This window comes from Bradyrhizobium sp. GW821-FHT13H05, assembly GCF_058804065.1.
On the sequence record NZ_JBXAPO010000003.1, the window covers coordinates 302951 to 524814 of the forward strand.

Consider the following 221864-nt stretch of genomic DNA (forward strand, 5'->3'; position numbering starts at 1 on the left):
CCAGAACGTGCTCAAGATTCCGACCGAGAAGATGCGGGTGATCTGCCCCGACGTTGGCGGCGGCTTCGGCACGAAGCTGTTCCCATATCGCGAATACGCCTTGCTGGCAGTCGCGGCAAAGCAACTGAAGAAGACGGTGAAATGGGCGGCCGACCGCACCGAGCACTTCATGGGCGACGCGCAGGGCCGCGACAATGTCACCACCGCGAAGATGGCGCTCGCTGAAGACGGTAAATTCCTCGCGATGGATTGCGACCTGATGGGCGACATGGGCGCTTATCTGTCGACTTTCGGGCCCTACATTCCGCATGGCGGCGCGGGCATGCTGCCGGGCCTCTACGACATCCAGGCGTTCCATTGCCGGGTGCGCACCATCTTCACCAACAGCGTGCCGGTCGATGCCTATCGCGGCGCGGGCCGTCCTGAAGCTGCCTATGTCATCGAGCGTCTGGTCGATGCCTGCGCGCGAAAACTCGAGATGACGCCGGACGCCATCCGCCGCAAGAACTTCATCCAGCCGAAAGCGCTGCCCTACAAGACCGCGACCGGCAAGGTCTACGATTCCGGCGACTTCGCCGCGCATCTCAAGCGCGCGATGGAAATCGCTGACTGGAAGGAGTTTTCAAAGCGCGCCAAGGCGGCCAAGAAGAACGGCCTGATCCGCGGCATCGGTCTTGCGAGTTATGTCGAGGTCTGCGGCACCATGGGCGAGGAGACCGCCAATGTGCGCATGGACCCGAACGGCGATATCACCGTCCTGATCGGAACGCAGTCGAGCGGGCAGGGTCACCAGACCGCCTATGCGCAGATCGTCGCCGAGCAGTTCGGCGTGCCGCCCGAGCGCGTGCACGTCCACCAGGGCGACACCGATATGATCGCCACGGGTCTCGGCACCGGCGGCTCGGCCTCGATTCCCTCCGGCGGTGTCAGCGTCGAGCGTGCCACGCGCGAGCTCGGCCAGAAGCTCAAGGAGATCGCGGCACAGGCGCTGGAAGCCAGCGCCGGCGACCTCGAGATTACCGACGGCATCGTGCGGATCGCCGGCACCGACCGTTCGATCTCGTTCGCCGATCTCGCCAAGCGGCCCGGTGTCGATCCGTCGAAGCTGAACGGCAGCGCGACCTTCGCCAGCGCCGACGGCACCTATCCCAACGGCACGCATGTGGCCGAAGTCGAGATCGATCCGGCCACCGGCATCATCAGAATCGTCAACTACGTGATCGTCGACGATTTCGGCAAGACGCTCAATCCGCTGCTGCTCGCGGGGCAAGTGCATGGCGGCGCCATGCAGGGCATCGGCCAGGCGCTGATGGAGCAGGTGGTCTATGGCCCCGGCGACGGCCAGCTCATCACCGCGACCTATATGGATTATGCGCTGCCACGGGCAGCCGACGGTCCGTCCTTTGTGTTCGAGACCGCCAACGTTCCCTGCAAGACCAATCCGCTGGGGGTGAAGGGGGCGGGCGAGGCCGGCGCGATCGGCTCCTGTCCGGCCGTCGTCAACGCCATCGTTGACGGGCTCTGGCGCGAATACAAGATCGACCACATCGACATGCCGGCGACCCCGGAGCGGGTGTGGATCGCCATCAACGAGCACCATCGCCGTCACAGCCTGTGATCCCAAGCAAACGCGGAACGCGTTTTGCGGGCAAACGCGGAACGCGTTTGCAGGCCCATCGAACAATCCAGAGCGCGACAATTTATCATCGCGCTCCGGATGGAATGAAATCTGCCAAGCGGTGTTGGCCCATTGAGGGGTCAGCACGATCCTGCATCAGGGAAAGGGATTTTGCGAATGAAGCGAGTGTTGGTTGTTGGGGGCGCGCTGCTGCTCGGTATGGGCGCAGTTTGGGCACAACAGGACTCCGTCAAGGAGGTCCAGACGCTGATGAAGGGCAACGGCAAGAACGCCGGCGCGGTGGCGGCGATGGTCAAGGGCGAGAAGCCCTATGACCAGGCCACGGTGGACAGCGCGCTGGCGCAGTTCGAGGACACCGCCAAGAAGCTGCCGAACCTGTTTCCGGCGAGCGCCAAGGGCGTGAAGCCCGAGGGCGACTACAGCGCCTCGCCGAAGATCTGGGAGGACAAGGCCGGGTTCGATGCGAAGGTCGCGAGCTTCGCCAAGGTCGTCAGCGAGGCCAAGGGCAAGATCAAGGATCTGGACTCGCTCAAGGCGGCGTTCCCCACAGTCGGCAAGGAATGCGGCGGCTGCCACGAGACCTTCCGCGTCAAGAACGGTTGAGGCGAGGCTCGTAGCCCGGATGGAGCGAAGCGAAATCCGGGATATCTATCCGAGCTGATGGTCCGTCCCGGATTGCGCTGCGCTCCATCCGGGCTACCGGGAATCAAGAACAGGCGGTTGCGCAAGCAGCCGCCTTTTTTGTTGCATTGTACGCATGCGGCTCGGCTGCCATGACAAGCTGGACGCAGACTGGCTTTCGTAGGACACTCCAACCGAATGTTCCTTGAGGTCCGTACCGTGCCGCGATATGTCGCCTGCCTGTTTGCCGTTCTGCTAACTGCCGTTGTGACGCGAGGTGCGACAGCGGCCGATGTCAAGGTGATGATTTCGGCCGGCTTCTTCAACGTGTACAATGAGCTTGGTCCGGCGTTCGAGAAATCGACGGGACACAAGCTCGTCACCACGCGCGGGCCTTCGATCGGCGATTCGCCCGAAGCGATCCCGACGCGCCTTGCGCGCGGCGAGGCGGCCGATGTCGTGATCATGGACGGCGTCGGCGTCGATCTCCTCGACAAGCGCGAGCTGACGCGGCCCGGCAGCCGAATGCCGCTTGCGGAATCCTTCATCGGCATGGTGGTGCGCGCAGGCCAGCCCAAGCCGGACATCAGCACGATGGACGCGCTGCGCAAGACGCTGCTTGCGGCCAAGTCCATCGCCTATTCGGACAGTTCGAGCGGCACCTACCTGTCGACGATCGGATTCAAGAAGCTCGGCGTGGCCGACGAGATCGCGGCCAAGTCGCGCAAGGTGCCCGGTCCGCCTTCGGGTGAGCCCGTGGCTGCCGTCATCGCCCGCGGCGAGGCGGAGATCGGTTTCCAGCAGGTCGCCGAACTGATGCATGTCGCGGGCGTCGATCTCGTCGGTACCGTGCCCTCGGAGATGCAGCCGCCGACCCTGTATGTCGGCGCGCTGCCCAGGAATACGCAACATCCCGAGGCCGCCGTCGCCCTGCTGCACTTCCTCTCCTCCCCAGAGGCCGCGGCCGTCATCACGAAGGCCGGATTGAAGCCGTTGGCGGCGCATTGAAGGTCGGACCAGCCCGCCCAATATGATCCTGGCGACCCCGAGACCGCTCGTCGGTGTTCGGGACCAGGAATGGATTTCGCTTCGTTCGATGAGAGCCGTCGGAACCGGCGCATCCGATTCTGATTGCCTCACGATCGCGAAAGCACCAACGCGCGGCGCGCCCCCGAAGCAAGAACAGCGAGACAGCCCATGGTCAAACCGTTCCCCTCGAAGACCCATATCGGCAACCATATGCTGCATCCGGAAACGCTGATGCTGACCTATGGCTACGATCCGCAACTGTCGGAAGGCGCCATCAAGCCGCCGGTGTTCCTGACCTCGACCTTCGTGTTCAGGACCGCCGAGGACGGGCAGGACTTTTTCGATTTCGTCGCCGGCCGGCGCGAGCCGCCGGAAGGCATGGGCGCAGGGCTCGTTTATTCACGCTTCAATCATCCCAACAGCGAGATCGTCGAGGACCGGCTCGCGATCTACGAGCGCACCGAGAGCTGCGCGCTGTTCTCATCCGGCATGGCCGCGATCTCGACCACGATTTTGGCGTTCGTCCGCCCGGGCGACGTCATCCTGCATTCACAGCCGCTCTATGGCGGCACGGAGACCCTGCTGACGAACACGCTGGCGCGCCTGTCGATCGGCGCCGTCGGGTTCGCCGACGGCATCGACGAGACGGCGGTCAAGCAGGCCGCGGAGGAGGCGATGCGCAAAGGCCGGGTTTCGATGATCCTGATCGAAACGCCGGCCAACCCGACCAACGGCCTGGTCGACATCGCGATGATCCGCCGCGTCGCCGACGCGATCGGGAAGTCCCAGGGACATACGCCGGTCATCGCCTGCGACAACACGCTGCTCGGGCCGGTGTTTCAGCGGCCGATTGAGCACGGCGCAGACATTTCGCTGTATTCGCTGACCAAATATGTCGGCGGGCATTCGGATCTGATCGCGGGCGCCGCGCTCGGCGCGAAGGCAATCATGAAGGGCATCAAGCAGCTCCGCGGTGCCATTGGCACCCAGCTTGATCCGCATTCCTGCTGGATGATCAACCGTTCGCTCGAGACACTCAGCCTGCGCATGGAAAAGGCCGATGCCAATGCGCGCCTTGTCGCGGCCTACCTGCGCGATCATCCCAAGGTCGCAAAAGTCCACTATCTCGGTCATCACGACGAGGCTTCGCCTGCGGGCCGTGTGTTCGCGCGGCAGTGCCTCGGGGCAGGATCGACGTTTTCGTTCGACATCGTCGGTGGCAAGGCGGCGGCCGTGAAATTCCTCAACGCGCTGCAGATCCTCAAGCTGGCGGTGAGCCTCGGCGGAACGGAGTCGCTTGCCAGCCTGCCTGCGACCATGACCCATTCCGGCGTTCCCGCCGACATCCGCCAGAAGATTGGCGTGCTCGATTCCACCATCCGGCTGTCGATCGGCATCGAGAACCCGTCCGATCTGATCGCCGATCTCGGGCAGGCGCTCAACGCGGCTTGAGCGCGCTTCACAGCGGATTGGACGCGCGGCAAGCCGACATGATCGCCGCGGCAGCCTCGTTGCTCTGTGCGCCCGAGAGCTGCCGCACCAGGCAGACATAATAACCCTTGCTGGACGCGTTCAGCGCGGAGTCACCGTTGACCGCCAGCCAGTTGCAGGCGGAACGGATGTACTGCACGGCAAGGGCCGATCGCGTATCGCGGATTGCGGACAGCTCGCATTGCGCCTGCCTTTCCATGTCGCTTTGCGCGGCGACCGGTCCGGAGAATGAGAGCGCCGCTGCGGCAACGACAACGCCCGCCAGAATGCGCAATGGTGTGCGAGCAAGCTTCCGGCGGGCCCCTTGGTGCGATAGGATGTCGGAGAAGGCGGGATAATTCTCGTTGGGAGTGGTCATGTTGCGCCCTTTGCTCTGGAGGCGATCATAAAGCGTCAGATCGATGGCACAATGGTTGGCGTCGTCGCGCAGCCAAGGGCCGGGCGCTCATGAGCGATCCCTCCGCCCGACAGGCGCAGCTGCGTGCGCGGGTTGTCGAGCTGGCACGGGCCCAGGACCCCTATGCGCACATCTTTGCAGGCAAGGAGTTTCGGCGCGACTACGTCGCCGGCCGCACGATGGTGTGGAGCACGCTGTTCAGGGATATGCGCGATACGACGACCCGGGTGCTCGAGATCGGCTCCAAGGAGGGGCGATCCGCGCTGTTCTGGCTCGAGTTCTTCGCGGGCGCGCATCTCACCTGCGTCGACCTCTTCCCCGAGGACGATGGCGGGCGCTTCGACCGCAACCTTGCCGCCTATGGCCCGCGTCTTCGCAAGATCGTGGGTACCTCGATCAAGGCGCTCGGCAGCTTGCGCGAAGAGAACGCGGTGTTCGATTTCGTCTATGTCGACGGCAGCCATCAGCGCGACGACGTGATGATCGATTGCCTCGCTGCCTGGCGCCTGCTGCGCGTCGGCGGCGTGATGCTGATGGACGACTACACCTGGAAGCCTGACAACCCCGACGCGGAACGCGTCGCGCCCGCCGTCGACACTTTCCTGGCCTGGCACGGTGATGCCGAGGTCATCCTCAAAAGCCATCAGGTCGCGGTGCGCAAGCGTCCCGCCTGAGAGGTTCGACGTCCGTCCGGCCGGAATCGAAAAGGCCGGACGCTCCCTCGTTGCGTCCGGCCTTTCCGCGACGAAGCCGCCTCCTACTTCGTCACCTGACCGCGGATCTCGCCGCCCGGATTGGCCGCGGTGTGGATGTTGACGTAGAGCTTGCCGGCGAGGAGATCGGCGGCCTGCGCGTCGGTCAGCGTCGCCGAGCCCTCGGCCGGGCTGTTGGCGGCGCCGGGGATCGGGACCGCGACGCCGGCGTTCTTGCCGACCTCGGCCGGTCCGTGGAAGTGGGCGGCGGTGGCGGGGCCGGACAGGCCGGAATAGGTGAGCTTCCAGGACAATTTCTTGCTGGCGGCGTCATAGTCCAGATCGGCCGTTCCGGTGCCGCTGCTGGTCGTGGCCGGCACCTCGGACTTGCCGTCGAGCGTTGCTTTCAGCTTTTCGGCGCTGGCGGGGGCTGCAAAGGCAATTGCGCAGAGCGCGCATATGGCGATGACGGTCTTGTTCATAAACATTCTCCCTGGTGACTTCGTTGGGCTGCCAAACTTCCAACAGCCGCGGTTTCAGTTTATTCCCGTGTCCGCGGGGGCCGGGCTAAATTCTTCGTGGCTGGAGCCGCGCGGATAACGGTCATAGGCTCGACCCAACGCGTGGATGGACTGAATGTTGCAACGAACAATTTTCGTGGCGCTGCTCGCAGCGATTGTCGCTGCCGGCGTCTATTGGTGGCTCAGCGCACCGGTGGTGGCCGCCGTGAGCACGACGCCGGCCCATGTCCCTGATCTTGCCAATGGCGAGGTGATCTTCAACGCCGGCGGCTGCGCGTCCTGCCATGCCGTACCCGACCAGCCTGATCGCACTAGGCTTGGCGGCGGCGTTGCGATCAAGTCGCCGTTCGGAACGTTCTACGCGCCCAACATCTCCTCCGACCCGACCGACGGCATCGGCAAATGGAGCGAGGCGGATTTCGTCAACGCGGTCATGCACGGGGTCTCGCCGGATGGACAGCATTATTTTCCGGCGTTTCCCTATACGTCCTACCAGCACGCAAAGCGCGAGGACGTGCTCGATCTCTTCGCCTATCTGAAAACGCTGCCGGCCGTTGCAGGCAAAGTGCGCGACCACGACGTCGGCTTTCCCTTCAACATCCGCCGCAACGTCGGCATCTGGAAATTCTTGTTTCTGGACGGCAAGCCGTTCGTCGCCGACGGAGCCAAGTCGCCGCAATTCAATCGCGGCGCGTATCTCGTCAACAGTTTTGGCCATTGCGCCGAATGCCACAGCCCGCGCAATGCGCTGGGCGGCATCATCGCGGGCGAGCGCTTTGCCGGCGGCCCCAATCCGGAAGGCGAGGGCTGGGTGCCGAACATCACCCAGAAGCGCCTCGGCGAGTGGAGCGCGAAGGATTTTTCCTATTTCCTCAAGACGGGCGAATTGCCCGATGGCGACAGCGTCGGCGGGGCGATGACGCGCGTGATCAAGAACACCTCGCATTTGTCGGACGAGGATCTCGCGGCGATGGCGGACTATCTGAAGTCGCTGTCAGCTGTGGATGGTCCGCCGCGACCGAAACGCAAGGAGGGCGGCGCCTGACGCAGGCCCTTTCCAATTGACACGCAGGGGGCGTACCCGCATCCTTTGCTGCCGGTTGGGAATTGGAATTTGCGTCACGATGGTGTGTCTGGTCCTTGCGCGAGCAATGCCGATCGTTTCGACGCGTGATTGTGCCGGGCCAGATGCAGCAGGCCTTGCGGCTCAACCGTTTGGTTGAGATGACGGGCACAGCCAAGCTTCCGACTGTGCTCCATGGACGTTTTCTGACGCTGTTCAGGGCCGCTCTCGGGCAGGGCCAGACCGCCATCGACGCCTATCAGGATTGGCGCGCCTCCGAGCCGCTGGAAGCCGCCGACGAAATCGTCTACCGGACCATGCCGCTCCTCCTGGCCACGCTCGACAGGGCCGGCATCGTGGATGCCGACACCAAGCGGATGCGCGGTGTCGTCAAGCATGTCTGGCTGTCGAACGCGACGCGGGTCCGTGATCTCGTCGAAGCCAACAGGGCGCTTGAAAGCGCCGGCATCGCGGCGCTGCTGATCAAGGGCGGCGCGCTGTTTGCGCGCGACGAGAGCTACATGGCCAAGCGCATGACGGGGGATTACGATCTCCTGGTTCGTCGCGTTGAGGCGCCCCGCGCCATCGACGTGCTGCGGCAGGCCGCGTTCCGCAGCCACGGCATGAAGGTCGAGCTGTTCTCGGAGTCCGATTTCGACCGCGACATCCATGCAGTCGCGATGTCGCGGGCCGGCTTCGGTCGTGCCATCGACCTGCACTGGCGCGCGATCTTCTGGCTTGACGACGCTGACTTCACCGAGGAGCTGTTCAGGACTGCCGAGCGGGCGAAGCTGCTGACCCACGACGTTCTGATCCCGGGCCTTGCCGAGCAACTGGCGATCGCGGCCATGCGGCCGGAGCCTGCCGACCAGAAGGAGATGGTGTTCCGGGCGCTCGAGGCCGTCCACGTGCTGGAGAACTACGGCGACAAGGTCGATTGGGAGCGCTTCCGTGCGCTCGTGACCCGCTACAACGGCAGCCTGTTCGCGGCGCAATTGCTCGACGTCGTCGCGCGCGAGATGCCGGCACTGGTGCCTGATGGTCTGGTCGCGCAGCTGTGGCGCCATGGGCCGCCGGGAAAATCCATCGAGCTGTCGGTTCGGTCGGTGCCGCGGGCCGAGCGCTCGCAATGGCAGCACTTCCTTGCCGATTTCTTTGCCTCGCTCCGGGCGCAGTTCAAATCGCCGTTCCGATGGTCGGATTGGCTGCGGCTGCCGGGCGCCGCCATGGCGGCATTCGATGCCAGCGTCGTGCATTTTCCTCTTTTTCGCGACGCGATCCTGAAGCGGGTCTGGCAGCAGGCGGCGAACGCGACGCATCTGCTGCAAGGACAGGACGTCTGGTTCGGACAGGGTTTCTCCATTCCGGAGGACGAAGGGCGGTGGACGGAGCAGCAATTCGCGGTCATCGAAGTGGCGATCGACGGACAGTCGCAGGCATCAGCCGCGGTCGAGCTCGCGGTGGTCCCGTTCCTGCCGCCGGGAACGGAGAGCTTTCGCTTTGCGGCCTATGCCGGCGCGGGCGAGGTGTCGCAGATGATCGCGGGGCGCAACGATCCGATGCCGTTCAAGATCGCGCTGAACGCTGCAATCGTCGGGACAGCGCAGCGGAAAGTCGTCGTTGCATTGCGCATGCTCGATACCGCGCGTCCGATGGACATCGGCCATTCGATCGACCCCCGATTGCTCGGATTGTTCGTGAAGTCGGTGTCGGTCAACGGCGTGCCGGTGTTTACTCCGGATCGCGCTGCGCCTTGATGGCCTTGCGCAGCGCCATCAGCGTCTGGAGATTCTGAGCGTCGGTATTGGTGCGGCCGCCATTGCCGAGATGCAGGCGGCGCCGGACCACGATGTCGTTGACATGCGCGGTTTTTAGCCCGTTTTGCTTGGCGCGGCCGAGCCATGCGATGAAGAAGGTCGCAGGCAGCGTCTCGTCGAACGGGCCGATCCGCATCAAGGCGGCGCGGCGGATCAGCATGCATTGCTTCAGCTCGCCCGGCATGGTCTCGACATCAGGTGCAAGGCGCGCGCGGTGCTCGTCCGGCACGTCGGGGCTGACGAATTGCTGCACCTTGCCGAACGCGGCTTCGACGCCGCCATCACGTTCGAGCAGTGCCAACTGCATCTCCAGCTTGCCCGGAGTCCAGAGGTCGTCGGCATCGCAGAAACCGATCAGCTCGCCCCGCGCCATCGCCAGACCCTTGTTGACGGCGACGGCCTGACCGCTGTTCGCCTGGATGAGCGCGACGATGCGGTCGCCGAAGCTGTCGAGGATGCCGCGCGTGCCGTCGGTGGATCCGTCGTCGATGACGATGACCTCGTCGGGCGGGGCCGTCTGGCCAAGTACGCTCTCGATCGTCTCGGCGATATAGGCCTCGGAATTGTAGGCGGCGATGATCACGGAGATGCGCATGCGGCCTCAGAGCCGTTCCAGCTGGCGGGCGAAGGCTGCGGGAATCTCCATCGGCACGGTGCCGGTGTCGGCGAAGAACACCGGCGCGAGGCCTGCGATCCTTGCCACCTTGGCGGCGATCTCGTTCGGCCATCCCGGCAGCTCGTAGGCCGTGGTCGGCAGCAGCGCGCGAAACGCGTCCGACTGTTTTGCCGGCGTGAATTCGAGCGTGACAGCGCCGCGCCGGCGCGGGATGAAGAGCGCGCGCAGCATGCCGCCGCCGATGCGCTCGCCGAGATCGGCCAGGCTGAGCTCATGGCGTGGTTCGCCGTTGAAATCCGAGACCGGCGTGGTGTCGCCGATGAAGTCTTGAAACGTGTCGACCAGGGCAGGGCGCAGCCGTGCCGAGCAGAACAGCGGCTCGATCCGGCCGGTCTCGCTGTTGACCGCGACGAAGTCGTCGCCGGCATAGCGCCAGCCGGCTTTCGCGCAGGCCAGTGCCGCCGTGGTCTTGCCGCTGTGGCCTTCGCCCGCAAGCAGAGTGAAGCCAAATGTGCCGCCGACGGCCGCGGCATGGACGGCGCACCAGGGCGTGTCGTGCATCATGGCATGGATCAGCGAGATCGCCGGGCGGCTGCGAATCCAGGGTGGCGCTTCACCCTTCGGCAGCCAGGCAATGCCGCGCTTGGCTGTGAGGTCGATCGCGTACAGCACGGGAATGACGGCCGGCTGCCACACCGAATAGATGCCGTCCTCGATCAGCAGCCGCGGCTTCTCGGCGGCCTCCGGCACCAGCGCGGAAAGGTCGTGGTGATCGGCGGTGATGAAGCGCAGGTCGAGATCGATCGCCTGGAGCGTGCTCTGGATGTAGGCCGGCAGGAACATGCCGGCCAAATCCTGCGAGGCAAATCCGAGACGTAAGCCGAACGGGCCGCAGCGCGCCTGCGCGTCGATCGGAACGGTTGCCTTGGCGAAGACCGAGGCGATCTCCTGCCGGATGAGATCACTTGCTTTCATTGGTCTCGCGCAGCGGCCAGCCTTCCTCGCCGGCGTCATGCACGGGATCCATCAGCAGCAGCTCCCGCAGATTGTCGAAGCGCTGGAATTCCGGGGCGACGAATGCGCCCGACAGCACCGGCGTCCATATCTCAACACGCGTGTCAGTGACGCCTTCGGCAATGAGGCCTTCGGACAGCATGCTGTCGACGAAGGCTTGCACCTGTTGTGTGATGGACGGCACGTCGCCACCAGTCGTGGCGGCCAGGGCGCTGCCGATCTCCTCAACCGTTCGGTTGGCCTTGAGGCCGAGCCAGACTTGCGCGGCGCTGCCATCGAGGTTGTAGTAGACGCCATTCTGATAGTTGGCGAGCACCACTTCACTATCAAATTGCTGGCTGATCAGCAGCGGTACCGACGTCGTGAGGGCCATGACTTGCTCAGTACTCGCATCAATTCCAGACAACGCACGCTAGCATGGGCACGCGGCTGCGAGAACCGCTCTGCTTGCGCCAATTGCGGGCAGCTAACCCGTGCCGAACGCCTTGAAGGTGATGATGGTGAGCGTGTCCTGGATGCCCGGCAGCACCTGCACCTTCTCGTTGATGAAGTGGCCGATATCGGTGTCGTTGTCGACGTAGAATTTCACCAGCAGGTCGTAATGGCCGGCCGTGGAGTAGATCTCGGAGGCGATCTCGGCTTCGGCAAGCGCGTTCGCGACCGTATAGGACTGGCCGAGCTTGCATTTGATCTGGACGAAAAAGGGAACCATTGCAGTCACTCCGAAAGCGTATCTGGCGAACAATAGGCCAAACCCACCCTGATTTAGCAAGCGGGCTTGCCGGCCGCCAGTCCGGCGCTCAGGAGGTCACCGCCGCCGCAGTGAATGCATCCCTGAGCCGTTGTGCGAGCTCGACCTTGCGGTAGGGCTTGGTCAGCACGATCGCCTGCGCATGCGCCCGGCCCTGCTCGACCAGGGTCTCCAGCGCGTAGCCGGAGGTGAACAGGACCGGCAGGCCAGGACGGATCCGCCGGGCCTGGTCTGCGAGCTCCCAGCCGCTCATGCCGCCGGGCATGATGATATCGGTGAACAGCAAGTCGATGCCGGAATCGGTGCGCAGCCGCTGCAACGCCTCCTTGCCGTTGACGGCGGCGACGACGCGGTATCCGAGCGCTTCCACCCTGCGAATGGCCGAGGAGCGGACAAACGGATCGTCCTCCGCGATCAGGATCGTCTCGTATCCTCTGGGCGCGGCGGCCTCCTCGTTCTCCGGCGGCTCGGTCAGGGATTGTCCGCTGCCGGCGCGCGGCAGGTAGATCCGGACCGTGGTCCCGAGGCCCTGCTCACTGTAGATCGCGACGTGGCCGTCGGATTGCTTTGCGAAGCCATAGACCATGCTGAGGCCGAGGCCCGAGCCCTTGCCGACCTCCTTGGTGGTGAAGAACGGCTCGAAGGCGTGCTCGATGACGTCTGGCGTCATGCCTTCGCCGTCATCGGTGACGGAGATCAAGGCGTAGCTGCCGGCCGCCACTTCCGGATGCAAGGCACGATAGTCCTCGTCGATGGCCGCAAACTCCGTGCTCAGCGTCAAATGTCCTCCGGACGGCATGGCGTCCTGCGCGTTGAGCGCGAGATTGAGCACGGCGGATTCGAGCTGGGCGCGGTCGGCGAAGGCCCGGATGGAGCCCGGTCCGAACGCCGTCTTGATCTCGATGTCCTCGCGCAAGGTGCGCTTGAGCAGCTTGTGCATGGAGGTCAGGAGCTCGCGGCACTCGATCGCCCTCGGTTGCAGCAATTGGCGCCGGCTGAACGCCAGCAGCCGCTGCGTCAGCTCCGCGCCGCGCTCGCCGGACTGGCAGATGTCGTCGGCGAAGCGCCTGAGGTCGGGCCGCGCCTTGAGCTGCTCGCTGAGGAATTCCGCGTTGCCGATGATGACGGTGAGCAGATTGTTGAAGTCGTGGGCAATGCCGCCGGAGAGCTGGCCGACCGTCTCCATCTTCTGCGCCTGATGAAGCTGCTGCTCGGTCAACTTGCGCGTGGTCAGGTCGTGGACGATGCCGACGTAGATCAGCTCGCCGTCCTGCCACGCCTGGCCCACCGACAGGTCCATCGGAAAGCTCGATCCGTCCTTGCGCAGACCGGTGGTTTCCCCGGTTGCGAAACGCCGCGCATGCCCGGTGGACGAGGGCCTCTCCTCATTGGACATCAGCATGGCGATGTCGAGATTCAGGACCTCGTCGGCGCGATAGCCGAACAACCGCTCGCAGGCAGGATTGAACAGGAGAATGCGGGCTTGCGCGTCGAACAGGATGACGCCGTCCACCGCGGTCTCGACCACGGCGGTGAGGCGCGTCATGCTCTCGCGCAGCGCACGCTGGGCCTCATTGACCTGCACGAGCAACTGCGCCGCATCCCGGTTCTTGGTCTCCTCCTCCTCGAGCGCGGCCTGGACCTGCCGGAGCTCGAACGGCGAGGGGATGGTCAGGATCTTCGGCAACAGCGGCCAGAGCGCACCGGCAGTGAAGACCGAGGCCACGGCCGTCATCGCCTTCACGATGCCCTCGATGCCATAGACGGGTACCCAGAGCGTGTAGATCGACAGCACATGCGTCAGGCCGCAGGCCATGATGAAGACGGCGAAGGCCCAGAAGACCCACCCGAATTTGAGGTCGCGCCGCTTGGTGACGAGGATCGCGAGCGCAAACGGGATCGAGAAATACGCCAGGGCAATGCAGGCGTCCGAGACGACGTGCAGCCAGATCAGCTCGGGCTCCCAGAGCAGGCATATCCCGTGTGGCGAGAACATCGAGGAGTCGAGGAGACGTTCGAAGTAAGCCCACATGATTCCACCCCGATAGGCTTGCGGGCCGGGGGCGGCCCGCAACATTGACGTCGCTGGACGGTTCCATCGCCAACGTCTCACTCGTCGATGTGAACGCCAAGGGCCAAGGAGGCATCAAGGGTTTATTTTCGCGCCTTTGCACGATTGTGGGTCGACAAGGCCGCGCGGGATCGCGCCCAGCTGATTCGCGGGGGCCGGCCGGCGCCGCCGGCGATTTGCGGCGCGCGCGGCCGGCCTGACTTGCTGGCATATCCGGGGCGCGCTAGGACAGGGCATGGCGATGTCCCTCTCAAACGCATGTCTCCGGCGATGACGACGCCCGTGGCGCTCACCATCGCCGGCTCGGATTCCAGCGGCGGCGCCGGCATCCAGGCGGATCTCAAGACCTTTGCGGCGCTCGGCGTCTATGGCGCCTCCGCGATCACGGCCCTGACCGCCCAGAACACGCGCGGCGTCACCGGCATTCACGCCGTGCCGGCTGATTTCGTCACCGCGCAGATCGATGCGGTGTTCTCCGATCTCGATGTCGGCGCGGTGAAGATCGGCATGGTGGCGCAGGCCGCCAGCATCGATGCGATCGCGGCCGCGCTGTCGCGCTGGAAGCCGCAACACATCGTGCTCGATCCTGTCATGGTCGCAACCTCCGGCGACCGGCTGCTGGCTGCCGAGGCCGTGGACGCGCTACGCACAAAACTGATGCCGCTGGCCTCGGTGATCACGCCGAACCTGCCGGAAGCTGCGGCTCTGCTCGACGAGCCCATTGCGGTGAGCGAGGCCGAGATCGAGAGCCAGGGGCGCCGCCTGATGGCGCTCGGCTGCCGCGCGGTGCTGATCAAGGGCGGGCACGGCGAGGGCGCCGAGAGCATCGACTATCTCGTCAGTGCTGAAAAAACGATCGCGCTTCCCGCACCTCGCGTCGCCACCAGGAACACCCATGGCACCGGCTGCTCGCTGTCCTCCGCCGTTGCTGCGGGGCTGGCCAAAGGCGAGGATCTGGAGCAGGCGGTGCGGAGCGCCAAGGCCTGGATCAGCGCGGCGATCGCGGCGGCCGACCGCTTCAGCGTCGGTCATGGCCACGGGCCGGTCCATCATTTCCACAGATTTTACTGACGAGAGGCGCCGCGCGACGGCCGCCGCCGTAACCAATAGGGCGGCGGGCCGGGCTTTTGCGGACAATCATTGCCGCGTCATGTCGCCTGATTGTCGCATGCGACTGATATTCGCGGGGAGGGCGAGGCGAGGTTTGATTCGTATCTGAGGGTGCCTCAAAGGTTCAATGGTCATCCCCCTGTCACGGGACATTGTTACAGGCTGTCGCATGGGAAGTTACGATGTGAGTGACGAGAGCCCTGAAAGGCGCTTTCGCACCTTGTTCATCTCCGACGTTCATCTCGGAGCCCGCGGCTCGCAAGCCGACCTTCTGCTGGATTTCCTGCGCTACCACGATGCCGACACGATCTATCTCGTCGGCGATATCGTCGATGGCTGGGCGCTGAAATCGAGCTGGCACTGGCCGCAATCGCATAACGACTTGGTCCAGAAGCTGCTGCGCAAGGCGCGCAAGGGCGCCAAGGTCATTTACATCCCCGGCAATCACGACGAGTTCCTGCGTAACTATTACGGCACGCATTTCGGCGGCATCGACGTGGTCGAGAACACCGTCCACACCGGCGTGGACGGCAAGCGCTTTCTCGTCATCCACGGCGATATCTTCGATCTCGTGGTGCAGAACGCGCGCTGGCTCGCCCATCTCGGCGACAAGGCCTACGACTTCGCGATCCAGATGAATCGCTTCGTCAACTTCTTCCGGCGCATGTTCAAGGTGCCCTATTGGTCGCTGTCGCAATGGGCCAAGCAGAAGGTCAAGAACGCCGTCAACTATATCGGCGCGTTCGAGCAGGCGCTCGCCGCCGAAGCGCGCCGTCACGACGCCGACGGCGTGATCTGCGGCCACATCCACTATGCCGTGATCCGCGACGAGGGCGGCATCCGCTACATGAATTGCGGCGACTGGGTGGAGAGCTGCACCGCGCTGGTCGAGCACGACGACGGCCATTTCGAGATCATCACCTGGGCGGATCAGGCGCAAAAGCCTGCAGCCGTCCCACAGGTCGCGGCAAGGGCTGCCTGATGCGCATCCTGGTCGCGACCGACGCCTGGCACCCGCAAGTCAACGGTGTGGTTCGGACGCTGACCAAGCTTGCTGATGCATCGGAGGCGCTTCGCATCGAAGGTCTTGGCATCGAAGGTCTTGGCGTCGAGTTCACGTTCCTGACGCCGCAATCGTTCCGCACGTTTGCGATGCCAAGCTATCGCGACGTGCGGCTCGCGATGCCGCGCCCTGCGCGGATTGCGAAGCTGATCGCGGAAGCGCGCCCCGACAGCATCCACATTGCGACGGAAGGGCCGATCGGCCTGATGGTCCGCCGCTATTGCCGCCAGCGCAAGCTGCCGTTCACGACCAGCTTCCACACGCGTTTTCCCGAATACGTCCGCGCCCGGGTGCCGGTTCCGGAATCCCTGATCTGGCGGGCGCTGCGACGATTCCACAGCCCGAGCCGGGCGGTGATGGCGGCGACGCCGGCGCTGGCCCGCGAGCTCGGCGAGCGTGGCTTTGCCAATGTCGTGCTGTGGCCGCGCGGTGTCGACACACGCCTGTTCCACCCCCGCGCCATCGATCTCTGCTTCCCGGCACCGGTGTTCCTTTCGGTCGGCCGTGTCGCGGTGGAGAAGAATCTCGAGGCCTTCCTCGCCCTCGATCTGCCCGGCACCAAGGTCATCGTGGGCGACGGCCCGGCGCGCGCCTCGCTGGAAGAAGCCTATCCGGATGCGATCTTCCTTGGGCAAAAGCAGGGTGAGGAGCTGGCGGACATCTATGCCGCCGCCGACGTCTTCGTGTTTCCCAGCAAGACCGATACGTTCGGCCTGGTCCTGCTCGAAGCGCTCGCAAGCGGCCTGCCGGTCGCGGCCTTCCCGGTGAAGGGCCCCCGCGACGTCATCGGCGATGCGCCGGTCGGGGCGCTGGACCACGACCTGCGCAATGCCTGCTTCACGGCGCTCGGCGTTTCCCGGCAGGACTGCGTCGAATTCGCCGCCAACTACACCTGGGAGGCCTCCGCCCGGGCGTTTGTGGACAGCATAAAGGCGGCCGGCGCGGTGCTGCCCGGCGGGAACGGCGCGGAACAGCCACGCTTCGTCGCCTAGATTCCTGTTTTGACGCGTTTTCTTCACGCGAACCGGTATCCACTTCGCTCGAAAACGCTGTCGAACCCCTCGCGCTCAGGTGTCTTGCCCGGGCCTCATCGGCCGCGATAAGGTCAGACATGACCGAACAGCTCCTCCCGATCGGCCCCGCCGATATCGATGCCGCAGCGCGCGTGATCGCGCCCTTCGCCATCCGCACCCCGCTGTTGTCCTTTCCCGTGCTCAACGAGCGCGTCGGTGCCAAAGTGTTCCTGAAGCCGGAGATGCTCCAGCGCACCGGCTCCTTCAAGTTCCGCGGCGCCTTCAACAAGGTCGCCTCGATCCCGCAGGACAAGCGCGCCGGCGGCGTCGTCGCGTTCTCCTCGGGCAACCACGCCCAGGGCGTGGCGGCGGCAGCCAAGATCCTCGACATGCAGGCGACCATCGTGATGCCCGCGGATGCGCCGCTGTCGAAGCGCGAGCGCACCAAATCCTATGGTGCCGAGGTCGTGCTCTACGACCGCTACAACGACGACCGCGAGGCGATCTCGCGCGGCATCGCCGCGAAGCGCGGCGCGACACTGGTCAGGCCTTACGACGATCCCTTCGTGATCGCAGGCCAGGGCACCGCCGGCCGCGAGATCGCAGAGGACATGGCGGCGCTCGGCCTCAGCCCCGACATCGTGGTGGCGCCGGCCTCCGGCGGCGGCCTGATCGCCGGCGTCGCAACTGCGATCAAGGCGCGTTATCCGCAGGCGCAGATCGTGGTGGCCGAGCCCGAGTCGTTCGACGATCACGGCATTTCGCTGACCGCAGGTCATCGCGAGCCGCATGGGCCCGCGGGCCGCACCATTTGCGATGCGCTGATGGCCCTGATCCCCGGCGAGATGACGTTTGCGATCAACAGCAAGCTGCTCGCGCGCGGCGTGACCGCATCCGACAAGGAAGTCGGCGCAGCGGTGGCGTTCGCCTATCGCGAGCTGAAGCTCGTGGTCGAGCCGGGCGGTGCCGTCGGCCTCGCCGCGCTGCTCGCGGGCCGCCTCGACGTCGCCGGCAAGAACGTCGTCATCGTGCTCTCCGGCGGCAATGTCGATGCGGATCTGTTCGCCGAGCTGGTGGCCTGATCGTCTGAGATTTTGACACGAAGAAGGGGCAGAGCGTCGCCGCTCTGCCCCTTTTGTATTTGTCGGTTGGTGGATTCGGCTTGCTCGGTGCACCTCTCCCGCTTGCGGGGGAGGTCGGCGCGAAGCGCCGGGTGGGGGCTTTCTCCAAACGGGGATACTCTCGGTTAAGTCGCTAACTGTCCCATTGCGGAGAAACCCTCTCCCCAACCCTCCCCCGCACGCGGGGGAGGGAGCGCACCTTCTCGCCGCTTCAGTGCATGAAGCCGCCGTGGTGATTGCCGCCGCCGCCACCCATGCTCGGCGCCTGGTTCATCGACTGGCGGAAGTTGTTGCCGCCATTGTTGACGATGCGGTTGGTCGTGTTGAACTGCGGGCGGGTGTTCTGGACGTTGTTCTGGACCTGCACCTTGTTCACCGGGTTGTTGTTGATCTTCACGCCGTTGTTGACGCGGATCGGGGTGTTCTGCGTCTGGACGTTGACCGGCTTGGCCTCGACAGTCGAGCCACCCTTGCCGACATTCACCGGCATGCTCACGATCTTGCCAGGAGTCGTCGTGCCATTGGTCGTGCCGGTATTGTTGGTGCCGCCATTCTGCGTATTGTTGGCCACGGGCAGCGTCACGATCTTGCCGGTGCCGCCATTGTTCGTGGTGGTGTTGGTCGGCGCAGGCAGGGTGACGATCTTGCCCGGGGTCTGCGACGGCGTGCCGTTCTGCTGATTGCCTGCCGGCAGGTTGACGATCTGGCCGCCATTGCCGAGCTTGCCGATGCCGTTGTTGTCGCCCGGCTTCTGCACGACCGGCAGGTTACCGTTCAGCTGCGGCCCGCCATTACCCTGCTGCATCAGCGGCATGTATTTGGGCTGGCCGAGATTGCCGATCTTGAAGGTCGGGGCAATGTTCTGCGGCGCCAGGAACTTGGTCGCCTGCATCAGGGGGATCAGCTTCGGCTGCGCTGCGAGCTTCAGCGCGGACACGGCATAGGGGCTGTTGCCATAGCTGTCGTAAAAAGTCTGGTAGCCGAGCGGCGAGTTCGCCAGCACCGCCTTGTGCCAGGCCTGCGTGAGCAGGAGGTTGTTGAGCAGCCAGCGGACGTGGTCGCACAGCGGGTCGTGCGGATACATCTGGATGAACTCCTGATAGTACTCCGGCCGTGCCTCGGACACGACGTAGTCATAGGCTTGGCGGGTCGAGCGGCTGGGCAGGTTGGAGGCCATCTGCACCACCGGCGCATTGACCGGCGCACGGTTGGCGGCAACCGCGGTGTCGCCGAAGAAGGTGAAGTCTGACGTCAGCGACGAGCTCTCCCACGGGATCTGCGCGCCGAGTGTGGTCTCGTTCACCTGAAGGCGCACGCGCTTGAACAGCTGCTCGATCGGCACGTTGGGTTCGCGCGCGACGTTGAGGAAGGCTTGCGTATAGGGGCTGTGGCCGCCGGTGCCGTCCTGCGCTTCGGCGCCCGGCGCGGTCGAATAGCCGACGATCGAGCCGTTCGGCGCATCGACGATGGCGAGGCCGCGGCCGGCATCGTTCACCGAGGGGAAGGGATTGTTGCGGCAGGCATCGAGGATGACGATGCGCATGCGGCTCGGGATCGTCTCCAGCGTCGACATCACGTCGACGAGGCGCACCGAGTTACTGACGAGCTCGCTCTGGCTCGACACCTTGGCATCGACGGGAACGAGATAGTTCTCGCCGGCGAGCTGCACGCCATGGCCGGCGTAGTAGATCATCGCCACCGTGTTCGGACCCCGCGCGGAAACTTTTGCGGAAAAGTCCTGGACGACGCGGAGCATGTCGTTCTGGGTCAGGTCGGTCGCGGCGACCACTTCGAAGCCGGCCGAGTTCAGGAACTGCGCCATCGACTCCGCATCGTTATCGGGGTTCGCAAGCTGCGGCGCGTTCTGGTAGTTGGAATTGCCGATCACCAGCGCGACGCGCTGTTCCGGGCCTTGCAGCGCGGTCGGGGCCGGCGCGACCTGCGCCGAAACAGGCCCGCAGGCGAAGCCGAACAGGCTTCCCACGAGGCTAGCCGTCATCAGGAAAGGCTTTAGGCGGAACATGGCGTGCTCCTCTAGCACTGATCTCGATGCGAGATTGGTTGCGAGGAAGCTTGGCCGCGTTCGAGCCGGTGGTCCGTGATCGCTGTCACCATGGTATCGTGCGTGATCTGAATCACGCTTCGGAACCTGCTATGGTGAATGGCCGGTTTTGCCGGCGAAAGACATGCCTTGGGGAAATGCCTGCTCATGCTGAAATCGATCGATCCGATCCTCACCCCCGATCTGCTCTGGCTGCTCGCCTCGATGGGCCACGGCGACGACCTCGTTTTCGTCGACGCCAATCATCCGGCGACCCGCATCGCGCAGGGCACGACATCGCAACGTCTGATCCAGTTGCCGGGCATGCGCATGGAGACCGCCGTGCGCGCCATCATGTCGGTCTACCCGCTCGACGATTTCGATCCCGATCCGGTACGCGTGATGGCGCCGGTCGACGATCCCGATCGGGTGCCCGACGTGCAGCGCGCGGTGCTCGCGGAGATCGAGCGTGCTGTTGGCCGCACCGTCGCTCCCGGCAAGCTCGCGCGGGCGGACTTTTACCGCGCTGCGGCGGCGGGCTTTGGCGTCGTGCAGGTCGGCGACAGCAGGGGCTATGGCTGCTTCCTGATCCGCAAGGGCGTGATCAGCTAGCGGCCGTCATCAGCGCGGACGGCCAGCCGATGCGGACGAGGAGACCGTCGGGGCCGTTGATGCCCACCTCGTACATTCCCCATTCGCGGTGGCGCAGCACGCCGCCGGGCCGGATGATCAGATCGTCCACGCGCGCGGCGATGGCGTCCACATCGGGCGTGCGAATGAAAACGCCGAAGGGATTGTGCTCTTCCGGCACCCGCCACGGGCCGTCTCCCGCCTGGGTCAGATGCACCTCGCAGCCCCAACCTCGCATGATGACGTAGCCGGCGTCGCCGCCCGCGCGCGCAAAGCCGAGACGCTCCCAGAACGGAATCGCCGCAGCAAGATCGTTGCTGGGAACGATGGCGAATGCGCCGACGTGCGGGGTTTCAGGCATTCGTTCTCTCCTGAATATGCAGGTGCCTTTCCAGCCTATCGGGATGAGCTGACAAGGGCTAGTTGGTGCAGCGTCGCGGAACGTCGGAACGATGTTGCATGAAGCGGCAAAAGGCCTCGCACTCGAATTTGAATGGCCATCTCGCATCCGCCTGTCTATGGTCGATTGATGTCGCGCCTCATGTGTCTATTCGTTGCTGTCGTCCTGTCGCTGCTGCCCGCCGTCGCGCCGGCTGCGTCAATTCAAAAGCGCCCCAAGCAGGCCTGGCATGGCTACGGCTTTCTGCCGGGCTATCGCCAGCCGCTGAGCAACAGCATTCCGCTCTATAAGCAGAAGGACGCGATGCGGCGCCTTGCGCGCAATGACCGGCGTCACTGGTACATCGATCCGGTTCCCCAATATTACGGCTGGGATGGCGAATGGCGCTATTTCGGCCGTCCCGGCTTCGGCGGCGGTCGCTACAATGGCGGCAGCTTTGGCCCGTGCTGGACCCGAACGCCGATCGGCGCGGTCTGGAATTGCGGATGATTGGCTGATTGCGCTCGCAATGACGAGGTAGACGGAGATCGTTCCCTTACGAGAAGAACGCGATCTTCTCGGCCTGGGTCATGCGGCGGATCGGCGCGAGCGGGTCGTTGGCCGGCGTGCGGGGCTTTTGCAGTATGCCGCTGGCGAGGATGCTGGCGCCGAGCGAGGGCTCGGGCATGGGCGTCGGCAACGGCGAGGGCATCGGCAGTGTCGAGGCCGGTGCTGCGGCGAATGATGCCGTCGCCAGCATGGCCGGGGCGGGCTGCTCCATCACTTCGGCGGCGGCCTCCGCAATGGCGTCGGTGAGACGCGCGAGCGAGTCCATTGCGATCGGCGCATCTTCGGCGGGCTCTTGCACGACCGCTGCAGCGGCGGGCTCAGGTGCGATCGGCTCCGGGAGCTCGGCGGCAATCGGGGCTGCGATCTCCGCGACCATCGGTTCCGGAATGGTCGTTTCCATCTCGACCGGATCGATGATCTCGTCGAAATCGGGATCGGGCGCGGCCATCTCGAGCGCGATGGCCTCGAGCACGGCTTCGTCCTCGGCCTCCGCGGCGGCATCGAACGAGAACTCGTCGGTGACGTCCGCGAAGGCGGCAGGCTCGGCGGCCGGCTCTTCGAAAGCTGTGTCTTCGGGCGCGGCATCTTCAAGCGCGATCGGGCTTTCGGCAGCGATCTCCGGCGCGACGGCCGCGTCCATCGCCTGCTTGGCCATTGCGAACGCTTCAGCGGTGTCGGCCGCTTCAGGCTCGGCCGCCACCGCGATGTCCTGCGGCGTCTCCGTAAAAGCCACGGGGGCTGCGCTCGCCATCGCGGCGGGCGCGGCTTCGACAGGCGGCGCCTCTGCGACGGGCGGCGGTGCCTCCTGCATCGGAGCTGGCGCGGGATGGACCGCCGCCTGCGGCGTTGCGTTGCCGTCGGTCTGGTCGATCCGATCCCTGAGCAGATCGAATGCGGCCTTGAGCTCGACGCGGGGGTCAATGGTGGAAATCTGCCCGCAGGCGGCCTCGATCGAGGCGAGCTGCGAATCAATGAGGTCGCAGATTCGTCCGTCGGCGCCGATCTCGCGCCAGCGCCAGGAGATCTCCTTGATGATGCGCACCCCGCGCGGGATCGCAGCGAGGCTCGCCTCGATCGCCGCGGGATCGAAGGCTGCGATCGCGATGGTCTCGGCCTCGCGGATGGCGCGGCGGATCTCGACCAGCGCCTCGGGCAGGCGGTCCTCGACGACGGGTTGTCGCTGTGCCGCAAGGGTTTCTTCGATTTTCGCGACCGCATCGAGCACCATGCTCGTGTCGGCGTTGCGATTGCGCTTGGCATATTCGCCGAGGAACCAGCGGCCGCGCGCGGTCTCCATGAAGGCTTCGCGGATCGCGTCGTAATCCTGCTCGTTCGGCTCGGCCGCGCGGGCAGACATGGGCGAAAGGGCGAATGCTTCGTTGGCCATGACAATCTCGTCGCGCAAATCACCGCGCGTTAGAGTAACGATCACCACGATATCGACCGAATCGCAATTGGTTTGATGGCAGGCGAATCACAAATCCCCACGCAAGCCGCCGTGAAGCGGCGATTCGCCGTGAGTCTCGCGCTGTTCTACTCGGCGGTGTTCGCGGTGTCGGGCACGCATATGCCGTTCTTTCCGCTCTGGCTGAAGGCGATCGGCATCGATGCTGCCTGGATCGGTCTCATCAACGCGCTGCCGGCGATCACGCGCTTTACCACGCTGCCGCAGATCACCGGCTTTGCCGAAAAGCGACAGGCCATCCGCGCCGCCATGATGATGTCGGTGCTGGCAACCGCGATCGGCTTTGTGGCGGTCGGCGTGCAGCAGCAGCCGCTGGCGCTGTTCCTGATCTATGCGCTCACCTGCATGATGTGGACGCCGACCACGCCGCTGACGGACGCCTACGCGCTGCGCGGCGTCGCCCGCTATGGGCTCGATTACGGGCCCCTAAGGCTTTGGGGCTCGGCCGCCTTCGCCGCCGGCTCGCTCGCCTGCGGCTATCTCGTCGACAGCATCGCCGCGCGCGACCTGATCTGGGTGATCGTCGCATGGGCGGTGGTTGCGGCTCTCGTCAGCCTGCTGCTGCGTCCGCTCGACGATGTCAGGCGAAGGGCCGCCGGGACGCCTGCCGGCAAGGCGCTGCTGCGCGATGGCGGCTTTTGGGCCGTGATCGTCTCGGCCGCGCTGATCCAGGGCAGTCACATCGCCTTCTACACCTTCTCGGCCATCAGCTGGCAGCTCCATGGTTTCGGCGGGCTGACGATCGCGGGGCTGTGGACGCTGGGCGTGATCGCCGAGATCGTCGTTTTCGCGCTGTCGCCGCGCTTCTCGCTGCATCCGTCCACGCTGATGGTGATCGGTGGCTTGAGCGCCGTGCTGCGCTGGATCGTCACCGCCAGCGAGCCGCCGCTCGCGCTGCTCGCGATCGCGCAGCTCGGCCACGGCTTCAGCTTCGGTATGACCATCCTCGGCACCATGAACCTGCTGGTGCAACGCGTGCCCTCGCATCAGATCGCGCGGGGGCAGGGTTATTACGCCGCCTGCAACGGGCTGTTGGGCGCGGCGACCTCGATCGCGTCAGGCGCGATCTACGCCCGCATCGGCGAGGGGCTGTATTACGTCATGGCCGCGATGGCCGCCGCCGGCGCGCTTGTGATCTGGCAGGCGCGGCACCGGCTCAAAGCTCATCCCCAGAGCGAAGAGTCCGGCGGATAAACCAGGCTGTCGTCATAACGCAGCGCGTGATCGCGATCGCGCGCCAGCAGCAGGGGGCCGTCGAGATCGACGAAGCGCGCCTGCGGCGTCACCAGCATGGCGGGGGCCATCGACAGCGAAGTCGCGACCATGCAGCCGATCATGATCTCGAAGCCCAGTGTTTGCGCGGCATCGGCCATGGCGAGTGCCTCGGTGAGGCCGCCGGTCTTGTCGAGCTTGATGTTCACGGCGTCGTAGCGTTCGCGCAAGGCGGCGAGCGAGGAGCGGTCATGCACGCTCTCGTCGGCGCAGACCATCAGCGGCCGCTTGATCCGCGCCAGCGCGTCGTCCTTGCCTGATGGCAGCGGCTGCTCGACCAGGGTGACGCCGACGGCATCGCAGGCGGCGAGATTGTGCGCCAGATTGGCCTCGGTCCAGGATTCGTTTGCGTCGACGATCAGCTCGGATTCGGGGGCGGCCTTGCGGACGGCTGCGATCCGCTCGGGATCGCCGTCGCCGCCGAGCTTGATCTTGAGCAGCGGCCGGTGCGCCGCTTTCGCGGTCGCCGCCGCCATGGATTCGGGGGTGCCGAGCGAGATCGTGTAGGCCGTGGTGCGCTCGCCCGGGATCGGGCGGTCCAGGAGGCTCCAGGCCCGCAGGCCCGCTGCCTTGGCCTCAAGGTCGATCAGGGCGCAATCCAGCGCGTTGCGGGCCGCGCCGGGCGGCATGGCGGCTTGCAGGGCCTGCCTCGTCATCCCGCCCGCGACGGCCGCCTCCATGGCCCCAATGGCCGCAAGGGTCGCCTCGGGGGTCTCGCCATAGCGGGGATAGGGCACGCATTCGCCGCGGCCGGTCAGGCCGTTCTGGCTTACTTCGGCCACAACAGTCACGGCCTCGGTCTTGGCGCCCCGGCTGATGGTGAAACTGCCGGCTATGGGAAAGCGCTCGATTCGCGCCCGAAGGGCCGGAACTTTGCTGGAAGTCATTTTGAACTCTGGCGAAATCTGAACCTGCTAGTTACCTCTAGCAACTAACGTTAACCAGTTGGGGATACCTTCTCCGGGTAAGGGCGTGTGCGCAACCATCTGATTTTCTCCGCCCCGGCACGGGAGCGGGCATCTTGAGTAGCGATCCGAAGCTGGAACGGATTGCGAAGGGTAACGCGCTGGCCCTCTGCGCCACCGGAACCTGGACCGCGAGCTTCGCGCCGGTCCTGGAGCGGATGGTGGCGGATGCCGAGAAGCTGGCCGGCGGTTCACAAAGCATCTTCATCGACGTCTCCGAGGTCGCCAAGCTCGACACCTTCGGCGCCTGGCTGATCGAGCGGCTGCGCCGCAGCCTGACCCAAGGCACGGCCGAGGCGCAGATCGCGGGGCTCTCGGCCAATTATTCGAGCCTCGTTGACGAGGTGCGGCGGGTCAGGGCGACCCCCGTGGTCGACGCCAGCACCATCACCATCACCGGCATGCTGGAGCAGATCGGCCGCACCGTGGCCGGAGTGGCCGGCACGGTCGCCGGCCTGATCGACATGCTCGGCGCAGTGCTCGCGGCGGGTGCGCGCATCCTGATCCATCCTCGTTCGTTCCGCCTCACCTCGACCGTGCATCACATGGAGCAGGTGTGCTGGCGCGCGGTGCCGATCGTGGTGCTGATCACTTTCCTGATCGGCTGCATCATCGCGCAACAAGGCATCTTCCATTTCCGCAGGTTCGGCGCCGACATCTTCGTCGTCGACATGCTCGGCGTGCTGGTGCTGCGCGAGATCGGCGTGCTGCTGGTCGCCATCATGGTCGCGGGCCGCTCGGGCAGCGCCTACACCGCCGAGCTCGGCTCGATGAAGATGCGCGAGGAGATCGACGCGTTGCGCACCATGGGCTTCGACCCGATCGAGGTGCTGGTGCTGCCGCGCATGCTGGCCTTGGTGCTGGCATTGCCGATCCTCGCCTTCCTCGGCGCCATGGCCGCGCTCTATGGCGGTGGCCTCGTCGCCTGGCTCTATGGCGGCGTCGATCCTGAAGCCTTCCTGCTCCGCCTGCGCGACGCCATCTCGATCGACCATTTCATCGTCGGCATCGTGAAGGCGCCGGTCATGGCCGCGGTGATCGGCATCGTCGCCTGCGTCGAAGGGCTCGCGGTGCAGGGCAGCGCGGAATCGCTCGGACAGCACACCACCGCGTCGGTGGTGAAGGGCATCTTCTTCGTCATCGTCATGGACGGCGTTTTCGCCATCTTCTTCGCCTCGATCGGGATGTGACGATGGCAGGCGAGATCCAAAATCCCATCATCCGCGTCCGCGACATCACCGTGCAGTTCGGCGCAACGCGCGTGCTCGACGGCCTCAACCTCGACGTCCAGCGCGGCGAGATCCTCGGCTTCGTCGGACCATCAGGCGCCGGCAAATCGGTGCTGACGCGCACCATCATCGGCCTCGTGCCCAAGATTGCCGGCAGCATCGAGGTGTTCGGCGTCGATCTTGATTCTTCCAACAATTCGCAGCGCCGCAACGTCGAGCGGCGCTGGGGCGTGCTGTTCCAGCAGGGCGCGTTGTTCTCCTCGCTCACCGTGCGGCAGAACATCCAGTTTCCGATGCGCGAATATCTGCGCGTCTCGCAGCGGCTGATGGACGAGATCACCATGGCCAAGCTCACCATGGTCGGTCTCAAGCCTGAGGTCGCCGAGCGTTTCCCGTCGGAACTCTCGGGCGGCATGATCAAGCGCGTCGCGCTCGCACGCGCGCTGTCGCTCGATCCGGACCTCGTGTTCCTCGATGAACCGACCTCGGGCCTCGACCCGATCGGCGCCGGCGACTTCGACGAGCTGGTCAGGACGCTCCAGCGCACTTTGGGCCTGACCGTTTTCATGGTAACGCACGACCTCGACAGCCTTTACACAGCTTGCGACCGCATCGCCGTTTTAGGGAACGGTAAGATCATTGCGGCAGGGTCGATCGCCGACATGCAGGCCTCGCAGCATCCCTGGTTGAGGCAGTATTTCCATGGCAAGCGCGCCCGCGCGGTCATGGGTTGAGTATCTGGGTTGAGTAGCCGGAGCACCTGATGGAAACGCGGGCGAATTACGTACTGATCGGGTCGTTCACGCTGGCAGTGATTGCCGCGGCGATCGGCTTCGTGCTGTGGTTCCAGTCGCTGCACACCACCAAGCAGCGCAGCCCCCTGCGCGTGGTCTTCGAGGGCCCGGCGGCGGGCCTGCGCAACGGTGGCAGCGTCAACTTCAACGGTATCCGGGTGGGCGAAGTGGTCTCGGTGAAGCTGGACAACCCGCGGCGGGTTGTCGCACTCGCCATGGTCGAGAACAACGCCCCGATCCGCAAGGACACCCTCGTTGGCCTCGAATTCCAGGGCCTGACCGGCGTTGCCGCGATCTCGCTCAAGGGCGGTGAGGAGGCCGCGCCGCCGCCGCCGCTGGATGAAGACGGCATCCCGACGCTGACGGCCGATCCCAACAAGCTCCAGGACGTCACCGAGGCGATCCGCGGCACGCTGCAGAACATCAACAAGATCGTCGCCGACAATCAGGAATCGGTGAAGAACTCGCTGAAGAACCTCGAGACCTTCACCAACTCGCTGGCGCGCAACTCCGAGAAGATCGACGTCGTGATGGCCAAGGTCGACGGCGTGATGCTCAAGGCCGACAGCCTCATGCTCGGCCTCAACACGCTCGCCGGCGGCAAGGACGGCGGCGAGCTGTTCCAGGCGGTGAAGTCGATCCGTGAGCTCGCCGACGACTTCGACAAGCGCTCCGGTGCGCTGATGGCCGACGGCCGCCGCACCCTCGGCGATATCAGCCGCGCCGTGAACAATTTCGACCGCAACCCCACCCGCGTGCTGTTCGGTGCCAGCAACAGCGCGCCGGCCGCAGCTCCGCCGCCGGCGGAAGCGCCGAAGCCCGCACCCGCGAACGAGCGCAAGCGGCAGTAGGCGGTTAGTCCGCGTCTCTCTCTCCTTCGTCATTGCGAGGAGCTCTTGCGACGACGCAATCCAGACTGCTTGCTTGGAGGCAGTCTGGATTGCTTCGCTTCGCTCGCAATGACGGTGCTTGTAGGGGCGCCGCAGTTTCCAATGCGCCTGCTTCGTAGCCCGGATGGAGCGAAGCGCAATCCGGCGGCGTTTCCGCATTCCGCTGCGCTCCATGCGGGCTACGGTTTCTTCTTGCAACGACGCGCTCAAACAAAAACGGAGGCCGTGAGGCCTCCGTTTTCTATTCGTGATTGCTATCCGAGTCTCACCCCAGCCGGCCTGCCGCATGGGCGAGCAGCGTGTACACCAGGCCCGTCTCCGAGGTCAGGTGGTTGCGCAGCTCCTGCGGGCCGCGGCCGTCGCGGGCGACTTCGTCGAGCAGGCGCTCGAACTCGGCGACGTAGCGGTCGACCGTGCCCTTGAAGTTGCGGTCGGCGCGATATTTGCGGGCGACCTCGTCGAAGGCCTTCTGGCCGGCGGGCGTGTACAGGCGCTTGGTGAAGGCCTTGTTCTCGCCGCGCTGGTAGCGGTCCCACATCTCGGCGGCGAGGTTGCGGTCCATCAGCCGGCCGATGTCGAGCGACAGCGATTCCAGCGGATTGCTGCTAGCCTGCGGGGCCTGCGGCTGCTGCGGAGCGGATGCAGCGCGGCCACGGGGAGCCTCACGGCCGGTCGGGGCGCCCTGGTTGGCGTCGGTGCGGTTGAGCAGGTCCGACAGCCAGCCGTCACGGCCCTGGTCGTTGCTGGAAGGCGCAACCGGCGGGGCTTCGGTGCGGCGCGAGGGAGCGGGCATGCCGAGGTCCGGCGGCGGCAGCGTCGAGGCGCTGCCGGTGTCGCGCATGCGGGTCTCGGTCCCACGACCGCCCGCAGTTGCCATCATCGGCTCTTCCTGGCGCTGGACGGCGACAGAGGCGCGGCCCGTCGTCGAGACGTCGAGGCCACGGCCATGCTGGGCCACGATGCGGTTGAGCTCGGCGAGGGCCTCGATCTGGTCGACGATCACCTTGCGCATCTGCGCAGTGCTCTCGGCGGCCTCCTGCGGCATCTCGAGCACGCCGCGGCGTAGCTCGTTGCGGGTGGCTTCGAGTTCGTTGTGCATCTCGAACGCCATCTGCTTCATGCTGGAGACGAGGTTGCCGAACTTCTCGGTCGACTGCTTGAACATCGCATCCGCCTCATCCGTGGTCTGGCGGTAGATGTCGTGCATGGCGTCGAGGGTCTGGCGGTGCTCTTCCTCGGACGCCGCGCGCACCGCCTCGAACTGGCGGGTGATCGCGGCCGAACCTGCACCGGCGGTCTCCGCGACGACGCGGGCGATGTCGCGGGCACGCTCTTCGGCCGCGGCCAGCGATTCATCGAGCAGGCCGGTGAAGCGCGACAGGCGCTGGTCGAGATCGGTGGTGCGCAGGTCGATCGTGGTGACGAGCGATTCCAGCGCCTGCTTGCGCTCGGCGAGCGAGGCGGTGGTGTTCTTGTTGCTCTGCTCGACGACCTGGGCGGCCTCGACAAGCGCCTTGCCGTGGGCGTCGAACTGCGTCGACAACTCGCCGAGATCCTGGAGCGCCCGCGTGGTCTTCGTGTTGAAGACGTTGAGCTGGTCTTCCAGGTTCTGGGTCGCAGCGCCGTTGCGCGAGGTGACGTCGTTCATCGCCGAGACGAAGTCGGCGACGCGCGTCACCAGCGCCCGCTCGAGCGAGTTGAGGTTGTCGTGCGCACCGGTCAGCACCTCCTGGAGGAGGATGTTGCCCTCGCGCAGGCGCTCGAACAGGGCGACGGTGTCGGTGCGCAGGATCTTGCTGGTCTCCTGCATCTCGGTGACGGCCGCGATCGAGACCTGGCGCGACTGGTCGATCGCCGAGCGCGAGGCCTGTTCGAGGTCCTTGAGCGACTTGCCGACCGCGCCGGTGGCGATCTCGCTCGCCGCGTTGATGGTGCGGGCGACTTCCGAGCCGTTGCCCATCAGGGTCTGGGAGAACGCGTGGCCGCGCGTCTCAATCGACTTCAGCGCGTCGGAGGTGACGCGGTCGATGTCGAGCGTGAGCTGGCTGGTCTTCGAGCCGATCGCGTCGACCAGCGAGCCGCGCTTGGCGTCGATCATGTTCGACAGACGGTCGGCCTGCTGCTGCACGTAGGTGACGATCTCGTCGGTCTTGCCGGTCATGGCCTGGCCGAAGCTGCTGCTGGCGGCGAGCACGGAACGCTCGACGTCGGCCGAGCTCGACTTGACCCGCGAACTCGCCTCGTTGGAGGCGTTGATCAGCGCGTTCTGGGCGTTGAGCGCGCTGGTCTGGATGTCGCTGGTCGCATTCGTCGTGGCCGTGCTCAGGGCGCGCTCGATCTCGGTCGAGATCGTGCGGATCTGGCTCGCGGCATCCGCCGAGGTCGAGGTCAGCGAGGTCTGGGCCTCACGCGCGCTGTTGAGAATGGTCGAGGCGGTGTCGGCGCCGACGGCCGTCAGCGTGCGCTCGATATCCGTGGTCAGCGACTTGATCTGGCTTGCCGCGTCGGTCGACGCGGAGATCAGCGTGCCCTGGGCCTCGCGCACGCCGCTGGTGAGCGCCTCGATGGTGGCACCGCCGGCGGTCGCCAGCGCGCGCTGCATCTCGGCCGCGAGCGAGCGGACCTGGCCGGTCTGTTCGGCCGAGACGGAGAGCAGGGTGCTCTGGGCGTCGCGGGCACTGGTCGTGATCGTCTCGGCGGTCGACTGGCCGACCTGCGAGAGCGAACGATGCACTTCGGCCGCGAGCGACTTGACCTGGCTCGCCGCATCCGAGGACGCCGTGACCAGCGTGCTCTGGGCTTCGCGGGCGCCGGACATGATGGTCTCGGCCGTCGCGGTGCCCGCCATCGAGAGCGAGCGCTGCACGTCCGAGGACAGCGCCTTGATCTGGTTGGCGGTCTCGCTCGAGGCCGCGATCAGCGCGCTCTGCGCATCGCGGGCGCCGGCGGTGATCGATTCCGCCGTGGTGGTGCCGGCCAGCGACAGCGAGCGCTGCACGTCGGCGGTGAGCGTCTTGACGTGGTTGGCAGCATCCGAAGACGCCGTGACGAGCGTGGTCTGCACCTCGCGGGCACCGGCCAGGATCGAGGCGGCGGTCGCCGAGCCCGCTGCGGACAGCGTGCGTTCGACGTCGGCCGACAGCGACTTGATCTGGTTGGAGGCATCGCCGGAGGCGGCGACCAGCGTCGACTGCGCTTCGCGGGCGCTGGTCAGGATCGAGTTCGCTGCTCCGGTGCCGACCGCAGTCAGCGCGCGCTCGACCTCGGAGGAGGTCATCTTGAGCTGGGCGTTGACGTCGGAGGAGACCGTCATCAGCGATTGCTGGGCGGTGCGCGCACCGGTCTGGATCGTCTCGCTGGTGTTGACCACGAGGTTGGTGAGCGAGCGCTCGGCGTCCTCGACATGCGAGCGGATCGCGGTCGAGATCATCTCGGCGCGGGACATCATGTCCTCGCTGGCCTGACGGCCGCTGCTCTCGATGCGGCCGGCGACGGCCTCGACGCGCGAGCCGAGCAGGTCCTCGAACTGCGCCACGCGCACGTCGATGTCGCTGGCGACCGAACCGACCTTGGTCTCGATGGCGTGGTGGATGTCCTGGAAGCGCGCGGTGACCGTGTCGGTCAGGTGGGTGCTGCGGCCGTCGATCATCTCGGTGACGCCGGTGATGCGGCGGTCGACCGCCTCGATCGCCTGCGCGGTGCCGTCGGTCAGCGTCGAGGTCAGCAACGTGAGGCGCGTGTCGATCGACTGCACGGCCTGCGAGGCGCCGTTCGTCAGCGCGGTGTTGAGGTAGGTGAGGCGGGAGTCGATGGATTCGAGCGCCTGCGTCGCGCCGCCCGTCAGCGTCGTCGTGAGGTGCGTCAGCCGCGTATCGATCGCCTGGATCGTCTGCGAAGCGCCGTCGGTGAGCGTCGTCGTAAGGTTGGTGAGACGGGAATCGATGGACTCGAGCGCCTGCGACGCGCCGCCGGTGAGTGTGGTCGTGAGGTGCGTCAACCGCGTATCGACCGACTGGATCGCCTGGGCGGCACCATCGGTGAGCGACGTGGCGAGCGTATTGAGGCGGCCGTCAATGGTCTCCGTCACCGACTTCGCGCGGGTATCGAACGACTGTTCCAGCGCGGCGACGCGGCCGACGAGTTGCTCGTCGAAGGTCTTGATGTGACCTTCGATCGTGCTGTCGAGGCTCGTGATCTTGCCGTTCAGCGAGGTGTCGAGATTGCTGACGCGTTCGCCGACCGTGGTCTCGAACTGCAGCAGGCGCTGATCGAGCACAGCCGTGATCGCGCCGCCGTTCGAGGTGAAGCGGGTGTCGAAATTGTCGACATAGGTCTTCAGCGACTCATGGATGTCGTGGGTGCGCTGGCCCATGCGCTCGACGATCTCGCCGCCGAACGTCTTCACGGTGCGGTCGAACTCGGAGATGTGGCGGGTGATCAGAGCGCCCAGCGTGCCGGAGTCGCGGGCGAACTTCTCGACCAGCTCGGTGCCCTGGTTCTTCACCAGCTCGTCGAACGCGCTCATCTGGAGCGACAGCGAGTCGTGCGCGGTCTCGGTCTGGCTGACGACCTTGGCGACGAGGGTGTTGACAGTGGCGTCGAGCGCGTCGCTCGCCTTGTCGCCGGACGTCATGATCTGGGTTGCGAGCCGGTTGCCGGCGTCGTCGATCTTGGCGGAGAGGTCGTTGGAGCGCAGCTCGAGCTCGAGCAGCAGCGAGTCCGACGAATTCTTGAGGGAGTCGTGCACCTGTTCGGTGCGCTCGGAGATGCCGTCGACGATCGCGGCGGAGCGCTGCTCGAACTCGCCGGTGATGCGGTCGATGCGCTCGTTCAGCATCTCGTGGACGCGGTCGGCGAGGTCGACGAACTCGTCGTGGACGTGGCCGGTCTTGAAATTGAGGCTGGTGGTCAGCCGCTCGCTGGCATCGAGCACGGCGCGCGTGGTCTCGTTGCTGGCTTCCTCGAGGCGGTCGAGCAGGTCGCCGCCGCGCTCGCCGAGCGCGAGGATCATGTTGTCGCCGGCATTGCTCAGCGCGCCCGTGATGTGGGCGCCGCGCTCTTCCAGCGCGCCGGTGATGGATTTTGCGACCTCGTCGACGCGCGAGGCGATCGCGTCCGAGATCAGCGCGATGTCGTGGCGCAGATCGATCTGCACGCCGGAAATGGCGCTGCGGACCTGCTCGGCCTGGCCGACCAGATTGTCGCGCTGGTGCGCGATGTCCTGGAGCAGGGCGCGGATGCGCACTTCGTTGTCGGAATAGGCGCGCTCCAGCGCCGCGACCTCGTTGGCGACCAGCGTCTCGAGCTCGCCGGCGCGCGCGATGGCGCGCTCGATGCCGTCGCCCATCGCCGCGACCTCGCGGCGGATGGCCTGGCCGACCGTGACCATGGAATCGGAGGCCGAGCCCTCGGGCTCGGAGAAGCGGATCGCGACCTGCGCCATTGCCTGCGCGACTGCACTCATCTGCTGACCGCGCCAGACCAGGCTCGCCAGGAAGAAGAACAGCATGATCGGCGCGAAGAACATCGTGACGAGGCCGGCGATGGCCAACACACCGCCACTCTGGCCCATCGCCGCCTGGATCGAGGGCAGGAAGCCAACGGTCAGCGCGGCGCACGCGGCCAGCCAGATGACGGTGAAGATCGTTGCGCCCGTATAGATGTTGCGGGAAGGGCGTCCCGTCTGCAACGTCTGCAAGAGCTGGCCGATGGTCGCACGGTCGTCGTTGGCGGCACGGCGCGACGAACGCGGCTCCTCGATCGGGTCGAACACGGCGCGTTCGTTGGCGGCGGGGCGGGCCTCGAAGCTCGGTTCGTCGAACATCGGGGGCGCTGGCGGCGCCACGGAAGATGCCGTTTCGTTGCGCATCGATGCGCTGCGGCTGGTATCGGCCGCGGTGTCGCTGATGTTCAGGGCTTCCTGGATCGCAGAAAGCGCAACTTCTGTGGGGTCTTTGACCTTTTTCGGAGTGTTTGCCATGTTCAGTCCGAGCCCTCGTTACTTGTACGCGTCCCCCCGCGAGCCCCGCGCGCTACGCAAGCTCACAGACCGGATCATGCCGCTTGCGCGGATCTCCGAGCCGTCCCCACCCGGACGGCTTGTCCGCCAATTTCCAAAACATCCTATTGGCAGAGCGTCGCGAATGAAATGCCTGCGATTAAGACAATCTTAATCATCGTTAACAGGATCGCGCCGTAACGCCTTAGCAATAAATGCAATTCTCCACGGGACTCGCCAGATTGCGGCAACTTTTCGTCAAGAAACGGGCGGAATTAGGTAAAACGGCGCAAACATTTCGTTAACCATTTCCATGCTTGGCTGAGGGAACCTGACCGCCGGACCGGCGGACTATCGCGCGATGCCGGGGGCCTGCGCCATGACGCCTGAACTGCAACGGATGGACTGGATGCCCTCGCCCCCGCTTGCGCCGATCGACAGCCCGCTCGATCTCGACCATCTCTCCCGGATGACGCTCGGTGACACCGAGCTGGAACAGGAAGTGCTCGCGATGTTCGCCGAGCAGGCCGTCCGCCTGCTGGCGGCCATGGCCGCGCTGCCGGCCGAGACCGGTGCGCTCGCGCACAAGCTCAAGGGCTCGGCCCGCGGGATCGGTGCGTTCGCGGTGGCGGACGCCGCCGCCAGCCTGGAGACCGCGATCCGGATCGGCCACAACCAGCGCCACGCTTTCGCCGCCCTGAAGGAGGCCGTGACCGAGGTCCGTGCCGCCATCGAGACGATCCTGAAGCACTGAGGCGCGACGAGATCGGGATGAATCGTCATCGCGCTTTAGGTCGTTGTTTGAGCATGATCTTTTCGGAAAACCGCTGCGCGCTTTTCCGGATCATGCTTTAGGGTTTTGACTCGCTCAAAATCAGGGTCTAGTCGTTTGTTTTGACGCGATTTCTTCGCGCGAACCGGGGTCCATTTCGCGCGAAAACGCTATGGCGCCCGGCGAACCGACCCGTTATAGGACAGCCCAGACCCTCCTTCATTCCCAACCTCGCGGCAGCACGAGCACACATGGCCAAGATTCACTTTGTCGACCACAAGGGCGAAACCCGTACGGTGGAAGTCGAGAACGGCGCAACCGTGATGGAAGCCGCCATTCGCAACAGCATTCCCGGTATCGAAGCCGAATGCGGCGGCGCCTGTGCCTGCGCGACCTGCCATGTCTATGTCGACGAAGCCTGGCGCGAGAAGGTCGGCAGCCCGACGCCGATGGAAGAGGACATGCTCGACTTCGGCTTCGACGTGCGCCCGAACTCGCGCCTGTCGTGCCAGATCAAGGTCTCCGACGAGCTCGACGGGCTGGTCGTGGCGACGCCGGAACGTCAGGCCTGAACACGTCCTGTCGATGCGGCGGGCGGCGCGACCTCGATGCCGCGCTTGTGCCAGGGTCTGAACTTCTCGATCACCTCGGCGGTCAGCGGCGCCGGCCGCCGTGTCGCCTCGTCGAGCAAGACGCCGACCGACGTCGCTGACGCAATGCACGTCCCGTTCGAGAACACGACCTGCTCGAACGTCACTGACGTCCGTCCCAGTTTCACCACGCCGAGGCCGAGTTCGATCGTGCCCGGCCAGTGCAGCTCGGCGCGGAAATGCATGTCGAGCCGCACCATGATCCAGGCGAAGCCCGCTGGGGTCAGCCCGTATTCGGGAAGCTTCATCAGCGTGACACGGCCGGTCTCGAAATAGGTGGCGTAGACCGCGTTGTTGACGTGCTGGTTCGGATCGAGATCGCCGAAGCGGACGTTGTCGCTGAGGCGAAAAGGGAAGTCCTCCAGGCGCGGCGTCGTGTCGAGGCGGCTTGGTGCGTTCACCGATTGATCTCCGTCATATCCATCCTCGTTACAGCCCAGTTATTTTGGCCCGGCAAGTGGGCGCGGCTGCGGGGCGCTCCCGCTTTTATGCCTTCCCTGATCCATCCCCGTTGGCTAGACAGGCAGGGTCACCTCTGCCCACCGGGCGCCGTCCAACCGATAACCATCGATAAAGAGACGACATGAGCGACGTGATCAAAACCGATGTGCTGATTATTGGCGCGGGCCCCTGCGGCCTGTTCGCTGCCTTCGAACTCGGCCTTCTCGACATGAAGGTGCATTTCGTCGACATCCTCGACAAGGTCGGTGGCCAGTGCGCCGAGCTTTATCCGGAAAAGCCGATCTACGACATTCCCGGCATTCCGCAGGTTTCGGGGCAGGGCCTCACCGATGCGCTGATGGAGCAGATCAAGCCGTTCCATCCGACCTTCCATCTCGGCGAGATGATCGAGACGGTGGAGAAGATCGGCGATCCCGGATTCCGCTGCACCACCGATGCCGGCAAGGTGTTCGAATGCAAGGTGCTGGTGATTGCGGCCGGCGGCGGCTCGTTCCAGCCCAAGCGTCCGCCGGTGCCCGGCATCGAAGCCTATGAAGGCAGTTCGGTGCACTACGCCGTGCGCAAGATGGAAAATTTCCGCGACAAGAACGTTCTCATCGTCGGCGGCGGCGATTCCGCGCTCGACTGGACGCTCAATCTGCATCCGCTCGCCAAGCGCATCACGCTGCTGCACCGGCGCGACGATTTTCGCGCCGCGCCTCACAGCGTCGAGCAGATGCGCGCGCTGGTGGCCGACGGCAAGATGGATCTGCGGCTCGGCCAGGTCACCGCGCTCTCAGGCACTGACGGCAAGCTGACTGGCGCGACCGTCAAGGGCAACGACAACAACGTCACCGAGATCGCGTGCGACACCATGCTGCCGTTCTTCGGGCTCACCATGAAACTCGGTCCGGTCGCGAACTGGGGCATTGCGCTGGAAAACAATCTGGTGCCGGTCGAGACGAGTGCGTTCGAGACCAATGTATCAGGCATCTTCGCCATCGGCGACATCAACACCTATCCCGGCAAGATCAAGCTGATCCTGTGCGGCTTCCACGAGGGCGCGCTGATGTCGCAAAAAGCCCATCGCTACGTCTATCCGGAGAAGCGGCTCGTGTTCCAGTACACGACCTCGTCCTCCAGCCTGCAAAAGAAACTCGGTGTCAACTAACCGCACCGGGAACGGGCGGGCGATGCCCCATGTTTCTGGTGCTGGAACCGTTCGCGAAATCGCCGTAGTCTGCGGCCATTGCAGTGGCGGCTTAGCAAGGTGATCATAATGCGGAATCTCTTTTTCAGCTTTCGGCTGTTCTCGCTCCTCGCGCTCGCGCTGTCGTTGAGTGCGGTGAGCCCGGCTGCGGCGCAAGTTCCGGCTGCGGTGCCGGCCCAGCCGACCGCTGCGGGCCTCTGGCAGAAGGTCGAGGACGGCAAGACGGTGGGATGGTTCCTCTTCATCGACCACAACGGCATCTTCGAAGGCGTGATCGCAAAGACCTTTCCGCGGCCCGGCGACGACCCGAACGAGATCTGTGCGAAATGCGCCGACGATCGCAAGAACGCGCCGGTGCTCGGGCTCTCCTTCATCCGCGACATGAAGCGCGACGGCTTGAAGTATGACGGCGGCAACGTCGTCAATCCGCGCGACGGCAACATCTGGAAGGCCAAGATGACGGTGAGCCCGGACGGTCAGACCCTGACCATGCGCGGCTTTCTCGGCATCTCCCTGTTCGGCAAGGACGAGACCTGGACGCGGCTGCCCGACGCCAACATCGCCCAGGTCGATCCCGCCATCGTCGCCAAATATCTGCCTGCGCAGGCGACCGCCGCGACGAAGCCGGCGCCCGCGCCTGCCGCGAAGAAGGGCGGCGCGATGATGGCGCCGGCGCCGAAGCAGTAGGCTGTTTCCGCGTTCTGAACGTCGTCCGCGCGGCGCTCTCCTCATGCGCCGCTGTCGTTCCCCGCGAAGGCAGGGAATCCAGTAAGCCGCAGCTTCTCCCCGCACTGTGGAACACGGAATCGCCCGTCCCAGCGCGCAAGTGCGCACGCGCATAGTCGTGGGCAACAGCCTGCGGCAGTAGTTCCCCGGAATGCGCGCTGGCGCCGGATTTGCATAGCTGTCGCAAAGCCGCTGGGGAGCGAGTCGCCGTCTTTACGCCTGCCGCCGTCATGCGGAAGGCGGACGGCGGCGCCTGTCCCTCGCGGCGCTGATTGCGATCCGCGGGAAGACGACATGAGACTTGCAAGACCGTGTGCGGCGGTGCTGCTCGGGCTGACGGCGCTGCTGGCGACATCGGCGCTGGCACGCGACGACGGCCGCTACGCCAATTCGCCGCTCAAACCCTGGTTCGAGAGCCTGCACAGCGAGTACGGGCAATGCTGCTCGGACGCCGACGGCTACGTGGTCGCCGACGTCGATTGGGAATCCGACAAGGGGCGTTACCGCGTGCATCTCGACGACGAATGGGTCGTCGTGCCCGACGGCGCCGTGATCACCGAGCCGAACAAGATCGGTCGCACCATGGTGTGGAAGCATTATATCGATGGCCATCCGCGCGTTCGCTGCTTCATGCCGGGCAGCATGACGTAGCCGTCTGCCCTCATTCGTGGCGGAGCGCATCGTCAATCGGTCAGCACGACGATCTTTCCGCCGGCCGTGTTGGCGTCCATGCAGCGGTGAGCCTCGGCGATCTCCGTGAGGTGAAAGACGCGTCCGACCTGAACGCGAAGTGTGCCTGCTTCGATTTGCCGGACCAAATCCTGCAACGGCGTCTGCATGAAGTCGTCAGGGCCTCCGGAATAGACCGTGAGGTTGACGGTGTTGGGGATGATCTCCATCGGGCTGAATTGATCGAACCACCATTTGTCTCCGACCATACCCGTCATGCAGACGATGCCGTTCGCCCGCGCACACTGCAGGGAGTCTGCCAGCGTGGTCGTGCCGACGAGCTCGAGCACCTTGTCGACGCCGCCTCCGCTTGCAGTTTTGACCGTGTCGGCGATCCGGCCGTCGTCGACGACCGCAAGGTCCGCTCCGACCGAGCGGATCAGCTCCATGCGCGCAGGACTACGCGTGGTTGAGATCACCTCGGCGCCGTGCTTGCTCGCGATGGCCGCGGCCGCAAGGCCAACCGAGGTGGTTCCGCCGCGGATCAGGAGCCGCTCGCCGCGCTTGAGTTGCAAGGCGGTGAACAGCGAGCCCCAGGCTGTCTGGAGCATCTCCGGCAATGCTCCGAGCGTTTCCCACGGCAGGGTGGTTTCAAGAGGCTGGACCTGCACGGCCGGCACGCAGACATATTCCGCGTAGCCGCCGTCGAATTGCCGTCCCATGCCGCCCATGGCCGTCGCGACGATCTGGCCCTTGCGAAACCGGCCGCCCGGTGCGTCCTCGACCAGGCCGACCGCTTCGATGCCGAGCACGCGCGGAAAGCTCACGCCCGGCGACAGGCCGCGCCGGGTGAAGAGCTCGGACCGGTTGAGGCCGAAGGCCTTGACGCGAATGAGAACCTGATCCGGGGCAGGCGTCGGCACGGGCCAGCTCTCGATGCGCAGCACCTCGGGGCCGCCGGGCTCGCGTATCACTGCTGCCTTCATCTGGGCCATGGCATGAAATCCTGCGGGTGTTGCCAACTGGCTTGCAGGAGAAGGCGTCAAGATTCAAGCGCCGGCTCGACGCAGGCTTCCGGAAACCGATCGCTACGTCACACCCGGGTGCATGACGTAGCGATCGCTCCTAGAACTTGTAGGTCACGCTGCCGAGCACCGTGCGGCCGATACCGAGGAAGCAGTCGCCGCGCGCCAGGCAGGTGGTCATGTGGCGCTTGTCGAACAGGTTGCTGGCATTGACCTGAAGCCGCCAGGGGCCGGTCTCGTAGCGGACCAGGGCGTCGAACAAGGTGTAGTCGGGCGTGCGGAGGGTGTCGGTGCCGTCCCAGGATTGGCCGACGTAGCGCACGCCGCCGCCGAGTGTGACGCCGGGCAGGCCGAGCAGGGACAGGCGATACTTCGCCCAGAGCGAGGCCTGGTGATCCGGTACGGTCTCGACATGCTTGCCGGCATTGTCGCCGCTCTCCACGCGGGCATCGAGATAGGTGTAGGCGGCGATCAGATCGAGATCCGGCGTGATGCGCGCCAGCACCTCGAGCTCGGCGCCGCGGATGCGGACCTTTCCGGTCTGGATCGAGAAGCGGTCATCGTCGGGGTCGCTTGTCAGCCGGTTCCGCTCGGTGGTGTCGAAGATCGCGCCGTTGATCGCATTGCCCGGCGTCGGATTGTACTTGAAGCCAAGCTCCACCATCTCGCCGCGCTGCGGCGCGCAGACCGTGGCGCAGACGCCGCTGCCGAACACCGGATTGAACGACTGCGCATAGGTCACGTAGGGCGTGACGCCGAACGGCAGCTCGTACATCAGCGCGGCGCGGCCGGTGGTCGCCTGGTAATGCTCGACCGGCGAGCCCTGGGTGTCGCTGGTGACGTAGTCGTGGCGCAGGCCGAGCACGGCGAGCCACGGTCCGAGTCGCAACTGGTCCTGCGCGTAGAGGCCGAGCTGGTTCTGGCGCAGATCCGGTTCGGGCGACATCGCCGGCGCGGTCACGCCGCTGTAAACCGGAGCGTAGAGATCGAACGGCGTTGGGTCCGTGGTGAAGCCGGATTGCGCGCGTTCCCTGACCTCGCGGTAGTCGGCGCCGAACAACACCTTGTGTGCGACCGGTCCGGTGTGCAATTTCAGCTCGGCATTGCTGTCCGAGGTGAAGTTGTCCTTGACCGTCTCGCGGCTCCATACGCTGCGGGCCACAGTCCGTCGGCTGGCATCGAGGAACGGATAGTTCGGATCGCTGGGATCGACGAAGTTCAGATCCGGCCAGGTCGACCGGTAGATGCCCTCGATATGGGCGTAACGCAGGTTTTGCCGGACCTTCAGGCCATCGTTGAAGCTGTGCTCGAATAGGCTGCTGATCGCGCCGGTCTCGGTCTGATATTTGTCGAAGCCCGGCTCGCCGGCAAAGCGCTGCACCGGAATGTAGCCGCTGGGGCCGGCAAACAGCGTGCCCTCATGCGGCAGGAAGGCCGTGGAGGAGCCCGTGGTGTCCTTCTGATAGGTGCCGAGCACTGTCCAGCTGGTGGTGTTGGTCGGCCGCCAGGTCAGCGACGGTGCGAGCACGATGCGATCGTCCTTGACGTAATCTGTCTGCGTGTTGCTGTCGCGGTAGACGCCGACGAAGCGATAGAGCCATTCGCCGTCCTTGGTCAGCTTGCCCGTGGAGTCGAGCTGCACCTGCTTGCGGTTGAAGCTGCCATATTGCACGCCGATCTCGTTGGCGCTTTCCACTTGCGGACGCTTCGAGATCAGGTTCAAGAGACCTGCCGTCGAGGTGTCGCCGTAGAGCACCGAGGAGGGACCACGCAAGACCTCGATGCGCTCCAGCGTATAGGGCTCCGGCCGCCATTCGTTGAAATTGTTGGTGTTCACCATGCGCGTGCCGTCGAGATAGATGTTCGGGTCCTGGCCACGAATGCGCGGATAGTCGCCGCGCGAGTCCGCGCCGTAGGCGTCGGCGAACACGCCGGGGACGTAGCGCAGCGCTTCCTGAACGGTGGTCGCGCCCTGGTCGGTGACGCGGTCGGCGGTGACCACGCTGATCGATTGCGGTGTCTCGCGCAGCGGCGTGTCGGTCTTGGTGCCGGTGCCGCTGCGGGTCGCGACGTAGCCGTGGACGGGGCCTGTCGCGGTCTCCGCAGCCGTGCCCGCGCCGGCCGTTTGAGTCTCGGCGCTCGACGGCGCCCGTTCGGCCTGGCGACGGCGGCTTGCCGCCTGTGCGGCGTGACGGGAGCGAACCGGACGTGCGCGCGCCGCCGGCCGCGACGATTGCTCGACCACGACGGGGGGCAGCTCCTGCGGCGACGATTGCGCCTCGGCCGGCGATGCGTCCAGCAAGCCTGCCAGCAGCGGCAGTGCGCCACCGATCAATCCTGCCGTCGTTCGGAGATATGTAGTCATTCGCGACCCCATCATTTGCGGAGCGGACGACTAACAAGCGCAGTCGATGGCTTGAAGTGCAGGAGGGACGCAATGGTCCCTCAATCATCAGATTTGGAATTAGTATACGTATAAGTAGAACGCGCGCCGCTTGATGGCGGCGCGCGGATGGGTGAATGAGAGGACGACGTGGTGCGCCTTGCGCAGCGCCGACTAGCGTTCTTCGCTCGCGGCGTTGGCGCTCGCGAGCCGCTTGATCCGCGGTGACAGCACCGACATTTGCGCGGGCGAGGCGGGCATGCCGGCGACGATCATCGCGGGCGCAGTCGACTGTTCCTCGATGCCGGCGCCGCCGAGCACCTGCACTTGCGTCGCCGAGATCGGGAACGAATTCACTTCGTAAGAGGGCAGCTCGCCGGCGAACGCGCCGGCCGAGTTCGCAATCATGGCGCCGGCAACGGCAATCATTGAGAGAACACGCATTGGAAAATCTCCGTGAAAGATGGCAATCGGAGATTTGGTCGCTGCACAGCCCCAACGGGTTCGCTTGTATGCGAACATTCGATCGCCACCGGCGGTCTATTTGATTGCGTGATACGGCAGGATGAAACAAGGATGAAGTTTTCCGCGCCGATGTTTCCGGACGGTTTCACGGGAGGCCGTTGATCCCGGCCTAAGCGCCGAGTTTGGACTCTCGCACCATCGCATCAGTGCGGCGGCGTATGTCGGGATTGAGCGCGAGTCCGAGGCCGGGCGCCGCCGGTGCCGACACGATGCCGCTCTTCACGGCCGGCAGCGCGGTGACGAGATCGCGATACCAGGTCGAGAGCGTCGCGCGCACGACCTCCTGGAAGATCGCGGTTGGCGCATGCAGCGCCAGATGCAGCCCCGCCATCAGCGCGACCGGGCCGGTGCAATCGTGCGGAGCGAGCGGCTTGTTGTAGGCCTCGCTAAGCGCGGCGATCTTGCGTGCCTCGCTCAAGCCGCCGCACCAGGCGATGTCGAGCATCACCACGTCGACGGCGTCGGCCGCGAGCAGATTGCGGAAGCTGGCGGCTCCCGCCAGCGTCTCGCTGCCGCAGATCGGCGTCTTCACCCGCCGCCTGAGGTCGGCGAGGCCCTGCACATCGTCCATCTTGTTGAGGGGATCCTCGACCCAGAACACGCCGTAGTCTTCGAGCGCGCGGCAGATCCGCTCGGCCGTGTGTGCGCCCCACAGGCTGTGCAACTCGCACATGATCTCGATGCGGTCGCCGACTGCGTCGCGGACTTTCCGGAACGGCTCCAGCCCGGTCTTCAAATCGGTGAGCGAGATCGAATGGCCGCCGTTCGCGGCAAACGGATCGAACGGCCAGATCTTCATGGCGCCGTAGCCTTCGCTCAAGAGGCTTTCGGCCAGCGCGCCGGCGTCGCGCATGAAGGCGATCTGGTCGTCATAGGGGCCGCGCGCGGCGTCGTCAGCGCCGATCTCGCGGCGCTTGGCGCTCTTGGTGTTGTAGGCGTAGCCGGCGCAGGTGTTGTAGGCGCGGATCTCGAGCCGGCTTGCACCGCCGAGCGCTTCGTGCACGGGAATGCCGTGGCGCTGGCCCTTGATGTCCCACAGCGCGATGTCGATGGCGCTGGCGGCGCGCACCTCGGCGCTGACGCTGTGGAAGCCGAGATAGGGCGTCAGCAACTGGCGCGAGATCGCCTCGATGCGGCGGGAGTCCTGGCCGAGCACGAGCGGCGCTGCGAGCTCATGCACCGCGGCTTCGACGGCCTGCGCGCCGCGAAAGCTTTCACCGAGGCCGGTCAGGCCCTCGTCGGTCTCGATCTCGACCCAGATCAGGTTCGGCCGCTCGTCGATGCGGATCGTGCGCAGGGTCGTGATGCGGGACATTGAGGTCCTCTTGGTCTTGCAGGCGCTGGTCCTGGCGCTCAGGTCACCGGGGCCGGATTGAACAGCGTGAGGTCGTTGTGGATGCCCCAGCGGTCCGACCACGGTTTGATGCGGCCCGAGGCGACGTCGAGGATCAGGCGGAACAGGTCCCAGCCGCATTCCTCGATGGTCTGCTCGCCGGTGGCGATGCTGCCCGAATCGAAATCGATCAAATCCTTCCAGCGCCGCGCGAGCTCGCTGCGGGTCGCGACCTTGATGACCGGCGCAGCTGCAAGGCCGTAGGGCGTGCCGCGGCCGGTGGTGAACACTTGCAGCGTCATGCCGGAGGCGAGTTGCAGCGTGCCGCAGATGAAGTCGCTCGCCGGCGTCGCCGCGAACAACATGCCCTTCTGCGTCGCCTTCTCGCCGGGGGAGAGAACGCCGGTGATCGCGGTTGAGCCGGACTTGACGATCGAGCCGAGCGACTTCTCGACGATGTTGGCAAGGCCGCCCTTCTTGTTGCCGGGCGTGGTGTTGGCGCTGCGATCGGCGCCGCCGCGGGCCAGATAAGCATCGTACCAGGCCATCTCGCGCACCAGCGCGCGGCCGACATCCTCGTTGATGGCGCGGCGAGTGAGGAGCTGGATGGCGTCGCGCACTTCGGTGACTTCAGAGAACATCACCGTGGCACCGGCGCGCACCAGGAGGTCGGCAGCGAAGCCGAGGGCAGGGTTCGCAGTGACGCCGGAGAACGCGTCGCTGCCGCCGCATTGTAGCCCAATGACGAGATCGGCCGCCGGGCAGGTCTCACGGGTGCGCTTGTTGAGGATCTTCAGGCGGGCCTCGGCCTGGGTCATGATCGCATCGACAATCGCGCCAAAACCGTCAAAGGCTTCGTCCTGCATGCGGACGATGGCATCGCTGATGCCTTCCGGCACCAGTCGCTCAGGCGCGAGCTTTTCGCATCCCAAGCTGATGACCAGAATCTCGCCGCCGAAATTCGGGTTGAGTGCGAGGTTTTGCAGCGTGCGGATCGGCACGACTGCATCGGGCGCGTTGATGGCGACGCCGCAGCCATAGGCGTGCGTCAGCGGCACGACGTCGTCGACATTCGGATATTTTGGCAGGAGCTCGGCGCGGATGCGCTTCACCGCATATTCCATCGTGCCCTTGACGCATTGCACGGAGGAGGAGATGCCGAGGATGTTCTTGGTGCCGACCGAGCCGTCGGTGTTGCGAAAGCCTTCGAAGGTAAAGCCTTCGAGCGGCGGCAACGGCGCGGGGACGGCGGTGGAGATCTCCAGCTTGTCGAGGTCAGGAGCCTCCGGCATCCGGATGCGGGCCTCGTCCACCCATTCGCCGGCCAGGATCGGCGAGAGCGCGTAGCCGATCACCTCGCCATAGCGGATGATCGGCGCGTCCTGCCCGATGTCGACCAGCGCCGTCTTGTGCCCTTGCGGCACGAAGGCGCGCAGCGTCAGCCCGCAGGTAAAGCGGGAGCCGGCGGGAAGCCCGAAATCATTCACCACGATCGCGACATTGTCGCGCTCGTTGAGCTTGATGTAGCGGGGCTGCTCTTTCGCTGCGACGTCCTGGTCCATGGGAGGACTCCGGGGATTTGTAGGGTGGGTTAGCGCAGCGTAACCCACCACTGTCTGCATCCGTCGAACCAGAAGAGGTGGGTTACGCTGCGCTAACCCACCCTACGATGATAGCTATCAGCCGGGATACGTATAGGCGGTCTTCACAGTCGTGTAGAACTCGCGTGCATAGGAGCCCTGCTCGCGGGCGCCGTAGCTCGAACCCTTCCGGCCGCCGAACGGGACGTGATAATCGACGCCGGCGGTCGGCAGATTGACCATCACCATGCCGGACTCGCTGTTGCGCTTGTAGTGCGAGGCGTATTTCAGGCTCGAGGTGCAGATGCCGGAGGCGAGGCCGAACTCGGTGTCGTTGGAGATCGCCAGCGCTTCGTCGTAATTCTTCGCACGAATGACGGCGGCGACGGGGCCGAAGATTTCCTCGCGCGCGATGCGCATGTTGTTGTTGGCCTCGGTGAACAGCGCCGGCTGGAGGTAGTGGCCGGGCGTCTCGCGCTTGAGCAGTTCGCCGCCGAAGGCAAGCTTGGCGCCCTCGTCCTGGCCGATCTTGATGTAGCGCAGGTCCTGGTCGAGCTGGCTCTGGTCGACCACCGGGCCGATATGCACGCCGGCCTTGAGCGCGTCGTCCACCGACAGGCCGCTCAGGCGTTCGGCCACAGCGGCAACGAAGCGGTCGTGGATGCCTTCGGTGACGATCAGGCGAGAGGAGGCGGTGCAGCGCTGACCGGTGGAGAAATAGGCGCCGTTGACGGCGACCTCGACGGCGGTCTTGAGGTCGGCGTCGTCAAGCACGACCAGCGGATTCTTGCCGCCCATCTCGAGCTGGAACTTCTTCATGGGGTTCGAGAGCACGCAGGCCTGCGCGATCTTGCGGCCGGTCTGCACCGAGCCGGTGAAGGAAATCGCGGCGACATCCGGATGCTCAAGGAGCGTCTGGCCGACCACCGAGCCGGAGCCGACCACGAGGTTGAACACGCCAGCCGGAATGCCGGAGCGGGTGATGATCTCGGACAGCGCATGCGCGGAGCCCGGCACCAGCTCGGCCGGCTTGAACACGACCGTGTTGCCATAGCAGAGCGCGGGCGCGATCTTCCAGGCCGGGATCGCGATCGGGAAATTCCAGGGCGTGATCATGCCGATGATGCCGACCGGCTCGCGGGTGAGCTCGACGTCGAGGCCGGGGCGCACCGAGGCACCCTTCTCGCCGATCAGGCGCAGCGCTTCACCGGCGAAGAACGCGAAGATCTGGCCGGCGCGCGCGACCTCGCCGATGCCCTCGGGCAGCGTCTTGCCTTCCTCGCGGGCGAGCAGGCGTCCGAGCTCTTCCTTGCGGGCAATGATTTCGAGCGAAATCTTGTTCAGCGCGTCATAGCGTGCCTGCGGGGTCGACTGCGCCCAGGCGGGGAAGGCGGCCTTGGCGGCGGCGATCGCCTTCTCGGTCTGTGCCTTGTCGGCCTTGGCATATTCGCCGACGAGGTCGTTGGTATTGGAGGGGTTGATATTCTTCGTGACGCCGGAGCCGTCGACCCATTCGCCGCCGATGAAGTTCTTCAGGATCGCAGTCATATCTCTTCCTCCTTATTGGGAGGCATGATCCTTATCGGAAAACCGGTGTCCACTTTTCCGGGATCATGCCTGAATTTTCTAACGCACGAGGCACGGGCGCTTGTCGTCAAACGTCCAGCCAGGGATCAAGTCCTGCATGGCAATAGCGTCATCCCGGGCGCCAAGTCCATGCTGCTTATAGAGGTCATGCGCGGCGTCGATGGCCGCCCTGTCGATTTCGATACCCAGACCCGGCCTGTCGGGGACTGCAATCTTGCCGCCCTTGATCTGGAGCGGCTCCTTGGTCAGCGCCTGACCGTCCTGCCAGATCCAGTGGGTGTCGATCGCGGTGACCTTGCCGGGGGCGGCGGCGCCGACATGGGTGAACATCGCGAGCGAGATGTCGAAGTGGTTGTTGGAGTGCGACCCCCAGGTCAGGCCGTTGTCGCGGCAGGTCTGGGCGACGCGCACTGAACCCTGCATGGTCCAGAAATGGGGATCGGCCAGCGGAATGTCCACCGCGCCGAGGCGCAGCGCATGGGAGAGCTGCCGCCAGTCGGTCGCGATCATGTTGGTCGCAGTCGGCAGGCCCGTGGCGCGGCGGAACTCGGCCATGATCTCACGGCCGGAGAAGCCGGCCTCGGCGCCGCAGGGGTCCTCGGCATAGGCGAGAATGCCGTGCATGTCCTTGCAGAGGCCGATCGCCTCGTCGAGCGACCATGCGCCGTTCGGGTCCAGGGTCACGCGCGCGCTGGGAAAGCGCTTTGCGATCGCGGTAACCGCCTCGATCTCCTGCTCGCCGCGCAAGACGCCGCCCTTGAGCTTGAAGTCTGCGAAGCCGTAGTGATCGTGCGTGGCTTCGGCGAGCCGCACCACGGTCTCCGGCGTCATCGCCTCCTGGTGGCGGAGGTTGAACCATTCCGGCTTGGCGGTCTCGCCCTGCACGTAGTTCAGTTTCGACTTGCGCCGGTCGCCGACGAAGAAGAGATAGCCGAGCGTCTCGACGCTGTTGCGCTGCTGGCCTTCACCGAGCAGGGCGGCGACGGGCAGGTTGAGATGCTGGCCGAGCAAATCGAGCAGCGCAGATTCGATCGCCGTGACCGCGTGGATCATCACGCGCAGGTCAAAGGTCTGCTTGCCGCGGCCGCCGGCATCGCGGTCGGCGAAGGCGGTGCGGATGTCGGCCAGAATGTTGTTCATCGCGCCGACGGTCTTGCCGATCACGAGATCGCGCGCGTCCTGGAGCGTCTGCCAGATCTTTTGCCCGCCCGGCACCTCACCGACGCCGGTGTGACCGGCATTGTCGGTGAGGATGACGATGTTGCGGGTGAAGAACGGCGCATGCGCGCCGCTCAGATTGAGGAGCATGCTGTCGCGGCCCGCGACCGGAATCACCTGCATCGATGTGACGATTGGTGCACCAGAGATGTCAGTCTGGGCCATCGCACGCTCCTCCCTGTTGTCTTGTTATTCTGCAGCCTGTTGTGACGATCGGATGGCGGGAAGGTTCTTCACCAGCGCGGCCAGTTCCGCGATCTCCTGCTCGGTGAGATCGGTCAGCGGCGAACGGACCGGACCGGAATCGCGGCCAATCACCTTCATGCCGGCCTTGATGATCGAGACGGCATAGCCCTTCTTGCGGTTGCGGATCTCGATCAGCGGCAGAATGAAATTCTTCAAGCCCGCCTGGATCGTCGCATGGTCGCGCTTGCGCACGGCGGCGTAGAAGTTGGTGGCGAATTCCGGCACGAAGTTGAACACGGCCGAGGAATAGGTCGTCACGCCCATGTCCAGATAAGGCAGCGCGAAGGTCTCCGCGGTCGGCAGGCCGCCGACATAGGTCAGGCGATCACCGAGCTTGGTGTAGACGCGGGTCATCAGCTCGATATCGCCGATGCCGTCCTTGTAGCCGACGAGGTTCGGGCAGCGTTCGGCGAGGCGAGCGAGCGTGTCGGGCTGGAGGATGGCGTTGTCGCGGTTGTAGACGATGACGCCGATCTTCACGGCGGCGCAGACCGCCTCGACATGGGCGGCAAGGCCGTCCTGCTCGGAATGGGTGAGATAGGGTGGCAGCAGCAGCAGGCCGTCAGCGCCGGCCTTTTCCGCGCCGATCGCGATCTCGCGGGCGATCGCCGTGCCATAGCCGGTGCCGGCGAGCACGGGCACCCGGCCCTTGGTTTCCTCGACCGCGACCTTGACCACCTCAGGGACTTCCGTGGGCGTCAGCGAGAAGAACTCGCCGGTGCCGCCGGCGGCGAACAGGCCTGCGACATCATAGCCGCACAGCCAGTCCATGTTGGAGCGATAGGTCGCCTCGTCGAAGGAGTGGTCCGCCTTGAAAGGCGTGACGGGGAAGGACAGGAGGCCCGATCCGATCTTCTGGGCCATTTCCTGTGGGGTCATCTTGCTCATGGGCGCTGCTCCCTATTGCGTGTTGTGGAGGACGCAAGGCTACGCGTCCATGCGCCGTGGTTTAGGAGACGGTTCGATGCGCGTCCAAGCTAAAGCCTATATCGACCGATGCGGATTGAGCATCAATCCTCCACCACCTCCGCGGAGGACAATTCACTGGCGATTTTGACCAGCGCCGAGAGCAGCGGATTCTCGTCGTCGCGGCGCCACACCATGAACAGCTCGACCGGGACGCGGTTGCGCAGTTTTAGCGGCCGCAGCCGGACGTCGGAGATTTTCAGGCTCGCGGCCGCGGCCGGCACGATGGCAAGGCCGAGGCCGGCGCGCACCATGGCCAGGATCGAGTGGATCTGGCTCAGATGCTGGACATAGCGCGGCAGCACGTCGGCGCGGGTGAACAGCGCCACCAGCAGATCGTGGAAGTAGCGGCTTTCATAGGGCGAATACATCACGAAGGGCTGGTCGTCGAAATCCTTGATGGTGATGCTGTCGGCGTTCGCCAGCGGATGCTTCTTGGGGATCGCGGCGAGCAGGGGCTCGGCGACGACGCGGCGGCTGGCCACTTCGGGGCGGGCGATCGGCGGCCTGAGCAGGCCGGCGTCGATCTGGCCGGAGCTGAGCGCCTCAAACTGGTCGCCCGACACCATCTCCTTCAGCGAGAAATCGACCTCGGGCAGTTTGGCGCGGCAGGCCGCGACCAGCTCCGGCAGGAAGCCGTAGGCGGCGGCGGCCGTAAAGCCGATCTTCAGCGAGCCGGTCTTGCCGAGCGCGATTCGGCGGGCGACCTGCGAGGCGCTTTCCGCAAGCTTCAGGATGCGCCGCGCTTCCGGCAGGAAGCTGCGGCCGGCAGGCGTCAGCCGCACCGAGCGGCTGGTGCGCTCCAGCAGCGGCGCGTCGATGATGTGCTCGAGCACCTGGATCTGTCGCGACAGTGGCGGCTGGGTCATGTTCAGCCGCGCGGCGGCGCGGCCGAAGTGCAATTCCTCCGCAACTGTCACGAAACAGCGGAGCTGGTTGAGGTCGAACATCGATACATGCCTTAGATGAATAAGGCGTTTCCCCGGCACTTCTAGCATCGATCATCCCCAAAACAAAGACGGCGGCTGTTGAAGCCGCCGTTGAGTTGCCTGGTCCGCTCCGATGTCCCGGAGCTCTCAGGAGGAACGTTTGAGCACCACCCGCTCGATCTTGCCGACAATCACGAGATAGGCGAATGCGGCCACCAGCGCGTTGGCGCCGACGAACACCAGCGCGCCGTTGAAGGAGCCGGTCGCCGCCAGGATGTAGCCGATCACGATTGGAGTAGAGATCGAGGAGAGGTTGCCGAAGGTGTTGAACAGGCCGCCGGAGACGCCGCCGGCTTCCTTGGGCGAGGTGTCGGAGACGACGGCCCAGCCGAGCGCGCCGATGCCCTTGCCGAAGAAGGCGAGCGCCATGAAGCCGACCACCAGGGCCTGTCCATCGACATAGTTGCAGGCGATGATCGACATCGACAGCAGCATGCCGCCCACGATCGGGATTTTGCGCGCCAGCGTCAGCGAGCCGGTCTTGCGCAGAATAGCGTCGGAGATGACACCGCCGAGCACGCCGCCGATGAAGCCGCACAGCGCGGGCAGCGTCGCGACGAAACCGGCCTGCAGGATCGACAGGCCGCGCTCCTTGACGAGGTACACGGGGAACCAGGTCAGGAAGAAATAGGTCAGCGTGTTGATGCAGTACTGGCCGAGATAGACGCCGAGCATCATGCGGTTGGAGAGCAGCTGGCGGATGTGATCCCAGCCGGAGCCGGCTTCGGGCGCACGCTGCTGCATCAGATCGTTCTTGGGCGCATCGAGATCGACCAGCGCGCCGCCTTCCCTGATGTAGTCGAACTCGGCCTCGTTGATGCCGGGATGCTCCTTCGGGCCATAGACGGTCTTGATCCAGACGAGGCCCATGATGACGCCGAGCCCGCCCATCACGAAGAAGACGTAGCGCCAGCCGTAATCGTGCGCGATCCAGCCCATCAGCGGCGCGAAGATCACGGTGGCGAAATACTGGCCGGAATTGAAGAAAGCCGACGCGGTGCCGCGCTCATTGCCGGGAAACCAGGCGGCGACGATGCGGGCATTGGCGGGGAAGGACGGCGCTTCCGCGACGCCGACCAGGAGGCGAAGCGCGAACAGCACGCTGATGGCGGCGCCGGCGCTGAGGAAGCCAACCCAGCCCTGCATCATCGTGAACAGCGACCAGACGATGATGCTGAAGGCATAAACGAGGCGCGAGCCGTAGCGGTCGAGCAGCCAGCCGCCCGGCACCTGCGCCAAGACATAGGACCAGCCGAACGCCGAGAAGATCCAGCCCATGGCGACGGGATCGAGATGCAGCTCTTTCGAAAGCGCGGGGCCGGCGATCGACAGCGTGGCGCGGTCGGCATAATTCACGGTCGTGACCAGGAACAGCATGGTCACGATGAACAGCCTGACGCGAGACCTCCTCACGTCCGCTGCGGACACCACTGCGCTCATCAGGCGCCTCCTTGAACTTCGAAACGTTTCCTCACGACGACTCCTAGAGGCGCGCGCAGCAAAGTGTCCAAGTTGAAGGGGGTATCGATCGATGCCGTTTTTGGATTGATGGAACGGCGGGTGAAAACGCTGGGAGGTGTGGGAGCCGAGGCCTTGCACCTTGGTGGTCGTGGCTTTCGCCAGGACCACCAAGGAAGTTCTCTGCATCGCGGTCTCTCGGTCTACTCCAAAGGGTGATAGCGGACGGATCGACTAAGAATTCGTAAATGCAAGGAGTGCTGTCGGCCTCGTAACGGTTGATCTGCGTGATGTTTCGGCTCGGTTACTGTCCAATCGACGCACATCCATGAAATTTCCGCAGGGCATGCTGCGATGCAGCGCCAGCCATACTTGAGGCTTCAGCGGAGGATTTGATGAAACCCGAATTGAGCGAACCGAATGTCGTCGTGCCGGTGTCCATGCAGGCCCATTTTTCGCTGCTGGAAGGTCTTGTTCACGCCGCACGCGACCGGTTTGCGACATTGCTGACCCTGCTGGGCGAAATGCACGAAAGGGTGTCGGCGGAAACGCCTATCAATTTGCGAGCCGGTGACAATCCGTCGAGGCGGTTGCGCGGGGCCGCCGTCGCGATCGGGGACATCATGACGCTCGTGGTGCTGATGGACAAGATCGCCGGCGAACTGTTGATCGAGTCGAGGCAATTGTGGGGTTCGGTCGAATACGCTTCCGGAAACGTTCACAAGGTTGCCTTCGGAAAATGGCGCTTGCTTCGGCGATTCGCTCGGGGTGAGCGCTCGATTGCCGCCGTCGACGACCAGTTGAAACGATTGCCACACCTGGCGATCCTTCTGGTCGAGTTCAGTGGCCTTCTGGAGGAGGCCGTCGTGACTCTCTCGCCGCGGCAAATTGGGTCGGGCAGGTAGGTGAGCCGTCTTCGAGACGTGGCCAGAGAGGCTTTGGCACGCGATCCGCGCAAGTCGGGAGGATCGCTGACGAGCGCGACGACGGTTCGAGCAGCTGTCATGGCGCCGGACGGGCGTCGGCGTCGACAATCTCGAGGCCCGCTTTCTTCAACCCGTCAGCGATCGTGTCCGTAACGGAGTCGACGACATGGCGGTCACGAAAATCCTCGCGCATCTCGCGCGCGTAGTTGGGACGCAGCTCGAGCAGCTTCCGGACATGCGGGCGAGCGGCGTTGCGATCGCCAAGTTGGCCGTAGGATGCCGCGAGCATTGCGGAGGTCATGTAGAAACCGACCGGCTTGGACGTCAGCATGGCGATCGCCTGCTGATAATGTCCCTGCCGATATTCGTCTGAGGCCAATACGAGATTGTCGAACGGCCCCGGGTTCTTGTTGATGGCCAGCGCTTTGCTCAGCAACTTGGTGCCCTCCTCGAAGTGCCCGATCGCCCAAAGCCGGTTGCCGGCGATCACAAGAACCTTCGGATCGGCGGGACTGATTTCGAGGGCGCGCCGAACAGCTTCCTCGAACCCGTTGAAATCGCCTTCCTGAAAACTCACGATCATCGACGCCACATGGCTCGATGCGGCGAACGGTGCCAGCCGAAGTGCCTTGGCTGTGGCATCCTTCGCCTGTGCGAGTGCCTGTCCGCTTGCCCTGTTCAGGTTGTAACCGTTACGGGCCTCGTCGGCGTAGATGGTCGCGAGGTAGGCCCAGGCGTCGGCGTAGTTGGGAAGGAGGGCGACCGTCTGCTCCAGGCAGTCTCGCGTGGTCGCATGGGTCTTTTGATTCATCGATAGCGGGTAACGCTGCGCCCAAAGCACGCAGAGATATCCCGGCGGCGGCGGATCCGGCAGTGTGCGGGCTTCGAAGGATTTCACGAGGCCGTTGCGATAGCCGATCGCGGTAGCGATCTTCTGTGCGATCTGCTCTTCGGTCGAGGTCTCGTTCTGATTCCAGGGCCCCTGTTGGGTCGAGGTAAAGTAGACCTCCATAGTGCGTTGATCGCTGAGGCGCCACCATAGACGCACGGTATCGTGGTCGATCCGGAGTTCCGATGCGAGCATATACACCGATCGGCCCGGATTCTCTGCGAGCAGTTGGACGATCGCGTGGCTGTCGCCGCCCGACTTCGCTGAAATTGCCAGGCCGTCGAATTGCTGGAGCGCTGAGATCAGCGACTGGCTGAGCGTCCGCGCCAGGAGTCGCGTGGGCTCGTCATCCGTCAGCGGCTCGACCTGATCGACGAAAAGCAAGGGCTCGAGGACGGGTGTCGGCCGAACCAGCCAGGGTTTTATGCCGACGGTGATCGCAACCGCGGCAATCGCTGCCAGTCCCGCCGGGAGCATCCACCGTGCTGGCCTGCTCTTGCGGAATTTCCGCCACGCAGATCCGAAAGCCGGCCGCGGGTCGCCGCCGGAGCGTGACGCGCCGGCCGGCATTCGCCCGTCGTCGTGACTGCTCGGGGGATTTTCGATGTCCTTGATTTCCGGCACGTAGCTGCCACGGGGGAGCGAAAATTGTATCCGGGCCTTGTTGTTGGAATTGGCATAGTAGCTTGCCAGCGAGTTGCGCAGTCTGCTGGCCTCGATTCTGACGATCGGATCGACCGATCCGTCAAAATCAGGCATGCGCCCGAAGACGTCGACTGCGATCGTGTAGGATTTGATCCGGTCGCCGCGGCCGGCCAACTTTTCTTCAACAACGAAGCGCAGGAAGCGCTTGTTGCGCGCCGACGCCTCGAAGGCCGGATCTTCCAGGAGAGTGTTGAGAGCGTTGATGATCGCGGCCCGATCGGCCGGGGGTGTTGCAGACGGCGTATTCCCAGACAAAGACTGATACCCTATTCCAAATTCTCATATCTTTTTCCACGCGGGCTGCGGTCCCGTCGACTCAAATGCCTGCACACGGAGTGGATGGACTGACCAGGCAACAGGCAGTGACGAAAATCTTCACCGCCTTACTGCCCATTCTCTGATCATTTTTGAGAGCGATCGTTGGATTTTGAATTGACACGGGCGTAATCGCTATTTGACTTGCGCCGTTGATGTAACAACCTTTCACACATCGATTTCCGATGCTACGCCGTAACAGTAGCGTTGCAGCATGAGTGGCTGACGCGCGATGCCGTCTCCAAGCTCTGGCGCGGATCATCGCCCGAAATTTGCGATGCGGTTGTTACGTCGCCGCGTGAGATACCGTTACGATCGCGAGAAAGCGCCGGCCGAAGTCATCACAGTGCCTGCGGTTGATTCGCGGGCAGCGATCGCGCCACGCGTGATCGTGGTCCGCACATATTGTGTCGCGAGCCCGCTGAGTCCTGCTCGAAGGCGACCGCAATATCGAACGGAAAGCTGTGGACGTCGGGCGTCGCTTCGATCTGTGCCCTTGCCGCGTCAGGCAGCACCGGATTGCTGGCTGGGTGAAATTGCATCTGGAGCCGGCGCTCGGCATCAATGCTGTGCAGATGCGCGACTCTTCAGGCGCTCACGCCCCAGGCAACCGATCGAGCAAAGCGTAATCGTGCGCGGTGCGTTCCTGTTTCAGCGCCGTGCGCTACTGCCGTGCGCTCGGCAACAACGGCGCCAGCAATCCGCGCGTCACGCCCGGTGGCACCGCATCAAGCCCAAGCACCGCGCTCGCGGCCGGCAGCGCGGCGTCCGCCATCGCGGCATGGCCTTCGGCGCTTGGATGCACGGCGCCGCCATAGACGGCGGAGAGCACGCCCCAGGTCGCGTCGTGGATGTCGGTCGGCTGGCTCGCCGCCGGCAAGCCTTGCGGATAGGTCATCGCGGCGAAATAGCTGTCATTGGCGTCGCGGATCCAGCGTGCGCGCGGCAGGTAGGCGCGATATTCCGAGGCGCCGCGGCCGCACAGCATCGGCTGGCTCGCCGCACTGACGATATCAGGATTGAAGCTCTGGCCGTTCTCGGCAAAACACGTGCGGTCGAATTCGGGATCATTGCCCGAATGTGCGCAAAAACCGTGATCGGCGAACGCAGCCTGATGCGTGTCGACGAAGGTCATCCGGTCGGCCTCGGGATCGCGGCACAGCGCGCCGCGCGTGCAGGTAGCGAGCGCCTTCAACTGCGGCAGGAATTCGGTGTCGACGAAGGTCGAAACGCGGGCGAGGCGCTGCGGATCGGCGTTGAAGGCGGGATGGATGTCGAAGCCGCCGCGGCCGCCGCGGCAGGGCACGCCGCCATCGGCAAGCGCAGGATTGGCATAAGAGACGTAGACCACATGCGAGAGATCGCCGCCGACCAGCGGCTTCAGGGCCTCGCGCAGCTTGACGAAATTCTGCGGCAGCTCGCGCTGTAGCGCGTCGCGGGAATCGTCGACGCTCGCCATCACGCCGGAGCGGCGGAACAGCGCGCGCTCGGTCGCGGTCTCGACGATGACGTCGGCAACGAGGCCGGAGAAGTAGATGTCGTTGGCTCCGACCGAGAGCAGCACGAGATCGAGGTTGCGGTCCGGCTGGCGTCTTTTTGCAGCGGTGAGCGCTTCGCGCAACTCGGCGACCTGGGCGTTCACGCTGGTCTGGCAGGTGCCGTTCTTGTTCGGCGCGCATTCGCGGGCGCGCTGCGAGCCGAGCAGCCCGTCGCCGATGCTGGCGCCGGTGCAGGCGAGCGGCAGGAAGGTCACGGCGATGTGGGTGTAGCGCACCGCGAGCGCCAGCGCCGTGCGGGCCTGGTAGCTGTAGAGCGAACGGTGGCAGGGCGAGTTGAACCAGAGCGCGCCGTAGCGTTGCCAGTTGGCGAGCGTATCCGGCGCTTCGCAGGCGCGGCCGCCCTTGTAGCCGGCGCGGCTCGGCCGGTAGTACTGCGCGCCCGCGGTGCCGAGATAGGAGCGAAAGCAGAAGCCTTCGTCCGACAGCGCCAGCGGCCGGTCCGGATTGCCTTCGCCGGAGGCGATGCTGTCGCCGAGCCCTGCGACGAAGACGTCGCGGACCTGGATTTCGGTCTGGACACGCTGGGTCGGATCGGAGCCGGAGGAGACGTCGACCGTCGCCACCGTCTGCTTGCCATAGCGGACGCGCAGGTTGATGGGCTCGGCGCAATCGAAGGTCGATTGCTGCGGCCCGTCGCCGTCGTCAAACGACCAGGCGCAGGTGGCCCCGACCGGCACCGCGCCGGCCAGGCGTACGGTGACCGGATGGTCGATCGGGGTGATGTAGTTCTCTTTGACGTTGTCGCGGGTGCACGGCTGATTGACCCGGCCCTGGAGGTCGATGCAGAGCCGGTTGACCATGTTGCGAGCCCAGCCGCGGCCCTCGCTCTGGAGCTCCAGCGACTGCTCGGCGGCGAGAACGCTGCGGTTGCGCGCGTTCTCGACATGGAGCAGGAAGTCGCGCTCCTCGCGGAACAGGCGGAAGCGGTTGCGTACCTCCCAGGAAATCTGCATGGCGCCGGCGTCCTGCGCGGCTGCGCGCGGAACCGGCAAAGCGGTCAGAATCCCGACAAGCAGCACGGCGCTTGCGGACAAGATACGAAGGAATACAGAAATCATGGCCCGCGTCTTCAAAGGCAAAGTTGAGGCGGAAATAAGAGAGGATTGCTCTCCCGTCCGCAACCTTTGTCTGTCGCTCTTTGCCGCCGCCGTCCAGCGCCTTAGCGTTTGTTGGCCTGTCGCAGCGACCGCTCGCGCTCCATCGCTGCCACCTGCTTGGGCAGGTTGGCCTGCGCGCAGGCCTCCGCCAGCCGCCGCCGCTCCTGCCAGGGCTCGACCACGTTCATCCAGAGCTCGCGCGTGCCCATGATGGAGATGGCGAGGCCGAACGGGATCACGAAATAGAGGATGCGGAAGACCAGCAGGGTCGCAAGCAATTGCTCGCGGCCGAATTCGGGCAGCGCCACCAGCATGGCGGCATCGAACACGCCGATCGAGCCGGGGGCATGGCTGGCAAAGCCGAGCAGCGTCGCCAGGATGAACACCACGGCGAGCGACAGGAAGTCGATCTGCGGGCTGGCCGGCACCAGCAGGTACATCGCCAGCGCGCAGAAGCCGAGATCGACCACGCCGATCAGGATCTGCACCAGCGTCAGCGGCGCCGAGGGCAGCACCACCTTCCAGCCCTTCTGGCCGAGCTCACGGCGCTTCTCGCCCATGCAGAGCCAGACCAGATAGGCGCCGATCGAGGCGAGGCCGCCGAACGCGATCAGCCGGTTAATGGATGATGGCAGCTGATCCATGTAGGAGGCGGCATCGGGGTGGATCGCCATGCCGATCGAGAGCACGAAGATGTTACCGAGCCAGAAGGTCAGGCCGGAGAGGAAGCAGATTTTCGCGACATCGATCGCGTTCAGCCCATAGTCCGAATAGATCCGGAAACGGATCGCGCCGCCGGTAAAGACGGTGGCGCCGATATTGTGGCCGATCGAATAGGACGTGAAGCTGGAAAGCGCTGCGATGCGGTAGGGGACGTGTTTCTTGCCGATCGTTCGCAGTGCAAAAAAGTCGTAGAAGGTCAGCGTACAGAACGCGAAGAAGACGCAGATCGCCGCCAGCCCGATATTGGCGCGGGGAATCTCGGTCAGCGCGGTCAGGATGACGCCGGTATCGATCCCGCTCAGGGTCCGTACCAGCGTGGTGACCGCAAAGGCGATGATGAAGACGCTCGCGGCAATGCCGAGCCGTCGCCAGCCGACCCATCTCTTGAAGCCGCGCTTCAACGCGGGCAGCAGTCCGTGCATTCATCCTCCCGGCGGGGGGCAAGACCGACTGGGCCGGGCATTGGCCAGTCGGGCGCGATGGTTGCCAAAGGCAGGCGTCGATCGCTAGGCATCATCCAGCTCATTTAAGGCAAAAACGGTGACTTGTGCAGCCCTTGACAAGAATAGGTTCTGCGCCACACCGCCACTTTCGTCATATGCGGTTCACATCGGGCGCGCGTTAAGCATATGAGTCGTCAGGCCGGTCCGGATCGCGTGGTCGCATGTTGGCATATCGTACCGCCCCGGCATTGTTCCAGCGCAAGCGGCGCGGGCTTTTTTGGAACGCCGATGCCGCATACCCGTTAGCGCCCCATCAGCAACCGAACATGGCGGAATATGCGGCTTTTTCGTACGAGCCGGTGCCTCCGTGTTCCCGAAACCCGAGAGGATCGGAACGATGGGACTGTTCACAAAAGACATCAAGACCATGAACGACCTGTTCGTGCATCAGCTTCAGGACATCTACTACGCCGAGCAGCAGCTCACCAAGGCGCTGCCGAAAATGGCAGACAAGGCCACCGATCCGCAGCTGAAGCAGGGCTTTTTGACGCACCTCGAAGAAACCAAACAGCACGTCAAGCGGCTCGAGGAAGTGTTCAAGATGCATGGCACGCAGGTGAAGGCGGTCGACTGCCCGGCGATCGACGGTATCATCGAGGAAGCCGACGAGACCGCCGGCGAAGTGGCCGACAAGGCTGTGCTCGACGCTGCGCTGATCAATGCGGCGCAGGCGGCCGAACATTACGAGATCGTCCGCTACGGCAGCCTGATTGCCTGGGCCAAGCAGCTCGGCCGGAGCGACTGCGCCGCCGTGCTCGCCAAGACGCTCGATGAGGAGAAGGCGACCGACAAGAAGCTCACGGCGCTCGCCGAGAGCAAGGTGAATCTGCGCGCGGCGAGCTAGGCCAAGCGCAGCCACGAAGTGCCGCGCGGTTCAGCCGCGCGGGGTTGTGGTGTTACTCCATCCGTTGTCATTCCCCGCCTGCGCGGGCGATGACACCGGATGCTGCTCGCTGCCGCCGTGATCGGCATCGGCGCACCCTCGCGCAAATGAACAATGTGAGCGAGCGCACACATCCTCCGTTCACCATCCCCCGAACCAGCACATAGCCGGTTACCGACTGTCCATCTCTGTCGGTTCAAGTGCTGGTCGATAGGGGCCGGCAATGTATCAAGTTCTTTACTGTCTCACGGACCAGCATGATTGGCGTCTGGTCGCGCTCGGCGGCGCGGTGTGCCTGCTCGCCAGCGCTGCGGCCATCAGCCTGTTTCACCGGGCGCGCGCGACGCAGGGCTCCGGGCGCCTGGCCTGGATCACGCTGGATGCCGTCGTCAGCGGATGCGGCATCTGGGCGACGCATTTCATCGCGATGCTGGCCTATGGGCCGGGGACCGATGGTGCCTACAACATTCCGGTGACGATCCTGTCGCTGATCTTCGCGATCTCTGTGACCTTTGTGGGATTGAGCATCTCGGTATCGTCCGCCCGGAAGCCCTGGATCGTTCTCGGCGGCGCTATCGTCGGCGGCGGCGTTGCGGCGATGCATTACACCGGCATGGCGGCGCTGGAAATTCCCGCACGCATCGACTGGGTCGAAGGCACGGTTGTCGCCTCGGTCCTGTTCGGCATCGTGTTTGCGGCGCTGGCGCTGTTCGTCGCTGCGCGCCGCGATGATCTCTCCCATGCGCTGAGCGCGACCGCGCTGCTGACGCTTGCCATCGTCGCGCATCATTTCACCGCGATGGGCGCGGTGCTGCTGACGCCGGATCCGACGCTCGCGATCAGCGGGCTGTCGATCCCGCCGGGCTCGATGTCCTTCCTGACCGCCAGCGCCGCGGTTGCGATCATCGCGATCGCGTTGGTCTCGGCGCTGCTCGACCGTAAAGCCAAGGGCGAATTGGGGCGCCAGCAGGTCGTGCTGGACACCGCTCTCGAGAACATGTCGCAGGGGCTGTGCATGTTCGATGCCGACGGCAAGATCCAGCTGTTCAACGAGCGCTACGCCGCGATGCTCGGCCGCACCGACATCGCGCTCAGCGGCCGCCTGCTGGTCGACGTGCTCAGGGAAGAGCAGGCCAAGGGCCAGTGGCAGGGCGACGCGGACGAATTCTTCGCGCGCCTCGTGGCCGACGCACGCGACGGCCGCACCACCAGCCAGGTCGTCAACCGGTTCGGCCGCTCGATCCGCGTCGTCAACCAGCCGATGCAGGGCGGTGGCTGGGTCGCGACCTTCGAGGACATCACCGAATGGCTGGAGGCGCAGGCCAAGATCTCGCACATGGCGCGCCATGATGCGCTGACCAGCCTGCCGAACCGCGTGCTGTTCCACGAGCAGCTCGAGCAGGGGTTGCGCCGTGCGGGCTCGGACGACCAGCTCGCGGTGCTCTGCCTCGATCTCGACCACTTCAAGGACATCAACGACTCGCTCGGCCATCCCATCGGCGATGCGCTGCTCAAGGAGGTCGGCCGCAGGCTGAAGGCAACCGTCGGCGAGAACGACACCGTGGCGCGGCTCGGCGGCGACGAGTTCGCCGTGGTCCAGATCGGACGTTCCGAGGAAGCTGCGGCGAGAGCCCTTGCCGGCCGTCTCGTCGAGGCGATATCGGCGCCCTACGAGATCGACGACCATCAGATCATCATCGGTGTCTCGATCGGCATCTCGCTGTCGCCGCAGGACGGCAGCAATCCGGACGAGCTGTTGAAGAATGCCGACCTTGCGCTGTACCGCGCCAAGGCCGACGGCCGCGGCACCTATCGCTTCTTCGAGACCGGCATGGATGCGCGCGCACAGGCGCGGCGCCTGCTGGAAATGGATCTGCGCGCGGCGCTGCAACGCGACGAATTCCAGCCGTACTATCAACCGATCCGCGACGTCGCCAGCGGTCGCGTCGTCGCCTTCGAGGCGCTGCTCCGCTGGAACCATCCGCAGCGCGGCCTGATCGTCCCCATCAGCTTCATCCCGCTGGCCGAGGAGACCGGACTCATCGTCCAGCTCGGCGAATTCGTGCTGCGCTCCGCCTGCGCTGACGCGGCCACCTGGCCCGACGATGTCGACGTCGCCGTCAACCTGTCGCCGGTACAGTTCAAGAACCCGAATCTGATCGCATCCGTGACCGAGGCGCTGGCCGCCTCGGGACTGGCGGCGCGCCGCCTCGAGCTCGAGATCACCGAATCCGTGCTGCTCCAGAACAGCGAGGCGACGCTGACAACGCTGCATGAGCTCCGCGCCATGGGTGTGCGGATATCGCTCGACGATTTCGGCACCGGCTATTCGTCGCTGAGCTATCTGCGCAGCTTCCCGTTCGACAAGATCAAGATCGACCGCTCCTTCGTGGCGGAGCTGGCGACGCGCGAGGATTCCATGGCGATCATCCGCGCCGTGACCGGCCTTGGCCGCAGCCTTGGCATCGTCACCACGGCGGAAGGCGTCGAGAACGATGCGCAGCTGGAGCTACTCAGGCGCGAGGGCTGCACCCAGGCGCAGGGCTATCTGTTCAGCAAGCCGCGGCCGGCCTCGGACGTGGCGATCATGCTGGAACGACCGCGGCTGCGCGCGTCGGCATAAGGGGTTAGCCGCGGCGCAGGGCGAAATGCGCGCCGCAGAACGCCATGACCGCGCCGAGGCAGAGCGCGGCGAGCGCGGCCAGCAGGCCGGAGGTGGTCGGGACCGCGCTCGGCGCCGAGGCCACCTGGCCTGCGCCGGCGAGCAGGAGCACACCGACCGCGATCAGGAACTGCCGCATGCGGTGCGGGATCTGGCCGTCGGCGGCGCTTTGCATCAATGTCGCGGTGAAATAGCCGCCGGAGAAGCCAACCGTCGCGATCAGCCACCAGGCGATCGCCGCGCCCGCCGGCATGAACTCATGCGTGTCGGAGCGCCAGAGGCCGCCAAGGTCGAGCCCATAACGGGCCCCCAGCATGTGCACCGCGAGTGCGAGCAGCACGCCGGAGATCACGGCGGCACCGAGGATCAGGCGGCGCGGAAAAAAGGTCGTCTCAGCCATGCCTCGCTTGTAGGATGGGCCAGGGCGATCGTGCAAGCGGATCGCGGACGGGATTGATGGGGACGATGCAGGTTTCGGACGCGCAGGCCGCCTCGGGTGCGAGCTACGCCTACAAGGCGTCGCTGATCGGCTCGGCGCATCGCTTCGAGCTGACGGACGAGGGGCTTTCCTGGCACATTGCCGGCCGCTCGGGTGTCTGGCGCTATGACGAGATCAGCGCCGTCAGGCTGTCGTTCCGTCCGGTGTCGATGCAGCAGCATCGCTTTCGCGCCGATGTCAGCCGCGGCGGTGGCGGCCGCATCGCGATCCTGTCGACAAGCTGGCAGACCGCGGCCCTGATGGCGCCGCAGGACAACGGCTTTCGCGATTTCATTGTCGCGCTCCACGCGCGGATGGCGAAGGCCGGTAGCCGCGCCGAATTGACTGCAGGGCTCGGCCGCAAGACCTATGCGGCGGTGCTGGCGTTCCTGGCGCTGCTGACGGTGGCGATGACGGGCCTGTTGATCCGCGCGCTCCTGATCGGCGAGTTCGCCGGCGTGCTGTTCATCCTCGGCTTTGCCGCTCTGTTCGCCTGGCAGGTCGGCGGCTTCGTCCGCCGCAACCAGCCGCAGAGCTACAGTTTCGATCGTGTGCCCAAGGCCCTGTTGCCCTAACAGGCCTTGCTGCCCTGGCTGCAATCGGCCGCAATCAAACGTGACTTCGCGGCCCTGTGCCGGTGTCGCATCTTGCGGACATGTCAGTCATGGACCGCAGCACGCGTCTGCCGACCGCAGATGAGATCGCCAGGATCAACCGCACGCATCTGATCGATACGCCGCTCCGGCCCGCCGACCTGCTGTTCATGTTCGGCACCCGCGAGGACGTTGGCTTGCGCGCAGACACCGCCGCCCGGCTGTGGCGCGAGGGCTTGTTCCGCTGGTCGATTGTCAGCGGCGGTGTGACGCCGGGCTCGGAGCAATCCGAGTGCACTATCATCAAGGCTGCGATGGTCGAAGCGGGCGTTCCGGCGGACAGAATCCTCGGGGAGGATCGCGCGATGAACACCGGCGAGAACGTGATCTTCTCGCTGCCGATCATCGATGCGGCGCTTGGATTGCAGAACATCCGCAGTGTGATCTGCCTCGGCAACACCTGGACCGCGCGCCGCTATCCGATGACGCTGCACCGGCACTGGCCGGAGGTCGAGAAGATGCTTCTCACTGTGGACAGCTTCGCGACACCACGCGGGCTCTGGCACCTTGATACCGAGTTTCGCCGTCGTGTCCTGCACGAATGGGACAAGATCGAGCCGTACAAGGCGAGAGGTTTTATCGCGGAATGGCCGGAGGGCTGACGGGCACGGGGACGCTACTCCGTCGAGTCAAAATCCTCTTCCTTGGTGCCGAGCAGCGAGACGAGCGTGCGCAGGCCGGAATCGAGTTGCTCGAGGGTCGGCGGGGCGAGCGCGAGCCGCACCGCGTTCGGTGCGTGACCATGGGCGATGGCGAAGGTCGAGGACGGGGTCAGCGCGATGCCGCGCCGGGCGGCAGCGGCCACGAAAGTCTGCGAGCGCCAGTGTGACGGCAGCGTCAGCCAGAGGTGATAGGAGCGCGGGTCGGCGGCGAGCTGGTAGCCGGCCAGCAGCCGTGCCGCGGTTTGCTGCCGGCGCGCGGCGTCGATGCGTTTGAGCCGCGTCAATTCGGCGACGGTGCCGTCGGCCATCAGCCGTTGCCCGGATGCGAGCGCGTGGCCGGAGGCAATCCAGCCGCCGGTGCGCACCGCGCTCATCACGCTCTCGCGCAAATGCGGCGGCGCGACGAGGATGCCGAGCGCAAGGCCCGGCGCGACCTTCTTGGACAGGCTGTCGAGCACGATGCAGCGGTTCGGTCCGAGCGCGGCCAGCGGCGTGTCGTCGGCGAGGAAGCCGTAGACGGCGTCCTCGATGATGGTGAGATCGAGCTTCTCGGCGACGCGCATGATGTCGGCGCGCCGCGTGGCGTTCATGGTGACGCCGAGCGGGTTCTGGATGATGGGTTGGAGATACAGCGCCGACAGATGCGCTTCGCGATGCGCCTTCTGGATCGCATCGGGCCGCGCGCCGAACTCGTCCATCGGAATCGGGACCAGCGTGATGCCGAGCCGCGCGGCGATGCTCTTGACGTAAGGATAGGTCAGCGCCTCGACGCCGCAGCGTCCGCCCGTTGGCACAAGCGCAGCAAGCGCGGCCGCGAGCGATTGCTTGCCGTTCGCGGTGAAGACGATCTGCTCGGCCTGCGGTGCGAAATCCTTGCGCGCGAGATAGGCGGCGGCCGCATTGCGCGCGCTCTTGGTGCCGGTGCTGGTCGAGACGCGCAACGCCGATTCCAGCGCGTCGACGCGCTCGAGCCCCGCAAGGCTCTTGGCGATCATCGCCCATTGTTGCGGCAATAACGGATAATTGACCTCGAAATCGATCCGAGCGTCGCGCGGCTCGCTCAGCGCCTCGACTTCGCGCCTGATGTCGCCGGAGATGAAGGTGCCGCGGCCGACTTCGCCGACAACGAGGCCGCGGCGGAGCAATTCCGTATAAACCCGGCTCGCGGTCGAGACCGCAATGCCGCGATCATAGGCAAAATTGCGCTGCGGCGGCAGCCGGTCGCCGGGCCTTAACGTGCCGTTAGAGATATCCGAGGCAATTGCATCGGCAAGCTTCACGTACTCGAACTTGGACATTATTGCACCGAGAGCAATGTTTTACTTGCTCCGAGTAGTGTACTGGAGCATTTAAGTTCCATCAAGATCCACGATTGAGCCGAGGTGAGCGAGAGCAATCCGACGGCAAATGAGGTGCAGACGCTTCCAGCGTTTGTGCCAACGGCATCCGCTTCGCCGCGTGGGCAACAGGCCGGAGAAGAAAATGACCACGATCTCGCAAACTGCCGGGCGGAGTTTACGCCCATCCTCGTCGAGCGGATTTTTTGGCACGCTCGTCACTGCCGCCTATGCGCTGTTCGACCGCCTGGAGCGCCGCTCCGCCGTCAAGACGCTGAATGAACTCGACGACCGCGCCCTGCGCGACATCGGGATCAACCGCAGCCAGATCGAGGATGCGGTGTACGGCCAATTCAAGGCCGAGCTGTCGCGGTATCTGTGAGCTTGCTCCCGTGTCCCGGACGCGCTGCAGCGTTCTTACGCTGCGGCGCAGAGCCGGGACCCAGGAGGCCCCGCATTCGCTGCTGCGTGGGCCCCGGCTCTGCAGCGCACCGCTTCGCGCTGCGCCGCGTCCGGGGGCACGAGACCTGAGTTTTCGCGCACATCTGTTTCAACATCGTCATTGCGAGCGCAGCGAAGCAATCCAGAGTCTTTCCGCGGTGGGATTCTGGATTGCTTCGCTGCGCTCGCAATGACGTGGTGATGCCATCGCTCTTTCAAGTCGCATCTTCATTGCAGGCACACCTTCGCATCCTCGCGGCTGATTTCGCCCGAGCTATGCTTCGTCGCGTCACCTCAAAAGAAAGAGGGCGCAGGGAAGACCGGGTGCCGGCCGGGCACCCACGGTCCACTGTGCGAAAGGTGGCAACAAGAATCTGCACAGCGGCATACAGGTGTAGCCAGGACATCCGGCCTTCCCTGCGCAGTGGTTTTACGGCTTATGTCGTGCTCTCCCCGGGGAGCGTTGCACTATTGCCCCCGTCGCCTCGCCGATGACTGATGCGCCTGTCCGGTTGGACAGCGTGCATCACCGCAAGACTTGGCGCACAGACCCCGGGCGCCAGGACCACACGATTTTGCCGTACGCCGATCACACCGGTCGTGCGCGCGACGTCCTCGCTCACGGTTGCCCGCCCTGCGAAACCCTTCGCGCCGATGTGGCCTGCGTCCACCGCCGTCCGGCCCGCGTTCGTGACGATCGCGATACGCCCCTCTTCCTTGGGCCGGAGTGAGGCGATGTATACGCCGTTTCCGAATTTCGGTAAAGTGGAATATTTTTGGCGGCGCGGGTTGACCGGCTTCTCGTGTGTTTTGCCCGACGGGCAACGCAAGGTCTAGTAGCCACGATCTGCTTTCGCTCCATCCGGACGACGAAGCTCTCGTGTCCCGGACGCGCTGCAACGCCCTTGCGTTGCTGCGCAGAGCCGGGACCCAGCAGGCCGCAGCACTCGCTGATGTGTGGGCCCCCGGCTCTGCAGCGCATCACTTCGTGCTGCGCAGCGTCCGGGGCACGAGAGCGGAGGATGCTCCGAGCTCAGTGCCTGACCACCAGCACCGAACACTTGGCGTAGCGCACGACATGTCCCGCGTTGGAGCCGAGGAAATAGGTGCGCATCGCCGGCCTATGCGAGGTCATCACGATCAAATCGGCCTTCATGTGCACGGCTTCCTCCAGGATCTCGTGGTAGATGCCGCCCTGGCGCACCACGCTGGAGATGCGCCCGGCCTCGATGCCGGATTCGCGCGCGACGATGGCGAGGGCTTCCTCCGAGGTCTGGCGCTGCTGTTCGTCGAAATCGGCCGGCACGTATTCGGCCAGCATCACCGGCGTCATCGGCAGCACGTTGAGCAGGCGCACTGTGCCGCTCCAGGTCTGCGACAGCGTTGTCGCGGTCGCGAGCGCCGGCTTGGCGAGATCGGTGTCGGCGAGGTCGATGGGCACGAGGATGGACTTGAACATCTGCGCCTCCAAATCTTCCAGTCAGGACGTCTTGCCGGCACGTCGCGCGATCAACCCGATCGAAGCAACCTTTAGCTATCGAAGCAATTTGGGACTGACGAACAGCACCAGCTTGCCGCGGCGGTAGGCCACGTCCCCCCAATCCTCGACGTCAAAGTCGAAGATCGCAAGCCCCGCGGTGGGCAGGTTGTCAGCGAGCGCCTTGGCGCCGGCCGGATCGCCGCCGCCGGTCAGCATCAGGGCGATCTCGTGCATGCCCGGATTGTGGCCGACCAGCAGCAATTGCTTCGGATCGGCCGGACTGGTTGCAGTGCGAATGGAGTCCAGGATTTGGGCCGGATCGGCGCCGTAGAGTTCCGGCAGGACCTCCACCTGCGGCGCAGCGACGCGGTCCTTCATCGTCTCCCAGGCGATGTCCCAGGTCTGCCGGGCCCGGACGGCGTGCGAGACCAGCACGGCCTCGGGGAAGGGGGGGTGGGTGGCGATCCAGTCGCCGATCTCGGCGGCATCCTTGCGGCCGCGGTCATCGAGCCGGCGGTCCTGGTCACGGCCGCTCGGCGCGTCAGTCTCGGTCTTGGCGTGACGCAGCAGCATCAAACGGCGCATGGCATTCTCGAATCGTTACGCGTCCAGAGTAATCTACAGGCGCCGGTTGAGGACAAGGTGACAAGGGCCCGATCGGTCCATTAAAGAGCATGATCCTTTCGGAAAACCGCTTCACACTTTTCCGGATCATGCTCTAAGAAACGACATGAGCGAGACTTTCACAAGCGTGTCCCAGGAAGAAGCCGGCTTTCGTGAACGTGCGCGACTGTCGTTTGATCTCGACGCCGACATCTGTGTGATCGGGGCGGGGCTTGCCGGGCTCTCCATCGCGCTGGAGGCAGCCCGGCTCGGGGCGAGCGTCGCGGTGCTCGAGGGGCGCCATATCGGCTGGAACGCCTCCGGCAACCAGCTCGGCACCGTGATGCCGGGCTTTGCGCTGCCGCTCGCCGAGCTGATCGAGCGGATCGGCTTCGAGGATGCGCGCGAATTGTGGACGCTGTCGAAGGAGGGTGCCGAATTCGTCCGGGCCAACGCCACCGAGCAGAATATGCCCGGGATTGCCCCGAGCGACGGCGTGCTGGAAGTCTCCAATGTCGACGCCGGCGACCGGCTGATCAGCCGCTTGCAGATGCTGAACGAGGATTTCGATACCGAGGTCGAGGGCTGGCAGGTCGATCGCGTTCGCGAGGCGCTCAAGACCGATCATTACTTCCACGGCGTGTACTATCCCAGGGCGTTCCAGGTCGATGGCCGCAAATACGTGCACGGCCTGGCGGCGCTGGCGCGGCGCGCCGGCGCCCGTATCTTCGAGGATACGCCTGTCGTCAGCATCGACCATTCCGGCATCCGCAAGCGGATCGTGACGCCGTCGGCACGGCTGCGCGCGACGCACATCGTGCTCGCCGGCAACATCCATCTCGGCGCGCCCTTGAAGCGCCTGTCGGAGACGCTGCTGCCGGTCTGGCGCTATGCCGGCATCACTGCGCCGCTCGGCGAGCGCGTGCACGAGATCATCGCCTTCAAGGGATCGGTGATGGATTCTGATGGCGTCGACCATTTCCGCATCGTCGAGGGCGACCGGCTGATGTGGGAAAGCCCGGAGACCACCTGGGCGGCGCGGCCGCAGCGCTTTGCCGGCAGCGTCAGGCGGCGGATCGGATCGATCTTCCCCCAGCTCGGCAATGTCGAGATCACCGACACGTTCGGCGGCGTCACCGGCCAGACCGTGCACGGCATGCCGCAGATCGGCCAGTTGCGCAAAGGCCTGTGGGTGGCGAGCGGGTTCGGCCGCCAGGGCATGAACACCTCGGCCATGGCCGGGCAATTGATCGCGCGCAGCATCCTGTGGGGCGACGAGCGCTGGAAGCTGTTCTCGCCGTTCGAGCTGGTCTGGGCGGGCGGCGCCACGGGGCGTGTCGCGGGCCAATTGGTCGGGGTCTGGGGCAGGGCGAGTTCCGCAGCTGCAGGCTCGCTCGCCCGCTACCGCGAGCGGGCCCGGGTCAAGGACCGGGAACGCGAGGCGCGGCTGGCCGAAGCCAACCGGGCCGCCGGCACCGGTCCGCGCCGTCCACCGCCCGGCGTCCGGCCCCGGCCGGCGGCTGCGCCGGAACATAAGGCTGAGGGCGCGGAGCCGGCCTCCCACGACCAGGGCGTCTCGCAATAAGTTGAGAAAAACTCCGCCCGGAAGTGTAACGTCGGCCGTTAGAGCCCGTATCTCAGAGCGTGGGACTCCCCGCGCACGGAGAATGAGATGTTTGACCGCCGCATCCTGCTAACGACTGTCGCCGGCCTGTTCGGCCTTTCGGCCTTCCGCTGGCTGAGAGGAACACCTGCCGAGGCTGGAGAGAAAGCCGCACAGAAATTCGAGATCGAGAAGACGGACGCCGAGTGGCGCGCCCAGCTCACCCCGCAGCAATATGAAATTCTGCGCAAGGAGGGTACCGAACGGCCGGGCTCCAGCCCGCTGCTCAAGGAACACCGCAAGGGCGTCTTCGCCTGCGCCGGCTGCGACCTGCCGCTGTTTGCGTCCGACACCAAGTTCGAGAGCGGCACGGGGTGGCCGAGCTTCTACCAGCCGATCGAGGGCAATGTCGGCAAGACCGAGGACCGCACCTTTGGCATGCTCCGCACCGAGGTGCATTGCCGGCGCTGCGGCGGCCATCTCGGCCACGTCTTCGACGACGGTCCGAAGCCGACCGGACTACGCTACTGCATCGACGGTTTCGGGCTGGTCTTCCACCCGGCGGCAGCGTCGGCGACGTAGGCTTTGTTGCTGTCATTCCGGAGCGATGCGTGAGCATCGAATCCGGAATCTCGAGGTTCCGGGTTCGGTCCTGCGGACCGCCCCGGAACGACAGGATATCCCGGCAATTGTTGCCGGCCCGGCAATTGTGCCCCGGTCATCCGACCGGGGCCTTCCTATTTAAGTCATTGATTTCATGAGAAGACCCGCATTGGCATAGCCCTTGCGACTGTCTCCTCCGACTGCGGCCATGGTCGACCGGCCGCCGAGATCGGATCTGGAGACAAAGTTATGGGTATCTTCGATGCAATGAACACCTCGGTGGGTGGCCTGCAGGCGCAGTCCTACGCGCTGCAGAACATTTCCGGCAACATCGCGAACTCATCCACCACCGCTTACAAGGGCATCGGCACCAGCTTCGTCGATCTCATTCCGGACGCCTCGGTGCCGAGCAAGCAGGTTGCGGGCGGCGTGACGGCCAATGCGAAGGCCACCATCACCACACAGGGCACGATCTCCGGCTCCAGCGTCGCCACCAACATGGCGATCACCGGCGACGGCTTCTTCTCGATCCAGAAGGCGACCGGCGTCGTCGACAACGCTCCGGTGTTCAGCGGCGTCACCTACTATACCCGCCGCGGCGATTTCCAGCTGAATGCCAACGGCAATCTGGTCAACGGCGCCGGCTATTATCTGATGGGCACCACGGTCGACCCCAAGACCGGCAACCCGACCGGCAACGTCGCCACCGTCCTGAAATTCCAGAACAACTTCATCCCGGCGCAGGCGACGACTTCGATCCAGTACGCCGCGAACCTGCCGAGCGTGCCGAACACGCCGGCGAGCCAGACCGCGGCGAGCAAGACGCTGCTGGCGGCCGGCGGCCTGAACCCGTCGGACTTCATCGCCAATCCGCTCCCTGTGGGCACGCCGCCCGCGCCCTATACCAATGCGATCGCTTCCGGGTCCGCAGCGACCGGCAATATCCGCTCGCCCTATTCGTCGACGAGTGTGACAAGCTCGGTTGCGCTACAGAACAACTCTTCGGCCGCGGCATCGACCGGCACGTCTCTCGACGGCACCGCAACAACTCACCTCGCGTCATCCGTTCTCGGCCTGCTGACCGGGCAGACGCTCTCAATCAATAACCACACGATCACGTTCTCCAGCGCCCCCGACGACGGCAGCGGCAACAGCTTCGTCACCTCCGGCGGCGACAGTACAATCTATCTTGGTTCGGGCTCCTCGGCCAAAGTGTCCGACATCCTGACTGCGATCGACAACGCCGGTGGTACGGGTGTCACCTCTTCGATAAATACCAGCGGCAATATCGTCATCTCGACCGGCACCAGCACCGACGTGACGATCCAGAGCAGCCAGGCAGCCAATGCTCTCGGCCTCAGCAGCACGACACGTGGCGGCAACGTGCTGTCCTCGTCCGCAATCTCGGGCTCCACGGTGCTGAGTGGAGCGGCGACGCCCGGCGGCGCCCAGGTGGTCACGTCGGCCTTCGCGGCCAACGACACCATCACCGTCAACAACCAAGTTTTGACTTTCGTGTCGCCGCCGACGGTTCCCACCTCCTCCGAGATCCTCACAACCGACAACATCGCAGGGCTGCTCCAAAAGATCGACACCATTACCGGTGCAACGGGATCTTCCGTCAGCAGCAGTGGGGTCATCACGATAAACACCGGCACGGCGGGCGATCTGACAATATCCAGCTCCAACAGCGCCGCCTTCGCCGCGATCGGCTTCACTTCAACGATCACCAAGAAGCGCGACGGTGGCGGTACCGCAGGCACCGGCGGTGTCATTGGCGACGACATCGCGACCTTTACCAAGGAGTCGATCAGCGGCGGCGCGGTGACCGCTTACAATGCCGCCGGCACGCCGGTGAACCTGCAACTGCGCTGGGCCAAGACCGACAGCGCATCGCTGGGCAACGGTCATGCCGATAGCTGGAACCTGTTTTACCAGACCGAGCCGAGCGCGAGCGGTTCCACGGTGGGCTGGGTCAACACCGGCCAGACCTTCACCTTCGCGACAGACGGCTCGCTCACCTCGCCGAGCGGCTCGGGCATCACCATCAACAATGTCAGCGTCAGCGGCCAGCAGCTCGGCTCGGTCTCCTTCAACGTCTCCTCGGGTGGGTTGACGCAATATGCCAGCACCAGCGGCGCTGTGACGATCAATACCCTCACCCAGAACGGTTACGCCGCGGGTCAGCTCCGTTCGGTCGCCGTCAACAACAGCGGTCTCGTGGTTGGAACCTTCTCCAACGGCCAGAACCTCGACCTCGCACAGGTATCGCTGTCGCACTTCAACGGCACCAATTACCTGAAGGCGCTCGATGGCGGCGCTTACGCCTCGACCGAACAGTCGGGGCCGGCCATCGACGGTGCTTCCGGCTCCATCAGCGGCTCCTCGCTGGAAGGCTCGAACACCGACATCGCCGACGAATTCACCAAGCTGATCGTGACCCAGCAGGCCTATTCGGCCAACACCAAGGTGATCACGACGGCGAATTCGATGGTGCAGGATCTCCTGAACGTGTTGCGCTGATTTGTGCGTGACGTAACCGAAGGCGGCTAGTCAAAATGGGTTTGAGTTCAGCCCTTGCCAGTGCGATGAGTGGTCTGCGCGCCAACCAGGCCGCGCTCTCGATCGTCTCCTCGAACGTCGCCAATTCGCAGACGCCGGGTTACGTCGTCCAGACGCCGAACCAGATCGAGGTCACCACCGGCGACTTCGGCTCGACGGTGATGACGACCGGCGTCAGCCGGGAGCTCGACACTTACGTGCAGAACCAGCTGCGCACCGAAACCGGTGGCAGCGGCTACGCCGATCAGATGGCCAACATCCTGAAGCAGCTTCAGAATGTCTACGGCAACCCCGGCGGCAGCGGCACGCTCGAAACCGCGCTGAACAATTTCACGACCGCGTTGCAGGCGCTGTCGACCAGCGCGGGATCGTCGTCGGCGCAGACGGTGGCGGTCGGCGCGGCGCAGGCACTGGCACAGCAGCTCAACGTCACTACCAAGGGCATCCAGTCGCTGCGCTCAAACGTCGAGCAGGACCTCGGCACTTCGGCGCAGCAGGCCAACGCCGCAATGCAGAAGGTCGCCGACATCAACACCAAGCTCCAGGGCCTGTCGGCAAACGACCCGTCCGCGGCGACGCTGATGGACCAGCGCGACCAGGCCATCAACACGCTGTCGAAATTCGTCGATGTCCGCGTCACCACGGACGGGTCGAACCAGGCCAACATCTACACCACCACAGGCATCCAGCTCGTCGGCGCCGGGCTGGCCTCGCAGTTCTCCTTCTCGTCGGCCGGTGCCCTGTCGGCAACCGACCAATACAACATCGATCCGGCCAAGTCCGGGGTGGGCGCGTTCACCATCAAGCTTCCGAACGGTTCGTCGCTCGACGTCATCGCCAACAACGTGGTGTCGTCCGGCCAGATCGCGGCCGATCTCAAGCTGCGCGACCAGACGCTGGTGCAGGCGCAGACGCAGATCGACCAGCTCGCCGCCACGATGTCGAGCGCGCTCTCCGACAAGACCACGGCCGGCAGCACCGTCTCCGGCCCGCCGGCCGGTTTCGACATCGACCTTGGCGGTGCGCAGCCGGGCAACACGGTCAACATCACGTATACCGACACGACGACCAACACGCAGAAGCAGATCACGCTCGTCAACGTGACCGATCCGGCGGCGCTGCCGCTTTCGAACGCCACCAACGCCAACCCGTTTCAGATCGGCGTGAATTTCTCCGGCGGCATGAGCGGGATCGCGGCGGCGCTCAACACCGCGCTGCCCGGCGCGCATCTGTCCTTCTCGGCCGCGCCGTCGCCGGCGACGGCGACGACGCTGCGGGTCACCGACGACAACACCGGCCTCGTCAAGGTCAATTCGGCCTCGAGCACCAAGACGATCTCGTCGCTGACCTCGGGCAATCCGCAAATGCCGCTGTTCACCGATGGCGGACAGGCGCTCTACACCGGCGCGATCACCGCGTCGGGCTCGCAGATGACAGGCCTTGCCGGGCGCATCGCCGTCAACACACAGCTGGCCAGCGATCCGACCCGGATGTCGGTGTACAGCACCTCGCCGGTGACGCCGGCCGGTGACACCACGCGCTCGGACTACCTCTATTCGCAGCTGACCAGCGCGGTGTTCTCCTATTCGCCGCAGAGCGGTCTCGGTTCGGCGAGCCAGCCTTTCACCGGCAGCGTCTCGAACTACCTTCAGCAGTTCCTGAGCGTCCAGGGCAATGCCGCGACCCAGGCGACCGCGCTCCAGCAGGGGCAGAGCGTCGTGGTCTCGACGCTGCAGGCCAAGTTCAACTCGACCTCCAGCGTCAATCTGGACTCGGAGATGTCGAACCTGATCCAGCTTCAGAATGCCTACGCCGCCAACGCCCACGTGATGTCGGTGGTGCAGAGCATGATGAATACGTTGATCCAGGCTCAAGTGTAACAAGTAACAGGGCTCTGAAACATGTCGATCAGCAGCATCAATTACTCCTCGTCGGTTCTGGGATCGCAGATCCGCAACATCAACCAGCAGCTCACCGACCTGTCGACGCAGCTCTCGACCGGCAAGCTGTCGCAGAACTATTCCGGCATGGGCACCAACGAGGGCTTCGCGATCGCCGGGCGCTCGCAGCTCTCCAACATCGCCGCCTATACCGACACGATGACGAACGTGAACGTCAACATCAACCTCGCCAACACCGCGCTGCAGTCGCTCACGACCATCCGCAGCACGGTGCAGACCGGCTCCGCCAGCACCGCGCAGGACCTCAACGTCAACGGCCAGACGATCGCGCAGAATACCGCCGCGGCGCAGTTCGGCTCGATGGTCGGCGTTCTCAACACGCAGTCGGGCAACCGCTATCTGTTTTCGGGGACGGCGTTCAACACGCAGTCGGTCGCGGATGCCGGCGACATCATCAACGGCACCACGACGCAGGCGGGCTTCAAGACCGTGCTGGCGGAGCGCCAGGCCGCCGACCTCGGCGCCAACGGCATGGGCCGGCTGGTGCAGACCCAGCCGACGCCGAGCTCGGTTCAGGTGTCCGAAGACGTCGCGGGATCGCCGTTCGGGCTCAAGATATCTGCGGTGTCCTCGACGCTGACGGGCGCGACCGTCACCGGCCCCAGCGGCTCGCCGGTGTCGTTTTCGGTCGACCTCAACGGCGTCAACCCCAACAACGGCGACAAGCTGAGCGTCCAGTTCACGTTGCCGGACGGCACGACCGAGCAGATCGACCTGACCGCATCGTCGGCCACGCCGACACCGCTCGGCAGCTTTGCGATCGACGCGAGCGTCCCGGTCAACCCGAACAACACCGCCACGAATCTCAACACCGCGCTGAACACCGCGATCACGAAGCTCGCCAACACCTCGCTGGTGGCGGCATCCGCCGTGACCGCGGGTGACAATTTCTTCAACACCGCGAGTTCCGCGATCGGCACGCCGGTCAACAACCAGGCGGCGACGCCGGCGCCCGTCACCGCCGCGACGGCGCTGTCCGGCGCGAGCCCCTCGGACTCGATCTCGCCCGGCTTCGTCGCCGGCGACAGCATCACCGTGAACGGCACCACGCTGACCTTCGTCGCCTCGGGCGCGACCGGCAATCAGCTCAATGTCGGCGACAGCATCCAGACGCTGATGAGCAAGATCGACGCGATCACCGGCACGTCGAAGCCCTCGACCGTGCATGGCGGCTCGATCACGATCAACACGGACGATGCCGCGAGCCTCAATATCACGACCTCGAACACGGGCGCGCTGAGCGCGCTCGGCTTCGGCGCGACGCCGGTGACGGCGACGCAGCCGCCGCTGCGCGTCGGCTCGTCGCCGGCGAGTTCGGCGACGACGCTGGTCAACGGCTCGGCCAACACCGTGAAATGGTACACCGGCAATGACGGGCCCGGCTCGCCGCGCTCGACCGCGGTGGCGCGGGTCGACGATTCCGTCACGGTGCAGTACGGCGCGCAGGCCGACGAGGATGCGATCCGCAAGCAGTTGCAGGCCATCGCCGTGTTCGGGACGTTCTCGACCTCGCCGACCGGGCAGTATGCGGGCGGGCAGGTGGCTGCGCTCAGCCTGCGCACGACCCAGGCGCTGACGTCGCAGCCCGGGCAGCAGAAGATCGAGGACATCCAGACCGACATCGCGATGGCCCAGAACACGATGAAGGACGCGAGCACACGCCAGACCCAGGCCAAGGCGCAGCTCCAGTCCATCATCGACCAGGCGGAATCGGCGCCGCAGGACCAGGTGGCGAGCGAGATCCTGTCGCTCCAGAACGCGCTCCAGGCCTCCTACCAGGTGACTTCGAACCTTGCGCAGCTCTCGCTCGTCAAGTTCCTGTAGGGATGCGTTAAGGCGCCGTTAACCATGCCTCTTTACCTCTTGGTGAGGATTGGAGCGGGGCGGAGCTTTCGATGTCGGACAAGATGCAACTCGTGGTGGCCACGCCGTGCTTCGGCGGGCAGGTGTCGAGCATCTATGCGAGCTCGATTTTCGCGCTCCAGCGTGCCGTGCACGGCATGTCCAATCTCGAGCTCAAGGTGCACTTGCGCGACGGCGATGCGCTAATCACGCGCGCGCGGGCCAATCTGGCCGCGATGTTCCTGGACGATCCCAAGGCGACGCATTTCCTGTTCATCGATGCCGACATCGGGTTCAAGCCCGAGCAGGTGTTCCGGCTGATCGAATGCGGCGCGGATGTCGTCGCCGGCTGCTATCCGATCAAGCGGGTCAACTGGGACAAGGCAAAGCGGGCAGTCCAGTCCGGCCGCGCCGACGTGGCGGCCGCCTCGCTCGACTACGTGCTCGAGATCGAGGATCCCGACCGCATCGTGGTGGTCAACGGTTTTACCCGCGTGCGTTATGCCGGGACCGGCTTTCTGATGATCCGGCGTCACGTGCTGGAGGCAATGTGTCGCCATCCCGACTATGCGGCCTTGCAATTCTTCCGCGAGCACTCGCACGACACGCTGGCGGCGAGCCAGAACCGGTTCGCGCTGTTCGAATGCATGATCGATCCGGCGACGGGCACCTACCTCTCCGAGGACTTCGCCTTCTGCAAGCGCTGGACCGATATCGGCGGAGAGATCTGGGCCGACATCCAGAGCTCGCTCGATCACGTCGGGCCCTCGGTGTTCCACGGCGACATCGCCTCGCAATTCGCGCCGGCGCCCGTGGCGGCCGCGGCCGACGCTGCGTGAGCCGTCCGGGATGAGCAACGGCGCATCCCATCCGACAGTCCTGGAGCGCGCATCCGACGGCGGCTCGCGCTACCGCCTGCGCGATCTCTTCACGCCGCTGGATACGCTCTTGGTCTCCGGCGGAGACCAGCGGCTGGCGCTCGATCCGGACGACCGCGTCAACGCCTATGGCTGTGCGGCCTCGCCGGAGCCCGAGACCTGGAATTTCGCCTCGTCGACCGCGTCCACGATCTCGCAGGCGGCTTACGACCGCGCGGCGCTGGCGCGCGAAGAGCTGATGCACAAATGCCTGTTCGACGAGGTCGAAATCGCCTTCGATGCGCGCTGCGAGGACATGCGCGAGGAGCTGCGCGGACATCTCCAGATCTCGCCGCGCGTCGACATCGTGTTCTCGCCGTCCGGCACCGATTCCCAGCTTCACGCCTTGTTCCTGGCGCGCGCGGTGCTTGGCGCGCGGCCGGTGACGATCGTGGTCGGTACCGACCAGACCGGCAGCGGGACCAGCCACACTGCGCGCGGGCACCATTTCAGTACGATGACGGCAAGCGGCTTTGTGGTCCGCAAGGATGGCGAGGTCGCGGGTCTCGCTGGCGACAGTATTGCGGTGCCGCTGCTCGATGCCGCGCCCGACATCACCATGCGCGCGGATGCAGATGCAGCCGTAATGCGTGCGGTCGAGAACAGCCTCGCGCAAGGCCGGTGCGTTCTTCTGCACATCATGGATTCGTCAAAACTCGGCTGGCGCGCGCCGAGTGCTGCCTGCCTCGATGAGATCGCGCGGCGCTGGCCGCGCAAGGTTCAGGTGGTCGTCGATGCCTGCCAGGCGCGGCTCGGCCGCCGGCGGCTGCGCTCTTATCTCGATCGCGGCTACATGGTGCTGATGACCGGCTCGAAATTCTTCGGCGGGCCGGCCTTCAGCGGTGCGCTGCTGGTGCCGAAAGGCCTGTCGCGATCGATCGATCGGATTGGCGCGATTGCGCCGGGCATCTTCGATTATGCCGGTCGCTGCGACTGGCCGGTGGCCTGGACGGCGTTGCGCTCGCGCTTCGAGCGCCGGCCGAATTTCGGGCAATGGTTGCGCTGGGAAGCGGCGCTTGCGGAAATCGGCAGCTACTATTCCGTGCCCGGTGCATTTCGCACCCAGGCGCTGGCCGGGCTTGCAGCCGGCATCGACAGCATGATCGCGCTCTCGCCGTCGCTTCGTCCCATTCCGCGCGCATGCGAGACGACCGGAGCGGACGACGAGGAATTCGCGGCAACCACGATCTTTCCGTTCACGCTGCTGCGCGGCGGCAAGCCGATCTCGATCGCCGAGACCGGCGCCGTTCACCGGGCGCTGTCGCGCGACATGAACGAAGAGATCAGCGGCAGCGCAGCGGACCGGCAGGTTGCCGCACAACGCTGCCTGGTCGGCCAGCCGGTCCGGCTGGAGCGGCAGGACGATGCACCGCAGGCCGCGCTGCGCCTCTGCGTGGGCGCGCGGCTCGTCACCGAAGCCTGGTCGGCGGACGCCGCGCAGGCGCAACGCAATTTGCAGCACATCCTCGATCGTATCGCCCATGCCGTGGTGAAGATCGAGCTGCTGCTTGACCGTGCCGCGACTGCGCCGGCAAAGTCTGTGCTCGAGGTCTAAGATGCAGCATTCCGTTTCCACGCCGAACTATTCCGACCGCATCGGCTTTGCGCAATTGACGCGCCGGGCCTTCGAAGGCGGCGACCTGCATCCGTTGCGCGAGCATCTTCTGGCGCGGATCGCGGAGGGAACGGCGGAGGCGGGCGAGGGCCTGGATCTGTCGCTGATTGCCCAGCTTCTCGGCGAGAAGGAGGCCGGGCTCGTGATCCAGACCGAGGTGCTCGCCTTCCATCAATTGTTTCGCACGCCCTGCGCGGTTCCGAAACCCCGCCTGCGCGTGCTCGCGCTCGCGGCCGATATCGACATGGGCGGCAACACCCCGATCGAATTCCTGCTCGAAGGCTCCGACATCGAGCTGCTGACGCTTTATGTCATCAAGGGCGTCGGCTTGCCCGAGACGTTGCCTGATCACGACGTCGCCATCGTGGTCGCCTCCGATTCCGACGAGTGCCGCGAGACGCTCGCCGTGATCGCACAGGCTGCACCGCGCTGGCCGCGGCCGCTGCTCAACCGCCCCGAGCTGATCGGCAATCTCGATCGCGACAAGCTGTTTCGGTTGCTGGCTGGCATCTCCGGTCTCGACATTCCCGTGACCGCGCACGCGGCGCGCGCGCAATTGTTCGACCTTTCGGAAGGAAAGATCGCTTGCGAGAGCATCACGGGCGAATTGCGCTTTCCGATGATCGTGCGGCCGCGCGGTACGCATGCCGGCGTCGGGCTCGCGAAGATCGACGATGCCGCGGCGCTCAAAGCCTATCTCGCTGAACGGCAGGAGCAGGATTTCTTCGTCGCGCGCTTCGTCAACTATGCGAGCGCCGATGGGCTTTACCGCAAATACCGCCTCACCATGGTCGACGGCAAGCCTTACGCCTGCCACATGGCGATCGCCGACCGCTGGGACATCTGGTATCTCAACGCCTACATGGCGTTCAGCGAAGAGAAGCGAGCTGAAGAAGCCACCTGGATGCAGGACTTCGATAGCGCCTTTGCCGCGCGTCATCGCGGAGCGCTCGACGAGATGAGCAGGCGTGTCGGCCTCGACTATTTCATCGTCGATTGCGCCGAGAACCGTGACGGCGAGCTGCTGGTGTTCGAGGCCGACAACACCGCCGTCGTGCACAACATGGATCCGCCGTCGGTGTTTCCCTACAAGCCGCCGCAGATGCGCAAGATCTTTGCCGCCTTCACCGCGATGCTGTCGCGGCACGCAAAGGCGAGCGAGGAGAGTGCGGCATGAACGAGATCATCCGTAACACGCAAAGCTCCGTCACCCACAGCTCGCTTGATCCGCAGGACTGGAGCGCGTTTCGCGCGCTCGCCCATCGCATGCTGGACGAAGCGATCGACGGCATCGCCAATATTCGTGCGCGCCCGGTGTGGCAGCCGATCCCCGAGGACGTCCGCGCAGCCATCAAGTGCGACGTGCCGCGCGAGGCCAGCGATCTTGCCGATGTCTACCGCGAATTCGCCGAGCATGTCGCACCCTACGCGACCGGCAACGTCCATCCCGGCTTCATGGGCTGGGTGCATGGCGGCGGCACTGCGGTCGGTATGGTCGCGGAAATGCTCGCAGCGGGCCTCAACGCCAATCTCGGTGGTCGCGACCATATGCCGATCGAGGTCGAGCGCCAGATCGTCGACTGGATGCGCCGCCTGTTCGCCTTCCCGGAAAGCGCCAGCGGCATCTTCGTCACGGGCACCTCGATGGCCAATCTGATGGCGGTGCTGGTGGCGCGCACGGCTGCGCTCGGCACGCTGGCACGACAGCACGGCATCGGCAATGACGGTGCGCTGCTCACCGCTTACACATCGCGGGCTGCGCATGGTTGCGTCTCGCGGGCGATGGACATTGCCGGGCTCGGCACCGATGCGCTGCGCAAGATCGATGTCGATGCGGATCATCGGATCGACGTCGCCGCGCTGCGCGCGCAGATCGCTGTCGATCGCGAGGTCGGCTTCAAGCCGTTCCTCGTCGTCGCCTCCGCCGGCACGGTCGATATCGGCGCGATTGACGATCTCAAGGCTATCGCCGCGCTGTGCCGAGAGGAAGGAATCTGGTTTCACGTCGACGGTGCTTTCGGCGCGCTGGCAATTCTTTCACCCGAGCTCGCGCCGCTGCTCGGGGGGATCGAGCTTGCCGATTCCATTGCGCTCGATTTCCACAAATGGGGACAGGTGCCCTACGATGCCGGCTTCCTGCTGGTGCGCGACGGCGAGCAGCATCGGCAGGCCTTTGCCCAGCCGGCGGCCTATCTGAGCCGCGAGGCGAGGGGGCTTGCAGCGGGTGCGGTCTGGCCCTGCGATCTCGGCCCCGACCTGTCGCGCGGCTTCCGCGCGTTGAAGACCTGGTTCACGCTGAAGACATTCGGCACCGATCGGCTGGGTGCGGTGATCGCGCGCAGCTGCGCGCTGGCCAAATATCTGGAAGTGCGCGTGCTGGCCGAGCCGCGGCTGGAATTGCTGGCACCGGTGAACCTCAACATCGTCTGCTTCCGCTATCGCGCCGGTGACGCGGTCAATCGCGAGATCGTCGCCGACGTGCAGGAGTCCGGCATCGCGGCGCCGTCGAGCACTACGCTCGATGGCAAATTTGCGATCCGAGCCGCGATCGTCAATCATCGCACCGAGGAGACTGATATCGATGCGCTGGTCGCGGCCGTGCTGGAGTTCGGCGGACGGCGCAGCGGCGGCGTGATCGAGGTCGAGGCCCCGCCGCTCGCGGCGCAGTGACGTCAGGGATAAAGCAAAAAACGCCCCGGACCTGGTCCGGGGCGTTTTCGTTTCAGGTGTTGGAAAGCGCTCAGGCGGCCGAGCTGACGTCGTCCTTGACCTCATCCTTGGGATGGGTCGCCTCGAACTGCTCACGCAGCTTGTCTTCATAGGCGATCAGCTTGCGGGCGTCCTTCAGCGCCCGGTAGAGATCGCCGCTCATGATGTTGTTGTTGATGCTTTCGATGATCGGCCAGGCGCTCGGCACGGCGGTGATGATGTCGCGCACCAGGTTGAAGTAGGTGCCGTGCTGGCTCTGCGGATCCGGCGAGATGTACATCAGCTGCACCGCCAGATAGACGAGCTTGGCGGGCGTATCGGCGGTCTCGGGCGTCAGGATGTCGCGCTCGCGCAGGATCGGCACGTTCTCGCCGTCGATCAGAAGGCGGGCGCGCTGGTCGGTGTTGGTTATCACGCAGTTACCGACGATGATGCGTTCGTGCGGTCTCAGCTCGACCTTGAGGGCCATGCCTGTTCTCCATCAACGCTTTCGTAACCGAGCGTGTGTTGCGGCGGATCAGGGCGCAATACTCCCTCAAGACTAGTTAACGAGTTGTAAATCCCGGGGCTTCGGGCGAAAAATCCCAATCATTTCAATAGCGAAATTGTGCGGCAGCGCAGCGGCAGAAGGCGTTTGCCTTCCGAATCATCCCGCGACTCAGCAAAAGCCCCGTTTTCATTTCATGCTTCGTTAGATTCTCGGCGCCACGGTCCGCCGGTCGCTGGATCACTCTCGATCCAAGCAGACGCGTAACAGTAAGCGTCGTTTACCAGAAAGGTAACACCCAATGTCCGGTATCGTTCTCTCCTCCTCGGTTCGTCAGAACCTGCTCTCCCTCCAGTCCACCGCTGACCTCCTCGCCACCACGCAGAACCGTCTGTCGACCGGCAAGAGCGTCAACTCGGCTCTGGACAATCCGACCAACTTCTTCACGGCGCAGTCGCTCGACAACCGCGCCAGCGACATCAACAACCTGCTCGATGGCATCGCCAACGGCGTGCAGGTGCTGCAGGCTGCCAACACCGGCATCACCTCGCTGCAGAAGCTGATCGACTCCGCGAAGTCGATTGCCAACCAGGCGCTGCAGACGACGGTCGGTTATTCGACCAAGTCGAACGTCTCGACCACGATCGCTGGCGCGACCGCGTCGGACCTGCGCGGCACGACCAACTACTCCAGCGCTTCCGCGCTGAGCGGCGTGCTCTACACCGGCGATGCCGGCGGTACGACGGCTGCCTCGTCCACCACCAAGCTCGGTGGCATCTCGGGCGTGCTGACCGGTGCCGTCGTCAACGACAACCAGGCCACTCCGGCTGCGATCTCCGCGACCACCAAGCTCTATGGCGACGGTCTGGCGGCTGGTACCGCTGGTATCAGCGACAGCACCTCCACGCAGTTCGTGGACGGCGCGAGCTTCACCGTCGGCGGCCACACCATCACCTTCAAGGCGGGTGCTGTCGGTTCCGCCACCGTTCCGACCGGTTCGGGCGTCAGCGGCAACCTCATCACCGACGGTTCCGGCAACTCCACCATCTATCTCGGTGCGGCCGGCGCCAACTCGGCGGCGACGGTTGGCGACGTGCTGAAGGCGGTCGACCTTGCCAGCGGCGTGAAGACCGCGGCCAACTCGGGCGGTACTGCGACGGTGACGACCACCGCCGGCCAGACGCCGTCGTCGGTCAGCGCGACCGGCTCGCTGCTCGTGCAGTCCACGACGGGTGCCGATCTGAACGTGACCGGTGCGGCTGACCTGCTGCATGCGCTCGGCCTGAGCAATGCGACCGGTGGTGCCACCGTCACCTCGACGGCAGCTCGCACGGCCGGCACGGGCACGCTCTCGTCCGTCCTCCAGACGGGTTCGACGCTGAACGTCAACGGCCATGTCATCAACTTCAAGGATGGCGTTGCGCCTGCGGCGGCGAACGTTCCGACCGGCTCGGGCGTTAGCGGCAACCTCGTCACCGACGGCAGCGGCAACTCGACCGTCTATCTCGGTTCGGCCACCTCGGCTGACCTGCTGAAGGCGATCGATCTTGCCACCGGCGTGCAGACCGCGACCAACGCGAGCGGCACCGCGACGGTGACGACCGCCACCGGCCAGACCAACTCGTCGATCAGCGCCTCCGGCCAGCTGAAGATCTCGACCGGCGTCAATGCCGACCTCGCGATCACCGGCACCGGCAACGCTCTCTCCGTGTTCGGCCTCGCCGGCAACACCGGCACTGCCTCCGCCTTCACCGCGGCACGCAGCTCCGGCGCCGGTGGCATCAACGGCAAGACCTTGACCTTCACCTCCTTCAACGGCGGCACCGCGGTTGACGTCACCCTCGGCGACGGCACCAACGGCACGGTCAAGACGCTCGATCAGCTCAACACGCAGCTGCAGGCCAACAACCTGTCTGCCACGATCGACGCGAACGGCCTGCTCACCATCTCGGCCACCAACGACTACGCGTCCTCGACGCTTGGTTCGGCGGCCGCGGGTGGTGCGATCGGCGGCACGCTGACCTCCGCGCTCAGCTTCTCGACGGCGTCCGCGCCGGTCGTGGACTCGGTCGCGCAGGCGAGCCGTGCGGCCCTGGTGTCGCAGTACAACAACATCCTGAACCAGATCGACACGACCTCGCAGGACTCTTCGTTCAACGGTGTCAACCTGTTGAACGGCGACCAGCTCAAGCTGGTGTTCGACGAGACCGGCAAGTCGAACCTGAGCATCACGGGTGTCACCTACAACTCCAAGGGTCTGGGCCTGGCCTCGTTGACCAGCGGCGTCGACTTCATCGACAACGCTGCGACCAACAAGGTGCTGTCCAAGCTGAACGATGCCTCGAGCACGCTGCGCTCGGAAGCGTCGACCCTCGGCTCGAACCTCTCGGTGGTGCAGGTGCGTCAGGACTTCAACAAGAGCCTGATCAACGTGCTGCAGACCGGTTCGTCCAACCTGACCCTGGCCGACACCAACGTCGAAGCCGCCAACAGCCAGGCGCTGTCGACCCGTCAGTCGATCGCGGTCTCCGCGCTGTCGCTGGCCAACCAGTCGCAGCAGAGCGTGCTGCAGCTGCTCCGCTAACAGCGGACGACATCGATCAGAAGAGTAGGGCGGCGGAGCTTCGGCTCCGCCGCTTTTCTTTTGCGCGGGTACTGGAAGATGTCCTGCAGTGAGGAGGCGATGCCTCCGAATGCAGCCAATTGCTCACTCTGAGTTATGGTTGACAAGTCGCAAACGCGCCTTCGCTGCCTGAAAAAACATCATTCAATCATGGCGATACACGAGAGCGTGATCCGGCTTCGAAAGCCCTCATGGTGAATCCGCGCAAGGTCTGGCGCGACACGCTTCATGCTTTGTTAGCCCCAAACGTTCACCGTCCCGGCCATCGATTAATCCTAATCGAAGTTTGTTGCGTTGCGTACCAGAAGGGTAACAGCTTATGTCCGGTATCGTTCTCTCCTCGTCGGTTCGTCAGAACCTGCTCTCTCTCCAGTCCACTGCTGATCTTCTCGCCACCACCCAGAACCGTCTGTCGACCGGCAAGAGCGTCAACTCGGCCCTGGACAATCCGACCAACTTCTTCACGGCGCAGTCGCTCGACAACCGCGCCAGCGACATCAACAACCTGCTCGATGGCATCGCCAACGGCGTGCAGGTGCTGCAGGCTGCCAACACCGGCATCACCTCGCTGCAGAAGCTGATCGACTCCGCGAAGTCGATTGCCAACCAGGCGCTGCAGACGACGGTCGGTTATTCGACCAAGTCGAACGTCTCGACCACGATCACCGGCGCGACCGCGTCGGACCTGCGCGGCACGACCAACTACTCCAGCGCTTCTGCGCTGAGCGGCGTGCTCTACACCGGCGATGCCGGCGGTACGACGGCTGCTTCGTCCACCACCAAGCTCGGTGGCATCTCGGGTGTGCTGACCGGTGCCGTCGTCAACGACAACCAGGCGACTCCGGCCGCGATCTCCGCGACCACCAAGCTCTATGGCGACGGTCTGGCGGCTGGTACCGCTGGTATCAGCGACAGCACCTCCACGCAGTTCGTGGATGGCGCGAGCTTCACCGTCGGCGGCCACACCATCACCTTCAAGGCGGGTGCTGTCGGTTCCGCCACCGTTCCGACCGGTTCGGGCGTCAGCGGCAACCTCATCACCGACGGTTCCGGCAACTCCACCATCTATCTCGGTGCGGCCGGCGCCAACTCGGCGGCGACGGTTGGCGACGTGCTGAAGGCGGTCGACCTTGCCAGCGGCGTGAAGACCGCGGCCAACTCGGGCGGTACTGCGACGGTGACGACCACCTCCGGCCAGACGCCGTCGTCGGTCAGCGCGACCGGCTCGCTGCTCGTGCAGTCCACGACGGGTGCCGACCTGAACGTCACGGGTGCGGCTGACCTGCTGCATGCGCTCGGCCTGAGCAATGCGACCGGTGGTGCCACCGTCACCTCGACGGCGACCCGCACGGCCGGCACGGGCACGCTCTCGTCCGTTCTCCAGACCGGTTCGACGCTGAACGTCAACGGCCATGTCATCAGCTTCAAGGATGGCGTGCCTCCGGCTGCGGCCAACGTCACGGCCGGCTCGGGCGTCAGCGGCAACCTCGTCACCGACGGCAGCGGCAACTCGACCGTCTATCTCGGTTCGGCCACCTCGGCTGACCTGCTGAAGGCGATCGATCTTGCCACCGGCGTGCAGACCGCGACCAACGCGAGCGGCACCGCGACGGTGACGACCGCCACCGGCCAGACCAACTCGTCGATCAGCGCCTCCGGCCAGCTGAAGATCTCGACCGGCGTCAATGCCGACCTCGCGATCACCGGCACCGGCAACGCTCTCTCCGTGTTCGGCCTCGCCGGCAACACCGGCACGTCGTCCGCCTTCACCGCGGCACGCAGCTCCGGCACCGGCGGCATCAACGGCAAGACCTTGACCTTCACCTCCTTCAACGGCGGCACCGCGGTTGACGTCACCCTCGGCGACGGCACCAACGGCACGGTCAAGACGCTCGATCAGCTCAACACCAAGCTCCAGGCCAACAACCTGACGGCGACGATTGACGCCAACGGCCTGCTGACGATCTCCTCGACCAACGACTACGCGTCCTCGACGCTTGGTTCGGCGGCCGCGGGTGGTGCGATCGGCGGTACGCTGACCTCCGCGCTCAGCTTCTCGACGGCGTCCACGCCCGTCCAGGACTCGGTCGCGCAGACCAGCCGTGCCAACCTTGTCTCGCAGTACAACAACATCCTGAACCAGATCGACACGACGGCACTGGACGCGTCCTTCAACGGCGTGAACCTGCTCAACGGCGACCAGCTCAAGCTGGTGTTCGACGAGACCGGCAAGTCGAACCTGAACATCACGGGTGTGACGTACAACTCGAAGGGTCTGGGCCTGGCCTCGCTGACCAGCGGGACCGACTTCATCGATAACGCCGCGACCAACAAGGTGTTGTCGAAGCTGAACGATGCCTCGAGCACGCTGCGCTCGGAAGCGTCGACCCTCGGCTCGAACCTCTCGGTGGTGCAGGTGCGTCAGGACTTCAACAAGAACCTGATCAACGTGCTGCAGACCGGTTCGTCCAACCTGACCCTGGCCGACACCAACGTCGAAGCCGCCAACAGCCAGGCGCTGTCGACCCGTCAGTCGATCGCGGTCTCCGCGCTGTCGCTGGCCAACCAGTCGCAGCAGAGCGTGCTGCAGCTGCTCCGCTAAGTCGCGGACACATCGCAAGCAGGATAGGGCGGCGGGGCTTCGGCCCCGCCGCTTTCTTTTTGCATAAGCGCTCGCGGGGTCCTGATGAAGCTCCAGAAAGTAACCCGCGGTTATGGTTAATGGAGCGTAAGCACGGAAAATCGCCAATAAATTCAGTCGAATTTCAGGTCCTGCCAAGGTTCACCGCCGGCTTATGGTGAACCGGCGCTTATCCGAGCGAGCCTCGTTTCACCCTTTGTTAGCCATGTCGCGGCACGCTGTCCCCGTCACTCGATCCAGAAGCGATCGAACGAAGACGCGTAAACCAGAAGGGTAAGAGTTATGTCCGGTATTGTTCTCTCTGCGTCGGTTCGCCAGAACCTGCTGTCGCTCCAGTCCACCGCTGATCTCCTCGCCACCACACAGAATCGTCTGTCGACCGGCAAGAGCGTCAATTCGGCCCTGGACAATCCCACCAACTTCTTCACGGCCCAGTCGCTCGACAACCGCGCCAGCGACATCAACAATTTGCTCGACAGCATCGCCAACGGCGTGCAGGTGCTGCAGGCTGCCAACACCGGCCTGACCTCGCTGCAGAAGTTGATCGACAGCGCCAAGTCGATCGCCAACCAGGCGCTCCAGACCACCGTCGGCTATTCCTCGAAGTCGGCCGTCTCGACCACGATCGCCGGCGCCACGGCTTCGGATCTGCGCGGCACCACGAGCTATTCGAGCGCTTCGGCGTTCAGCAACGTGCTCTACACCGGCGCTACCGGCGGCACGACTCCCGCCACGTCCACCACCAAACTCGGCGGCGTCTCGGGCGTGCTGACCGGTGCCGTGGTCAACGACAACCAGGCCACTCCGGCTGCGATCTCCGCGACCACCAAGCTCTATGGCGACGGTCTGGCGCCTGCTACCGCCGGCCTGACCGACAGCACCACCACGCAGTTCGTCGATGGCGCGAGCTTCACGGTTGCCGGCCACACCATCACCTTCAAGGCGGGTGCTGTCGGTGCCGCCACCGTTCCGACGGGTTCGGGCGTCAGCGGCAACCTCATCACCGACGGTTCCGGCAACTCCACCATCTATCTCGGTGCGGCCGGCGCCAACTCGGCGGCGACGATTGGCGACGTGCTGAAGGCGGTCGACCTCGCCAGCGGCGTGAAGACGGCTGCCAACTCGGGCGGTACTGCGACGGTGACGACCACCGCCGGCCAGACGCCGTCGTCGGTCAGTGCGGGCGGCTCGCTGCTCGTGCAGTCCACGACCGGCGCCGATCTCGATATCACCGGCGCTGCCGATCTGCTGCACGCACTCGGCTTGACGGCTGCAACCGGTGGCGCTGACGCGACCGCGACGGCGGCCCGCACGGCCGGCTCCGGCACGCTCTCGACGATCCTCCAGACCGGCTCGTCGCTGAACGTCGATGGCCATGTCATCACCTTCAAGGACGGCGTGGCGCCTGCGGCGGCGAACGTTCCGACCGGCTCCGGCGTCGTCGGCAACATCGTCACCGACGGCAACGGCAACTCGACGGTCTATCTCGGCTCCGGCACCACGGCTGACTTGCTGAAGGCGATCGACATTGCCAGCGGCGTGCAGACTGCGACCAATGCGAGCGGCGTTGCGACGGTGACGACTGCCACCGGCCAGACCGCCTCGTCGATCAACAGCTCCGGCCAGCTCAAGATCGCGACCGGCGTCAATGCCGACCTCGCGATCACCGGCACCGGCAACGCGCTCTCCGTGTTCGGCCTCGGTGGCAACACCGGCACCGCCTCGGCCTTCACCGCGGCGCGCAGCTCCGGCACCGGCGGCATCAACGGCAAGACCTTGACCTTCACCTCCTTCAACGCTGGCACGGCGGTCAACGTCACCTTCGGCGACGGCACCAACGGCACGGTCAAGACGCTCGATCAGCTCAACGCGCAGCTCCAGGCCAACAACCTGTCCGCGACGATCGACGCCAACGGCCTGCTCACCATCTCCGCCTCGAACGACTATGCGTCCTCGACGCTTGGTTCGACGGTTGCGGGTGGTGCGATCGGCGGCACGCTGACCGCGTCGCTGACCTTCACCACCGCTTCGACCCCGGTGCAGGACGTCGTCGCCCAGTCGTCCCGTGCCAATCTGGTCTCGCAGTACAACAACATCCTGAACCAGATCGACACCACCTCGGTCGACTCCTCGTTCAACGGTGTGAACCTGCTCAACGGCGATCAGCTCAAGCTGGTGTTCGACGAGACCGGCAAGTCGAACCTGAACATCACGGGCGTCACCTACAACTCTCGCGGCCTGGGCCTCGCTTCGCTGGTCGTCGGCGTCGACTTCATCGACAACGCCGCCACCAACAAGGTGCTGACCAATTTGAACTCGGCGTCCAGCACGCTGCGTTCGGAAGCCTCGGCGCTCGGTTCGAACCTCTCGGTCGTGCAGATCCGTCAGGACTTCAACAAGAACCTGATCAATGTGCTGCAGACCGGTTCGTCCAACCTGACGCTGGCCGACACCAACGTCGAAGCCGCCAACAGCCAGGCGCTGTCGACCCGTCAGTCGATCGCCGTCTCCGCGCTGTCGCTGGCCAACACCTCGCAGCAGAGCGTGCTGCAGCTGCTCCGCTAATAAGCGACTGAAATTACTCAGGAAAGTGCGGCGGCGGAGCTTCGGCTCCGCCGCTTTTTTGTTGGCACAAAACCCGTGCGAAACCGGGGGAGGGGGCGCTAACCCGGCATTAACCCTATCCCTTAAACCGGCGTTAACCATACTTTAAAGGACAACCCCTAGAACTGGACAAAAGCCCGCTTCCAGACCCGCGCGGCCGATTCGTATCCGGTTCAAGAGGAAGACCTGCCAATGTCCAACATCGTTCTCTCGGCGTCCGTTCGCCAGAACCTGTTGTCGCTGCAGTCGACGGCCGACCTGCTGGCCACGACGCAGCAGCGCCTCGCGACCGGCAAGAAGGTCAACACCGCGCTGGACAATCCCACCAACTTCTTCACGGCACAGGGGTTGGACAACCGGGCAAGCGACATCAGCAATCTTCTGGACGGCATCAACAACGGCGTGCAGGTGCTGCAAGCCGCCAACACCGGCATCACCTCGTTGCAGAAGCTGATCGACAGCGCCAAGTCGATCGCCAACCAGGCGCTCCAGACCACCGTCGGCTACTCGACGAAATCGAACGTCTCGACCACGATTCCGGGCGCATCGCCGGCCGATCTGCGCGGCACCACGAGCTTTGCCAGCGCGATTGCCAGCAGCAACGTGCTCTACACGGGCGCGCCCGGCGGCACGACGGCCGCAACGGGCTCTACCTCGCTTGGCGGCGTCGCTGGGGTGCTGGCGGGGGTTCCGGTCCTCGACAACCAGGCCACCGGCGTCAACATCACCGCGACCACGAAGCTCTACGGCGACGGCTTGTCGGCTCCCAATGGCGGCCTGAGCACCGGTGCCACCACCCAGTTCGTCGATGGCGCGAGCTTCACCGTGAACGGCCACACCATCACCTTCAAGGCCGGCGCCGCGCCGAACATCGTGGGCTCGCCCAATACCTTGCCGTCCGGCTATGGCCTGGACAGCTCCGGCACGCAAAGCGTCGCGACGGACGGCAGCGGCAACTCCGTCGTCTATCTCGGCTCCAGCGCCACCAATTCGGCTGCGACCGTCGGCGACGTTCTCAAGGCCGTCGACCTCGCCAGCGGCACGCGCAGTGCAACGATCAGCGGCGGCGTGGCCACCTTGAACGCCAACAATACCGGTCAGGCTGCGTCCAGCATCACCGGTGGTGCGATCTCGCTCGAGAGCTCGACCGGCGGCGACCTCAACGTCACCGGCACGGCCGACCTGCTGCATGCGCTCGGCCTGACCAGCGCGACGGGCGGAGGCAACACGACCTTGACGGCTGCCCGCACCGCGGGCGCAGGCACCCTCTCGGGTCTGCTCCAGACCGGCTCGACGCTGAACATCGACGGACATGTCATCACCTTCAAGGACGGACCGAAGCCCACGGCCGCGGCGACCGGGTCGGGCGTGACCGGCAACATCGTCACCGACGGCAACGGCAACTCGACCGTCTATCTCCAGACCGCCACGACGTCCGACCTGCTGAACGCGATCGATCTTGCGACCGGCGTGCAGACCGCGACGATCAACACGGTCAACGGCACCGCTTCGCTCACCACGGCGACCGGCCAGGTCAACTCCACCATCGCGGCCAGCGGCGCGTTGAAGATTTCGACCGGCATCAATGCCGATCTCGCCATCACCAGCACCGGCAACGCGCTGTCTGCGCTCGGGCTTGCCGGCAACACCGGCACCGCTTCGGCGTTCACCGCGGCACGCACTTCCGGCGTCGGCGGCATCAACGGCAAGACCCTGACCTTCACCGCCTTCAACGGCGGCACGCCCGTCAACGTCACCTTCGGCGACGGCACCAACGGCACGGTCAAGACGCTCGACCAGCTCAACAACCAGCTTCAGGCGAACCACCTGACGGCGACGATCGACGCCAACGGCCTGCTCACGATCACCACCGTCAACGAATACGCTTCCTCGACGCTCGGTTCGGCTTCCGCGGGCGGCGCGATCGGCGGCACCATCACCAGCGCACTGACCTTCTCGACTGCCCAGCCGCCGGTCCAGGATCCGGTCGCGCAGACCGCGCGCTCCAACCTGGTCAACCAGTTCAACAACATCCTGGCGCAGATCGACACGACCTCGCAGGACTCCTCGTTCAACGGCGTCAACCTGCTCAATGGCGACACGCTGAAGCTCGTCTTCAACGAGACCGGCAGCTCGACGCTGAGCATCAACGGCGTGGTGTTCAACGCGGCGGGCCTTGGCCTCAGCAATCTCGTCAACGGTGTTGACTTCATCGACAACGGCGCCACCAACAAGGTGCTGACCAGCCTGAATGCGGCCTCGAGCACGCTGCGCTCGGAAGGCTCCGCGCTCGGCTCGAACCTCTCGATCGTGCAGGTGCGTCAGGACTTCTCCAAGAACCTGATCAACGTGCTGCAGACCGGCTCGTCCAACCTGACGCTCGCCGATACCAACGAGGAAGCGGCCAACAGCCAGGCGCTGTCGACCCGCCAGTCGATCGCGGTCTCCGCGCTGTCGCTCGCCAACCAGTCGCAGCAGAGCGTGCTCCAGCTGCTCCGCTAATTTCGCAGCGCAAGATACTGGATCGGAACATCGCGGCGGGGCTCATGCTCCGCCGTTTTTATGGAGATCGCTAAGGCAGGATTAGCCGAGATTGATGCGCATCATGCGAGGCGTGTTTACAGCGTGCATGTGTGCATCTAGCTTCGCGATGAAGAGCTCCGGGACCCGTAATAATCCGGAGTGCTTCCAAGCACACATGTAAGCAAATCTTAAGCGGTGCTGCCTAGGGTTGGGAAAGAAATCCTTAAGCGCGTTCAACGAGCTAGGTAACCTCCAAGGTGTGATTGATGTCGAATTCCGCTGCCTCGGCCTACGCGCGTGTTGCAACGACCACCGCTTCTCCTCGTGACGTCGAGGCGCAGACCTTGCTCAAGGCTGCCAACAAGCTTCAGGACGCTGTCAACAACGCCGACCCGTTCAGCGAGCAGACCACCCAGGCGCTGATGTTCAATCGCAAGCTCTGGACGATCTTCCTCAGCGAAGCCATGCGCGACACCAATCCGCAGCCGCTCGACGTCCGGCAGAAGATTGCCAATATCAGCGTGTTCGTGCTGAGCCAGACCGCGGCGCTGCAGATGAGCCCGCAGTTCGATCACTTCCGTCCGCTGATCGAGATCAACCGGAATATTGCTGCTGGTTTGTCCGGCCGCCCGTAACAGAGGCCTGTCATGGCCGACCTCCTGAGCATCCTGTCGACCGCGTACAAGTCCAACGTTCTGTCGAGCACGTCGGGCTCGTCGAAATACGTCCCGGTCGATTCCTCGCTCTATCAGGGCAGCTGGACCGGCACCTATCCCGACGGCAAGAAGTTCTCGCTCAGCGTCTCGCAGGTCAACGGCTTTCGCGCGCAGATCCACTATCAGAGCGCTGGTACCTCAAACTACCAGCAGGTGCTGATCAAGGACGGCTCGTTCCGTTTCGGGAATACCAAGTTCACGCTGACCGATATCGGCAAGGCGCAGGTCAAGAACGTCGTCACCGACAACGCGACCGGCTCGACCTATCTCGACACCGCCGTCGCCACGCTCGCTACCTGATCGTCAGGCGCTGAGGTCCGTATTGAGCGGACGCGAGGGCTGGGACTTCAGATCCTCTGCATGGAAATAGGCTCGCCGGCGCAGCATGGCTTCGTCGGGGAACTGATTGACCACGGCGTCGGTCCTGTCGTTGACCATCTGAAACACGAAGGACGCCGCCGCCTGGTCGAACACGACCTGACGCGAGATGTTCTCGTTGTTCTGGAGATCATTGCGCACGGGCGCACTGGTATCGCTCGCGGCGACCGTCTGGCTCACCGGCAAATCAGTCTGCACCGCCTCGTTCGCCGCCGAATTCGACGTCGTTACAATCTGCGCAGGAGCCGGTATCCCCACCGGCCTGATGCTGAAATCTGTACTCATGGCAGCCTCCTGGTTGCCTCACGTGAGTCAAATCCCAACCCCTCTCAATACGCAACCATGGAACACCAGGTTTGAAGACCTGGTAAGGAAACGTGCCTAACCGCGCGACGATTTCGCCGCGCGGTTTTTCGTAAAATTGCAGCTGTTTTTTGCGTGCGCTCAGAGCGAGCGGCTGACCGCGAGCGGTGTGATGTGGCGCGGGCCCGGCGTGGCGCGGCGGCCTGCGGCCGTATAGGTGTTCGGCACGTTGCGCTTCTGGATCTCGGCGTTGACGCCGCGCACGACGCTCTCGGAGACCGCGTGTGCCGTTGCGAGCACGGTGAGATTGACCTGGAGCATCGCGCGAAACGCATCGTGATGCCGGTGCAGCGTCGAGAGCAGCTCGGGGGCGGACTTCGTAAGCTGGGCCTGGTTTGCCTTCAATTGGCTGACGGCGCTGACATAGTTTCGCGACAGCTCCTGCTTTTTGCTCTCGAGGGTCATCGCCTCGCGGACCTTGCCGGCGCGAACCAGCTCGGTTTCGCGTTCGATCAGTCCGAGCAGGGCGTTCATCGCATCCATCAGGTCTTCGGCGAGCTTGCGCGCCTCGGCGCTGCCGGGCACCGCGTTCGCGCGCTGCGCTTGCATCGGCTGACGTGAGGCGTTGAACTGGTTCATCTCGTTTGACCTTATGCCGTGCGGAGCGTTTTCGCCTGCTGCATGATGAGGGTGCGGTAGACCTCGGTGGCGACACCGACACCGCCGGCCTTGGCGAAGTTCTTGGAATATTGCTCGGTCAGCATCGAGCGCCACACGCCGGTGCCCGGCGTATCGCCGAACGGGCCTTCGCCCTTCAGGCCGGACGTCATCTGCGAGAACATGCTGTTGAGGAACATCGCCTCGAAATCAGTGGCGGTCTTCTGCGCCTTGGACTGCTGCTGCGGCGAGACTTTTTGCAGCGCGGCGGCGAGCTCGAAGTCGGGCCGGCCGTTGCGGCTCTCGACCGAGAAGGCCGAGGAAGTGGCGGCGCGCGGGGTGTTGATGGTGTTGGTCTGCATCACATCACCTCGATGTCGGCTTCGATCGCACCGGCGGCCTTGATCGCCTGGAGGATGCTGATCATGTCGCGGGGGCCGATGCCGAGGCCATTGAGGCCGTCGACCAGCTGCTGAAGCGAGACACCGTCCTTGACGAGGGCCAGCTTCTTGCCGTCCTCGGTGACGCTGACGCTGCTGCGCGGCGTGACTACGGTGCGGCCACGCGACAGCGGGTTGGGCTGGCTCACCTGCGGGCTCTCCGAGATCGTCACGGTGAGATTGCCTTGCGCGACGGCGACGGTGGCGACGCGAACGTCGCGGCCCATCACGATGATGCCTGAGCGTTCGTCGATGACGATCTTGGCGGCAAGGTCAGGATCGACCTGGAGCTGCTCGATCTCGGTGAGGAAGGCGACGACGTTGCCCTTGAACTCCGGCGGGATCGACAATTGCACCGTGGAGGGATCGATCGGCTCGGCGCTCTTGACGCCGAGATAGTCGTTGATCGCGGCGGCGATCCGTTTGGCGGTGGTGAAGTCAGCATTGCGTAGCGCCAGCCGCACGTTCGGCAGCCGATTGAGCGCGAACTCGATCTCGCGCTCGATGATGGCGCCGTTGGCGATGCGCCCGACGGTCGGCACGCCGCGCACGATTTTCGCCGCTTCACCCTCGGCCTGGAAGCCGGAGATCGCGAGCGAGCCCTGCGCCACCGCGTAGACGTTGCCATCGGCGCCGAGCAGGGGGGTGACGAGCAGGGTGCCGCCCTGGAGGTTCTTGGCATCACCGAGCGCGGACACGGTGACGTCCATGCGCGTGCCCTGGGTGGCGAAGGCCGGCAGATTGCCTGTCACCATCACGGCGGCGACGTTGCCGGTGCGGATGGTGGCGCCGCGGATGTTGACGCCCATGCGCTCGAGCATCGCTTGCAGCGACTGCTTGGTGAAGGGGATGTTGTTGAGGGTGTCGCCGGTGCCGTTGAGGCCGACGACGAGGCCGTAGCCGATGAGCTGGTTCTGCCGCACGCCTTCGATATTGGCGAGGTCCTTGATGCGCGAGGTCGCGCTTGCGGACGCGGCCGAGAGCACCAGCGCTGACAGCGCGGCGCAGGCCACCCCAACAATCCTCACCCAACGAACGCCTGGCATCCTCTGCTCCCCGAGGCTTCTCAAATCTCGGACCATCTGCGACACTCCCATGACGAGCTGGTCCGACGCTTTCCTTGCGAGCGCTGTGCCAACCCGGGGCGTTGGGGGTAGGTCGCTGAATAGGTTGAATAAATCTGTTTCGACCGGCGTCAGCGGGCGTTGTCTCTAGGGAGCGAAACTGCCGCCTGTCGGCAGATTTTGCCGGGCTGTTTACGCGCCGTTAACCATAAAACAGCGAATGTGGCGCATCGATCACCCGGATTGCTTCCGATGCGCATCTACGGACCGAACGGCACCACGCTTGGAACGCCGGCCAGCCAGGCCAAGCGGACGAGCTCCGGCACCTTCGTGTTGCCCGACACCTCGTCGGCGCAGGAGACGCGGAGCGCTGCGGCACCGAAGGCGGCCACCAATATCGATGGCCTGCTCGCGCTCCAGGGCATCGAAGAGGATCCGGTCGAGCGGCGCAAGCGCTCGGTCGCCCGCGGCAAGACGGCGCTCGACGTGCTCGACGATCTCAAGATGGGCCTCTTGTCCGGCAATCTCGACGCCTCGACCGTGATGCGGCTGCGTGATGCGGCCGCGAACCTGAAATCGTCCTCGGGCGATCCCGGCCTGGATTCCGTGCTCTCGGAGATCGAGCTGCGTGTCGAGGTCGAGCTGGCCAAGGCCGGACAGGCGTAGTCAGGCATATCAAGCTGTCATCACCCGCGAAGCCGGGGCGTGACAGCGGGATTTGGTGTGAGCGCACCGCGTATGTTTGAGAGAGGGCCCTACGCCGCTTCCTCCTGCTTCTGCGTGTCATAGCGGCGCTGGGCGGCGAGGACGTCTTTCAGATTTTGCTCGGCCCAATCGCGCAGGGGATCGACGGCGGCGGCGAGTGTCAGCCCGAGCTGCGTGATCGAATACTCCACCGTGACAGGCACGGTTGCGATGGCGCGGCGTTTGATCAGGCCGTCGCGTTCGAGCGATTTGAGAACCTGGCTCAGCATCTTCTGCGAGATACCTTCAATCGTGCGGCGCAACTGATTGAAGCGCATCGGCTCGTCGCGCAGCAGCAACAGGATCAGCACCGCCCATTTGTCGCCGACGCGATCGAGGATCTGGCGGGTGGGGCAGTTCGCAGCATAGACGTCTGGCTTCATCGTCGGGTCCTCACGATCCGTTCGGTTCGCTTGCTGGCGCGCCATCGCTGATGCGCGTCGGTTACTCCTGCGTAATCAGGTAAGCACAAAGTGCTCTCTTAACACCAGCACCCTTTGCGATATCTAGTTACCGATAGTTACCACAGAAGCAAAGGAGCCTTCCATGAAAATCGCAGTCGCCGGTGCCTCGGGCCGGGCCGGGTCGGAGATCACCAAGGAACTGTCCCGCCGCGGCCATACGGTCACGGCCATCGCCCGGAACCCCGAGAAGATCGCGACCCTGCCGAATGTCACGCCCACCAAGGGCGACGTGCTCGACCAGGCCGGTCTTGCCAAGCTGTGGGCCGGGCACGACGCCGCCGTGAGTTCCGTGCACTTCCTAGCCAGCGATGCGCTCAAGCTGATCGGCGCAGCCAAGGCGTCCGGAGTGGCGCGTTACCTCGTCGTCGGCGGAGCCGGCAGCCTTGAGGTTGCGCCAGGGGTCAAACTGGTCACAACCCCCGGTTTTCCGGCCCAATACAAGGCCGAGGCGGAGGCAGGCGGAGCCTTTCTTGACCTGCTGCGGCAGGAAAAGGAGCTGAACTGGACCTTCATCTCGCCATCGGCGCTGTTCGTCGAGGGTGAGCGCACGGCCAAGTTCCGGCTCGGGACCGACCAGCTTCTCGCAGATGCGAACGGCAAGAGCTGGATCACCTTTGCGGACTACGCCATCGCGCTTGCCGACGAGATCGAGCGGCCGGCCCATCCGAGGCAGCGCTTCACGGTCGGCTACTAGGCCTTCGGAGTCCCCGGGCCCTGCAGGATAAACCTTCCTGTGCAAGGGCTTGGGGGCGCCAGCCGGGCGCTCAGGGAAATATTGTCTGTCACAGGACGTCGCTATATAAGCCCGGCTTAACGGACCCCGTTTCCGTTGCGAGTCGTTGCTTAGACAGATAGGCCGCCCTTGGAAAAGTTGAAAAACTACCGACCGACCGAAAAAGAGCCTTTCATGAACGACCGGCAGAAGGAGTACTTCCGTTTGAAGCTCCTCGCCTGGAAGGATGAGATCCTCAAAGAGTCCAAGCTCACCCTGCAAGCCTTGCAGGAGGAGAACGTGAACCACCCCGATCTCGCCGATCGGGCATCGTCCGAAACCGACCGCGCCATCGAACTCCGCGCCCGCGACCGCCAGCGCAAGTTGATCGCCAAGATCGACGCCGCGCTCCAGCGTATCGAGGACAACACCTACGGCTATTGCGAGGATACCGGCGAGCCGATCTCTTTGAAGCGGCTCGAGGCCCGGCCCATCGCGACGCTCTCGGTGGAAGCGCAGGAGCGCCACGAGAAACGCGAGAAGGTTTACCGCGACGAATAGAGTCAGGGCCGCAGCGATGCGGCTCTTTGTTTTTGGACGCAAGGCGCGGTTTCGCGCCGTGATCAGCATTTTGCCTGTCGCTGGCCGCCGCGCGCGTCAACGCGCGAGCGGAATCGCCAAAAGTGAATCGCGATCAATGGGCTAGAGTCACTTCCTCCGAGCTCACGTGAGTTCGGATGAGAAACTACCTTCACTTCAGGTGCGGGAGGTTTTGCGAGTCGCATCAACGAGATCGGCTCGGATGCTGAGAGGCTGATCCAGCTGCATCAAGCATCGCTGCAATCAGGCTTCATGCGACGCTATGAGGCGTGCATCCCCATAAAGCCTGGACCAGCTCAATATTTCCTTAAACGCCGGCAACAGGCCGTAGGCCGCGTCCGTCAGCTCGTACTCGACCTGCAACGGCCTCGACGCGATGACGGTGCGCGAGACCAATCCGTCCTGCTCGAGCTCGCGCAATTGCATGGTCAGCATGTGCTGGGTGATGCCGCCGATCGAGCGCCGCAACGCGCCGAAGCGAACCGCGCCGTTCATCAGAGCGAACAGGATCTCCAGCTTCCACTTGCCGCCGAGGGCATGGATGGCCCGCTTGAAGTCGGCGAGCAGGGCAGGGTCGGGGCTGCAATCGCACTCGCCGTCGCAAGGGCTGGTCAGGTTTTCCATACCGGTCTCGAAATCCATTCTACTTGCTCTCCCGAAGATAGTGACCAGATGCCGCCTTGAGCAGGGTGGCCAAACCAATTCGCTGGCCCGTGCAACGAGGGGAATTTGGCAATGAGCACTGTTCTGGTCACCGGCGGGTCGGGCTTCGTCGGCATCCACGTCATCCTGCAACTTCTGGCCGCTGGCCATACGGTGCGGACGACGGTGCGCCGGCCGGAGCGGCAGGCCGACGTGCTGGCCATGCTGCGCGAGGGCGGGGCGGCTTCGCCGGAGAGCCTGTCCTTCTTCACCGCCGACCTCACGGCGGATGAGGGCTGGCGCGAGGCGGTGACGGGTTGCGACTACGTGCTCCACGTCGCCTCGCCGCTGTCGACCAGTGTTCCCAAGGACGAGAACGAGATGATCATCCCGGCCCGGGATGGCACGCTCCGGGTGCTCCGTGCCGCACGCGAGGCCGGCGTCAGGCGCGTCGTGATCACCTCGTCGCTGGGGGCAATCGGCTATGGCCACCAGCCGCGTGACAAGCCGTTCGACGAGACCGACTGGACCAATCTCGGCGGTGCCGATGTGCAGGCCTACATCAAATCCAAGACGCTGGCCGAGCGTGCGGCCTGGGATTTCGTCGCGGGCGAGGGCAGCGGGCTGGAGCTGTCGGTGGTCAATCCCGCCGGCGTCTTCGGACCCGTGCTGGGGCCGGACTTCTCCGGCTCGATCGAGATCGTCAAATCGCTGCTCGACGGCGCCATGCCGGCGGTACCGCGGGTCTATTTCGGCGTGGTCGACGTGCGCGACGTCGCCGACCTGCACTTGCGGGCGATGACCGCGCCGGAGGCCAAGGGCGAGCGCTTCATCGCTGTCTCGGGCGAGGCGCTGTCGATCCTCGACATCGCCAGGGTGCTGCGGCGGGAACTCGGGCCGAGGGCGCGCCGGGTTCCGCGATGGCAGGCCCCGGACTGGCTGGTGCGGCTCGCCGCCAACCGGATTCCGCTGCTGCGCGCGGTGGTGCCGATGCTCGGCAAGGTCAGGCATTCCACCGGTGCCAAGGCGCGATCGCTGCTGGGCTGGCAGCCGCGTTCCAATGACGAGGCGATACTCGCAACGGCCGAGAGCCTCATCCGGCTTGGCCTCCTCAAGGCATGAGGCCGCCGGCCGCCCGCGCTTGTCAGGCCGGAGCGGGGGTGCTGAAGTGCCGCCCTCGATTGGGTAGCGTGGGAGGCGGCGCCGATGGACAAAATTCTCGAAGCCGCCAAGGCGATCGCGCTGGCGCGGCGCAACCATGCGCCGCTTGCCGCGCTCGAGGTTCCTCCGGCCGACGAGACCGAGGGTTACCAGGTGCAGCGCGCGCTGCACGATCTGCTGCTGCCGCATGTCGGCCCGCTCGTCGGCTACAAGATCGGCTGCACCAGCCAGGTGATGCAGGAGTATATCGGCATCCCCCACCCCTGCGGCGGCGGCGTGTTCCAGAAGGGCGTGCATGAGAGCGGCGTGAAGCTCGCCGCCTCCAAATATGTCCGGGTCGGCGTCGAATGCGAGATCGCGGTGCGGCTGAAGCGTGACCTTGCCGCTGGCGAGGCGCCGTTCACGGCCGAATGGGTCGGTGAGGCCGTCGAGTCCTACCATCCCGCGATCGAGATCGTCGACGACCGCTACGTGAAGTGGGAGACGATGGGCGCGCCGACGCTGATCGCCGACGACTTCTTCGCCGCCGGCTGTGTGCTGGGGCCGTCCGTTCCGCGCTCGTCGGTGCCGGATCTGAAATCGGTCAAGGGCCGCGCCATCGTCAACGGCGAGGAGGTGAGCCAGGGCACCGGCGCCGACGTGCTCGGCCATCCCCACAACGCACTTGCCTGGCTCGCCAATCATCTCGCCGCCGACGGCAAGGGTTTGCATGCGGGACAGCTCGTGCTGACGGGGAGCCTGGTGAAGACGCTGTGGCTGAAGGCCGGCGACAAGGTCCGGATGGAGCTGGACGGGCTTGGCGTGGTGGAGGCGGAGTTTACGTGAGCTCTCGCCGCTGTCATTGCGAGGAGCTCTTGCGACGAAGCAATCCAGACTGTCACTGCGGCGGCAGTCTGGATTGCTTCGCTGCGCTCGCAATGACGGAGTTCGGGGCACTATCTGGTCCTTCAATCCACATCGCAATTGCAGACACGCCTTCGTATCCTCGCGGCATCTTCCGCCCGAGCTTTGCAATCGTTCCGCCCCCTGAAGATCAAGAAGGCGCAGGGAAGGCCGGGCGCCGGCTGGCACCCGAAGTCCCGCGTGTGCTGGAGAACGCGCACGGGGTGGACAACAGGTGAACCGGTCGCCCGGCCTTCCCTGCGCGATGGTTTGAACGGTGTCCTTCGTGCTCTCCCCGGGGAGCGATGCACTATTGCCCCCGTCGCCATTGCAGATGGCTGATGCGCGCGCCCGGTCGGGCAACTCACATCACCGCAAGACTTGACGCACAGACCCCGGGCGTCAGGACCACACGACTTCTCCGTCCGCGCACATCCTCGCTGGCCCCTCGATGGCTGGCGTGCGCTCGCCATCGAGACCAAGCGTAAGACGCTGTCAGCGCCGTGTCGTGCCGCGCGTGCGACTGCTCACGGTTTCCCGCCCTGCAGCCAACCTCGCGCGCCGACGCCGTCGCGGCCACCGCATTCCATTCCTCGTGTCGTGACGGTCGCGAGACGCCCTCTTGTGGACTGGAACGAAACAGGAACATAATGAGATGGTCGGAGCGTGTCAACAAGAATTTCTAAAATCCGAAAATTCTGAAATTGAAAATTGCTCACGCAGATTGAGTTTTAATAGCGAAACTACTATATTCCTGGAGTGGGAATGCCCGGTCGTAAGCCGACAATCTGGATTGGCTTCTCACTGGCGGATCTGCGGGCATTCCCGGACGAGGTTCGCCGCGTCATGGGATTTGCGATCGACGATGCGCAGAACGGTTTGGAGCATCCGCGCGTCAAGGCGTTGAAAGGATTTGGCGGGCGGAGCGTGCTTGAAGTGGTCGATGACTTCGATGGCGATACCTTCAGGGCGGTTTATACGGTTCGCTTCGCAGGCGTGATCTATGTCCTGCATGCCTTTCAGAAGAAGTCGAAGAGAGGGATCGAGACGCCCAAGCATCACATTGATCTCATCAGGACGCGGTTAAAGCTCGCGGAGGCTCACTACCATGAGAATTACGGCAAGGGGACCGCAGATGAGCGATGACAAAAGCATCACGATCGGCAGCGACAATGTGTTTGCCGATCTCGGCTTTGCCAATCCCGAGGAAGAGCTGCTCAAGGCCAAGCTCGTTCGTAAAATTCGAGATATTCTCAAGCGTCGGAAACTCACTCAGGCAAAGGCCGCAACCTTGCTCGGTTTGAAGCAGCCGGACGTTTCCAGTCTTGTTACCGGTCGGGTCGGCAAGTTCTCGATCGAACGTCTGGTGCGGTGCCTGGATCGGCTGGACTACAAGGTCGATCTGGTCGTGCGCCAGAAGCCGCGGCGCGCGTCGTCGCGGGAAGCAGTTGCCTGAACGATCGAGAGTCTTTCCGCGGGCGCATTTCTGGATTGCTTCGCTTCGCTCGCAATGACGGACCTTGGTGTGGCGGCGTCGTTACGATTGCGAGGACCTGAGCCGCAGCTCGCGGCCCGTGCTCGCACCACCGCCAAAATACATGCGGCCCTCGCCAGGGGAGCTAGCGAGGGCCGCGTCGTACATCGTCGTTCGCGCCTAGGTTCGCGAACACGATGTGGGAGCTCGGGAGAAAGTTAGAAGGGCAGCAGCACGTCCATGACTTGCTGGCCGTAGCGCGGCTGTTGCACGTCCGTGATCTGGCCGCGGCCGCCATAGGCGATGCGGGCCTGGGCGATCTTGGTGGAGTCGATGGTGTTGTCGCTCTGGATGTCTTCGGGGCGGACGATGCCGGCGACCACGAGCTCGCGGATCTCGTAATTGACGCGGATCTCCTGCTTGCCCTCGACCACGAGGTTGCCGTTCGGCAGCACCTGGGTCACGACGGCGGCGACGTTGGTCTGCAACGCTTCCGTGCGGTTGACCGAGCCCTTGCCGTCGCTGGAGGCGCTGGAGTCGGCGGTGAGGATGCGGCCGGGCAGCACCTTCTGCGCCTGCGCGCCGAGGGTCTTGGCACCGATGAAATCGGTGATGCCCGAATCTTCCGAATTGGTGCGGCTGCGCTGGGTCTCGTTGGCGATGTTGGCCTTGTCGGTGATGTTCACGGTCACGGTCAGGAGGTCGCCGACATGGGTCGCGCGCTGATCCTTGAAGAAGGCGCGGCTGCCGTTGCGCCACAGCGAGTTCGGATTGTAGGAGGCGACTTCCGGCTTCGGCATCGGCATCTGCACCGGCTTGTAGCCGGGCTGCGTCGTCGGATTGTCGATCGCGGACAATTTCGGCTGCTCGCCGATCTGCGACAGGCGGTCGATCGAAGAGCAACCGCTTGCCAGCGCGCAAGTTGCCAGCAGCAGGGCAGAGATCGCGATGCGACGAAGACGGGAAGCCGAACTGAACGAGGACATGACTTACTCTGACTTGGCTGGAGCTTGCGAGACGCGGACTTGCGGGATCTGGGCTTGTGCGACTTGAGCCGGCGACGCGGGGGCCTGGACCAGGCTCCGGACGAGGGCTGCAGTATCGACGGGTGCGGGCGCCTCGTCGCGCTTGAGCGAGGAGGTCTGCTCGACCGCGGGCGCCATCGGCGCGGACTGGCTCGCGCCCTGGATCGTGACCTGGCCGCGGCCGGTGACCGTACCGGTCAGCGTCCGCTTGGTCTGCAGGTTGACAACGCTGACGGTGTCGCCCTCGGCGCCGCTCTCGATCGCCTTGCCGCGCGTGGTGAGGTAGAGGCCCGGCACCTGGTAGATGATGGTGACGTTCTGGTCGCGCTGCACGAAGTCGGGCTTGACGATGTCGGCGACGCGGATCGGCGTGCCCGCCCGCATCGGCCGGCGCAGCTGCATGCCGACGGTGCGGTCGCGCGAGGCGGCCTCGCCGGCGACCTCGGCCCTCGGCCGGCGCTCCAGCGTGACGTCGGAGGATTTCAGGAGATCGGCGCGGTCGATGTCGCGCGTCAGCACCGCCACTTCCACGGTCTCGATCGCCGAGCCCGTGAAGCGCAGCTTGGTCGGCGTCGGGTTGTTGTCGTTGTTGACCTCGAAGGCGATGTCGAACCGGCCGCTGCGCGCATCGTAGCGGGTTGCGACCGGCTGGAGTGCGCCGGTGTTGGAGGCATCCAGCCGCATCTCGGAGACGCCGCGGTCGAAAGTGACGGTGATGTTGGCGGCCTCGCCGAGGCCGAAGCGGCGCTCGAGCGCGGACGCCACCGCGTTTTCGAGATCCTTGTTGGCGAGGGTGCGGGAGAGACGGGTAACCTGGACCTCCTTGATGTCGCCGGTCATCACGCCGATCACCTGTTTTGCGCGCAACACCGACAGGACCTGTGCGACCGGCAGCGCGCCGGTGGTGCCGAGATCGGGCGAGCGGTAGATCGGGATCAGCGCGGCCGACCCGGCATTGTCGATGAGGTCGCCGACCCGCACCACGTCCGAGGTCACGGTGACGTTCGCGCGCAGCGTCGGCGCTGCGATGACGTCGTCGGCGGCCTGCGCCGGCAGCGCCAGTGCGAGCAGGACGGAGAGCGTGGCAAGAGTGGTTCGGATCATCGTCATCACCTCAGCGGAACAGCGCCGTGGTCGATTGCATCATCTGGTCGGCGGCGCTGATGACCTTGGCGTTCATCTCGTAGGCGCGCTGGGCAGCGATCAGGTCGCTCATCTCCGAGACGACGTCGACATTGGCCTGCTCCAGGCTGCCCTGCGTGATCTTGCCGTAGCCTTCGGAGTTCGCGGTGCCGTCCTGCGGCGGACCTGAGGAGGGCGTCTCAGTGAACTGATTGCTGCCCACGGGCTGGAGGCCGGCCTTGTTGATGAAGCGCGTCAGGCCGATCTGTCCCTGGACGGTCGAGGTCGTCGAACCCGGCAGCGTCACCGAGACCTGGCCCTGCTCGTTGACGGTCAGGCCGGAGGCGTTGTTCGGGATGGTGATGGTCGGCTGTACCGGGTTGCCCTGCGCGGTGACGACGCGGCCCTGATTGTCCATCTGGAAGGTGCCGTCGCGGGTGTACTGGAAGGTGCCGTCGGGCATCAGGATCTTGAAGAAGCCTTCGCCCGAGACCGCGAGGTCGAGATCGTTGCCGGTCTGCGACAGCGTGCCCTGCGTCATGCTGCGCGGTGTGCCGACGGTCTTGACGCCGCCGCCGATGTCGACGCCGACGGGCACGATGGTGCCCTGGTCCGAGGCCTGCGCGCCGACGCGGCGCACGTGCTCGTAGATCAGATCCTGGAACGCCGCGGTCTGCTTCTTGAAGCCGGTGGTGCGCAGGTTGGCGATGTTGTTGGAGATGACCTGGACGTTGAGTTCCTGGGCCGCCATTCCGGTCGCAGCGGTGTGGAGCGCTTGCATGTCAGTGATCCCCTAATCAGGCCGGAACGTCGGCGAGCTTTTCGATCGCCGATTTGTGGAGGTCGCTCTGCTGCTGGAGCAGGTTGGCAATGGCGGTGTAGCTGCGCATGACTTCGACCATGCGGCTCATCTCGCCGACCGAGTTCACGTTCGACTTCTCGATGTAGCCCTGGCGCACCACGGACTTGGTGTCGGCCTGGGCGGTGGCGGAGCCGGCGGCATAGAGGTTGGCGCCGAGCTTGGTCAGCTTGGCCGGATCGTCGAACGAGGCCATGCGGATCTTGCCGCGGATCGAGTCGGTCTTGGCCGTGCCCTCGAGCACCGTGACGGTGCCGTCGGGGGCGATGTTGATGTCGTGGTCGGTCGGCTGGAAGGTGATCGGGCCGCCGGTGCCGAGCACGAGGTTGCCGTCGGAGGTGACGAGCTGGCCGGTGCTGCTGAGCGAGAATTTGCCGTCGCGGGTGTAGCGCTCGGTGCCGTTGGCCTGCACCGCGAAGAAGGCGTTGCCGTCGATCGCCATGTCGAGCGGGTTGTTGGTCGCCTCCATCGGCCCCTGGCCGACGTCGCGGAAGGTGCCGCGGTCCTGCACATAGGAGACCCGGCGGTCGGAACCGATGAAATTGTCCTCACGCGCGTTCGAGTTGAGAAACTCCTCGAACAGCGAATGGTCGGCCTTGAAGCCGTTGGTGTTGGCATTGGCGACGTTGTTGGCGACGACATCCATCTGCCGTTCCAACGTCATCTGCCGTGACAGGCCGATCAGAAGCGCGTTCTGCATCGGAAATCTCCCCTGAGTGAGATCTGCCTCCTCGCTCTCCCAAGCGCCTAGGCGGACCCCGTGAACGAGACTGTCAGGTTCTCCCAAACCGTTCGGTCTCGGTCCTCTCTCAGCGAAAGCCGTGCCAACTCGAAAAATTATTTAATATCAACGTGTTGATGATTTTTCGAGGGCGCGGGCAGGCGGCAGAAAGGTTCTGTTAGCCATGTTTGCCCGGCAGATTTTTCCTAGTGGAGGCCCAATCGAAAGAAACCGTTAACCATTATTACCGTAGCGTTTGCGAGTAATAGGAGCGCATTGCGCTGGGGCATTTGTATCGCGTCACTGTCTGCCAGGGGGCTCGCTCTTTCGATTCCTTTAAGAGATGAGCGAGCCGGGCGACCCATGGCAGAGAATGAAGCGGAAGGCGGCGCAGCCGCTGAGGGCGCAGAAGCCGCTCCCCCGAAGAACAAGCTCAAGCTCATCATCATGGCGGTCGGCCTGCTCGCCGTTCTCGGCGGCGGCGCTGCAACCTGGTTCTTCTTCTTCCGTCACGGCGACGACGAGCATCATGCCGAGGCGGCCCCCCCGCCGAAGCCGCCGGCCTTCGTCGACGTGCCCGACATCATGGTCAACCTCGCCGGTGCGCCGGGCGAGCGCGTGCAATATCTGAAGCTGAAGATCGTGCTGGAGCTGAAGGAAGAGAAGCAGATCGAGGCGATCAAGCCGACGATGCCGCGCGTCACCGACATCTTCCAGACCTATGTGCGCGAACTGCGCTCCTCCGACCTCAACGGCTCCGCCGGCATCTTCCGCCTCAAGGAAGAGCTGACCAAGCGTGTCAACGCGGCGGTCGCACCGATCCAGGTCAGCGCGGTGCTGTTCAAGGAAGTCGTGATCCAGTGATGATGCTGCGGAAGGTAACAGGCTAGCGTCATGGCCGGCAACGAGCAAATGGACCAGGATGCGATTGCCGCCCAATGGGAGGCGTCGCTCGATTCCGAGGATCCCGCGGAGGCGGCAAAGGCTGCTGCCGAAAACGAATTATCCGAGACCATGGCCCTGCAATGGGCGGCCATGGTCGAGGACGGCAGCCGCGATCTCGGCGCTGGCAAGAATTCCGGCGAGCGGGTGCTGTCGCAGGAGGAGATCGACAATCTGCTCGGCTTCGCGGTCGGCGACGTCACGCTCGACGACCACAGCGGCATTCGCGCGATCATCGATTCGGCGATGGTCTCCTACGAGCGTCTGCCGATGCTCGAAATCGTCTTCGACCGCCTGGTGCGGCTGCTGACGACGTCATTGCGCAATTTCACCTCGGACAACGTCGAAGTCTCGCTCGACCGCATCACCTCGGTGCGCTTCGGCGACTACATGAACTCGATCCCGCTGCCGGCCGTGCTCTCGGTGTTCAAGGCCGAGGAGTGGGACAATTTCGGCATGGCGACGGTGGATTCGAGCCTGATCTACTCGATGATCGACGTGCTGCTCGGCGGCCGCCGCGGCTCGAGCCAGCTCCGCATCGAGGGCCGGCCCTACACCACGATTGAGACCGAGCTGGTCAAGCGGCTGGTCGAGGTGGTCTTGATCGACGCCGAGCAGGCGTTCCGGCCGCTGTCGCCGGTCACCTTCACGATCGACCGGCTCGAGACCAATCCGCGTTTCGCCGCGATCAGCCGTCCCGCCAACGCCGCGATCCTGGTGCGCCTGCGCATCGACATGGAAGACCGCGGCGGCAACATCGAGCTGTTGCTGCCCTATGCGACCATCGAGCCGATCCGGGGCGTCCTGCTCCAGATGTTCATGGGCGAAAAGTTCGGCCGCGACCCGGTTTGGGAAGGCCATTTCGCCACCGAGATCGGCCAGGCCGAGATCGCCGTCGATGCCGTGCTCTACGAGGCCGACATCCCGCTCAAGCAGCTGATGCGGCTCAAGGTCGGCGACACGCTGCCGCTGGACATGCGCGCCGACGCCAACGTGACCGTGCGCTGCGGCGACGTCACCCTGACCGAAGGGCGGATGGGCCGGGTCGGCGACCGCGTCGCGATCCGCGTGACGAAACCCCTGCGCAAGCCAAGTACGACACTTGCGATGTTCGAGAAGGTTGACGAGCAGAACAAGATGATGGAGGCCCCATGAACCACTCCCTGGGAATGGCGATCGAGACGCTGGTGGCTATCTTGCTGATGCTCACGATCGGCTACTGTATCCTGCTGAACAAGCGGCTGACGCGGCTGAAGGCGGACGAGCATTCGCTGAAGGCCGTCATCGCCGAGCTGATCACGGCGACCGAGATCGCCGAGCGCGCGATCGGCGGGCTGAAGCTCGCGGTGCGTGACGTCAACGAGAACCTCGGCAGCCAGCTTGCGGCGGCGACGCAGATGTCGGACCAGCTCTACAAGCAGCTGGGCGAAGCCGACAACGTGGTGCGGCGCCTGTCCAAGATCGCGATCGCCGCGCGCCCCGTGACCAATCCGGAAACGGTCGCCGTGCCCACGGCCAAGCCCTCGTCGGCAAAGGCAGTGGCGGCTGCGGCCGAGGCCTTCTCCGAGCGCCGACGATCCAACGGCCTCGCCGCATAAAGTCAGGGTATGAAGTCCTTTCGTAACATCCGCGTCATTCCGGTCGTCCTGTTCGCCGTCGCAGGTCTTGCCACGCTCAAGGTCGCGGGCCTCGTGATCAACGGCGGCTATGTGTTCGACTACAAGCCGAACCAAGCCAAGAAGTCCTGGGCGCAGGAGAATCTGAACTTCCCGACCGGCCGCGAGGATCTTGACATCACCGGATCGACCCATGGCGCGCCGAAGGAGGCGCCCAAGCCGGCTGCTCCCGAGACCAAGCCGGAAGGTACCGTGGTCAAGGTGGAGGAGGCCCAGCCGCAGGTCTCGGCCTCGGAGCGCGCCATCCTCGAACGCCTGCAGTCGCGCCGCCAGGAGATCGAGGCCCGCCAGCGCGAGATCGACATCCGCGAGAGCCTGCTCAAATCCGCCGAGAAGCGCATCGAGAACAAGGTCGAGGAGATGAAGGCGGTGGAAACCCGCATCTCCGCGACCCAGGCCGAGCAGAAGGCCGCCGAAGCCCAGCGCATGAAGGGCCTCGTCACCATGTATGAGGGCATGAAGCCGAAGGACGCCGCGCGGGTGTTCGACCGGCTCGAGATGGGCGTGCTGATCGAGATCGCCTCGGCGATCGCGCCGCGAAAGATGTCGGACATCATGGGCGTGATGTCGCCGGAGGCCGCCGAGCGCCTGACGGTCGAAATGGCCCGCCGGGCCAATGGCGGCGGGGATCAGTCCGCCGCGGCCGGAGATCTGCCCAAGATCGACGGCAAGCCGACGCAAAAGCCGAATTGAGGGCTCATACTTAAGAAGCCCTTAATTGGCAAAACCTACAATCGACGGCATGGGCCGGCAGCAGTGCCGGCGTGGGCCGTCGAAACGGAAGACATGCCGCCAATGGCGCAGAAGGCTGCCGATGGATTGTGGTCGCGAGCCCGCGCTTTGGCGCGGGGGCTGTCGCGTCATGTCCGCACGGCGCCGCTGGTGGCGGCCTGCCTGCTGATCGGCTTCGGTGCGCCGGTCCGGGCCGCCGATACGGTCCGGGGCGAGGCGACCTTCTCGGCCGGCGGCGGCTTTGCCCGTCTCGTCATCAAGCTTGGCGAGGACGTTCCCTCCGAGGTGACGACGGCCGGCTCCATCCTGATCATCCGCTTCGACCGGGCGGTCGATGTTCCCGTCGACCGCGTTCCGGAAGGCGCGCCCGACTACGTCAACTCCGCCCGCCGCGATCCCGATGGCGGCGCCATCCGCCTGTCGCTGGCGCGGCGCGTCACCGTCAACACCATGAATGCCGGCGAGCGCACCTTCATCGACCTGCTGCCGGAGGGCTGGAAGGGGCCACCGCCGAGCCTGCCCATGGACGTGGTCAAGGAACTCGCCGAGCGCGCGCGCGTCGCTGAACGTGCGCTGCGCGCCCAGCGCGCCGCGGCCGAGACCAAGAAGCGTCCGCCGATCCGTGTGCGCGCCTCGGTGCAGCCGACCTTTGTGCGCTTCGTGTTCGAGATGCCCGACGGCGTCGGCGTGTCCTCCGTGCTCAACGAGCAGAAGCTGACGCTCGCCTTCAACGCCAATCTCAGCTTCGACCTGGCTGACGCGGTCGTTGCCGCGCCGCCGAACGTCGCCTCGATCAAGCAGAAGGCCGACATCGACCAGACCAATGTCGAGATCGCCCTGATCGGTGATTCCGACGTGCACTCCTTCCGCGACGAGAAGAACTACGTCGTCGACGTCTCCTTCCAGCCGGACAAGGGCAAGATGGCCGCAACGCCCGAGGCGGCGATCGCGGCCGCCAAGCCTGCCGGCCACGGGCCTGCGCCGGCGCCTGAGAAGCCGGTGGCCGAGAAGCCGAAGGACGCTCATCGCGAGATCGCGCCGCCGACCTCGGAGACGATCGCACGCGAGGCCAGGATCGACATCAAGCCCGAGGTGAAGCCGGAGACTCCTGCCGCCGAAGCGCCCAAGGAAACGCCCAAGGAAACACCGAAGGAAACACCGAAGGAAACGGTCAAGGAGGTCGCGAAGCCCGCGCCGCCCGTGGCCGAAGCTCCGGCCGCGCCCGCCAAACCCGCGGTTGCCGAAGCGCCCAAGGAGGTCGCGAAGGACACGCCGAAAGAGGCAGCCAAGACAGAGGCGAACGCAGACGCGAAAGTAGAGGCCAAGCCCGCGCCCGCCGAGGCGCCGCCCGTGGCCAGTGTCGATGCGCGCCGCGACAGCGACGGCTTGCGCGTCACGTTTCCGCTTCAGGTCTCGACGCCTGCGGCGGCGTTCCGCCGCGGCGATACCGTCTGGCTGGTGTTCGACACGCCGAAGCCGATCGATGTCGAGGCGATCCGCACCAGGGGCGGCGCGATGATCGGCGAGGTCGGCCGCATCCCGCTCGACAAGGGGCAGGCGGTGCGCATCCGTCTCACCCGGCCGCTGGTCTACTCGCTGACCAGCGAGGAGGTCGGCAAGGAGACCAACTGGCTGCTGACGCTCGCCGACAAGATCCAGGCGACGCCGCTGCCGCTGATGATGTCGCGCAACATCACCGATCCCGCGCTCGCCAACATCGCGATCCCCTTCGCCAATCCGGGCCTCCTGCACAAGCTCACCGATCCCGATGCTGGCGACATGCTCTATGTCGTCACCGCGCAGCGGCCGGTGCGCGGCTTCATCAAGCGGCAGGACCTCGTCGATCTCTCGCTGCTGGAATCCGCCCACGGCATCGCGATCCGGCCGAACTCCGACGACGTCGGTGTCGAGGTCGGGTCCGACAAGGTCATTCTCGGCAAGAAGGGCGGGCTGACATTGTCGCCGGTCGACATTTCCGCCGAGCGTGCGCCGACCGCAGTGCGCCCGATCTTCAGCCCCGAAGGCTGGCGCAAGGGCCAGTCGGAAAACTTCGTGACGCGCCAGAGCGATCTGATCACGGCGATCTCGGCCGTCGAACCGGCGCTGCGCTCGCTGCCGCGGCTCGACCTCGCGCAGTTCTACATGTCGCGCGCGATGTATCACGAGGCCAAGGCCGTGACCGAATTGATGCTGAGCGATCCGCTCAACAAGGAGGAGAGCGGCGCGCTGATCATGCATGCGATCGCGAGCATCCTGATCGGCCGGCCGGCGCAGGGCCTGAAGGACCTCGCCAATCCCGTGATCGGCAACAGCCACGACTCCCAGCTCTGGAAGGCGCTCGCTTATGCGCGCCAGGGCAAATGGGCGGACGCGCGCGAGAAGTTCAAGAACGTCGAATTCGCCATTGCTTCGCTGCCGCTCGACGTCCAGCGCATCGTGACCATGGATGCGATGCGTGCCTCGCTCGAGGTGAAGGACTATGCCGGCGCCTCCAAGCGGCGCAGCGAGCTCGAGATCGTCGGCGTCTCGCCCGAGGCCTCGCCGGGCTTCGCCGTGCTGCGCGGCAGGCTTGCCGAGGCGCTCGGCCACGACAAGGACGCGCTCGACGACTACAAATTCGCGGTCGCCTCGAATGACCGGCCGGCGGCGGCCGAGGCCAAGCAGCTCGAGGTGGCGCTGCGGCAGAAGCGCGACGAGATCGGCAAGGAAGACGCGCTGCGCGAGCTCGAGACGTTGTCGATGACCTGGCGCGGCGACTCGATCGAGGTCAAGACGCTCCAGATGCTGTCGCAGATGTATGCCGAGAACGGGCGCTACCGGGACGCGCTCACCGCGGCGCGTACGGCAACCAGGCTTCAGCCGAACGCCGAGGCCTCGCGCCAGGCGCAGGATCTCGCCTCCGATCTGTTCACGCAGATTTTCCTCGGCCCGAAGGGCGATGAACTGCCGCCGGTCGAGGCACTCGGGATGTTCTACGAGTTCCGCGAGCTGACGCCGATCGGCCGCCGCGGCGACGAACTGATCCGGCGTCTCGCCGACCGTCTCGCCTCGATCGACCTGCTCGACCAGGCCGCCGAGCTGTTGCAGTATCAGGTCGACCACCGTCTGGAAGGCGCTGCCCGCGCCCAAGTCGCCGCGCGCCTGTCCATGATCTATCTCGCCAACCGCAAGCCCGACATGGCGATCTCGGCGCTGCGCGCCAGCCGCATCAGCGATCTCTCCGGCGAACTCAGGCAGCAGCGCCTGCTGCTGGAAGCCCGTGCGCAGAGCGACGTGGGCCGTCACGACCTCGCACTCGACATCGTCTCCAACGTCAATGGGCGCGAGGTGCTCCGCCTGCGCTCCGACATCTTCTGGGCGGCGCGGCGCTGGCGCGAATCCGCCGAGCAGATCGAGCTCTATTACGGCGAGCGCTTTCGCGACTTCAAGCCGCTCAATGCGGTGGAGAAGAGCGACATCATCCGCGCCGCCGTCGGTTACGCGCTTGCGGACGACTCGATCGGCCTGTCGCGCTTTCGCGAGAAATACGCGCCGCTGATGAGCGAGAGCGCCGACCGTCTCGCCTTCGACATCGCGAGCAAGCCGGCCGCGGCCTCCAGCGCCGAATTCGCCGAGATCGCCAAGCTCGCCGCCAGCGTCGACACGCTCGACGGCTTCCTGCGCGAGATGAAGCAGCGCTTCCCCGACGCGACCGCCCGCGCACCGACCGCCCCGCAGGCCAAGGACGAGACCGAGCATACCGGCTCGCTGCCCACGATCCCGGTCGTGCGGCAGATCAAGATCACGCGCTAGGAACCCTGCTACCTCCAGTCCTCTCGACAGGTGCCGCGCAAGACGGCAACCTGCCGCCCCTTCATGCCGGGAGAGGAATATGAGCAAGCCTGCCAAGACCGAAGCCGAACTCATCGCCATGGCGCGGGCCGAATTGAAGGCCCATGTCGACGGCCCCGACGGACTCGCCATCTCGATTATCCGCGACGGCGACAGCTGGGAGTTCCGCGCCGATGCCGACCAGGCGACGCGAGACCGGCCCGGCTTTCCCGAAAGTGTCGCCATGCTGGTGCAGATCGGCGATCACCTCCGCAAGCAGTATGACGTGAAGGGGTAGGGGCGAGCGCCGCGCGAAGCGCGGCCCGGCCGGCCGCCACATGCTCCGTCATTGCGAGCGCAGCGAAGCCATCCAGACTGCTTCCGCGGCGGCAATCTGGATTGCTTCGTCGCAAGGGCTCCTCGCAATGACGGGGAGAGGGCAGAGGTTATCGCTGGGTGCGTGGTGGATGCATCAGCCCGGCTACCCCCCGTAACTCTGCACCAGGCTTCCCGCCACCAGTGACCAGCCGTCGACCAGCACGAAGAAGATCAGCTTGAACGGTAGCGAGATCGTCGCCGGCGGCAGCATCATCATGCCCATCGACATCAGGACCGAGGCGACGACGAGGTCGATGATCAGGAAGGGCAGGAACAGCAGGAAGCCGATTTCGAAGGCGCGCTTCAACTCGGAGATCATGAAGGCCGGGACGAGGATGCGCAGCGCGAGTTCGTCCGGCGTCGCCGGCGGTGGCTCGCCGGAGAGGTCGAGGAACAGCTTCAGGTCCTTCTCGCGCACGTTCTTCTGCATGAAGCCGCGCAAGGGAACGGAGGCTCGCTGGAGTGCGTCCTCGACGCCGATCTGGTTGGCGACGAGCGGACGGATGCCGTCGTCGTAGGATTTTTGCAGCACCGGCCCCATCACGAAGAAGGTCAGGAACATTGCGAGCGCAATGATCACCGAGTTCGGTGGCGCGGTCGCCGTGCCCATTGCGGTACGCAACAGCGACAGCACGACCACGATACGCGTGAACGACGTCATCATGATCAGGATCGACGGCGCGATCGACAGGACCGTGAGCAGCGCGATCAGCTGGATCGCGCGCTCGGTGACACCGCCACCGCCAGGGCCCCCGCCGCCGAGATTGATGCTGATGTCCTGCGCATGCGCAAGGCCTGCGAGCGAAGCCGCGCCGATCAGGACAGAAAGAAAAAGAACTCTACGCGGGAGGGCCGGCAGCCTCACGAAGACGGCTTCGGACGGCCGAGCAGTGAGGCCATCTCGTCTTCGAGATTTTCAAAGCTGGTCTTCTCCGCGGCAGGCTTCGGCGGCGGGGCCGGTGGCGCCGGCGGCTCGCCGCGTACCGCGCGCGGGGGCGCGGCGGGCGGCTCCGGCGCAACCGGAGGCGCGACCGTTTCGCCGGCCGGGCGGCGCAGCGCAGCCTCTAACCGCTGCGCCATTTCGGCAAGATTCTGCTCGGCGCTCGAGGGTGCGGCAGGCGCGGGTGCCGGCGGAGGCACGGGCGGAGCCTGTGGCACGGGCGGAGGTGGCGGCGGCGTAGCCGCGCGCTCGGCGCGCACCGGCGGTACCTTCACCGGCTCGCTCTGGCGCGGCGGACGCGGCATCAGCGGCGGCTCGCTGCGGGCAACGCGTGGCGGCATCGGCTCGGGCCGCAGCTCGCGCTCGGGACGCGGCGCAAGCGGCTCGGGCGAAAACCCGGCCAGCGGCGGCTCGTTGCGGCGCTCGGCCAAAGTGGGGGCGGGCCGGCGGACCTCGTCGGCGAAGGAGGGACGCGCGGGCCGCGGCGGCGGCTCGGGCATTTGCGGCTCGGGATGATCGAGCAGTTCGGGGCGCGGGGCTTCGTCCGCCCAGCTGCCGGCATCGGGCATCGGCGCGAGGCGCGGCGGTTCGGCCGCGTTGGAACGCTGCGGGAGCTGGTCGCGGCCGGGCGCGGCGCGCACGATGTTGGGTTCGACGACGATGTCGGTGGGGCCGCCGATCATCAGGAGATGCTCGACATTGTCACGCCGGACCAGCACCAGGCGCCGACGGCCGTCGACCGCGGCCGCATCGATCACGGCGAGGCGGGGCATCCTGCCGCGCTGCGTGTTGGCGCCGAGCCGCGTGGTCGCGAATCGACGGACCAGCCAAGCGGCGACGCCGATCAACGCCAGAACGACGATGAACGCGACAATGAAGGTGATAGGGCTACCGTTCATACCTGTCCCCGGCAAATGGCGCTTCTTTCGTGCCCATGGTCAGATGCGCCAACCATCGGCGTAGGATGCCCCAAACTGCGATTTCTTAATGTCCCACGGCAAGTTTTGCCGTCCCCAACTCTTAATAACCTATGAATCGCTCGATCCAAAACGACTTCTTGGCCCGTGCATGCGCCGCCAAGCGGTTGGGTTAATGCCACTTTTGGAAGCGTAGAATCACGGGGCTCGAGGTCGTGTCCCGTCGGGAGACAGGGATCTGTGGCATCCTTAACCACCTGTTAACCATACACGCGGCAAATTCTGCCTAGCTTCGGACACAGGTCCGAGGGCGGAAGGAGCCGCGACGATGTCCATCAATGACCTCCCGGTGCTGTCGGCGCTTCGCACCAAGATGCAGTGGCACCAGGAGCGCCAGCGCGTCCTGTCCGAGAACGTTTCCAACTCCGATACGCCCAAATTCCGGCCGCGCGACCTGGTCGAGCCGAAGCTCGACAAATCAGGCGCGGTCACGGGCTCGATGGGCCCTTTGGCAATGACCGTCACCAGCGGCTCCCACATGACGCCGTCTGGCGCCGCCTCCGGATTCGACCAGAACAAGAATGCAGGCTTCGAGACCCGCCCTGCGGGCAACGCCGTCAATCTCGAAGAGGAGATGATGAAGGCCGCCAGCAACCAGATGGATTATGCGGCGGCGACGTCGCTCTATTCGAAGAGCTTGCATCTGCTCAAGACCGCGATCGGCAAGGGCTAGAGCATGGTCCGGGAACAGAAGAGCTAGAGGAGGCGCATCATGGCGAATGACAGCAGCGATTTTGCCCGCTCGATGGCCATCGCGACCTCCGGCCTGCGCGCGCAGGCCGGGCGCATGCGGGTGATCTCGGAAAACATTGCCAATGCGGATTCGACCTCGCAGAGCGCCGGCGGCGATCCCTACCGGCGCAAGGTGCCGACCTTCTCCTCCGCGCTCGACCGCACCCTCGACGCGCAGGTGGTCACGCTCGGCAAGATCAAACCCGACCAGTCCAACTTCCGCGTCAAATACGAGCCGAACAATCCGGCCGCGGATGCGACCGGCAACGTCAAATATCCCAACGTGAACTCGGTGGTCGAGATGACCGATATGCGCGATGCGCAGCGGTCCTACGAGGCCAATCTCAACATCATCAGTGCGACGCGCCGGATGATCCAGCGCACGCTCGACATCCTCAAGAGCTGAACAGGACATCTGAGCCATGGCATCACCGTCAATCGCAGCCAACGCCTATGCCAACCTTGCCCGCGTGCTGGAGAACAGCGGCGCCGGCAAGGGCAGCGAGCCGAGTGGGCAGTCCTTTGCGTCGCTGCTGAAGGACGCTGTCGGCAGCGTCATGGAGTCCGGCAAGAAGTCCGACGCGCAGACGGTGGCGATGGCCGCCGGCAAGGCCAACGTGATGGACGTGGTGACGGCGGTCGCCGACACCGACGTTGCGGTGTCCACGCTGGTCTCGGTCCGCGATCGCGTGATCGCGGCGTACGAAGACATCATGAAGATGCCGATCTGATTTGGCGCTGGCGCTCGCCCCGAGCGTCATTGCGAGCGAAGCGAAGCAATCCAGAGTCTTTCCGCAGGCGGCAGTCTGGATTGTTTCGCTTCGCTCGCAATGACGGGGGAGAGGGCGTCTGTTCCTCGCCGAAGTGGCGGGGATGAAGCTCGAATAAAGGAAGTTTGAAATGACCGGACCCGAGACCCTCGACGTCGCGCGTGATGCGATCTGGACCATTGTGATCGTGTCGTCGCCGCTGATGGTGGTCGGCCTCGTGGTCGGCGTGGTCGTGTCGCTGTTCCAGGCGCTGACGCAGATCCAGGAGCAGACGCTGATCTACGTGCCGAAGATTTTGGCCATCTTCGCCACGATGCTATTGGTGCTGCCGTTCATGGCCGACGCGCTTCATTCCCACATGCTGCGGATCTCGTCGCGAATCATCGGCGGCTGAGGCACAATGCGCTCACCATGCGCATCGACGTCTCGCTGCTGCCGGCGCTCGCCGCTTCCTTCATGCTCGCCTTCGCCCGGGTCGGTGCGATGGTGATGCTGTTGCCGGGGCTGGGCGAGACCAACATCCCGACGCGGGTGAAGCTGTCGATCGCGCTGCTGCTCACGCTGATCATCCTGCCGCTGCATCGCAATGCCTATCATGTCGACATGGAGTCGATCGCGCCGCTGCTGGTTCTGATGCTGCATGAGATCGTGATCGGCATCGTGCTCGGCGCAACCGCGCGGGTGACGCTGTCGGCGCTCCAGGTCGCGGGTGCGGTGATCGCGCAGCAGATGGGGCTTGGTTTCGTCACCTCGGTCGATCCGACGCAGGGACAGCAAGGCGTGCTGGTCGGCAACTTCCTGACCATGCTCGGTGTGACGCTGCTGTTTGCCACCGACAGCCATCATCTGGTGATCGCGGCGCTGAACGACAGCTACGCGATCTTCTCGCCGGGCGAGACCGTGTCGAGCGGCGACGTCGCCTCGCTCGCGACGCGGGCCTTTTCCGCTGCGTTCCTGCTCGGATTGCAGCTTTCGGGGCCGTTTTTGGTGTTCGGCCTCGTCTTCAATATCGGGCTCGGCGTGCTGGCGCGCCTGATGCCGCAGATGCAGGTCTATTTCGTCGGCGTGCCGCTGTCGATCTTCGCCGGCTTCCTGGTCCTCGGCGTGGTGCTGACGGCCATGATGGGCACTTATCTCGACTACTTCATCGGTGTGATGCACCAGATGATGCCGCTCAAGTAGGTGATCGATGGCGGAAGACAACGATCCAGAGAGTCAAACAGAAGACCCGACGCAAAAACGTCTCGAAGAGGCGCTCGAACGCGGTGACGTTGCCAAGAGCCAGGAGATCAACACCTGGTTCATGATCGCTGGCGGCACGCTCGTGGTCTCGACCTTTTCAGGGTCGGTGGGCACCGGGTTGATGACGCCGATGCGCAACCTGCTCGCCAATTCCTGGATGATCAAGACTGACGGCAGGGCTCTGCTCGCGCTGATGCAGCAGATCGAAGTCGCGGTGCTGGCGGCGATCGGCGTGCCCCTCTTGATGCTGGTGCTGGCGGCGATTGCCGGCAACATGCTGCAGCACCGCCTGGTCTGGTCGGCTGAATCCCTCAAGCCCAAATTCAGCAAGCTGTCGCCTGCCGAGGGCCTCAAGCGCATCTTCGGCAAGCAGGCGGCGGCGAACTTCCTCAAGGGCCTCGGCAAACTGATCGTGCTCGGCGCGGTCATGACCACGATCCTGTGGCCGGAGCGGCATCGCATGGAAGCGATGGTCAAGCTCGACCCGGCCGCCATGCTCGGCGCCACCACCAGCCTGACCATTCACCTGCTCGGTGCGGTGGTTGCGGCGCTCGCGATCATCGCCATCGGCGACTATTTCTTCCAGTATCGGAGCTGGTTCCAGCGGCAGAAGATGTCGCTCCAGGAGATCAAGGACGAGTTCAAGCAGTCCGAAGGCGACCCCCACATCAAGGGCAAGATCAGGCAGCTGCGGCAGCAGCGCTCCAAGAAGCGCATGATGGCCGCGGTTCCCAAGGCCGCCGTGATCATCACCAACCCGACCCACTATTCGATTGCGCTGTCCTACGAGCGCGGCATGTCGGCGCCGATCTGCGTCGCCAAGGGCGTCGACAACCTCGCCTTCAAGATCCGGGAGATCGCGCGCGAGCACGACATCCCCATCGTCGAGAACGTGCCGCTCGCCCGCGCGCTCTACGCCACCGTCGACATCGACCAGGAAATCCCGACCGAGCACTACCATGCGGTCGCCGAGGTCATCGGCTACGTCATGCGGCTGAAGCGCGGATTCGGCGCCGGGCGGGGATAATATGCCCGAAAAGTACCGGAAATGGCCGTAATCTGGGAATCAGCGTACCTTTCGCTCCTGCTGCCCTTGCGCCTGCGGGTCCGATTCAGGCAGGGAGGACCCCGCGTGCCCCGTAGCGCGTTGATTCTCTGCCGACAGGCTGCGCCAGTTTGAGATGACTGCCGAGACCGACCACGACCTCACGCGAGAGCCCGTTGCGGCGCACGAGCCGTCGCCGCGCTCGGGCAGCATTGCGCTGGTGCTGCTGGTGGCCGCCGCCCTCGTTGCGGTTGCCGTCGGGCTGATGACGCTCGGCCGCGCGCAGGCACAGCCTTATATCCTCGGCATCCTCGCCGTGTTGGCGATGGTCGGCCTGTTCAACCTGTTCGCCTTTGCCGCGGGCATCATCCGCTTCGTCGACCGCAATCTCGACGATCCCGTGATGGGGCGTATCGCGGATCACGCCTTCGACGGGCTCGCGGTCACCGATCCGCGCGGCCATGTGGTCTATTCCAATGCGGCCTATCTGACGCTGACCGGTGCCACCGGCCGGCAGGATGTGCGTCCGGTCGAGCGCGTCTTCATCGGCAATCCCGATGTCTCCGAGGCCGTGTTCCGTTTGCTGAAAGCTGCCCGCGAGGGCAAGCGCCAGCAGGAAGAGGTGCGCATCGCCGGCCATGACGGCAGCCAGGGCCGCTGGCTGCGCATGCGGGTGCGCCCGCTCGGCACCGGCAAGCGCGAGTCGAAATACGCGGTGTGGTCGATCGCCGACATCACCCGCGACCGCGAGCGCCAGGAGGACGTGTTCCAGGAGCTCCAGCACGCGATCGAATATCTCGATCACGCCCCTTGCGGCTTCTTCTCGGTCAATCCGGCCGGCGAGCTTGCCTATGTCAACGCGACACTGGCGAACTGGCTCGACTACGACCTCGCCGAGATCGGTTCGGGCGGCTTGAAGCTCACCGATATCGTCTCCGGCGATGGCGCCTCGCTGCTCACCTCGATCGTGGCGGTGCCGGGCGAGGTGAAGACCGAGGTCTTCGACATCGACCTGCGCATGCGTACCGGCAAGACCATGCCGGTGCGGCTCTATCACAAGCTCGCCTTCGGCGCCGACGGCGCGCCGGGGCCATCGCGCACACTGGTCATCAGCCGCGCCCGCGACGAGCGCAGCGATCCGGACCGCGCCGCCGAAGTGCGGTTCATGCGCTTCTTCGACCATACGCCGATGGCGATCGCGACCGTCGATCGTGGCGGCAATGTCGTGCGTGCCAATGCGCGCTACGCCAAGCTCGGGCAGGCGCTCGGGCTCGACAGCGCCTCCAAGTCGATCTTCCGCGCGGTCAATGCGCGCGACCGTCATTTGCTGATCGCGGCCATCAACCAGGCCGCCGAGAACCATGCCGACATCGCGCCGGTCGAGGTGGCGCTGGAAGGAACCAAGGAGCGCTGGGGCCAGTTCTTCGTCACGCCGGTGGACGCGGCCGAGAACGAAGCGGAAGCCGCCATCGTGCACATGCTCGAGACCACCGAGCGGCGCGCGCTGGAGAACCAGATCAACCAGTCGCAGAAGATGGAGACGGTCGGCCAGCTCGCCGGCGGCATCGCTCACGACTTCAACAACGTGCTGTCCGCCATCATGATGGCGAACGATTTCCTGCTGAACGCGCACAAGCCGACCGACCCGTCGTTCCAGGATATCATGCAGATCAAGCAGAACGCGACGCGCGCCGCCACGCTGGTGCGGCAGTTGCTCGCGTTCTCGCGCCGGCAGACGCTGCGGCCGCAGGTGCTCGATCTCGGCGATGCGCTCTCTGACCTCGCGATGCTGCTGCGGCGGCTGATCGGTGAGAAGGTCAAGCAGGAGACGATCCATGGCCGCGACCTGTGGCCGGTGAAAGTCGACGTCTCCCAGTTTGAACAGGTGATCGTCAACCTCGCGGTGAATGCGCGCGACGCCATGCCCGACGGCGGCAAGCTGATCATCCGCACCGCCAACGTCACCACCGAGGAAGCGGGCAAACTCGCCTACAAGGGCATGCCGGCCGCGGACTATGTGCGGATCGAGGTGGCCGATACCGGCACCGGCATCCCCGCCGATATTCGCGACAAGATTTTCGAGCCGTTCTTCTCGACCAAGGAAGTCGGCAAGGGCACCGGCCTCGGGCTCTCGACGGTCTACGGCATCGTCAAGCAGACCGGCGGCTTCATCTACGTCGATTCCGAGCCGGGGCAGGGCACCTCGTTCCACATCTTCCTGCCGCGCCATCACGCCGAGCCGGAGGTGCAGGTCGAGCAGCCCGCAGCTGTGGTCAGCGCGACCAATGGTGCCGCGAAGGAAGCTGCCGCAGCGGAGGCGAAGCCCCGTACCGATCTCACCGGGCAGGGCACCATCCTGCTGGTCGAGGACGAGGAAGGCCTGCGCGCCCTCAACGCACGCGGCCTGCGCTCGCGCGGCTACACCGTGGTCGAGGCCGAGAACGGCGTCGAGGCGATGGAAGTGCTGGAAGAGCAGAGCGGCGGCATCGATCTCGTCGTCTCCGACGTCGTGATGCCGGAGATGGACGGCCCGACGCTGCTGAAGGCGATGCGCGAGAAGAACCCCGACATCAAGTTCATCTTCGTTTCCGGCTACGCCGAGGACGCGTTCGAGAAGAGCCTGCCTGAGGGCCAGCAGTTCGACTTCCTGCCAAAGCCGTTCACGCTCAGCCAGCTCGTGGCGGCCGTGAAGGAGACGATGGCGAAGCAGGGGTGAGGCCGCCGCGCGCGCTCGTCATTGCGGGCGCAGCGAAGCAATCCAGTCTGCCTCCGCGGAAACAGTCTGGATTGCTGCGTCGCAAGGGCTCCTCGCAATGACGGCTTTGCGAGAGCTGCGCTCGCAATGAGCGGGGAGAAAGCGGAAATCCGGTCCAGGACCCACCGGTAACCGGCGACCACGGTTCCCCCGCCATCCCGGCCAAACCCCCGTCAAATATGGGCTTTTGCCACATCCCCGCGACTGAGGGCCGCAGCTGCGGGTTCCGAAACCGTCTTCACTTTTCGGGAAGTCTGCCCATCTTAGGGACACGTCCCCATACCGGGGATTTGGGAAACCCACATGAAGTTCTCGCAACGGTCCCGCACTCTCTTCAAGGCGATTGCCGTCGTGCTGGCGCTTGCGCTGTCGACCGCGCTCGCCATCTCGTCCGCTGACGCCCGCGTCGGCGGCGGCATGTCGTCGGGTTCGCGCGGCTCGCGGACTTACTCCGCTCCGCCGTCGACCACGACGGCACCGGGCTCGGCCTCGCAGTTCAACCGCACCTACACCCAGCCGGGCGCCGGCATGAACTCGGCTGCCGCCGCACCCGCGCGTGGCGGCCTGTTCGGCCGTGCCGGCGGTTTCATGGGCGGCCTTGCGGCCGGCTTCCTCGGCGCAGGCCTGCTCGGCATGCTGTTCGGCGGCGGCCTGTTCGGTGGTCTCGGCGGCCTGTCGTCGATCCTGGGCCTGCTCATCCAGATCGTGCTGGTGGTGGTCGTGGTGCGGCTGGCGATGTCGTGGTGGCAGCGCCGCCACACGCCGCAGGCGGCCTACGCCAACGCTGATGCAGGTGCCGGTCCGGGACCGCAGCCGAACTATCGCAGTGGCATCGGTGGCGGTGCTCTTGGTGGTGGTCTTGGCGGCTTCGGTTTCGGCGGCAACAACAACGCGCCGCTCGAGATCAAGCCCAACGACTATGAGGCGTTCGAGCGCCTGCTCGGCGATGTCCAGACCGCATGGTCGAACGAGGACGTGGCCAAGCTGCACACGCTCGCGACGCCGGAAATGGTCGCCTATTTCGAGAAGGATCTCGCGGAGAACCGCGCACGCAACGTCGTCAACAAGGTCACGAACGTGAAGCTGCTGCAGGGCGACCTCGCGGAAGCCTGGCGCGAAGGCGAGACCGACTACGCGACCGTGGCGCTGCGCTTCGCGCTCACCGACAAGACGCTCGACCGCAACACCGGCGCGATCGTCGCCGGCAGCGAGCAGCCGGGCGAGGCCACCGAAGTCTGGACCTTCGCCCGTCGTCCGGGCGGTGCCTGGGAATTGTCGGCGATCCAGCAGACCAACTGATCGCGCGTCACGTGACAAAAGAGGGCGTCGTGCTTCGGCACGGCGCCTTTTTCTTTGAGCCGCGTATATCCTGATGCGGCCGACCATTTGCGCGAAGCACTTAATTGCTTGTTGACCGCGCAGAGCTCCCGCAATTTCGCGCCTGCCGGTGAGAGAGGGAGATATTGGGTGAGTCAGTCTGTCGCGCGCTCCAGGACAAATCACGAAACCATCGTCAGGAATTCGTCCCCGCCGCTGGAGGCGATCGAAGCGGCGTATGACCGGATCGAGGCTGAGCGCGACCGCAATTGCTGGATCTATCTCCGCCCGCGGGAGGAGGCGCTCGAGGCATGCCGCAAGCTCGTGGCGCGCGCGCGGACAGGCGAAAATTTTCCGCTGCTCGGCATCCCCTTTGGTGTGAAGGACAATATCGATGTCGAGGGAATGCCGACCACTGCCGCATGCCCGGCGTTCAGCTACACGCCCTGGCATTCCGCGCGCAGCGTCGAACGCCTCACCGCGGCCGGCGCAATTTGCCTCGGAAAGACCAATCTCGACCAGTTCGCCACAGGCCTGTCCGGCGCGCGTTCGCCCTATGGCCCCTGCGCGTCGGTTGCCGATGCGCGCTATGTTGCGGGCGGCTCCAGTTCCGGGTCCGCGGTCGCCGTGGCGGCCGGGCACGTCGCGTTCGCGCTCGGCACCGATACCGGCGGGTCCGGCCGCATACCTGCCGGCTTCAACAACATCGTCGGAATCAAGCCGACCGTCGGGCTGGTGTCATCGCGCGGGCTGGTGCCGAATTGTCCGACGATCGATTGCGTTTCGGTGTTCTGCAATACCGTCAGCGATGGCGAGGCGATCCTCGATATTATCGAGGGGTTCGATTTCGAAGATCCCTACAGCCGTCTGCCCAGGGCCTTTTCTTTCGCCGGCGGGGCGGTGTCGTCGTTCCGGTTCGGCCGCCTTGCGTCCGCCGATCTCGAATGCTTCGGCATGCCGGAATGCGGCGAACTCTATGAGCGCGCCTGCGAGCGTTTCACGCAGATCGGAGGAGCGGCAATCGAGGTGGACTTCGCCCCGTTCCGCAAAGCCGGGGAGTTGATGTTCAGCGGACCCTGGGTGGCGGAGCGGCACTCGGCCATTGCTTCGCTGATGGACATCGATTCCGGGTCCCTGCTTGACGTCACGAGGGCCGTGCTGGGCTCAGCTACCGGCTATTCGGCGATCGACACGTTTGGTGCCATTCACCGGTTGCACCGGCTTCGCCGTGACGCCGAGGCGATCTTTGCGGGGATCGATGCGCTGGTGGTCCCGACCGCACCGCGGCCGTTCACACTGGAGGAGATGGATCGCGATCCGGTCACCCTCAACAATCGCCTCGGCTACTACTCGTATTTTGCCAATCTGCTCGATCTCTGCGGCGTGGCGGTTCCGAACGCGACGTTGCCGAACGGCATGCCGATGGGCGTGACCCTGCTGGCGCCGGCCTGGCATGATCGCGCGCTGATCGGACTGGCGCGGCGGTTCGAGGCCAGTGCAGGCCAGGCGGCGTTCGAATTGAAGTCTGGCGGCTGAAGCGCGGATATTATTCCGCCTCCTGCCCGAGCGTCGAAAGATCCAGGATCGAAATCACCGATCTGTCGTACCTGATCACGCCTTCGTCCTGGAGCCGCGCGAGTTGCACCGTCACCCATTGGCGGGTGGATCCGATGAGATTGGCGAGATCGCCGTGGGTAAACGGCATGCCGACGACGATCTCGTTGTCGCGCTTCACGCCGTAGACGTGCGACAGGAAGATCAGCAGGCTGTGTAGCCGCTCCGTCACCGAGCGCGTTCCGAGCATCTGGGCCATCGCCGAATAGCATCGCGCCTTGAATGCCAGGGCATCCAGCAAGGCGACGGCGATCGCCGGCGATTCCAGCGCAAGCCGCCGCAGCGCCGGCCCGGGCATGAACGTCAACCGGCTGCGTTCGGCCGCAACCGATGTCCACATGTGCGGGCCCGTCCCGAATATATCGGGGCCGCCGACGAAGTTGCCGGGAAACCAGTAGGCGAGCGTCACCTCGCGCCCCGACGGCGCCGCATAGTAGCTGCGTATGCGCCCCTCGCTGATCAGGTAGATCCCGGCCTGTGCGTCGCCCTGCGACCAAACCAGCTGGCCGGCTTCCAGAACCTTCTCGCGTCCGATCGCACGCAAGCGATTGCAATCAGCGCGGTTGAGACCGTCCAGCAGGCCGGGCAGTGGTCTGACGAGATCGTCCGATTCGGCCAGCATCACACCTGCCGCTATCGCGCAGTTCGCCCTGTGCATCGCCGGCTCCGCTGTGAGATCCAGCATCGATCATTCAAGAACCATGCCAGCGATCCGCGATCCGCTTCTCGATCTGCGCGTTCTCTGTGAGTTCTTGGCGATCAGCTCGCGTCCGACTGATTGAACGCCCGCAACCCTTCTGCGCGGATGACGTCGAGACAATCCTTCTTGAGGGAAAGATAGGTTGGCTCGAGCATGACAGAACTCGACCGCGGGCGCGGCAGCCTGACCGCGACTTCACGCAGGATGCGGCCGGGTCCTGCGCTCATGATGAGAACGCGGTCGGCCAGCACGATGGCTTCATCGATGTCATGCGTGACGAACACGATTGTCGCCTTGATCCGGTCGCGCAGCTCCAGCAGATTGTCTTGCATCACCGCCCGGGTCTGCGCGTCGAGGGCTCCGAAGGGCTCGTCCATCAGCAGCACCCGGGGCTGATTGGCCAATGCTCGCGCGATCGCCACGCGCTGCTGCATGCCGCCGGACAGCGTGTTCGGATAGGCGTCGGCGAAACGCTTGAGCCCGACCATCGCGATCAGATCGTCGGCGATGGCGTTCGCTTCCGTCCTGGACTTCCCAAGCATCCTGGGGCCGTGCGCGATGTTCCTGCGGACGGATTTCCATGGGAAAAGATGCGGCTGCTGGAACACCATGCCGACATCGGGGCGCGGGCTGTAGACAGGCGAGCCTTCGACCAGGATGTCGCCTTCAAACGGCACTTCCAGTCCGGCGATCGTGTTGAGCAATGTCGACTTGCCGCAGCCGGACGGCCCCGCGATGCAGACGAACTCGCCTGGCGCCACGTCAAAGGAAACGCGATCCACCGCGATGGTCTGCCCGCGGTTGGCGTCAAAGACGATGCTCAGGTTCGAGACCTGAATGGCCGGTTGTTGCCGCGCCGCTTCGACGGAGGCAGGCGAGCTTGCCAGAGCCAGTTTCACGATCGATCGAGGTCCCGACATCAACGCCACCAGACCGCACGTTCGGCCAGAACCGAAAACAGCCGGTCGGCAATGAATGACATCAGCCCGAGCGCTGCGAGTCCGCCCATGACCTGGCCCGTTTGCAAATTCTGCTGCGCAATCTCGATCCTGTAGACGATGCCGGCGAAAGCGCCTGCAAGCTCGGCCGCGACAAGTGTGTAAAAGGAGATGCTGACGGCGGTGCGCAACCCGACCACGATGTAGGGAAGCGCGCCCAGCAGCACGATCTCCTGGAGCATCTGCCGCCGGGGCGTGCCGAGCATCAACGCCGCCCGAATCAGGCCGCGGTCGACCTTCTGCACGCCGATGTGGGTCGAAAGCCAGACCGTGAAGAACACGCCCCATACGACGAGAAACAGTTTTCCCGTCTCCGACAGGCCGAACCAGAGGATGACGATCGGCACGAAAGCAATCGGCGGAATGGGCCGCAGGATATGGAATAGCGGGGACAGCAAGCTCGAAACGACAGGGAATTGGCCGGTGAGGATACCGAGCAGGATGCCGAGCGCGCCGCCCACGATGAACCCCGTACTGACGCGAAAGAGGCTGGCCAGCAGATCGCCCAGGAACTGTCCGCTTCGTATCCACTCAAGGACGGCCGCAGCAACCACCGTCGGCGGCGGAAACAGCACCATGTTGACGACCCCAGAACGGGAGACCAGCTCCCAGAGGACGACGAACAAGGGAAGCGAAAGCGCCCCGACCAGAATATTGAGGCGGCGAAGACGGGCTGAATTCGGCCGCCGACCACGACCGTCAAAGCGGAGAGCAATCTCTTGTCGTGCTGAAGTGCCGTCTTGCATGGTCGTGCGGGCGCCTATTTCCACGAAAGGGTGACGCGTGCGGGGTCGATCTTCTTCAGCGGCTCGGTGACGACGACCTTGCTGAAGTCGGGCATCGCCGCTCCCGGAGGATGGTTGCCGCTCTCCAGGCGCCATGCGGAATGGGTCTTGAGAATCTCGATCAGCCGGTCGTCGAGACGCACCCGGTAAACATAGTCGGCCCAGATGGGCGCGAGTTCGTCCCGCTTCATGCCGACCGCGTCCGCCACGACCGTGATCGCTTCTTCCGGGTGTGCCTTCATCCAGACCTCGGCATCGATCAGTGCGGCGATGAACTTCTCGACCAGTGCAGGGTTGGCATCCAGATAGGACCTCATGACGACGATGTTGAACGTCTCGGAGTAAGTGCCCGTTGTATCGAGCTCAGCGACGGCTTCTCCCAGGGCCTTCTTCGCATTGGCGATGTGGGGTTCCCAAGTGTCGATCGCGTCGATGCTTCCCGCTGCAAGTGCCGGCAGCATTTCCTGCGGCCGCAGGTTGACGAGGGTGACATCCTTAGGAGTCAATCCCGCTGATTTCAGCAAAGTCGCCGTGTAAACCTCACTGCCGGTGCCGGCCGTGAATGCGATTCGTTTGCCGCGAAGATCGGCCTTGGTCTTGACGCCGGCCTTGGCCGCGACGACCGTCTTGAGGTCGGAATATTCCATGCCGGCGACGAAGGCGATGGGCTGATTTGCCATCGCCGAAGCGGTGACCGGCGCCTCGGCCGTCGTCGCGATGTCGGCGCCGCCTCCGATCACCGTGTCCAGGCACTGCTTGCCGGAGGTGAAGTTCGAGACCGTGATGTCCAGTCCGTTCTTTTCGAAGATTCCCTTTGATTTGGCGACGATCGCAAGGCCGGAGATCGGTCCGAGGTTTTGCGCAAGCCGGGCTTTGAGCAATTCCGCGGCCGAGGCACAGTCCGGACTGATGGCAAGACCAATGGCAAGCCAGCAAAGCGCGGCATAGCCGGCAATTGCCGCGCAACGCCTGCTAAACTGGCGGCGGACGGTGTTCCAGTGCATGACGATCTCCCCTCGCGCCGCACCCGGCGGCAGCCCCGATGTGATCGCGGACACCGCCCTGAACGGTTCCGCAACAGACTCCTGCGTCCTCCCCCGGGCGATCGCTTGAGGATCGGCCACATTGGTATGCTCGCCCGGCACTCCGGTCTCGGGAAGCAATTAATCGACATGGCCTTCGGGGCGACCGCGCCGCCGCGTGCTAGATTGGTCGGCACGCCCCACGTTCACGGACCCTTCCCATGAAATACGAGCTCTATTACTGGCCCGAGATCCAGGGCCGCGGCGAATATGTACGGCTGGCGCTGGAGGAGGCGGGCGCGGCTTACGTGGACGTCGCGCGGGGTGCGCGCGGTACGGCTGCGATGATGAAGATGATGGACGCACACGGCACGCCGCCCTTTGCGCCGCCGTTCCTGAAAGCGGGCAAGCTCGTCATCGGCCAGACCGCCAACATCCTGCTCTATCTCGGCGCCCGCCACGACCTCGCGCCGAAGACGGAAGCCGGTAAACTCTGGGTGCACCAGCTTCAGCTCACCATCACCGATTTCGTGCTGGAGATCCACGACACCCATCATCCGCTCGGGCCCTCGCTCTACTACGAAGACCAGAAGCCGGCGGCCAAGAAGCGCACGGCGGAGTTCTGGAGCGAGCGCGTGCCGAAATATCTCGGCTATTTCGAGCAGCTCCTCACTGGGAATGGTGGCGCTTACGTCACCGGCCGCCGGCTGACCTATGTCGATCTCTCGCTGTTCCAGATCGTTGCCGGGCTGCGCTATGCCTTCCCAAAGCGCATGAAGGCGTTCGAGAAAGACATTCCCGGTCTCGTCGGCCTGCACGACCGCATTGCCGCGCGGCCGAACATCAAGGCCTATCTGGCGAGCGAGCGGCGCATTCCTTTCAACGAGCAGGGCATCTTCCGCCGCTACAAGGAACTCGACAGCTAAAGCGTTTTCGAGCGAAGCGGATACCGGCTTCGCGTGAAGAAAACGCGTCGAATGAAAACTCTAGCCGGTCCGGACGGAGGCCGGCGGCAGCTTCCGTTCCGGACCGGCCGCTTCGGGCGCGATCAATCGCCCGAACGGGTCGTGGCTCACAAGCACCTTTGCAGGCTTCGGGGCCAGTCGATCGTCTGAAGAGTCGAAAACGGAAGCGAGATCAGGCTCGTCGGGGCAGGGGGGCTTGCAGAACATCGTCGCGTCTCCCGTTGCGTGGTGCGGGGTTCCCTCTAGCGAGGTTCGGTAGCGGCGACGTCAGTCGATCGGAGGAGGGCGAGCGCTTTTCTGGAGAGTTTCTTTTTGCACGGGACAGTGATGCGGACTCACCACACGCCGGGCAGCAGGCGATAGCGCACCCGCGCCGCATAGTCGGCATAGCCCGGCAGTCCCTCGCGCAGCGTGCGCTCCTCGATGCCGATGCGTACCGCCAGCAGCGCGACGAAGAGCGGCGCCATCGCAAGTCCCCACCATGAGCCCAGCAGCAGCGGCACGCCGGCGAAGAACAGGATCAGGCCGCTATACATGGGATGGCGCACATGCGCGTAGGGCCCGGTCGAGATCACGCGCTGTGCGCGCTCGGCCTGCAGCTTCACCACGGGAGCTGCGAACGAGTTTTCGCGGAACACGGACATCGTGAACAGCGTGCAGAGCAGGAACAGCACGAAACCGAGCAGCTGCAAGGCGAGCGGCATGTCAGAAGCGAGAGCACGCCGGTCGAGCCCCATCACGACCAGCCAGGCCAGCATCGCCGCGATGAACGCAATGATGAAGGCCTTGTCGGCCGGCGGCTGGTCTTGCTGGATCACTGGACGCAGACGCTCGGCGAGCAGTGCCGGATCGAGCCGGTAGAGCCACCAGCCGCAGAGCGGGCCGAGCACGGCGGAGGTGACGAGGAACCCCCAGGCCGACGGCCAGTGCAGCGTGCCGGCGGACACGAACAACAGTGCGCCCATCCCGACGGTGAAGATCGTATTCTGCAACAGCAGTCGAACGATCATGGTCGATCTGGCTCCATCCCGCGCCGATGAACCGATAGCATTTTTCCGGCCATCGTGTGGCCGGCGCGACAGGCCGGCTTCAGATCTTGATCGGCGGCGAAAAGGCCGCCACGAGCCGAACCAGATCCGCCTGCCGTTTGGTTCCGGTCTTGATGAAGATTCGGGTGAGGTGAGTCTTGATCGTCGTTTCGGCGATGCCCATGCTTCTGGCGACGTCAGGAACCCCGCCGATCTCGACAATGGACAGGAAGACGCGCAGTTCGGCCGGTGTCAGCTTGAACAGCTTGCGGATGAGGTCGGGCGCGACGATCGTGTCGAGCGCCGCCTTGCTGACGAACAGGACGGCGCAGGCGTCATAGCTCTCCCCGAACATTTGCCGGCGCCCGGCGGTCAGCGGCAGCAGATGTCCGACATGGTGTGAGCCGTCGCGGGCCATCAGATGCAGCGAGATGCTTGCGCTCGTGACCGCCCGGTCGCCGAGAACGGTCCCCGCCAGCGCTTGCCGCAACACCCGATCGACATTCAGGTTGGATGTCACGAGCCGGCCATGGACCGAACGAAGCACGTCGGCCTCGTCCAGAATCTCTCTGGCGCTTTCATTGGAGTGGGTGATACGGCCGTCGGCATCGAGCAGCAGGACGGCGGTTCGCAGCGCATCGAGCGTCCGGGCCGACGCCGTCTCCAACGCGTCTTGCTGCTGCAGCTTCTGCCTGACGAGCATGGCCCGTTGCATGTGCGGCGTGATGTGGGAGATCACCTGATACATCCTGCGATCGACAGGGCCGCCGGCTTTCATGATCGAGAGGCGGGATATGCCCTCGGCAGACTTGTCGAGCAGGATATTGGCCGCGTCCTCGAGACCCTGCGGCCGCGTCCATTCATTGTAGAATGTGGTCGTCCGGAATTCGTCGACATCGATCCAGTCCCGGATCGTCTGGATCTGGCCGATCGGCGCGTGGAGCACGCCGCGCGACGGATCGAACGGCTCGTAGGTCTCGATGTAGGACCTGATATAGGCGGGCTCGACACCCACGGCATGCGAGATCACGGCCTCGCCGGCTGCGCCGATCCGGACCAGACCGCCACTCTGGCCGCCCGCCAGTGCGACAATGCTGCCAAGCGTTGCGGTCCATCGGGAATCGTCGAGCGATGCATCGTAGATGTCCGCCACCAGCGAGAGCAGCTTTTCATTCAGTTCCATTGGCTTGTCCCACAGACTCATCGACGGGCTCGTTCGGCCTCACAAATGAGCACGTCGGATACCGGGCTTTGATGAGCCGGATCACACTTGATGTGACTGGACGGATGCCCGCCCGGTTCAGCCCGGCATTCGCGGACGCTGTTGAGGCTGCCTCGTGCTGGAGCGCCGGGCAGGGCGGATCTGGGGAGGAATAGCCGCGTCCATTGCGACGGTGACGAGCGGCGTTCTGCAACGGAAATTTTGCGATCATGCGCGGCTTCCCGGGCAATGTCGCATGATATTGCTCTGCTATCCGGCAAAGATGCGGCCGGACATGCCAAAGGCCCGATCGACCGGGATCGGGCGCTTCAACTTGGGAAGGATCGGATCAGGCGAGCTGATCGATCCGCGTGCCCTGGCCCGGCGGCAGCGGCGCAGCCGGCTGCGGCTTGTAGGTCGGGTCAGTGTCCTTGGTCTTGGTCTGATCGTCCTGCTGCTTGGTCGTGTCGTAGCTTGGCACCACGATCGCGATCGGCGGCGGCGCAACGGTAGAAACGCTCATCCACAAATCCTCACACATGGAAACAATTGATCCTGTCCCGGAAGGAGCAAAATTTCCTTCAAGGCAATCGTTAAAATGCGAGGGATCTGGTGCGGCGGGATGGCGTCCTCTTAGCGCCCTTGATGGTGCAGTTTCGAGAAACGCGAACTCTCTCATCCGTCCTTGCGAGCGCAGCGAAGCAATCCAGAATCCCTCCGCGGAAACACTCTGGATTGCTTCGCTGCGCTCGCAATGACGGAGTGTGTGGCGGGCGGTGCGCGTCGCGGGGACACTGCGCGCGCGTTGGAGCGAACGCTCCTTACTATTCGTCCTTGCCGCGCGTGATCGCGATGGATGCGTCCGTCTTGGTGCGGGTGCATTCCATGTTGAGCCGCCGGTAACGCATGCTGACCTTGTCACCGCGCAGAAGTCCCATCCGCTTCAGGCAGCGTGTCGCGCCCGTCGTGGTGTCGTCCTTGGTCACGGTGAAGACGATCGCCGCCATCGACCCGACCAGTGTAAAGAACTCCGGCGTCGGCTTGCGATCGCCCTTGGCATAGAGCTCGATCGAATATTTGTCGCCGCGGCACCCCACGGACAGCTCCTTCGCCGCCGGGTGCGTGAGGTAGACGATGTTGGCGGCGCGGAAATTCACCTTGAGGCGATCGACCTGGTTCGCCAGCTCCTTGGCGCTGTCGTCACAGCGGTCCGCGCGCGCGGGCGAAGTGAGGGTCACAAGGCCGGTGATGGCGGCGGCGACCAGGATCGCGCCGCGGACGTTCAGTTTGAAAATCATGATGAAAAGCCCCTTGGAGGCGCGCATTCAAGCGTCGGCGCGCGCTGAGTGCAAGGGGGCCGCCCAAGTCTTCCCGAGCATCAGGATGGGCTCGCGGCCCGGCCGGTAGCCGCCGGAAGAGGGGCGGCCATGCCGCCGAATCGGGATGCCCCGGCGGCGCCAGAACGCCTTCCATTTGCGGCAAAAAAGCTTAGAACGCTTCTATGCTTAGAGGCCCGCGAGGGCTCCAAAACCCCTGGATCCACCCCCATGAACGCTCCCACCGCCTTCCCCGACCCCGCAAAGCCCGTTCCGCCCTACAAGCACACGCCGCTGTTTCCGCTGGGCAAGGACGAGACGCCCTACAAGAAGATTTCGGCCGAGGGCGTCCGGGTCGAGAAGGTCCTGGGTAAGGACATGCTGGTGGTGTCGCGCGAGGCGCTGCGGGCGCTGTCCGAGGCGGCCTTTGGCGACATCAACCACTACTTACGGCCCGGCCATCTGAAGCAGCTCCGCGCGATCCTGGAGGACGGCGAGGCCAGCCCGAACGACAAGTTCGTCGCGCTGGACTTTCTGAAGAACGCCAACATCGCGGCCGGCGGCGTGCTGCCGATGTGTCAGGACACCGGCACAGCGATCATCATGGGCAAGAAGGGCTGCAACGTCATCACCGATGGTGACGACGAAGCCGCGCTGTCGGAAGGCGCGCGCGATGCTTACCTGCGCCGCAATCTGCGCTACTCGCAGGTCGCGCCGCTCTCGATGTACGAGGAGAAGAACACCGCCAACAACATGCCTGCGCAGTGCGAGATCTACGCCGAGGGCGATGACGCCTACAAGTTCATGTTCATGGCGAAGGGCGGCGGCTCCGCCAACAAGAGCTTTCTGTTCCAGGCCACGCCCTCGGTGCTGACCAAGGACCGGCTGCTCGCCTTCCTGAAGGAGAAGGTGTTGACGCTGGGCACCGCGGCATGCCCGCCCTATCACCTCGCCATCGTGATCGGCGGCACTTCGGCCGAGCTCTGCATGAAAACGGTGAAGCTCGCTTCCGCGCGTTATCTCGATGCGCTGCCGACCCACGGCTCGCCCGACGGCAACGCGTTCCGCGATCTCGAGATGGAGCAGGAAATTCTGAAGATGACGCAGTCGCTCGGCGTCGGCGCGCAGTTCGGCGGCAAGTATTTCTGCCACGACGTGCGCGTGATCCGCCTGCCGCGCCACGGTGCCTCGCTGCCGATCGGGCTTGGCGTGTCCTGCTCGGCCGATCGCCAGGTGCTCGGCAAGATCACCAAGGACGGGGTCTATCTCGAGGAACTCGAGCACAACCCGGCGCAGTACCTGCCGCAGGTCGAGCAGTCGCTCGGCGGTGAGGTCGTCAAGATTGACCTCAACCAGCCGATGAAGGACATCTTGGCGACGTTCTCGAAGAATCCGATCAAGACCCGGGTCTCGATGACCGGCACCATGATCGTCGCGCGCGATTCCGCGCATGCCAAGCTGCGTGAGCGCCTTGAGAGGGGCGAGCCGCTGCCGGACTACTTCAAGAACCACCCGGTCTACTACGCAGGCCCAGCCAAGACCCCCGAAGGCTACGCCTCCGGCGCGTTCGGCCCGACTACGGCGGGCCGCATGGATTCCTTCGTCGATCAGTTCCAGGCCGCCGGCGGCTCGATGGTGATGGTGGCCAAGGGCAACCGCGCGCCGGCCGTGCGCGAGGCCTGCAAGAAATATGGCGGCTTCTATCTCGGCTCGATCGGCGGCGCCGCGGCGAACCTCGCCGAGCACTGCATCAAGAAGGTCGAGGTGCTCGAATATCCCGAGCTCGGCATGGAAGCGATCTGGCGCATCGAAGTGGTCGATTTCCCCGCGTTCATTATCATCGACGACAAGGGGAACGACTTCTTCAAGGAGTTGAATTTGGGCTAGCTGCCCCACTCGCACTTGCGTGCGAGTGATTGCGCATGCGCCACACCACGACCGTCATGCCCGGGCTTGTCCCGGGCATCCACGTTCTTGGTGCCGCGAGGAAGACGTGGATGGCCGGGACAAGCCCGGCCATGACGATGCGGATGCCTCAGCGTTCTAACCACAATTCGTGACCTGGTTGGAGCACAGCCCGCGCCACCAGCCGCGGACGCCGTCCTGGCTCTCGACGAGGCCCCACAGGCCACTACAGGCAAGGATGCGCTTCGGGCCGCCGTCGGTGTCGATGGGACCGCCGAGCTCGCGCTGGGCCGGCATCCATTTGGCATCGACGAAGGGCGCCTGAAACAGGCCGCCCATGCGCGTGGCGCCATTGGCATAGGCGGCGCCGACCTTGTTGGAGGCGACCCAGCCGCGTCCCGCATAGGGTTTTGGCGCGCTGCGCGGATATTTTTTCTCGTCCTCGTAATCCTTGCCCGGCGGCTTGGCGCCTTCGATCAGGAACCAGCCGCCCTTGAAGCCGATGATGCGGAATTCGGTGAGCCAGCCGCCGTCGGGCGTGTTCTCGGCGCCGCCGAGCTTGAGCCGGTAGGGTGACGGCAGCGTGCCGAGCACGCGCGCTTTCACCGACGGCTCGGCGCGCACGTTGAGTCCATCAGGATCCTTGTCGATGGACCACGCGCCGAGATCGCAGGGCTCGGTGCCCTCAGGGAGCGTTGCGCGCTTCGCCGCGAGATCGGCGTGCAGCTTTGCGAAATCGGTGTCGTCGTTGCCAGGATCGGTCCCGGTGCGCGGCTTCAGCTCGGCTGAGACGGCGCGTGTCGCATTGGGCGTCAGCGTGACCACGAGGCTCTGACGCGCAGCGAACACGCTGGCCGGTGTCTTCGGATCATTCGATGTCGCGGGATCAACGGCGAGATAACCGGTCGAGCCATCGGTCCGGTAGGCGAGGCCTGCGACATAGCCCGCGGGCACCATGGCGAGCGCGCTTGCGCGCCACGCCGGTTCGTTGTCATCCGCGCGCGCTTGTGTCGCAACACAGAAGATCGTTGCCGCGATGACACGGAATACGCGCATCGATGCAGCGCGCGCTTAGACGCGCGCGCCCGTGAACGGAAAGCTGCCCATCGGGCCGATGCCCATCTCGCCGCTCATGCTGTCGCCGGAGACGGTGCCGATGAACTCGAGCGTCAACGGCATCGGATTGGTGATCGAGACCTTCCAGTTGACCGCGTCGCCGCTGACGGTCCCGTCGAAAATCTCGGCGGTATTACCTTCCGCACCCTGCGTGCCCGTGAGCGTGCCGCCCGCGGCCTTCAGGCTCAGCGTCGCCTTGCGCTCGCCCATGGGCGTCGTCATGGTCAGAGTCCAGTTGCCGTCCACGGCCATTCGCATCTCCCAACTTTTTTCCCGGCGCCTGCGACCATCCGCAAGGTGGGCCGGGGACGCCTATAGCCCAACTCGCGGGGCGTGCCTAACGCTCTCTTTGACGCGGCCTCAGGCGCGGGCCGCGCGGATGCGGCTGCCGACAAGCAGACGGAAGGCGACGTACTGGATCGCGAACGCCAATATCTTTGCGCCAATCAGGACCACCGAAATATAGAAGGCCCACAGCTTCATGTCCCCGGTCATGGCGACTGCGACGGTGCCCGCGGCGAGCACGAACATCAGCGCGGCCCAGGCGTAGCCCGCCATCGTGACGTATTCCGGAATTGTCTCGGTCACGATCGCCGGCAGGTAGCGCAGCATCCAGCCGCGCTTGAGCATGATGATGCCGATCGCGATATGTCCGATCGCGGGCTTTGCCAGCACGAAGCGCGGGTCGTTGGTGAGCAGTGTCGCACCACCGAGCACGGTGACGAGGCCGAGGCTTGCCCAGGTCATGTAGCCGAGCGCCTGGCCCTTGATCCGCGACCAGACCACTTGAGCAATCGCGCCCAGGATGGCGACCGAGGTCGCGAGGATGACGTTGTCGGTGGCGAGATAGATCACCAGGAAGACGATGGTGGAGAGGAAATCAGAGACGAGCCGGCGGAATACGTCTTTCATCGTCTGTCCTGTCTTCAATGGGAATGGGGCAGTGCGGCGGCCGGCTTAGCGTACTTGATCTGGCGATATTCCGGATACCACTTTGTGAAATAGATCGCGCTGTTGCGGGCGGCGAAGGCGACTGCAAGGCTCGACCAGAGCGGCAGGCCGGGGAAGTAGAGCAGCACGATGTTGGCGGCCGCCATCAACAGCGTGGCCACGGTCCATGCGCCGGTGATGATGTAATTGGCGGTGAGGAAGCCGGGCATCGCCGCGGTCTCGGCCGGGACCGCTTCAACCGCATATTGCAGCGTGAAGGGACGGCGAGCCAGCATCGAGCCGAGCGAGATCGCGAAGATGCCGATATCGACCGACAGCTTGACGCCGAGCGTGCCTAGTGCCGGATCGATCAGTGCGAGGGTGAGGCCGATGGCGGCGAACACGATCGCCGAGCCCACAGCCAAAATCTTCACCGAGCGGCCGTACGCGACATCGATCGCGACGGTGGCGAGGCAGATCGCGGATGCGGCAAACACACTGATCGTGGCCGACGTCACCAGCATCAGGAGCGTGTAGGCGCCGTAGGGCGCAAGGATCAGGAAAATCGTCATGGGCCGCCTCGGTCTGGCTGATCTTTACGATGTAAAGATCAATAGTTCAGGGGCGATGCCGGGTCAAGCGAAATCTTTACAGTGTCAAAATGACGTAGGTGACCTCTAAAAGATGAATAGCTGCAACGGCTTGGTCTGTCGCCTCGATGGCCAATTCCGCCCAGGGCAGGCGCGACAGGACCGGCAGTGCGGCGGCGATCAGAAGGCCGATGGAGAGCAGGATGCCGCCGTTGAAGAAGGTATGGCTGCTCCGCCGCAGCCGGATCATTTGCAATGCGAGCGCGGCGCAGGCGAGAGCGAGGACGGCGAGGCCGTCTGTGGTGATCGAGGGCATGTCGGGCCTCTTTGGTTGCATATCGCTGACGTCGTCGCACCCCGGAATGACGGCTACGTCGCTCCCACCCAGTTGCCGTGAAAGCCATCGGGCACGCGGTGACCGAGCTGCACCAGCGCGACGGGGCCAGCCTCGATATCGGTGGCGTTGAATACCGCGAGGTCGCTGCGGTTGTCGCGCGCACGCCAGACCACGGCGAGTAGCCAGCCGTCGCCTTCCGCCGCATCCTTCGACCGCTCGACGAACACCGGTTCGGAGATGGTGTCGCCGGCCGGCAGCAAATAATGGCCGAGCCGTTTGCCGTTGCCGTCGACATGCACGATGCCGGACAGCGCACCGAACATCGGCAGTTTGGGATTGGCGCAGGCGTACCAGCCGTGACGGCTCTTCAATCCGGCGCGGCGATCGTCGATGCGCGGGAATTCGCCGGTGAGATCGTCGAGATAAGTCTGCTGGAAGCGGTCGGTATTCCCCGAGAGATCGAACGTCCAGCGGCAGTGCCGCGCGCGCGACTTCTCCGGATCCGTCGGCCGGCCGTCCGGATGCGGAAACAACGGCGCTTCCTCGAACTGCATGACGTCGGCGACGATGCGGCTATTGTCCTCCCACGCATTCATGATGTGGAAGACGTAGCAGGCATCACCGCGAAACCAGACGATGTCCTTCGCCGTGCCGTTGCGCTTCATCACGCCGACATAGGCGCCCTTGTCCGGCTCCCAGGCGTAGGGCGGCCGTCCGCTCATCGCGCGCTCCATGCTGCCGGTGATGGGCAGGATCGGAAACAGCACATGGTTCGCGGTGACGATGAAGTCGTGCACCATGCTGGCATAGGGCGCCTCGAAACGTTCGAAGCGCGTCGCCTTGCCCGTTGCGTCGATCGATCCATAGGAGAGGGCAGGCGTCAGCGGCCCCGCCGCGTTGTAGCCGAAGAAAACCAATTCGCCGGTGACGGGATCGACCTTCGGATGCGCGGTAAAACTGCCGGCGACGCGGCCCTGGTAGTTGTGATAGCCGCGCGTTGCCAGCGTGCCCGGCTCGATCTCGGTCGGCAGATGCGCTTCTTCGAGCGCGAGAAGCTTGCCGGCGTGGAAGATGATGTTGGTGTTGGCGACGCCGCCGTCGGTGAGGTTTGCGGGTGCATCCGGCAGCTTGCGGCCAAAGCCGCCGAACAGGGCGCGGCCGGCATCGTGCTCGGCCAGCCATTTCGGCGTGCGGACCCAGCGGTTGCGATAGCTGGCGCGCCCCTGCTCGAGATGGAAGGCATGCAGCATGCCATCGCCGACGAACCAGTGCGCGCCGGGCGCCTCGAACTGTGGATTGGGGCCGTTGCGATAGAGCGTGCCGTTCAGCTCGCGCGGCAATTCGCCGATGATCTTCAGGAAGGGCGCGTCGGCCTCGAATGGAATCGGACCGAGATTGTTGCGGCGCTCGGTGACGGCAGCTTGCTGCACGGCATGTCCCTCCCTTTATCTTTACATCGTAAAGATTAATTAGCCGTGCCGGCAGTTCTGGTCAAGTGAAATCTTTACACTGTCAATATTGCGTCATATAGCTTGCAAATGGCCAAGACCGACACCAAGAGCGAAACGGCGCGCGTCGCGCGCACTCCGAAAAGAACCAGCGCGCCGGCGCGTCCCGCGCGGCGTGGAGCTGCCGCGAAGACCGAGACACCGTATCACCACGGCGCGCTCCGCGAGGCGCTGCTCCAGGCGGCCGAACGGGTGCTGGAGCGCGACGGACTTGCCGGCCTGACATTGCGCGCGGTGGCGCGCGAGGCGGGGGTCTCGCATGCCGCGCCGACCCACCATTTCGGCGATCTCACCGGCCTGCTTAGCGAACTCGCAGCGGTCGGCTTCCGCCAGTTCAACGCGGCGATGGCCTCGTCATGCGACGCCGCCACGACGCCGCTCGCGCGCGCGCTGGCGCGGCCGAAGGCCTATGTCGCCTATGCGCAAGCCCATCCCGGCATGTACAGCATCATGTTCCGCACCGAGCGGCTGGACTATTCCCGGCCGTCGCTGAACGAGGCGGCCGAGGCCTCCTTCGCCGGGCTCACCAATGCGATCGGCATGATGCGGCAGGAGCAGATCAGCGAAGATTCGTTGACCCTGAACCAGGGCGCCGCCATCGCCCGCGCGTGGTCGATGGTGCACGGCTTCACCATGCTGCTGCTCGATGGTCGCCTCGAAGACATCCTGGGCCGGCTGCCCGAGGGGACGACGGCCGAACAGCTGCTCGAGGCGATGCTGACCGCGCCCGTCACGGCGAAGCTGCCAGTCTAGCGCCTTCAGGCGGGCGTTGTCCTAGCGCTTCGTCGCAAGCTCAACCGCGCGGCCGCTGGCACCGATGATCTTCACCTCGTCCTTGCCGCAGGTGAAGCCGCGGGCGAAATCGTCCGCGGCCTTGCGCGCAAGCTCGTTGGCGGCGGGATTGGCGATCGCGTCGACATAGGCGACGTGGCAGACCGGGCCCGGCGGCAGCCGCGTCACCACCAGCATGGCCTTGGTGTTCGGCCGTCCCTGCCTGTCGGGATCGCTGCCATCGGCGATGTGCCAGCGCTGGATGATGGCGAACGGCTTGGGACCTGCGGCGCGCCATTCGATCGTGGTCTCCGATGAATTGAACGGGCCGAACCAGACCTTTGCCGCTGGCTCCTCGCTTGCGGCCTTGCGATTGCGGCCGACCGAGACGATCTCGCGCAGATCGTCCTCGGCGATCAGCACCGTCAGGCCGTCCTTGCCCGGGCAGATCCGCGTCGTGCTGCCGTCGAGTTCGCTGGGTTTTCCGATTTGGTGGCAATCCTTTGGTGCCGTGGAGGTGTAGGTGCTGCCCATGGTTTGGGCGGCCGCGCAGTCCACGCCGATGCCGGTCATCAGGACAATCAGGCCGATGCGGCTCATACGGTTCATCATGATGCCTCGACGTTGCGGGAACTCCGTACCATCAGACGTCTTCATTGTGGGCAAGGTTCAAACAATGCGGGGATAGACCTGACAGCGGCGCGGAATCGTTCTAGAAGAGCGGCTTCGCTTGAGGCATCGGGCCTCGTTCGCGTCCTCATTTCTCTCGATCATGCCAGCCATCGCATCCAGCAAATCCTATCGTGTCGGTCGTTCCAAGACCGGACTTGGTCTCTTCGCCACCATGCCGATCAAGAAGGGGACCCGGATCATCCGATATTTCGGACCGATCCTGGACTCCAAGATTCCCGCGCATGACGCAATCGAGAACAAATATCTGTTCGAGCTCAACGGCCGCTGGACCATCGATGGTTCGGTGCGCAAGAACCTCGCGCGCTATATCAACCATTCCTGCCGGCCCAACGCCGAGTCGGACGTGCGTCCGCGCGAGCGCAAGGTCTTCATCCGCGCCATCAGGAACATCGAGCCGGGCGACGAGATCAACTACGATTACGGCACCGATTATTTCAAAGCCTATCTGAAGCCGATCGGCTGCAAGTGCCCGTCCTGCGAGACCAAGCGCAAGAAGCAGCGCGCCGAGGCGCGGGCCGAACGCGCCAAGGTGAAGGCGCGCACGGAAGCCAAGGCTAAAAAGGCGGGCACCAAGGGTGCCAAAAAGAAAAAACTCAACGGTCACGCCTTCAGCAAGGCCAACGGCCGCGCGCGGGCGTAGCTGGCTCGTACGCCTCTAGCTCCACTTGCATGCCCCGGCTTGGCCGCGGCATGCCGCAGTCTCTCCGTATCCAGCTGACTTCTCGGAAGACCGAGTCGCCCGGTCAAGCCGTGCGGCGACAGCGCGTGATGAGTGGGCGAACCAGCCTCACGCCGCCACCGCACGCCCGCTCTTCCGCAAGCCGATATATTGCAACTCGGCGAACACGCCGGTCGCGATCGCCTGCGCGACGACCATCAGCTCGCCGGCAAGGTTCGGCGAGACCGCGCCGGAGAGCAGCAGCGCGATGCTGCCGGCCGTCCAGGCGGCGTTGCCGATCACGACCAGCAGCACGAGTGGTTTCGGCACAGCACTGCGCGATGCAAGCCAGCCGACCAGCGCGGTGTAGGCGATCAGGAACAGGCCGGTCTCCCGCAGCAGCGCCTCAGGCATGTTGAACAGCGCCGCGAACGCGCCGGCGCCGAAAGTGAATCCGAGCGCGGCGACGCCGCTGAAGATGGCGTCCGCAAGCAGGGCACGGCGGAGAAAGGTGGATGCGTCGATCATGAGAGGTCTCCATGGTTGGGGCGGGCTTGGGGGAAACTCAGCGCCATCCGCGCCACCAGGCGCGGAGCAGGCGGGCGAGGCGGAAGGGGCAGAGGCCCTTGGCGACGCCATGCTCGAAGGCTGAGACCCGCGCGGCCACATAGTCGCCGGTCGAATGCACCAGTGGCTCCGGCATGTTGAGGCCGCGCGCCAGCATCCGGGTGGCGAACGCAATGGCCCAGGGCAACACGTGGCCTGCGACGGTCCGGTAGAGCAGCAGCGCGATCATGGTCATCTCCTGTTGCGACCGAAGATGCGCGCAGGGCGAGCTCAATTCCATTACCCCGCAGGTAATGGATGGGCCGAAATCCGCATGCTAGGTTTTCAACCATGAACGCACATGCATCCACGGCGCAGGCCGAACGCAGCCAGCCGGTCCATATCGGCGACCATTTGCGCGAATGGCGGCAGCGCCGCCGCATGAGCCAGCTCGACCTCGCGGGTGAGGCCGAGATCTCGGCTCGGCATCTGAGCTTCGTCGAGACCGGCCGCGCCGCGCCCTCGCGCGAGATGGTGCTGCGGCTTGCCGAGCGTCTCGACGTGCCCTTGCGCGAACGCAACGTGCTGCTGGTCGCCGCCGGCTACGCGCCGGCGTTTCCGCAGCGCCCGCTGGAGGATCCCGCCTTGAAATCAGCCCGCCAGGCGATCGACCTTGTCCTTAAAGCGCATGAGCCCAATCCGGCGCTGGCCTACGACCGGCACTGGAATCTGGTGACCGCCAATCGCATGGTGGCGCCGCTGCTCGACGGCATCCCGCAACGGCTGCTTGGCCAGCCCTTCAACGTGCTGCGGCTTGCCTTCCATCCCGAGGGGCTGGCGCCACGCACGGTCAATCTTGCGGAATGGTGCGGCCATCTGCTGGAGCGATTGCACCGTCAATGCGAGGCCACCGCAGATCCGGAGCTGATCAAGCTCTACAACGATCTCAAGAGCTATCCCATTCCGGCGCGCTCGGCGCCGCTGTCGAGCGACAATGTCGCGATCCCCTTCAAGCTGCGCCTTGACGGGGAGATACTAAGTTTCTTCTCCACCACCATGGTGTTCGGCACGCCCGTGGACATCACCCTGTCGGAGCTGGCGCTGGAGACGTTCTTTCCGGCGGACGAGCGCACCGCTGAGCGGCTGAAACAGATGGCAGCAGCCATGTCCTAGCGGCCCTGTCTTAGTGGCCTTGTTCTGGCGCTCTTGCCTCACGCCGCGATCGGCTTATCTTTGGGCAAACCTTGAAACGCCCGAAGGAGGCGCCTGACATGAGCACCCTCAAACCGCTCCAGATCGATGTCGTCTCCGACGTGGTGTGTCCCTGGTGCTATATCGGCAAGCACCGGATCGAGAGCGCGCTGGCGCTCGTACCCGACGTTCCCGTCAAGCTCAATTTCCGTCCCTTCTTCCTCAATCCCTGGGTGCCGCGCGAGGGCATCAGCCGGGAGGACTATCTCACCAAGAAGTTCGGCTCGGTCGAAGCCTATAAGGGCATTGCCGGCCGCGTCGTCGCAGCCGCGGGCGAGGAGGGCCTCGTCTACAAGCCGGAGCTGGTCGCGCGCCAGCCCAACACGACCGACTGCCATCGCCTCATCCTGTGGGCGGAAGCGATCGGCAAGGCGCCGGAGATGAAGCAGCGCCTGATGGAGCTGTACTTCCGCGACGGCGGTGATCTCACCGATGTGAACGTGCTGGTGCAGGCGGCCGCCGATATCGGCCTCGATGCCGACGACGTGCGCAAGCGCCTCGCCACCGATGAGGACGTCGCGCGCGTCTCGGCCGACGCGCAGGAGGCGGCCGAGAAGGGCATCTCCGGCGTTCCGACCTATGTGTTCGCGCAGAAATACGCCGTCTCCGGCGCGCAGGATCCGAACCTGCTCGCGCGTGCCATCCGTGAGGTCTCGGCGGAGATCAATGCGCAGGCGGCGGAGTAGCTTTGCTTATTTGCGGAGGCGGCGGACCACGCGTCGCGCGGCCTCGTGCGCGGCGTAGAGGCCGGTCAGCGCGGCGTGAATGAGCGCCACCACCGGATCGTTCCGCCGCAGCGGGATCAGTACGTCACCGATTGCAAAGCGCCCGCGCCAGATCGGGTTGATCATGGGGTGGTCGGCGCTTGCCGTGGAATCCGCGCTGGCGATCGCGGGATCGGCGCAGAGGTGCCGCGTCAGGTCGAGCGTGAGCTGCACGCCCGGTGAATATTTTGCGAAGCGTTCGTCGATGCCGAGCTTGAAGAAGAAGGCGCGGTCCTGGTGGCGCAGCACGATGCCGGCGGCGACCGGCGTCGCGCCGGCGCGAAGTGTGATGATCTCGGATTGCGCAGTCTCGGCAAGTGCGGGCACCGCGCGGCGGATGAAGGTCGCATCGCCCGCATGCTGGATGAGCGCAGTGCCGCGCTTGCCCTTCCAGCCGCTGGCTTCGAGCTGCAAGAATGCTTCGAGCGCCGGCCTGATCTCGTCGGGCTTGCGCGCGACTTCGAATGCGACGGGCCCGTGCTCTTCGAGACGATGGCGCTGACGGCGCAGCTCCTTGAGCTTCTTGGTGCCGAGTGCGTCATGCAATAGCGTTTCGCCATCCTGCGTCGCATCGAGACTGGCGCGGATGTAGGATCTGAGAATGCGCGGCTTCAGGCCATCGCGGTCCAGAACCTGACTGAGTGCGGTCATCGCTGCACCGTCGAGCGCGACGTCGTTCAGTACGAGTGCATGCGCGCCGGCGTCGCGTGCCTGCTGCAGCAGACGCGTGGCGGCCTCGATGGGGGCCTCGCGGTCGATCAGCGGGCTGCACAGCGTGCCATAGGGATGCGCGCTCACCAGTGCGGGCAGGGGAATCTTTTGGGCGTGCCAGAGCGAGATCGCGGGCATCAGCCCGATCAGCCGCGACGAAGATCCGTCGAATGCGGGAAGCGCCGAGGCATCGGTGCGGCCGTGCGCAGTGGCGCTGACGGCCAGCTCCCAGGCGGGCAGGTAATATCCGTTTGGCTCGACTGCCCGCTGCGCCAGCGCGCGCCATTGGCCGGGATCGATGGCTGCGAGCGGAACGAGCGCGCGCGCTGTCGCAGCATCCTTTGCCGATGCCGGATTGATCGCAGCCTGGTGCGCGATGTCGACCACGTCCCGTCGTTCCCCGTTCTGGAGGCCATGCTTAGCGCAAAGATTGGAAAATACCGTTGGGACGCCGCTTCAATTCGAATGATATTGTTAACGTCTCGTTGAGCATGCGGCGGCAAGTCGCCGGATGCCGAGGTACCTACCGGTCAGCCGGCACGAAGTGGTCGCGGGCGCTCGCGCGTTCGCCGCCGGCGCTGTCGATGATCCGGATGTCGATGTCGCGCGAGGTCTGTGGCAGGTCCGTCGGGCCAACCTGCACCGACAACCTGATCTCGCGGGTCTGATCCTGTCCGACTTCGACGAGAGGCTTGCCGTCGGCTCGGGCCTCGACGCCGGCGACGCGAATTGTCGCGCCGGGCAGGCCGGAGACGTCGAGCGCAAACGACCGCTGCGCGCCCTTGTTGAGGATGCGGACGGTGTAGTCGTTGCGGACGCCGCCATCGGCCAGCTGAACGAAGAGCGGATTGCGCTCGTGCAGCACGTTGACGTCCATCGTTGCGCGCGTGGCGAGTGCGTAGAGCATGATCCCGCCGACGATGGCGATGGCGATGGCGTAGATCAGCGTGCGCGGGCGGATGATCCGATAGATCGGTGCCTTGCCCTCGCGGCGGCGTTGCATGTTGATGTCGGTGTCGTAGCCGATCAGGCCGGCAGGCCGGCCGATCTCGCGCATGACGTTGTCGCAGGCGTCGATGCACAGGCCGCACTGGATGCAGCCGAGCTGGATGCCGTGGCGGATATCGACACCGGTCGGACAGACATTGATGCACTGGTGGCAGTCGATGCAGTCGCCCGCGATGTCGCCATGGGCGCGGGCGATTTGCGCCTTCTTCATCGACATGCGCGGCTCGCCGCGGTCGAGGCGATAGGTGACGTTAAGCGCCCACTCGTCGGTCAGCGCCGCCTGGATGCGCGGCCAGGGACACATGTAGATGCACATCTGCTCGCGGGCGTGACCTGCGAAGAGATAGGTCGTTGCGGTCAGGATGCCGATCCAGAGATAGGCGATGAAGGGAGCCTGGAAGGTGGCGAGCTCCTTCACCAGCGTCGGCGCGTCCGCGAAATAAAGCACCCAGGCGCCGCCGGTCCACCAGGCGATCATGATCCAGAGGAAATGCTTGAGCGCGACCCTGCGGACGTGGTCGAAGGTCCAGCCCCGCTTGTCGCCCAGCATGCGCTCGCGCCGGTCGCCCTCGACCCAGCGTTCCACGGCATAGAACAAGTCGGTCCAGACCGTCTGCGGGCACATGTAGCCGCACCATAGCCGGCCGGCGACCGCATTCATCAGGAACAGCATCATGGCCGCGATGATCAGAAGGCCGGTGAAGTAGTAGACCTCCTGCGGCCAAAGCTCGATGAAGAAGAAGTAGAAGCGGCGATGCGGCAGGTCGATCAGCACGGCCTGGTCCGGCAGGCCGGGCCCGCGGTTCCAGCGCAGGAACGGCAGCAGATAGTAGGTCCCGAGCGTGACGCAGAGGATCGCCCATTTGGCGCGGCGGAACGGCCCGTGGACCGATTGCGGATAGACCTTCTTCCGCTTCTCGTAGAGCGGTCCCTCGATGAAGGTGTCGTCGGTCATCCTGCGCTCCTCGTCTTGCGCGGGCGAGAGGCCTATCCGGGGGTGCAGAAGAGGCGGTACAGCGTCTCCAGCACCGAACGGACTTCCTGGCTCGCAATGCTATAGTATATCGTTTGACCATCCCGCCTGGGTTTGATCAGGCTCAATGCGCGCATCTTGCCGAGATGCTGGGATAGTGCGGCCGAAGACAGGCCCGCGATGTCGGCGAGTTCGCCGACCGACTTCTCGCCGTCGAGCATGTTGCAGAGGACCAGCAGCCGTTTGGGATTGCCCATGGCCGCGAGGAGACGGGAGGCCTCCTCGGCCTTCTCCTCCAGCGCAACCAACTCCTGATTCCTGGGCTTGCGTTTCATCGTCGCCTCATATATTAGTATATTCGAAAATACGAAAGAGATAAAGTAACAATATTCACGGCCGCACCAAGGTATCCGGAGGTCGCATGGTCTCGACATCATTTACGCCGATCGCCTCCATCGTTGGCGGCGCGCTGATCGGTTTGTCTGCCGTGCTGCTGATGTGGGCGACAGGGCGGATCGCCGGCGTCAGCGGCATCGCGGCGCGGCTGTTTCCGCCTTACGAGGACCGCGAATTTCCCGGCCGGCTTGCCTTCGTCGCCGGTCTCGTCGCCGCGCCGGTGCTGGTGCGACTCGTCACCGGAAGCCTGCCGGCGCAAACGATCGAGGCGGGGCCGGCCATCCTGATTATCGGCGGCCTGCTCGTGGGCTTCGGTTCGGTGTGGGGCAGTGGCTGCACCTCTGGCCACGGCGTCTGCGGTCTGTCGCGCCTCTCGGCGCGCTCGCTCGTTGCGACCATTGCCTTCATGACGGCCGGCATGGCGACGGTCTTCGTGATGCGGCACTGGAGCTGATGGCAATGCCTGTAATCGTTCAATTTGCGATCGGCCTGATCTTCGGCCTCGGCCTGATGGTCTCGGGCATGTCGAATCCAGCGAAGGTCCTGAACTTCCTCGACATTGGCGGTATCCCGGCAGGGACGTGGGATGCGAGCCTTGCCTTCGTGATGGCCGGCGCGGTGGCCGTAACCTTCACCGGCTTCAATCGCGTCCTGCGACTCGTGCGTCCGTACTTCGCTGATCGATTTTATCTTCCGACGCGACGCGACATCGATTCAAGGATCATCACAGGTCCGGCGATTTTCGGCGTGGGCTGGGGACTGGCGGGCTTCTGTCCGGGACCGGCGCTGACCGCGCTCGGATTTGGCTCCGTGTCCGCCGTCATCTTCGTCGCTGCAATGTCTGCAGGCATGATGCTCGCCCGCTTCATCGCTCAACTGCCGTCGTTGACGCGCTTCGCCACGCCGGCCGACCCGCTCGAAACCTAGAGTAACCGCAGAGAGTTAAGTCATGGACAAGAACTACCCCGAGATCACGCGGCAAATCTCCGCCAACATGCGCAAGCTGCGCAGCGATATCCCCGACACTATGAAGGGGTTTTCTGCGCTCGCCCAGGCCGCCACGCGCGACGGCGCGCTGGACAAGAAGACCAAGGAGATGATCGCGCTCGCCCTCGGTGTTGCCGCGCATTGCGACGGCTGCATCGGCTTCCATACCGAAGCCCTCGTCAAGCTCGGCGCGACGCGCGAGGAGATCGAGGAAACCCTTGGCATGGCCGTCTACATGGGCGGTGGGCCCTCGCTGATGTATGCCGCGGATGCGATCGCCGCCTACGAGCAGTTTCAGCGGCAGACAGTTGCCGCCTGACGTCGCTGACCGGACACATACATAGAGGCGGGACCGGGCGAGTTTCCTCGTCCGCTCCCGCCGATCATGACGTCATGGATTACCAGCGGTCGCCGCCGACACCGACGCCCACGCTGACGCCGGGGGCGCGAATGCCGACGCCGCCGCGCGGACCATCGTCCCAGTCGCGATGGCTACGGCGCTCGTAATAGCGCTCGCGCGGCATGGCATCATAGGAGTCGCGCACGATCACGCGCGCGCCGCCGCGCGTGCGATAGCAATTGCCGGCGTCATCGCAGACGAGTCTGACTTCCTGAACGAGCTCAGGGCTGACGTATTCACCGGTCGTGTAGATGTCGGCGGCCTTTGCGCCGCCCGCCGCAGCCAGGGCCCCGACACCGGCCAGCAGTGCAATCGTAAATGTCCGCATCATGTCCTCCTCCGAAACTGCCCTCTGCCGTAACAAGAAGGGTAGGCGGCGATCGTTCCGGTCGATTTACATGTTTTTCCCGGAATAGGATCGGCGGGCCGGCGATGTTCCCTGCGACGTCAACTTGGGAAGATGAGGCAGGTTGTGCTCCCGTGGGCGAGCAGCCGGCCTTTGGCATCCGTCACATGTCCATTGGCTGTCCCAACGCGACGGCCGCAGTTCAAGACCTTGCCTTCGACCCTGATCTGACCGGTTTCCGGCGTGATGGGTCGCACCAGGGAAATCTTGAACTCGAGTGTCGTCTGGCTGGTCCCCTTGCCGAGCATCGACTGGATAGCCAGCCCCATGCTGCTGTCGAGCAGAGTGGCGGTCAGTCCGCCATGCACCGTTCCGGCCGGGTTGAGGTGTGCATCGGTCGGCGTCAGCGCGATGACGACGCGGCCGCTCTCCGCCTCCACCACGTCATAGCCGAGCGTCTTTGCAATCGTGTTGAGGGGGAGCGTCCCGTCCGCGAGGCCCCGGACGAATTCGAGCCCGCTCATCTGCTGCTGCCGCTCGGCGCTGACAGTCCCGTAAGTCCTGGTCGCCATGCTGTTCTCCCTGCTGTGCTCAACGAGTCTCGAACGGTTGCGCCGCGGCTTTCCTTCGGAAAGCCGACGGTGGACGACCATAAAGCCGTGTGAACACCGTGCTCATCCGCCGCGTGCTCGAAAAGCCGGATCGTTCTGCCACCGCGGCGATCGGAAGATCGCCTGCATCGAGCAGGCGTTTGGCGCGCTGCACGCGCAGCGACTGCGCCACTTGCAGCGGGGATGCGTCGAGATGCCGGGTGAACAGGCGCGCCAGATGGCGCGGGCCAACTCCCAATCGTTCGGCCAGGCTCTCCACGCTGCCCCTATCGAGCTCTCCGTCTTCGATGAGAGACAGCGCGCGTTCGACGGTCGTCCGGGTGCCTTTCCATGCGGGGCAGAACGGAGCCGTCTCGGGGCGGCATCGGAGACAGGGACGAAAGCCGGCATGCTCGGCCGCAGCTGCACTGCGATAGAAGACGACATTGCGGGCGAGCGGCGTTCGTGCCGGGCAGATCGGACGACAATAGACGCCGGTGGTCTTGACGGCGACAAAGACCAGGCCGTCCGCCGCTGCATCGCGTCGGCGAAGCGCATCGTACTGGGTATCGAAGTCGAACATGGAGTCGCTATAGCGGCCGCACTTTCGCAATGCGAGTCCGACGCGATGACGAGGTCTGAAAACGACCGAAGGTTCCGCGCCCGATTGCGTGGATCGCGAAGCTTGAAGCGGACGCATCGTCGACCGCCTGTCAGATCGGTTCGTAGGTCTCGGTCCCGCAGATGTCGTCGGCTTCCGCGCGGCGGCGATCGACGACCTTTCCGCCGTTGATGGTCACGATGTAGGTCTGGGCGCCGAGCGGGGAGCCGGTTGCCGAGGTGAGCTGTGCGCGGACGCAGGCGGTCCAGCCCGGCCCTCGCACCTCGCGATGCGGCGGGGCGACGTGCACCTCGCGCGGATAGGACGTGTTGAGGAAGACGACATCGATCTGCTCGCGCACCACGCGCTTGACGTCGGGGGGCGGCTCGGGCGGCGCTTGCTCGACCTCCTTCACGCGCATGAATTCCGGCACCGGGGCGCGGCTGTCGGCAAAGCCGCAGCCACCAAGCGCGAGCGCGCCGGCCAGCAGCGCCGCATGGGCAATGATCCGCAACATCCGTGAAGGTCCCCTGCGGGCCAACAGATAGGCACGAATACAATCCGACGAAGTCCGGGCCGATCAAGATTTGCTGAAGGCTTGGAACCCGCGGCATTTGCTATTACGGGATTGCAGGCTAGTTTGTATCCCAGACGAGGGGGATTGCACCAATGAGGATTTTGGTCATAGCGGCTGCGGTGCTCGCGCTGGCGGGCGGCTCCGCCCAGGCGCAGATGGGCGCCGGCAGCAAGCGGCAGGGCAACGAGGCCAAGCCGGACAACAAGCCCAAGGTCGACGAAAAGGCCTACAAGGCCGCGCTCGAGCGCATTCCCGAGCCCAAGGAGAAGTACGATCCGTGGAGCGGGGCCCGTCCGAGCGAACCCGCCAAGAAGCCCAAATAAGCGCGATGGGCGCTCGCGACGCGCCTGTGCCACTTGACCGCTCTCATCGCGTTCATCTTGTCGTCGCCGCGGCCAAGCATCGCCTTGAGAGCGTTGGGGTGGTGATGGAGCGACAGGCGGCGGGGCAATAGCGAACGCGCCAATTCGATCGCTGCACTGCTCGTCGAGGCCGGCGGGCTCGCGCGTCTCGATGCTGGCGATGGTCTGCGCGACGTCGTGATCCCCAGATCAAGCAAGGCTTGGTCGTCGCGCTCGACCGCGACGGCGGCGAGCCCATGTGGCGCGTCCGGTGCGAGATGATCGCCGTCGATCTGACGGCCGGCAAAATCATCCCAATTGAAGAGCTCGTGGCATCGCCGACGATCGCATGCACGATCGCTGGCGTCGCTGCCAGCGTATCAAGCACTCATAATTGTCTTGTGCATGTGATGCGAACAAGCATTCACACTGTATGTACTACTGTACGAAAGCGAGGCCGATGCGCTTGTCGTTGCGCCATACTGCACGGCAATTCCGCACGAAATTGTCGCGCGCGATCGAGAGTGTGAACGATTGCGGCAGCGTGACAGGTGCTTCAAGGTCGATCGCCGCGCCGCCCACCGACATGTTTCGCACCGTGCACGCGATGCCGCTGTCTTCAAAGATGAGCGTTCCACCCTTGAAAACACGATAACGCTGCGCTGCACGCTTCTCGATCATCCGCATTAATCCATAATGATGATTGTGAAATAGTGCATAGAAATTACGTTGAACTAAACTCAATACTGGCGCTACTTGCACAGCGCTTCAGACTTCGTTTACGACGTTGAGGCGGTGAGTCACTTGCCGCCGACTTTCCTCACAAGCCTTTCTTTTATGGCGTTACGCGCCGATGGAGATTCCGATGAAGACCACGCTTTCGATCCTGTTCGCCGCAGCGCTCTCGCTGTCGTCGATGCCAGCCCACGCCACCAAGCTCGATCTCGCGACCATGAGCTGCAAGCAGTTTCTCGAGAGCGGCGACGACACCATCAAGATGGTGCTGACCTGGATGGACGGCTGGTACAAGGGTGACGAAGAGAACGCGATCATCGACACCGATGTGTTCGTCGAGAACGCCAAGCAGTTCGGGACCTATTGCGGAAAGAATCCGAACGTCAGCATCGTCACCGCGGCCGACGAAGTGCTCGGCAAGTAATCCGTCAAGTCATCTGCGCAACGTCTGAAGCGCGATGATCATCGCGCTTCAGCATCTTGCTTCGATACAATCGTCATCGAGAGCCGCGGTGCGCCTTGCGCTCACGCGGCTCTCTTCTTATGGGCTCAGCCCGGCAACATCGCGAACGCGCTCGATACCATCGCCACCTGTTTGTTGTCGGTGGCCGAGAGCAGGGTGACGCGGCCAAAACTCATGGTGCGTCCGAGCCGCACCACGCGGGCATCCGCCAGCACGTCCGACGAGGAGACCGCGCGCATGAAATGCGTGGTCTGGTCGACCGTCGTCATCGGACGATAGCCGCGGTTGGCGGCGAGGTTCGCGATCACCATCGCGGTGTCCGCGAGTGCCATCAGCGCCTGGCCGCAGACCACGCCGCCGTTGCGGCAGAGCCGCTCCGAGAACGGCATGCGCAGCAGCGCGCCCGGCTGCCAGTCCGGCGCATCCGGCGGAGCAACGTGCTCGATGCGCTCGACCGAGAGGTTGAGATCCTGGACCCAGGGTGCGAAGACCTCGCCGAGGATGCGTCTGGCATCGATGATGCCGAACTCGGCTTCTGGCTGCGATGGCATTGCAGTCGTTCCCTCCATTGTTGCCGGATGTTTCGGCCATTCTGCGCGCATCGGCGCGGCAAAGTCACCCGGCCTGGCGCCGGTCCGTCGGCTTGAAAATGCCTGACTTCGCCCGATATGATGCCCTACTTGGGAGCGGGTGGACGATGTTGCGTCGGTGTGTCCTCGTGTTTTCGCTGGTGGCGCTCGGCCTTGTGCTGGACGGCTGCACCAGATGCGGCCCGATCTGGGACGACTGGCTGCACGCGCCGAAATCGTGCCGATCGGACCGGCTCTAGCGCGGGATTGGGCCCCGGCGGGCTGTTGACAGGGACGACAGGGCGCGGTTGATCCGCCCCTTATGGATGATCAAGGAGTAGATGATGAAGGTTTTCCGTATGGCGGCGGTGCTGCTGGCCGTGCTGGCGGCTCCGGCCTACGCGCAAATGCCCAATCTCAATTTGCTGCAGGACGGCCCGGGCAAGACCCCTGAGGAGAAGGCCGCCGACGCCGAGCGTGAAAAGGCCTACAAGGAAACGCTGAAGAAGATCCCCGACGCCAAGGCGTCCAACGACCCCTGGGGCGGCATGCGCTCCGATCCGCCGAAGCAGCCCGCGCCGAAGGCGGCTGCAACCAGCGCGCCGAAGAAGAAGTCCGGCACGACCGCGAACTAACCGTGGCCCGACCAGAGGTGGCTGACGCCTCTGATCGGGACTCCTCATAGGTCGGTCCGCTCCCTACATTGCTAGCAGGTGTTGCGTAGAGGAGGGCAGGACTTGGTTTGGAAGGTCATGGCCGATCGTCCGCGGGATCTGGCCGAGCGGATGGCGCGCCGGCGCAAGATCGGCGACAGGCCGGCCGAGCGCAGCGGTGACGGCTATCTGCGCGAGACCTTCACCCTGCCGCGCGCGGCGGCGCGGGCGAGGGCAGAGGCCTTTTTCGCCCGCTACCCCAAGGCTGGCTATATGAGCATGGTCGAGACTTGGCGCGAGCTGCCCGGCGGCGAGATCGAATTCACCATGCGGCGGCTGCCCAGCGCGGATTAAGGGCCCACGCCTAGTCGAGCGTCTCGGCGACGATGCGGATGCGGAGCACGGGCTCCTTGGCCTCGTCCAGCAGCTCCATGTGCCATTCAGAGTTCTGCTGGAGCTTGCGGGCGATCCCTGCGGCCATGTCGGCGCAGACGCTGGTCATCTCCTTCCAGGCCGAATCGCGATTGGCAAATTCCGTCGCCTGGTCCGCACAGCCGGAATAACGGCCGTTCCGGATTCGAAAGAAATAGAGCGGCATATAGCTGGCACCGATCGCGTGACGGCCCCGCCCCCAAGGCCACGGGCGCACAGTGCAATCCCAAACCACAGGCAGATCAATTCCGGGCGGCTACGGGATAGGCCGGGGGCGCTGCGGCCCCCCCCTTGCAAGCCATGACGTGCTGCGACGCCAAGGACGCCGTGACGCGGCCGATCTCGGTCCGGCCGGTTCAGGCCGTCTCTCTCAGGCCGTTTTGCGCCCGATAGCCTTCAGCTCCCGATCGATGCGCAGCTGCACCCGCCGGATCGCCAACAGGTCGATCTTGGTCTCGGTCTTGCCAGTCCTGAGCTGATCGCCGATGCGGAACTGCCACTGCCAGATGCCAGGAATTGCCGTCTTGGTGACGGTGAACTCAACGCCCCTGTGATTCATGGTCACCTCCCCACGATCCACCTTCGATCATTGAAACATGTTGGGCGTCATAATATTCCCGGGACAAGCAAAATCTGCTGGTAAGCCTTGGATAGTTCACGGAAATCTCAAAACCGCGCGCGCTCCGAAACAAACGAAATCGGATTCCGAAAGATGCCGGCCCGCAAGGCGGCGCGCGACCGTCGCCCCGGCGCGGAGGCGGCGGAGGAACTTTGTTCATGGTCGGAGAACCACGGAGGGGGCGATGGTCCCGGGGTGAAGATCGCGGCGCTGGACGTAAGGCTGCGGCGACGGGAATCGTCGTGCTGATGGCTGCAGGCGAGCGGTTCCGTCGTCCCGTTGTGGAACCGGCGCGGCCGTTCGAAGTGAGTAGGCGTGTTCCACTCTTTTCCACTTTTGCGTGCGGCGCATCTATGCTCTGGTGACCTCGATGAGCACGTCCACGACGTCGCGAAAGAGGAAGGCGTGAACTGGCTGAGACATCTTATGCTGCGCTGGGGTGCACGCAATTTTCCGCTGGTCTGTCCGCATTGCCGGCACCCCGCGTCGTCTCCGGCATTCAGGCGCGGACGCTACAGGCTCGGTGACGAGACGCTCGTCTGCGAAGCGTGCGGCGAGAGCAGTGTCGTCACCTTCTGGCGCTTCGAAGGATTGTCGTGCCGGGCCGATCGCGCGGACGCGAGGCGGCGCGCGCCGCTGCCGGATTCGCGGCACTGATCCAGGGCCGGCAATCCCGACGCGGACCTATCTCGATGCGCGTGACGGCATGTGCCTTGCTTGGCGTGATCACCGCAAGCAACATGGGCGTATCATGCTCGGCATTCCCCGCCGCTACAGTCATTTCGTCTTCGGCGTGATCCAGTCCGGACTGACCTCGCTGATCGCAGCCGGGATCGCCAGCTTGCCCGCCGACGGCGCGGTGGCCTTCGTCCTCCACTGGATGATGTCGTGGCTGATCGCATGGGCCGCGATGCTGCCCGTGGTGGTGCTGGCGGCGCCCGCGATCCGCGCCTTCTCGCTGCGGCTGACGCAGGAGGAGAGCGGCCGGGAGGCATGAAAAAACCCCGCTTGGGGAGAGCCAAGCGGGGAGAAGGTTATTGGAGGCTGAGGTGCTGGGCTGCAACACCATAGCCAAATGACCCTAGCTGGCCGAGCTTACGACAGCCTGACAAAGCCGGCAGATCCGATTCCGCGCGGCGCTTGTCCACGCCTGCAAACAGAAAACCCCGCTCGGGGTGGAGCGGGGTCGTCGACTGGGTATGGAGGCCCGATGTTGGTCCACCGGGCGCGACGACATTAGGCGACTCAGCTGACAGGTGCCTGACGGCAGCTGCGAAAGCCTGATGCGGGAGGCCGCAGACTGGCCCTGCACCCGTCCCAATTTGGCCACCCGATCGCACCACTCACGACACAGCCGCAGGCGAGATTCCGCATTGCTCGGCGCCGCCATGGGGGAAACGTGGCACGCCGAGAGCGGGGTGGCATCATGGATAACGTAGAGCGGTCATTTGCCGCCGCGACGGCGGCTGGCTTTGTGGTGCTGGTGATCGGCCTGGTGCTGCTGGCGCTGCTGTAGGGCGGCGCGCGCGGACACCCCGGGTCCAGCCACCGCGCGGGCCGGTCGCGGCTGGCGTCATGGACGCCTTTCAAAAAGTCGAAAACAACCCCATGCACAGTAGGCCGCCAGACAATTGTGGCGGCCGATCAATGAGTTAGTAGAGGTATCTAGATACCCGACGACGGCCTAATGCACCTTGATCGTGTCGAGGGGCAGACGAAGCTCGGCGGCGCGCTCTTCGCGGTCCTTCCTGCGGAACTCGTTTTCCTTCCGCTCGAACTTGATCATCTCCTCATGCGCGGCCTCGAGCAAATGATTGCGCTTGATTGCGTCATGCTGCGTGTTTTCCGTCATGGCCGAGGCTTCCCATTGTTGCGGTCCAAACCCGACAGAACGCCGCAGACCGCGCAAAAGTTCAATGCCGCTTGCGGAATCATGACGGCATCCGGCGCGCCTGTCTTTGATGCGCGTCAGCTTCAGGCGACGATCTGAGAACGTCGTGCCTCACTTTTTGCGGAGGGCAGGGAGCGCGGGCCGCTGTCATGCTATCATTCTGCACCCATCGGAGACGGCCATGGACTATTGGCTGTTTGTCATCATCACGACTGGATCGATCCCGCTCGCCGGGGCGATGGCACGCGAGCGCAACAGGTCGATGAAGGCGTGGCTTTGGGTGGCTGTGGCCGTCGGCCCATTGGCGCCTCTGGCGTTGTTGATCCTTGGTGACGCGAAGATCCCGGCTTCCGCCAACTGAGGCGGCCTCGAGCTGATGCTGTTCAGCGATCCGCGAAAATGATGCAGCCCGGACGAAAGGCGTTGCGTCGCTTTACCTGTATAACAAGGTGCCCAAGCACATGATCAGCATCACGGTGCCGAGCGCAGCCGTGACGAGGGCGCGTTCCGCTTTGCTCGTCAGCTCATCCTCCGGCATGGCAACCCTCTCGACTTCACGAGGGTCAACTTAACAAATGTCAGGTTGTTCCGGCGTCATTTGAGCCGGGGGAGGTAGCTTGAGCCGCCCGACATCCGGGGTGACGCAGCAGCGCGAGAGGCCACCAATCGAACCGGCCTCTCGTCATCTCCGCGCCAACGGCCTAGTGGCAAGGTTTCCCCTTCATCTGGGCGTACCGGCTGTGGCAGCCGTCGTGCAGCTGCCACTTCCGCGTAATTTTGGGACCGGGTTTCAAAGTGCCCGATGTCGTTGCGGCTTGCGATGTCTCCACCTGCGCCGCCATCAAGCCGGCGAAGATGGAGAGTGCCAGAGCGAATTTCAGAACCGACTTCATCACTCCTCCCGAGATTGCCTGAACGAGACGTCATGTAACGCTACAAATGTAAGCGTTACATATTGTAGCATTAAATTCAAGATGGGGAGGCCCCGAATTCAAGTCGGGAAAAATGGGGTCGACGACGGACAGGCCCGCCTCCTGGTGCCGTCCTCATCACGCCCCGGAGGCCGTCATTGCGTCCGGGACCGGACAGACAAAAGTTCAGGTTGGGTTTTGACTGCGCTTGTGTGGCCTTGAAGCCATTCGGCCACCCGAAGGCCCCGGCGCTTGCCTCCAGCCCCTGAGCGCTGGGGCCGATCGCGGCGATCGAAATAAAAACGCCGCCCGCTTAAATGAGCGCGGACGGCGGCATTCCAGCCCCGGGAGGGTGAGAGTAAAATCCCGATAATTGTTGGTCCGTGCGATTGAGCAAAGGTTCACTCGCCCGAATGACGACGCCGGCCGAACGCGCGTGCAACTGGCTGCGTGGTCGGTGTTGCAGACAGTCAGCCGGCCGCCCGGCCTCAGGCGACGTCATCTTCCCAGACGTGCTTGCGGCATTTGCTGCACTGGAAGAGTTGCACGTTTCGGTTCGCGGCCGGATCGAACAGTGTCAGGATCCGCTGCCCGAGCGCCAGGAAGCACGAGGGGCACTTTGGGCCGTTGGCCCGAGACACATCCGCCTTGTCCGTGTCTGTCATCTCAGCCGGCCTCACCGCTCTTGATCAGGCGGGAGCGCAAGGGGCTCTCAGTCACCGATAATCGCCGAGGTCCGGTCGGTGATGTCAGGCTAATAGCATTTATGTCTTGTTCCCGACATAGGAACCGATGGTGTCGAGCCTCGCTCCGGCAACCGAATTGGGACAGTGCCAATCGACACAGCTGAGGCGGCCTTTATTTCGAGGTCTGATCAAAATTGAACATGCAGGGATGGCCGACGCGGTCCATCGTCAGGGTCATGGCCTCGGAAACAGAGATGCTCGCCGATGATGAGCTCGCATCGCTGCTTTTGGTTGGCGGCATGTCTGTCAATGGTCGGGCGCCCCTGATCCCGGCTGCACACATTGCATATCCACACCGCGGGGGCTGAGCAAAACTGCTCACTCCGGCGACTGTAGCCCGGGCGATCTCAGCCACTCGCTCATGTGCGAGCCGGTCTCGGCCTGGCGGGCTTTGCGGAGGAGGTCCTCGCGTCGAGGACCGTGGGGAAGGGTTTTGGCTTGTTCGCGGAGGCGTTTTGCTTCTTCGGCAAGACGCTGTTCAAGGGAAACAGTCTGTTTGAAACGGCGACGCTGCATGACACCATCTCCAGGCTGACGGGTCCTAACCGTTGGGTTTGAGTTATTGCCAGCTTACTACGCAGGGGCGGGGCGTTCTGTTCCGAAGTGAACATTTCAAACCAGGTCGCTGTGAATTTCAAAACCAGGCCGCTGGGGTTGGAGGCAGTCCAGCGCCTGATATTTAGAGGGCAAGCACCTACGGAGGATGAGGCAACAACGGCCGCTCGGCTCGAAATGGATCAACGCATGGAATGGAAGAGGCCGCCCTGAGGCGGCCACGAGGCTGAGCTTGTTCTTATTAGTGGGTAATTGCGCCCTCCAACTCAATCGAGTCGCTCTGGTCTCAGGTAACGCGTGGGATCAACGCGACCTACGTTTGGGTCTCGAAGAAGCACTTGCAGCTTTACCTTCGCGAGTTCGAGTATCGCGCATAACTTGCGGCGCCAGCTTGCTTTGATGTTCGAACTTTTTTGCAGGCGTTCCCCCGGGTGCGGGTTGAGTGATTATCGTCTGCAAGAGCTGGCCGGAATGGTTCTAATTTTTCTGGGCCTTCACAGGATCGATCTCATTTTTCGATTACTCGTGCAGTGACACCCGCGTGAATTGTTCCATCTTGCGGGCGCGAACTGTTCAAGCCTGTACGAGAATCTATGCTCTCCGCTCTCATAGAGAGACCCTGAAATTGAAACGGCGCGCTGGAGTTAAACTGACTGCTTTGAGTGATCTCAACAAAGGTAAAACGTGTAGCGTCAGTTGGATCCCTCCTGCCGCCGAATACATGGCCAACTACGATTCCAGCCTGATAAATCACATCTGGAGAGGGCCTTCCGACTATATTCTCAGTCACCTTTGTGACTGGGCTCTTAGATACAGCGATTGACGCCGCCTCATTCCTCGATATCTCGGAACCTCCGGAATCGTGCATTGTGATTGAGCCGGGTTGGGGATTTGGATAATCGATTTTCGCCTGCTCAATGAAGGTTTCAAGTTCGTTCCTATTCACCATCAGGTAGCCAAGGCCGCTCGCGATCAACTTGCCATCGCGAGCGCTTATAGGTCTCGGCACAGAATCAAGACGCGATCCATCGGGGCGATAGATTGGTACGCCGCGCCCAACTACGACGTTGGCCCAGTAACTGAGAATGTTATCTTCGGTCTTGTCGAAAATGGCTACTTCACCGAGGCTGAACCGACTCAACATTCCTAAGTTCATCCTCGCTAATCGGGAGGCCTCTTCAAGTCCAACCAGATCTGCTGACGCTTCCGTGGTCTTGTTGGGCCGATTTGCTGGAGTTGGACCTCCGGCCGCAATTAGCGAAAGGCCCACAATGCCGATGGCCACTCCGCAAATAAGGATCAGCACTCCAGAGGCCTGCCTGCCGACCATGTTTATCACCGCTGAATACCAATCCTGAGAATAACCGTACCAAATCAGGCAGGCCGTTGCTCCTGCCGAAGAGAGCCAAAATATTACCCCCGCGAGCCATTTGCATTCGGGCCACCTCATAGGTGCGACCCCGGCGGAAATCTGGACGAAGAAGAAAAACAAAAGCGAGAATAGCGCGCCGTCCATGCCTGCCTCCGCCCTCTAGGGCCAGTTGTGGCAGATAAATGTAATCGATTTAGTCCGGTTGCTCGAAGAGCATTATATCTGCCCAAATCCGGGGGACTGGCTCGAAAGAGGCCACTGCGAACTTCCGGCTCCGGCGCCAATTCAGAGGCATCGCAGCGGGGCAGCGCGGGCGCGACAGAGAGGGCTGCGTCAACAAGGCTGCGCGGTACTTGGCGCGCGCTGAGCGGTCTGTACGGTGTCCTAACGAATGAAAAAATGAGAGAGGCCGCCAACTGAGGCGGCCATCAAGCTAAATGAAAATGCGGGTGGGATTCGAACCCACGCATCTCTTGAGCCCATACGGGAAACACAAGAGCGCTCCCATGAACCGCACCCATTCCGTTGCCGCCTCTATCTGTCCCTTCCGAGGTGCGATGCTCGTTCCGGACAGATCTCAACGGCCAGCCCTGCGCTCTGCGCAAGAACCAAGCTCCTCAATTTCCGCTCGCACTGCGGCCGACGAGGTGGCGCTCCCGCTTAGGAGGCTTTCGGCACACTCAAAAGTTTGGTCATGAGCGACCTGCCTTTCTCCTGCTAGCCAAATCTAAGTTGGACACTTCAAAATTCAACTTAGGACACTGGGGCTCAATACCGGACAGCCCCAGATTCACAAAAGAACATATTGCGAACCTGGAACAAATAGGGTACATTGCTTTTATCGCCGGCCCGCCCCGCCAATCGTTTGTCCCCCTAGCGAATCCTCGCCATAAGGAGCACGACCCAATGTCCACCACTGCCCTGCGTATCGTCGAAGGATCTTCCATGGACAAGAGTAAAGCTCTGGCCGCCGCGCTCTCCCAGATCGAGCGCCAGTTCGGCAAGGGCTCGGTGATGAAGCTCGGCAAGAACGACCGTTCGATGGATGTCGAGGCGGTGTCCTCGGGCTCGCTGGGGCTCGACATTGCGCTTGGGATCGGCGGCCTGCCAAAGGGGCGCGTCGTGGAAATCTATGGGCCGGAATCCTCGGGCAAGACCACGCTGGCGCTCCACACGGTGGCGGAAGCGCAGAAGAAGGGCGGCATCTGTGCTTTCATCGACGCCGAGCACGCGCTCGACCCGGTCTATGCGCGCAAGCTGGGCGTCAATATCGACGAGCTCTTGATTTCGCAGCCGGACACCGGCGAGCAGGCGCTGGAAATCTGCGACACGCTGGTGCGCTCGGGTGCGGTGGACGTTCTGGTGGTCGATTCGGTCGCGGCGCTGGTGCCGAAGGCCGAGCTCGAGGGCGAGATGGGCGATGCGCTGCCGGGACTTCAAGCGCGGTTGATGAGCCAGGCGCTGCGCAAGCTGACGGCCTCCATCAACAAGTCCAACACCATGGTGATCTTCATCAACCAGATCCGCATGAAGATCGGTGTGATGTACGGCTCGCCGGAAACCACGACCGGCGGCAACGCGCTGAAATTCTACGCCTCCGTCCGCCTCGACATCCGCCGCATCGGCGCGATCAAGGAGCGCGACGAGGTGGTCGGCAACACCACGCGCGTCAAGGTGGTGAAGAACAAGCTGGCCCCGCCCTTCAAGCAGGTCGAGTTCGACATCATGTACGGTGAGGGCGTCTCCAAGATGGGCGAGATCCTCGATCTCGGCGTCAAGGCCGGCATCGTCGAAAAGTCCGGCGCCTGGTTCTCCTATGACAGCCAGCGTCTCGGCCAGGGCCGCGAGAACTCGAAGGCATTTTTGAAGGCCAACCCCGACATCACCGCCAAGATCGAGACCGCGATCCGCCAGAACTCCGGCCTGATCGCCGAACAGATTCTAGCCGGCACCCCCGAGCGCGATGCCGACGGCGAAGAGCCGGCGGACGAGTAAGCCTTAACGCGAAGAGTTTTTCGCGAGGAGCGGGCGCTGAGGACGTTGAGTTGCCGACGTCTTCGGGGCCCGTTTCGTTTTGCGTTGCAGGCCGCAGGGTGGGCAAAGGCGCGCAAGCGCCGTACCCACCCTATTTCAACACAGACAAAGGTGGTGGGCACGCTTACGCTTCCGCCTTCGCTCTTCGAGCTACGGCGGACGAGCCGCTTTGCCCACCCTGCGAATCCCTTACTCCGCGGCCTCCGCATAATCGCTCACCGGCGGGCAGGAGCACACCAGATTGCGGTCGCCATAGACATTGTCGACGCGCCCCACAGGGCTCCAATATTTGTCGGTGCGTGAGCTGCCTGCGGGGAAGCAGCCCTCGGCGCGGGTGTAGGCGCGATTCCACGCATCATCCGCGATGTCATGCACGGTGTGCGGAGCATGACGCAGCGGCGAGGCCTCGATCTTGAATCGGCCGGCCTCGACCTCGGCGATCTCCTTGCGGATCGCGATCATGGCGTCGCAGAACCGGTCCAGCTCGGCCTTCGATTCCGACTCGGTCGGCTCGATCATCAGCGTGCCCGGCACCGGGAAGCTCATGGTCGGCGCGTGGAAGCCGTAATCGATCAGGCGCTTGGCGATGTCGTCGACGGTGACGCCGCTGGTTGTCTTCAGCGCGCGGGGGTCGACGATGCACTCATGCGCGACGCGGCCCTTCTCGTTCTTGTAGAGCACCGGGAAGTGCGCATCGAGCCTGGCCGCGATGTAGTTGGCGTTGAGGATCGCAATCTCGGTGGCGCGCTTCAGGCCTTCGCCGCCCATCATCAGGATGTAGATGTAGGAGATGGTCAGGATCGAGGCCGAGCCGAACGGTGCGGCCGAGACCGGCCCCACCGGTGCATCGCCCTGCGTCGCCGGATGGCCGGGGAGGAACGGCTTAAGATGCGCCTTAACGCCGATCGGACCCATGCCGGGGCCGCCGCCGCCATGCGGGATGCAGAAGGTCTTGTGCAGATTGAGATGGCTGACATCGGCGCCGTAATCGCCGGGCCGTGAGAGACCGACCTGCGCGTTGAGGTTGGCGCCATCCAGATACACCTGGCCGCCGTGGCCGTGGACGATGTCGCAGATCTCGCGAATGTGCTCCTCGAACACGCCGTGCGTGGAGGGATAGGTGATCATGACCGCGGCGAGATCGTTCGCGTGCTTTTCCGCCTTGGCGCGGAGATCATTGACGTCGACGTCGCCGTTCTTCTCGCAGGCGACCACCACCACGTCCATGCCGACCATCGCGGCCGAGGCCGGATTGGTGCCGTGGGCGGAGGAGGGGATCAGGCAGATTTTCCGGTGGCTCTGCCCACGCGCCGCGTGATAGCCGCGGATCGCAAGCAAGCCGGCATATTCGCCCTGCGCGCCCGAGTTCGGCTGCAGCGAGATCGCGTCATAGCCGGTGATGTCGCACAGCCATTGTTCCAGCCGCGCGAACAGCGCGTGATAGCCGCGTGCCTGCTCGCGTGGAGCGAACGGATGCAGCGAGCCGAATTCCGGCCAGGTCAGCGGCATCATCTCGGTGGTCGCGTTCAGCTTCATGGTGCAGGACCCCAGCGGGATCATCGCGCGGTCGAGCGCGAGGTCGCGGTCGCTGAGCTTGCGCATGTAGCGCAGCATCTCGGTCTCCGAGCGATGCGCGTGGAACACCGGATGGGTGAGGAAGCCGGTGGTGCGCTTCAGCGCCTCCGGCAGCGCTTCGCGCGTGGTGGCATCGATCTCGGCATAGGCAAGCGTGCCGCCGAAGGCGCGCCAGACGGCTTCGACCGTCGCGGGCGTGGTGGTCTCGTCGAGCGCGATGCGCAAGTCGGCATCACCGACGCCGAGATTGATCTTTTCGGCAGCCGCGCGCGCGACGATCTCGGCGCGCTTGGCGCCGGCATCGACGCTCAGCGTGTCGAAGAAGCTGTCCGACTGCAGCGCAAAGCCGAGCTTGCGCAGGCCGGCCGCAAGCACGGCGGCACGGCGATGCACATTGCGCGCGATCTGGATGAGGCCCTCGGGGCCGTGATAGACCGCATACATCGAGGCGATCACGGCGAGCAGCACCTGCGCGGTGCAGATGTTGGAGGTCGCCTTCTCGCGGCGGATGTGCTGCTCGCGGGTTTGCAGCGCGAGGCGATAGGCCGGCATCCCGCGCGAATCCACGGAGAGGCCGACGATGCGGCCGGGCAGCGAGCGCTTCAAGGCATCGCGCACCGCCATATAGGCCGCGTGCGGCCCGCCATAACCCATGGGAACGCCGAAGCGCTGCGCCGAGCCGATCGCGATGTCGGCGCCAAGCTCGCCGGGCGAGGCGAGCAGCGTCAGTGCCAGGAGATCGGCGGCCACGATTGCGAGTGCGCCCTTGGCCTTCAGGCTAGCGATCGCGGGCCGGAGGTCGCGCACCGCGCCCGAAGAGCCCGGATATTGCAGCAGCGCGCCGAGCACGTCTGATGTGTCGAGATCGGTGAGGGGATCGCCGACTACCAGATGCCAGCCGAGCGGTTCGGCGCGGGTGCGCATCACCGCCAGCGTCTGCGGATGCACGTCCTTGTCGACGAAGAAGGCCTTTGCCTTGACCTGCGAGTGCCGCTCGGCGAGCGCCATGGCTTCGGCCGCTGCGGTTGCTTCATCGAGCAGCGAGGCGTTGGCAACGTCGAGCCCGGTGAGGTCGCAGATCATGGTCTGGAAGTTGAGCAGCGCCTCCAGCCGGCCCTGGCTGATCTCGGGCTGATAGGGCGTGTACGCCGTGTACCAGGCCGGGTTCTCCAGAATGTTGCGCTGGATCACCGCGGGCAGGATCGTGCCGGAATAGCCTTGTCCGATCAGCGAGGTGAAGACCTGGTTCTGGGCGGCGAGCTCCGCCATATGCGCGATCGCCTCGGTCTCGCTGAGCGGCTTGCCGAGATCGAGCGGCGCGGCCTGCCGGATCGAGGCCGGCAGCGTCTCGGCCATCAGCGCGTCGACGCTCTTGGCACCGACCGTCTCGAGCATCGCGGTGACGTCGCGCGCGGAGGGGCCGATGTGGCGGCGAACGAAAGTGGCGGTGTCGCCGTTGGATTTGCGGTGCGCGGTCATCATGGGTCCTCGCTTTAGATGTCGTTGTCATGCCCCGCGAAGGCGGGGCATCCAGTAAACGCAGGCAGTAGTGATTGGGCCGATGGGCCGCGGCGTACTGGATCGTCCGCTTTCGCGGACGATGACAGGGAGTCCGTGGCGACGGCTCGGCTCATATCTTCACGCCGTATGGGCCTTGTACGCGGCTTCATCCATGAGGCCGCCGAGCTCGCCCTTGTCGGCAATCTTGATCTTGAAGAACCAGGCCTTGCCTTGCGCGTCCGAATTGACCAGCGCGGGCTCGCTCGCGAGCTCGGCGTTGGTCTCGAGCACTTCGCCGGTGACAGGCGCGTAGACGTCGGAAGCGGCCTTCACCGATTCCACGACGGCTGCGGCTTCCGCCTTCTTCAGCGCGCGGCCGACCTTGGGCAGCTCGACGAACACGACGTCGCCGAGCTGGGACTGCGCATAGTCGGTGATCCCGACGGTGGCGACATCGCCGTCGATGGCGAGCCATTCATGGTCGGAGGTGTACAGCGTCGTGGTCATTGTCTTGTCCTCAGCGTTTGTAGGTGTTCTTCACGAAGGGCATGGCGGCGACGGTGAGCGGCAGGCGTTGCCCGCGCACCTCGGCGAAGATTTGTGTGCCGAGCGCGCTCGCTGCGGTGGGCACATAGCCCATCGCAACCGGTGCATTCAGGCTCGGGCCAAAACCGCCCGACGTGACCTTTCCGATCGGCTCGCCCGCGCTCGCGTCCGCAAACAGCAGCGCGCCCTCGCGCACCGGCGCGCGGCCCTGGGCGAGCAGGCCGACGCGGCGTCGGGACGCGCCGTGATCGAAATGAGCGAGGATCTTTTCGGCGCCGGGGAAACCGCCGGCGCGGGCGCCGCCGCTGCGGCGGCTCTTCTGCACCGACCATTCCAGCGCGGCCTCGACCGGCGTGGTCTCGGTGTCGATGTCGTGGCCGTAAAGGCAGAGCCCGGCTTCCAGCCGCAGGCTGTCGCGAGCACCAAGGCCGATCGGCATCACGTCGGGATTGTCCAGCAGCGTCCTGGCGAGGCGCTCGGCGTCGGCGGCGGGCACCGAAATCTCAAAACCGTCTTCGCCGGTGTAGCCGGAGCGCGAGACGAAACAGGCGAGACCGGCAACTTTGTGCGGGCCGGCGTCCATGAACTTCATGGCTGATACCTCTGCACATAATTTCGCCAGCGCCGATTCCGCCTTCGGGCCCTGCAATGCGATCAGCGCGCGGTCGGCAAGCTGCTCGATGATGCAGTCGCCGGAGAGATTCGCGCGCAGATGCGCCTCGTCTTCTGCCTTGCAGGCGGCGTTGACGACCAGGAACAGGTGATCGCCGAAGTTGGCCACCATGAGATCGTCGAGAATTCCGCCATCTTCATTGGTGAACTGGGCGTAGCGCTGCCGGCCCGGTGCAATCGCGACGATGTCCTGCGGCACCAGCCGCTCGAGCGCGCGGGCGGCGTCCTCGACCTTGCCCGACTTCGGCCTGAGCGCGATCTGGCCCATATGGGAGACGTCGAACAGGCCGGCGGAGGAGCGGGTATGAAGGTGTTCCTTCAGCACGCCTGCGGGGTACTGCACGGGCATGTCATAGCCCGCGAACGGCACCATCTTGCCGCCGAGGGAGACGTGAAACCCGTGAAGGGGCGTTTTTTTCAGGGAATCTTGGTCGTCGCGCACTGGCATTACGGGGCCCTCGGCGGTTCCCCGGGGACGATTCCCCGGAAGCAACCAGTCGAAGCCCCATCTGTCGCTGTGCCTGAGAGTATTATCCCGTCGGCGGACGCAGTCCGGACCTAAGCCCGCCGGCGCCTCTTTCCAGATGTCGTCAAAGCCACGCGGTCCTTTTGCCTGAGAGTTTCCGGGGCGGTTGCTCCTTCGGCGCCGGCACCAATGCCGGTCTCTCCCGACGTGGCCGTACGATACAGATGGGTACAGACCACAGGCCGGCCAAGCCTGTCAACGCGGCGCGAGCGCCTTTCAACGGGATTGCGCTGATACGGCAACCCACTGATCACGTTGCACAGTTTCTGGACAGCGAAGCTGGCCTTGTCTAAAAGCGCTTTGGCCCGCAGATATCAGCCCAAATCACCGGTTTGGATGGCAGTAAAGCGGGTCCTAAAGCGCGATGAGAGTCATCGCGCTTTAGCTCTTTGTTTGAGCATGATCTTTCCGGAAAACCGCTTCACACTTTTCCGGATCATGCTCTGGCACACCCGATTGGATGAACATGAGCGGCGTCAACGAGATCAGGTCGACCTTTCTGAACTTCTTTGCCGAGAACGGCCACGAGATCGTGTCGTCCTCGCCATTGGTGCCGCGCAACGATCCGACGTTGATGTTCACCAATGCCGGCATGGTGCAGTTCAAGAACGTCTTCACCGGCGTCGAGAAGCGGCCCTATCAGCGCGCCACCACGTCGCAGAAATGCGTGCGCGCCGGCGGCAAGCACAACGACCTCGACAACGTCGGCTACACCGCGCGCCATCTCACCTTCTTCGAGATGCTCGGCAACTTCTCGTTCGGCGACTATTTCAAGGAGCGCGCGATCGAGCTGGCCTGGACGCTGATCACCCGGGATTTCGGGCTCAAGAAGGACAAGCTGCTCGTCACCGTCTACCACACCGACGACGAGGCGGCCTCTCTGTGGAAGAAGATCGCCGGCTTCTCCGACGACCGCATCATCCGCATTCCGACCTCCGATAATTTCTGGGCGATGGGCGACACCGGCCCGTGCGGCCCGTGCTCGGAGATTTTCATCGATCGCGGCGACCATATCTGGGGTGGCCCGCCGGGCTCGCCGGAGGAGGATGGCGACCGCTTCCTCGAATTCTGGAATCTCGTGTTCATGCAATACGAGCAGGTGACGAAGGAGGAGCGCGTGGATCTGCCGCGTCCCTCGATCGACACCGGCATGGGCCTGGAGCGCATGGCCTGCATCATGCAGGGCGTCGACAGCGTGTTCGAGACCGATCTGTTCCGTCATCTGATCGACGCGACGTCGTCGGCGCTCGGCAGCGGGCCGAACGAGCAGACGGTGGCCTCGTTCCGCGTCATCGCCGACCACTTACGTTCCTCCGCCTTCCTGGTCGCCGACGGTGTGCTGCCCTCGAACGAGGGCCGCGGCTATGTGCTGCGCCGGATCATGCGCCGCGCGATGCGCCATGCGCAGCTGCTCGGTGCGAAAGAGCCGCTGATGCATCGCCTGGTCTGGGCGCTGGTCCGTGAGATGGGCCAGGCCTATCCCGACCTGATGCGCGCGGAGAATCTGATCGAGGAGACGCTGCGGCTGGAAGAAACCCGCTTCCGCAAGACGCTGGTGCGCGGCCTGGCCATCCTCGACGAGAAGAGCGCGTCCTTGAAGAAGGGCGACATGTTCGACGGCGACGTCGCCTTCACGCTGTACGACACCTATGGCTTCCCGCTCGACCTGACGCAGGACGCGCTGAAGTCGCGCGGCATCGGCGTTGACCAGGCCTCGTTTACCGACGCGATGGAGCGACAGAAGGCCAAGGCGCGCGAGTCCTGGAAGGGGTCTGGCGAGGCCGCCTCCGAGGCGATCTGGTTCCCGCTGCGCGAGAAGCTCGGGGCGACCGAATTCCTGGGCTACGAGACCGAGAGCGCCGAAGGCGTGGTGACCGCGCTGGTGAAGGACGGCAAGGAAGCCACCAGCCTCAAGGCCGGCGAGCTAGGGGCGATCGTGCTGAACCAGACGCCGTTCTACGCCGAATCCGGCGGCCAGGTCGGCGACACCGGCGTGCTGCTGGGAGAGGGCGGCATCAAGTTCCGCGTCACCGATACCCAGAAGAAGCTCGGCGATTTCTTCGTTCACGTCGGCACCGTCGAGAGCGGCGAGCTGAAGCTCGGCACCGCGCTGCAGCTCGAGGTCGATCACGGCCGGCGCTCGTCGATCCGCGCCCATCACTCGGCGACGCATCTCATTCATGAGGCGCTGCGCCAGGTGCTCGGCGATCACATCGCCCAGCGCGGCTCGATGGTCGCGCCGGACCGGCTGCGCTTCGACTTCGTGCATCCGAAGCCGATCACGGCGGAAGAGCTTGCCCGCGTCGAGGACATCGCCAACGACGTGGTGCTGGAGAACGACGAGGTCACGACGCGCGTCATGGGCGTGGACGAGGCCCGCGAGGCCGGCGCGCGCGCGCTGTTCGGCGAGAAATACGGCGACGAGGTTCGCGTCGTTTCGATGGGGCGGACCGCGCGTGAGCGCGGCACCAATGCGCTCGGCTGGTCAGTCGAGCTCTGCGGCGGCACCCATGTGCGACGCACCGGCGATATCGGCCTGATCACGCTGACCGGCGAGAGCGCGGTCGCCTCGGGCGTGCGTCGCATCGAGGCGCTGACCGGCAATTACGCGCGCCGGCACGCCAACGAGACCATGGCGCTGGCGAAGACGGCAGCGAACGAGCTGCGCACCTCGATCGACGACGTTCCGGCGCGCATCACCGCGCTGATGGATGAGCGCAAGAAGCTCGAGCGCGAGCTCTCCGATGCCCGCAAGAAGCTGGCAATGGGGGGCGGCGCGTCCGCCGGCAGCAATGGCGCAGCGAGCGGCGTGCGCGAAGTCGGCGACGTCAAGCTGATGGCGCGCGCGGTCGAGGGCATCGAGATGAAGGATCTCAAGAGCCTTGCCGACGACGGCAAGAAGCAGATCGGCTCCGGCGTCGTCGCCATCGTCGGCGTCACCGAGGACGGCAAGGCCGGCATCGTGGTCGGCGTCACCGCCGACCTGACCGCGCGCTTCAACGCCGTGAATTTGGTGCGCGTTGCGTCCGAAGCGCTCGGCGGCAAGGGCGGCGGCGGCCGGCCCGACATGGCGCAGGCCGGTGGCCCCGACGGCGCCAAGGCCACCGAGGCGCTCGCGGCGATCGAAAAAGCCATTCTCGAACAAAAATCGGCGGGTGCGTAAACGCCGATGCGCCTCGTTCCGCGAGGAATTGGGCTTCGCGATCCCAACTTGCGGGATCGCCTCTACGAATTGCTCGAGCACGATCCCTTGGCCTATTCGGCCGGATCGCGCTTCATCCAGCTGATCATCGGCGTCATCGTGCTCGACGTGGTCGCGATGATCCTCGCTTCGGTGCCGGATCTGGACGCGCGGTTCGACACGCTGTTCAGCACGGTCGCAGTCCTGGCCGTGATCGTGTTCGCGCTGGAATATGCCGCGCGGATGTGGACCGTGGCCGGACATACCCAGCGCAAGGCGTCCGCGCTGTCCGACCGGCTCTCTTATGCCTTCTCCGCGCTCGGCATCATCGATCTCATGGCGTTCCTGCCCGCTGCGATCGTGCTCGCCACGGGCCGGCACGCGACGCTGGCCGGGCTCGGCGTGCTGCCGTTCTTCAAGCTGATACGGTACTCGCCGGCGATGCGCTCGCTGCTCGCCGCCGTGCATGCCGAGCGGCGCGCGCTGATCGGCTGCATCGTCATCCTGATCGGTGCGGTGCTGACGTTTGCCTCGCTGCTCTACGCTATCGAGCGCGACGTGCAGCCGGACAAGCTCGGCACCATCCCGCAGGCGATGTGGTGGGCGATCGTGACGCTCGGCACCGTCGGCTATGGCGACGTCGTGCCGGTGACGGCGCTCGGCAAGTTCATCTCCGTCTTCACCATCATCGCGGGCTTTGCCATGATCGCGCTGCCGGTCGCGATCATCTCCACCGCCTTTGCCGAGGAGGTGAAGCGGCGCGACTTCGTGGTGACGTGGGGCATGCTGGCGCGGGTGCCGCTGTTCTCGCATCTGTCGGCCTCGGAGATCGCCGACATCATGCGGCTGCTCCGCGCGCGCACCATCGAGCAGGGCGAGGTCCTGGTTCGCCGCGGCGATGCCGCCTCATCGATGTATTTCATCACCGCCGGTGAGGTCGAGATCGCGCTGCCGAGCCAGCAGGTGCGGCTCACCGACGGCACCTTCTTCGGCGAGATCGCGCTGCTGCACAAAACGAAACGCAGCGGCACGGTCACGGCGACGCGCAAGACCCGGCTGCTCGTGCTCGACGCCCAGGATTTTCATGCCCTGATCGAGCGCATGCCGACGCTGGCCGAGCACGTCCATACCACCGCCAAGGCGCGGCTCGCCGACACCGGCGATCTCGCGCCGGCCGAACTGGCGCAGGCCGAACCGGAAGAGGGCCCCGGCGCGTAGCCGTCACGCCCGGTCGAGGAAGGGCGCCACGACCTCGCGCGTCTCCTTGCTGGGCACCACAGGCACGATCTCGAAGGTCATGCCATTGCCCTGGCAGTTCAGCACCCATTCCTGCAGCAGGCGGGCGTCGTCGCATTCCATCAGCTGGAAGCAGCGGTCGAAATTGGGCTCGATCCAGCTGCCGAGATATTTGAGGCCATCAGGGAATTTGACGCCTTCATCGCGCACCCGGCGGTAGACCGGGATGGGGTCGCGATCCCTAAAGCGTTCGATCACCATGAAGAGCATCGGCCTCAGCCCTTCTTCAGGAAAACATAATCCGCCGAGTAGGGCGCGCTCTTGAAATCGCCGGCCTTGTCGCATGCGCCGTCGAGCTTGCCGCCATGGGTGTTGATGCGCTGGACGGTGGTGACAGGCGTCAGCACGCCGCTGCCGCGGCGGGAGGCGACGTCCAGCTTCAGCCAGGGGATATCGGCGGCCGTCGCACCCGGTGCGTTGCCGATCGCCTTGCCGACCACGGCGCTACCGTCGGCGTGCTCCCAGTTCGGCCCGGCATAGTGGCGGCCGATGGTCTTGCCCTCGGAGAGCAAGGTCGCGACCGGTTCGCGAAAGACCCAGGCAAGCTTGCCGTCGGCGGCCGCCTTGCACTCATAGACCTGCGCGCCCTCGGCGTGAACGCTGAGCACGACGGTCTCGCCCGGTGCGGCGATGGCGTCGGGCAGGGTCTCAGCGGCGGTGGCCGGCCCGATCAGGGCCGCGAGCAGCAGGGTGGGGGCAGCAAGCTTGATGAACATGGGGGTCTCCGCGAAAGCTCTCAAAAAAGAAACGGGCCGCGCTCAGAGACGCGGCCCGTGATGATGTCTGGCCCAGTCGGGCGAAATTGCGGACGGTGGCTTACGCCAACGCCTTCGTGAGGTTCTCGGCGACCTTGTCGAGGAAGCCGGTGGTCGAGAGCCAGCGCTGGTCGGCACCGACCAGCAGCGCGAGGTCCTTGGTCATGTAGCCTTCCTCGACGGTGTCGACGCAGACCTTCTCGAGCGTCGCGGCGAACTTGGCGAGCGCCGGGTTGTTGTCGAGCTTGGCGCGGTGCGACAGGCCACGGGTCCAGGCGAAGATCGACGCGATCGAGTTGGTCGAGGTCTCCTTGCCCTTCTGGTGCTCGCGGTAGTGGCGGGTCACCGTGCCGTGGGCGGCTTCGGCTTCCACCGTCTTGCCGTCGGGGGTGAGCAGCACCGAGGTCATCAGGCCGAGCGAGCCGTAGCCCTGCGCGACGGTGTCGGACTGCACGTCGCCGTCGTAGTTCTTACAGGCCCAGACATAGCCGCCGGACCATTTCAGTGCCGAGGCCACCATGTCGTCGATCAGGCGGTGCTCGTAGGTCAGGCCCTTGGCCTCGAATTCCTTCTTGAACTCGCGGTCGTAGATGTCCTGGAAGATGTCCTTGAAGCGGCCGTCATAGACCTTGAGGATGGTGTTCTTGGTCGACAGATAGACCGGGTAGTTGCGCAGCAGGCCGTAGTTCAGCGAGGCGCGGGCGAAGTCGATGATGGAATCGTCGAGATTGTACATCTCCATGGCGACGCCGGCGCCCGGGGCCTTGAACACTTCCCTCTCGATCACGGTGCCGTCCTCGCCGACGAACTTCATCGACAGGGTGCCCTTGCCCGGGAATTTGAAGTCGGTGGCGCGGTACTGGTCGCCATAGGCGTGGCGGCCGATGATGATCGGCTTGGTCCAGCCGGGAACGAGACGCGGCACGTTCTTGCAGATGATCGGCTCGCGGAAGATCACGCCGCCGAGGATGTTGCGGATGGTGCCGTTCGGCGACTTCCACATCTGCTTGAGGTTGAACTCCTTCACCCGGGCTTCGTCCGGAGTGATGGTGGCGCACTTGACGCCGACGCCGACCTTCTTGATGGCTTCGGCGGCGTCGATGGTGACCTGATCGTTGGTCTGGTCGCGGTATTCCATGCCCAGGTCGAAATACAGCAGCTCGACGTCAAGGAACGGGGTGATCAGCTTGTCCTTGATGTACTGCCAGATGATCCGGGTCATCTCGTCGCCATCGAGTTCGACGACGGGATTGGATACCTTGATTTTTGCCATGATCGGGGAAGCCTCTCGGGAATGGCGCCGCTGGCGCCAAATTGAATATCCGCCGCCTCATAGCACCGGACCGCGGCCGGCGAAAGCCAAGTGATTATGCACTTTTAGCTCATCCAGCCTCCGCAGATGGGGGGCGGGAAGCGGCCCCGCTCCGGGGACGGGGGTGAAGTTTCAGGCGAGATTCAAAAGTCGAATCCAACCCGTTATTTCCCTTGAGAATTTTGTCAGGACAGGCAAACGACAGGCGAACGGGCGGCCGGCCCAAGACTGGGCTGAGATCGGGCCAAGACCGGCTTTGAATCAATTCCTGAAGAGGGCCTTGCCAAGGCCTTGAGAACCAGTGTGAAAGCGAAACGAGATGTCGGGGACTGACAAGAGCAAAGCGGGCCTTTCCCTCGACGGTCCCATCGTGATCCTGGTCGAGCCGCAACTGGGTGAAAACATCGGCATGGCCGCGCGCGCCATGGGAAATTTTGCGCTCGGCGCCTTGCGCATCGTCAACCCCAGGGACGGCTGGCCCAACATCGCCGCCCAGCGGGCTGCTGCCGGCGCCGACCACATTCTGGAAAAGGTCGAATTGTTCGACACGGTCGGGCAGGCCGTCGCCGACCTCGACCTGCTGTTCGCCACCACCGCGCGCCCCCACGACCAGGCCAAGCCGGTGGTGGGTCCCGAGGCAGCTGCGGCCGAGATTTCGGATCACGTCGCGACCGGGGGCAAGGCCGGCATCCTGTTCGGCCGGGAGCGCTGGGGGCTGACCAACGAGGAGGTCGGGCTCTCCAACCGCATCATCACCTTCCCGGTCAATCCGGGCTTCGCTTCGCTCAACCTCGCCCAGGCCGTGCTGTTGGTCGGCTATGAATGGTTCAAGCGCGCCACCTCGGGCGAGTTGCCGCACGCGATGCCGGAGCGATCCGAGCGCGCCTCGCAGCACCAGATGCAGGCCTTCTTCGACAATCTCATCCGCGAGCTCGACCGGGTCGAATTCCTGCGCCCGGCCGAGAAACGCGACACCATGCTGGTCAACCTGCGCAACATTTTCAGCCGGATGGAGCCGACCAAGCAGGACATGCACACCTTGCACGGGGTGGTGATGGCGATCGCGGAGGGGCGCAAGGGCCCAGCCAAGGGCGGCGTGCTCGACGGCGAGCAGGCTACGCGCCTGCGCGCGCTGCTGGCCGAGCACGGGCAGGGCGGCGGCGTCTCCGACAGCGGCTCGACCGTGCGCGGCCTCGCCCGCCTGCTCCGCCGCAACCCGACCGACGCCGAGCGCCTGCTCTGGCAGGCGCTGACCCGCGACCGCCGCTTCGCAGGCCAGTTCAAGCGCCAGACCCCGGTCGGCCGCCACATCCCGGACTTCGTCTCGTTCCCGCACCGGATCGCGATCGAGCTGGTGAACCCGGGCGAGGGCGAGACGATCGCGGCGGATCGTGCGGGCCGGCGGACGTGGCTCGAGGCGCGGGACTATCGGGTGATGGATATTCGCGCGGCGGATGTGGAGCGCGACATCGAGGCGGAGCTGGTGAGGTTGCAGGGGATGATCGAGCAGAGCGCGTAGGTCTCGTGGGGTGGATAGCCAAAGGCGTAGTCCACCAACTTCGTCCTGCATTCGCTGAAGCATGGTGGATTACGCTTCGCCAATCCACCCTACGAACCAGTCGCTTGGCCAGCCTTCATTTGCCCGCCTGATCAAGGAACACGTAGAGCGCCGCGATCCGGCCATCCTCCACGATGATGACGTCCCATCCCGTGTAATCAGGCGCTTCGCCGCGGGGCCCCGATGTCCAGGCCAGCCGTCCGGCGTTGTGAAGCGCCTGCGGCTCGCCTGTCGGCGTGTAGACGAAGTGGGGATGCGTGGCGCGCAGATCGCCGGCGAATCTGTCGATCGCCTCGCGGCCGACGATGACGCCGGGCGGGACATACAGGGCGGCGTTCTCGGTCCAGAGTTCGTCGATGGCGGCGCGGCGGCACTTGGCGTTGCCTTCGCCGAAAACCTCCTGAAGGTTGCGGTGAAGCAGTTCGTGGATACGATCCGCCGATTCATTGGTCCGGGTCATAGGTTGTCTCCAATTTCCATGAGCTGTGTTGGGGGCGTGCTTCAGATCTGAGCCTGACCGCCGTCGACGAAGAGTTCGACGCCGTTGACGAAGCTGGCTTCGTCAGAGGCCAGGAACAGCACGGCTTTGGCGATCTCCGCGGGCTGGCCGACGCGGCCGGCCGGGATGAGCCCCGCGAGATATGTCTTGGTGCCTTCCGCCTGCTCGCCGCCGCCGAACAGATGGTTCAGCGCGGGCGTCTCGGTGACGCCGGGGCTGACTGCATTCACGCGGATGTGCCGATCCTTCAGGTCCAGGATCCAGTTGCGCGCGAAGTTGCGGACGGCTGCCTTGGTTGCCGAATAGACGCTGAAGGCCGGCGTGCCCGAGATGCTGGTGGTCGATGCGTTCAGGACGATGGAGGCACCATCCCGGAGCAAGGGCAGCGCCTTCTGGACGGTGAAGAGGACGCCCTTCACGTTGGTGTCGAACGTGCGCTGATAGTGCTCCTCGGTGATCGCGCCAAGCGGTGCGAATTCGCCGCCGCCGGCATTGGCGAAGATCGCGTCGATCTGCTGGTGCTTCTTCTGAACGGCGTCGTAGAGCCGGTCGATGTCGGCGAGGACAGCCATATCGCCTTGCACGCCAGTGACGCGGCCACCGATCGATTTCACCGCCGCGTCCAGCGCGTCCCGGCGGCGGCCGGTGATGAACACCGAGGCGCCCTCAGCCGCAAAAGCCTTGGCGGTCGCAAGGCCGATCCCGCTCGTGCCGCCGGTCACCACCACGACCTTGTTGTTGAACCTGTCCGTCATCGTCCGTCTCCTTTGGAAGCATGTGGCGAAAGCGCCGATGCCCGTCGTAGATGCCAATGGAACGATGATGCGGGTAGCCGGCAGATATGGTACACAGCGTTCTATGAGGAGAACGATGAAGGCCAATCTGAACGACTTTGCTTATTTTGCCGAGGTGGTGGGACATGGCGGCTTCGCCGCCGCCGGGCGGGCCCTGCGCGAGCCCAAGTCAAAGCTCAGCCGGCGGATTGCCGGGCTGGAGGAGCGTTTGGGCCTACGCCTGATCGAGCGATCGAGCCGGCGCTTTCGCGTCACCGAAGTAGGGCAAGCCTTCTACGAACGCTGCCGTGCGATCCTGACGGAGGCCGAGCAGGCCGAGGCACTGGTGACGCAAGCGCAGGCCGAGCCTCATGGCCGCATCCGGTTCAGCTGCCCGACCGGGATGGTCGCAGAGATGTCCGGGCTCGTGTCGAGCTTCCTGATCCGGTACCCCAAGGTGCGCCTGCAACTCGTCGCCATCGATCGGCCGGTCGACCTGATCGAAGAGCGGATCGACGTGGCCCTGCGCGTTCGCTCCGTCCTTGTGGGCGATGCTGCGCTCACCATGCGCTCGCTGGGGACGTCCACGCGCATTCTCGTCGCGAGCCCGCAATTGGCAAGCCGGCTGCGAACACTGGATGATTTGAGCGCGCTTCCGACGCTGGCGACATCAGACGAGGACATCATGGTCGAGTGGCATCTCGAGACGGATGACGGGCGGTCGCGTGTTCTCAAGCACGAACCGCGCATGGGGTGCGGCGATTTTGGCGCGGTGCGTGACGCGGCGGTTGCGGGGCTCGGTATTGCGCTGCTGCCCGATCACCTCTGCCGCGAGGCACTTGGGCAAGGCAAGCTCGTCCATGTGCTCTCGGAATGGCGCGGTCACCGCGGCATGGTGCATCTCGTCTTCACGACACGACGAGGCCTGCCGCGGGCCGTTCGCGCGCTGATTGATCATCTGGCGGCGGGGTTCTCGAAGACATTGGTTTAGCTTTGGAGGGTGGGCAAGGCGAAGCGTGCCCACCATTGCGTTCGATGAAGCCGAGCCAGAATTATTGGGCACGGCGCTGCGCGCCCTTATCTACACTACGAGACCGTCATCCGCGCCCGAGCTGCACGTCGCGGTCGACTGCAATCCATGTCGTCTTCGCAACGGCCAGCAATTTGCCCGCTTCATCGTGGAGCGCTGCCTCGGCCATGCGCTTGCGGCCGTCGCGGCCAACGGGCCAGGCTGTGATGACGCAGCGATCGCCGGGGCGCGGCCGGGCTTCGATCCGCGCTGACATCCGTCCCAGGAGGAGCGGTGTCTTGTCGTAGGTGCCGCTCTGCTGATTGCAATTGCAGGCGAAGCCGGTGGGGCAGTCGAGCGCCGACCAGAGGAATTCAGCGGCGACAAAGCCGTCCTCGGCGGCGAGGTTCGGATCCGGCGTCCAGGTCGCCGCGAGAACGGCGTTCTCTCGCCGGCGGCTGAGCGGCCCGGCGAAGATCCGCAAGCCGTCGCCTTGCGCGCGCGCGGGACCGCAGACGAAACAGTTCGGCAGCGGATGCTCGTGCGGCTCGAACAGCGCCAGCAATCCGGCTGCGCGCGCGTCCTGCAAGCTGGCCGTCTCGAGCTGGCCGACCTCGACACTCACCGCTCGTCCTGTCGCAACGACCTTGGCGCCATCACGAAGCTCCCACGTGCCGTCGGCGGCCGCGGCCGCATCGAGCGGCTTGTCCAGGGGAGGCGGTGCGCGCAGCATCACCTCCGCAGCCCCGGGAATGTGGCGGGCGAGCCGGCCGCAGACATAACCGCCGTTCCCGGAGTTCGGGGGACCGCAATAGCGCCTGTCGATGATGATCGCTGTCAATGCTTGTTCCCTCTCTCGCCGTCCCCGCGCACTCTATCGGATCTTGAGCACAATTCGCCCCTGAACCGCGCGATTGGCGACGGCGCGCATGGCGTCCGCAGCGTCCTCCAAAGGGAGGACGCTGTCGATGTGCGGGCGGATGCGTCCTTCGGCGAGCAATTGGACCAGCGTGTCGTTCATGCGCGCGGCCTCCGCGGAAAACCTCTCCGCCCATGCGCCGACGAAGACGCCGAGAATGGAATAGTTTCTCAGCAGCGGCAGGTTCATCGGTATGGAGGGAATCTTGCCGCTGGTGAAGCCGATCGGCATCAGCCGTCCGCCCCATTTCATCGACCGGGCCATCTGCTCGAAAATCGCGCCGCCGACATTGTCGAAGCCGATATCGATGCCTTCGCCTGACGTGATCGACTTGATTCGGTCGCGCAGGTCTTCACTGCGGTAGTTGACGACATCGCTCGCATCGTAACCGCGCACCAGGGCCGCCTTGTCATCGGAGCCCACGCCTGCGATGACGCGCAGGCCGAGATGGCGGCTGAGGTCGACGGCGGCAAGACCGACGCCGCCGGTTGCGCCTGTGATGAAAACGGTTTCGCCGGCTTGCGCCCGTGCCCGCTCGACCAGTGCGTACCAGGCCGTGCCGTAATTGTGCAGGACCGTCGCGGCAGTTTCGAACGCGACGCCATCCGGCAGGCGCACGCTTTTCGATTCCTTGGCAATCATCCGTTCGGCGTAGCCGCCGGTCCAGCTGCTGCACGCCACGCGATCGCCGGGTGCGAATGTCGTGACCTTGTCGCCGACCGCAACGACGACACCGGATGCTTCCGTGCCGGGCACGAAGGGCGTCGGCGGCCGCATCTGGTAGAGGCCCGAGACCATCAACTGGTCCATGAAACTCACAGATGCCGCGTGGACGTCGATGAGAATTTCGTCACTGGCCGGCTTCGGCTCGTCGATTTCATCGAGGCGCAAGTCCGCAGGGCCAGTGAACGAAGTGCACAGAACCGCTCTCATCGGGGCGCTCCGAAAAGACGCGGCAGCAGCATGGGAACGCGCCGGCGATAGTCCTGATAGGTCGCGCCGAACTCGGCGATCAGGTCGCGCTCCTCGAACTGAAGTGCGACCAGGATGTAGGCGGTGTTGGCGAGTGCAAACAGAAGGTGGCCCACGGTCATCTCGGGCGTGGCCCAGAACGCGAGCAGAAAGCCGAGCATGATGGGATGCCGCACGATTTTGTACAGCAGCGGCGTCCTGAAGGACTGACCTGGTATCTCGCTCCCGCGGAATGCGACGATGGCCTGGCGCAGACCGAACAGATCGAAATGATCGATCATATGGGTCGAGGCAAAAGCGATCAGCCAGCCGAGCCAATGGACGCCGATCAGCAGCCAGGCCGCGATGCCGCTGGCCTGCCAGACCGGTGTCGGGATCGGACGCCATTGCCAGAACAGCAGCAGCAGGATCAGGCTGGAGAGCAGCACATAGGTGCTGCGCTCGTAGGCCGCGGGGAGGAATTTAGCCATCCGTCGTTTGAAGGACGGGCGCGCCATGATGCTGTGCTGGATGGCAAACAGGCTCATCAGCAGCAGGTTGACGGCGATGGCCTCGCCCAAATTTGCGGGGCCGCCCAAGTCGATCGACTTATCGATCGACTTGGGCACGACATAATTGCCGACGAAACCGAGCGCGTAGAGGAATGAAGCGGTGAAGACGCCATAGCTCACGATGGCGTAGAGCAGGATTGCGAGGCGCGCGAACATGGTTTTTCCTGTTGTGCCTGATGCAGCGGTGCCGCATGCAGGGGCCTGAGCCGCTCGCTGGCGAGCGGGCTCGATCTGGCCCGACCGTTACCGCCGGACCGTCCCCTGCGCGTCCCCCGGGGCGGCCTGCCGGGGAAAGAGGACTTTCATGACGGCTTTCTCGCTGGGGACGTTCGGTTTCCCCGAGGTCCATGCCGACGGCCGGCCGATCAAATTGGCCCTACGCAAGGGCCTCGCGCTGCTGGTCTATCTCGCGGAGGCCAAAGGCGCTGTCGCGCGCGACGTCATGGCCACGCTGCTGTGGCCCGAGACTGACCGCGAGACGAGCCTCGCCCGATTGCGGCGCCTGCTCCATCGCATCGAGCTGACGCTCGGCGAGCCGGTGTTCGAGACCGACCGGACCAGCGTGCGATGGTCACCTGCGGTCGCGCTGAAGGTCGACGCGCATCTGTTCGAGAGCGCCTGCGATCGCGGCGGATTTGAAGAGGCCTGCCAGATCTATCGGGGAGACTTCCTCGCAGGCTTCTCGCCGGAGGACTGTCCCGAATTCGACGACTGGGCGTTCTTCCGCCGCGAGGCGCTGCGGGGACGGCTGATGCAGGCGCTGGAGCGCCTGGTGCAGGACAAGACTTCCGCCGGCGAGCATTTTGCGGCGAGTGCGTATGCGGGACGCCTGGCCGAGCTCGATCCGCTCAGCGAAGTCTACGGCCGTCATCTGATCCGCAGCCTGCTGCTGGCGGGTGACCGGAGCGCGGCAGAGCGGCACCATGCGGCGTTGACGCAGCGGCTCAAGGACGAGCTTGGCGTCGCGCCGGAGGCCGAGACCGAAGCGCTGATGAGTCCGGCGGCAGCGCATGCCGTTCCGGCGACTCGCTACGTGAAGGGCGCCGGCGTGCATCTGGCGTATCAGACCTACGGCAGCGGCCCGCTCGATATTCTGGTCATGCCCGGCTTCGTGTCGCATGTGGAGCGCGCCTGGGAGCATCCCGCGAGCCGAAGCTTTCTGGCGTCGTTGATGAAGCTCGGGCGGCTGATCGTGTTCGATCGCCGCGGCATCGGGCTGTCCGACCGGGTCGGATCGGCCCCTGGTATCGACGCCACCGCGGAGGATATCGGCACGGTGCTGCGGGCCGTGGATTCGCGCCGCGTCGTGCTGTTCGGCGCATCCGAGTGCGGGCCGGCCTGCATCAAATTTGCCGCCGACGAACCGCGCCGCGTGGCCGGGCTCATCCTGTTCGGTGCGCTGGCCAAGGGCTGCTGGTCAGAGAACTATCCGCACGCCTTGCGCGCCAGCCAGTATGATGCCTGGAGCAAGCAGCTCGTTGCGCAATGGGGCGGCCCGGCCGGGATCGAAGTCTTCGCACCGAGCCTTGCCGGTGATCCGCAGGCGCGCGCCTGGTGGGCCGGGCTGCTGCGTGCGGCCTCCAGTCCCGGCGGCATCTCGGCGGTGCTGAACGCGTTTCGCGACGCCGACGTGCGGCATCTTCTGGCGCAGATTGCCGTGCCGACATTGGTGCTGCACCGGCGGGGCGATCAGGCCGTGCGAATCGCGGCCGGCCGCGATATCGCGAGCCGAATCAAAGGTGCGGAATTCGTCGAGCTCGACGGCAGCGATCACTGGTTCTTTGCGGGGGACCAGGGGCCAGTGCTTGAGTCGATCAAGGGGTTTGTGAAACGGATCTTGTAGGGTGGGCGAAGCGGAGCGTGCCCACGATCTTGATCACCCAGGCTGAGATGGTGGGCACGGCGCTTTGCGCCTTTGCCCACCCTACGGGATCACGCCAAGATCACACCGCCTCCAACTGATCCGCCGCGCGCTTCTTCTTCGGCTTCGACTGGCCGAGCAGGGGGCCTGCCGTCAGCGCCGCGGTATCCGCCACGCCCGGGTCGCGCGAGATCATGGCAGCGACGATGGCGCCGTCGATCAAGAGCCCGAGCTGGTGCGCGAGGACCGCAGGCTCGCTCGAGCCGAGTTCGCCGGCGAGCTTCTCGATGTGGCCGAGCACGATCTTCTTGTGCTTCAGCGCGATGTTGCGGAACTGTTTTGCGTCCTTGTCGTGCTCGCCAACCGCGTTGATGAAGGGGCAGCCGTAGAAGCGCTCTTCGGCGAACCAGCTCTTCAGCGCCGGAAAGATGCGCGTCAGCTTGGCCTGCGCATCGCCGCCGCCTTCCTCCATGGCGCCGATGAACCATTCGCGCCACTGCTTGCCTTCGCTCTCCAGCACCGCGTTGACGAGATTGGTCTTGGAGCCGAACAATTTGTAGAGCGTGGTCTTCGCCGTGCCGGCTTCCTCGATGATCGCGTCGATGCCGGTGGCGTTGATGCCGTTCTTGCAGAACAGATGCGTCGCGGCGCTCAAGAGGCGCCCGCGCGCGGATTCGTCTTCACCGGCGGCGGCGTGGGGCGAGGTCTTCTTCGATGACGTCTTTGCCATGAGTCCAAACTTACCTGCAGCGATGCCGCATCAGCAAGCCGCATCTGTTCCGCGCTGAAAAGATTCGCAAGGGAAGGCGCATCTGCTTCGCCTTTGGGCAAGGGTGCGCTGATCAATCCGCAGGCAGGGTTCGCTAAGCGGCTCCAATGCTTCGCCTTTTGTTTTTGGCCGGCGCTGGCACGCTCCATGCAAGGAAACAGACCGTTCGGTATCCTGCCGATTTCCTCGGCTGCCAGGGAGAAAACTGATGACTGCCGTCGTTCAAAAGACCGTGCTGACGGGTTGCCTCGCGCCCATCGACAAGAATGGGCTCGAGCAGCTGATCGCCAATGGGAAGGCGAATCCGAAGGTCATCAAGACCTTGAAGTGCAAGACGGTTGCGGAAGGAAAGTTCCGCCACGCCAACTACATCCGCAACCTGCCGCCCTACATCGTCGACGAGCCGCCGGGCCTTCTGGGCGACGATACCGCGCCAAACCCGTCGGAAGCCTCGCTCGCCGCGCTCGGCTCCTGCCTCGCGGTCGGCCTCCACGCCAACGCCGTGCATCGCGGCTGGATCGTCAACAAGCTCGAGCTCGAGCTCGAGGGCGACCTCAACATCACCGCGGTCTGGGGCACCGGCGACATGTCGGACAAGCCGGTCGGCTTCACCGACGTCCGCGTCAAGGTCGACATGGAGTGCGAGGGCATCGCGCAGGACGAGATCAACGCGCTGGTCGCCCATGTGAAGAAATGGTCGCCGGTCGCCAACACGTTTACCCGCCCGGTCAATCTCGAGGTCGGCATCTAGCAGACAGCAATCAGGACAAGGTGCGGGAGACGATCATGGGGTCACTGGCTTTATCACGGGCCGAAGTTTTGGATCAGCCCGCACCGTCCATTGCCGGCGAGGTGGCGCGAATTGCACGCGAGCAGCTCGCGCCGCTCGCCGCCGGCATCGACGACGGCTCGGTCTATCCGGCGGAGGTGCTGCGCAAGTTCGGCGAGGTCGGCGCTTGGGGCAGTCACGTGCCCCATGAAGGACCCGCGGATCTGCGCTGCGCCATCCAGACGATGGCTGAGATCGGCGAGGTCTGCGGCGCCACGGCCTTCATGGCGTGGTGCCAGAACACGCTGGTCTGGTACGCCGCCAACTCGACCAACATGAAGCTTGCGAGGCGCTTCGGCGATGCCTTTTCGACCGGTCGCGTGCTCGGCGGCACCGGGCTGTCGAACCCGATGAAGAGCTTTTTCGGCATCGAGAAGCTGAAATTGAAGGGACGCAAGGTCGAGGGCGGCTACATCGTTCGCGGTGCGCTGCCCTGGGTCTCCAATCTCGGACCGGATCATTATTTCGGTACGATCTTCGAGCGTGAGGACGAGCCGGGGACTGTGATGTTCCTCGCCGATTGCTCGGACCCTGCGATCACGCTGACGCCATGCAAGCCGTTCCTCGCGATGGACGGCACCGGCACTTACGGCGTGCAGTTCCGTGACGTCTTCGTGCCGGATGAATTGATCCTCGCCGATCCCGCCGCGCCGTTCGTCAAGAAGATCCGGGCCGGCTTCATCCTTTTGCAGGCCGGCATGGCGCTCGGTGTGATCCGCGACTGCATCAACATCATGGACGAGGTCGATGGTTCGCTCGGTCACATCAACCGCTATCTGCCGCAGCAGCCGGTGCACTTTCGCGATCTCGCCGCCGAGCTCGAAAGCGAGACCATGGCGCTGGCGCGCGATCCCTACAATGAAGAGGAGACCTACTGGCGCAAGGTGATTGCGCTCCGGCTTCGCGCCGGCGAGGCCAGCGTCGCGGCGGCACATGCGGCGATGCTGCATTGTGGCGCGCGCGGCTATCTCAAAAGCCACCGCGCGCAGCGGCGCCTGCGCGAGGCCTATTTCGTCGCGATCGTCACGCCTGCCACCAAGCAGCTGCGCAAGATGCTTGCCGATTCCTGACTTTTGACGTGCCCACCCCGAAGACCCCCAACCTCAACGGAGAGGCTGCCATGACTGACGTCCTGATTACTGCCGTCGAACTTGCCGATCTCTTGAAGACTGAGCCGTGTGTCGTCATCGACACCCGAAATCCCGATGCCTACGCCGCCGGGCATCTCCCCAACGCCGTCAACGTGCACGAGATCTTCACGTTCCTCGCGACCTCGACGCCCGAGGGCATGGCCGAGCTGAAGACCAAATTCGCCGACGCCTTCGGCGGCGCCGGTCTCTCCGGCAAGGAAACGGCCGTGATCTACGAGCAGTCGATGAACTCAGGCTTCGGCCAGTCCTGCCGCGGCTACTATCTCCTCACCATGCTCGGCTATCCCAAGGTCAAGGTGCTGCATGGCGGCTTCGACGCGTGGTCTGCCGCGGGCTTCGCGGTGACGAAGGATGTGCCGGCGCCGGCCAAGGCCTCGTTCTCGATCGTGCCTGAAGCCGGCGAGATACTGATCGACGCCAAGACGATGTTAGGGGCCGTCGGCAAGCCCGGCATCGCCATCCTCGACGTGCGCGACGTCGACGAATGGATCGGCGACAGCTCGTCCCCGTACGGCAAGGATTTCTGCCCGCGCAAGGGCCGCATCCCCGGCGCGGTCTGGCTGGAATGGTACCGCATGATGAAGCCGACCGCCGAAGGCCCGCGCTTCAAGTCCAAGGACGAGATTTTGGCGGAATGCGCCACCGTCGGCATCTCGACGACCACGCCGGTCTATCTCTACTGCTTCAAGGGCGCGCGTGCGTCGAACACGTTCCTGGCGCTGAAGAACGCGGGCGTGAAGGACGTGCGGATGTATTTCGGCTCCTGGAACGAATGGTCGCGCGATCCCTCGCTGCCGATCGAGCAGGGGCTGCCGATTGTGTCGGAGGTGACGACCAAGGCGGCCTGAGCGCCTGCGATCACATGGCCCGCGGACGGGGCGAGATCCCCAGCGCCTTGATCCGCGAGGCCAGCGTGGTCGGCTTGATATCGAGCAGTTCGGCCGCGCCACCGGGGCCGAACACTTTCCCTGCGCAGGCCTCGAGCGCGGCCAGGATGTTGTCGCGCTCGTGGTCGCGCATTTCTGCTGACGTCATCACCGCCGGGCGCGCGTCGGCCTTTTGACGCGCCGCGCCGAGCGGAGCTTGCGCGCCTGAGGGATCCGGCAGGTCGATGCGCAGGCGGCCGTTCTGCGACAGGATCGCGGCGCGCTCGATCACGTTCTGCAACTCGCGGACATTGCCGGGCCAGTCGTAGCGGGTGAGCCTGCGCGCATCGCCTTCCGACAGGCGCAGGTTCGATTTCAGCGCCTTGCTCTCGCGCGTCAGAAAATGCTGGGCGAGCAGGGGAATGTCCTCGCGCCGTTCGCGCAAGGGCACGGTCTCGATCGGAAACACGTTGAGGCGGAAATAGAGATCCTCGCGAAAACGGCCGCGCTGGACCTCCTGCTTGAGGTCGCGGTTGGTTGCGGCGATGACGCGGACGTCGACCGCGCGGGTGCGCTCCTGGCCGACGCGCTCGAAATTGCCTTCCTGCAACACGCGCAGCAGCTTGCCCTGCAATTCCAGCGGGATCTCGCCGACTTCGTCGAGGAATAGCGTGCCGCCGTTGGCGAGCTCGAAGCGGCCGATGCGGTCGCGCGTAGCACCCGTGAAGGCGCCGCGGACATGGCCGAAGAACTCGCTCTCGAACAATTCGCGCGGGATCGCGGCGCAGTTGACGCGGATCAGCGGTCGGTCGCTGCGGGTGGAATCTTCGTGGATGGCGCGGGCGATCAGCTCCTTGCCGGTGCCGGATTCCCCGGTGATCATCACCGCCGCGGTGGTCGGCGCCACCAGCTTGACCTGGCGCAGCGTCTGCTGGACCGCCTCGCTTTGCCCGATGATACCGCGCGGATTGGTCTCGATGCGGATTTCTTCCTGGAGATAGGCGTTCTCCAGCTCGAGCCGTTCGCGCAGGCGGTCCACTTCAGTGAGCGCGGCGTGCAGCTTCTCGTCGGCGTCGCGCCGCTGGCTGACGTCGCGAAACACCACGACGGCGCCGACCACGACGCCGCGGTCGCGAATGGGCGTGGAGGTGTATTCGACCCAGGCGGGCGAGCCGTCCTTGCGCCAGAACACCTCGCCATCGACCTGGTGCACCGCGCCGTCGCGGAACGCCGCGTAAATCGGGCAGTCATGGTTGTGATAGTGCCGGCCATCGTGATGGGTGTGGTGCACGATGGGATGGATCTCCTTGCCGACCAGCTCTTCGGCGGTCCAGCCGAGCATCCGCTCGGCCGCGGGATTGACGAAGGTGGTCTTGCCCTCGGCATTGACGCCATAGATGCCTTCGCCGGCGGCGCGCAGGATCAGCTGGTTCTCGCGCTCGATGTCCTGGAACACGCGCTCGACGCGCTGCCAGGTCGAGATGCCGCTGCGCATGTGGTCCTCCGCGGCGGCATCGACATTGCGGCGGCGGCGGGCGTCGAGATCGGTGAGGGTGAGCTGGATCAGCGTGCGCCCGTCATGGGGCAGGATGCAGCCGGCATATTCGAGCCGGAGATTTTGCCCGGTGGCATGACGCGGGTTGAGTGCCGTGGTCCAGTAGGCGCCCTTGTGCAGCACGGCTTGGGTGAAGACGGTGAGCGCCGGGAGCTCGCCGGCGTGCAGCGTGCTGGCCCTGGTCTGTCGCAACAGCGCACGGTCGTAGCCGAGCAGGGTGCAGGCGGCGGGATTGGCGTCGATGATCTCGTCGCCATAGGGATCGACCAACAGCGTCGCCTCGACCGAGGACTCGAAGGCCGCGACGCGCGGATCGATGGTCGGGGCCACATCTTCGTGAGCGAGGATTGGCGTCGTTGCCATTACGAAATCTCGTTATTTAACTACGAAATCTCGTTTATCACGAGTTTTCGTAGCGGCCAAGTGTGACCGAAAATGCTGCGTCATCAAGGCACTGGCTCGCCCAAAAGGGGTGGCATGCTCCTTGCGTAATTCCTTCTGCAATGACGCGCAGGAGGTCCGATGTCCACGTTCGACAATCCGTTTGATCCCAACCGCAACCTCCGTGACGGCTGCGCCTGCGGCCAGCACCAATCAGCGGCGGAGCACGATCAGGCGACGCTCCGTTGCGAGCCGGTCGAGAGCGAGGAGAAACGTTATGAGGGCGTCGTCGCCTCCGCCGTTATGCGCGCGATGTTTCCGCAGGACGTGGCGCGGCGCGCCTTCCTGAAATCGGTCGGTGCGTCCACGGCGCTCGCCGCGCTCTCGCAGTTCTTCCCGCTCAAGACCGCGACGGAAGTGTTTGCGCAGACCGGCACGCCCGAGAAGAAGGACCTCAAGGTCGGCTTCATTCCGATCACCTGCGCCACGCCGATCATCATGGCGGCGCCGATGGGCTTCTATGCCAAGCACGGCCTCAACGTCGAAGTGGTCAAGACCGCCGGCTGGGCGGTCATCCGCGACAAGACCATCAACAAGGAATACGACGCCGCGCACATGCTGGCGCCGATGCCGATCGCGATCTCGCTGGGGCTCGGTGCCAACGCCATTCCCTTCGCGGTGCCTGCGATCGAGAACATCAACGGGCAGGGCATCGTGCTCGCGACCAAGCACAAGGACAAGCGCGACCCAAAGGACTGGAAAGGCCTGAAGTTCGCGATCCCCTTCGACTACTCCATGCACAATTATTTGCTGCGTTATTATCTCGCCGAGCACGGCATCGATCCCGATACCGACGTGCAGCTGCGCTCGGTGCCGCCGCCGGAAATGGTCGCGAACCTTCGCGCCGACAACATCGACGGCTTCCTTGCGCCGGACAACATCTGCCAGCGCGCGATCTATGACGGCGTCGGCTTCATGCATCTGCTGTCCAAGGAGATCTGGGACGGCCATCCCTGCTGTAGCTTTGCCGCCAGCAAGGAGTTCATCACGACCGCGCCGAACAGCTTTGCGGCGCTGACGCGCGCGATCGTCGATGCGACCGCCTATGCGTCTAAGGCCGAGAACCGCAAGCAGATCGCTGAGGCCATCGCGCCGGCCAACTACATCAACGCGCCTGTGACGGTGCTGGAGCAGGTCCTGACCGGCACCTACGCCGATGGCCTTGGCGGGGTGAAGACCGATGCCAAGCGCGTCGATTTCGATCCGTTCCCCTGGCAGTCGTTCGCGGTGTGGATGCTGACCCAGATGAAGCGCTGGGGCCAGATCAAGGGCGACGTCGACTACAAGGCGGTCGCCGAGCAGGTGTATTTGGCCACCGACACCAAGAAGCTGATGACCGAGATGGGGCTCTCGCCGCCGGCGACCGCCTACAAATCGTTCGCGGTGATGGGCAAGACGTTCGATCCGACCAAGCCCGACGATTACGTTGCGAGCTTCAAGATCAAGAAGGCGTCGTGATGTTCTCCGCTCTCGTGTCCCGGGCGCGGCGCAGCGCGAAGCGGTGCGACGCAGAACCGGGACCCATGCGGCCCGACTGGGTCCCGGCTCTGCGAAGCAGCACTACGTGCTGCATCGCGTCCGGGACACGTGCGGTGGGGCTCGCGCGATGAATTCCTCCCTCCGTCTCCGCGCCGGCCTCGTCTCGATCGCGCTGCTCGCGGCCTTCCTCGGCATCTGGCATCTCGCCACGCGCTCGACGGCACCGGTCGCGACGATGAGCCCGGAATACGCCAAGCTGATGGGGCTGACCGCGACGCAGGGCAAATCTGCGATGCCGGGTCCGCTCGATGTCGGCGCCAAGCTCTGGGAGCATCTGAAGCGGCCGTTCTATGACAACGGGCCCAACGACAAGGGGCTCGGCATCCAGCTCGGCTATTCCATCGCGCGCGTCGGCACCGGTTATCTGCTCGCCGTGCTGGTCGCGATCCCGCTCGGCTTTCTGATCGGCATGTCGCCGCTGCTGAGCAAGGCGCTCGATCCCTTCATCCAGGTGCTCAAACCGATCTCGCCGCTGGCCTGGATGCCGCTGGCGCTCTACACCATCAAGGATTCTTCGATCTCCGCGATTTTCGTCATCTTCATCTGCTCGATCTGGCCGATGCTGCTCAACACCGTCTTTGGCGTGGCCAGCGTCCGCAAGGAATGGATCAATGTCGCGCGCACGCTGGAGGTCGGCACGCTCAGGCGCGCCTTCACGGTGATCCTGCCGGCGGCGGCGCCGACGATTCTGACCGGCATGCGTATCTCGATCGGCATCGCCTGGCTCGTGATCGTCGCCGCCGAGATGCTCGTCGGCGGCACCGGCATCGGTTACTTCGTCTGGAACGAGTGGAACAACCTCTCGATCACAAATGTCATCATCGCGATCCTGCTGATCGGGATCGTCGGCATGCTGCTCGACCAGATCCTCGCGCGCTTCACGCGCATGGTCACGTTTCCGGAGTAGGGTGATGGGTTCAATAGTCATCACTCTCGTGTCCCGGGCGCACTGCAGCGCGCAGCGTTGCAGTGCTGAACCGGGACCCATGGCGGCAGCCTGGGTCCCGCATCTGCGGCGCGCCGCTGCGCGCTGCACCGCGTGCGGGACACGAGACCTGACATGACCGACAAATTCATCTCCATCGAAGGCATCGCGAAGCGCTACCCGGGCGCCAATGGCGCCACGACGGCGGTCTTCGAGAATTTGTGGCTCTCGATGGCCCGCGGCGAGTTCTGCTGCGTGATCGGCCATTCCGGCTGCGGCAAGACCACCGTGCTCAACATTCTCGCTGGTCTCGATGCGCCGAGCGAGGGTGCGGTGATCGTCGACGGGCAGGCGATCTCGGGCACCAGCCTCGACCGCGCCGTGATCTTCCAGAGCCATGCGTTGCTGCCGTGGCGCACCGTGCTCGGCAATGTCGCCTATGCCGTGAGCTCGAAATGGCGGAAGTGGGATCGCGCCAAGGTCAAGGCGCATGCGCAGACCTTTATTGATCTCGTCGGGCTCACCGGTTCAGAGCACAAGCGTCCCTCAGAGCTCTCGGGGGGCATGAAGCAGCGCGTCGGCATCGCGCGGGCGCTGTCGATCACACCGAAGATGATGCTGATGGACGAGCCGTTCTCGGCGCTGGACGCGCTGACGCGCGGCACGCTCCAGGACGAGGTGCGGCGCATTTGCCTCGAGACCGGGCAGACCGCGTTCATGATCACCCATGACGTCGACGAGGCGATCTATCTCGCCGACAAGATTTTTCTGATGACCAACGGTCCCGGCGCGGTGCTGGCCGAGGTCGTCGAAAACCCGCTGCCCAGGGATCGCGGCCGCACCGATCTGCACCGCCATCCGCTCTATTACGCGCTGCGCAATCACATCGTCGATTTCCTGGTAACGCGCAGCAAGACCTTTGCCGCCGAGAGGCCCGATCACGATCCGCGCAACGTGCCCGTGGTGCATATCGGCAAGCCCGGGCTGACGATCGCATCAAACGGCGAAGAGCAACGACAGACATGGATATCCGGGACCAATCCCGGACTGACTGCCTGATTTTGTAGACGCATGGTCTGCGGAAAACCGCTTCACACTTTTCCGGATCATGCTTTTGAAGGGAGACCCTGACATGAAACGCGAAGACCTCACCGAAAAGCTGCTCGACATCAAGCGCGAGAAGGGCTGGACCTGGAAATACATCTGCGAGCAGGTCGGCGGCTATGCGGAGGTGCTGATCGTCGGCGCGATCCTCGGCCAGATGAAACTGACGAAGCCGCAGGCCGCCAACGCGGGCGAGCTGTTCGGCCTGTCCAAGGCCGAGACCGCGATGCTCAACGAGGTTCCGATGCGCGGCACCGGCACGCCGATGCCGCCGACCGATCCCTTGATCTATCGTTTCTACGAGATGGTGATGGTGAACGGTCCGGCCTGGAAGGCCCTGATCGAAGAAGAATTCGGCGACGGCATCATGTCGGCGATCGACTTCGACATGGGGATCGAGCGCGTCGCCAACCCGAAGGGCGACCGCGTCAAGATCACCATGTCAGGCAAATTCCTGCCGTACAAATATTACGGCGCTAGCGGCAACGTGCCGGAATACGGTTTTAAGGAAGGCTGAGGCACTTTCGTCATTGCGAGCCACCGGTTCCGCGCGAAGCGCGGCCCGATGACAGGCTCCGCGAAGCAATCCATCTTGCCGCGAAAGGAAGTCTGGATTGCTTCGTCGCTACGCTCCTCGCAATGACGGCGAGAGGTGTCAGAGAATTGCGCCCGGCGCGTAGCCGGCCGCGACAGGGTTGGCCTTGGCCAGCGCGTCCACCTGCTCGGCGAAGTGATCGACCTGAGCGCCGGCATCGCCGGAATTGGCGCGGCCGTGATCGAGCACGCGCTGCAGCTCGGCTTCGCTGAGACCGAGACGCTGGTCGGCGGCGAGACGCTGGAGCAAGTCGTTCTGCACGATCTTGCCGGTGCGCAGGTCGCGAATGGCGGCGACCGCGTGCTCCTTGATCGCCTCGTGCGCACCTTCACGGCCGGCGCCCTTCTTCACCGCTTCCATCATCACCGTGGTGGTCAGCAGGAAGGGCAGATAACGGTTGAGCTCGGTCGCAACGACGGCGTCGAAAATTTCCATCTGGTCGAGCACCGAGAGCAGGGTCTCGAGCAGGCCGTCCATGGCGAGGAAAGTATCGGGCAGCATCACGCGGCGGACGACGGAGCAGGAGACGTCGCCTTCGTTCCACTGATCGCCGGCGAGGCCTGCGGCCATCGCGAGGTAGCCCTTCAGCACCACGTGCAGGCCGTTGATGCGCTCGCAGGAGCGGCTGTTCATCTTGTGCGGCATCGCGGAGGAGCCGACCTGGCCCTTGGCAAAGCCTTCGCTGGCGAGCTCATGGCCCGCCATCAGGCGCAACGTCTTGGCGAAGCTGCCCGGACCGCTGGCGAGATCGACGAGCACGCTGACTGCGCGGAAGTCGAGGCTGCGCGGATAGACCTGGCCGACGGCATCGAAGCTCTTGGGCAGGCCGAGATGGACGAGAATGCGCTGCTCGAGCGCGCGGGCCTTGCCGGCATCGCCGTTGAACAAGGTAATCTGGTCGAGCCGTGTGCCCACCGCGCCCTTCAGGCCGCGCGCGGGATAGGTGGCGAGCACGTTGACCAGGCTCTGATGCGCCAGCAGCATCTCTTCGCCGAACATGGCGATGCGCTTGCCGAGCGTCGTGACCTGCGCGGCCACGTTGTGCGTGCGCGCCGTGAACGGAATGTCGCGCAATTGCCTTGCGTGTTTCGCAAAGCGAATGAGTGCGGCGATGGTCTTGGTCTCGATCAGCTGCAGGCCGCGGTAGACCTGGAGCTGCTCCACGTTCTCGGTGAGGTCGCGGCTGGTCATGCCCTTGTGCAGGTGCTCGTGACCGGCGAGTTCGCAGAACTCCTCGATACGCGCCTTGACGTCGTGGCGGGTAATGCGCTCGCGGCGCATGATGGAGGCGAGGTTGACCTGGTCCTTCACCCGTTCGTAGCTTTCGATCACGCCGTCCGGCACGGCAATGCCGAGATCGCGCTGACCTTTCAGCACGGCGATCCAGTAGTCGCGTTCGAGGCGAACCTTGCCTTCGCCGCTCCAGATGGCGCGCATGGCGGGCGAGGCATAGCGTTCGGCGAGGACGTTTGAGATGTGATCTGGGGTGCTGTCTTGGGGCATGCCGCCCATTTGGCATTGCCCGGGGCTGGCTGCAAGCCCGAGCGGCGAACGGGGTTTACCTCGCCATTCGCCGCTCCCTGCCGGCTTATTTACCGGCCTTCACCTCGGCGGCCGCGACCGCGAGCAGCTCGCTCATCTTGGCCCGAATCGCCTGTTCGGTGACGGCGACGCTCTTGGCGGCGAAATCGCCCATGACTTTGCGCAGGACGTCGGCATCGCCGGCTTCCTCGAAATCGGCTGCGACGACCTCCTTGGCATAGGCCGCTGCCGCCTCGCCCGATATTCCGAGCTTTTCGGCCGCCCACAGGCCGAGCAGCCGGTTGCGGCGGGCTTCCGCCTTGAACTTCTGCTCCTCGTCGAGGGCGAACTTCTTCTCAAAGCCTTCCTCGCGCTTGTTGATTTCGCTCATGCCTCTTCCAATTCCTTGGCTGACTGGACCTGATCGCCCCTTGGCCGCCCTCGTTGCGAGGCACGCGGCGCATACCTAGATAGGGGGCAGGAATCGGCAAAACAACGAGCCGTTAAGCCGCAGGCAAGGTGGTATAAGTCAGCGTCGGATGGGCCGGATCGATTGTGCTGGGACAGCCAATCGGATAGGTTGCCTGAAGGCTTGGTTCCCGTTCTGTTTCCTCAGGTTTCCTTGGGTTATAGACGGGTTCCCAGCCGTTCACGGCAGCTCCGCTGCGGGTCGTAACCTGGTAATCGGAGCACACCAAATACATGGATTTCAACAAAACACGGTACATCCCCATGAGCCGTCGGCGTCGCATTTATGAAGGCAAGGCAAAGGTTCTGTATGAAGGTCCCGAGCCCGGTACCCTGATCCAGCACTTCAAGGACGACGCGACCGCGTTCAATGCGAAAAAGCATCAGGTGATCGAGGGCAAGGGTGTCCTCAACAACCGGATCTCGGAGTACCTGTTTCAGCACCTCAACGACATCGGGGTGCCGACCCACTTCATCCGCCGCCTCAACATGCGCGAACAGTTGATTCGCGAGGTCGAGATCGTGCCGCTGGAGGTGGTGGTGCGGAACGTCGCCGCCGGCTCCCTGTCGCAGCGCCTCGGCATCGAGGAGGGCACGCAGCTGCCCCGTTCGATCATCGAGTTCTACTACAAGAACGACCAGCTCAACGACCCCATGGTGTCGGAAGAGCACATCACTGCGTTCGGCTGGGCGACGCCCCAGGAGATCGACGACATCATGGCGCTTGCCATCCGCGTCAACGATTTCCTCACCGGCCTCTTCCTCGGCATCGGCATCCGCCTCGTCGACTTCAAGATGGAGTGCGGCCGGCTGTTCGAGAACGAGATGATGCGAATCATCGTTGCCGACGAGATCTCGCCGGACAGCTGCCGTCTGTGGGACATCAAGTCGAACGAGAAGCTCGACAAGGACCGCTTCCGCAGGGATCTCGGTGGGCTGCTCGAGGCCTATACCGAAGTCGCAAAGCGCCTCGGCATCCTCATGGAGAACGAGCGTCCGGCGGGCTCCGGCCCGGTGCTGGTGAAGAGCTAAGAGGGATTTGACGTGAAGGCACGTGTCACCGTTACCTTGAAGACCGGCATTCTCGATCCGCAGGGCAAGGCCATCGAAGGCGCGCTGAAGTCGCTCGGCGTCGATGGCGTCGCCAGCGTCCGCCAGGGCAAGGTGTTCGACATCGAGCTAGCCGGCGCCGACAAGGCCAAGGCGGAGGCGGCGTTGAAGGACGCCGCCGACAAGCTGCTCGCCAACACCGTGATCGAGAATTACGCCATCGAGATGAAGGCGTAAGGACACGCATTGGCGGCATTGTTCTCGCGGTGCCAAGGAGAGTTGCCGCCCACTCGCTCCTCGGATCTCAGATGACCGTTGAGCGGCTCGATGGCAGAGCGACGTCTTGGCTCGCGTCCGATCTTTGGCGTCCGTTCACCCCCGGTGGCACTGGCCCTGGATGGCCACGGCCCTTGCCGGGAGCCATGCGGCGCCTGATGAATTTGCCGGCCGATCCCGGCTGTCGGGATCACAGCTCTTGAGCGCAGGGCGGTCACAGGGGCTGACCGGGAGCGCCTTCGCGCGGGCGGCGAACCGGCCTTGCCGACGTTCGGCTTGTAACCCATCTCGTGACCGAACGACGTCGGCACGGGTCCGCGATCCGGGGCCGACACTTCTTTAAGAATCGGTAAGCGTTTCAAGTCCTGCCAGTCTTGTAACCGTAAATTCCGGGCATGTAGCGGTCCGGGACTGCCGAATTGCTGGTCCGACAGCCCAGTATCGTCCGATCGGCGCCTGGAGCTCAGGCGTACCGAATTCGAGCGAGGGCACAAAACTTGACGAAATCCGAGAGGAATTGCGCGAAAGGTCTTGCCCCGACTTTTGCGCGCCCGAGCGTGGGATCGCTGGACGTTTTCGTGCGCGCTACGAAAGCTGAACTGACTGCGCTTCGAGCCCGGTTGGTGGTCTTGCGAGACGCGATCAGCGGTTCCACGCTTCGGGGCTCTCCGGCGGGAAAACCGGAAGGGCTGCCGTTGGGCGGCCGTACGGCGGACGGTCCGGCGATCGGAGTCATTCTGACGCTCATGATCAATCAAATCGATGATCTGGTTCTCGTGATCGATGAGATCGCTGGAGTTCTCGCGACCGAGTCGATGCATGCGCAAACGTCCATCGAGCCCGGTCCCAGCAATATCTACCGGATCGGATCCGGCAATCGGGAGAAGCCAGCCGACCGCGCATCCACGGAGCCCGGGCGGACGACGCTTCCGCTCTGGCGGCTGCCTCAATTGGCCGTTCTGCTGTTCGAGCAGGCGGCGGTCCTGGAAGACACGCTCTCGGTTTTCCGCGAGGAAAATGCTCGCGCGGCCCCGCAGCGCGATGAGAGATCATCCTGACGTGTCGCTGCCGCCCAAAAGATGTCGGCCGGCCCAACGGATGCTCGTCCCGCTTCGTGCGGCAGAGGCGGTGCGGCGTGTGATACTGCGTACCGGATTTCGCTCCGGAAAGATCCCGAACGATCGCGACTGCCGCGGGGCCACATTGCCCCTCGAGATATTGGTCTTTGGCACCTGGGCGGCCGGAACGTTCGGCATCCTGTTGGTCGTCGGGCTCGGTTCATTGCCGCTGGAGCTTTGTGGAAGTCGCTGAACATGTCGGGAATCTTTTCGCTCGAGGCAAAGTTCGATCCCCTTCTGGTCGCATATCGTGTTGCGGCAGACCGTGTCATGCTTGGCATGTGTCTGTTTCTTACCGCCGTTTGCATCGCAATCTCTCCCATACACGACACCGGCCTGATTGCTGTTTCCGTCGCGGGCAGCACGTTTGCCACAGGACTGTTGCTGACGCGCCGGAGGCCCGGATCGCTCCTGACCCGGATCTTCATGGGGTGTGCGTTCATGGCCTACACGGCGCTGATCATCCACCAGACGAATGGATCGATCGAAGCGCACTTCACCGCATTCGGACTCATTGGCGTCCTGCTCTACTATCGGGACTGGCGGGTCATCCTGGCCGCGACGGTCTTCATCTATCTGCATCATCTCATTCTGGGCTACCTTCAGAGTATCGGCGTGTCCGTCTATGTCTTCGATCGCATCGCGTTCTGGACGAAGTTCTCCCAGCATGTCGCCTATTTTCTGCCGTTTGTCGTTCTGCTCGGATATCTCGCGATCAGCCTGCGGCGGGAGGCCTATGAGGCGCAGCGCGTCATGAGGCTGGCGAAAGTCGTCGCCGAAGGTGATTTCTCCGCCGAGCCGGAATTGGAGCTGCATGCGGAGATCGACAGGTCCGGCCTTCTCGAGTCCGTGGCTCGGATGCGCAACGTCATCTACAATCTGTTGCGCGACATGCCCGTCGCGGCGATGGTTGTCCGGCTCCAGGACCACACGGTGCTGGACGGCAACGATGCATGCCTGCGGATGTTCGGACTGGATGTCGCGAACCTGAAGGGCGCACGGCTGGATCAGCTGCCTGTCTGGGGGCAGGACGTCGATCTGTGGCCGATGATCGAGAGCCTCGCTGCGCGAGGCAGTACGACTTGCGAGATCTCCATGACGAATTGTGCCGGCGCGGCGCTTCGCGTCGGCCTGCATGGAATCCTGCATGCCAGCGAATGCGCGCCGCTCCTGATCCTGACCTTCGACGACGTGACGTTGCGGCGTCAGGCGGAGCAGCGCATGCACGAGCTGGCCTATTTTGACCAGCTCACGGGCATCAGCAACCGGGCCTCCTTGAACGAGGCGCTAGCCAATCAGTTTCGTCCAGGCGGTGAGCCGGCGGCGTTTGGGCTGCTGCTGATAGACCTCGATGATTTCAAGCCGGTCAACGACACGCATGGACACGAGGCCGGCGACGTTGTTCTCAAAGTCGTCGCGGGCCGCATGAAGCATGCCATCAAGGCCGCCGACATGGCCGCCCGGCTGGGCGGCGACGAGTTCGTGGTGCTCCTGCGCAACTGCCGCAGCCCGATGGCCGCGCGCCAGGTGGGCAAGCGTATTCTGGACGGAATCAAAAAGCCGATACGACTTGGCGGGCGGGCGACGTGCCATGTCGGCGCGACCATCGGCGTCGTCTGGTATGCCGCAGGGCGGATGCCGGAGACTGCAGAACAGGCGTTGGCCGCGGCGGACGAGGCACTCTATCGCGGCAAGCGGAACGGCAAGAACAGCGTGACCGTATGCGAGACGGAAATCCTCGTCGAGCCGGCCGCTTGAACGCGCACCGCAGCGTCACTGGATGTCGCGCTCCGCCGATTGGGAGGCGGCAACAGTTTCAAGGGGCGTGAATAGGCGAACCACTGTGCATTTGTAGATGGGTCATTCTTAAGCGACTTAATTTTTCCCGGCGCTGATCTCTGTACGGCGCCGATAACCATGGTTCTGGAGACAACGGGCGATGAAATTGGACAAACGTGCTTTTTTCGATGCTTCCGAGTCCGGTCGGGATCAGGAGAGGCGCATGCGCTTCATGCGCATCAATGAACAGACGGGGATCCTGCTGCGTGAGTTCTGGAAGACGGTCGAGCCGGCGCTGCCGGAGATGCTCGAAGGGTTCTATCGCCATGTCACGTCCGAGCCGCAACTCGCGCTTATGCTCGGTAACGACATTCCCCGGCTGAAATCGGCCCAGGGGAGCCATTGGGCGCGGCTTTTCAACGGCCGCTTCGACGACAGCTACATGCAAGGTGTCCGCGCCATCGGCCTCGTTCACAACAAGATCGGCCTGGAGCCGCGCTGGTATATCGGCGGATACAATTATGTCCTGGGTCAACTCGCCGATCTGGCCGTCCGGTCCAATCGCTGGAATTCGGCTCGCCTCTCCGCGCTGCTCGGCGCGGTCAATACGGCCGTGATGCTCGACATGGATCTTGCGATCTCGGTCTACCAGGAAGCCATGCTGACCGAGCGGCAGCAGCGTCAGGACAGGTTGACGGCCGCCATTCGTAAATTCGACGAGCAGATGAGGGCCGCGCTCGGCGTCGTCAAGCTTGCGGTGGAAAATCTCCAGGCCACGGCGCACACCCTGGCTGCGAATGCGGGGAAGGCAACGGAACAATCGACGACGGTTGCCATGGCCTCGCGGGAGGCCTCGGCCAATGTGCAGACGGTTGCCGCGGCGACCGAGGAGCTCTCCTGCTCGATCTCGGAGATCAGCCGGCAGGTCGGGGAATCGACCCGAATAACACAACAGGCTGTCGCGCAGGCCAATCGCTCGAGCGTCACGATCCAGGGTCTTGCCGGGGCCGCCCAGAAGATCGGCGAGGTCGTCCAGCTGATCACCGATATCGCCGCGCAGACCAACCTTCTGGCGCTCAACGCGACGATCGAGGCAGCGCGCGCCGGCGAGGCAGGACGCGGGTTCGCGGTCGTTGCATCCGAGGTCAAGGAGCTTGCGAACCAGACGGCAACGGCAACCAAGGAGATCAGCCAGCAGATCAACGCCATTCAGGATGCCACCAACGAGTCGGTCGGTGCGATCCAGGAAATCGGTGCGACGATATCGGAGGTCAGCGAGATCGCGATGCGGATCGCGTCAGCTGTCGAGCAGCAGGGGCTGGCGACCAGGGAGATCGCCCGCAACGTGCAGGAGGCGGCAAACGGGACCGAAGACGTCTCGGTCAATATCGCCGGAATCAGCCACGTGTCGTCCGAGACCGGACAAAATGCGGCGGAAGTTCTGTCCGCGGCGGAGCAGCTCCTGCTCCAGTCCGAAACGTTGCGTACCCAGCTGGATGGCTTCTTCGACAGCATCAAGTCATAGCAGCACTGGCGGCCCCCGGAGCTGCGAAGATGCTCTTCAGGCGCCCGCCGCATCGTGTTGCGGCGGGACGCCTGGATGCCGATTCCGCAGGGCATCCTTCGGTGTTCCGGACCGGGCTCACAGCCATCCGACGCGACGAAAGCGCCAATAGAGCGCGCCGCACGCCGTCAGCATCACGCCGAGCAGTAGGTAATAGCCGTACTCCCACTCCAGCTCCGGCATGTGCTTGAAGTTCATGCCGTAGATGCCGGCAAGCGCGGTCGGGATCGCGATGATCGCAAGCCAGGAGGCGAGCTTCTTGGAGACCGCTGTCTCCTGCGCCTGTCCGACCAGCAGGCTCGCTTCGAACGCGAAGGCCAGCACCTCGCGCATGGAATCGATCCGCTCCTGGATGTTCCTGACGTGGTCGGTGACGTCGCGGAACAGCGGCTGCATGGTCGCGCGTACCATCGCAAGCTCGTCATGCTCGAGCCGGCGGCAGACCTCCACCAGCGGGCCGATCGCGGTCCTGAGCCGCAGCAGGTCACGGCGCAGCATGTAGAGACGCTCGATCTGCGCCTTGCTGATCGGCTGCGAGAGCACGTCGTCCTCGATGCCCTCGACCTCTTCGTGAATGCTCTCGAGCACGGGCGAGTAATTGTCGACGATGAAATCGAGGATGGCGTAGAGGATGTAGTCCTCGCCGCGCGCCAGCGCCCGCGGGCAGCTTTCGCAGCGTTCGCGCACCGGCGTGTAGGAGGTCGAGGCGCCGTGGCGGACCGAGACCAGGTAGCCTTCGCCGACGAAGATGTGGGTCTCGCCGAAGGCGATCCGTCCCTCGATCAGCTGCGCGGTCCGCGCCACGATGAACAGGGCCTCGCCATATTGCTCGATCTTCGGCCGTTGATGGGCGTTGTTGGCGTCCTCGATGGCGAGGTCGTGCAGGTCGAACTGCTTCTGCACGGCGCTGAGCAGCGCCATGTCGGGCTCGTGCAGGCCGATCCACACCACATGGCCGGGCTTGGCCCGCCAGCTCGAGGCCTCGCTGATGGCGATATTGGCGACGCGCCGGCCGTCGACATAGGCGCCGGCAGCGACGACACCCTCGGTGGAGACGGGCTCGGAGGGGGATGCGGGCAGCGACGGGACGTTCATGGCTTCAATCCCGGGTCAAATCGCGCGGCCAGACGTCTTGGCCATGGCCTGTGCACAAGGCGGTTCGGCAAGGCTAGCACTGGTAAAATCCTCGTCAAATGGCTATGTCTCCTGACGAATTGGCCCTTTGGCCAGCCCGATTCCCGTCACCACCGGAACCCGAACCATGAAAGCCGCCATCCTCGTCTTTCCCGGAATCAACCGCGAGCGCGACATGGCGCGCGCGTTGAGGCTGATCTCCGGCAGCGAGCCTGCGATGGTCTGGCACGCCGAGACGTCGCTGCCGGCAGGCACCGATCTCGTGGTGGTGCCCGGTGGTTTCTCCTATGGCGATTATTTGCGCTGTGGCGCAATCGCGGCGCGCGCGCCGGTGATGGATGCGGTGCGCGATTATGCGGCCAAGGGCGGCCTCGTGCTCGGCGTCTGTAACGGTTTCCAGATCCTCTGCGAGTCCGGCCTCTTGCCGGGCGTGCTGATGCGCAATGCGCGGCTGAAATTCATCTGCCGCGACGTGCATCTGCGCGTCGAGCGCTCCGACACGCCGTTCACCCGCGGCTACAATGCCGGCCAGGTGATCCGCGTGCCGGTGGCCCATGGCGAGGGCAATTACGAGGCGGATGAGGAGACCATCAAGCGCATCGAGGGCGAGGGGCGGGTGCTCTATCGGTACTGCTCGGCCGACGGCGCGGTCGACGAGAGCCACAACATCAACGGCGCGGCGCACTCCATCGCCGGCCTCGTCAACGACAGGGGCAACGTGCTCGGCATGATGCCGCATCCGGAAAACCACGTCGAAGACATCATGGGCTGCACCGACGGTCGCGGCCTGTTTGCCGGTCTCGTCCAGCATCTGGAAAAGGCCGCGTGATTTCATTCGTTTTGAAGCGTTCTCTCGCCGCGTTCGCAGCGCTGTTGTTTGCGACAGTCGCATTCGCCCAGGATTTTCCCAAGCGTCCTGTGACCATGATCGTGCCATTCGCGGCCGGCGGCACCTCCGACGTGATCGCGCGCACGGTCGCCGAGCAGATGGGCATCGCGCTTGGCCAGACCATCGTGATCGAGAACGTCGCCGGCGCCGGCGGCTCGACCGCGCTGGCGCGCGCCTCCCGCGCCGAGCCTGACGGCTACACCATCGCGATCGGCAATGCCGGCACCAATGCTGCGACCTACACGATCTATCCGAAGCTGCCGTTCACGCCCGACTCCTTCGTGCCGATCGCGATGGTGGCGAAGACGTTCGGCATCATCGCGCTGCGCAAGGATTTTCCGGCGAAGGACCTCAAGGAGTTCATCGCCTACGCCAAGGCCAATCCGGGCAAGATCAATCTCGGCCATGCCGGCGTCGGCTCGTCGAACTATTTGATCTGCAAGAGCTTCGTCACGGCGGCCGGGATCGATGCGACGCTGATCGGCTATCGCGGCGCCGCGCCTGCGCTGACCGACGCGATCGGCGGCCAGATCGACGGCGTCTGCGATGCCGCCGCCTCGGTCTCGCAGTCGATCAACGAGAAGCTGGTGCGGGGGCTCGTGGTCGGCTCGACCGTGCGGCTCGCGACGGCCCCCGACCTGCCGACGTCAACCGAGGCGGGCCTTCCTGAATTCGAGGCGCAGGGCTGGAATGGGCTGTTCGCGCCCAAGGGCACGCCGCCGGCAATTATCGCCAAGCTGAATGCCGCCGCGCGTACTGCGGTCGAGACCGACGCGGTGAAGAAGCGTTTCGCCGAGCTTTCGACCGTTGCGCCCGACGACAATGAGCACACGCCGGAGCTGCTCCAGCAGCTCGTGACGCGCGACGTCGAGAAATACCGGAAGATGCTCGCGGACGACGCCAAGCCGTAGCCGGCTTTACGCAGCTGAAGGAATCCGGGCGATAACCTTGATCTCGAAGTCGAACCCCGCAAGCCAATTTACGCCGACAGCCGTCCAGTTCGGATAAGGCGCGCCGCCGATCTCTGCGCTGCGGACAGCCATCACCATCTCGATCTGCTTCGCGGGATCGGTGTGAAACGTGGTGACGTCTACCACATCGTCGAGCGTGCAGCCGGCGGCTGCGAGCACGGCCCGCAAATTGGCAAACGCCCGCCGGACCTGGTCCTCGAAGACTGGCTCGGGTGAGCCGTCTTCACGACTGCCGACCTGCCCCGAGACGAAGAGCAGGTCGCCGGACCGGATCGCCGGTGAATACCGATGCGCGTTGTAAAGGGCATGACGGTTAGCAGGGAAGATGGCCTCGCGCTGGGTCATGTTTTGAGCCTTTCGGAAGAATGGCAGCGTCGCGAGTTGCCTTGCGGCGCTAGCTGTGCTGTTCATATACGGTTCGTATGTGAGTATATCGATCACATACGAGGCGTATGTCAATCGAAAAATGGAGTGGGCATGGTCGAGGGAAAGCGCGCCGCAGCCATGGCGGAAAATCGGGCCAAGCTCATCCGCGCCGCGCGCAAGGCGTTCGCCACGCAAGGTTATGCAGACGCCTCGATGGATGAACTGACGGCCTCGGTCGGGCTGACGCGGGGGGCGCTCTATCACAATTTCGAAGACAAGAAGGGCCTGCTCTGGGCCGTCGTCGAACAGATCGACGGCGAAATGGCACAGCGGCTCCGCGTGGTCCGCGAGCAGGCGCCCAACTTGTGGCAAGGCCTGCTCGCGGAGGGCAGTGCCTATATCGAAATGGCGCTCGAACCAGAGATTCAGCGCATCATGCTGCTGGACGGGCCTGCCGTACTCGGCGATCCATCCAAGTGGCCGGGCGAGAATGCCTGCCTTGACATCACGATGCGAACGATCGTGTCGCTGATCGAAGAAGAGGTCGTGAAGCCGGTTGATGTCGAAGCGGCTGGACGACTGCTGAACGGCGCGGCGCTCAGCGCCGCACTATGGGTCGCCGCGGCCGACGATCCGAAAGACGTACTGAACAAGGCCGTTGACGCGTTTCGAAAATTGGCGAGCGGATTGCTCCGCAAGCCGGCTTGACCGCGCGTGGGCGCAATGCGTCGACGACCCGCTAGCGCCACTTCAGCCGCTTCGCCGGCACCGTCATGGCCGCAACGCCGGCCATCACCAGCACCAGCCCCAGCGCCAGGTTCGACGGCACGGTCTCCCCGAGCAGCAGCACGGAGAGGCCGACGCCGATCGGAATGCGCAAATAGCCTTGCGCGTTCGTGGTCAGCGTGCCGAGCCGGCCGAGGCAGACGTAGAACAGCATCAATCCCAATGCGCTCGAGACGATGCCCATGACGATGGTGGCGATGATCGCCGTCGGTGTCGGGTGCAGCGTCCAGGACTGGTCGATGATCAGGGACGGCGGCAGCAGGATGAGGCCGCCGAACAGCAGCGAGCCGGCCGCCACCACCATAGGATCGTACTCGGACAGCCTGAGGCCGAAGATCGTCGCGCAGGCGAAGGAGATGGTGGCGAGCAGGATCGCGATCTCCGAGACGATCTGGCCGCCGAAGCCGTGGAGAGCATCGAGCCCTACGATGACCACGGTACCGGCGAGTCCCAAAATCGCGCCGGCGAGCTTCAACAGCGTCGCCGGCTCGTGCCGGGTGATCAGCGAGGTGATCAGGAAGGCGAAGATCGGCGTCGTCGAGGCCAGCACCACCGTGTTCGACGCCGGCACATATTGCTGCGACCAGGTGATGACCAGGAACGGGAAGGTCGAGTTGATCAATTGCTGGGTCGCGAACAGCTTCCAGGCCTTCAAATCGGTCGGGAGCTTGATGCCGCGCATCGAGAGGATCGCGAACAGGAAGGCAGCCGCAATCAGCGAGCGCGCCGAGATGAAGGTGATGGGCGGGATCGTATCCAGCGCGAGTTTTGGCAGCGGATAGGTCGAACTCCAGCAGCAGGCGAGCGCGAACAGCAGCGCGTAGTCGCGCCAGCTGCGCGCCCCGGTGGCGGGCATGGACGGCAATGGCGATGGCGCGGAGGCCGCTGCGCGACCCCTCGGCGATGTGCTCTGCGGCACCTTGTTCTGCTCCCCGGCGCGAACGCGCTTGCCGCAACTGTGGGCGAGGGGGCGCGAAAAGGGAAGGCGTCGAGCTATGCGTCTGGCTGAGGGAGCGGCTTCCGCTTGGCGCGCTTGATCGTCCCGGAGAACGTGAAAAGAAGACGCTCGCCGGAGGTCATCTGCCCGCGCAGGAAGATCAGCGAGCCGCCGGCGCGCGTGACCTCGCCGGTGCATTCGATCATCTCGCCCTCGTGTCCGGCATCCAGGAACTCGCAGCCGAAATTGACCGTCACGCCGCGGCCGTTCAGCGCGTGGCGGCCGATCGCGAACAGGCAATAGTCGGCGAAGGCCATGAAGCAGCCGCCGTGGACGTTGCCGGAGCCGTTCAGATGCTTCTTTTCCACCCGGAAGGCGCAGCGGACGCTGCCATCGGCCTCCAGGCGGTGCCAGAAGGGGCCGATATGGTTCTCAAAGCTGTCGCGGATCCAGGTCTGCCAGCCCGCAAATTCGCCCTCGGTCGCGACATGAAGCTCGGGGCGGGGGGAAGGGGCCGTTTTGGTCAATTCGTGCAAGGAAATGGGCCTTCAATTGCGGGTCTTTTGCCCTTAAATCCGATCCGTCAGCGCGGTGCAATTCCCGTTCCTGCGCCGACCTGCCGCAAAACGTGGGACAGCGGGAAAATGCGCCATAAAGGGCTTTTCCAAGCCCCCCGATGTTCCTAAGAACGGCCAACCGACGCCGAAAGCCCCTGAAGCCATGAAGAACGAACCCAAGATCACCCCGGAACTGGTCGCCGCCCACGGGCTCAAGCCCGACGAGTATGAGCGCATCCTGAAGCTGATCGGGCGGGAGCCGACCTTCACCGAGCTCGGCATCTTCTCGGCGATGTGGAACGAGCACTGCTCGTACAAATCCTCGCGCATCCATCTGCGCGGCCTGCCGACCAAGGCACCCTGGGTGATCCAGGGCCCCGGCGAGAACGCCGGCGTGATCGATATCGGCGACGGCCAGGCCGTGGTCTTCAAGATGGAGAGCCACAACCACCCGAGCTATATCGAGCCCTATCAGGGCGCGACCACCGGCGTCGGCGGCATTTTGCGCGACGTCTTCACCATGGGCGCGCGGCCCATCGCCTGCCTCAATGCGCTGAGCTTCGGCGCGCCTGAGCATGCCAAGACGCGGCATCTCGTCTCCGGCGTGGTGGCCGGTGTCGGCGGCTACGGCAATTCCTTCGGCGTGCCGACGGTCGGTGGCCAGGTGCGCTTCCACACCCGTTATGACGGCAACATTCTCGTCAATGCGATGGCCGTGGGCCTCGCCGATGCCGACAAGATCTTCTATGCGGCCGCCTCCGGCGTGAACATGCCGATCGTCTATCTGGGCTCGAAGACCGGCCGTGACGGCATCCACGGCGCCTCGATGGCCTCGGCCGAGTTCGACGACAAGTCCGAGGAGAAGCGCCCGACCGTGCAGGTTGGCGATCCCTTCGCCGAAAAACTGCTGCTGGAAGCCTGTCTCGAGATCATGGAAGCCGATTGCGTGATCGCGATCCAGGACATGGGCGCGGCAGGGCTGACCTGCTCGGCGGTCGAGATGGGTGCCAAGGGCGACCTCGGCGTCGATCTCGATCTCGATGCGGTGCCGACCCGCGAGACCGGCATGAGCGCCTACGAGATGATGCTCTCGGAGAGCCAGGAGCGCATGCTCATGGTGCTCAAGCCCGAGAAGGAAAAGGAAGCCGAGGCCATCTTCAAGAAGTGGGGCCTCGACTTCGCCGTGGTCGGCTACACCACACCGAGCAAGCGTTTCGTGGTCAAGCATGGCGGCGACGTCATGGCCGATCTGCCGATCAAGGAGCTCGGCGACGAGGCGCCGCTCTACGACCGTCCGCATGTGCCTTCCGCCGCGCTGCCTGTCGTGCACGCCCGCGAGGTGCCGGCACCGATGGGCGTAGGGAGCGCGCTGGAGAAGCTGATCGGCACGCCCGACATGTGCAGCAAGCGCTGGGTCTGGGAGCAGTACGACCACGTCATTCTCGGCAACACCATGCAGCGTCCCGGCGGCGATGCCGCCGTGGTGCGCGTGCAGGACGGCCCCAAGGGTCTCGCGCTGACCGTTGACGTTACGCCGCGCTATTGCGAAGCCGACCCCTATCAGGGCGGCATGCAGGCGGTGGCGGAAGCCTGGCGCAATATCACCGCGGTCGGCGGCAAGCCGCTCGCGATCACCGACAATCTCAATTTCGGCAATCCTGAGCGGCCCGAGATCATGGGCCAGTTCGTCGGCTGCCTCAAGGGCATCTCGGAAGCCTGCCGCACGCTCGACTTCCCGGTCGTCTCCGGCAACGTCTCGCTCTACAACGAGACCAACGGCCGCGCGATCCTCCCGACACCCTCAATCGGCGGCGTCGGCCTGCTCGACGATTTCACCAAGTCCGCCTCACTCGCCTTCAAGGCCGAGGGCGAGGCGATCCTGCTGATCGGCGACACCCATGGCTGGCTCGGCCAGTCGGTTTACCTGCGCGACATCTGCGGTCGTGAGGAGGGCGCGCCGCCGCCGGTCGATCTCGCTGCCGAGAAGCGCAATGGCGACTGCGTGCGCGGCATGATCCATGCGGGCACCGCGACCGCCGTACACGACCTCTCCGATGGTGGGCTGCTGATTGCGCTTGCCGAGATGGCGATGGCGAGCGGCATCGGCGCAAAGCTGCTGGCAGCGCCGACCGCGCTGGTGCCGCAGGCCTATTGGTTCGGCGAGGACCAGGCGCGCTATCTCGTCACCGTGCCGGAGGCAGAGGCAGGTCTCGTGCTCGCCAAGATGCGCGGCTGCGAGGTGCCCTGCGTGCGGATCGGCACCACCGGCGGCGATGCGATTGCGATCGCCGGCGAGGCACCGGTCGCGATCGATGCGCTACGCAAATCGTTCGAGCGCTGGCTGCCGGAGTATATGGGCAAGGCGGCGTAAGGCGCTTCAACAAGCTCCGTCATTACGAGCGCAGCGAAGCAATCCAGAATCTCACCGTTGAGGCAGTCTGGATTGCTTCGTCGCAAGGGCTCCTCGCAATGACGCACGGAGAGACCTTGGCCTCACAACACGTGCGACGCGCCCGGAATCTTCCGTAACACCGCCGTCAGTCCCCAGCTCAGCATCACCGTGAGCACGAAGCCGATCGCGGCCTTCATGATCGCCGGCCACCCGTAGTCGTACAGCGCGTACTGGATCCACAGCGCGATCGGGTAGTGCACCAGGAACATGCCGTAGGCGTCGGCCTGCATGCGGTCGAGCAGGTTCGGGCCCGGCGACTTCTGGTGCAGGAAGAACGCGAGGATCGCGAGCAGGATCGAGGCCGAGAACAGCACGAAGAACGTGCCGTAGATCGCCTGGTACCAGTGCGGCTGCGGGTCGGGGTTGCCCAGGATTTCGCGCTTGGTGTAGATCATGACCCACATCAGGCAATAGGGGATCAGCGTGACGATCACCCAAATCCAGCGGCTCTTCGGCAGTTGGCCGTCGGCGCTGAGGATGCCGCGATCGAAATTCGCCGCACCGACGCTGACGCCGATGAAGAAATAGGCGAAGTAGAGCAGGATGCGGCTCGCCTGCACCGAGAACGGCCCGAACTCGAACCACCGGCTGCCGCCGAAATAGAGCAACGCCGGCACATAGACGATGATGCTGACGGCGGCGAGCAGCAGCCAGAATACGGCCGGCTGATCAAAGCCGCGCAGCGAGATGCGGTTGACCGGATCGACCAGATGCGCCGAGACCCGGTAGAGCAGGCTCGCGGTCAGGTCGAACGCGAGCAGCACCCACACGAACCAGATCGGACCGCTCGGCCACGGGCCTGATGTGATCGTCTTCCACCAGAACGAAGCGAAGGTCAGCTCGGGATCGTGCCGCAGCGCGATCGCGTAATAGGCGAGCGGAATGACGGTGAAGGCCGCGATCGCAAATGGCAGCCCGAGCCGCAGCAGGCGGTCGCGCAGGAAAACCTTTGGCGCCTTGCGCGCGATGCCGGACCACGTGAACAGTCCCGACAGGAAGAAGAACATCGCCATGAAGAAGCTGTCGGTCGCCAGCACCACGATGTCGAAACCGATCCAGGACGCGGGGTCGGTGTGACCGAAATAGGTGTAGGGAATGACGGCGTGATGCAGCAGCACCACCAGCGTCAGGAAGGTGCGGGCGCGATCGAGCGACAGATTGCGCGCCTTGGCCTTCGGCGCGGCGTGCGCCTCTGCGCCGATTGCCGCGGAATGTGACATCGTGATCATCGTCGCCCCGGTTGCGCTCCTGTCCCGGGCGGACTGTGCCGCCGGGAACCGGATTCAGCAAGCGCAGTTTGTGCCGCAAAAGCTTCCCATCGTGCGATCAGGAACCAGTTCCGCGCAGCGAAGTTAGGGTCCACGTACAGGTTGAGGGCCGTTGAGTTGCGGCTTTGAGTCGGAGTTGGCGATGACGATCCTGAAATGGGCGCTGATCTTTTTATTGATCTCGATCGTGGCCGGTGTGCTCGGCTTCACCGGCATCTCGGCCGCCTCCGCCGACATCGCCCGCTTCCTGTTCTATGTCTTCGTCGTGATCTTTCTGGTGCTGCTGGTACTCGGGCTCACGATATTCAGGGCGTAGCCCCTGGAGTCATTCCGGGGCGGTCCGCAGGACCGAACCCGGAATCTCGAGATTCCGGGTTCGATGCTTCGCATCGCCCCGGAATGACAGCATCCAAAACTACCCCACTTCCTCGATCTTCACCTTGTCCGGATAGAAGGCGAGATGGCCGGAAATCTCCGTCATCGCGGGGAAGGGCGTTTCGTAGGTCCAGATCGCATTGTCCAGCGTCTTGCCGTCGGCCTTGACGCTGTAATAGCTCGCATCGCCCTTGTAGGGGCAATGGGTGACGCGGTCGGTGCGCTCCAGCAGCGCCATGTTGGCGTCCTCCCTGGGCACATATTGCACCGCCGGATATTTGGCCTCCTTCAGGGTCAGTGCCTTGCTGGTCTCGGCGATCACGACGTCGCCCGCCGTGACGCGGACGCGGCGGGGGGTTGGGGTGATGGTGATAGGGTGGTCCGGCCCTGGAAGCTTCATGATTTCACGCCTTTTCTATCGATCTGCCGCGCGCGGCACTTTGTCGTGCCTTTATCCTGATGGGATCAGGGATATAGTGCCTGAAGGCGTGACGTAGAAGGCCATTCACGCTAAGTTTGGCCCCGCCGGCAAGTTTGGCTTTGCAGATCCGGACCCCGGCAGCGATTCGACGCCGAGGCTAAAAGCGCCGAGGCTGCAGGCCGAGACAAGGAGCACGACCCGAATGCCCATGGACGCCCACGATATCGAGGCGATGATCAAGGCAGCGATCCCCGATGCCGAGGTGACGATCCGTGACCTCGCCGGCGACGGTGACCACTACGCCGCGACCGTGATCTCGGAATCCTTCCGCGGCAAGTCCCGCGTCCAGCAGCACCAGATCGTCTATCAGTCCCTGCAAGGCCAGATGGGCGGCGTACTGCACGCGCTGGCGCTGCAAACCGGCGTACCCGGGACCTGACCTGACCAGCACGACGGGGGCACGATGATGGCTGCGGACAATCCGCGCGGCGCGATGTTTCGCGTCATCCTGCCGAACCAGCACAGCCGCGTCACCAATGCCGAGCTGTTCTTCGACCTCGTGTTCGTCTTTGCCGTCACGCAGGTGTCGCACACCCTGCTGCACCATTTCACGCCGCTCGGCGCGGTGCATGTCACGGTGCTGTTCCTCGCGGTGTGGTGGGTGTGGGTCTACACCGCCTGGGTCACCAACTGGCTCAATCCCGAGCTGACGCCGGTCCGTATCCTGATCTTCCTGATGATGCTGGGCGGCCTCGTGCTGTCGACGACGATCCCGACCGCGTTCGAAGGGCGAGGCCTGTGGTTCGCGATCGCCTATGCGACCATGCAGGTCGGACGTACCGCGTTCTGGCTGTTCGCAACCCCGCGCCACCGGACGGCGGTGCGGCACAATGCGATCCGCATCCTGGTCTGGCTCAGCGGCTCCGCGATGTTCTGGATCCTCGGGGGCCTGGCGCACGGGGAGGAGCGGCTGTGGTTCTGGATCGTAGCGCTTACGATCGAATATATCTCGCCGGCGGTCCGCTTCTGGGTGCCGAAGCTGGGTTTCTCGTCGGTGGAGGCCTGGGCCGTCGAGGGCGGTCACATGGCCGAGCGCTGCGCTGGCTTCATCATCATCGCGCTCGGCGAGGCCGTCGTCGTCAACGGTGCGACCTTTGCCGAGCTGGACTGGACCGCAGACAACATCCTCGCCTTCGTCTCGGCGCTGGTCGGTGCTATCGCGATGTGGTGGATCTATTTCCACAAGGGCGCTGAAGCCGGCTCCGAACGCATCTCGAAGTCCGCCGAATCCGGCCGGCTGGCGCGGCTCGCCTACACCTATCTGCACATGCCGATCGTCGCCGGCATCATCCTGACCGCGGTCTCGGACGAGCTGGTGCTGAAGCATCCGGCCGGCCATTCCGATATCAGGACTATCGTGAGCACGATCGGCGGGCCGCTGGTGTTTCTGGTCGGCACCATCCTGTTCAAGCACGCGATCCGTGGCTTCCTCCAGCTCTCGCACGGCATCGGCATCATCCTCCTGCTGACGCTGTGGTGGTTCGCGGCAGCGCTCTCGCCGCTTTGGCTATCGGTCGCGACCACGATGATCATGATCGTCGTGGCAGTGTGGGAGTCGATGTCACTGGGATCGAAGCCGGAGGAGGCCGGGGAACATTGAGCTCCCGGCGCGTTTACTCCGCCGCCTCCAGCGCATGCACCGAGAACATCTTCGCCGCATCCATCCAGCTCTCGCGCACCCGCCAGCCGGCGCCCTGCGCCAGCGCCGCAAAACGCTCGATGCTGTATTTGTAGCTGTTTTCGGTATGGATGCTCTCGCCCGGGCGGAACGAGAAGCTGGTCCCGAGCAGGCGCACGGTCTGGTTCTTCTTGCTGATCAGGTGCATCTCGATGCGGTGCCGCTCGCGGTTGTAGATCGCGCGATGGGTGAAGGCGGAGAGGTCGAAATTGCCGCCGAGCTCGCGGTTGATGCGCACCAGCACATTGAGATTGAAGCGCGCGGTGACGCCGGCCGCATCGTTGTAGGCATCATGCAGCACGCGCTCGTCCTTTTCGAGATCGGCGCCGATGATCATCTGCGCGCCCTTGCCCAGGATCTGGCGCGCGCTCTTCAGGAAGGCCTGCGCTTCATGCGGCTCGAAATTGCCGATGGTCGAACCGGGGAAGAAGCCGACCTTGGGCATTGACGCGACCGTCTTGGGCAGCTCGAACGGCGTGGTGAAGTCGGCAGCCACGGGATAGATGGCGAGCGCGGGAAAATCCCGCTTCAGGCCGTTGGCCTGCGCCTTCAGGAAGTCGCCGGAGATGTCGACCGGGACGTAGGCCGCGAACTTGCACTGGTTCAGCAGCAGGCGGACCTTTGTGGTCGCGCCGGCGCCGAACTCGACCAGCGCCGCATGCTCCGGAATGATCGTTGCGATCTCGCTGCCGCGTTCCTTCAGGATTGATAGCTCGGTGCGGGTCGGATAATATTCCGGCAGGCGCGTGATCGCCTCGAACAGCTCCGATCCGGTCGCGTCATAAAAGTATTTCGGCGACAGTTTTTTCGGTTGCTGCGAGAGGTCCTCGATGGCCTCGCGGGCAAAGGCTGTGGTCTGCTCGTCGGGAAGATGGGCTTCGGCCAAAGCGCTGGCGTGCACATTCATGATACTCTCCTGAACGCGCTGTCCGGCGCGCATTTGTCGTCGGATGAGAATTTTACTCGTAGTCGGCGAGCCGCAGTCCGGTGAACTGCCAGCGGTGGTGCGGGTAGAAGAAGTTACGATAGGTAATACGGCTGTGCCCCTCCGGGGTTGCAAGCGAGGAGCCGCGTAGCACCAACTGATTGACCATGAACTTGCCGTTGTATTCGCCGAGGGCGCCTTCGATCGCGCGATAGCCGGGGTAGGGCGAATACGAAGAACGGGTCCACTGCCAGACAATGCCGAAGGCGTCGTTGAGCTGCTTGGTGCGGGCCGCGACCTCCCATTCCATCTCGGTCGGCAGATGCTTTCCGGCCCAGCGCGCGAAGGCATCGGCCTCGTAATAGCTGATGTGGCAGACCGGCGCGTCGGGGTCGACCGGCTTGAGGCCGGCGAGCGTCATCACCTGCCATTGGCCGTCAACCTCGCGCCAATGGCCCGGCGCCTGCCAGTCTTCCTTGCTGCCGGCGGCAAAGCCGTCCATCAGCCACAGCGTTGCGTTCGCGTAGCCGCCATCCCGCATGAAGGCGAGCCATTCGGCATTGGTGACGAGATTGCGGGCGATCCTGACCGGTCCGACCAGGGCGCGATGTGCCGGCTTCTCGTTGTCGAAATGAAAACTGTCATCGACATGGCCGACGGTGTGAATGCCTTCGTTGAGGGAGAGCCAGTCGTCGCCGCTGCGCGTCGCGGACGGAAAGCGCCAGTCCGGGTCGTAGGCGGGATAGACCGGGTTCTGGGCGAAGGCATGCAGGATGTCGGTGAACATCAATTCCTGATGCTGCTGCTCATGGTTGAGTCCGACCTCGACCAGAGGCGCAACGGTCCGGAGCTTGTCCTCGCCGGCCTCGCGGAAGAATTTGACGACGGCGGTATCGACATGGTTGCGGTAGGCGCCGACCTCGTTCGCACTCGGGCGGGTGATGTCGCCGCGATGATTGCGGGCATGACGGGGGCCGGCGCTGACGTAATAGGAATTGAACAGGAACGCGAAATCGGGATGGAAGGGGCGGTAGCCGGGGGCATGCTCGCCGAGCAGAAACTGCTCCCAGAACCAGGTGGTGTGGGCCCGGTGCCATTTCGCCGGGCTCGCGTCCGGCATGGACTGGATCTGCTGGTCCTCGGGCGAGAGCGGGGCAGCCCGGTGCTCGGTCTCGTTGCGGACGGCGAGGAAGGCATCCTCAAGCCGCCGGGCGAGGTTGCCCGGCGCGGAGGACGGTGACGAAAGCGGCGGACTGGCCGTAGCGGAGGCTTGTTTCGTCACGTTTTTCTCCAGACAGACAAGAGAACGTTGTTGGCGTTGCCCGGTTCCAAAACCGGGGTTTGTCCTAGATAGGGGCTCCGTTGCGGTATGAAAGTCCTCCCCGGTGATGATATTCGTGCCATCATGTAATGGGCTGCCGGGACCGGCCGCTCCGGGCCTGTTCGCCGCCATTTTACTTTGGATGCACAACGGTTTGGGCTACATATATAGGCAGGTATCGGGTTAAATCGGCTGAGCCAGCCCGAAGGGATTGTTGAGGGCTCCGCCCCAAAAGGACACGGATATGAGCATCGCGGAATTCATCGCCAACGAAGTGAAGTCAAACGACGTGGTTCTGTTCATGAAGGGTACGCCGCAATTTCCCCAGTGCGGTTTCTCCGGTCAGGTCGTTCAGATCCTCGATCACATCGGCGTTGGCTATAAGGGCCTCAACGTCCTCGAATCCGCCGAGCTTCGCAACGGCATCAAGGAATTCTCGAACTGGCCGACCATCCCCCAGCTCTATGTGAAGGGTGAGTTCATCGGCGGCTGCGACATCGTCCGCGAGATGTTCCAGGCCGGCGAATTGCAGCAGCTCTTCTCCGAGAAGGGCGTCGCCGTCGCGGCCTGATAGGTGACCCAGCTGACGCGCCGGATTGGCGGCGCCGAGCTCGAGGTCATCGTTGCCGACATCACCACGCTGAGCGTTGACGCCATCGTCAACGCGGCCGATACGTCGCTCCTTGGCGGGGGCGGCGTTGATGGTGCGATCCATCGGGCCGCCGGGCCCGACCTCGTCGCCGAATGCCGGATGCTCCACGGCTGCAAGACCGGCGACGCCAAGATCACCAAAGGCTATCGGCTCAAGGCCGCACATGTGATCCACACCGTCGGGCCGGTCTGGAACGCCGGCACGCTCGGCGAGGACGATCTGCTCGCCTCCTGCTATCGCCGTTCGATGGAGCTGTGCGGGAAGCACAAGCTGACCTCGGTGGCATTTCCTGCGATTTCGACCGGCATCTATCGCTTTCCTGCCGACCGGGCGGCCGATATCGCCGTGCGCACGATCGTCGAAATGCTGCCCGCAGCACCGTCCGTCACCCGTGTCGTGTTCTGCTGCTTCTCCGAGCCGAGCGCCAAACTCCATGCCGAGGCGCTTGCGCGACACAGCGGCCCTTGTGCCTGATAACGCGGTCAGTACACTCCGCCCGCCATGTTCCGGGGAGGGGATATGATCTTATATTCTGGACTGCGTTCATTTGTTTGCGGCGCGCTGGTCTCACTCAGTGCGATCTCGCTCGCGTGCGCTGAGGGCACTTACGAGATCCCGGCGGGCGCGCATTTCAACCCGGACAAGCTCGCCAAGGTCAGCGAGTTCTTCAAGAACGAGGTCGCGACCGGCAAGATTGCCGGCGCGACCGTGCTGATCAAGCAGCACGGCAAGCCGGTCTATCACGAAGCCTTCGGCGTGCAGGACGTGGGAAGCAAGGCGCCGATCACGGACAAGACCATTTTCCGCCTGTTCTCGATGAGCAAGGCGATCGCGTCCGTCGTCGCGGTGCAGTTGATCGAGGATGGCAAGATCAAGCTCGACGATCCCGTCTCGAAATACATTCCGTCCTTCGCCAATGTGAAGGTCGGCGTCGAAAAGAAGGCCGATGACGGCACCAAGTCGCTCGAGCTCGTGCCACCCGTGCGGCCGATGACGGTGCTCGACCTGATGCGCCACACCTCCGGCGTCACCTATGGCTTCTACGGCGACAGCCTGGTGCGCAAGGCCTATCGCGACGCCAATATCTATGCCGGCGACTTCGACCTCGCCGAGTTCGCCGAGCGCATCGCCAAACTGCCGCTGCACAACCAGCCTGGCGCGCTCTGGCAATACGGCCATTCCACCGACATTCTGGCGCGCGTGATGGAAGTCGCGACTGGAAAGCCGTTGATCGACATCGAACGGGAGAAGCTGCTCGGCCCGCTCGGCATGGTCGATACCGGCTTCTTCGTCACCGACCCCGAGAAGCAGAAGCTGCTGGCGCAGCCGGTGCCGAATGACGCCGATTTTCGCGTCGGCCGGATCAACGATCCGACGGTCGTCAAGAAAATCCAATTCGCCAGCGGCGGCATGGTGACGACCATGGCGGACTATGAGCGCTTTGCGCAGATGCTGCTCAACGGCGGGACCCTCGACGGCAAGACGATTCTCAAGCCCGAGACGTTCAAGCTGATGGTGACCGATCGGGTCGGCCCTGGCTCCGGCGTCGAGCGCGACTACTTCTACTTCCCCGGCGACGGTTTTGGTTTCGGCCTCGGCCTTGCCGTTCGCACCGATCCCGGCAACGCAAAGCCGCCGCCGCCCGGCGATCTCGGGGAATTGAAGTGGGACGGCGCTTCCGGCTGCTATTTCGTGATCGACCCCAAGCAGGACATGTTCTTTGTCCTGCTGGAACAGACCCCCACCGAGCGCCAGCGCGTGCAGCGCACATTGAAGCAGTTGGTTTATGAAGCCATGGAGAACTGACATGTTCGGGCGCCGCGCAATCGTCGCGGCGCTCGTTCTTCTGTCCGGCGTCGTCGGTGCGCAAGCGGGCTCCGAGGGCCGCGCGCACAGCCTCTCGTCCGAGGGCCTGGCCAAGGTTTCCGACTACATCAGGAGCGAGGTCGCGGCCGGAACGTTTCCGGGCGCAATCCTGCTGCTTCAACAGCATGGCAAGCCGGTTTACTACGAGAATTTCGGCGTCCGCGACGTCGCCACCGAAATATCGATGAGTGCGGACACGATCTTCCGTCTCTATTCGATGTCGAAGCCGGTCACGACAGTCATGGCGATGATGCTGGTCGAGGAGGGCAAGCTTTCGCTCGACGATCCCGTCGCAAAGTACATCCCGGCCTTTGGCGAGATGAAGGTCGGCGTCGAGAAGAAGGCCGAGGACGGCAAGATATCGCTTGTGCTGGAGCCGCTGAATCGTCCCGTCACGATCAAGGATCTGATGCGCCACACCTCCGGGCTGCCTTACGGCTATCAAGGCGGCGGCGCGGTGCGCGAGCTCTATGCCGAGGCCAATCTCTTCCACAGCAATCTCACCAACGCCGAATTCGCCGCGAGGATCGCCACACTGCCGCTGGTCGAGCAGCCCGGCACGATGTGGGACTACGGCCATTCCACCGACGTGCTCGGTCGCATCATCGAGGTGATCTCGGGGAAGACGCTGCTTCAGTTTGAGAAGGAGCGGCTGCTCGATCCGCTCGGTATGACCGAGACCGCGTTCTTCGTTGCCGATCCCGCGAAGTTCCCGCGCATTGCCGAGCCGATGCCTGGGGATCGCAACATCAACCCGACGACGCAGGTTCGCGATATCAGGCGGCCCGCGAGATGGGAATCCGGTGGCGGCGGCATGGTCGGCACCGTCGGCGACTACGCCCGTTTCGCGCAGATGCTGCTCAATGGCGGCACCTATGAGGGGCGCCGCTATCTCAAGCCCGAGACCATCGCGCTGATGGCGTCGGATCATATCGGACCCGAAACGAAGATCGCGCGCGACCAGAACTATTATCCGGGTGGCAGCTCCGGCTTCGGCCTCGGCTTCGCCGTGCGCACCTCGGTGCCATCGGGCACCTCGTGGCCGCTCGGCGAATATCGCTGGGACGGCGTCGCCGGCACGTTCTTCTTCATCGACCCCGAAGACGATCTGTTCGGGGTCTTCATGGTGCAGACTCCCTCGCAGCGCGGCAGGATTCAGCTGGCGTTGAAGACGCTGATCTACCAGGCAATGGGACGGTAGATTCTTTTTCTGACGCGTTTTCTTTACGCGAACCGGTACCCACTTTGCTCGAAAACGCTTTGACTACGCCCCGCGCACGATCTCTCTGATGTAGCCGATCGTTTCCTCGACCTGGGCTGCATTGACGTCGAGGTGGGTGCAGGCGCGGATGCGGCCGTCCATCATCGCGAGCGTCACGCCGCGCTGGCGCAGTGCCGCGACCATCTTGTCGCCGGCAACGCCTGCGCCGTCAGGCTTGAAGAACACCAGATTGGTCTCGGGCTCCTGCACCTCGATGCCTGCGATCTGCGACAGCCCGCGGGCGAGCGCGCGGGCATTGGCGTGGTCGTCGGCGAGGCGGTCGACATGATGGTCGAGCGCGTAGATGCAGGCGGCCGCGCAGATTCCGGCTTGGCGCATCGAGCCGCCGAGGCGCTGCTTCCACTGCCAGACCGCGTCGATGAAGGCGCGTGAGCCTGCGAGCACACCGCCGATCGGCGCGCCCAGGCCCTTGGAGAAGTCGATCCAGGCGGAATCCCAACCGGCCGTCATGTCGCGCGGAGAAATGCCGCTCGCGACGGTGGCGTTGAGCAAGCGCGCGCCGTCCATGTGGGTGACGAGGCCATGCTGCTTGGCGATCGCGACAATCTCGTCGAGGGCTGCCTTCTTCCAGATCGTGCCGCCGCCGATATTGGCGGTCTGCTCGACGCTGACGACGGTCTGCGGCGGCTGGTAGCGCGTGCGCGGGTGCAGCGCCTTGCGGAACGTCTCTGGCGTGAACTGGCCGTCGGGTCCCTTCAGCTGTGTGACCTGGAAGCCGCCGATCGCGGCATGCGCGCCGCCCTCGCGGGCGATGATGTGCGCGGTCTCATGCGCCAAAATCTCGTCGCCGGGGCGGCAATGAACCAGCGTCGCGGTGACGTTGCACATCGTGCCCGAGGGCATATAGACCGCGGCCTCCTTGCCAAGCAGATCGGCCACGCGCTCGCACAGCGCATTCACGGTCGGATCGTCGCCGACCTGCTCGTCGCCGACTTCGGCACGCGCCATCGCCTCGCGCATCGCAGCCGTCGGCCTGGTCTGTGTGTCCGACAGCAGATTGATGCGCACCGGCGGCGCCTTGGGATCGATCTTGGGAGGCGTGTACAGCATGGCTGATCTCGTCATCTGGTCGAACAATTGCGACGTATTGCGTGCGTGTCCCGATGACCTGTACTAGCCACGAGAACGTTGAGCGACGCGCTCTCGCGCGGCGAGGAGGATGTCGTCTGACGTGTCCGCCGTGAAGATATTGCAATCGGGCTGAGCAAACAGCCCCCGATATCGGCAGATATGCTCGTCGCGGGAGAGGGCCTTCCACGCTCGAAGCTCAGCATCAGTCGGCGCTGCCGAAAGCAGAATATTGGCGAATTGGTCGGCCATGCGAAACATCGATGGCATGCTACCAAACAAAAAGGCCCCGGAAAACCGGGGCCTTTGAATGTCGATGCTGCAATTATCAGCGCGAATAGAATTCGACGACCAGATGGGGCTCCATCTGCACCGGGAACGGCACGTCGGAGAGAGCGGGGATGCGAATGTACTTCGCGGTCATCTTGCCGTGGTCGACTTCGAGATAGTCGGGGGTGTCGCGCTCGGGGAGCTGGCTGGCTTCGAGCACGTGGGCGAGCTGCTTGGAGGCTTCCTTGACCTCGATCACGTCGCCGACCTTGAGCTGGTAGCTCGAGATGTTGACCTTGCGGCCGTTCACCTTGATGTGGCCGTGGTTGATGAACTGGCGGGCGGCGAAGATCGTCGAGACGAACTTGGCGCGGTACACGACCGCGTCGAGACGACGCTCGAGCAGGCCGATCAGGTTCTCGCCGGTGTCGCCCTTGAGGCGGCTGGCCTCGACATAGATGCCGTGGAACTGGCGCTCGGAAATGTTGGCGTAGTAGCCCTTCAGCTTCTGCTTGGCGCGCAGCTGCACGCCGAAGTCGGAGAGCTTGCCCTTGCGGCGCTGGCCATGCTGGCCGGGGCCGTATTCACGACGGTTGACGGGGCTCTTCGGGCGGCCCCAGATGTTCTGGCCCATACGGCGGTCGAGCTTGTACTTGGCTTCACTGCGCTTAGTCATCGCGTCCTCTTTGGGTTCACGGTTTGAGGAAACGCGCCCTCCTGTGTGACAGACCTTAAGTCCGGCACCGACAGGTCCGATCCCCAAAGCATAGGGGGCAGGACCACGGGTCGCGAAACGCTTCGCGGGCCGAAATCGGCCCGCGAGCAGGCGGCTTTTAGGTGAGTTTGGGGTTCGCTGTCAATGCGAATGGCCCCGGAATCAGGTCCCTGTCGCCCGAATGGGCTTCGACCCGCTTGAGCGCAATTCGGCAGCGATTTCAGTGTTCAGGACCTGCTCCAGCCGGGTCAGGATCCGGGCGATCGGGGCGGCGTCGGTGACCCGGTGGTCCCAGCGGATCACGACATGGATGGTCTGGTCGGGCTCGACCACCCCATAGCTCACGATAAACGGGCCGGGGGTGACCGGATGGAGCTCACCGCCGCCATAGGCGGCCACAGAGCTCACCGCGAAGCTGCCGAACCAATTGCCCCGCTGCCGGCCGAAATTGAGCCCGATCGCCCAGGACAGGCGCCGCAGCGGCCACGGCAGCCGGGTCGCCCGCATGATCTTGCGGAACATCGGGACATCCTCGATCGGCGCCGTCTTGGCACGCCGGATCTCGGCGTCGACCTGGGCCAGTGGCAGGGCCTCGGGGGCCGAGATTCGCTGCGGCATCACGCATTCCTCGCCGTCCTCGACCCGCGCAATGGCCACCAGCGCCACGCTCTTCGGCAGCTCGTAGAGCATCGGCCAGGGCCATTTGGCGTAGACGGTGCGCAGGACCGGCTCGTCCCTGGCGACCAGGGCAAACGCCTTGACGAACATCGCGGCCCAGCCTGCAGGCGCCGTTGCGCCCGTGCGGGCCTCGAGAAGGGCTCGGATATGGAGCGTGCGGGACAGCGAGACGAACGGCACATCCATCGACGCGCGCATGAGGTCGCAAATCAGGCGGCGCGGCAGCGAAATGGTCTTGGGCGTCCCGCGCATCGCTCTCCGGTTCCGGCTGATGAAAATATGTGCAGCGAGCGGGTTCCCGCTCGCCGCCTGCTCTAGCACGAACTAACCCGGTTGCGCCCGGTCCGTTCGCCGCATCAGGGCGCCGGCGAGGCCAGCGGCTTGGTCTTGTCGACGACGTAAACTCCAAGCACTTTCATAGCCTTGTCGCCGTGGGCCTTGGCGTCGTGCACGACGCCGGCCGGGATCTGGTAGGAATCGCCGGGTTTCAGGGTTTTCTCCGGCTGCCCGTCGATCAGGAGATTGAGTTCGCCTTCGAGCACGTAGCCGGTCTCGATGCCCGGATGGGTATGGCGTCCGGCCGCACCGCCCGCCGGGACCTCCGCAATGGCGGTGATGGTGTTGTAGCCGTCGGGAAATTCGACCTTCTGGAGCGGGGTCCGCTTGATGCCGGTTTGCTGAGCGAAGGCTGCAACGGCAAGGCCGGTGAAGGCGAGAGCGAGCAAAGTCTTTTTGAGCATGGTTTTTTCCTCCCTGGAACGACTGAGCCTAGCAAAGCGGCAGTTCCCGGCAAGGTGGCAATCGGCTTGATCAGCGTTTGATCCCCTCGAACGCGGCCATGATGCCCCGCTGGAACAGCGACCAGTCGAAGCCGAGCGCGATGGCACGGTAGCCCCGGTCGACCAGGGCGTTGGCCTGATCGGCAGTGCGGGCGACGCCGCCGATCGGCACGCCGCTTCTGAGGATGCCGGCCTCGGCGCGGGCGACCAGCTCCAGGAGCTCCGGATCGTCCATCTGGCCGCGCTTGTTGATGGAGGTCGCAAGATCGCCGGGACCGATCACGGCGACGTCGATGCCGGGCGTCGCCATGATCTCGTCGATGCGGTTGACGGCCTCGACATGCTCGATGGTGATCATGCAGATCATCTCGTCATCGGCTGACGCCATGTAGTCGGGCATCGACTGGCCCCAGCGGAACGGTGCGTGGAACGGCCCCCAGAGACGATCACCGCGCGGCGGATAGCGCACGCTGCGCACCGCCTTCTCGGCATCAGTGCGATTGGTGATCATCGGAAAATTGATACCGAAGGCGCCGATGTCCATCGGCGCCTTCGCCAGCCATGGCTCGTTCGCCGCGATCCGCACCAGCGGCGTGCACAGCGTGCCGGTCGTGGCGGCGATCATCGCATGTGCTTCGGTGAGCCCGATCGGGCCGTGCTCGAGATCGACGATGATCCAGTCGAGCGAGCGCGCCATGATCTGCACCGTCTGCACGCTCGGGATGGTCGCGATCGCACCGAAGGCGGGACGGCCCTCGCTCCACAATTGGCGGAGGCGATTGAGCGGCGTTGCGGGGACCGGCATGTGATGACCTGCGGAGAGAT

Annotated in this window: 214 protein-coding genes, 1 pseudogene and 1 riboswitch (1 of these 216 cut by a window edge); of the genes and pseudogenes, 111 read left to right on the plus strand and 104 right to left on the minus strand. The window is 64.6% G+C overall.

Features of this window, described 5'->3' with window-relative positions; all coding sequences use genetic code 11:
* From AC1RR3_RS10280 to AC1RR3_RS10295, 4 genes are all read left to right on the plus strand, one after another.
* Positions 1-1618, plus strand: partial view of a xanthine dehydrogenase family protein molybdopterin-binding subunit gene (locus AC1RR3_RS10280; protein ID WP_492822010.1) — the 3' portion only. The gene continues 692 nt to the left of window position 1, outside the view; only the last 1618 of its 2310 coding nucleotides appear in the window; its start codon lies off the left edge, out of view; its stop codon occupies positions 1616-1618.
* 177 nt (positions 1619-1795) lie between these two features.
* The gene (locus AC1RR3_RS10285) at positions 1796-2242 is read left to right on the plus strand and encodes a c-type cytochrome (protein WP_492822012.1); all 447 of its coding nucleotides are present in this window, start codon (positions 1796-1798) and stop codon (positions 2240-2242) included.
* A gap of 216 nt (positions 2243-2458) precedes the next feature.
* Positions 2459-3268, plus strand: a complete 810-nt coding sequence (locus AC1RR3_RS10290) for a substrate-binding domain-containing protein (RefSeq protein WP_492822014.1) — start codon at positions 2459-2461, stop codon at positions 3266-3268.
* A gap of 189 nt (positions 3269-3457) precedes the next feature.
* Positions 3458-4741: a cystathionine gamma-synthase family protein gene (locus tag AC1RR3_RS10295; protein WP_492822016.1), complete on the plus strand. Its 1284-nt coding sequence runs from the start codon at positions 3458-3460 to the stop codon at positions 4739-4741.
* A gap of 7 nt (positions 4742-4748) precedes the next feature.
* Here AC1RR3_RS10295 and AC1RR3_RS10300 read toward each other — a convergent pair whose 3' ends face one another.
* Positions 4749-5138, minus strand: a complete 390-nt coding sequence (locus tag AC1RR3_RS10300; RefSeq protein WP_492822018.1) for a VF_A0006 family four-cysteine protein — start codon at positions 5136-5138, stop codon at positions 4749-4751.
* Between the two features lie 89 nt (positions 5139-5227).
* Here AC1RR3_RS10300 and AC1RR3_RS10305 point away from each other — a divergent pair, with 89 nt between their 5' ends.
* Positions 5228-5851, plus strand: coding sequence for a class I SAM-dependent methyltransferase (locus tag AC1RR3_RS10305; RefSeq protein ID WP_492822020.1), 624 nt, complete (start codon positions 5228-5230; stop codon positions 5849-5851).
* A gap of 83 nt (positions 5852-5934) precedes the next feature.
* On the opposite strand, the gene AC1RR3_RS10310 is transcribed toward AC1RR3_RS10305, so the two are convergent.
* Positions 5935-6351: a CHRD domain-containing protein gene (locus AC1RR3_RS10310; protein WP_492822022.1), complete on the minus strand. Its 417-nt coding sequence runs from the start codon at positions 6349-6351 to the stop codon at positions 5935-5937.
* A gap of 154 nt (positions 6352-6505) precedes the next feature.
* Between AC1RR3_RS10310 and AC1RR3_RS10315 the strand changes: the two genes are divergently transcribed.
* Positions 6506-7435 (plus strand): c-type cytochrome, encoded by a 930-nt coding sequence (locus AC1RR3_RS10315; protein ID WP_492822024.1) that lies wholly within the window; start codon positions 6506-6508, stop codon positions 7433-7435.
* Between the two features lie 179 nt (positions 7436-7614).
* The gene (locus tag AC1RR3_RS10320; protein WP_492822026.1) at positions 7615-9210 is read left to right on the plus strand and encodes a nucleotidyltransferase family protein; all 1596 of its coding nucleotides are present in this window, start codon (positions 7615-7617) and stop codon (positions 9208-9210) included.
* Here the strand turns inward: AC1RR3_RS10320 and AC1RR3_RS10325 are convergent.
* The 5 genes from AC1RR3_RS10325 to AC1RR3_RS10345 all read right to left on the minus strand — a co-directional run bounded on the left by AC1RR3_RS10325 (position 9185) and on the right by AC1RR3_RS10345 (position 13683).
* Positions 9185-9865 (minus strand): glycosyltransferase family 2 protein, encoded by a 681-nt coding sequence (locus tag AC1RR3_RS10325; protein ID WP_492822028.1) that lies wholly within the window; start codon positions 9863-9865, stop codon positions 9185-9187. The two genes, AC1RR3_RS10320 and AC1RR3_RS10325, sit on opposite strands and share 26 nt — an antisense overlap.
* 6 nt (positions 9866-9871) lie before the next feature.
* Entirely contained in the window at positions 9872-10861 is a 990-nt protein-coding gene (locus tag AC1RR3_RS10330; RefSeq protein WP_492822030.1) for a hypothetical protein, read from the minus strand.
* A complete protein-coding gene (locus AC1RR3_RS10335) occupies positions 10848-11273 on the minus strand; it encodes a PqqD family protein (RefSeq protein ID WP_492822032.1) in 426 nt (141 codons plus the stop codon). The genes AC1RR3_RS10330 and AC1RR3_RS10335 overlap by 14 nt, the downstream gene beginning before the upstream one ends.
* Positions 11274-11366: 93 nt before the next feature.
* A complete protein-coding gene (locus tag AC1RR3_RS10340; RefSeq protein WP_008143700.1) occupies positions 11367-11612 on the minus strand; it encodes an Lrp/AsnC ligand binding domain-containing protein in 246 nt (81 codons plus the stop codon).
* An 88-nt stretch (positions 11613-11700) separates the two neighbouring features.
* On the minus strand, positions 11701-13683 hold the full coding sequence (locus tag AC1RR3_RS10345; protein WP_492822035.1) for a PAS domain S-box protein: 1983 nt from the start codon (positions 13681-13683) through the stop codon (positions 11701-11703).
* Between the two features lie 309 nt (positions 13684-13992).
* Here AC1RR3_RS10345 and thiD point away from each other — a divergent pair, with 309 nt between their 5' ends.
* The 4 genes from thiD (at position 13993) to AC1RR3_RS10365 (ending at position 17990) form a co-directional block, all read left to right on the plus strand.
* Positions 13993-14793, plus strand: coding sequence for a bifunctional hydroxymethylpyrimidine kinase/phosphomethylpyrimidine kinase (gene thiD / locus AC1RR3_RS10350; RefSeq protein WP_492822037.1), 801 nt, complete (start codon positions 13993-13995; stop codon positions 14791-14793).
* Positions 14794-15001: 208 nt separating this feature from the next.
* Complete coding sequence (locus AC1RR3_RS10355; protein WP_492822039.1) at positions 15002-15814, plus strand: UDP-2,3-diacylglucosamine diphosphatase; 813 nt, start codon at positions 15002-15004, stop codon at positions 15812-15814.
* Positions 15814-16887 (plus strand): glycosyltransferase family 4 protein, encoded by a 1074-nt coding sequence (locus tag AC1RR3_RS10360; RefSeq protein WP_492822041.1) that lies wholly within the window; start codon positions 15814-15816, stop codon positions 16885-16887. Before AC1RR3_RS10355 ends, AC1RR3_RS10360 begins: the two co-directional genes overlap by 1 nt.
* A gap of 119 nt (positions 16888-17006) precedes the next feature.
* The gene (locus AC1RR3_RS10365) at positions 17007-17990 is read left to right on the plus strand and encodes a threonine/serine dehydratase family protein (protein ID WP_492822043.1); all 984 of its coding nucleotides are present in this window, start codon (positions 17007-17009) and stop codon (positions 17988-17990) included.
* A gap of 250 nt (positions 17991-18240) precedes the next feature.
* Here AC1RR3_RS10365 and AC1RR3_RS10370 read toward each other — a convergent pair whose 3' ends face one another.
* Positions 18241-20052 carry a caspase family protein gene (locus AC1RR3_RS10370; protein ID WP_492822045.1) on the minus strand — a complete coding sequence of 604 codons (1812 nt, stop codon included), beginning with the start codon at positions 20050-20052 and terminating at the stop codon, positions 18241-18243.
* Between the two features lie 186 nt (positions 20053-20238).
* On the opposite strand from AC1RR3_RS10370, the gene AC1RR3_RS10375 reads away from it, so the two are divergent.
* On the plus strand, positions 20239-20682 hold the full coding sequence (locus AC1RR3_RS10375) for an RbsD/FucU family protein (protein ID WP_492822047.1): 444 nt from the start codon (positions 20239-20241) through the stop codon (positions 20680-20682).
* Here AC1RR3_RS10375 and AC1RR3_RS10380 read toward each other — a convergent pair.
* On the minus strand, positions 20675-21061 hold the full coding sequence (locus AC1RR3_RS10380; protein ID WP_492822049.1) for a VOC family protein: 387 nt from the start codon (positions 21059-21061) through the stop codon (positions 20675-20677). The two genes, AC1RR3_RS10375 and AC1RR3_RS10380, sit on opposite strands and share 8 nt — an antisense overlap.
* A 132-nt stretch (positions 21062-21193) precedes the next feature.
* Between AC1RR3_RS10380 and AC1RR3_RS10385 the strand changes: the two genes are divergently transcribed.
* Entirely contained in the window at positions 21194-21589 is a 396-nt protein-coding gene (locus AC1RR3_RS10385; protein ID WP_492822051.1) for a hypothetical protein, read from the plus strand.
* A gap of 46 nt (positions 21590-21635) precedes the next feature.
* Here the strand turns inward: AC1RR3_RS10385 and AC1RR3_RS10390 are convergent, their stop codons facing one another.
* Positions 21636-23036, minus strand: coding sequence for a hypothetical protein (locus AC1RR3_RS10390; RefSeq protein WP_492822053.1), 1401 nt, complete (start codon positions 23034-23036; stop codon positions 21636-21638).
* Positions 23037-23111: 75 nt separating this feature from the next.
* On the opposite strand from AC1RR3_RS10390, the gene AC1RR3_RS10395 reads away from it, so the two are divergent.
* A complete protein-coding gene (locus tag AC1RR3_RS10395; protein WP_492822055.1) occupies positions 23112-24308 on the plus strand; it encodes an MFS transporter in 1197 nt (398 codons plus the stop codon).
* On the opposite strand, the gene dgcA is transcribed toward AC1RR3_RS10395, so the two are convergent.
* Positions 24278-25273, minus strand: coding sequence for an N-acetyl-D-Glu racemase DgcA (dgcA, locus tag AC1RR3_RS10400; protein WP_492822057.1), 996 nt, complete (start codon positions 25271-25273; stop codon positions 24278-24280). The genes AC1RR3_RS10395 and dgcA overlap by 31 nt on opposite strands.
* 134 nt (positions 25274-25407) lie before the next feature.
* Here dgcA and AC1RR3_RS10405 point away from each other — a divergent pair, with 134 nt between their 5' ends.
* Genes AC1RR3_RS10405 through AC1RR3_RS10415 form a run of 3 tightly spaced genes read left to right on the plus strand, consistent with a single transcriptional unit; the run spans position 25408 to position 28225 of the window.
* Positions 25408-26541, plus strand: a complete 1134-nt coding sequence (locus tag AC1RR3_RS10405; protein ID WP_492822059.1) for an MlaE family ABC transporter permease — start codon at positions 25408-25410, stop codon at positions 26539-26541.
* A gap of 2 nt (positions 26542-26543) precedes the next feature.
* A complete protein-coding gene (locus AC1RR3_RS10410; protein WP_492822061.1) occupies positions 26544-27314 on the plus strand; it encodes an ABC transporter ATP-binding protein in 771 nt (256 codons plus the stop codon).
* Between the two features lie 29 nt (positions 27315-27343).
* Positions 27344-28225 (plus strand): MlaD family protein, encoded by an 882-nt coding sequence (locus tag AC1RR3_RS10415; RefSeq protein WP_492822063.1) that lies wholly within the window; start codon positions 27344-27346, stop codon positions 28223-28225.
* 304 nt (positions 28226-28529) lie between these two features.
* Here the strand turns inward: AC1RR3_RS10415 and AC1RR3_RS10420 are convergent, their stop codons facing one another.
* The gene (locus AC1RR3_RS10420) at positions 28530-34244 is read right to left on the minus strand and encodes an apolipoprotein A-IV repeat region-like domain-containing protein (RefSeq protein ID WP_492822065.1); all 5715 of its coding nucleotides are present in this window, start codon (positions 34242-34244) and stop codon (positions 28530-28532) included.
* A 397-nt stretch (positions 34245-34641) separates the two neighbouring features.
* On the opposite strand from AC1RR3_RS10420, the gene AC1RR3_RS10425 reads away from it, so the two are divergent.
* Positions 34642-35016 carry an Hpt domain-containing protein gene (locus AC1RR3_RS10425; RefSeq protein ID WP_492822067.1) on the plus strand — a complete coding sequence of 125 codons (375 nt, stop codon included), beginning with the start codon at positions 34642-34644 and terminating at the stop codon, positions 35014-35016.
* Positions 35017-35285: 269 nt separating this feature from the next.
* Positions 35286-35606: a 2Fe-2S iron-sulfur cluster-binding protein gene (locus AC1RR3_RS10430; RefSeq protein ID WP_027560383.1), complete on the plus strand. Its 321-nt coding sequence runs from the start codon at positions 35286-35288 to the stop codon at positions 35604-35606.
* On the opposite strand, the gene AC1RR3_RS10435 is transcribed toward AC1RR3_RS10430, so the two are convergent.
* A complete protein-coding gene (locus AC1RR3_RS10435; RefSeq protein WP_492822070.1) occupies positions 35597-36085 on the minus strand; it encodes an acyl-CoA thioesterase in 489 nt (162 codons plus the stop codon). The genes AC1RR3_RS10430 and AC1RR3_RS10435 overlap by 10 nt on opposite strands.
* A gap of 182 nt (positions 36086-36267) precedes the next feature.
* Between AC1RR3_RS10435 and AC1RR3_RS10440 the strand changes: the two genes are divergently transcribed.
* From AC1RR3_RS10440 to AC1RR3_RS10450, 3 genes are all read left to right on the plus strand, one after another.
* A complete protein-coding gene (locus tag AC1RR3_RS10440) occupies positions 36268-37296 on the plus strand; it encodes an NAD(P)/FAD-dependent oxidoreductase (RefSeq protein WP_492822072.1) in 1029 nt (342 codons plus the stop codon).
* Positions 37297-37404: 108 nt separating this feature from the next.
* Positions 37405-38022 (plus strand): DUF2147 domain-containing protein, encoded by a 618-nt coding sequence (locus AC1RR3_RS10445; RefSeq protein ID WP_492822074.1) that lies wholly within the window; start codon positions 37405-37407, stop codon positions 38020-38022.
* Positions 38023-38355: 333 nt separating this feature from the next.
* Entirely contained in the window at positions 38356-38712 is a 357-nt protein-coding gene (locus tag AC1RR3_RS10450) for a hypothetical protein (RefSeq protein ID WP_492822076.1), read from the plus strand.
* A gap of 32 nt (positions 38713-38744) precedes the next feature.
* Here the strand turns inward: AC1RR3_RS10450 and AC1RR3_RS10455 are convergent, their stop codons facing one another.
* From AC1RR3_RS10455 to AC1RR3_RS10500, 10 genes are all read right to left on the minus strand, one after another.
* On the minus strand, positions 38745-39725 hold the full coding sequence (locus AC1RR3_RS10455; RefSeq protein WP_492822078.1) for a zinc-binding alcohol dehydrogenase family protein: 981 nt from the start codon (positions 39723-39725) through the stop codon (positions 38745-38747).
* Between the two features lie 130 nt (positions 39726-39855).
* On the minus strand, positions 39856-42120 hold the full coding sequence (locus tag AC1RR3_RS10460) for a TonB-dependent siderophore receptor (RefSeq protein WP_492822080.1): 2265 nt from the start codon (positions 42118-42120) through the stop codon (positions 39856-39858).
* Between the two features lie 192 nt (positions 42121-42312).
* A complete protein-coding gene (locus tag AC1RR3_RS10465; protein ID WP_492822082.1) occupies positions 42313-42582 on the minus strand; it encodes a hypothetical protein in 270 nt (89 codons plus the stop codon).
* A 190-nt stretch (positions 42583-42772) separates the two neighbouring features.
* Positions 42773-43978, minus strand: a complete 1206-nt coding sequence (locus AC1RR3_RS10470; RefSeq protein WP_492822084.1) for a mandelate racemase/muconate lactonizing enzyme family protein — start codon at positions 43976-43978, stop codon at positions 42773-42775.
* Between the two features lie 38 nt (positions 43979-44016).
* The gene (gene garD, locus AC1RR3_RS10475) at positions 44017-45558 is read right to left on the minus strand and encodes a galactarate dehydratase (protein WP_492822086.1); all 1542 of its coding nucleotides are present in this window, start codon (positions 45556-45558) and stop codon (positions 44017-44019) included.
* A gap of 117 nt (positions 45559-45675) precedes the next feature.
* Positions 45676-47124, minus strand: coding sequence for an aldehyde dehydrogenase family protein (locus tag AC1RR3_RS10480; protein ID WP_492822088.1), 1449 nt, complete (start codon positions 47122-47124; stop codon positions 45676-45678).
* Positions 47125-47202: 78 nt separating this feature from the next.
* Complete coding sequence (gudD, locus tag AC1RR3_RS10485; RefSeq protein WP_492822090.1) at positions 47203-48546, minus strand: glucarate dehydratase; 1344 nt, start codon at positions 48544-48546, stop codon at positions 47203-47205.
* 24 nt (positions 48547-48570) lie between these two features.
* The gene (gene kdgD / locus AC1RR3_RS10490; RefSeq protein WP_492822092.1) at positions 48571-49515 is read right to left on the minus strand and encodes a 5-dehydro-4-deoxyglucarate dehydratase; all 945 of its coding nucleotides are present in this window, start codon (positions 49513-49515) and stop codon (positions 48571-48573) included.
* A 122-nt stretch (positions 49516-49637) separates the two neighbouring features.
* Positions 49638-50543, minus strand: coding sequence for a LysR family transcriptional regulator (locus AC1RR3_RS10495; RefSeq protein WP_492822094.1), 906 nt, complete (start codon positions 50541-50543; stop codon positions 49638-49640).
* A 126-nt stretch (positions 50544-50669) separates the two neighbouring features.
* Positions 50670-52022, minus strand: coding sequence for an MFS transporter (locus tag AC1RR3_RS10500; RefSeq protein ID WP_492822096.1), 1353 nt, complete (start codon positions 52020-52022; stop codon positions 50670-50672).
* A 413-nt stretch (positions 52023-52435) separates the two neighbouring features.
* Between AC1RR3_RS10500 and AC1RR3_RS10505 the strand changes: the two genes are divergently transcribed.
* Positions 52436-52945, plus strand: a complete 510-nt coding sequence (locus AC1RR3_RS10505) for a hypothetical protein (protein WP_492822098.1) — start codon at positions 52436-52438, stop codon at positions 52943-52945.
* A 97-nt stretch (positions 52946-53042) separates the two neighbouring features.
* Here the strand turns inward: AC1RR3_RS10505 and AC1RR3_RS10510 are convergent, their stop codons facing one another.
* The 3 genes from AC1RR3_RS10510 to AC1RR3_RS10520 form a co-directional block, all read right to left on the minus strand.
* Positions 53043-54815, minus strand: coding sequence for a tetratricopeptide repeat protein (locus AC1RR3_RS10510; RefSeq protein ID WP_492822100.1), 1773 nt, complete (start codon positions 54813-54815; stop codon positions 53043-53045).
* Between the two features lie 724 nt (positions 54816-55539).
* Positions 55540-57492 carry an SGNH/GDSL hydrolase family protein gene (locus AC1RR3_RS10515; RefSeq protein ID WP_492822102.1) on the minus strand — a complete coding sequence of 651 codons (1953 nt, stop codon included), beginning with the start codon at positions 57490-57492 and terminating at the stop codon, positions 55540-55542.
* 101 nt (positions 57493-57593) lie between these two features.
* Complete coding sequence (locus AC1RR3_RS10520) at positions 57594-58676, minus strand: lysylphosphatidylglycerol synthase transmembrane domain-containing protein (protein ID WP_492822104.1); 1083 nt, start codon at positions 58674-58676, stop codon at positions 57594-57596.
* A gap of 418 nt (positions 58677-59094) precedes the next feature.
* Between AC1RR3_RS10520 and AC1RR3_RS10525 the strand changes: the two genes are divergently transcribed.
* Positions 59095-59601 carry a YciE/YciF ferroxidase family protein gene (locus AC1RR3_RS10525; protein ID WP_492822106.1) on the plus strand — a complete coding sequence of 169 codons (507 nt, stop codon included), beginning with the start codon at positions 59095-59097 and terminating at the stop codon, positions 59599-59601.
* Between the two features lie 262 nt (positions 59602-59863).
* Positions 59864-62263, plus strand: coding sequence for a bifunctional diguanylate cyclase/phosphodiesterase (locus AC1RR3_RS10530; protein WP_492822108.1), 2400 nt, complete (start codon positions 59864-59866; stop codon positions 62261-62263).
* Positions 62264-62267: 4 nt separating this feature from the next.
* Here the strand turns inward: AC1RR3_RS10530 and AC1RR3_RS10535 are convergent, their stop codons facing one another.
* Positions 62268-62702, minus strand: a complete 435-nt coding sequence (locus AC1RR3_RS10535) for a hypothetical protein (RefSeq protein WP_492822110.1) — start codon at positions 62700-62702, stop codon at positions 62268-62270.
* Positions 62703-62767: 65 nt separating this feature from the next.
* Here AC1RR3_RS10535 and AC1RR3_RS10540 point away from each other — a divergent pair, with 65 nt between their 5' ends.
* Both AC1RR3_RS10540 and AC1RR3_RS10545 read left to right on the plus strand, forming a co-directional pair.
* A complete protein-coding gene (locus AC1RR3_RS10540; RefSeq protein WP_492823135.1) occupies positions 62768-63355 on the plus strand; it encodes a hypothetical protein in 588 nt (195 codons plus the stop codon).
* 80 nt (positions 63356-63435) lie between these two features.
* A complete protein-coding gene (locus AC1RR3_RS10545) occupies positions 63436-64035 on the plus strand; it encodes a YdcF family protein (protein WP_492822112.1) in 600 nt (199 codons plus the stop codon).
* Between the two features lie 14 nt (positions 64036-64049).
* Here the strand turns inward: AC1RR3_RS10545 and AC1RR3_RS10550 are convergent, their stop codons facing one another.
* Positions 64050-65393 (minus strand): aminotransferase-like domain-containing protein, encoded by a 1344-nt coding sequence (locus AC1RR3_RS10550; RefSeq protein WP_492822114.1) that lies wholly within the window; start codon positions 65391-65393, stop codon positions 64050-64052.
* Between the two features lie 184 nt (positions 65394-65577).
* On the opposite strand from AC1RR3_RS10550, the gene AC1RR3_RS10555 reads away from it, so the two are divergent.
* Positions 65578-65814 carry a DUF1127 domain-containing protein gene (locus AC1RR3_RS10555; protein WP_212342935.1) on the plus strand — a complete coding sequence of 79 codons (237 nt, stop codon included), beginning with the start codon at positions 65578-65580 and terminating at the stop codon, positions 65812-65814.
* Between the two features lie 1092 nt (positions 65815-66906).
* Here the strand turns inward: AC1RR3_RS10555 and AC1RR3_RS10560 are convergent.
* Together AC1RR3_RS10560 and AC1RR3_RS10565 are read right to left on the minus strand one after the other, a co-directional pair.
* On the minus strand, positions 66907-67332 hold the full coding sequence (locus AC1RR3_RS10560; protein ID WP_492822117.1) for a universal stress protein: 426 nt from the start codon (positions 67330-67332) through the stop codon (positions 66907-66909).
* A gap of 75 nt (positions 67333-67407) precedes the next feature.
* Complete coding sequence (locus AC1RR3_RS10565) at positions 67408-67938, minus strand: SixA phosphatase family protein (RefSeq protein WP_492822119.1); 531 nt, start codon at positions 67936-67938, stop codon at positions 67408-67410.
* A 145-nt stretch (positions 67939-68083) separates the two neighbouring features.
* Here AC1RR3_RS10565 and AC1RR3_RS10570 point away from each other — a divergent pair, with 145 nt between their 5' ends.
* The 9 genes from AC1RR3_RS10570 to AC1RR3_RS10610 all read left to right on the plus strand — a co-directional run bounded on the left by AC1RR3_RS10570 (position 68084) and on the right by AC1RR3_RS10610 (position 81729).
* Positions 68084-69541 (plus strand): NAD(P)/FAD-dependent oxidoreductase, encoded by a 1458-nt coding sequence (locus tag AC1RR3_RS10570; protein ID WP_492822121.1) that lies wholly within the window; start codon positions 68084-68086, stop codon positions 69539-69541.
* Between the two features lie 87 nt (positions 69542-69628).
* Positions 69629-70141: a peptide-methionine (R)-S-oxide reductase MsrB gene (msrB, locus tag AC1RR3_RS10575; RefSeq protein WP_492822123.1), complete on the plus strand. Its 513-nt coding sequence runs from the start codon at positions 69629-69631 to the stop codon at positions 70139-70141.
* 270 nt (positions 70142-70411) lie between these two features.
* The gene (locus AC1RR3_RS10580; RefSeq protein WP_492822125.1) at positions 70412-72685 is read left to right on the plus strand and encodes a flagellar hook-basal body complex protein; all 2274 of its coding nucleotides are present in this window, start codon (positions 70412-70414) and stop codon (positions 72683-72685) included.
* Between the two features lie 35 nt (positions 72686-72720).
* Positions 72721-74604, plus strand: a complete 1884-nt coding sequence (gene flgK / locus AC1RR3_RS10585) for a flagellar hook-associated protein FlgK (protein WP_492822127.1) — start codon at positions 72721-72723, stop codon at positions 74602-74604.
* Positions 74605-74625: 21 nt separating this feature from the next.
* Complete coding sequence (locus tag AC1RR3_RS10590) at positions 74626-76509, plus strand: flagellar protein (RefSeq protein ID WP_492822129.1); 1884 nt, start codon at positions 74626-74628, stop codon at positions 76507-76509.
* 71 nt (positions 76510-76580) lie between these two features.
* On the plus strand, positions 76581-77366 hold the full coding sequence (locus AC1RR3_RS10595; RefSeq protein WP_492822131.1) for a hypothetical protein: 786 nt from the start codon (positions 76581-76583) through the stop codon (positions 77364-77366).
* 10 nt (positions 77367-77376) lie between these two features.
* On the plus strand, positions 77377-78999 hold the full coding sequence (locus AC1RR3_RS10600) for a hypothetical protein (RefSeq protein ID WP_492822133.1): 1623 nt from the start codon (positions 77377-77379) through the stop codon (positions 78997-78999).
* A 1-nt stretch (position 79000) separates the two neighbouring features.
* A complete protein-coding gene (locus AC1RR3_RS10605; RefSeq protein WP_492822135.1) occupies positions 79001-80236 on the plus strand; it encodes an ATP-grasp domain-containing protein in 1236 nt (411 codons plus the stop codon).
* Positions 80233-81729, plus strand: a complete 1497-nt coding sequence (locus AC1RR3_RS10610) for a pyridoxal phosphate-dependent decarboxylase family protein (RefSeq protein ID WP_492822137.1) — start codon at positions 80233-80235, stop codon at positions 81727-81729. Before AC1RR3_RS10605 ends, AC1RR3_RS10610 begins: the two co-directional genes overlap by 4 nt.
* 70 nt (positions 81730-81799) lie before the next feature.
* On the opposite strand, the gene flbT is transcribed toward AC1RR3_RS10610, so the two are convergent.
* The gene (gene flbT / locus AC1RR3_RS10615; RefSeq protein WP_492822139.1) at positions 81800-82237 is read right to left on the minus strand and encodes a flagellar biosynthesis repressor FlbT; all 438 of its coding nucleotides are present in this window, start codon (positions 82235-82237) and stop codon (positions 81800-81802) included.
* 319 nt (positions 82238-82556) lie between these two features.
* Here flbT and AC1RR3_RS10620 point away from each other — a divergent pair, with 319 nt between their 5' ends.
* The 6 genes from AC1RR3_RS10620 (at position 82557) to AC1RR3_RS10645 (ending at position 93662) form a co-directional block, all read left to right on the plus strand.
* The gene (locus AC1RR3_RS10620; RefSeq protein ID WP_492822141.1) at positions 82557-84839 is read left to right on the plus strand and encodes a DUF1522 domain-containing protein; all 2283 of its coding nucleotides are present in this window, start codon (positions 82557-82559) and stop codon (positions 84837-84839) included.
* Positions 84840-85197: 358 nt separating this feature from the next.
* A complete protein-coding gene (locus tag AC1RR3_RS10625; protein WP_492822143.1) occupies positions 85198-87480 on the plus strand; it encodes a DUF1522 domain-containing protein in 2283 nt (760 codons plus the stop codon).
* Positions 87481-87801: 321 nt separating this feature from the next.
* On the plus strand, positions 87802-90084 hold the full coding sequence (locus tag AC1RR3_RS10630; RefSeq protein ID WP_492822145.1) for a DUF1522 domain-containing protein: 2283 nt from the start codon (positions 87802-87804) through the stop codon (positions 90082-90084).
* A 231-nt stretch (positions 90085-90315) separates the two neighbouring features.
* Positions 90316-92625 (plus strand): DUF1522 domain-containing protein, encoded by a 2310-nt coding sequence (locus AC1RR3_RS10635; RefSeq protein ID WP_492822147.1) that lies wholly within the window; start codon positions 90316-90318, stop codon positions 92623-92625.
* Between the two features lie 287 nt (positions 92626-92912).
* Positions 92913-93281 (plus strand): flagellar biosynthesis regulator FlaF, encoded by a 369-nt coding sequence (gene flaF, locus AC1RR3_RS10640; RefSeq protein WP_492822149.1) that lies wholly within the window; start codon positions 92913-92915, stop codon positions 93279-93281.
* Positions 93282-93293: 12 nt separating this feature from the next.
* On the plus strand, positions 93294-93662 hold the full coding sequence (locus AC1RR3_RS10645) for a hypothetical protein (protein WP_492822151.1): 369 nt from the start codon (positions 93294-93296) through the stop codon (positions 93660-93662).
* A 3-nt stretch (positions 93663-93665) separates the two neighbouring features.
* On the opposite strand, the gene AC1RR3_RS10650 is transcribed toward AC1RR3_RS10645, so the two are convergent.
* The 4 genes from AC1RR3_RS10650 to AC1RR3_RS10665 form a co-directional block, all read right to left on the minus strand.
* Positions 93666-94025, minus strand: a complete 360-nt coding sequence (locus AC1RR3_RS10650) for a hypothetical protein (protein WP_492822153.1) — start codon at positions 94023-94025, stop codon at positions 93666-93668.
* A 159-nt stretch (positions 94026-94184) separates the two neighbouring features.
* The gene (locus tag AC1RR3_RS10655; protein ID WP_492822155.1) at positions 94185-94682 is read right to left on the minus strand and encodes a hypothetical protein; all 498 of its coding nucleotides are present in this window, start codon (positions 94680-94682) and stop codon (positions 94185-94187) included.
* A gap of 11 nt (positions 94683-94693) precedes the next feature.
* Positions 94694-95062 (minus strand): flagellar assembly peptidoglycan hydrolase FlgJ, encoded by a 369-nt coding sequence (gene flgJ / locus AC1RR3_RS10660; RefSeq protein ID WP_492822157.1) that lies wholly within the window; start codon positions 95060-95062, stop codon positions 94694-94696.
* A complete protein-coding gene (locus tag AC1RR3_RS10665) occupies positions 95062-96186 on the minus strand; it encodes a flagellar basal body P-ring protein FlgI (RefSeq protein WP_492822159.1) in 1125 nt (374 codons plus the stop codon). Before AC1RR3_RS10665 ends, flgJ begins: the two co-directional genes overlap by 1 nt.
* Before the next feature lie 270 nt (positions 96187-96456).
* Between AC1RR3_RS10665 and AC1RR3_RS10670 the strand changes: the two genes are divergently transcribed.
* On the plus strand, positions 96457-96870 hold the full coding sequence (locus AC1RR3_RS10670; RefSeq protein ID WP_492822161.1) for a flagellar assembly protein FliX: 414 nt from the start codon (positions 96457-96459) through the stop codon (positions 96868-96870).
* Positions 96871-96959: 89 nt separating this feature from the next.
* On the opposite strand, the gene AC1RR3_RS10675 is transcribed toward AC1RR3_RS10670, so the two are convergent.
* Positions 96960-97331 carry a winged helix-turn-helix transcriptional regulator gene (locus AC1RR3_RS10675; RefSeq protein ID WP_492822163.1) on the minus strand — a complete coding sequence of 124 codons (372 nt, stop codon included), beginning with the start codon at positions 97329-97331 and terminating at the stop codon, positions 96960-96962.
* Between the two features lie 163 nt (positions 97332-97494).
* Between AC1RR3_RS10675 and AC1RR3_RS10680 the strand changes: the two genes are divergently transcribed.
* Positions 97495-98106 carry an NAD(P)-dependent oxidoreductase gene (locus AC1RR3_RS10680; protein WP_492822165.1) on the plus strand — a complete coding sequence of 204 codons (612 nt, stop codon included), beginning with the start codon at positions 97495-97497 and terminating at the stop codon, positions 98104-98106.
* A gap of 213 nt (positions 98107-98319) precedes the next feature.
* On the plus strand, positions 98320-98685 hold the full coding sequence (gene dksA / locus AC1RR3_RS10685; protein ID WP_008554760.1) for an RNA polymerase-binding protein DksA: 366 nt from the start codon (positions 98320-98322) through the stop codon (positions 98683-98685).
* Positions 98686-98967: 282 nt separating this feature from the next.
* Here the strand turns inward: dksA and AC1RR3_RS10690 are convergent, their stop codons facing one another.
* On the minus strand, positions 98968-99366 hold the full coding sequence (locus AC1RR3_RS10690; protein WP_492822171.1) for a winged helix-turn-helix transcriptional regulator: 399 nt from the start codon (positions 99364-99366) through the stop codon (positions 98968-98970).
* A 93-nt stretch (positions 99367-99459) separates the two neighbouring features.
* Between AC1RR3_RS10690 and AC1RR3_RS10695 the strand changes: the two genes are divergently transcribed.
* The 4 genes from AC1RR3_RS10695 (at position 99460) to AC1RR3_RS10710 (ending at position 102865) form a co-directional block, all read left to right on the plus strand.
* Complete coding sequence (locus AC1RR3_RS10695) at positions 99460-100488, plus strand: SDR family oxidoreductase (RefSeq protein WP_492822173.1); 1029 nt, start codon at positions 99460-99462, stop codon at positions 100486-100488.
* Positions 100489-100572: 84 nt separating this feature from the next.
* Positions 100573-101352, plus strand: a complete 780-nt coding sequence (locus AC1RR3_RS10700; RefSeq protein ID WP_492822175.1) for a 2-keto-4-pentenoate hydratase — start codon at positions 100573-100575, stop codon at positions 101350-101352.
* Between the two features lie 822 nt (positions 101353-102174).
* On the plus strand, positions 102175-102555 hold the full coding sequence (locus AC1RR3_RS10705) for a type II toxin-antitoxin system RelE/ParE family toxin (protein ID WP_492822177.1): 381 nt from the start codon (positions 102175-102177) through the stop codon (positions 102553-102555).
* Positions 102545-102865 carry a helix-turn-helix domain-containing protein gene (locus AC1RR3_RS10710; RefSeq protein WP_492822179.1) on the plus strand — a complete coding sequence of 107 codons (321 nt, stop codon included), beginning with the start codon at positions 102545-102547 and terminating at the stop codon, positions 102863-102865. The genes AC1RR3_RS10705 and AC1RR3_RS10710 overlap by 11 nt, the downstream gene beginning before the upstream one ends.
* A gap of 236 nt (positions 102866-103101) precedes the next feature.
* Here the strand turns inward: AC1RR3_RS10710 and flgH are convergent, their stop codons facing one another.
* The 4 genes from flgH to flgF are packed head-to-tail and all read right to left on the minus strand — an operon-like array spanning position 103102 to position 106589.
* Positions 103102-103869: a flagellar basal body L-ring protein FlgH gene (gene flgH / locus AC1RR3_RS10715; RefSeq protein ID WP_492822181.1), complete on the minus strand. Its 768-nt coding sequence runs from the start codon at positions 103867-103869 to the stop codon at positions 103102-103104.
* A gap of 3 nt (positions 103870-103872) precedes the next feature.
* Positions 103873-105012 carry a flagellar basal body P-ring formation chaperone FlgA gene (gene flgA / locus AC1RR3_RS10720; protein ID WP_492822183.1) on the minus strand — a complete coding sequence of 380 codons (1140 nt, stop codon included), beginning with the start codon at positions 105010-105012 and terminating at the stop codon, positions 103873-103875.
* Between the two features lie 10 nt (positions 105013-105022).
* Positions 105023-105811, minus strand: a complete 789-nt coding sequence (gene flgG / locus AC1RR3_RS10725) for a flagellar basal-body rod protein FlgG (RefSeq protein ID WP_492822185.1) — start codon at positions 105809-105811, stop codon at positions 105023-105025.
* Positions 105812-105827: 16 nt separating this feature from the next.
* Positions 105828-106589, minus strand: a complete 762-nt coding sequence (flgF, locus tag AC1RR3_RS10730) for a flagellar basal-body rod protein FlgF (RefSeq protein WP_492822187.1) — start codon at positions 106587-106589, stop codon at positions 105828-105830.
* Between the two features lie 384 nt (positions 106590-106973).
* On the opposite strand from flgF, the gene fliL reads away from it, so the two are divergent.
* The 6 genes from fliL (at position 106974) to AC1RR3_RS10760 (ending at position 114068) form a co-directional block, all read left to right on the plus strand.
* Complete coding sequence (gene fliL, locus AC1RR3_RS10735) at positions 106974-107474, plus strand: flagellar basal body-associated protein FliL (RefSeq protein ID WP_492822189.1); 501 nt, start codon at positions 106974-106976, stop codon at positions 107472-107474.
* 30 nt (positions 107475-107504) lie between these two features.
* Entirely contained in the window at positions 107505-108707 is a 1203-nt protein-coding gene (fliM, locus tag AC1RR3_RS10740; protein WP_492822191.1) for a flagellar motor switch protein FliM, read from the plus strand.
* Complete coding sequence (locus AC1RR3_RS10745) at positions 108704-109150, plus strand: DUF6468 domain-containing protein (RefSeq protein WP_492822193.1); 447 nt, start codon at positions 108704-108706, stop codon at positions 109148-109150. Before fliM ends, AC1RR3_RS10745 begins: the two co-directional genes overlap by 4 nt.
* Before the next feature lie 9 nt (positions 109151-109159).
* A complete protein-coding gene (locus AC1RR3_RS10750; protein WP_492822195.1) occupies positions 109160-109921 on the plus strand; it encodes a MotE family protein in 762 nt (253 codons plus the stop codon).
* 102 nt (positions 109922-110023) lie between these two features.
* Positions 110024-113752, plus strand: a complete 3729-nt coding sequence (locus tag AC1RR3_RS10755) for a tetratricopeptide repeat protein (protein WP_492822197.1) — start codon at positions 110024-110026, stop codon at positions 113750-113752.
* Between the two features lie 79 nt (positions 113753-113831).
* Positions 113832-114068 carry a hypothetical protein gene (locus tag AC1RR3_RS10760; RefSeq protein WP_492822199.1) on the plus strand — a complete coding sequence of 79 codons (237 nt, stop codon included), beginning with the start codon at positions 113832-113834 and terminating at the stop codon, positions 114066-114068.
* 183 nt (positions 114069-114251) lie between these two features.
* Here the strand turns inward: AC1RR3_RS10760 and fliP are convergent, their stop codons facing one another.
* Together fliP and AC1RR3_RS10770 are read right to left on the minus strand one after the other, a co-directional pair.
* Positions 114252-115013 (minus strand): flagellar type III secretion system pore protein FliP, encoded by a 762-nt coding sequence (gene fliP, locus AC1RR3_RS10765; RefSeq protein ID WP_492822201.1) that lies wholly within the window; start codon positions 115011-115013, stop codon positions 114252-114254.
* Positions 115010-115987, minus strand: coding sequence for a flagellar biosynthetic protein FliO (locus AC1RR3_RS10770; protein ID WP_492822203.1), 978 nt, complete (start codon positions 115985-115987; stop codon positions 115010-115012). The genes fliP and AC1RR3_RS10770 overlap by 4 nt, the downstream gene beginning before the upstream one ends.
* A 346-nt stretch (positions 115988-116333) precedes the next feature.
* Between AC1RR3_RS10770 and flgB the strand changes: the two genes are divergently transcribed.
* From flgB to atzF, 9 genes are all read left to right on the plus strand, one after another.
* A complete protein-coding gene (gene flgB, locus AC1RR3_RS10775; protein WP_492822205.1) occupies positions 116334-116738 on the plus strand; it encodes a flagellar basal body rod protein FlgB in 405 nt (134 codons plus the stop codon).
* 39 nt (positions 116739-116777) lie between these two features.
* Positions 116778-117203, plus strand: a complete 426-nt coding sequence (gene flgC / locus AC1RR3_RS10780) for a flagellar basal body rod protein FlgC (protein WP_008142415.1) — start codon at positions 116778-116780, stop codon at positions 117201-117203.
* Positions 117204-117219: 16 nt separating this feature from the next.
* Positions 117220-117528, plus strand: a complete 309-nt coding sequence (fliE, locus tag AC1RR3_RS10785; protein WP_492822207.1) for a flagellar hook-basal body complex protein FliE — start codon at positions 117220-117222, stop codon at positions 117526-117528.
* A gap of 169 nt (positions 117529-117697) precedes the next feature.
* Positions 117698-117961: a flagellar biosynthesis protein FliQ gene (gene fliQ, locus AC1RR3_RS10790; RefSeq protein WP_492822209.1), complete on the plus strand. Its 264-nt coding sequence runs from the start codon at positions 117698-117700 to the stop codon at positions 117959-117961.
* Between the two features lie 17 nt (positions 117962-117978).
* Positions 117979-118749, plus strand: coding sequence for a flagellar biosynthetic protein FliR (fliR, locus tag AC1RR3_RS10795; protein ID WP_492822211.1), 771 nt, complete (start codon positions 117979-117981; stop codon positions 118747-118749).
* Between the two features lie 7 nt (positions 118750-118756).
* Entirely contained in the window at positions 118757-119836 is a 1080-nt protein-coding gene (gene flhB, locus AC1RR3_RS10800; RefSeq protein WP_492822213.1) for a flagellar biosynthesis protein FlhB, read from the plus strand.
* A 154-nt stretch (positions 119837-119990) separates the two neighbouring features.
* Positions 119991-122570: a cell cycle histidine kinase CckA gene (gene cckA, locus AC1RR3_RS10805; RefSeq protein ID WP_492822215.1), complete on the plus strand. Its 2580-nt coding sequence runs from the start codon at positions 119991-119993 to the stop codon at positions 122568-122570.
* Between the two features lie 318 nt (positions 122571-122888).
* The gene (locus tag AC1RR3_RS10810; protein ID WP_492823137.1) at positions 122889-123908 is read left to right on the plus strand and encodes a Tim44 domain-containing protein; all 1020 of its coding nucleotides are present in this window, start codon (positions 122889-122891) and stop codon (positions 123906-123908) included.
* A gap of 168 nt (positions 123909-124076) precedes the next feature.
* Positions 124077-125462, plus strand: coding sequence for an allophanate hydrolase (gene atzF, locus AC1RR3_RS10815; RefSeq protein WP_492822217.1), 1386 nt, complete (start codon positions 124077-124079; stop codon positions 125460-125462).
* A 10-nt stretch (positions 125463-125472) separates the two neighbouring features.
* Here atzF and AC1RR3_RS10820 read toward each other — a convergent pair whose 3' ends face one another.
* The 4 genes from AC1RR3_RS10820 to AC1RR3_RS10835 form a co-directional block, all read right to left on the minus strand.
* Positions 125473-126198: a Crp/Fnr family transcriptional regulator gene (locus AC1RR3_RS10820; protein ID WP_492823139.1), complete on the minus strand. Its 726-nt coding sequence runs from the start codon at positions 126196-126198 to the stop codon at positions 125473-125475.
* A gap of 101 nt (positions 126199-126299) precedes the next feature.
* Positions 126300-127160 (minus strand): ABC transporter ATP-binding protein, encoded by an 861-nt coding sequence (locus AC1RR3_RS10825; protein WP_492822219.1) that lies wholly within the window; start codon positions 127158-127160, stop codon positions 126300-126302.
* Complete coding sequence (locus AC1RR3_RS10830) at positions 127160-127984, minus strand: ABC transporter permease (protein WP_492822221.1); 825 nt, start codon at positions 127982-127984, stop codon at positions 127160-127162. Before AC1RR3_RS10830 ends, AC1RR3_RS10825 begins: the two co-directional genes overlap by 1 nt.
* A gap of 14 nt (positions 127985-127998) precedes the next feature.
* The gene (locus AC1RR3_RS10835; RefSeq protein WP_492822223.1) at positions 127999-129027 is read right to left on the minus strand and encodes an NrtA/SsuA/CpmA family ABC transporter substrate-binding protein; all 1029 of its coding nucleotides are present in this window, start codon (positions 129025-129027) and stop codon (positions 127999-128001) included.
* Positions 129028-129266: 239 nt separating this feature from the next.
* Here AC1RR3_RS10835 and AC1RR3_RS10840 point away from each other — a divergent pair, with 239 nt between their 5' ends.
* On the plus strand, positions 129267-129971 hold the full coding sequence (locus AC1RR3_RS10840) for a glutathione S-transferase (RefSeq protein WP_492822225.1): 705 nt from the start codon (positions 129267-129269) through the stop codon (positions 129969-129971).
* A gap of 374 nt (positions 129972-130345) precedes the next feature.
* Here AC1RR3_RS10840 and AC1RR3_RS10845 read toward each other — a convergent pair whose 3' ends face one another.
* From AC1RR3_RS10845 to AC1RR3_RS10860, 4 genes are all read right to left on the minus strand, one after another.
* Positions 130346-131020 carry a methyltransferase family protein gene (locus tag AC1RR3_RS10845; RefSeq protein ID WP_492822227.1) on the minus strand — a complete coding sequence of 225 codons (675 nt, stop codon included), beginning with the start codon at positions 131018-131020 and terminating at the stop codon, positions 130346-130348.
* A gap of 79 nt (positions 131021-131099) precedes the next feature.
* The gene (locus AC1RR3_RS10850; protein ID WP_492822229.1) at positions 131100-132221 is read right to left on the minus strand and encodes a helix-turn-helix transcriptional regulator; all 1122 of its coding nucleotides are present in this window, start codon (positions 132219-132221) and stop codon (positions 131100-131102) included.
* Between the two features lie 367 nt (positions 132222-132588).
* A complete protein-coding gene (locus AC1RR3_RS10855; RefSeq protein ID WP_492822231.1) occupies positions 132589-132762 on the minus strand; it encodes a hypothetical protein in 174 nt (57 codons plus the stop codon).
* Between the two features lie 301 nt (positions 132763-133063).
* Positions 133064-133537, minus strand: coding sequence for a hypothetical protein (locus AC1RR3_RS10860; RefSeq protein ID WP_492822233.1), 474 nt, complete (start codon positions 133535-133537; stop codon positions 133064-133066).
* Between the two features lie 249 nt (positions 133538-133786).
* Between AC1RR3_RS10860 and AC1RR3_RS10865 the strand changes: the two genes are divergently transcribed.
* Entirely contained in the window at positions 133787-135442 is a 1656-nt protein-coding gene (locus tag AC1RR3_RS10865; RefSeq protein WP_492822235.1) for a fumarate hydratase, read from the plus strand.
* Between the two features lie 156 nt (positions 135443-135598).
* On the opposite strand, the gene AC1RR3_RS10870 is transcribed toward AC1RR3_RS10865, so the two are convergent.
* From AC1RR3_RS10870 to AC1RR3_RS10895, 6 genes are all read right to left on the minus strand, one after another.
* Positions 135599-136516, minus strand: coding sequence for an SH3 domain-containing protein (locus AC1RR3_RS10870; protein ID WP_492822237.1), 918 nt, complete (start codon positions 136514-136516; stop codon positions 135599-135601).
* Between the two features lie 15 nt (positions 136517-136531).
* Entirely contained in the window at positions 136532-136828 is a 297-nt protein-coding gene (locus AC1RR3_RS10875) for a hypothetical protein (protein ID WP_492822239.1), read from the minus strand.
* 108 nt (positions 136829-136936) lie between these two features.
* The gene (locus AC1RR3_RS10880; protein WP_492822241.1) at positions 136937-137488 is read right to left on the minus strand and encodes an inner membrane-spanning protein YciB; all 552 of its coding nucleotides are present in this window, start codon (positions 137486-137488) and stop codon (positions 136937-136939) included.
* Between the two features lie 14 nt (positions 137489-137502).
* Positions 137503-138078: a hypothetical protein gene (locus tag AC1RR3_RS10885; protein WP_492822243.1), complete on the minus strand. Its 576-nt coding sequence runs from the start codon at positions 138076-138078 to the stop codon at positions 137503-137505.
* A gap of 76 nt (positions 138079-138154) precedes the next feature.
* Positions 138155-138412: a hypothetical protein gene (locus tag AC1RR3_RS10890; protein WP_492822245.1), complete on the minus strand. Its 258-nt coding sequence runs from the start codon at positions 138410-138412 to the stop codon at positions 138155-138157.
* 53 nt (positions 138413-138465) lie between these two features.
* A complete protein-coding gene (locus AC1RR3_RS10895; protein WP_492822247.1) occupies positions 138466-139863 on the minus strand; it encodes a carotenoid oxygenase family protein in 1398 nt (465 codons plus the stop codon).
* Positions 139864-139971: 108 nt separating this feature from the next.
* Here AC1RR3_RS10895 and AC1RR3_RS10900 point away from each other — a divergent pair, with 108 nt between their 5' ends.
* Positions 139972-140694: a TetR/AcrR family transcriptional regulator gene (locus tag AC1RR3_RS10900; RefSeq protein WP_492822249.1), complete on the plus strand. Its 723-nt coding sequence runs from the start codon at positions 139972-139974 to the stop codon at positions 140692-140694.
* A gap of 21 nt (positions 140695-140715) precedes the next feature.
* Here AC1RR3_RS10900 and AC1RR3_RS10905 read toward each other — a convergent pair whose 3' ends face one another.
* On the minus strand, positions 140716-141321 hold the full coding sequence (locus AC1RR3_RS10905; protein WP_492823141.1) for a hypothetical protein: 606 nt from the start codon (positions 141319-141321) through the stop codon (positions 140716-140718).
* Between the two features lie 163 nt (positions 141322-141484).
* Between AC1RR3_RS10905 and AC1RR3_RS10910 the strand changes: the two genes are divergently transcribed.
* Positions 141485-142045 carry an SET domain-containing protein gene (locus AC1RR3_RS10910; protein WP_492822251.1) on the plus strand — a complete coding sequence of 187 codons (561 nt, stop codon included), beginning with the start codon at positions 141485-141487 and terminating at the stop codon, positions 142043-142045.
* Positions 142046-142192: 147 nt separating this feature from the next.
* Here the strand turns inward: AC1RR3_RS10910 and AC1RR3_RS10915 are convergent, their stop codons facing one another.
* Both AC1RR3_RS10915 and AC1RR3_RS10920 read right to left on the minus strand, forming a co-directional pair.
* The gene (locus AC1RR3_RS10915) at positions 142193-142591 is read right to left on the minus strand and encodes a hypothetical protein (protein WP_492822253.1); all 399 of its coding nucleotides are present in this window, start codon (positions 142589-142591) and stop codon (positions 142193-142195) included.
* Between the two features lie 37 nt (positions 142592-142628).
* Positions 142629-142859 (minus strand): hypothetical protein, encoded by a 231-nt coding sequence (locus AC1RR3_RS10920; protein ID WP_492823142.1) that lies wholly within the window; start codon positions 142857-142859, stop codon positions 142629-142631.
* A 101-nt stretch (positions 142860-142960) separates the two neighbouring features.
* On the opposite strand from AC1RR3_RS10920, the gene AC1RR3_RS10925 reads away from it, so the two are divergent.
* Positions 142961-143782, plus strand: coding sequence for a helix-turn-helix domain-containing protein (locus AC1RR3_RS10925; RefSeq protein WP_492822255.1), 822 nt, complete (start codon positions 142961-142963; stop codon positions 143780-143782).
* A 98-nt stretch (positions 143783-143880) separates the two neighbouring features.
* Positions 143881-144546, plus strand: coding sequence for a DsbA family oxidoreductase (locus AC1RR3_RS10930; protein WP_492822257.1), 666 nt, complete (start codon positions 143881-143883; stop codon positions 144544-144546).
* Positions 144547-144552: 6 nt separating this feature from the next.
* On the opposite strand, the gene AC1RR3_RS10935 is transcribed toward AC1RR3_RS10930, so the two are convergent.
* The 3 genes from AC1RR3_RS10935 to AC1RR3_RS10945 form a co-directional block, all read right to left on the minus strand.
* Positions 144553-145722, minus strand: coding sequence for a GNAT family N-acetyltransferase (locus AC1RR3_RS10935; RefSeq protein WP_492822259.1), 1170 nt, complete (start codon positions 145720-145722; stop codon positions 144553-144555).
* Positions 145723-145858: 136 nt separating this feature from the next.
* Entirely contained in the window at positions 145859-147298 is a 1440-nt protein-coding gene (gene ccoG / locus AC1RR3_RS10940; RefSeq protein WP_492822261.1) for a cytochrome c oxidase accessory protein CcoG, read from the minus strand.
* 32 nt (positions 147299-147330) lie between these two features.
* Positions 147331-147651 (minus strand): ArsR/SmtB family transcription factor, encoded by a 321-nt coding sequence (locus AC1RR3_RS10945; protein WP_492822263.1) that lies wholly within the window; start codon positions 147649-147651, stop codon positions 147331-147333.
* A gap of 86 nt (positions 147652-147737) precedes the next feature.
* On the opposite strand from AC1RR3_RS10945, the gene AC1RR3_RS10950 reads away from it, so the two are divergent.
* Genes AC1RR3_RS10950 through AC1RR3_RS10960 form a run of 3 tightly spaced genes read left to right on the plus strand, consistent with a single transcriptional unit; the run spans position 147738 to position 149018 of the window.
* Positions 147738-148166, plus strand: a complete 429-nt coding sequence (locus AC1RR3_RS10950) for a YeeE/YedE family protein (protein WP_492822265.1) — start codon at positions 147738-147740, stop codon at positions 148164-148166.
* A 5-nt stretch (positions 148167-148171) separates the two neighbouring features.
* Positions 148172-148639, plus strand: coding sequence for a DUF6691 family protein (locus AC1RR3_RS10955; RefSeq protein WP_492822267.1), 468 nt, complete (start codon positions 148172-148174; stop codon positions 148637-148639).
* A gap of 22 nt (positions 148640-148661) precedes the next feature.
* A complete protein-coding gene (locus tag AC1RR3_RS10960; protein ID WP_492822269.1) occupies positions 148662-149018 on the plus strand; it encodes a carboxymuconolactone decarboxylase family protein in 357 nt (118 codons plus the stop codon).
* Positions 149019-149097: 79 nt separating this feature from the next.
* On the opposite strand, the gene AC1RR3_RS10965 is transcribed toward AC1RR3_RS10960, so the two are convergent.
* From AC1RR3_RS10965 to AC1RR3_RS10980, 4 genes are all read right to left on the minus strand, one after another.
* Positions 149098-149430: a hypothetical protein gene (locus AC1RR3_RS10965; protein ID WP_492822271.1), complete on the minus strand. Its 333-nt coding sequence runs from the start codon at positions 149428-149430 to the stop codon at positions 149098-149100.
* Positions 149431-149546: 116 nt separating this feature from the next.
* Entirely contained in the window at positions 149547-150017 is a 471-nt protein-coding gene (locus AC1RR3_RS10970) for a PaaI family thioesterase (RefSeq protein ID WP_492822273.1), read from the minus strand.
* A 19-nt stretch (positions 150018-150036) separates the two neighbouring features.
* A complete protein-coding gene (locus AC1RR3_RS10975; RefSeq protein WP_492822275.1) occupies positions 150037-150618 on the minus strand; it encodes a bifunctional transcriptional activator/DNA repair enzyme AdaA in 582 nt (193 codons plus the stop codon).
* Positions 150619-150748: 130 nt separating this feature from the next.
* Positions 150749-151153 (minus strand): hypothetical protein, encoded by a 405-nt coding sequence (locus AC1RR3_RS10980; protein ID WP_492822277.1) that lies wholly within the window; start codon positions 151151-151153, stop codon positions 150749-150751.
* 152 nt (positions 151154-151305) lie between these two features.
* Between AC1RR3_RS10980 and AC1RR3_RS10985 the strand changes: the two genes are divergently transcribed.
* A complete protein-coding gene (locus AC1RR3_RS10985; RefSeq protein WP_492822279.1) occupies positions 151306-151536 on the plus strand; it encodes a hypothetical protein in 231 nt (76 codons plus the stop codon).
* Between the two features lie 456 nt (positions 151537-151992).
* On the opposite strand, the gene AC1RR3_RS10990 is transcribed toward AC1RR3_RS10985, so the two are convergent.
* Positions 151993-152235 (minus strand): PilZ domain-containing protein, encoded by a 243-nt coding sequence (locus tag AC1RR3_RS10990; protein WP_492822281.1) that lies wholly within the window; start codon positions 152233-152235, stop codon positions 151993-151995.
* Between the two features lie 184 nt (positions 152236-152419).
* On the opposite strand from AC1RR3_RS10990, the gene AC1RR3_RS10995 reads away from it, so the two are divergent.
* On the plus strand, positions 152420-152713 hold the full coding sequence (locus tag AC1RR3_RS10995; RefSeq protein WP_492822283.1) for an HdeA/HdeB family chaperone: 294 nt from the start codon (positions 152420-152422) through the stop codon (positions 152711-152713).
* Positions 152714-152838: 125 nt separating this feature from the next.
* Here the strand turns inward: AC1RR3_RS10995 and AC1RR3_RS11000 are convergent, their stop codons facing one another.
* Positions 152839-153303 (minus strand): PaaI family thioesterase, encoded by a 465-nt coding sequence (locus tag AC1RR3_RS11000; RefSeq protein WP_492822285.1) that lies wholly within the window; start codon positions 153301-153303, stop codon positions 152839-152841.
* 146 nt (positions 153304-153449) lie between these two features.
* On the opposite strand from AC1RR3_RS11000, the gene AC1RR3_RS11005 reads away from it, so the two are divergent.
* From AC1RR3_RS11005 to AC1RR3_RS11015, 3 genes are all read left to right on the plus strand, one after another.
* Positions 153450-153581, plus strand: a complete 132-nt coding sequence (locus AC1RR3_RS11005; RefSeq protein WP_492822287.1) for a peptidylprolyl isomerase — start codon at positions 153450-153452, stop codon at positions 153579-153581.
* Positions 153582-153665: 84 nt separating this feature from the next.
* Positions 153666-153956 (plus strand): hypothetical protein, encoded by a 291-nt coding sequence (locus AC1RR3_RS11010; RefSeq protein ID WP_492822289.1) that lies wholly within the window; start codon positions 153666-153668, stop codon positions 153954-153956.
* A 117-nt stretch (positions 153957-154073) separates the two neighbouring features.
* Positions 154074-154328, plus strand: a complete 255-nt coding sequence (locus tag AC1RR3_RS11015) for a hypothetical protein (protein WP_492823143.1) — start codon at positions 154074-154076, stop codon at positions 154326-154328.
* Positions 154329-154338: 10 nt separating this feature from the next.
* Here the strand turns inward: AC1RR3_RS11015 and AC1RR3_RS11020 are convergent, their stop codons facing one another.
* Both AC1RR3_RS11020 and AC1RR3_RS11025 read right to left on the minus strand, forming a co-directional pair.
* Positions 154339-154572: a DUF6894 family protein gene (locus AC1RR3_RS11020; RefSeq protein ID WP_492822292.1), complete on the minus strand. Its 234-nt coding sequence runs from the start codon at positions 154570-154572 to the stop codon at positions 154339-154341.
* Positions 154573-154776: 204 nt separating this feature from the next.
* Entirely contained in the window at positions 154777-154965 is a 189-nt protein-coding gene (locus AC1RR3_RS11025; protein WP_492822294.1) for a hypothetical protein, read from the minus strand.
* A gap of 811 nt (positions 154966-155776) precedes the next feature.
* Here AC1RR3_RS11025 and AC1RR3_RS11030 point away from each other — a divergent pair.
* A complete protein-coding gene (locus tag AC1RR3_RS11030) occupies positions 155777-156022 on the plus strand; it encodes a DUF2798 domain-containing protein (protein WP_492822296.1) in 246 nt (81 codons plus the stop codon).
* A gap of 687 nt (positions 156023-156709) precedes the next feature.
* Here the strand turns inward: AC1RR3_RS11030 and AC1RR3_RS11035 are convergent.
* Positions 156710-156877, minus strand: a complete 168-nt coding sequence (locus tag AC1RR3_RS11035; RefSeq protein WP_492822298.1) for a hypothetical protein — start codon at positions 156875-156877, stop codon at positions 156710-156712.
* Between the two features lie 220 nt (positions 156878-157097).
* Here AC1RR3_RS11035 and AC1RR3_RS11040 point away from each other — a divergent pair, with 220 nt between their 5' ends.
* Positions 157098-157277: a hypothetical protein gene (locus tag AC1RR3_RS11040; protein ID WP_492822300.1), complete on the plus strand. Its 180-nt coding sequence runs from the start codon at positions 157098-157100 to the stop codon at positions 157275-157277.
* 340 nt (positions 157278-157617) lie between these two features.
* Here AC1RR3_RS11040 and AC1RR3_RS11045 read toward each other — a convergent pair whose 3' ends face one another.
* Positions 157618-157809 carry a hypothetical protein gene (locus AC1RR3_RS11045; protein WP_492822302.1) on the minus strand — a complete coding sequence of 64 codons (192 nt, stop codon included), beginning with the start codon at positions 157807-157809 and terminating at the stop codon, positions 157618-157620.
* A 1082-nt stretch (positions 157810-158891) separates the two neighbouring features.
* On the minus strand, positions 158892-159089 hold the full coding sequence (locus tag AC1RR3_RS11050; protein ID WP_492822304.1) for a hypothetical protein: 198 nt from the start codon (positions 159087-159089) through the stop codon (positions 158892-158894).
* 299 nt (positions 159090-159388) lie between these two features.
* Between AC1RR3_RS11050 and AC1RR3_RS11055 the strand changes: the two are divergent.
* Positions 159389-159574: pseudogene (locus AC1RR3_RS11055) on the plus strand (transposase); the annotation flags it as partial.
* Positions 159575-159636: 62 nt separating this feature from the next.
* Here the strand turns inward: AC1RR3_RS11055 and AC1RR3_RS11060 are convergent.
* Positions 159637-160644, minus strand: a complete 1008-nt coding sequence (locus tag AC1RR3_RS11060; RefSeq protein ID WP_492822306.1) for a hypothetical protein — start codon at positions 160642-160644, stop codon at positions 159637-159639.
* 762 nt (positions 160645-161406) lie between these two features.
* Here AC1RR3_RS11060 and recA point away from each other — a divergent pair.
* Entirely contained in the window at positions 161407-162495 is a 1089-nt protein-coding gene (gene recA, locus AC1RR3_RS11065; RefSeq protein WP_200294310.1) for a recombinase RecA, read from the plus strand.
* Between the two features lie 228 nt (positions 162496-162723).
* On the opposite strand, the gene gcvP is transcribed toward recA, so the two are convergent.
* The 3 genes from gcvP to gcvT all read right to left on the minus strand — a co-directional run bounded on the left by gcvP (position 162724) and on the right by gcvT (position 167275).
* A complete protein-coding gene (gene gcvP, locus AC1RR3_RS11070; protein WP_492823144.1) occupies positions 162724-165588 on the minus strand; it encodes an aminomethyl-transferring glycine dehydrogenase in 2865 nt (954 codons plus the stop codon).
* Between the two features lie 159 nt (positions 165589-165747).
* Positions 165748-166116: a glycine cleavage system protein GcvH gene (gcvH, locus tag AC1RR3_RS11075; protein ID WP_492822308.1), complete on the minus strand. Its 369-nt coding sequence runs from the start codon at positions 166114-166116 to the stop codon at positions 165748-165750.
* A 10-nt stretch (positions 166117-166126) separates the two neighbouring features.
* Entirely contained in the window at positions 166127-167275 is a 1149-nt protein-coding gene (gene gcvT / locus AC1RR3_RS11080) for a glycine cleavage system aminomethyltransferase GcvT (RefSeq protein WP_492822310.1), read from the minus strand.
* Between the two features lie 144 nt (positions 167276-167419).
* Positions 167420-167508: riboswitch (glycine riboswitch) on the minus strand.
* A 311-nt stretch (positions 167509-167819) separates the two neighbouring features.
* Between gcvT and alaS the strand changes: the two genes are divergently transcribed.
* Both alaS and AC1RR3_RS11090 read left to right on the plus strand, forming a co-directional pair.
* Positions 167820-170516, plus strand: a complete 2697-nt coding sequence (gene alaS / locus AC1RR3_RS11085; protein WP_492822311.1) for an alanine--tRNA ligase — start codon at positions 167820-167822, stop codon at positions 170514-170516.
* Positions 170517-170522: 6 nt separating this feature from the next.
* The gene (locus AC1RR3_RS11090; protein WP_492822313.1) at positions 170523-171752 is read left to right on the plus strand and encodes a cyclic nucleotide-gated ion channel; all 1230 of its coding nucleotides are present in this window, start codon (positions 170523-170525) and stop codon (positions 171750-171752) included.
* A 3-nt stretch (positions 171753-171755) separates the two neighbouring features.
* Here the strand turns inward: AC1RR3_RS11090 and AC1RR3_RS11095 are convergent, their stop codons facing one another.
* From AC1RR3_RS11095 to AC1RR3_RS11105, 3 genes are all read right to left on the minus strand, one after another.
* Entirely contained in the window at positions 171756-172040 is a 285-nt protein-coding gene (locus AC1RR3_RS11095) for a DUF3303 domain-containing protein (protein ID WP_492822315.1), read from the minus strand.
* 5 nt (positions 172041-172045) lie between these two features.
* Complete coding sequence (locus tag AC1RR3_RS11100) at positions 172046-172546, minus strand: DUF3455 domain-containing protein (protein ID WP_492822317.1); 501 nt, start codon at positions 172544-172546, stop codon at positions 172046-172048.
* Positions 172547-172646: 100 nt separating this feature from the next.
* A complete protein-coding gene (locus AC1RR3_RS11105; RefSeq protein ID WP_492822319.1) occupies positions 172647-173858 on the minus strand; it encodes an NADP-dependent isocitrate dehydrogenase in 1212 nt (403 codons plus the stop codon).
* Positions 173859-174216: 358 nt separating this feature from the next.
* Between AC1RR3_RS11105 and AC1RR3_RS11110 the strand changes: the two genes are divergently transcribed.
* On the plus strand, positions 174217-175416 hold the full coding sequence (locus AC1RR3_RS11110; protein ID WP_492822321.1) for a TrmJ/YjtD family RNA methyltransferase: 1200 nt from the start codon (positions 174217-174219) through the stop codon (positions 175414-175416).
* Positions 175417-175531: 115 nt separating this feature from the next.
* On the opposite strand, the gene AC1RR3_RS11115 is transcribed toward AC1RR3_RS11110, so the two are convergent.
* Together AC1RR3_RS11115 and AC1RR3_RS11120 are read right to left on the minus strand one after the other, a co-directional pair.
* Positions 175532-175915 carry a nuclear transport factor 2 family protein gene (locus tag AC1RR3_RS11115; RefSeq protein ID WP_492822323.1) on the minus strand — a complete coding sequence of 128 codons (384 nt, stop codon included), beginning with the start codon at positions 175913-175915 and terminating at the stop codon, positions 175532-175534.
* A gap of 41 nt (positions 175916-175956) precedes the next feature.
* Positions 175957-176709, minus strand: a complete 753-nt coding sequence (locus AC1RR3_RS11120; protein ID WP_492822325.1) for an SDR family NAD(P)-dependent oxidoreductase — start codon at positions 176707-176709, stop codon at positions 175957-175959.
* 115 nt (positions 176710-176824) lie between these two features.
* On the opposite strand from AC1RR3_RS11120, the gene AC1RR3_RS11125 reads away from it, so the two are divergent.
* Positions 176825-177718: a LysR family transcriptional regulator gene (locus AC1RR3_RS11125; RefSeq protein WP_492823145.1), complete on the plus strand. Its 894-nt coding sequence runs from the start codon at positions 176825-176827 to the stop codon at positions 177716-177718.
* 106 nt (positions 177719-177824) lie between these two features.
* Here the strand turns inward: AC1RR3_RS11125 and AC1RR3_RS11130 are convergent, their stop codons facing one another.
* The 3 genes from AC1RR3_RS11130 to mddA are packed head-to-tail and all read right to left on the minus strand — an operon-like array spanning position 177825 to position 180334.
* Entirely contained in the window at positions 177825-178577 is a 753-nt protein-coding gene (locus tag AC1RR3_RS11130; RefSeq protein ID WP_492822327.1) for a hotdog family protein, read from the minus strand.
* Positions 178578-178610: 33 nt separating this feature from the next.
* A complete protein-coding gene (locus tag AC1RR3_RS11135; RefSeq protein ID WP_492822329.1) occupies positions 178611-179588 on the minus strand; it encodes an NADPH:quinone oxidoreductase family protein in 978 nt (325 codons plus the stop codon).
* Positions 179585-180334 carry a methanethiol S-methyltransferase gene (gene mddA, locus AC1RR3_RS11140; RefSeq protein WP_492822331.1) on the minus strand — a complete coding sequence of 250 codons (750 nt, stop codon included), beginning with the start codon at positions 180332-180334 and terminating at the stop codon, positions 179585-179587. The genes AC1RR3_RS11135 and mddA overlap by 4 nt, the downstream gene beginning before the upstream one ends.
* Before the next feature lie 148 nt (positions 180335-180482).
* Between mddA and AC1RR3_RS11145 the strand changes: the two genes are divergently transcribed.
* A complete protein-coding gene (locus tag AC1RR3_RS11145; protein WP_492822333.1) occupies positions 180483-182021 on the plus strand; it encodes a bifunctional AfsR/SARP family transcriptional regulator/alpha/beta hydrolase in 1539 nt (512 codons plus the stop codon).
* A 100-nt stretch (positions 182022-182121) separates the two neighbouring features.
* Here the strand turns inward: AC1RR3_RS11145 and AC1RR3_RS11150 are convergent, their stop codons facing one another.
* Entirely contained in the window at positions 182122-182769 is a 648-nt protein-coding gene (locus AC1RR3_RS11150) for a TetR/AcrR family transcriptional regulator (protein ID WP_492822335.1), read from the minus strand.
* 247 nt (positions 182770-183016) lie between these two features.
* Between AC1RR3_RS11150 and AC1RR3_RS11155 the strand changes: the two genes are divergently transcribed.
* From AC1RR3_RS11155 to AC1RR3_RS11165, 3 genes are read left to right on the plus strand one after another with little or no spacing between them, the layout of a single operon-like run.
* Positions 183017-183559, plus strand: coding sequence for an OsmC family protein (locus AC1RR3_RS11155; RefSeq protein WP_492822337.1), 543 nt, complete (start codon positions 183017-183019; stop codon positions 183557-183559).
* Between the two features lie 35 nt (positions 183560-183594).
* On the plus strand, positions 183595-184707 hold the full coding sequence (locus tag AC1RR3_RS11160) for an acyl-CoA dehydrogenase family protein (protein ID WP_492822339.1): 1113 nt from the start codon (positions 183595-183597) through the stop codon (positions 184705-184707).
* Positions 184708-184757: 50 nt separating this feature from the next.
* Complete coding sequence (locus tag AC1RR3_RS11165) at positions 184758-185636, plus strand: sulfurtransferase (protein WP_492822341.1); 879 nt, start codon at positions 184758-184760, stop codon at positions 185634-185636.
* A gap of 10 nt (positions 185637-185646) precedes the next feature.
* On the opposite strand, the gene AC1RR3_RS11170 is transcribed toward AC1RR3_RS11165, so the two are convergent.
* On the minus strand, positions 185647-187572 hold the full coding sequence (locus tag AC1RR3_RS11170; protein WP_492822343.1) for a sigma-54 interaction domain-containing protein: 1926 nt from the start codon (positions 187570-187572) through the stop codon (positions 185647-185649).
* Positions 187573-187731: 159 nt separating this feature from the next.
* Here AC1RR3_RS11170 and AC1RR3_RS11175 point away from each other — a divergent pair, with 159 nt between their 5' ends.
* From AC1RR3_RS11175 to cynS, 4 genes are all read left to right on the plus strand, one after another.
* On the plus strand, positions 187732-189108 hold the full coding sequence (locus AC1RR3_RS11175; RefSeq protein WP_492822346.1) for a CmpA/NrtA family ABC transporter substrate-binding protein: 1377 nt from the start codon (positions 187732-187734) through the stop codon (positions 189106-189108).
* A gap of 148 nt (positions 189109-189256) precedes the next feature.
* The gene (gene ntrB / locus AC1RR3_RS11180; protein WP_492822349.1) at positions 189257-190096 is read left to right on the plus strand and encodes a nitrate ABC transporter permease; all 840 of its coding nucleotides are present in this window, start codon (positions 189257-189259) and stop codon (positions 190094-190096) included.
* Positions 190097-190249: 153 nt separating this feature from the next.
* Complete coding sequence (locus AC1RR3_RS11185) at positions 190250-191173, plus strand: ABC transporter ATP-binding protein (protein WP_492822352.1); 924 nt, start codon at positions 190250-190252, stop codon at positions 191171-191173.
* Positions 191174-191246: 73 nt separating this feature from the next.
* Positions 191247-191735, plus strand: a complete 489-nt coding sequence (gene cynS, locus AC1RR3_RS11190; RefSeq protein ID WP_008135039.1) for a cyanase — start codon at positions 191247-191249, stop codon at positions 191733-191735.
* A 138-nt stretch (positions 191736-191873) separates the two neighbouring features.
* On the opposite strand, the gene purB is transcribed toward cynS, so the two are convergent.
* Positions 191874-193316, minus strand: coding sequence for an adenylosuccinate lyase (gene purB, locus AC1RR3_RS11195; RefSeq protein ID WP_492822354.1), 1443 nt, complete (start codon positions 193314-193316; stop codon positions 191874-191876).
* An 85-nt stretch (positions 193317-193401) separates the two neighbouring features.
* On the minus strand, positions 193402-193725 hold the full coding sequence (locus AC1RR3_RS11200; protein WP_492822356.1) for a DUF1476 domain-containing protein: 324 nt from the start codon (positions 193723-193725) through the stop codon (positions 193402-193404).
* A gap of 341 nt (positions 193726-194066) precedes the next feature.
* Here AC1RR3_RS11200 and purC point away from each other — a divergent pair, with 341 nt between their 5' ends.
* From purC to AC1RR3_RS11225, 5 genes are all read left to right on the plus strand, one after another.
* Complete coding sequence (gene purC / locus AC1RR3_RS11205) at positions 194067-194834, plus strand: phosphoribosylaminoimidazolesuccinocarboxamide synthase (RefSeq protein ID WP_008974302.1); 768 nt, start codon at positions 194067-194069, stop codon at positions 194832-194834.
* A gap of 12 nt (positions 194835-194846) precedes the next feature.
* Positions 194847-195089, plus strand: coding sequence for a phosphoribosylformylglycinamidine synthase subunit PurS (gene purS, locus AC1RR3_RS11210; protein WP_128950927.1), 243 nt, complete (start codon positions 194847-194849; stop codon positions 195087-195089).
* A 536-nt stretch (positions 195090-195625) separates the two neighbouring features.
* Positions 195626-196186 (plus strand): hypothetical protein, encoded by a 561-nt coding sequence (locus tag AC1RR3_RS11215; protein ID WP_492822359.1) that lies wholly within the window; start codon positions 195626-195628, stop codon positions 196184-196186.
* 255 nt (positions 196187-196441) lie between these two features.
* Entirely contained in the window at positions 196442-198004 is a 1563-nt protein-coding gene (locus AC1RR3_RS11220) for a diguanylate cyclase domain-containing protein (protein WP_492822361.1), read from the plus strand.
* Positions 198005-198248: 244 nt separating this feature from the next.
* Positions 198249-199550, plus strand: a complete 1302-nt coding sequence (locus AC1RR3_RS11225; RefSeq protein WP_492822363.1) for a protoglobin domain-containing protein — start codon at positions 198249-198251, stop codon at positions 199548-199550.
* A gap of 117 nt (positions 199551-199667) precedes the next feature.
* On the opposite strand, the gene AC1RR3_RS11230 is transcribed toward AC1RR3_RS11225, so the two are convergent.
* Complete coding sequence (locus AC1RR3_RS11230) at positions 199668-200684, minus strand: magnesium and cobalt transport protein CorA (RefSeq protein ID WP_492822365.1); 1017 nt, start codon at positions 200682-200684, stop codon at positions 199668-199670.
* Positions 200685-200850: 166 nt separating this feature from the next.
* On the opposite strand from AC1RR3_RS11230, the gene purQ reads away from it, so the two are divergent.
* Positions 200851-201552, plus strand: coding sequence for a phosphoribosylformylglycinamidine synthase subunit PurQ (gene purQ, locus AC1RR3_RS11235; RefSeq protein WP_492822367.1), 702 nt, complete (start codon positions 200851-200853; stop codon positions 201550-201552).
* Positions 201549-202523 (plus strand): tripartite tricarboxylate transporter substrate binding protein BugD, encoded by a 975-nt coding sequence (locus tag AC1RR3_RS11240; RefSeq protein ID WP_492822369.1) that lies wholly within the window; start codon positions 201549-201551, stop codon positions 202521-202523. Before purQ ends, AC1RR3_RS11240 begins: the two co-directional genes overlap by 4 nt.
* Before the next feature lie 6 nt (positions 202524-202529).
* Here AC1RR3_RS11240 and AC1RR3_RS11245 read toward each other — a convergent pair whose 3' ends face one another.
* Positions 202530-202928: a RidA family protein gene (locus AC1RR3_RS11245; RefSeq protein WP_492822371.1), complete on the minus strand. Its 399-nt coding sequence runs from the start codon at positions 202926-202928 to the stop codon at positions 202530-202532.
* Between the two features lie 132 nt (positions 202929-203060).
* Between AC1RR3_RS11245 and AC1RR3_RS11250 the strand changes: the two genes are divergently transcribed.
* Entirely contained in the window at positions 203061-203657 is a 597-nt protein-coding gene (locus AC1RR3_RS11250; RefSeq protein WP_492822373.1) for a TetR/AcrR family transcriptional regulator, read from the plus strand.
* A 31-nt stretch (positions 203658-203688) separates the two neighbouring features.
* Here AC1RR3_RS11250 and AC1RR3_RS11255 read toward each other — a convergent pair whose 3' ends face one another.
* Complete coding sequence (locus AC1RR3_RS11255; RefSeq protein WP_492822375.1) at positions 203689-204654, minus strand: DMT family transporter; 966 nt, start codon at positions 204652-204654, stop codon at positions 203689-203691.
* A 74-nt stretch (positions 204655-204728) separates the two neighbouring features.
* On the minus strand, positions 204729-205208 hold the full coding sequence (locus AC1RR3_RS11260) for a PaaI family thioesterase (RefSeq protein ID WP_492822377.1): 480 nt from the start codon (positions 205206-205208) through the stop codon (positions 204729-204731).
* Between the two features lie 184 nt (positions 205209-205392).
* On the opposite strand from AC1RR3_RS11260, the gene purL reads away from it, so the two are divergent.
* Positions 205393-207600 (plus strand): phosphoribosylformylglycinamidine synthase subunit PurL, encoded by a 2208-nt coding sequence (gene purL / locus AC1RR3_RS11265; RefSeq protein ID WP_492822379.1) that lies wholly within the window; start codon positions 205393-205395, stop codon positions 207598-207600.
* A gap of 122 nt (positions 207601-207722) precedes the next feature.
* Here purL and AC1RR3_RS11270 read toward each other — a convergent pair whose 3' ends face one another.
* Positions 207723-208910 carry an acyltransferase family protein gene (locus AC1RR3_RS11270; protein WP_492822381.1) on the minus strand — a complete coding sequence of 396 codons (1188 nt, stop codon included), beginning with the start codon at positions 208908-208910 and terminating at the stop codon, positions 207723-207725.
* 181 nt (positions 208911-209091) lie between these two features.
* Between AC1RR3_RS11270 and AC1RR3_RS11275 the strand changes: the two genes are divergently transcribed.
* Positions 209092-209265: a DUF1328 domain-containing protein gene (locus tag AC1RR3_RS11275; RefSeq protein ID WP_008139417.1), complete on the plus strand. Its 174-nt coding sequence runs from the start codon at positions 209092-209094 to the stop codon at positions 209263-209265.
* 99 nt (positions 209266-209364) lie between these two features.
* Here the strand turns inward: AC1RR3_RS11275 and AC1RR3_RS11280 are convergent, their stop codons facing one another.
* A complete protein-coding gene (locus AC1RR3_RS11280) occupies positions 209365-209724 on the minus strand; it encodes a DUF427 domain-containing protein (RefSeq protein ID WP_492822383.1) in 360 nt (119 codons plus the stop codon).
* A 223-nt stretch (positions 209725-209947) separates the two neighbouring features.
* Here AC1RR3_RS11280 and AC1RR3_RS11285 point away from each other — a divergent pair, with 223 nt between their 5' ends.
* Positions 209948-210184, plus strand: a complete 237-nt coding sequence (locus tag AC1RR3_RS11285) for a BolA/IbaG family iron-sulfur metabolism protein (RefSeq protein ID WP_008139419.1) — start codon at positions 209948-209950, stop codon at positions 210182-210184.
* A gap of 27 nt (positions 210185-210211) precedes the next feature.
* Positions 210212-211405 carry a low temperature requirement protein A gene (locus tag AC1RR3_RS11290; protein WP_492823146.1) on the plus strand — a complete coding sequence of 398 codons (1194 nt, stop codon included), beginning with the start codon at positions 210212-210214 and terminating at the stop codon, positions 211403-211405.
* A 13-nt stretch (positions 211406-211418) separates the two neighbouring features.
* Here the strand turns inward: AC1RR3_RS11290 and egtD are convergent, their stop codons facing one another.
* Together egtD and egtB are read right to left on the minus strand one after the other, a co-directional pair.
* Positions 211419-212390 (minus strand): L-histidine N(alpha)-methyltransferase, encoded by a 972-nt coding sequence (gene egtD, locus AC1RR3_RS11295; protein WP_492822386.1) that lies wholly within the window; start codon positions 212388-212390, stop codon positions 211419-211421.
* A 52-nt stretch (positions 212391-212442) separates the two neighbouring features.
* Positions 212443-213690, minus strand: a complete 1248-nt coding sequence (gene egtB / locus AC1RR3_RS11300; RefSeq protein WP_492822388.1) for an ergothioneine biosynthesis protein EgtB — start codon at positions 213688-213690, stop codon at positions 212443-212445.
* A gap of 283 nt (positions 213691-213973) precedes the next feature.
* Here egtB and grxD point away from each other — a divergent pair, with 283 nt between their 5' ends.
* Genes grxD through AC1RR3_RS11320 form a run of 4 tightly spaced genes read left to right on the plus strand, consistent with a single transcriptional unit; the run spans position 213974 to position 217448 of the window.
* The gene (grxD, locus tag AC1RR3_RS11305) at positions 213974-214300 is read left to right on the plus strand and encodes a Grx4 family monothiol glutaredoxin (RefSeq protein WP_008139425.1); all 327 of its coding nucleotides are present in this window, start codon (positions 213974-213976) and stop codon (positions 214298-214300) included.
* Between the two features lie 3 nt (positions 214301-214303).
* On the plus strand, positions 214304-214855 hold the full coding sequence (locus tag AC1RR3_RS11310) for an O-acetyl-ADP-ribose deacetylase (protein WP_492822390.1): 552 nt from the start codon (positions 214304-214306) through the stop codon (positions 214853-214855).
* A gap of 45 nt (positions 214856-214900) precedes the next feature.
* A complete protein-coding gene (locus AC1RR3_RS11315; protein WP_492822392.1) occupies positions 214901-216187 on the plus strand; it encodes a serine hydrolase domain-containing protein in 1287 nt (428 codons plus the stop codon).
* 1 nt (position 216188) lies between these two features.
* Entirely contained in the window at positions 216189-217448 is a 1260-nt protein-coding gene (locus AC1RR3_RS11320; protein WP_492822394.1) for a serine hydrolase domain-containing protein, read from the plus strand.
* Between the two features lie 63 nt (positions 217449-217511).
* On the opposite strand, the gene AC1RR3_RS11325 is transcribed toward AC1RR3_RS11320, so the two are convergent.
* The 6 genes from AC1RR3_RS11325 to AC1RR3_RS11350 form a co-directional block, all read right to left on the minus strand.
* Entirely contained in the window at positions 217512-218579 is a 1068-nt protein-coding gene (locus AC1RR3_RS11325) for a threonine aldolase family protein (RefSeq protein WP_492822396.1), read from the minus strand.
* Between the two features lie 63 nt (positions 218580-218642).
* Positions 218643-218849 (minus strand): hypothetical protein, encoded by a 207-nt coding sequence (locus tag AC1RR3_RS11330; RefSeq protein ID WP_492822398.1) that lies wholly within the window; start codon positions 218847-218849, stop codon positions 218643-218645.
* 76 nt (positions 218850-218925) lie between these two features.
* The gene (gene rpsD / locus AC1RR3_RS11335; protein ID WP_063195345.1) at positions 218926-219543 is read right to left on the minus strand and encodes a 30S ribosomal protein S4; all 618 of its coding nucleotides are present in this window, start codon (positions 219541-219543) and stop codon (positions 218926-218928) included.
* Between the two features lie 201 nt (positions 219544-219744).
* Positions 219745-220512 carry an acyltransferase gene (locus AC1RR3_RS11340; RefSeq protein ID WP_492822400.1) on the minus strand — a complete coding sequence of 256 codons (768 nt, stop codon included), beginning with the start codon at positions 220510-220512 and terminating at the stop codon, positions 219745-219747.
* Between the two features lie 104 nt (positions 220513-220616).
* On the minus strand, positions 220617-221000 hold the full coding sequence (locus tag AC1RR3_RS11345) for a cupin domain-containing protein (RefSeq protein ID WP_492822402.1): 384 nt from the start codon (positions 220998-221000) through the stop codon (positions 220617-220619).
* Positions 221001-221070: 70 nt separating this feature from the next.
* Positions 221071-221844, minus strand: coding sequence for an HpcH/HpaI aldolase family protein (locus AC1RR3_RS11350; RefSeq protein ID WP_492822404.1), 774 nt, complete (start codon positions 221842-221844; stop codon positions 221071-221073).
* Positions 221845-221864 lie beyond the last annotated feature (20 nt).

What these genes read in the sequence shown, in the direction of transcription:
- AC1RR3_RS10285 (WP_492822012.1), top strand. Translation starts at nt 1,796, where the DNA reads ATGAAGCGAGTGTTGGTTGTTGGGGGCGCGCTGCTGCTCGGTATGGGC.
- AC1RR3_RS10290 (WP_492822014.1), top strand. Translation starts at nt 2,459, where the DNA reads ATGTTCCTTGAGGTCCGTACCGTGCCGCGATATGTCGCCTGCCTGTTT.
- AC1RR3_RS10295 (WP_492822016.1), top strand. Translation starts at nt 3,458, where the DNA reads ATGGTCAAACCGTTCCCCTCGAAGACCCATATCGGCAACCATATGCTG.
- AC1RR3_RS10300 (WP_492822018.1), bottom strand. Translation starts at nt 5,138, where the DNA reads ATGACCACTCCCAACGAGAATTATCCCGCCTTCTCCGACATCCTATCG.
- AC1RR3_RS10305 (WP_492822020.1), top strand. Translation starts at nt 5,228, where the DNA reads ATGAGCGATCCCTCCGCCCGACAGGCGCAGCTGCGTGCGCGGGTTGTC.
- AC1RR3_RS10310 (WP_492822022.1), bottom strand. Translation starts at nt 6,351, where the DNA reads ATGAACAAGACCGTCATCGCCATATGCGCGCTCTGCGCAATTGCCTTT.
- AC1RR3_RS10315 (WP_492822024.1), top strand. Translation starts at nt 6,506, where the DNA reads ATGTTGCAACGAACAATTTTCGTGGCGCTGCTCGCAGCGATTGTCGCT.
- AC1RR3_RS10320 (WP_492822026.1), top strand. Translation starts at nt 7,615, where the DNA reads ATGACGGGCACAGCCAAGCTTCCGACTGTGCTCCATGGACGTTTTCTG.
- AC1RR3_RS10325 (WP_492822028.1), bottom strand. Translation starts at nt 9,865, where the DNA reads ATGCGCATCTCCGTGATCATCGCCGCCTACAATTCCGAGGCCTATATC.
- AC1RR3_RS10330 (WP_492822030.1), bottom strand. Translation starts at nt 10,861, where the DNA reads ATGAAAGCAAGTGATCTCATCCGGCAGGAGATCGCCTCGGTCTTCGCC.
- AC1RR3_RS10335 (WP_492822032.1), bottom strand. Translation starts at nt 11,273, where the DNA reads ATGGCCCTCACGACGTCGGTACCGCTGCTGATCAGCCAGCAATTTGAT.
- AC1RR3_RS10340 (WP_008143700.1), bottom strand. Translation starts at nt 11,612, where the DNA reads ATGGTTCCCTTTTTCGTCCAGATCAAATGCAAGCTCGGCCAGTCCTAT.
- AC1RR3_RS10345 (WP_492822035.1), bottom strand. Translation starts at nt 13,683, where the DNA reads ATGTGGGCTTACTTCGAACGTCTCCTCGACTCCTCGATGTTCTCGCCA.
- thiD (WP_492822037.1), top strand. Translation starts at nt 13,993, where the DNA reads ATGACGACGCCCGTGGCGCTCACCATCGCCGGCTCGGATTCCAGCGGC.
- AC1RR3_RS10355 (WP_492822039.1), top strand. Translation starts at nt 15,002, where the DNA reads ATGGGAAGTTACGATGTGAGTGACGAGAGCCCTGAAAGGCGCTTTCGC.
- AC1RR3_RS10360 (WP_492822041.1), top strand. Translation starts at nt 15,814, where the DNA reads ATGCGCATCCTGGTCGCGACCGACGCCTGGCACCCGCAAGTCAACGGT.
- AC1RR3_RS10365 (WP_492822043.1), top strand. Translation starts at nt 17,007, where the DNA reads ATGACCGAACAGCTCCTCCCGATCGGCCCCGCCGATATCGATGCCGCA.
- AC1RR3_RS10370 (WP_492822045.1), bottom strand. Translation starts at nt 20,052, where the DNA reads ATGTTCCGCCTAAAGCCTTTCCTGATGACGGCTAGCCTCGTGGGAAGC.
- AC1RR3_RS10375 (WP_492822047.1), top strand. Translation starts at nt 20,239, where the DNA reads ATGCTGAAATCGATCGATCCGATCCTCACCCCCGATCTGCTCTGGCTG.
- AC1RR3_RS10380 (WP_492822049.1), bottom strand. Translation starts at nt 21,061, where the DNA reads ATGCCTGAAACCCCGCACGTCGGCGCATTCGCCATCGTTCCCAGCAAC.
- AC1RR3_RS10385 (WP_492822051.1), top strand. Translation starts at nt 21,194, where the DNA reads ATGGCCATCTCGCATCCGCCTGTCTATGGTCGATTGATGTCGCGCCTC.
- AC1RR3_RS10390 (WP_492822053.1), bottom strand. Translation starts at nt 23,036, where the DNA reads ATGGCCAACGAAGCATTCGCCCTTTCGCCCATGTCTGCCCGCGCGGCC.
- AC1RR3_RS10395 (WP_492822055.1), top strand. Translation starts at nt 23,112, where the DNA reads ATGGCAGGCGAATCACAAATCCCCACGCAAGCCGCCGTGAAGCGGCGA.
- dgcA (WP_492822057.1), bottom strand. Translation starts at nt 25,273, where the DNA reads ATGACTTCCAGCAAAGTTCCGGCCCTTCGGGCGCGAATCGAGCGCTTT.
- AC1RR3_RS10410 (WP_492822061.1), top strand. Translation starts at nt 26,544, where the DNA reads ATGGCAGGCGAGATCCAAAATCCCATCATCCGCGTCCGCGACATCACC.
- AC1RR3_RS10415 (WP_492822063.1), top strand. Translation starts at nt 27,344, where the DNA reads ATGGAAACGCGGGCGAATTACGTACTGATCGGGTCGTTCACGCTGGCA.
- AC1RR3_RS10420 (WP_492822065.1), bottom strand. Translation starts at nt 34,244, where the DNA reads ATGGCAAACACTCCGAAAAAGGTCAAAGACCCCACAGAAGTTGCGCTT.
- AC1RR3_RS10425 (WP_492822067.1), top strand. Translation starts at nt 34,642, where the DNA reads ATGACGCCTGAACTGCAACGGATGGACTGGATGCCCTCGCCCCCGCTT.
- AC1RR3_RS10430 (WP_027560383.1), top strand. Translation starts at nt 35,286, where the DNA reads ATGGCCAAGATTCACTTTGTCGACCACAAGGGCGAAACCCGTACGGTG.
- AC1RR3_RS10440 (WP_492822072.1), top strand. Translation starts at nt 36,268, where the DNA reads ATGAGCGACGTGATCAAAACCGATGTGCTGATTATTGGCGCGGGCCCC.
- AC1RR3_RS10445 (WP_492822074.1), top strand. Translation starts at nt 37,405, where the DNA reads ATGCGGAATCTCTTTTTCAGCTTTCGGCTGTTCTCGCTCCTCGCGCTC.
- AC1RR3_RS10450 (WP_492822076.1), top strand. Translation starts at nt 38,356, where the DNA reads ATGAGACTTGCAAGACCGTGTGCGGCGGTGCTGCTCGGGCTGACGGCG.
- AC1RR3_RS10455 (WP_492822078.1), bottom strand. Translation starts at nt 39,725, where the DNA reads ATGGCCCAGATGAAGGCAGCAGTGATACGCGAGCCCGGCGGCCCCGAG.
- AC1RR3_RS10460 (WP_492822080.1), bottom strand. Translation starts at nt 42,120, where the DNA reads ATGACTACATATCTCCGAACGACGGCAGGATTGATCGGTGGCGCACTG.
- AC1RR3_RS10465 (WP_492822082.1), bottom strand. Translation starts at nt 42,582, where the DNA reads ATGCGTGTTCTCTCAATGATTGCCGTTGCCGGCGCCATGATTGCGAAC.
- AC1RR3_RS10470 (WP_492822084.1), bottom strand. Translation starts at nt 43,978, where the DNA reads ATGTCCCGCATCACGACCCTGCGCACGATCCGCATCGACGAGCGGCCG.
- garD (WP_492822086.1), bottom strand. Translation starts at nt 45,558, where the DNA reads ATGGACCAGGACGTCGCAGCGAAAGAGCAGCCCCGCTACATCAAGCTC.
- AC1RR3_RS10480 (WP_492822088.1), bottom strand. Translation starts at nt 47,124, where the DNA reads ATGACTGCGATCCTGAAGAACTTCATCGGCGGCGAATGGGTCGACGGC.
- gudD (WP_492822090.1), bottom strand. Translation starts at nt 48,546, where the DNA reads ATGGCCCAGACTGACATCTCTGGTGCACCAATCGTCACATCGATGCAG.
- kdgD (WP_492822092.1), bottom strand. Translation starts at nt 49,515, where the DNA reads ATGAGCAAGATGACCCCACAGGAAATGGCCCAGAAGATCGGATCGGGC.
- AC1RR3_RS10495 (WP_492822094.1), bottom strand. Translation starts at nt 50,543, where the DNA reads ATGTTCGACCTCAACCAGCTCCGCTGTTTCGTGACAGTTGCGGAGGAA.
- AC1RR3_RS10500 (WP_492822096.1), bottom strand. Translation starts at nt 52,022, where the DNA reads ATGAGCGCAGTGGTGTCCGCAGCGGACGTGAGGAGGTCTCGCGTCAGG.
- AC1RR3_RS10505 (WP_492822098.1), top strand. Translation starts at nt 52,436, where the DNA reads ATGAAACCCGAATTGAGCGAACCGAATGTCGTCGTGCCGGTGTCCATG.
- AC1RR3_RS10515 (WP_492822102.1), bottom strand. Translation starts at nt 57,492, where the DNA reads ATGATTTCTGTATTCCTTCGTATCTTGTCCGCAAGCGCCGTGCTGCTT.
- AC1RR3_RS10520 (WP_492822104.1), bottom strand. Translation starts at nt 58,676, where the DNA reads ATGCACGGACTGCTGCCCGCGTTGAAGCGCGGCTTCAAGAGATGGGTC.
- AC1RR3_RS10525 (WP_492822106.1), top strand. Translation starts at nt 59,095, where the DNA reads ATGGGACTGTTCACAAAAGACATCAAGACCATGAACGACCTGTTCGTG.
- AC1RR3_RS10530 (WP_492822108.1), top strand. Translation starts at nt 59,864, where the DNA reads ATGTATCAAGTTCTTTACTGTCTCACGGACCAGCATGATTGGCGTCTG.
- AC1RR3_RS10535 (WP_492822110.1), bottom strand. Translation starts at nt 62,702, where the DNA reads ATGGCTGAGACGACCTTTTTTCCGCGCCGCCTGATCCTCGGTGCCGCC.
- AC1RR3_RS10540 (WP_492823135.1), top strand. Translation starts at nt 62,768, where the DNA reads ATGCAGGTTTCGGACGCGCAGGCCGCCTCGGGTGCGAGCTACGCCTAC.
- AC1RR3_RS10545 (WP_492822112.1), top strand. Translation starts at nt 63,436, where the DNA reads ATGTCAGTCATGGACCGCAGCACGCGTCTGCCGACCGCAGATGAGATC.
- AC1RR3_RS10550 (WP_492822114.1), bottom strand. Translation starts at nt 65,393, where the DNA reads ATGTCCAAGTTCGAGTACGTGAAGCTTGCCGATGCAATTGCCTCGGAT.
- AC1RR3_RS10555 (WP_212342935.1), top strand. Translation starts at nt 65,578, where the DNA reads ATGACCACGATCTCGCAAACTGCCGGGCGGAGTTTACGCCCATCCTCG.
- AC1RR3_RS10560 (WP_492822117.1), bottom strand. Translation starts at nt 67,332, where the DNA reads ATGTTCAAGTCCATCCTCGTGCCCATCGACCTCGCCGACACCGATCTC.
- AC1RR3_RS10565 (WP_492822119.1), bottom strand. Translation starts at nt 67,938, where the DNA reads ATGCGCCGTTTGATGCTGCTGCGTCACGCCAAGACCGAGACTGACGCG.
- AC1RR3_RS10570 (WP_492822121.1), top strand. Translation starts at nt 68,084, where the DNA reads ATGAGCGAGACTTTCACAAGCGTGTCCCAGGAAGAAGCCGGCTTTCGT.
- msrB (WP_492822123.1), top strand. Translation starts at nt 69,629, where the DNA reads ATGTTTGACCGCCGCATCCTGCTAACGACTGTCGCCGGCCTGTTCGGC.
- AC1RR3_RS10580 (WP_492822125.1), top strand. Translation starts at nt 70,412, where the DNA reads ATGGGTATCTTCGATGCAATGAACACCTCGGTGGGTGGCCTGCAGGCG.
- flgK (WP_492822127.1), top strand. Translation starts at nt 72,721, where the DNA reads ATGGGTTTGAGTTCAGCCCTTGCCAGTGCGATGAGTGGTCTGCGCGCC.
- AC1RR3_RS10590 (WP_492822129.1), top strand. Translation starts at nt 74,626, where the DNA reads ATGTCGATCAGCAGCATCAATTACTCCTCGTCGGTTCTGGGATCGCAG.
- AC1RR3_RS10595 (WP_492822131.1), top strand. Translation starts at nt 76,581, where the DNA reads ATGTCGGACAAGATGCAACTCGTGGTGGCCACGCCGTGCTTCGGCGGG.
- AC1RR3_RS10600 (WP_492822133.1), top strand. Translation starts at nt 77,377, where the DNA reads ATGAGCAACGGCGCATCCCATCCGACAGTCCTGGAGCGCGCATCCGAC.
- AC1RR3_RS10605 (WP_492822135.1), top strand. Translation starts at nt 79,001, where the DNA reads ATGCAGCATTCCGTTTCCACGCCGAACTATTCCGACCGCATCGGCTTT.
- AC1RR3_RS10610 (WP_492822137.1), top strand. Translation starts at nt 80,233, where the DNA reads ATGAACGAGATCATCCGTAACACGCAAAGCTCCGTCACCCACAGCTCG.
- flbT (WP_492822139.1), bottom strand. Translation starts at nt 82,237, where the DNA reads ATGGCCCTCAAGGTCGAGCTGAGACCGCACGAACGCATCATCGTCGGT.
- AC1RR3_RS10620 (WP_492822141.1), top strand. Translation starts at nt 82,557, where the DNA reads ATGTCCGGTATCGTTCTCTCCTCCTCGGTTCGTCAGAACCTGCTCTCC.
- AC1RR3_RS10625 (WP_492822143.1), top strand. Translation starts at nt 85,198, where the DNA reads ATGTCCGGTATCGTTCTCTCCTCGTCGGTTCGTCAGAACCTGCTCTCT.
- AC1RR3_RS10630 (WP_492822145.1), top strand. Translation starts at nt 87,802, where the DNA reads ATGTCCGGTATTGTTCTCTCTGCGTCGGTTCGCCAGAACCTGCTGTCG.
- AC1RR3_RS10635 (WP_492822147.1), top strand. Translation starts at nt 90,316, where the DNA reads ATGTCCAACATCGTTCTCTCGGCGTCCGTTCGCCAGAACCTGTTGTCG.
- flaF (WP_492822149.1), top strand. Translation starts at nt 92,913, where the DNA reads ATGTCGAATTCCGCTGCCTCGGCCTACGCGCGTGTTGCAACGACCACC.
- AC1RR3_RS10645 (WP_492822151.1), top strand. Translation starts at nt 93,294, where the DNA reads ATGGCCGACCTCCTGAGCATCCTGTCGACCGCGTACAAGTCCAACGTT.
- AC1RR3_RS10650 (WP_492822153.1), bottom strand. Translation starts at nt 94,025, where the DNA reads ATGAGTACAGATTTCAGCATCAGGCCGGTGGGGATACCGGCTCCTGCG.
- AC1RR3_RS10655 (WP_492822155.1), bottom strand. Translation starts at nt 94,682, where the DNA reads ATGAACCAGTTCAACGCCTCACGTCAGCCGATGCAAGCGCAGCGCGCG.
- flgJ (WP_492822157.1), bottom strand. Translation starts at nt 95,062, where the DNA reads ATGCAGACCAACACCATCAACACCCCGCGCGCCGCCACTTCCTCGGCC.
- AC1RR3_RS10665 (WP_492822159.1), bottom strand. Translation starts at nt 96,186, where the DNA reads ATGCCAGGCGTTCGTTGGGTGAGGATTGTTGGGGTGGCCTGCGCCGCG.
- AC1RR3_RS10670 (WP_492822161.1), top strand. Translation starts at nt 96,457, where the DNA reads ATGCGCATCTACGGACCGAACGGCACCACGCTTGGAACGCCGGCCAGC.
- AC1RR3_RS10675 (WP_492822163.1), bottom strand. Translation starts at nt 97,331, where the DNA reads ATGAAGCCAGACGTCTATGCTGCGAACTGCCCCACCCGCCAGATCCTC.
- AC1RR3_RS10680 (WP_492822165.1), top strand. Translation starts at nt 97,495, where the DNA reads ATGAAAATCGCAGTCGCCGGTGCCTCGGGCCGGGCCGGGTCGGAGATC.
- dksA (WP_008554760.1), top strand. Translation starts at nt 98,320, where the DNA reads ATGAACGACCGGCAGAAGGAGTACTTCCGTTTGAAGCTCCTCGCCTGG.
- AC1RR3_RS10690 (WP_492822171.1), bottom strand. Translation starts at nt 99,366, where the DNA reads ATGGATTTCGAGACCGGTATGGAAAACCTGACCAGCCCTTGCGACGGC.
- AC1RR3_RS10695 (WP_492822173.1), top strand. Translation starts at nt 99,460, where the DNA reads ATGAGCACTGTTCTGGTCACCGGCGGGTCGGGCTTCGTCGGCATCCAC.
- AC1RR3_RS10700 (WP_492822175.1), top strand. Translation starts at nt 100,573, where the DNA reads ATGGACAAAATTCTCGAAGCCGCCAAGGCGATCGCGCTGGCGCGGCGC.
- AC1RR3_RS10705 (WP_492822177.1), top strand. Translation starts at nt 102,175, where the DNA reads ATGCCCGGTCGTAAGCCGACAATCTGGATTGGCTTCTCACTGGCGGAT.
- AC1RR3_RS10710 (WP_492822179.1), top strand. Translation starts at nt 102,545, where the DNA reads ATGAGCGATGACAAAAGCATCACGATCGGCAGCGACAATGTGTTTGCC.
- flgH (WP_492822181.1), bottom strand. Translation starts at nt 103,869, where the DNA reads ATGTCCTCGTTCAGTTCGGCTTCCCGTCTTCGTCGCATCGCGATCTCT.
- flgA (WP_492822183.1), bottom strand. Translation starts at nt 105,012, where the DNA reads ATGATCCGAACCACTCTTGCCACGCTCTCCGTCCTGCTCGCACTGGCG.
- flgG (WP_492822185.1), bottom strand. Translation starts at nt 105,811, where the DNA reads ATGCAAGCGCTCCACACCGCTGCGACCGGAATGGCGGCCCAGGAACTC.
- flgF (WP_492822187.1), bottom strand. Translation starts at nt 106,589, where the DNA reads ATGCAGAACGCGCTTCTGATCGGCCTGTCACGGCAGATGACGTTGGAA.
- fliL (WP_492822189.1), top strand. Translation starts at nt 106,974, where the DNA reads ATGGCAGAGAATGAAGCGGAAGGCGGCGCAGCCGCTGAGGGCGCAGAA.
- fliM (WP_492822191.1), top strand. Translation starts at nt 107,505, where the DNA reads ATGGCCGGCAACGAGCAAATGGACCAGGATGCGATTGCCGCCCAATGG.
- AC1RR3_RS10745 (WP_492822193.1), top strand. Translation starts at nt 108,704, where the DNA reads ATGAACCACTCCCTGGGAATGGCGATCGAGACGCTGGTGGCTATCTTG.
- AC1RR3_RS10750 (WP_492822195.1), top strand. Translation starts at nt 109,160, where the DNA reads ATGAAGTCCTTTCGTAACATCCGCGTCATTCCGGTCGTCCTGTTCGCC.
- AC1RR3_RS10755 (WP_492822197.1), top strand. Translation starts at nt 110,024, where the DNA reads ATGGCGCAGAAGGCTGCCGATGGATTGTGGTCGCGAGCCCGCGCTTTG.
- AC1RR3_RS10760 (WP_492822199.1), top strand. Translation starts at nt 113,832, where the DNA reads ATGAGCAAGCCTGCCAAGACCGAAGCCGAACTCATCGCCATGGCGCGG.
- AC1RR3_RS10770 (WP_492822203.1), bottom strand. Translation starts at nt 115,987, where the DNA reads ATGAACGGTAGCCCTATCACCTTCATTGTCGCGTTCATCGTCGTTCTG.
- flgB (WP_492822205.1), top strand. Translation starts at nt 116,334, where the DNA reads ATGTCCATCAATGACCTCCCGGTGCTGTCGGCGCTTCGCACCAAGATG.
- flgC (WP_008142415.1), top strand. Translation starts at nt 116,778, where the DNA reads ATGGCGAATGACAGCAGCGATTTTGCCCGCTCGATGGCCATCGCGACC.
- fliE (WP_492822207.1), top strand. Translation starts at nt 117,220, where the DNA reads ATGGCATCACCGTCAATCGCAGCCAACGCCTATGCCAACCTTGCCCGC.
- fliQ (WP_492822209.1), top strand. Translation starts at nt 117,698, where the DNA reads ATGACCGGACCCGAGACCCTCGACGTCGCGCGTGATGCGATCTGGACC.
- fliR (WP_492822211.1), top strand. Translation starts at nt 117,979, where the DNA reads ATGCGCATCGACGTCTCGCTGCTGCCGGCGCTCGCCGCTTCCTTCATG.
- flhB (WP_492822213.1), top strand. Translation starts at nt 118,757, where the DNA reads ATGGCGGAAGACAACGATCCAGAGAGTCAAACAGAAGACCCGACGCAA.
- cckA (WP_492822215.1), top strand. Translation starts at nt 119,991, where the DNA reads ATGACTGCCGAGACCGACCACGACCTCACGCGAGAGCCCGTTGCGGCG.
- AC1RR3_RS10820 (WP_492823139.1), bottom strand. Translation starts at nt 126,198, where the DNA reads ATGCACAGGGCGAACTGCGCGATAGCGGCAGGTGTGATGCTGGCCGAA.
- AC1RR3_RS10825 (WP_492822219.1), bottom strand. Translation starts at nt 127,160, where the DNA reads ATGTCGGGACCTCGATCGATCGTGAAACTGGCTCTGGCAAGCTCGCCT.
- AC1RR3_RS10830 (WP_492822221.1), bottom strand. Translation starts at nt 127,984, where the DNA reads ATGCAAGACGGCACTTCAGCACGACAAGAGATTGCTCTCCGCTTTGAC.
- AC1RR3_RS10835 (WP_492822223.1), bottom strand. Translation starts at nt 129,027, where the DNA reads ATGCACTGGAACACCGTCCGCCGCCAGTTTAGCAGGCGTTGCGCGGCA.
- AC1RR3_RS10840 (WP_492822225.1), top strand. Translation starts at nt 129,267, where the DNA reads ATGAAATACGAGCTCTATTACTGGCCCGAGATCCAGGGCCGCGGCGAA.
- AC1RR3_RS10845 (WP_492822227.1), bottom strand. Translation starts at nt 131,020, where the DNA reads ATGATCGTTCGACTGCTGTTGCAGAATACGATCTTCACCGTCGGGATG.
- AC1RR3_RS10850 (WP_492822229.1), bottom strand. Translation starts at nt 132,221, where the DNA reads ATGGAACTGAATGAAAAGCTGCTCTCGCTGGTGGCGGACATCTACGAT.
- AC1RR3_RS10855 (WP_492822231.1), bottom strand. Translation starts at nt 132,762, where the DNA reads ATGAGCGTTTCTACCGTTGCGCCGCCGCCGATCGCGATCGTGGTGCCA.
- AC1RR3_RS10860 (WP_492822233.1), bottom strand. Translation starts at nt 133,537, where the DNA reads ATGATTTTCAAACTGAACGTCCGCGGCGCGATCCTGGTCGCCGCCGCC.
- AC1RR3_RS10865 (WP_492822235.1), top strand. Translation starts at nt 133,787, where the DNA reads ATGAACGCTCCCACCGCCTTCCCCGACCCCGCAAAGCCCGTTCCGCCC.
- AC1RR3_RS10870 (WP_492822237.1), bottom strand. Translation starts at nt 136,516, where the DNA reads ATGCGCGTATTCCGTGTCATCGCGGCAACGATCTTCTGTGTTGCGACA.
- AC1RR3_RS10875 (WP_492822239.1), bottom strand. Translation starts at nt 136,828, where the DNA reads ATGGCCGTGGACGGCAACTGGACTCTGACCATGACGACGCCCATGGGC.
- AC1RR3_RS10880 (WP_492822241.1), bottom strand. Translation starts at nt 137,488, where the DNA reads ATGAAAGACGTATTCCGCCGGCTCGTCTCTGATTTCCTCTCCACCATC.
- AC1RR3_RS10885 (WP_492822243.1), bottom strand. Translation starts at nt 138,078, where the DNA reads ATGACGATTTTCCTGATCCTTGCGCCCTACGGCGCCTACACGCTCCTG.
- AC1RR3_RS10890 (WP_492822245.1), bottom strand. Translation starts at nt 138,412, where the DNA reads ATGCCCTCGATCACCACAGACGGCCTCGCCGTCCTCGCTCTCGCCTGC.
- AC1RR3_RS10900 (WP_492822249.1), top strand. Translation starts at nt 139,972, where the DNA reads ATGGCCAAGACCGACACCAAGAGCGAAACGGCGCGCGTCGCGCGCACT.
- AC1RR3_RS10905 (WP_492823141.1), bottom strand. Translation starts at nt 141,321, where the DNA reads ATGAACCGTATGAGCCGCATCGGCCTGATTGTCCTGATGACCGGCATC.
- AC1RR3_RS10910 (WP_492822251.1), top strand. Translation starts at nt 141,485, where the DNA reads ATGCCAGCCATCGCATCCAGCAAATCCTATCGTGTCGGTCGTTCCAAG.
- AC1RR3_RS10915 (WP_492822253.1), bottom strand. Translation starts at nt 142,591, where the DNA reads ATGATCGACGCATCCACCTTTCTCCGCCGTGCCCTGCTTGCGGACGCC.
- AC1RR3_RS10920 (WP_492823142.1), bottom strand. Translation starts at nt 142,859, where the DNA reads ATGATCGCGCTGCTGCTCTACCGGACCGTCGCAGGCCACGTGTTGCCC.
- AC1RR3_RS10925 (WP_492822255.1), top strand. Translation starts at nt 142,961, where the DNA reads ATGAACGCACATGCATCCACGGCGCAGGCCGAACGCAGCCAGCCGGTC.
- AC1RR3_RS10930 (WP_492822257.1), top strand. Translation starts at nt 143,881, where the DNA reads ATGAGCACCCTCAAACCGCTCCAGATCGATGTCGTCTCCGACGTGGTG.
- ccoG (WP_492822261.1), bottom strand. Translation starts at nt 147,298, where the DNA reads ATGACCGACGACACCTTCATCGAGGGACCGCTCTACGAGAAGCGGAAG.
- AC1RR3_RS10945 (WP_492822263.1), bottom strand. Translation starts at nt 147,651, where the DNA reads ATGAAACGCAAGCCCAGGAATCAGGAGTTGGTTGCGCTGGAGGAGAAG.
- AC1RR3_RS10950 (WP_492822265.1), top strand. Translation starts at nt 147,738, where the DNA reads ATGGTCTCGACATCATTTACGCCGATCGCCTCCATCGTTGGCGGCGCG.
- AC1RR3_RS10955 (WP_492822267.1), top strand. Translation starts at nt 148,172, where the DNA reads ATGCCTGTAATCGTTCAATTTGCGATCGGCCTGATCTTCGGCCTCGGC.
- AC1RR3_RS10960 (WP_492822269.1), top strand. Translation starts at nt 148,662, where the DNA reads ATGGACAAGAACTACCCCGAGATCACGCGGCAAATCTCCGCCAACATG.
- AC1RR3_RS10965 (WP_492822271.1), bottom strand. Translation starts at nt 149,430, where the DNA reads ATGATGCGGACATTTACGATTGCACTGCTGGCCGGTGTCGGGGCCCTG.
- AC1RR3_RS10970 (WP_492822273.1), bottom strand. Translation starts at nt 150,017, where the DNA reads ATGGCGACCAGGACTTACGGGACTGTCAGCGCCGAGCGGCAGCAGCAG.
- AC1RR3_RS10975 (WP_492822275.1), bottom strand. Translation starts at nt 150,618, where the DNA reads ATGTTCGACTTCGATACCCAGTACGATGCGCTTCGCCGACGCGATGCA.
- AC1RR3_RS10980 (WP_492822277.1), bottom strand. Translation starts at nt 151,153, where the DNA reads ATGTTGCGGATCATTGCCCATGCGGCGCTGCTGGCCGGCGCGCTCGCG.
- AC1RR3_RS10985 (WP_492822279.1), top strand. Translation starts at nt 151,306, where the DNA reads ATGAGGATTTTGGTCATAGCGGCTGCGGTGCTCGCGCTGGCGGGCGGC.
- AC1RR3_RS10990 (WP_492822281.1), bottom strand. Translation starts at nt 152,235, where the DNA reads ATGATCGAGAAGCGTGCAGCGCAGCGTTATCGTGTTTTCAAGGGTGGA.
- AC1RR3_RS10995 (WP_492822283.1), top strand. Translation starts at nt 152,420, where the DNA reads ATGAAGACCACGCTTTCGATCCTGTTCGCCGCAGCGCTCTCGCTGTCG.
- AC1RR3_RS11000 (WP_492822285.1), bottom strand. Translation starts at nt 153,303, where the DNA reads ATGCCATCGCAGCCAGAAGCCGAGTTCGGCATCATCGATGCCAGACGC.
- AC1RR3_RS11005 (WP_492822287.1), top strand. Translation starts at nt 153,450, where the DNA reads ATGTTGCGTCGGTGTGTCCTCGTGTTTTCGCTGGTGGCGCTCGGCCTT.
- AC1RR3_RS11010 (WP_492822289.1), top strand. Translation starts at nt 153,666, where the DNA reads ATGAAGGTTTTCCGTATGGCGGCGGTGCTGCTGGCCGTGCTGGCGGCT.
- AC1RR3_RS11015 (WP_492823143.1), top strand. Translation starts at nt 154,074, where the DNA reads ATGGCCGATCGTCCGCGGGATCTGGCCGAGCGGATGGCGCGCCGGCGC.
- AC1RR3_RS11020 (WP_492822292.1), bottom strand. Translation starts at nt 154,572, where the DNA reads ATGCCGCTCTATTTCTTTCGAATCCGGAACGGCCGTTATTCCGGCTGT.
- AC1RR3_RS11025 (WP_492822294.1), bottom strand. Translation starts at nt 154,965, where the DNA reads ATGAATCACAGGGGCGTTGAGTTCACCGTCACCAAGACGGCAATTCCT.
- AC1RR3_RS11030 (WP_492822296.1), top strand. Translation starts at nt 155,777, where the DNA reads ATGCTCGGCATTCCCCGCCGCTACAGTCATTTCGTCTTCGGCGTGATC.
- AC1RR3_RS11035 (WP_492822298.1), bottom strand. Translation starts at nt 156,877, where the DNA reads ATGACGGAAAACACGCAGCATGACGCAATCAAGCGCAATCATTTGCTC.
- AC1RR3_RS11040 (WP_492822300.1), top strand. Translation starts at nt 157,098, where the DNA reads ATGGACTATTGGCTGTTTGTCATCATCACGACTGGATCGATCCCGCTC.
- AC1RR3_RS11045 (WP_492822302.1), bottom strand. Translation starts at nt 157,809, where the DNA reads ATGAAGTCGGTTCTGAAATTCGCTCTGGCACTCTCCATCTTCGCCGGC.
- AC1RR3_RS11050 (WP_492822304.1), bottom strand. Translation starts at nt 159,089, where the DNA reads ATGCAGCGTCGCCGTTTCAAACAGACTGTTTCCCTTGAACAGCGTCTT.
- AC1RR3_RS11060 (WP_492822306.1), bottom strand. Translation starts at nt 160,644, where the DNA reads ATGGACGGCGCGCTATTCTCGCTTTTGTTTTTCTTCTTCGTCCAGATT.
- recA (WP_200294310.1), top strand. Translation starts at nt 161,407, where the DNA reads ATGTCCACCACTGCCCTGCGTATCGTCGAAGGATCTTCCATGGACAAG.
- gcvP (WP_492823144.1), bottom strand. Translation starts at nt 165,588, where the DNA reads ATGACCGCGCACCGCAAATCCAACGGCGACACCGCCACTTTCGTTCGC.
- gcvH (WP_492822308.1), bottom strand. Translation starts at nt 166,116, where the DNA reads ATGACCACGACGCTGTACACCTCCGACCATGAATGGCTCGCCATCGAC.
- gcvT (WP_492822310.1), bottom strand. Translation starts at nt 167,275, where the DNA reads ATGCCAGTGCGCGACGACCAAGATTCCCTGAAAAAAACGCCCCTTCAC.
- alaS (WP_492822311.1), top strand. Translation starts at nt 167,820, where the DNA reads ATGAGCGGCGTCAACGAGATCAGGTCGACCTTTCTGAACTTCTTTGCC.
- AC1RR3_RS11090 (WP_492822313.1), top strand. Translation starts at nt 170,523, where the DNA reads ATGCGCCTCGTTCCGCGAGGAATTGGGCTTCGCGATCCCAACTTGCGG.
- AC1RR3_RS11095 (WP_492822315.1), bottom strand. Translation starts at nt 172,040, where the DNA reads ATGCTCTTCATGGTGATCGAACGCTTTAGGGATCGCGACCCCATCCCG.
- AC1RR3_RS11100 (WP_492822317.1), bottom strand. Translation starts at nt 172,546, where the DNA reads ATGTTCATCAAGCTTGCTGCCCCCACCCTGCTGCTCGCGGCCCTGATC.
- AC1RR3_RS11105 (WP_492822319.1), bottom strand. Translation starts at nt 173,858, where the DNA reads ATGGCAAAAATCAAGGTATCCAATCCCGTCGTCGAACTCGATGGCGAC.
- AC1RR3_RS11110 (WP_492822321.1), top strand. Translation starts at nt 174,217, where the DNA reads ATGTCGGGGACTGACAAGAGCAAAGCGGGCCTTTCCCTCGACGGTCCC.
- AC1RR3_RS11115 (WP_492822323.1), bottom strand. Translation starts at nt 175,915, where the DNA reads ATGACCCGGACCAATGAATCGGCGGATCGTATCCACGAACTGCTTCAC.
- AC1RR3_RS11120 (WP_492822325.1), bottom strand. Translation starts at nt 176,709, where the DNA reads ATGACGGACAGGTTCAACAACAAGGTCGTGGTGGTGACCGGCGGCACG.
- AC1RR3_RS11125 (WP_492823145.1), top strand. Translation starts at nt 176,825, where the DNA reads ATGAAGGCCAATCTGAACGACTTTGCTTATTTTGCCGAGGTGGTGGGA.
- AC1RR3_RS11135 (WP_492822329.1), bottom strand. Translation starts at nt 179,588, where the DNA reads ATGAGAGCGGTTCTGTGCACTTCGTTCACTGGCCCTGCGGACTTGCGC.
- mddA (WP_492822331.1), bottom strand. Translation starts at nt 180,334, where the DNA reads ATGTTCGCGCGCCTCGCAATCCTGCTCTACGCCATCGTGAGCTATGGC.
- AC1RR3_RS11145 (WP_492822333.1), top strand. Translation starts at nt 180,483, where the DNA reads ATGACGGCTTTCTCGCTGGGGACGTTCGGTTTCCCCGAGGTCCATGCC.
- AC1RR3_RS11150 (WP_492822335.1), bottom strand. Translation starts at nt 182,769, where the DNA reads ATGGCAAAGACGTCATCGAAGAAGACCTCGCCCCACGCCGCCGCCGGT.
- AC1RR3_RS11155 (WP_492822337.1), top strand. Translation starts at nt 183,017, where the DNA reads ATGACTGCCGTCGTTCAAAAGACCGTGCTGACGGGTTGCCTCGCGCCC.
- AC1RR3_RS11160 (WP_492822339.1), top strand. Translation starts at nt 183,595, where the DNA reads ATGGGGTCACTGGCTTTATCACGGGCCGAAGTTTTGGATCAGCCCGCA.
- AC1RR3_RS11165 (WP_492822341.1), top strand. Translation starts at nt 184,758, where the DNA reads ATGACTGACGTCCTGATTACTGCCGTCGAACTTGCCGATCTCTTGAAG.
- AC1RR3_RS11170 (WP_492822343.1), bottom strand. Translation starts at nt 187,572, where the DNA reads ATGGCAACGACGCCAATCCTCGCTCACGAAGATGTGGCCCCGACCATC.
- AC1RR3_RS11175 (WP_492822346.1), top strand. Translation starts at nt 187,732, where the DNA reads ATGTCCACGTTCGACAATCCGTTTGATCCCAACCGCAACCTCCGTGAC.
- ntrB (WP_492822349.1), top strand. Translation starts at nt 189,257, where the DNA reads ATGAATTCCTCCCTCCGTCTCCGCGCCGGCCTCGTCTCGATCGCGCTG.
- AC1RR3_RS11185 (WP_492822352.1), top strand. Translation starts at nt 190,250, where the DNA reads ATGACCGACAAATTCATCTCCATCGAAGGCATCGCGAAGCGCTACCCG.
- cynS (WP_008135039.1), top strand. Translation starts at nt 191,247, where the DNA reads ATGAAACGCGAAGACCTCACCGAAAAGCTGCTCGACATCAAGCGCGAG.
- purB (WP_492822354.1), bottom strand. Translation starts at nt 193,316, where the DNA reads ATGCCCCAAGACAGCACCCCAGATCACATCTCAAACGTCCTCGCCGAA.
- AC1RR3_RS11200 (WP_492822356.1), bottom strand. Translation starts at nt 193,725, where the DNA reads ATGAGCGAAATCAACAAGCGCGAGGAAGGCTTTGAGAAGAAGTTCGCC.
- purC (WP_008974302.1), top strand. Translation starts at nt 194,067, where the DNA reads ATGAGCCGTCGGCGTCGCATTTATGAAGGCAAGGCAAAGGTTCTGTAT.
- AC1RR3_RS11220 (WP_492822361.1), top strand. Translation starts at nt 196,442, where the DNA reads ATGTCGGGAATCTTTTCGCTCGAGGCAAAGTTCGATCCCCTTCTGGTC.
- AC1RR3_RS11225 (WP_492822363.1), top strand. Translation starts at nt 198,249, where the DNA reads ATGCGCTTCATGCGCATCAATGAACAGACGGGGATCCTGCTGCGTGAG.
- AC1RR3_RS11230 (WP_492822365.1), bottom strand. Translation starts at nt 200,684, where the DNA reads ATGAACGTCCCGTCGCTGCCCGCATCCCCCTCCGAGCCCGTCTCCACC.
- purQ (WP_492822367.1), top strand. Translation starts at nt 200,851, where the DNA reads ATGAAAGCCGCCATCCTCGTCTTTCCCGGAATCAACCGCGAGCGCGAC.
- AC1RR3_RS11245 (WP_492822371.1), bottom strand. Translation starts at nt 202,928, where the DNA reads ATGACCCAGCGCGAGGCCATCTTCCCTGCTAACCGTCATGCCCTTTAC.
- AC1RR3_RS11250 (WP_492822373.1), top strand. Translation starts at nt 203,061, where the DNA reads ATGGTCGAGGGAAAGCGCGCCGCAGCCATGGCGGAAAATCGGGCCAAG.
- purL (WP_492822379.1), top strand. Translation starts at nt 205,393, where the DNA reads ATGAAGAACGAACCCAAGATCACCCCGGAACTGGTCGCCGCCCACGGG.
- AC1RR3_RS11270 (WP_492822381.1), bottom strand. Translation starts at nt 208,910, where the DNA reads ATGATCACGATGTCACATTCCGCGGCAATCGGCGCAGAGGCGCACGCC.
- AC1RR3_RS11275 (WP_008139417.1), top strand. Translation starts at nt 209,092, where the DNA reads ATGACGATCCTGAAATGGGCGCTGATCTTTTTATTGATCTCGATCGTG.
- AC1RR3_RS11280 (WP_492822383.1), bottom strand. Translation starts at nt 209,724, where the DNA reads ATGAAGCTTCCAGGGCCGGACCACCCTATCACCATCACCCCAACCCCC.
- AC1RR3_RS11285 (WP_008139419.1), top strand. Translation starts at nt 209,948, where the DNA reads ATGCCCATGGACGCCCACGATATCGAGGCGATGATCAAGGCAGCGATC.
- AC1RR3_RS11290 (WP_492823146.1), top strand. Translation starts at nt 210,212, where the DNA reads ATGGCTGCGGACAATCCGCGCGGCGCGATGTTTCGCGTCATCCTGCCG.
- egtD (WP_492822386.1), bottom strand. Translation starts at nt 212,390, where the DNA reads ATGAATGTGCACGCCAGCGCTTTGGCCGAAGCCCATCTTCCCGACGAG.
- grxD (WP_008139425.1), top strand. Translation starts at nt 213,974, where the DNA reads ATGAGCATCGCGGAATTCATCGCCAACGAAGTGAAGTCAAACGACGTG.
- AC1RR3_RS11315 (WP_492822392.1), top strand. Translation starts at nt 214,901, where the DNA reads ATGATCTTATATTCTGGACTGCGTTCATTTGTTTGCGGCGCGCTGGTC.
- AC1RR3_RS11320 (WP_492822394.1), top strand. Translation starts at nt 216,189, where the DNA reads ATGTTCGGGCGCCGCGCAATCGTCGCGGCGCTCGTTCTTCTGTCCGGC.
- AC1RR3_RS11325 (WP_492822396.1), bottom strand. Translation starts at nt 218,579, where the DNA reads ATGCTGTACACGCCTCCCAAGATCGATCCCAAGGCGCCGCCGGTGCGC.
- AC1RR3_RS11330 (WP_492822398.1), bottom strand. Translation starts at nt 218,849, where the DNA reads ATGGCCGACCAATTCGCCAATATTCTGCTTTCGGCAGCGCCGACTGAT.
- rpsD (WP_063195345.1), bottom strand. Translation starts at nt 219,543, where the DNA reads ATGACTAAGCGCAGTGAAGCCAAGTACAAGCTCGACCGCCGTATGGGC.
- AC1RR3_RS11340 (WP_492822400.1), bottom strand. Translation starts at nt 220,512, where the DNA reads ATGCGCGGGACGCCCAAGACCATTTCGCTGCCGCGCCGCCTGATTTGC.
- AC1RR3_RS11345 (WP_492822402.1), bottom strand. Translation starts at nt 221,000, where the DNA reads ATGCTCAAAAAGACTTTGCTCGCTCTCGCCTTCACCGGCCTTGCCGTT.
- AC1RR3_RS11350 (WP_492822404.1), bottom strand. Translation starts at nt 221,844, where the DNA reads ATGCCGGTCCCCGCAACGCCGCTCAATCGCCTCCGCCAATTGTGGAGC.